Annotated in this window: 196 protein-coding genes and 1 pseudogene (1 of these 197 running past the window's edge); 87 read left to right on the top strand and 110 right to left on the bottom strand. The window is 68.0% G+C overall.

Annotated elements, in window-relative coordinates:
• Nucleotides 1–57 precede the first annotated feature (57 nt).
• The 12 genes from CFB47_RS34800 to CFB47_RS34745 form a co-directional block, all read right to left on the bottom strand.
• Nucleotides 58–870: a creatininase family protein gene (locus CFB47_RS34800; protein ID WP_089463942.1), complete on the bottom strand. Its 813-nt coding sequence runs from the start codon at nt 868–870 to the stop codon at nt 58–60.
• A 231-nt stretch (nt 871–1,101) separates the two neighbouring features.
• The gene (locus CFB47_RS34795; protein ID WP_089464300.1) at nt 1,102–1,500 is read right to left on the bottom strand and encodes a RidA family protein; all 399 of its coding nucleotides are present in this window, start codon (nt 1,498–1,500) and stop codon (nt 1,102–1,104) included.
• Nucleotides 1,501–1,595: 95 nt separating this feature from the next.
• Nucleotides 1,596–2,366, bottom strand: coding sequence for a benzoate diol dehydrogenase BenD (benD, locus tag CFB47_RS34790; protein ID WP_089444180.1), 771 nt, complete (start codon nt 2,364–2,366; stop codon nt 1,596–1,598).
• Between the two features lie 2 nt (nt 2,367–2,368).
• Entirely contained in the window at nt 2,369–3,391 is a 1,023-nt protein-coding gene (benC, locus tag CFB47_RS34785) for a benzoate 1,2-dioxygenase electron transfer component BenC (protein WP_089463941.1), read from the bottom strand.
• Nucleotides 3,392–3,436: 45 nt separating this feature from the next.
• Nucleotides 3,437–3,925, bottom strand: coding sequence for a benzoate 1,2-dioxygenase small subunit (benB, locus tag CFB47_RS34780; RefSeq protein WP_089444178.1), 489 nt, complete (start codon nt 3,923–3,925; stop codon nt 3,437–3,439).
• Nucleotides 3,922–5,280 carry a Rieske 2Fe-2S domain-containing protein gene (locus CFB47_RS34775; RefSeq protein WP_089459329.1) on the bottom strand — a complete coding sequence of 453 codons (1,359 nt, stop codon included), beginning with the start codon at nt 5,278–5,280 and terminating at the stop codon, nt 3,922–3,924. The genes benB and CFB47_RS34775 overlap by 4 nt, the downstream gene beginning before the upstream one ends.
• A gap of 121 nt (nt 5,281–5,401) precedes the next feature.
• The gene (gene catA / locus CFB47_RS34770) at nt 5,402–6,346 is read right to left on the bottom strand and encodes a catechol 1,2-dioxygenase (RefSeq protein ID WP_089463940.1); all 945 of its coding nucleotides are present in this window, start codon (nt 6,344–6,346) and stop codon (nt 5,402–5,404) included.
• 56 nt (nt 6,347–6,402) lie between these two features.
• A complete protein-coding gene (locus CFB47_RS34765; RefSeq protein WP_089463939.1) occupies nt 6,403–7,539 on the bottom strand; it encodes a muconate/chloromuconate family cycloisomerase in 1,137 nt (378 codons plus the stop codon).
• 544 nt (nt 7,540–8,083) lie between these two features.
• Nucleotides 8,084–9,562 carry an indoleacetamide hydrolase gene (gene iaaH / locus CFB47_RS34760; RefSeq protein ID WP_089463938.1) on the bottom strand — a complete coding sequence of 493 codons (1,479 nt, stop codon included), beginning with the start codon at nt 9,560–9,562 and terminating at the stop codon, nt 8,084–8,086.
• A 105-nt stretch (nt 9,563–9,667) separates the two neighbouring features.
• On the bottom strand, nt 9,668–10,381 hold the full coding sequence (locus CFB47_RS34755) for a helix-turn-helix transcriptional regulator (RefSeq protein ID WP_089464299.1): 714 nt from the start codon (nt 10,379–10,381) through the stop codon (nt 9,668–9,670).
• A gap of 306 nt (nt 10,382–10,687) precedes the next feature.
• Nucleotides 10,688–11,125: a hypothetical protein gene (locus CFB47_RS34750; RefSeq protein ID WP_143330907.1), complete on the bottom strand. Its 438-nt coding sequence runs from the start codon at nt 11,123–11,125 to the stop codon at nt 10,688–10,690.
• A gap of 226 nt (nt 11,126–11,351) precedes the next feature.
• Nucleotides 11,352–12,254, bottom strand: coding sequence for a LysR family transcriptional regulator (locus CFB47_RS34745; protein ID WP_089463936.1), 903 nt, complete (start codon nt 12,252–12,254; stop codon nt 11,352–11,354).
• A gap of 184 nt (nt 12,255–12,438) precedes the next feature.
• Between CFB47_RS34745 and CFB47_RS34740 the strand changes: the two genes are divergently transcribed.
• Entirely contained in the window at nt 12,439–13,215 is a 777-nt protein-coding gene (locus CFB47_RS34740) for an SDR family NAD(P)-dependent oxidoreductase (protein ID WP_089463935.1), read from the top strand.
• Between the two features lie 67 nt (nt 13,216–13,282).
• Here CFB47_RS34740 and CFB47_RS34735 read toward each other — a convergent pair whose 3' ends face one another.
• On the bottom strand, nt 13,283–14,467 hold the full coding sequence (locus tag CFB47_RS34735) for a sugar transporter (RefSeq protein ID WP_089459323.1): 1,185 nt from the start codon (nt 14,465–14,467) through the stop codon (nt 13,283–13,285).
• A 219-nt stretch (nt 14,468–14,686) separates the two neighbouring features.
• Between CFB47_RS34735 and CFB47_RS34730 the strand changes: the two genes are divergently transcribed.
• On the top strand, nt 14,687–15,361 hold the full coding sequence (locus CFB47_RS34730) for an HAD family hydrolase (protein ID WP_089459322.1): 675 nt from the start codon (nt 14,687–14,689) through the stop codon (nt 15,359–15,361).
• Between the two features lie 109 nt (nt 15,362–15,470).
• Here CFB47_RS34730 and CFB47_RS34725 read toward each other — a convergent pair whose 3' ends face one another.
• The gene (locus CFB47_RS34725; RefSeq protein WP_089444216.1) at nt 15,471–15,716 is read right to left on the bottom strand and encodes a DUF6566 family protein; all 246 of its coding nucleotides are present in this window, start codon (nt 15,714–15,716) and stop codon (nt 15,471–15,473) included.
• 343 nt (nt 15,717–16,059) lie between these two features.
• Between CFB47_RS34725 and CFB47_RS34720 the strand changes: the two genes are divergently transcribed.
• From CFB47_RS34720 to treY, 9 genes are all read left to right on the top strand, one after another.
• Nucleotides 16,060–16,344, top strand: a complete 285-nt coding sequence (locus CFB47_RS34720; RefSeq protein ID WP_089444215.1) for a hypothetical protein — start codon at nt 16,060–16,062, stop codon at nt 16,342–16,344.
• A gap of 77 nt (nt 16,345–16,421) precedes the next feature.
• Nucleotides 16,422–16,910, top strand: coding sequence for a phage protein NinX family protein (locus CFB47_RS34715; RefSeq protein ID WP_089463934.1), 489 nt, complete (start codon nt 16,422–16,424; stop codon nt 16,908–16,910).
• Nucleotides 16,911–17,057: 147 nt separating this feature from the next.
• Nucleotides 17,058–20,450, top strand: a complete 3,393-nt coding sequence (locus CFB47_RS34710) for a maltotransferase domain-containing protein (RefSeq protein WP_089463933.1) — start codon at nt 17,058–17,060, stop codon at nt 20,448–20,450.
• Nucleotides 20,450–23,863, top strand: a complete 3,414-nt coding sequence (gene treS / locus CFB47_RS34705) for a maltose alpha-D-glucosyltransferase (protein ID WP_089464298.1) — start codon at nt 20,450–20,452, stop codon at nt 23,861–23,863. Before CFB47_RS34710 ends, treS begins: the two co-directional genes overlap by 1 nt.
• Nucleotides 23,860–26,067 carry a 1,4-alpha-glucan branching protein GlgB gene (glgB, locus tag CFB47_RS34700; protein WP_089463932.1) on the top strand — a complete coding sequence of 736 codons (2,208 nt, stop codon included), beginning with the start codon at nt 23,860–23,862 and terminating at the stop codon, nt 26,065–26,067. Before treS ends, glgB begins: the two co-directional genes overlap by 4 nt.
• 32 nt (nt 26,068–26,099) lie before the next feature.
• Nucleotides 26,100–28,226 carry a glycogen debranching protein GlgX gene (glgX, locus tag CFB47_RS34695; RefSeq protein ID WP_089463931.1) on the top strand — a complete coding sequence of 709 codons (2,127 nt, stop codon included), beginning with the start codon at nt 26,100–26,102 and terminating at the stop codon, nt 28,224–28,226.
• On the top strand, nt 28,223–30,094 hold the full coding sequence (gene treZ, locus CFB47_RS34690) for a malto-oligosyltrehalose trehalohydrolase (protein WP_089463930.1): 1,872 nt from the start codon (nt 28,223–28,225) through the stop codon (nt 30,092–30,094). Before glgX ends, treZ begins: the two co-directional genes overlap by 4 nt.
• Nucleotides 30,091–32,310 carry a 4-alpha-glucanotransferase gene (gene malQ / locus CFB47_RS34685; RefSeq protein ID WP_089463929.1) on the top strand — a complete coding sequence of 740 codons (2,220 nt, stop codon included), beginning with the start codon at nt 30,091–30,093 and terminating at the stop codon, nt 32,308–32,310. Before treZ ends, malQ begins: the two co-directional genes overlap by 4 nt.
• A complete protein-coding gene (treY, locus tag CFB47_RS34680) occupies nt 32,307–35,078 on the top strand; it encodes a malto-oligosyltrehalose synthase (protein ID WP_089463928.1) in 2,772 nt (923 codons plus the stop codon). Before malQ ends, treY begins: the two co-directional genes overlap by 4 nt.
• 372 nt (nt 35,079–35,450) lie before the next feature.
• On the opposite strand, the gene CFB47_RS34675 is transcribed toward treY, so the two are convergent.
• From CFB47_RS34675 to CFB47_RS34665, 3 genes are all read right to left on the bottom strand, one after another.
• Nucleotides 35,451–35,678: a hypothetical protein gene (locus CFB47_RS34675; protein ID WP_089444160.1), complete on the bottom strand. Its 228-nt coding sequence runs from the start codon at nt 35,676–35,678 to the stop codon at nt 35,451–35,453.
• 229 nt (nt 35,679–35,907) lie between these two features.
• Entirely contained in the window at nt 35,908–36,261 is a 354-nt protein-coding gene (locus tag CFB47_RS34670) for a DUF1488 domain-containing protein (RefSeq protein WP_089463927.1), read from the bottom strand.
• A gap of 207 nt (nt 36,262–36,468) precedes the next feature.
• Nucleotides 36,469–36,840, bottom strand: coding sequence for a DUF3022 domain-containing protein (locus tag CFB47_RS34665; RefSeq protein WP_089463926.1), 372 nt, complete (start codon nt 36,838–36,840; stop codon nt 36,469–36,471).
• Nucleotides 36,841–37,010: 170 nt separating this feature from the next.
• Here CFB47_RS34665 and CFB47_RS34660 point away from each other — a divergent pair, with 170 nt between their 5' ends.
• Together CFB47_RS34660 and CFB47_RS34655 are read left to right on the top strand one after the other, a co-directional pair.
• The gene (locus CFB47_RS34660) at nt 37,011–37,367 is read left to right on the top strand and encodes a DUF3175 domain-containing protein (protein WP_089444157.1); all 357 of its coding nucleotides are present in this window, start codon (nt 37,011–37,013) and stop codon (nt 37,365–37,367) included.
• A 36-nt stretch (nt 37,368–37,403) separates the two neighbouring features.
• Nucleotides 37,404–38,723 carry a sodium:proton antiporter gene (locus CFB47_RS34655; RefSeq protein WP_089463925.1) on the top strand — a complete coding sequence of 440 codons (1,320 nt, stop codon included), beginning with the start codon at nt 37,404–37,406 and terminating at the stop codon, nt 38,721–38,723.
• Between the two features lie 162 nt (nt 38,724–38,885).
• Here the strand turns inward: CFB47_RS34655 and CFB47_RS34650 are convergent, their stop codons facing one another.
• The 6 genes from CFB47_RS34650 to CFB47_RS34625 all read right to left on the bottom strand — a co-directional run bounded on the left by CFB47_RS34650 (nt 38,886) and on the right by CFB47_RS34625 (nt 42,200).
• On the bottom strand, nt 38,886–39,272 hold the full coding sequence (locus tag CFB47_RS34650) for a DUF3022 domain-containing protein (RefSeq protein ID WP_089463924.1): 387 nt from the start codon (nt 39,270–39,272) through the stop codon (nt 38,886–38,888).
• Nucleotides 39,269–39,430, bottom strand: a complete 162-nt coding sequence (locus CFB47_RS34645) for a DUF1328 domain-containing protein (protein ID WP_011349711.1) — start codon at nt 39,428–39,430, stop codon at nt 39,269–39,271. The genes CFB47_RS34650 and CFB47_RS34645 overlap by 4 nt, the downstream gene beginning before the upstream one ends.
• Nucleotides 39,431–39,476: 46 nt before the next feature.
• Complete coding sequence (locus CFB47_RS34640; RefSeq protein WP_256946826.1) at nt 39,477–39,749, bottom strand: DUF3008 family protein; 273 nt, start codon at nt 39,747–39,749, stop codon at nt 39,477–39,479.
• Nucleotides 39,746–41,206, bottom strand: coding sequence for an RNA polymerase factor sigma-54 (locus CFB47_RS34635; RefSeq protein WP_089463923.1), 1,461 nt, complete (start codon nt 41,204–41,206; stop codon nt 39,746–39,748). The genes CFB47_RS34640 and CFB47_RS34635 overlap by 4 nt, the downstream gene beginning before the upstream one ends.
• A 213-nt stretch (nt 41,207–41,419) precedes the next feature.
• Complete coding sequence (locus CFB47_RS34630; protein ID WP_089463922.1) at nt 41,420–41,728, bottom strand: hypothetical protein; 309 nt, start codon at nt 41,726–41,728, stop codon at nt 41,420–41,422.
• Nucleotides 41,729–41,894: 166 nt separating this feature from the next.
• The gene (locus tag CFB47_RS34625) at nt 41,895–42,200 is read right to left on the bottom strand and encodes a hypothetical protein (RefSeq protein ID WP_089463921.1); all 306 of its coding nucleotides are present in this window, start codon (nt 42,198–42,200) and stop codon (nt 41,895–41,897) included.
• 146 nt (nt 42,201–42,346) lie between these two features.
• On the opposite strand from CFB47_RS34625, the pseudogene CFB47_RS34620 reads away from it, so the two are divergent.
• Nucleotides 42,347–42,539, top strand: a pseudogene (locus CFB47_RS34620) (CBS domain-containing protein); the annotation flags it as partial.
• Between the two features lie 109 nt (nt 42,540–42,648).
• Here the strand turns inward: CFB47_RS34620 and CFB47_RS34615 are convergent.
• The 4 genes from CFB47_RS34615 to CFB47_RS34600 all read right to left on the bottom strand — a co-directional run bounded on the left by CFB47_RS34615 (nt 42,649) and on the right by CFB47_RS34600 (nt 47,967).
• Nucleotides 42,649–44,952 carry an ATP-binding protein gene (locus CFB47_RS34615; RefSeq protein ID WP_089463920.1) on the bottom strand — a complete coding sequence of 768 codons (2,304 nt, stop codon included), beginning with the start codon at nt 44,950–44,952 and terminating at the stop codon, nt 42,649–42,651.
• A gap of 37 nt (nt 44,953–44,989) precedes the next feature.
• Nucleotides 44,990–46,357, bottom strand: coding sequence for a sigma-54 dependent transcriptional regulator (locus CFB47_RS34610; RefSeq protein ID WP_089463919.1), 1,368 nt, complete (start codon nt 46,355–46,357; stop codon nt 44,990–44,992).
• Nucleotides 46,358–46,818: 461 nt separating this feature from the next.
• On the bottom strand, nt 46,819–47,283 hold the full coding sequence (locus CFB47_RS34605) for a DUF1269 domain-containing protein (protein WP_089460118.1): 465 nt from the start codon (nt 47,281–47,283) through the stop codon (nt 46,819–46,821).
• 45 nt (nt 47,284–47,328) lie between these two features.
• Nucleotides 47,329–47,967 carry a MarC family protein gene (locus tag CFB47_RS34600; RefSeq protein ID WP_089463918.1) on the bottom strand — a complete coding sequence of 213 codons (639 nt, stop codon included), beginning with the start codon at nt 47,965–47,967 and terminating at the stop codon, nt 47,329–47,331.
• Nucleotides 47,968–48,101: 134 nt separating this feature from the next.
• On the opposite strand from CFB47_RS34600, the gene CFB47_RS34595 reads away from it, so the two are divergent.
• Nucleotides 48,102–48,320 carry a DUF6566 family protein gene (locus CFB47_RS34595; RefSeq protein ID WP_089463917.1) on the top strand — a complete coding sequence of 73 codons (219 nt, stop codon included), beginning with the start codon at nt 48,102–48,104 and terminating at the stop codon, nt 48,318–48,320.
• Nucleotides 48,321–48,358: 38 nt separating this feature from the next.
• On the opposite strand, the gene CFB47_RS34590 is transcribed toward CFB47_RS34595, so the two are convergent.
• Nucleotides 48,359–48,736, bottom strand: coding sequence for a DUF5594 family protein (locus CFB47_RS34590; RefSeq protein WP_089463916.1), 378 nt, complete (start codon nt 48,734–48,736; stop codon nt 48,359–48,361).
• Between the two features lie 38 nt (nt 48,737–48,774).
• Nucleotides 48,775–50,307 (bottom strand): FAD-dependent oxidoreductase, encoded by a 1,533-nt coding sequence (locus tag CFB47_RS34585; protein WP_089463915.1) that lies wholly within the window; start codon nt 50,305–50,307, stop codon nt 48,775–48,777.
• A gap of 237 nt (nt 50,308–50,544) precedes the next feature.
• On the opposite strand from CFB47_RS34585, the gene CFB47_RS34580 reads away from it, so the two are divergent.
• A complete protein-coding gene (locus CFB47_RS34580) occupies nt 50,545–51,705 on the top strand; it encodes an NAD-dependent formate dehydrogenase (protein WP_089463914.1) in 1,161 nt (386 codons plus the stop codon).
• Between the two features lie 30 nt (nt 51,706–51,735).
• Here CFB47_RS34580 and CFB47_RS34575 read toward each other — a convergent pair whose 3' ends face one another.
• From CFB47_RS34575 to CFB47_RS34550, 6 genes are all read right to left on the bottom strand, one after another.
• Nucleotides 51,736–53,160, bottom strand: coding sequence for a PLP-dependent aminotransferase family protein (locus tag CFB47_RS34575; RefSeq protein ID WP_089463913.1), 1,425 nt, complete (start codon nt 53,158–53,160; stop codon nt 51,736–51,738).
• Nucleotides 53,161–53,553: 393 nt separating this feature from the next.
• The gene (locus tag CFB47_RS34570) at nt 53,554–53,808 is read right to left on the bottom strand and encodes a hypothetical protein (RefSeq protein WP_089460113.1); all 255 of its coding nucleotides are present in this window, start codon (nt 53,806–53,808) and stop codon (nt 53,554–53,556) included.
• A 34-nt stretch (nt 53,809–53,842) separates the two neighbouring features.
• Nucleotides 53,843–54,298: a DUF1269 domain-containing protein gene (locus CFB47_RS34565; protein ID WP_089463912.1), complete on the bottom strand. Its 456-nt coding sequence runs from the start codon at nt 54,296–54,298 to the stop codon at nt 53,843–53,845.
• A 68-nt stretch (nt 54,299–54,366) separates the two neighbouring features.
• Nucleotides 54,367–54,564 (bottom strand): hypothetical protein, encoded by a 198-nt coding sequence (locus CFB47_RS34560; RefSeq protein ID WP_089460112.1) that lies wholly within the window; start codon nt 54,562–54,564, stop codon nt 54,367–54,369.
• 43 nt (nt 54,565–54,607) lie between these two features.
• On the bottom strand, nt 54,608–55,057 hold the full coding sequence (locus tag CFB47_RS34555; RefSeq protein ID WP_089463911.1) for a phosphate-starvation-inducible protein PsiE: 450 nt from the start codon (nt 55,055–55,057) through the stop codon (nt 54,608–54,610).
• A complete protein-coding gene (locus tag CFB47_RS34550; protein ID WP_089460110.1) occupies nt 55,054–55,443 on the bottom strand; it encodes a LysR family transcriptional regulator in 390 nt (129 codons plus the stop codon). Before CFB47_RS34550 ends, CFB47_RS34555 begins: the two co-directional genes overlap by 4 nt.
• Nucleotides 55,444–55,828: 385 nt before the next feature.
• Here CFB47_RS34550 and CFB47_RS34545 point away from each other — a divergent pair, with 385 nt between their 5' ends.
• The 5 genes from CFB47_RS34545 (at nt 55,829) to CFB47_RS34525 (ending at nt 64,450) form a co-directional block, all read left to right on the top strand.
• Nucleotides 55,829–56,869 (top strand): Dyp-type peroxidase, encoded by a 1,041-nt coding sequence (locus tag CFB47_RS34545; protein WP_089463910.1) that lies wholly within the window; start codon nt 55,829–55,831, stop codon nt 56,867–56,869.
• A 515-nt stretch (nt 56,870–57,384) separates the two neighbouring features.
• On the top strand, nt 57,385–58,200 hold the full coding sequence (locus CFB47_RS34540) for a family 1 encapsulin nanocompartment shell protein (protein WP_089444135.1): 816 nt from the start codon (nt 57,385–57,387) through the stop codon (nt 58,198–58,200).
• A gap of 104 nt (nt 58,201–58,304) precedes the next feature.
• Nucleotides 58,305–58,574, top strand: coding sequence for a hypothetical protein (locus CFB47_RS34535; protein WP_089460107.1), 270 nt, complete (start codon nt 58,305–58,307; stop codon nt 58,572–58,574).
• Between the two features lie 620 nt (nt 58,575–59,194).
• On the top strand, nt 59,195–62,044 hold the full coding sequence (locus tag CFB47_RS34530) for an ATP-dependent Clp protease ATP-binding subunit (RefSeq protein ID WP_089463909.1): 2,850 nt from the start codon (nt 59,195–59,197) through the stop codon (nt 62,042–62,044).
• Between the two features lie 126 nt (nt 62,045–62,170).
• Nucleotides 62,171–64,450 (top strand): FdhF/YdeP family oxidoreductase, encoded by a 2,280-nt coding sequence (locus tag CFB47_RS34525; protein ID WP_089444132.1) that lies wholly within the window; start codon nt 62,171–62,173, stop codon nt 64,448–64,450.
• A 108-nt stretch (nt 64,451–64,558) separates the two neighbouring features.
• Here CFB47_RS34525 and CFB47_RS34520 read toward each other — a convergent pair whose 3' ends face one another.
• Entirely contained in the window at nt 64,559–65,980 is a 1,422-nt protein-coding gene (locus tag CFB47_RS34520) for a cytosine permease (RefSeq protein ID WP_089444131.1), read from the bottom strand.
• A gap of 393 nt (nt 65,981–66,373) precedes the next feature.
• Between CFB47_RS34520 and CFB47_RS34515 the strand changes: the two genes are divergently transcribed.
• Nucleotides 66,374–67,297 (top strand): LysR substrate-binding domain-containing protein, encoded by a 924-nt coding sequence (locus tag CFB47_RS34515; protein ID WP_069249468.1) that lies wholly within the window; start codon nt 66,374–66,376, stop codon nt 67,295–67,297.
• Nucleotides 67,298–67,380: 83 nt separating this feature from the next.
• Here the strand turns inward: CFB47_RS34515 and argE are convergent, their stop codons facing one another.
• The 4 genes from argE to CFB47_RS34495 all read right to left on the bottom strand — a co-directional run bounded on the left by argE (nt 67,381) and on the right by CFB47_RS34495 (nt 71,077).
• Complete coding sequence (gene argE, locus CFB47_RS34510) at nt 67,381–68,544, bottom strand: acetylornithine deacetylase (RefSeq protein WP_089463908.1); 1,164 nt, start codon at nt 68,542–68,544, stop codon at nt 67,381–67,383.
• A complete protein-coding gene (locus CFB47_RS34505) occupies nt 68,537–69,214 on the bottom strand; it encodes a DUF1028 domain-containing protein (RefSeq protein ID WP_089463907.1) in 678 nt (225 codons plus the stop codon). The genes argE and CFB47_RS34505 overlap by 8 nt, the downstream gene beginning before the upstream one ends.
• 9 nt (nt 69,215–69,223) lie before the next feature.
• Nucleotides 69,224–69,661, bottom strand: a complete 438-nt coding sequence (locus CFB47_RS34500) for a RidA family protein (protein WP_089463906.1) — start codon at nt 69,659–69,661, stop codon at nt 69,224–69,226.
• 75 nt (nt 69,662–69,736) lie between these two features.
• A complete protein-coding gene (locus CFB47_RS34495) occupies nt 69,737–71,077 on the bottom strand; it encodes an NAD(P)/FAD-dependent oxidoreductase (RefSeq protein WP_089463905.1) in 1,341 nt (446 codons plus the stop codon).
• Nucleotides 71,078–71,777: 700 nt separating this feature from the next.
• Here CFB47_RS34495 and CFB47_RS41390 point away from each other — a divergent pair.
• The gene (locus CFB47_RS41390) at nt 71,778–71,933 is read left to right on the top strand and encodes a hypothetical protein (protein ID WP_179243781.1); all 156 of its coding nucleotides are present in this window, start codon (nt 71,778–71,780) and stop codon (nt 71,931–71,933) included.
• Nucleotides 71,934–72,145: 212 nt separating this feature from the next.
• On the top strand, nt 72,146–73,159 hold the full coding sequence (trpS, locus tag CFB47_RS34490; RefSeq protein ID WP_089463904.1) for a tryptophan--tRNA ligase: 1,014 nt from the start codon (nt 72,146–72,148) through the stop codon (nt 73,157–73,159).
• A 122-nt stretch (nt 73,160–73,281) separates the two neighbouring features.
• Here trpS and CFB47_RS34485 read toward each other — a convergent pair whose 3' ends face one another.
• From CFB47_RS34485 to CFB47_RS34465, 5 genes are all read right to left on the bottom strand, one after another.
• Nucleotides 73,282–73,692, bottom strand: a complete 411-nt coding sequence (locus CFB47_RS34485) for a VOC family protein (RefSeq protein WP_089460159.1) — start codon at nt 73,690–73,692, stop codon at nt 73,282–73,284.
• A 272-nt stretch (nt 73,693–73,964) separates the two neighbouring features.
• Complete coding sequence (locus CFB47_RS34480) at nt 73,965–74,351, bottom strand: VOC family protein (protein WP_089444124.1); 387 nt, start codon at nt 74,349–74,351, stop codon at nt 73,965–73,967.
• Between the two features lie 218 nt (nt 74,352–74,569).
• Nucleotides 74,570–75,490, bottom strand: coding sequence for a bestrophin family protein (locus CFB47_RS34475; RefSeq protein WP_089460094.1), 921 nt, complete (start codon nt 75,488–75,490; stop codon nt 74,570–74,572).
• Nucleotides 75,491–75,666: 176 nt separating this feature from the next.
• A complete protein-coding gene (gene cydB, locus CFB47_RS34470) occupies nt 75,667–76,674 on the bottom strand; it encodes a cytochrome d ubiquinol oxidase subunit II (protein ID WP_089444122.1) in 1,008 nt (335 codons plus the stop codon).
• Between the two features lie 2 nt (nt 76,675–76,676).
• A complete protein-coding gene (locus tag CFB47_RS34465; RefSeq protein WP_089463903.1) occupies nt 76,677–78,077 on the bottom strand; it encodes a cytochrome ubiquinol oxidase subunit I in 1,401 nt (466 codons plus the stop codon).
• A 427-nt stretch (nt 78,078–78,504) separates the two neighbouring features.
• On the opposite strand from CFB47_RS34465, the gene fdhD reads away from it, so the two are divergent.
• The 5 genes from fdhD (at nt 78,505) to moaD (ending at nt 82,860) form a co-directional block, all read left to right on the top strand.
• The gene (gene fdhD, locus CFB47_RS34455; protein WP_089463902.1) at nt 78,505–79,392 is read left to right on the top strand and encodes a formate dehydrogenase accessory sulfurtransferase FdhD; all 888 of its coding nucleotides are present in this window, start codon (nt 78,505–78,507) and stop codon (nt 79,390–79,392) included.
• Nucleotides 79,392–80,606 (top strand): gephyrin-like molybdotransferase Glp, encoded by a 1,215-nt coding sequence (glp, locus tag CFB47_RS34450; protein WP_089463901.1) that lies wholly within the window; start codon nt 79,392–79,394, stop codon nt 80,604–80,606. The genes fdhD and glp overlap by 1 nt, the downstream gene beginning before the upstream one ends.
• Before the next feature lie 202 nt (nt 80,607–80,808).
• Complete coding sequence (gene moaA, locus CFB47_RS34440; protein WP_089463900.1) at nt 80,809–81,933, top strand: GTP 3',8-cyclase MoaA; 1,125 nt, start codon at nt 80,809–80,811, stop codon at nt 81,931–81,933.
• A gap of 47 nt (nt 81,934–81,980) precedes the next feature.
• Entirely contained in the window at nt 81,981–82,550 is a 570-nt protein-coding gene (locus CFB47_RS34435; RefSeq protein WP_089444117.1) for a molybdenum cofactor biosynthesis protein MoaE, read from the top strand.
• A 52-nt stretch (nt 82,551–82,602) separates the two neighbouring features.
• Nucleotides 82,603–82,860, top strand: a complete 258-nt coding sequence (gene moaD / locus CFB47_RS34430) for a molybdopterin converting factor subunit 1 (RefSeq protein ID WP_039342384.1) — start codon at nt 82,603–82,605, stop codon at nt 82,858–82,860.
• Nucleotides 82,861–83,004: 144 nt separating this feature from the next.
• Here the strand turns inward: moaD and CFB47_RS34425 are convergent, their stop codons facing one another.
• Nucleotides 83,005–84,429: a PLP-dependent aminotransferase family protein gene (locus CFB47_RS34425; protein WP_089463899.1), complete on the bottom strand. Its 1,425-nt coding sequence runs from the start codon at nt 84,427–84,429 to the stop codon at nt 83,005–83,007.
• 687 nt (nt 84,430–85,116) lie between these two features.
• On the opposite strand from CFB47_RS34425, the gene CFB47_RS34420 reads away from it, so the two are divergent.
• Nucleotides 85,117–87,294, top strand: coding sequence for a DUF4132 domain-containing protein (locus tag CFB47_RS34420; RefSeq protein WP_089463898.1), 2,178 nt, complete (start codon nt 85,117–85,119; stop codon nt 87,292–87,294).
• Nucleotides 87,295–87,320: 26 nt separating this feature from the next.
• Here CFB47_RS34420 and CFB47_RS34415 read toward each other — a convergent pair whose 3' ends face one another.
• From CFB47_RS34415 to CFB47_RS34405, 3 genes are all read right to left on the bottom strand, one after another.
• On the bottom strand, nt 87,321–88,232 hold the full coding sequence (locus CFB47_RS34415; RefSeq protein WP_089463897.1) for a hypothetical protein: 912 nt from the start codon (nt 88,230–88,232) through the stop codon (nt 87,321–87,323).
• An 89-nt stretch (nt 88,233–88,321) separates the two neighbouring features.
• Entirely contained in the window at nt 88,322–88,645 is a 324-nt protein-coding gene (locus CFB47_RS34410) for a TfoX/Sxy family protein (protein WP_089463896.1), read from the bottom strand.
• A gap of 340 nt (nt 88,646–88,985) precedes the next feature.
• Entirely contained in the window at nt 88,986–90,719 is a 1,734-nt protein-coding gene (locus tag CFB47_RS34405) for a site-specific integrase (protein WP_089463895.1), read from the bottom strand.
• Here CFB47_RS34405 and CFB47_RS34400 point away from each other — a divergent pair.
• The gene (locus tag CFB47_RS34400; RefSeq protein WP_256946856.1) at nt 90,613–92,205 is read left to right on the top strand and encodes a M48 family metallopeptidase; all 1,593 of its coding nucleotides are present in this window, start codon (nt 90,613–90,615) and stop codon (nt 92,203–92,205) included. The two genes, CFB47_RS34405 and CFB47_RS34400, sit on opposite strands and share 107 nt — an antisense overlap.
• 126 nt (nt 92,206–92,331) lie before the next feature.
• On the opposite strand, the gene CFB47_RS34395 is transcribed toward CFB47_RS34400, so the two are convergent.
• Both CFB47_RS34395 and CFB47_RS34390 read right to left on the bottom strand, forming a co-directional pair.
• Nucleotides 92,332–92,523 (bottom strand): DUF2964 family protein, encoded by a 192-nt coding sequence (locus tag CFB47_RS34395; protein WP_089460078.1) that lies wholly within the window; start codon nt 92,521–92,523, stop codon nt 92,332–92,334.
• A 13-nt stretch (nt 92,524–92,536) separates the two neighbouring features.
• Complete coding sequence (locus tag CFB47_RS34390) at nt 92,537–93,016, bottom strand: universal stress protein (RefSeq protein ID WP_089460077.1); 480 nt, start codon at nt 93,014–93,016, stop codon at nt 92,537–92,539.
• A gap of 295 nt (nt 93,017–93,311) precedes the next feature.
• Between CFB47_RS34390 and CFB47_RS34385 the strand changes: the two genes are divergently transcribed.
• The 5 genes from CFB47_RS34385 (at nt 93,312) to CFB47_RS34365 (ending at nt 99,484) form a co-directional block, all read left to right on the top strand.
• Entirely contained in the window at nt 93,312–94,073 is a 762-nt protein-coding gene (locus CFB47_RS34385) for a 2-keto-4-pentenoate hydratase (protein ID WP_089460076.1), read from the top strand.
• A gap of 257 nt (nt 94,074–94,330) precedes the next feature.
• The gene (locus tag CFB47_RS34380; RefSeq protein WP_089463893.1) at nt 94,331–94,885 is read left to right on the top strand and encodes a GNAT family N-acetyltransferase; all 555 of its coding nucleotides are present in this window, start codon (nt 94,331–94,333) and stop codon (nt 94,883–94,885) included.
• Between the two features lie 139 nt (nt 94,886–95,024).
• Entirely contained in the window at nt 95,025–96,437 is a 1,413-nt protein-coding gene (locus CFB47_RS34375) for a 3-deoxy-D-arabino-heptulosonate 7-phosphate synthase (protein ID WP_089463892.1), read from the top strand.
• 154 nt (nt 96,438–96,591) lie between these two features.
• Entirely contained in the window at nt 96,592–98,760 is a 2,169-nt protein-coding gene (locus CFB47_RS34370; RefSeq protein ID WP_089463891.1) for a hypothetical protein, read from the top strand.
• 16 nt (nt 98,761–98,776) lie between these two features.
• Complete coding sequence (locus CFB47_RS34365; RefSeq protein ID WP_089464296.1) at nt 98,777–99,484, top strand: DUF3142 domain-containing protein; 708 nt, start codon at nt 98,777–98,779, stop codon at nt 99,482–99,484.
• Between the two features lie 26 nt (nt 99,485–99,510).
• Here the strand turns inward: CFB47_RS34365 and CFB47_RS34360 are convergent, their stop codons facing one another.
• The 3 genes from CFB47_RS34360 to CFB47_RS34350 form a co-directional block, all read right to left on the bottom strand.
• Nucleotides 99,511–99,696 (bottom strand): hypothetical protein, encoded by a 186-nt coding sequence (locus CFB47_RS34360; protein ID WP_256946825.1) that lies wholly within the window; start codon nt 99,694–99,696, stop codon nt 99,511–99,513.
• Nucleotides 99,697–99,829: 133 nt separating this feature from the next.
• Complete coding sequence (locus CFB47_RS34355; RefSeq protein WP_089433600.1) at nt 99,830–100,666, bottom strand: alpha/beta fold hydrolase; 837 nt, start codon at nt 100,664–100,666, stop codon at nt 99,830–99,832.
• Between the two features lie 156 nt (nt 100,667–100,822).
• The gene (locus CFB47_RS34350) at nt 100,823–101,653 is read right to left on the bottom strand and encodes an oxidoreductase (protein ID WP_089463890.1); all 831 of its coding nucleotides are present in this window, start codon (nt 101,651–101,653) and stop codon (nt 100,823–100,825) included.
• Nucleotides 101,654–101,747: 94 nt separating this feature from the next.
• Here CFB47_RS34350 and CFB47_RS34345 point away from each other — a divergent pair, with 94 nt between their 5' ends.
• Nucleotides 101,748–102,719 carry an AraC family transcriptional regulator gene (locus tag CFB47_RS34345; RefSeq protein WP_089463889.1) on the top strand — a complete coding sequence of 324 codons (972 nt, stop codon included), beginning with the start codon at nt 101,748–101,750 and terminating at the stop codon, nt 102,717–102,719.
• Nucleotides 102,720–102,751: 32 nt separating this feature from the next.
• Here the strand turns inward: CFB47_RS34345 and CFB47_RS34340 are convergent, their stop codons facing one another.
• The gene (locus tag CFB47_RS34340) at nt 102,752–103,408 is read right to left on the bottom strand and encodes a CoA pyrophosphatase (RefSeq protein WP_089463888.1); all 657 of its coding nucleotides are present in this window, start codon (nt 103,406–103,408) and stop codon (nt 102,752–102,754) included.
• Nucleotides 103,409–103,655: 247 nt separating this feature from the next.
• Here CFB47_RS34340 and CFB47_RS34335 point away from each other — a divergent pair, with 247 nt between their 5' ends.
• Nucleotides 103,656–104,513 carry a PhzF family phenazine biosynthesis protein gene (locus CFB47_RS34335; RefSeq protein WP_089463887.1) on the top strand — a complete coding sequence of 286 codons (858 nt, stop codon included), beginning with the start codon at nt 103,656–103,658 and terminating at the stop codon, nt 104,511–104,513.
• Between the two features lie 27 nt (nt 104,514–104,540).
• Here the strand turns inward: CFB47_RS34335 and CFB47_RS34330 are convergent, their stop codons facing one another.
• Nucleotides 104,541–105,704 (bottom strand): aldose epimerase family protein, encoded by a 1,164-nt coding sequence (locus CFB47_RS34330; RefSeq protein WP_089463886.1) that lies wholly within the window; start codon nt 105,702–105,704, stop codon nt 104,541–104,543.
• A gap of 106 nt (nt 105,705–105,810) precedes the next feature.
• Here CFB47_RS34330 and CFB47_RS34325 point away from each other — a divergent pair, with 106 nt between their 5' ends.
• Nucleotides 105,811–106,488: a hypothetical protein gene (locus tag CFB47_RS34325; RefSeq protein WP_089460064.1), complete on the top strand. Its 678-nt coding sequence runs from the start codon at nt 105,811–105,813 to the stop codon at nt 106,486–106,488.
• Between the two features lie 119 nt (nt 106,489–106,607).
• Here the strand turns inward: CFB47_RS34325 and CFB47_RS34320 are convergent, their stop codons facing one another.
• Nucleotides 106,608–107,513 (bottom strand): AraC family transcriptional regulator, encoded by a 906-nt coding sequence (locus CFB47_RS34320; protein WP_089463885.1) that lies wholly within the window; start codon nt 107,511–107,513, stop codon nt 106,608–106,610.
• A gap of 118 nt (nt 107,514–107,631) precedes the next feature.
• Here CFB47_RS34320 and CFB47_RS34315 point away from each other — a divergent pair, with 118 nt between their 5' ends.
• Nucleotides 107,632–108,540 (top strand): LysR family transcriptional regulator, encoded by a 909-nt coding sequence (locus tag CFB47_RS34315; protein ID WP_089460062.1) that lies wholly within the window; start codon nt 107,632–107,634, stop codon nt 108,538–108,540.
• A 35-nt stretch (nt 108,541–108,575) separates the two neighbouring features.
• On the opposite strand, the gene CFB47_RS34310 is transcribed toward CFB47_RS34315, so the two are convergent.
• The 5 genes from CFB47_RS34310 to CFB47_RS34295 all read right to left on the bottom strand — a co-directional run bounded on the left by CFB47_RS34310 (nt 108,576) and on the right by CFB47_RS34295 (nt 113,613).
• A complete protein-coding gene (locus CFB47_RS34310; protein ID WP_089464295.1) occupies nt 108,576–110,078 on the bottom strand; it encodes a mechanosensitive ion channel family protein in 1,503 nt (500 codons plus the stop codon).
• 104 nt (nt 110,079–110,182) lie between these two features.
• Nucleotides 110,183–110,596 (bottom strand): DoxX family protein, encoded by a 414-nt coding sequence (locus CFB47_RS34305; RefSeq protein ID WP_089444092.1) that lies wholly within the window; start codon nt 110,594–110,596, stop codon nt 110,183–110,185.
• A 230-nt stretch (nt 110,597–110,826) separates the two neighbouring features.
• Nucleotides 110,827–112,635 (bottom strand): winged helix-turn-helix domain-containing protein, encoded by a 1,809-nt coding sequence (locus tag CFB47_RS34300; protein ID WP_089463884.1) that lies wholly within the window; start codon nt 112,633–112,635, stop codon nt 110,827–110,829.
• Between the two features lie 93 nt (nt 112,636–112,728).
• Nucleotides 112,729–113,001: a hypothetical protein gene (locus tag CFB47_RS40880; protein ID WP_143330906.1), complete on the bottom strand. Its 273-nt coding sequence runs from the start codon at nt 112,999–113,001 to the stop codon at nt 112,729–112,731.
• A gap of 180 nt (nt 113,002–113,181) precedes the next feature.
• On the bottom strand, nt 113,182–113,613 hold the full coding sequence (locus CFB47_RS34295) for a DUF3331 domain-containing protein (protein ID WP_089463883.1): 432 nt from the start codon (nt 113,611–113,613) through the stop codon (nt 113,182–113,184).
• A 365-nt stretch (nt 113,614–113,978) separates the two neighbouring features.
• On the opposite strand from CFB47_RS34295, the gene CFB47_RS34290 reads away from it, so the two are divergent.
• A complete protein-coding gene (locus tag CFB47_RS34290) occupies nt 113,979–114,959 on the top strand; it encodes an alpha/beta fold hydrolase (RefSeq protein WP_089463882.1) in 981 nt (326 codons plus the stop codon).
• Between the two features lie 85 nt (nt 114,960–115,044).
• Here CFB47_RS34290 and CFB47_RS34285 read toward each other — a convergent pair whose 3' ends face one another.
• Together CFB47_RS34285 and CFB47_RS34280 are read right to left on the bottom strand one after the other, a co-directional pair.
• Nucleotides 115,045–116,613, bottom strand: coding sequence for an MFS transporter (locus CFB47_RS34285; protein ID WP_089464294.1), 1,569 nt, complete (start codon nt 116,611–116,613; stop codon nt 115,045–115,047).
• A gap of 84 nt (nt 116,614–116,697) precedes the next feature.
• A complete protein-coding gene (locus CFB47_RS34280) occupies nt 116,698–117,750 on the bottom strand; it encodes an RNA-guided endonuclease TnpB family protein (RefSeq protein WP_089463881.1) in 1,053 nt (350 codons plus the stop codon).
• A 92-nt stretch (nt 117,751–117,842) separates the two neighbouring features.
• Between CFB47_RS34280 and CFB47_RS34275 the strand changes: the two genes are divergently transcribed.
• Both CFB47_RS34275 and CFB47_RS34270 read left to right on the top strand, forming a co-directional pair.
• Complete coding sequence (locus CFB47_RS34275) at nt 117,843–118,901, top strand: HlyD family secretion protein (protein WP_089463880.1); 1,059 nt, start codon at nt 117,843–117,845, stop codon at nt 118,899–118,901.
• A complete protein-coding gene (locus CFB47_RS34270; RefSeq protein ID WP_089463879.1) occupies nt 118,898–120,346 on the top strand; it encodes an efflux transporter outer membrane subunit in 1,449 nt (482 codons plus the stop codon). Before CFB47_RS34275 ends, CFB47_RS34270 begins: the two co-directional genes overlap by 4 nt.
• Nucleotides 120,347–120,371: 25 nt before the next feature.
• On the opposite strand, the gene CFB47_RS34265 is transcribed toward CFB47_RS34270, so the two are convergent.
• Nucleotides 120,372–121,643 (bottom strand): NAD(P)/FAD-dependent oxidoreductase, encoded by a 1,272-nt coding sequence (locus CFB47_RS34265; RefSeq protein ID WP_089463878.1) that lies wholly within the window; start codon nt 121,641–121,643, stop codon nt 120,372–120,374.
• A gap of 221 nt (nt 121,644–121,864) precedes the next feature.
• Between CFB47_RS34265 and CFB47_RS34260 the strand changes: the two genes are divergently transcribed.
• From CFB47_RS34260 to CFB47_RS34250, 3 genes are all read left to right on the top strand, one after another.
• On the top strand, nt 121,865–122,137 hold the full coding sequence (locus tag CFB47_RS34260) for a UBP-type zinc finger domain-containing protein (protein WP_089463877.1): 273 nt from the start codon (nt 121,865–121,867) through the stop codon (nt 122,135–122,137).
• A gap of 337 nt (nt 122,138–122,474) precedes the next feature.
• Nucleotides 122,475–123,761: a cytochrome c gene (locus CFB47_RS34255; RefSeq protein ID WP_089463876.1), complete on the top strand. Its 1,287-nt coding sequence runs from the start codon at nt 122,475–122,477 to the stop codon at nt 123,759–123,761.
• Nucleotides 123,758–124,261: a (2Fe-2S)-binding protein gene (locus CFB47_RS34250; RefSeq protein ID WP_089463875.1), complete on the top strand. Its 504-nt coding sequence runs from the start codon at nt 123,758–123,760 to the stop codon at nt 124,259–124,261. Before CFB47_RS34255 ends, CFB47_RS34250 begins: the two co-directional genes overlap by 4 nt.
• Nucleotides 124,262–124,274: 13 nt before the next feature.
• Here CFB47_RS34250 and CFB47_RS34245 read toward each other — a convergent pair whose 3' ends face one another.
• Entirely contained in the window at nt 124,275–125,327 is a 1,053-nt protein-coding gene (locus tag CFB47_RS34245) for an RNA-guided endonuclease TnpB family protein (RefSeq protein ID WP_089463874.1), read from the bottom strand.
• An 89-nt stretch (nt 125,328–125,416) separates the two neighbouring features.
• Here CFB47_RS34245 and CFB47_RS34240 point away from each other — a divergent pair, with 89 nt between their 5' ends.
• The 4 genes from CFB47_RS34240 to CFB47_RS34225 all read left to right on the top strand — a co-directional run bounded on the left by CFB47_RS34240 (nt 125,417) and on the right by CFB47_RS34225 (nt 131,296).
• Nucleotides 125,417–127,678 (top strand): molybdopterin cofactor-binding domain-containing protein, encoded by a 2,262-nt coding sequence (locus tag CFB47_RS34240; RefSeq protein ID WP_089463873.1) that lies wholly within the window; start codon nt 125,417–125,419, stop codon nt 127,676–127,678.
• A gap of 103 nt (nt 127,679–127,781) precedes the next feature.
• On the top strand, nt 127,782–128,699 hold the full coding sequence (locus CFB47_RS34235) for a LysR family transcriptional regulator (protein ID WP_089444081.1): 918 nt from the start codon (nt 127,782–127,784) through the stop codon (nt 128,697–128,699).
• Between the two features lie 177 nt (nt 128,700–128,876).
• Entirely contained in the window at nt 128,877–130,094 is a 1,218-nt protein-coding gene (locus CFB47_RS34230; protein WP_089463872.1) for an MFS transporter, read from the top strand.
• Between the two features lie 89 nt (nt 130,095–130,183).
• The gene (locus tag CFB47_RS34225) at nt 130,184–131,296 is read left to right on the top strand and encodes an alkene reductase (protein WP_089463871.1); all 1,113 of its coding nucleotides are present in this window, start codon (nt 130,184–130,186) and stop codon (nt 131,294–131,296) included.
• A gap of 93 nt (nt 131,297–131,389) precedes the next feature.
• On the opposite strand, the gene CFB47_RS34220 is transcribed toward CFB47_RS34225, so the two are convergent.
• From CFB47_RS34220 to CFB47_RS34210, 3 genes are all read right to left on the bottom strand, one after another.
• On the bottom strand, nt 131,390–132,064 hold the full coding sequence (locus tag CFB47_RS34220; protein ID WP_089460054.1) for an HD domain-containing protein: 675 nt from the start codon (nt 132,062–132,064) through the stop codon (nt 131,390–131,392).
• A 93-nt stretch (nt 132,065–132,157) separates the two neighbouring features.
• Nucleotides 132,158–134,050 (bottom strand): amidohydrolase, encoded by a 1,893-nt coding sequence (locus CFB47_RS34215; protein ID WP_256946824.1) that lies wholly within the window; start codon nt 134,048–134,050, stop codon nt 132,158–132,160.
• Nucleotides 134,051–134,194: 144 nt separating this feature from the next.
• The gene (locus CFB47_RS34210) at nt 134,195–137,188 is read right to left on the bottom strand and encodes a winged helix-turn-helix domain-containing protein (RefSeq protein WP_089463869.1); all 2,994 of its coding nucleotides are present in this window, start codon (nt 137,186–137,188) and stop codon (nt 134,195–134,197) included.
• A 398-nt stretch (nt 137,189–137,586) separates the two neighbouring features.
• Here CFB47_RS34210 and CFB47_RS34205 point away from each other — a divergent pair, with 398 nt between their 5' ends.
• Nucleotides 137,587–138,507 (top strand): helix-turn-helix domain-containing protein, encoded by a 921-nt coding sequence (locus CFB47_RS34205; protein WP_089463868.1) that lies wholly within the window; start codon nt 137,587–137,589, stop codon nt 138,505–138,507.
• Nucleotides 138,508–138,832: 325 nt separating this feature from the next.
• Here the strand turns inward: CFB47_RS34205 and CFB47_RS34200 are convergent, their stop codons facing one another.
• The 3 genes from CFB47_RS34200 to CFB47_RS34190 form a co-directional block, all read right to left on the bottom strand.
• Nucleotides 138,833–140,722, bottom strand: a complete 1,890-nt coding sequence (locus CFB47_RS34200) for an amidohydrolase (protein WP_089463867.1) — start codon at nt 140,720–140,722, stop codon at nt 138,833–138,835.
• Between the two features lie 19 nt (nt 140,723–140,741).
• Complete coding sequence (locus CFB47_RS34195) at nt 140,742–140,909, bottom strand: DUF1427 family protein (RefSeq protein ID WP_039362659.1); 168 nt, start codon at nt 140,907–140,909, stop codon at nt 140,742–140,744.
• A 166-nt stretch (nt 140,910–141,075) separates the two neighbouring features.
• Complete coding sequence (locus CFB47_RS34190) at nt 141,076–141,762, bottom strand: hydrolase (protein WP_039362658.1); 687 nt, start codon at nt 141,760–141,762, stop codon at nt 141,076–141,078.
• Nucleotides 141,763–142,070: 308 nt separating this feature from the next.
• On the opposite strand from CFB47_RS34190, the gene CFB47_RS34185 reads away from it, so the two are divergent.
• Nucleotides 142,071–142,352 carry a XapX domain-containing protein gene (locus tag CFB47_RS34185; protein ID WP_089444073.1) on the top strand — a complete coding sequence of 94 codons (282 nt, stop codon included), beginning with the start codon at nt 142,071–142,073 and terminating at the stop codon, nt 142,350–142,352.
• 176 nt (nt 142,353–142,528) lie between these two features.
• On the opposite strand, the gene CFB47_RS34180 is transcribed toward CFB47_RS34185, so the two are convergent.
• From CFB47_RS34180 to CFB47_RS34165, 4 genes are read right to left on the bottom strand one after another with little or no spacing between them, the layout of a single operon-like run.
• The gene (locus CFB47_RS34180; protein ID WP_089464293.1) at nt 142,529–144,004 is read right to left on the bottom strand and encodes an alginate export family protein; all 1,476 of its coding nucleotides are present in this window, start codon (nt 144,002–144,004) and stop codon (nt 142,529–142,531) included.
• Between the two features lie 14 nt (nt 144,005–144,018).
• Nucleotides 144,019–144,972 carry a VOC family protein gene (locus CFB47_RS34175; RefSeq protein WP_089463866.1) on the bottom strand — a complete coding sequence of 318 codons (954 nt, stop codon included), beginning with the start codon at nt 144,970–144,972 and terminating at the stop codon, nt 144,019–144,021.
• Nucleotides 144,973–145,024: 52 nt separating this feature from the next.
• Nucleotides 145,025–145,762, bottom strand: a complete 738-nt coding sequence (locus CFB47_RS34170) for a YoaK family protein (protein WP_089444071.1) — start codon at nt 145,760–145,762, stop codon at nt 145,025–145,027.
• A complete protein-coding gene (locus tag CFB47_RS34165) occupies nt 145,744–145,980 on the bottom strand; it encodes a DUF1427 family protein (protein ID WP_089464292.1) in 237 nt (78 codons plus the stop codon). Before CFB47_RS34165 ends, CFB47_RS34170 begins: the two co-directional genes overlap by 19 nt.
• 466 nt (nt 145,981–146,446) lie before the next feature.
• Between CFB47_RS34165 and CFB47_RS34160 the strand changes: the two genes are divergently transcribed.
• A complete protein-coding gene (locus CFB47_RS34160) occupies nt 146,447–147,589 on the top strand; it encodes an FAD binding domain-containing protein (RefSeq protein ID WP_089464291.1) in 1,143 nt (380 codons plus the stop codon).
• Here CFB47_RS34160 and CFB47_RS34155 read toward each other — a convergent pair.
• The 6 genes from CFB47_RS34155 to CFB47_RS34130 all read right to left on the bottom strand — a co-directional run bounded on the left by CFB47_RS34155 (nt 147,517) and on the right by CFB47_RS34130 (nt 151,212).
• Nucleotides 147,517–147,786, bottom strand: coding sequence for a hypothetical protein (locus tag CFB47_RS34155; RefSeq protein ID WP_089463865.1), 270 nt, complete (start codon nt 147,784–147,786; stop codon nt 147,517–147,519). The two genes, CFB47_RS34160 and CFB47_RS34155, sit on opposite strands and share 73 nt — an antisense overlap.
• Nucleotides 147,783–148,073, bottom strand: coding sequence for a DUF4148 domain-containing protein (locus CFB47_RS34150; protein ID WP_089463864.1), 291 nt, complete (start codon nt 148,071–148,073; stop codon nt 147,783–147,785). The genes CFB47_RS34155 and CFB47_RS34150 overlap by 4 nt, the downstream gene beginning before the upstream one ends.
• A 173-nt stretch (nt 148,074–148,246) precedes the next feature.
• Nucleotides 148,247–148,996, bottom strand: a complete 750-nt coding sequence (locus tag CFB47_RS34145) for an amino acid ABC transporter ATP-binding protein (RefSeq protein WP_089460047.1) — start codon at nt 148,994–148,996, stop codon at nt 148,247–148,249.
• A complete protein-coding gene (locus CFB47_RS34140) occupies nt 148,983–149,633 on the bottom strand; it encodes an amino acid ABC transporter permease (protein ID WP_046546697.1) in 651 nt (216 codons plus the stop codon). The genes CFB47_RS34145 and CFB47_RS34140 overlap by 14 nt, the downstream gene beginning before the upstream one ends.
• Entirely contained in the window at nt 149,630–150,316 is a 687-nt protein-coding gene (locus CFB47_RS34135; RefSeq protein WP_089463863.1) for an amino acid ABC transporter permease, read from the bottom strand. The genes CFB47_RS34140 and CFB47_RS34135 overlap by 4 nt, the downstream gene beginning before the upstream one ends.
• An 89-nt stretch (nt 150,317–150,405) precedes the next feature.
• Nucleotides 150,406–151,212 carry a transporter substrate-binding domain-containing protein gene (locus tag CFB47_RS34130; RefSeq protein WP_046546696.1) on the bottom strand — a complete coding sequence of 269 codons (807 nt, stop codon included), beginning with the start codon at nt 151,210–151,212 and terminating at the stop codon, nt 150,406–150,408.
• A gap of 458 nt (nt 151,213–151,670) precedes the next feature.
• Here CFB47_RS34130 and ansP point away from each other — a divergent pair, with 458 nt between their 5' ends.
• On the top strand, nt 151,671–153,161 hold the full coding sequence (gene ansP / locus CFB47_RS34125) for an L-asparagine permease (RefSeq protein WP_089444063.1): 1,491 nt from the start codon (nt 151,671–151,673) through the stop codon (nt 153,159–153,161).
• Between the two features lie 71 nt (nt 153,162–153,232).
• Here the strand turns inward: ansP and CFB47_RS34120 are convergent, their stop codons facing one another.
• Nucleotides 153,233–153,538, bottom strand: coding sequence for a DUF4148 domain-containing protein (locus CFB47_RS34120; protein WP_089464290.1), 306 nt, complete (start codon nt 153,536–153,538; stop codon nt 153,233–153,235).
• Between the two features lie 236 nt (nt 153,539–153,774).
• Nucleotides 153,775–154,242, bottom strand: a complete 468-nt coding sequence (locus CFB47_RS34115) for an MEKHLA domain-containing protein (RefSeq protein ID WP_089463862.1) — start codon at nt 154,240–154,242, stop codon at nt 153,775–153,777.
• Between the two features lie 205 nt (nt 154,243–154,447).
• On the opposite strand from CFB47_RS34115, the gene CFB47_RS34110 reads away from it, so the two are divergent.
• Genes CFB47_RS34110 through CFB47_RS34100 form a run of 3 tightly spaced genes read left to right on the top strand, consistent with a single transcriptional unit; the run spans nt 154,448 to nt 160,763 of the window.
• Nucleotides 154,448–157,687, top strand: a complete 3,240-nt coding sequence (locus CFB47_RS34110; protein WP_089463861.1) for an efflux RND transporter permease subunit — start codon at nt 154,448–154,450, stop codon at nt 157,685–157,687.
• Nucleotides 157,688–157,735: 48 nt separating this feature from the next.
• A complete protein-coding gene (locus CFB47_RS34105; protein ID WP_089463860.1) occupies nt 157,736–159,151 on the top strand; it encodes an efflux RND transporter periplasmic adaptor subunit in 1,416 nt (471 codons plus the stop codon).
• A gap of 34 nt (nt 159,152–159,185) precedes the next feature.
• Nucleotides 159,186–160,763, top strand: coding sequence for an efflux transporter outer membrane subunit (locus tag CFB47_RS34100; protein ID WP_089463859.1), 1,578 nt, complete (start codon nt 159,186–159,188; stop codon nt 160,761–160,763).
• Nucleotides 160,764–161,006: 243 nt separating this feature from the next.
• Here the strand turns inward: CFB47_RS34100 and CFB47_RS34095 are convergent, their stop codons facing one another.
• The 5 genes from CFB47_RS34095 to CFB47_RS34070 all read right to left on the bottom strand — a co-directional run bounded on the left by CFB47_RS34095 (nt 161,007) and on the right by CFB47_RS34070 (nt 166,119).
• Entirely contained in the window at nt 161,007–161,894 is an 888-nt protein-coding gene (locus tag CFB47_RS34095) for an FRG domain-containing protein (RefSeq protein WP_089463858.1), read from the bottom strand.
• A gap of 992 nt (nt 161,895–162,886) precedes the next feature.
• A complete protein-coding gene (locus tag CFB47_RS34090; protein ID WP_089463857.1) occupies nt 162,887–163,237 on the bottom strand; it encodes a type II toxin-antitoxin system ChpB family toxin in 351 nt (116 codons plus the stop codon).
• Nucleotides 163,231–163,482: an AbrB/MazE/SpoVT family DNA-binding domain-containing protein gene (locus CFB47_RS34085; protein ID WP_089464289.1), complete on the bottom strand. Its 252-nt coding sequence runs from the start codon at nt 163,480–163,482 to the stop codon at nt 163,231–163,233. Before CFB47_RS34085 ends, CFB47_RS34090 begins: the two co-directional genes overlap by 7 nt.
• A gap of 505 nt (nt 163,483–163,987) precedes the next feature.
• Nucleotides 163,988–165,445, bottom strand: a complete 1,458-nt coding sequence (locus tag CFB47_RS34075) for a heavy metal sensor histidine kinase (RefSeq protein ID WP_089463856.1) — start codon at nt 165,443–165,445, stop codon at nt 163,988–163,990.
• The gene (locus CFB47_RS34070; RefSeq protein WP_027786146.1) at nt 165,442–166,119 is read right to left on the bottom strand and encodes a heavy metal response regulator transcription factor; all 678 of its coding nucleotides are present in this window, start codon (nt 166,117–166,119) and stop codon (nt 165,442–165,444) included. Before CFB47_RS34070 ends, CFB47_RS34075 begins: the two co-directional genes overlap by 4 nt.
• A 778-nt stretch (nt 166,120–166,897) precedes the next feature.
• Here CFB47_RS34070 and rbsK point away from each other — a divergent pair.
• Genes rbsK through CFB47_RS34050 form a run of 3 tightly spaced genes read left to right on the top strand, consistent with a single transcriptional unit; the run spans nt 166,898 to nt 170,294 of the window.
• On the top strand, nt 166,898–167,824 hold the full coding sequence (gene rbsK, locus CFB47_RS34060; protein ID WP_089463855.1) for a ribokinase: 927 nt from the start codon (nt 166,898–166,900) through the stop codon (nt 167,822–167,824).
• A 41-nt stretch (nt 167,825–167,865) separates the two neighbouring features.
• Nucleotides 167,866–169,239 (top strand): L-fucose:H+ symporter permease, encoded by a 1,374-nt coding sequence (gene fucP / locus CFB47_RS34055; RefSeq protein WP_089463854.1) that lies wholly within the window; start codon nt 167,866–167,868, stop codon nt 169,237–169,239.
• Nucleotides 169,240–169,241: 2 nt separating this feature from the next.
• On the top strand, nt 169,242–170,294 hold the full coding sequence (locus CFB47_RS34050; protein ID WP_089463853.1) for an aldose 1-epimerase family protein: 1,053 nt from the start codon (nt 169,242–169,244) through the stop codon (nt 170,292–170,294).
• Between the two features lie 22 nt (nt 170,295–170,316).
• Here the strand turns inward: CFB47_RS34050 and deoR are convergent, their stop codons facing one another.
• Complete coding sequence (gene deoR, locus CFB47_RS34045) at nt 170,317–171,087, bottom strand: DNA-binding transcriptional repressor DeoR (protein ID WP_089460035.1); 771 nt, start codon at nt 171,085–171,087, stop codon at nt 170,317–170,319.
• Nucleotides 171,088–171,233: 146 nt separating this feature from the next.
• Between deoR and deoC the strand changes: the two genes are divergently transcribed.
• From deoC to CFB47_RS34030, 3 genes are all read left to right on the top strand, one after another.
• Nucleotides 171,234–171,914 carry a deoxyribose-phosphate aldolase gene (gene deoC / locus CFB47_RS34040; RefSeq protein WP_089463852.1) on the top strand — a complete coding sequence of 227 codons (681 nt, stop codon included), beginning with the start codon at nt 171,234–171,236 and terminating at the stop codon, nt 171,912–171,914.
• A gap of 215 nt (nt 171,915–172,129) precedes the next feature.
• Nucleotides 172,130–172,957, top strand: a complete 828-nt coding sequence (locus CFB47_RS34035) for a hypothetical protein (RefSeq protein WP_089444053.1) — start codon at nt 172,130–172,132, stop codon at nt 172,955–172,957.
• A 91-nt stretch (nt 172,958–173,048) separates the two neighbouring features.
• Nucleotides 173,049–173,516 (top strand): hypothetical protein, encoded by a 468-nt coding sequence (locus CFB47_RS34030; RefSeq protein WP_089463850.1) that lies wholly within the window; start codon nt 173,049–173,051, stop codon nt 173,514–173,516.
• 115 nt (nt 173,517–173,631) lie between these two features.
• Here CFB47_RS34030 and CFB47_RS34025 read toward each other — a convergent pair whose 3' ends face one another.
• Complete coding sequence (locus CFB47_RS34025) at nt 173,632–174,543, bottom strand: LysR family transcriptional regulator (protein ID WP_089463849.1); 912 nt, start codon at nt 174,541–174,543, stop codon at nt 173,632–173,634.
• A gap of 171 nt (nt 174,544–174,714) precedes the next feature.
• Between CFB47_RS34025 and CFB47_RS34020 the strand changes: the two genes are divergently transcribed.
• The 5 genes from CFB47_RS34020 to CFB47_RS34000 all read left to right on the top strand — a co-directional run bounded on the left by CFB47_RS34020 (nt 174,715) and on the right by CFB47_RS34000 (nt 180,764).
• Entirely contained in the window at nt 174,715–175,905 is a 1,191-nt protein-coding gene (locus tag CFB47_RS34020; RefSeq protein WP_089464288.1) for an MFS transporter, read from the top strand.
• Nucleotides 175,906–175,918: 13 nt separating this feature from the next.
• Nucleotides 175,919–176,221, top strand: a complete 303-nt coding sequence (locus CFB47_RS34015; protein ID WP_089444051.1) for a helix-turn-helix transcriptional regulator — start codon at nt 175,919–175,921, stop codon at nt 176,219–176,221.
• Nucleotides 176,222–176,490: 269 nt separating this feature from the next.
• Nucleotides 176,491–178,071 (top strand): MFS transporter, encoded by a 1,581-nt coding sequence (locus tag CFB47_RS34010; protein WP_089464287.1) that lies wholly within the window; start codon nt 176,491–176,493, stop codon nt 178,069–178,071.
• Nucleotides 178,072–178,083: 12 nt separating this feature from the next.
• A complete protein-coding gene (locus tag CFB47_RS34005) occupies nt 178,084–179,160 on the top strand; it encodes an HlyD family secretion protein (RefSeq protein ID WP_089463848.1) in 1,077 nt (358 codons plus the stop codon).
• The gene (locus tag CFB47_RS34000) at nt 179,157–180,764 is read left to right on the top strand and encodes an efflux transporter outer membrane subunit (RefSeq protein WP_089463847.1); all 1,608 of its coding nucleotides are present in this window, start codon (nt 179,157–179,159) and stop codon (nt 180,762–180,764) included. The genes CFB47_RS34005 and CFB47_RS34000 overlap by 4 nt, the downstream gene beginning before the upstream one ends.
• 13 nt (nt 180,765–180,777) lie before the next feature.
• Here CFB47_RS34000 and CFB47_RS33995 read toward each other — a convergent pair whose 3' ends face one another.
• Together CFB47_RS33995 and CFB47_RS33990 are read right to left on the bottom strand one after the other, a co-directional pair.
• On the bottom strand, nt 180,778–181,725 hold the full coding sequence (locus tag CFB47_RS33995; protein WP_373453177.1) for an ATP-binding protein: 948 nt from the start codon (nt 181,723–181,725) through the stop codon (nt 180,778–180,780).
• A gap of 26 nt (nt 181,726–181,751) precedes the next feature.
• Nucleotides 181,752–182,660, bottom strand: coding sequence for a DMT family transporter (locus CFB47_RS33990; protein WP_089463845.1), 909 nt, complete (start codon nt 182,658–182,660; stop codon nt 181,752–181,754).
• A gap of 90 nt (nt 182,661–182,750) precedes the next feature.
• On the opposite strand from CFB47_RS33990, the gene CFB47_RS33985 reads away from it, so the two are divergent.
• Nucleotides 182,751–183,551 (top strand): helix-turn-helix transcriptional regulator, encoded by an 801-nt coding sequence (locus CFB47_RS33985; RefSeq protein WP_089463844.1) that lies wholly within the window; start codon nt 182,751–182,753, stop codon nt 183,549–183,551.
• A gap of 75 nt (nt 183,552–183,626) precedes the next feature.
• Here the strand turns inward: CFB47_RS33985 and CFB47_RS33980 are convergent, their stop codons facing one another.
• Together CFB47_RS33980 and CFB47_RS33975 are read right to left on the bottom strand one after the other, a co-directional pair.
• Nucleotides 183,627–184,112 carry a DUF1772 domain-containing protein gene (locus CFB47_RS33980; RefSeq protein WP_089464286.1) on the bottom strand — a complete coding sequence of 162 codons (486 nt, stop codon included), beginning with the start codon at nt 184,110–184,112 and terminating at the stop codon, nt 183,627–183,629.
• Entirely contained in the window at nt 184,109–184,939 is an 831-nt protein-coding gene (locus CFB47_RS33975; protein ID WP_089463843.1) for an NmrA family transcriptional regulator, read from the bottom strand. The genes CFB47_RS33980 and CFB47_RS33975 overlap by 4 nt, the downstream gene beginning before the upstream one ends.
• Before the next feature lie 94 nt (nt 184,940–185,033).
• On the opposite strand from CFB47_RS33975, the gene CFB47_RS33970 reads away from it, so the two are divergent.
• Nucleotides 185,034–185,705: a TetR/AcrR family transcriptional regulator gene (locus CFB47_RS33970; protein WP_089463842.1), complete on the top strand. Its 672-nt coding sequence runs from the start codon at nt 185,034–185,036 to the stop codon at nt 185,703–185,705.
• A 62-nt stretch (nt 185,706–185,767) separates the two neighbouring features.
• On the opposite strand, the gene CFB47_RS33965 is transcribed toward CFB47_RS33970, so the two are convergent.
• The 4 genes from CFB47_RS33965 to CFB47_RS33950 form a co-directional block, all read right to left on the bottom strand.
• The gene (locus CFB47_RS33965) at nt 185,768–186,622 is read right to left on the bottom strand and encodes a 3-hydroxybutyryl-CoA dehydrogenase (RefSeq protein ID WP_089460024.1); all 855 of its coding nucleotides are present in this window, start codon (nt 186,620–186,622) and stop codon (nt 185,768–185,770) included.
• A gap of 38 nt (nt 186,623–186,660) precedes the next feature.
• Nucleotides 186,661–187,854, bottom strand: coding sequence for a beta-ketothiolase BktB (gene bktB, locus CFB47_RS33960; RefSeq protein WP_089460023.1), 1,194 nt, complete (start codon nt 187,852–187,854; stop codon nt 186,661–186,663).
• Nucleotides 187,855–187,902: 48 nt separating this feature from the next.
• Nucleotides 187,903–189,531: an electron transfer flavoprotein-ubiquinone oxidoreductase gene (locus CFB47_RS33955; RefSeq protein ID WP_373453176.1), complete on the bottom strand. Its 1,629-nt coding sequence runs from the start codon at nt 189,529–189,531 to the stop codon at nt 187,903–187,905.
• 81 nt (nt 189,532–189,612) lie between these two features.
• Entirely contained in the window at nt 189,613–191,403 is a 1,791-nt protein-coding gene (locus tag CFB47_RS33950) for an acyl-CoA dehydrogenase (RefSeq protein WP_069250176.1), read from the bottom strand.
• Between the two features lie 401 nt (nt 191,404–191,804).
• Here CFB47_RS33950 and CFB47_RS40870 point away from each other — a divergent pair, with 401 nt between their 5' ends.
• Entirely contained in the window at nt 191,805–192,188 is a 384-nt protein-coding gene (locus CFB47_RS40870) for a hypothetical protein (RefSeq protein WP_143330905.1), read from the top strand.
• 151 nt (nt 192,189–192,339) lie between these two features.
• Entirely contained in the window at nt 192,340–193,599 is a 1,260-nt protein-coding gene (locus tag CFB47_RS33945; protein ID WP_089463840.1) for a tetratricopeptide repeat protein, read from the top strand.
• 115 nt (nt 193,600–193,714) lie between these two features.
• Here CFB47_RS33945 and CFB47_RS33940 read toward each other — a convergent pair whose 3' ends face one another.
• Nucleotides 193,715–194,629 (bottom strand): S9 family peptidase, encoded by a 915-nt coding sequence (locus tag CFB47_RS33940; RefSeq protein ID WP_089463839.1) that lies wholly within the window; start codon nt 194,627–194,629, stop codon nt 193,715–193,717.
• Between the two features lie 560 nt (nt 194,630–195,189).
• Between CFB47_RS33940 and CFB47_RS33935 the strand changes: the two genes are divergently transcribed.
• From CFB47_RS33935 to CFB47_RS33885, 10 genes are all read left to right on the top strand, one after another.
• Complete coding sequence (locus CFB47_RS33935) at nt 195,190–196,329, top strand: ATP-binding protein (protein WP_089463838.1); 1,140 nt, start codon at nt 195,190–195,192, stop codon at nt 196,327–196,329.
• A 454-nt stretch (nt 196,330–196,783) separates the two neighbouring features.
• Nucleotides 196,784–197,941 (top strand): efflux RND transporter periplasmic adaptor subunit, encoded by a 1,158-nt coding sequence (locus CFB47_RS33925; RefSeq protein ID WP_089444015.1) that lies wholly within the window; start codon nt 196,784–196,786, stop codon nt 197,939–197,941.
• A gap of 20 nt (nt 197,942–197,961) precedes the next feature.
• Nucleotides 197,962–201,105: a multidrug efflux RND transporter permease subunit gene (locus CFB47_RS33920; RefSeq protein WP_089463836.1), complete on the top strand. Its 3,144-nt coding sequence runs from the start codon at nt 197,962–197,964 to the stop codon at nt 201,103–201,105.
• A gap of 4 nt (nt 201,106–201,109) precedes the next feature.
• Entirely contained in the window at nt 201,110–202,552 is a 1,443-nt protein-coding gene (locus tag CFB47_RS33915) for an efflux transporter outer membrane subunit (protein ID WP_089464285.1), read from the top strand.
• 108 nt (nt 202,553–202,660) lie between these two features.
• A complete protein-coding gene (locus CFB47_RS33910) occupies nt 202,661–203,350 on the top strand; it encodes a response regulator (protein WP_089463835.1) in 690 nt (229 codons plus the stop codon).
• Nucleotides 203,351–203,614, top strand: a complete 264-nt coding sequence (locus CFB47_RS33905) for a hypothetical protein (protein WP_143330904.1) — start codon at nt 203,351–203,353, stop codon at nt 203,612–203,614.
• Nucleotides 203,615–203,782: 168 nt separating this feature from the next.
• Nucleotides 203,783–204,430: a paraquat-inducible protein A gene (locus tag CFB47_RS33900; RefSeq protein WP_089463833.1), complete on the top strand. Its 648-nt coding sequence runs from the start codon at nt 203,783–203,785 to the stop codon at nt 204,428–204,430.
• On the top strand, nt 204,427–205,074 hold the full coding sequence (locus CFB47_RS33895) for a paraquat-inducible protein A (protein ID WP_089463832.1): 648 nt from the start codon (nt 204,427–204,429) through the stop codon (nt 205,072–205,074). The genes CFB47_RS33900 and CFB47_RS33895 overlap by 4 nt, the downstream gene beginning before the upstream one ends.
• Nucleotides 205,071–206,741, top strand: coding sequence for an intermembrane transport protein PqiB (locus CFB47_RS33890; protein ID WP_089463831.1), 1,671 nt, complete (start codon nt 205,071–205,073; stop codon nt 206,739–206,741). Before CFB47_RS33895 ends, CFB47_RS33890 begins: the two co-directional genes overlap by 4 nt.
• A complete protein-coding gene (locus CFB47_RS33885; protein ID WP_089463830.1) occupies nt 206,738–207,382 on the top strand; it encodes a membrane integrity-associated transporter subunit PqiC in 645 nt (214 codons plus the stop codon). Before CFB47_RS33890 ends, CFB47_RS33885 begins: the two co-directional genes overlap by 4 nt.
• 108 nt (nt 207,383–207,490) lie before the next feature.
• On the opposite strand, the gene CFB47_RS33880 is transcribed toward CFB47_RS33885, so the two are convergent.
• Nucleotides 207,491–208,654: an AraC family transcriptional regulator gene (locus CFB47_RS33880; RefSeq protein ID WP_089464284.1), complete on the bottom strand. Its 1,164-nt coding sequence runs from the start codon at nt 208,652–208,654 to the stop codon at nt 207,491–207,493.
• Complete coding sequence (locus tag CFB47_RS33875) at nt 208,651–210,285, bottom strand: AMP-binding protein (protein ID WP_089463829.1); 1,635 nt, start codon at nt 210,283–210,285, stop codon at nt 208,651–208,653. Before CFB47_RS33875 ends, CFB47_RS33880 begins: the two co-directional genes overlap by 4 nt.
• Before the next feature lie 368 nt (nt 210,286–210,653).
• Here CFB47_RS33875 and CFB47_RS33870 point away from each other — a divergent pair, with 368 nt between their 5' ends.
• Nucleotides 210,654–211,754: an AraC family transcriptional regulator gene (locus tag CFB47_RS33870; RefSeq protein WP_089460007.1), complete on the top strand. Its 1,101-nt coding sequence runs from the start codon at nt 210,654–210,656 to the stop codon at nt 211,752–211,754.
• 24 nt (nt 211,755–211,778) lie between these two features.
• Here CFB47_RS33870 and CFB47_RS33865 read toward each other — a convergent pair whose 3' ends face one another.
• The 3 genes from CFB47_RS33865 to CFB47_RS33855 form a co-directional block, all read right to left on the bottom strand.
• Entirely contained in the window at nt 211,779–213,284 is a 1,506-nt protein-coding gene (locus CFB47_RS33865; RefSeq protein WP_089464283.1) for a HAMP domain-containing sensor histidine kinase, read from the bottom strand.
• A complete protein-coding gene (locus tag CFB47_RS33860; RefSeq protein WP_039353478.1) occupies nt 213,284–214,003 on the bottom strand; it encodes a response regulator transcription factor in 720 nt (239 codons plus the stop codon). The genes CFB47_RS33865 and CFB47_RS33860 overlap by 1 nt, the downstream gene beginning before the upstream one ends.
• Nucleotides 214,004–214,467: 464 nt before the next feature.
• Nucleotides 214,468–215,097, bottom strand: a complete 630-nt coding sequence (locus CFB47_RS33855) for a TetR/AcrR family transcriptional regulator (protein WP_089463828.1) — start codon at nt 215,095–215,097, stop codon at nt 214,468–214,470.
• 91 nt (nt 215,098–215,188) lie between these two features.
• On the opposite strand from CFB47_RS33855, the gene CFB47_RS33850 reads away from it, so the two are divergent.
• The 3 genes from CFB47_RS33850 (at nt 215,189) to CFB47_RS33840 (ending at nt 221,986) form a co-directional block, all read left to right on the top strand.
• Nucleotides 215,189–218,380: a cytochrome P450 gene (locus tag CFB47_RS33850; protein WP_089463827.1), complete on the top strand. Its 3,192-nt coding sequence runs from the start codon at nt 215,189–215,191 to the stop codon at nt 218,378–218,380.
• 543 nt (nt 218,381–218,923) lie between these two features.
• The gene (locus CFB47_RS33845; RefSeq protein WP_089463826.1) at nt 218,924–220,747 is read left to right on the top strand and encodes an acyl-CoA dehydrogenase; all 1,824 of its coding nucleotides are present in this window, start codon (nt 218,924–218,926) and stop codon (nt 220,745–220,747) included.
• Between the two features lie 54 nt (nt 220,748–220,801).
• Complete coding sequence (locus CFB47_RS33840; protein WP_089463825.1) at nt 220,802–221,986, top strand: acetyl-CoA C-acyltransferase; 1,185 nt, start codon at nt 220,802–220,804, stop codon at nt 221,984–221,986.
• 230 nt (nt 221,987–222,216) lie between these two features.
• On the opposite strand, the gene CFB47_RS33835 is transcribed toward CFB47_RS33840, so the two are convergent.
• From CFB47_RS33835 to CFB47_RS33815, 5 genes are all read right to left on the bottom strand, one after another.
• Nucleotides 222,217–223,839 (bottom strand): AMP-binding protein, encoded by a 1,623-nt coding sequence (locus CFB47_RS33835; protein ID WP_089463824.1) that lies wholly within the window; start codon nt 223,837–223,839, stop codon nt 222,217–222,219.
• 493 nt (nt 223,840–224,332) lie between these two features.
• A complete protein-coding gene (locus CFB47_RS33830) occupies nt 224,333–225,460 on the bottom strand; it encodes a porin (RefSeq protein WP_089463823.1) in 1,128 nt (375 codons plus the stop codon).
• A 154-nt stretch (nt 225,461–225,614) separates the two neighbouring features.
• Nucleotides 225,615–228,755, bottom strand: a complete 3,141-nt coding sequence (locus CFB47_RS33825; protein WP_089463822.1) for an efflux RND transporter permease subunit — start codon at nt 228,753–228,755, stop codon at nt 225,615–225,617.
• Nucleotides 228,752–229,855 (bottom strand): efflux RND transporter periplasmic adaptor subunit, encoded by a 1,104-nt coding sequence (locus tag CFB47_RS33820; RefSeq protein ID WP_256946822.1) that lies wholly within the window; start codon nt 229,853–229,855, stop codon nt 228,752–228,754. Before CFB47_RS33820 ends, CFB47_RS33825 begins: the two co-directional genes overlap by 4 nt.
• Before the next feature lie 44 nt (nt 229,856–229,899).
• The gene (locus CFB47_RS33815; RefSeq protein WP_089443989.1) at nt 229,900–230,487 is read right to left on the bottom strand and encodes a TetR/AcrR family transcriptional regulator; all 588 of its coding nucleotides are present in this window, start codon (nt 230,485–230,487) and stop codon (nt 229,900–229,902) included.
• Nucleotides 230,488–230,568: 81 nt separating this feature from the next.
• Between CFB47_RS33815 and CFB47_RS33810 the strand changes: the two genes are divergently transcribed.
• Nucleotides 230,569–230,686 carry the 5' portion of a TolC family protein gene (locus CFB47_RS33810; RefSeq protein ID WP_089463820.1) on the top strand. Its footprint extends 1,283 nt past the window's final position, so only the first 118 of its 1,401 coding nucleotides appear in the window; it begins with the start codon at nt 230,569–230,571; its stop codon lies beyond the right edge, outside the window.

The following is a 230,686-nucleotide window of genomic DNA, read 5'->3' as shown; positions in this document are numbered from 1 at the left end:
ATGTCCCGGTTCGATTGAAGGGAACGACGACCACGGTGGCGCGACGGCGCGGCTGCGTCAGCGGCCGGCGATGTCCTTTCTGATCGCGTCGACGGTGCGCGACACGATGGCGTCGGTGCCCAGCCGGCCGAGTTCGACACTCGCGTGACGCGGATCGCCGCCGTAGACGCCGTCGACGGCACCGGGCTTCGCGGCGTTGCGCAGCTTGTCGACCCTGACCATGCGCGGCTCGACCGCCAGCAGCAGCGCCGTATCGGCCAGCCCCGCATGCGTGCCGATATCCGCGGCCGGTACGCCGTGCTCGCGCAGGATCTGGTCATAGCCGTCGGAACTGGTGCCGTAGTATGCGGCCGGCACGAACGCGCGCGCCCCCGTGCCGGCCCACGACTTGTTGAGCCGCGCGACGGATTGCTTGATGTCGTTCTGGTAGCCGCCGTGGTCGCCGAGGAACACGATGTTCGTGAAGCCATGGACGCGGAAGCTGTTGGCCGCGGATTCGAGGGTCTTTTCGAAGACGTCGTCGGGCACGGTGATCGTGCCCGGGAAGCGCATGTGCGACGTCGGCGGCGCATAGCCGCCCTCGGGCACATAGGCGATGACGGGCGCGACGATCGCGTTGCCGAGGCCTTCCGCGATCCGCCCGGACAGCACCCTGACCCGCGCGTTGTGCTTGCCGAGCGCGACGTACGGGCCGCTTTGCTCGGTCCCGCCGATCGGAATCAGGATCGTGGTCTTGCCGGCCCGGATGCTGTCGCGCAGTTCGGTCCAGGTCATGTCTTCGAGTTGCACCGTGCCCGGCGCCTGAGCGAGCACGGCTTGCGCGACGGTGACAGCGAGGGCGGCGAGGATGGCGCGTGGCAGGCATTTCATCGCGGATTCCCGACGGTAGGAAAGAAACGACGCGGCGTTCCCTCGCACCATAAACGAACTCGCATGACTTGTCGCTGACCGACGCATGACGCTTCACGCCGCCGGCCGAGAGAAAGGTTTTCGTCAGGATGCCGTCTTGCGTCGTGACGCCTGTCACTCCCGGTCAGCCCGCGACGAGCCGATTCGCTGCGCGGATCCCGGCACCTCGCGCCCGCGCCGCGTCAACGCCCATCACGCCGGCAACACGGCCACCGCCTTGATCTCGACGATATAGCCGGGCGCGCCGCCCAGCATGTGCGCACCGACCGCCGTCCACGCCGGCTTCGGGTGCGCGGCAAGGTAACGGTCGCGCACCTGCATGAACAACGGCAGGTCGCGCAGGTCGGTATGGAAGGTCGTCAGGTCGACCACGTCGTTGAACGATGCGCCGGCCGCCTCCAGCACCTGCTTCAGGTTCTCGAATGCCTGCACGATCTGCGCTTCACGGCCTTCGACGAGCCGCATCGCCGCATCGCGGCCGATCTGGCCGGATACGTACAGCGTATCGCCGACCATCAGGCCCGGCGCATAGCCGATTTTCTCGTACACCGCTTCCATTCCCGCCGGAACGATGGCTTTGCGATCATGCATGGGAGTCTCCGTGGCCGGCGTCGTCGCGCCGGCCGGTGAATGCGTTGTCGATGAATACACGTTGAACACGGTCAAGCGGCGTCACGACACGCCGCTCAACCCGTATCGCCGCCCGCGACCGGCAGCACCGTGCCGGTGATGTAGCTCGCCTCGTCGGACGCAAGGAACAGGATCGGCGCGATCTGCTCGTCGAGGCTGCCGTAGCGCTTGAAGAACGTCGATTCCGTGACCTGGCGCACGGCCTCGCCCATCCATGCCTGTTCCTGTTCGCTGTCGCCGGCGGCATTGCGCGGCACGCGGCGCGGCGGCGCGCTGGTGCCGCCCGGTGCGGTCGCCACGACCCGGATATTGTGCTCGGCGTACTCCATCGCGAGCGCCGCCGTCAGCGCATTGACGCCGCCTTTCGCCGCCGAGTACGGCACGCGGCGGATGCCGCGCGTCGCGTTCGACGAGATGTTGACGATCGTGCCGCCGCCGCGCGCGAGCAGATGCGGCAGCACCGCGTGGCACGTATAGAGCGTCGGCATCAGCGAACGGCGGATTTCCGCATCGATCTGCGCGGGCTCGAATTCGGCGAACGGGCGCATGCGAATCGCGCCGCCGACGCCGTTGATCAGGATGTCGATGCCGCCGAACGTCTGCGCGGCGTGCGCGATCGCCGCGTGCGCACCGTCGTACGTTTCGAGATCGGCGACGAAGCCGGCCGTCTCGCCACCGGTCGCTTCGGCCGCGACGTCGGCGACGAAATCCGCGCGATCGACGAACAGCACCCTGCCGCCTTCGGCCGCCGCGCGCAGCGCGACGCCGCGGCCGATGCCCTGCGCGGCGCCCGTGACGACGATGACCTTGCCAGAGAATCGTTGCATGATCACGCCGCCTTTGCCGTGACGTTGGGGGTGAACTTCTCGTAGTGGAAGCTGTTCGGCTTCACGCCCTCGTCGTCGAAGTACTGGCGCACCGCGTCGACCATCGGCGGCGGCCCGCACAGATACACGTCGACGTCGCCGTCGTTCAGCGCATCGGCCGGGATGTGCTGCGTGACCCAGCCCTTGCGCGGATGGCTCGACGCCGCCTCCGCGACGACCGTCGCGAAGCTGAAGTTCGGCAGTTTCGCCGCGTAGGCTTCGATCGCGTCGACCAGCACGAGGTCGAGATCGCGCGTCACGCCGTAGATCAGGTGCACCTTCTGCTGCGACCCGGTACGCGCGAGCACCTCGAGCATCGACAGGAACGGCGCCAGCCCCGTGCCGCCCGCGAGGAACAGCAGCGGCCGCTGCACGTCGCGCAGGTAGAAGCTGCCGAGCGGCCCGTGCAGTTCCAGCGTGTCGCCGGGCTGCGCCGATTCGAGCCACGTGCTCATCACGCCGCCGGGGATTTTCTTGATCAGGAAGCTGACCTTCGCATCGGCCGGCGCCGACGAGAACGAGTAGGACCGGTGCTGCCCGCTCGCGGGCACGTCGATGTTCACGTACTGGCCCGGCAGGAACACGGGCGCGGCCGCGCCGACGTCGAGTTCGAGCACGACGGCCGCGTCGTTGTGCTGCTCGACCTTCGTCACCGTGGCGGCGAAGCTGCTCTGGCCGGTCTTGCACGCGACCGACGACGTCGGCACCGCGATCACGCAATCGCTCTGCGGCACCATCTGGCACGTCAGCACGAGGCCGCCGTCCTTTTCGTCTTCGGTGAGCGCGTCGTCGATGTAGTCGTCGCCGAGGTCGTAGCTGCCGCTTTCGGCGCGGCACTTGCAGGTGCCGCACACGCCGTCGGAGCAATCCATCGGCAGGTTGATCTTCGCGCGGAAGGCCGCGTCGAGTACCTTCTCGCCGGCCTTGCAGTCGATGAAGCGGGTTACCCCGTCCTCGAAGTTCAGTGCAATCTTGTAGCTGGACATGGCGTCGCCTCCACTTCCTTGTCTTTGATGACGAAACAACGGGCGTCAGACGTGATAGACGTCGAGCACCTGCCGGATGTAGTCGTTCTTCAGCACGATCTTCTTGTACGAGATCAGCAGTTCATCGCCCACCTGGCGCAACGTGACGAACATCGTGCCGAAGAAGTGATCGGTCACGCGGTAGCGGTGGTTCAGCGTGTGAAAGTTGTAACGCACGTCCACCTCGCCGTCGCGTTCGGCCAGCACCTCGACGTTCGTCACGTTGTGGCTGGTGCGCGGCTCGGGCGTCGATGCGCCGCTGCGCTCGGTCTTGATCCGGAACACGCGATCCTCGAGGCCGCCGCGATCCGGGTAGTACATCAGCGAGATCTGGCTCTGGTGATCGTCGGTCGGCCGATCGTCGTCGTCCCATGCGGGCATCCAGTACGTGACGTCCTCCGTGTAGCACGTCAGCCATTCGTCCCACTGGCGATCGTCCAGCAGGCGCGCTTCGCGATACAGCGCCGCGCAAATGATCCGGTAATCGAAGCTCATGCTGCCACCTCCCCGCGTTCCTTCTTCAGCGCATCGCGCATCACGTGCACCCAGTGTTCGTGCTGGCACACGAACAGCCCTTCGTCCTCGCTGCGCTCGCCGGAAATGCGCGGGTTCAGCCCCATCTTCTTCGCGTTCTCGTCGGGCCCGTCGACCCACAGCGGCGCACCGCGCGACAGGTCGTTCCACATCGCCGTGATACCCGCGTAACCGGCCTGGCATGCGCGGAATTCCTCGAGATCGTCGGCGGTGCCCATGCCCGTGACGTTGAAAAAATCCTCGTACTGGCGGATCCGCACCGTGCGATCGGTCTCGCTCTCGCCCTTCGGCGCGAAGCAGAAGATCGTGACCTCGGTCCTGTCGACGCCGAGCGGCCGCACCACGCGGATCTGCGTGCTGAACTGGTCCATCAGGAACACGTTCGGGTACACGCACAGGTTGCGGGTCTGGTTGACGATGAAGTCGGCCTGCACGTCGCCGACGCGCGCCTTGATCTCGTCACGGTGCTGGTACACCGGCCGCACTTCCGGGTTCATCGTCTGCGTCCACAGCAGGATGTGGCCGTTGTCGAAGCCGTACACGCCCGCGACCGACTTGCTCCAGCTGTTCGCATCGACGGCCTTGGTGCCGTCCTCCTTGCGGCGGCCCATCGTCGCCGCGTAGTTCCAGTGCACGGTGCTGACGTGGTAGCCGTCGCAGCCGTTCTCCATCTGCATCTTCCAGTTGCCTTCGTAGATGTAGGACGAGTTGCCGCGCAGCACTTCGAGCCCGTTCGGCGCCTGGTCGACGATCTGGTCGATGATCACGCGCGCTTCGCCGAGATACTCTTCCAGCGGCAGCACGTCGGCGCTGAGGCTGCCGAACAGGAAGCCGCGATAATTCGCGAAGCGTGCGACTTTCTTCAGGTCGTGCGAGCCGTTCGTGTTGAACTGCACCGGATACTCGGTCGTCTTCTCGTCCTTCACCTTCAGCAGCTTGCCGGTGTTCGAGAAGGTCCAGCCGTGGAACGGGCACGTGAAGCTGCCCTTGTTGCCGTGCTTGCGGCGGCACAGCATCGCGCCCTTGTGTGCGCAGGCGTTGATCACCGCGTGCAGCTCGCCGGTCTTGTCGCGCGTGATCACGATCGGCTGGCGGCCGATCCACGTCGTGTAGTAGTCGTTGTTGGCCGGGATCTGGCTTTCGTGCGCCAGGTACACCCAGTTGCGCTCGAAGATGTACTTCATCTCGAGCTCGTACAGCTCGGCGTTCGTGAAGATGTCGCGGCGGCAGCGGAATACGCCGGCTTCCTTGTCGTCCTGCACGGCGGTGGCGAGCAGGTGATCCAGGTCGGTGGCTTGGTCGATCGTGGCGGACATGTTGGCTCCTCCCATGCGCGTGCCGCGTCCTGCAAGCACGCTCGCATCGGTAATCGGTTGAATCTCGCGGGAACCCGGCCGGCGGCGGCGTATCGGCGCCGCGCCGGCGGGCGGTGGGCGGTTACGCCGTCGCGGCTGCGCGCGGCCGGTGGACGATCTGGTTGTCCTTGCCCTGCACCCGTGGCGTCAGCACGAAGTTGAATTCGATGTCCTGGTACGCATCGGCCTTCATGCCGAGCGCCGTGCCGCCGGTCTTGTCGACCACGGGCGGGATCAGTTCCTCGCGTGTCGCATACGCGAAGTCATCCCAGATCAGCGGATCGCCTTCGATGTTGAACTGCGTCGTCAGCTTGCGGTGGTCGGGGCTGTCGACGAAGAAGTGCACGTGCGCCGGGCGGTTGCCGTGGCGGCCGAGGCTGTTCAGCAACTGCTGCGTCGCGCCCTGCGGCGGGCAACCGTAGCCGACCGGCATCAGCGTGCGGAATTCGTACTTGCCGTCGGCGCCCGTTCTTACCGCGCCGCGCAGGTTGAACTCGCTCTGCTTGCCGGTCGGGTCGAAGTGCGAATAGAAGCCGTGCGAGTTCGCGTGCCAGCATTCGACCAGCGCGCCCGCGACCGGCTTGCCGTCGAGGCCGGTGACCGTGCCGTGGATCACGAGCGGGCCCGCGCCGTCGTCTTCGTCGAGGTCGATCTTCGACACGCCGTCGCGCACCGGTGCGCCCGCCACATACAGCGGCCCTTCGATCGTGCGCGGCGTGCCGCCGTCGAGGCCGGCCGCCTGGTCGGCGGCGTCCATCCGGATGTCGAGATACTTCTCGAGGCCGAGGCCGGCCGCGAGCAGCGCCGCTTCGCCGTCCTGGCCGAGCTTGTTCAGGTAGTTGACGCCGGCCCACACCTCGTCGGGCGTGATGTCGAGATCGTCGATCGCCTTGAACAGGTCGCCGAGCAGCCGCAGCACGACCTGCTGCGTGCGTGCGTTGCCGCCGTTCGTGTCGTTCGCGCCCGCGTTCGACGCGGCCTTCAGCAGATCCTGCACTTCCCGGGACTCGAAAACTTTGACGCTCATGATGGTGTCTCCACGTGTATTGGGGGGAATGACGGCCGTTGCCTGGCTCGGGTTATCTATCGCGCGACTTTCGTCAGCCCGTCGCGGGTGAAACGCCTGACCTTGTCCTCGTCGAGTTCGATGCCGAGGCCGGGGCCGTCCGGCACGGTCAGTTCGAAGTCGCTGTAATCGAGCGGCTGCGTCAGGATCTCTTCGGTGATCAGCAGCGGCCCGAACAGTTCGGTGCCCCACTGCAGGTTCGCGACACTCGCGAACAGGTGCGCCGACGCCACCGTGCTGAACGCGCCTTCGAGCATCGTGCCGCCGTACAGCTCGATGCCGGCCGCATCCGCGATCGTGGCGACGCGCTGCGCGGCGAACAGGCCGCCGCTTTGCTCGATCTTGATCGCGAACACGTCCGCGCCGTGCTGCTTCGCGATCTCGAACGCGCTGTCGGGGCCTTGCAGGATTTCGTCGGCCATCAGCGCGACCGGGAAGCGGCGCATCAGGCGCGCCAGCGCCGCGGCCGAGGCCACCGGCTGCTCGACCAGTTCGCAACCGGCATCGGCCAGCGCCGGAATCGCGCGCGCGGCCTGCGTTTCGCTCCACGCCATGTTCACGTCGACCCGCACCGACGCGCGATCGCCGACGGCCCGCTTGATCTCGGCCACATGGCGGATATCCGTCTCCGGCGCTTTCGCGCCGATCTTCAGCTTGAACACGTTGTGGCGGCGCAGGTCGAGCATCCGCTCGGCTTCGGCGATGTCGGTGGCCGTGTCGCCCGATGCGAGCGTCCAGGCGACCGGCAGGCGATCGCGGCGGCGGCCGCCGAGCAGTTCGCTCACCGGCACGCCGAGCCGCTTGCCATGCGCGTCGAGCAGCGCGGTTTCGAGTGCGCTCTTCGCGAAGTGGTTGACCTTCGCGAGCTTGCCGAGGAACGCCATCAGCGTCTGGATGCGCGTCGCGTCCCGGCCGATGATCGCCGGGGCGAGATACGTGTCGATCGCCAGCTTCATCGCCTCGGGGCTTTCCGGGCCGTAGGCCATGCCGGCAATCGTCGTGCCTTCGCCGAGGCCCGTCACGCCATCGCTGCAGCACACCTTCACGAGCATCAGCGTCTGGCCATGCATCGTGGCCACCGACAGCTTGTGCGGGCGAATCGTCGGCAGGTCGACGAGGCGGGTTTCGATGCGTTCGATGGTGACGGAGGACATGGGGCACGCCGTGGAGGTGAAGTTCTTGAGGCGATTTATACGTCTCGGCCAGATCGAGCGTCCAATACTTTTAGGCGGCCATTTCAATACCTGACAGGTATTGAAATTCGGGGATATTCAGTCGATTTAGCTTGTCACCATACCCTCAATGATAGGCAAGATGGCCGGGAAGCCGCGCTGGATCGAGGGGAGCGGCCACCCGGGAGGCGGACGGCCGGAGACGGGAAAGGCATCGGCCGCCACGCGGGCGGCGATGCAAAAAAGCGGCTTCGGTGGCCCGCTGTCAGGGTTTTCCTGATGCCTCGCTCGGGGGGCTCGTGGGCGAGTTTTTCGATATGCGCGGTTGGCGGCGGGCTTCGCGGGCGTGGGTTCGAGCGGTTGTCGGGTCAAGACGCTGCGGCGCCGGCGGGATTCACGTCAGCGGTGCTTGCGCATCGGGTCGGGCGTGCGGAGGGCTCGGCGTCAGCGTAGCCTGCCTCGCGCGCATGCGGGCCGGCTCCGGCACTTCAACCGCCGCACCGCCCCCAGGTGCGGCGGCATCGCATCACGACTCCCCATCGACACCCGCGTATCCACCCAACCTGCCCTTGACTCCGAATCCATCGTCAGGCAACGGCAGTCGCCCGAGCACCCGCTCGACCTCCAGCGCGACCGCGATGAGTTCGCGATCGGTGCCGGCCGCCCCGTCCAGCGCGAGGCCGACCGGCAGCCCCGCCGCCGTCAGGCCGGCCGGGACGGTCATGCCCGGTACGCCGGCATTGCTGCCCGGCTCGGTATTCCGGATGTAAGTCGCGAACACCGACGCAGGCTCGCCGTTGAGCATCATCGCGTCGCCCGCCGGAATCGGGCACGCGGTCGCGATCGTGGTCGGAAACACCAGCGCGTCGGCGCCGCTGTCGGCGAGGCACTGCCGATACGCGGCACGCGAGCGCGTACGCCGGTCGAGCGCGGTGCGGTACGCCGCTTCGCCGATCCCGTCGGGGCCAGTGATATGGCGGGCGATCTTCGCGACATCCGGGCTCCCCACGTTCGCGACGATGTCGTCGACTGACAGGTCATAGCCGTTCTCGACCAGATACGTGTGTATCGACGACCGGAATTCGTACAGGGCAATGACGGCCGGCTCGTCGTCGAAGAACCCTGGATACTCGTTCAGGTCGATATCGACGCATTCGAAGCCCGCCTGCGCCAGTTTCGCCACCGCGGCATTCGCCACCCTTTCGACATCTTGAGCGAGGCCGCGCCAGAACGTCGTGCGCGGAACCGCCAGGCGCACCGGGCGCGTCGCACTGCGGATCGGCAGCGACGCGCTCGCATGGGTGCCGGTGCCGGACAGAATCGCGTCGAGCAGCGCGATGTCCTCGACCGACCGCGCGATCGGGCCGACGGTGTCGCGCGTGCGCGAAATCGGCGCGACGCCGCCCGACGGGTAGCGCCCCACCGTCGGGCGAAGGCCGACGGCACCGCACAGCGCCGCCGGAATCCGCACCGAGCCGCCGGTGTCCGTCCCGAGCGCGGCGGGCACCACGCCCGCGCCGACCAGCGCGCCCGAGCCGCTGCTGCTGCCGCCCGGAATCCGGTTGAAGTCGTACGGGTTGCGTACCGCGCCGGTCACGCGATTGTTGCCCGACACGCCGAACGCCAGCTCGTGCAGGTTGGCCTTGCCCGCGATCAGCGCCCCTTGCGCGAGCAGCCGCGAGACGACCGGCGCATGTTGCGGCGGCACGCGGTTGTGCAGCGCCAGCGTGCCATTGCCGGTCGGCAGGCATGCGGTGTCGATGTTGTCCTTGATCGCGATCGGCAAGCCCAGCAGCGCGTGCGGGGTGGCCGACGTCGCGAGGTCGCGGTCGCAGCGGGCCGCTTCGGCGAGCAGCCGTGCTTCGTCGACGCACGTAAAGCCGTTCAGGTAGCGCCAGCGGGCGTGCCGCTCGATCATGGCGTACGCGTATTCGACGCAGGAAAACTCACGGCGCAGGATCGCGTGCCGGGCTTCGGTGAGCGTCAGGGTTCCCAGGGTGGGCATCGTCGTCGTTCCTCGTAACGGGGGATCGTCACAAGGTAGGGCGCGCCGATTTTGACGCCCATCATCACAATGGATGACCCTCGGCCGACGGCCGCGCGCGACGGGTTACGCCAGCGCGGCCGCCAGGCTCGCGCGGTTGGCGACGCCCTTCTTCGCCATCACGCGCCGCAGATGCGTGCGGACCGTCGGCACCCCGATGCCGAGCGTGCGCGCGACGTCCTTGTCGGTGTAACCGGCGGCAACCAGCCGCGCGACGTCGCTCTCTCGCCCGGTCAGCCCCGCGCACGCATGGCGCCGCCGCAGCAGCGCGCGCCGGAAAAACGGCTCGATGCCGTTCAGCAGCAGCTTGTCGCGTTCGGTGAAGTCCGGCCGCCCTTGCGCTCGCCAGATGCGCAGGTCGCCCACATGCGTCGCGCCGTCGAACGCGTAGACGTTGATGCCGTGATGCATCCCGTCGCGGCACAGGAAATCGGTGTAGAACTCGGTCTGCTCGAGCTCGCGCCGGCTCACCACTTCGTCGACGCAGGTCGCCACGCGGCGCGCGCGCAGTGGCGGCGTGACCGGATCGATATGCTGGAACCACGCTTCGTAGCGGGCGATCTGCAACGGATCGACGTTGTACGAGAAGCCGTTGCGCCACAGGCCGGTGTGTTCGTCGCAATCGAACGACGCGGCGAAATCGGCGCGGAGCAGCTGCGTGATCGCGGGCAGCACGACCGTCCTCACGTCGACGGCCGGCCCCAGCTCTTCCAGGCGGGCGACGATGTCGCCGAACAGCCGGAGTTCCTCCGGTGTGATATCGGACGCGGAAAGGTTCATGACGGACGGTTCCTCGGCAAGCCGGTGGAGAACATCTGCATCGAGCGCTGCGATGGGCGCTTTCGCGGCGAAGGCCCGAACGGGCGCCGGTTTGTCGCGATGCGCCATGTTACCCGGCTGATCGACGTACTGCGTCTCGCGTATCGACTGCGGCGCCGAGCGGGCTCATGGTTCGCGCGGCACTCCGACACCTGAGCGGCTCGCCAGGGCGCACGAGGCAAAACGGCCGGTTTCCCGAGGCGAACCACGCCCGGCCCGCTGCGGCGCGACGGGCCGCAGCGTCATTACGCAGGCGTGACGCCCCGCTCAGCGGCCGGCACCCGCCACCACCGCCTGCCATTGCACGGCCATGCCGGCGTAATCCCGGACCTTGAACGCGGAGCCGTCCTTGACGTGGACCCAGCCGAGCGTGCGCTCGGCGAGCGGCTTGTCGTGATCGTCCGTCGCGATCTTGACGATCGCCTGCGCACGCACATGGACGAGACCGTCCGGATAGTCGGACGACGGATTCGCGAGCGTCACCGTCACGAACGGCCCGAGATCCTGCAGCAGTTGAGCGGCCGGCGGATTGTCGGCCATCAGCAACGAACCGCCCTTCACGCGGTCGTCGACGCGAATGGCCGTGCCGCCCGGCCGCCGTTGCGCCGCGGTCGGCTGCGACATCCACAGCACGTGATACGGGTTGAGATAGACCACATCGGGGTCGCCCATCGCGTCACGGGTTTCAATCCGGGGTATCGGCATGCAGAGTCTCCAGTCGAATAGCGGGCACCGATGCCGGTGCGTCGGCATCCATGATGATGCCGCAATATGTCGGCTTGCCGCGTGCACGGCGGCGAATGACGCGACCACGCCAGGCCGGATGGGGGCGCGCCGAGCACGTTACTGGCACGTTACGGTTTCCCCGGTGCGCCGACGTCGTCGAGCGGCGGTTGAAACCGCTTCACGCCAACGCGACCCGCAGCCCCGCCTACCCTCGCCACGTCGCGTCCGCGAGCTTCGCCACCAGCTCGTCGTACACGACCCGGATGCGCCGGGGCATCGGCCCGCGCCGTGGCCGATAGACGTGCAGCTTCCACGGCTCGGGCTCGAGGCCGGGCAGCAGCCGCACGAGGCGCCCCTTGTCGACGTACGGCCGGACGAGGTACTCGGAGCACTGCCCCAGCCCTACCCCCGCACAGATGGCCTCGATCTCCACCTCGGTATCGTCGGTCAGATACGCGGGCGACGACGGGACGAACTGCTGCTCCCCCCGAAACATCCACGGCCACGCGCGGCCGCTCGCGCGATCGATCAGGCACGTGACCGGCATCGATTCGAGTTCCTTGCGATTTTTGGGCTCACCCAGCCGCCGGATCAGCGACGGCGCGCCGACGATCCACATCGGCAACGGCCCGACCATCCGCGCGACGAAGCGGTTGTCGCCGATCGCCCCGACGCGCACGCCGATGTCGATCTGCTCGTCGACCACCGGCGACGGCACGTCCGATAGCCGCAAGTCGGGCACGAGCCCCGGATACCGCTGCATGAGATCGCTCAGGATCGGTTGCACGTAACGACGCCCCATGCCCGACGGCGCCGTGATTCGCACGACGCCCACCGGCTCGTCGGCCTGGCCGGTCGCGGGGCCGAACAGCCCGTCGACGGCAGCCAGCGCCGTCTGCGCGTCACGCGCGAACGCCTGCCCGAACGCGGTGATCCGGATGCTCCGGGTCGTCCGGTGAAACAGCGTTTCGCCGAGCATCTCCTCCAGTTCGCGCACCGCGCGCGTCACGACCTGCGGCGACACGCCCAGGCGCGCCGCCGCCTCGCGGAACGTGGGCGCCGCGGCGGCTGCGGCAAAGATCTTCAGGATGTCGAGTCGGTTGAGCATGGAGAACCCTCGTGGCACGCGCATGCGGCAGCGCCTTTAATTCCCGAAACGGGAATTCTGAATGCGCCATTGTTCCATTTTTTTACGACCGGCGAGCGACCACAATGCCCATCAAGCGTGCATCGCAACCGATTCAACTCAGCCCCATGCGCCGCTTTCATCCCTCACTCTGGAGAATCTCATCATGAACGCAAGCACGAAACCGGCCCAACTCGACGGCCGCATCGCCGTGGTAACGGGCGCCAGCTCCGGCATCGGCCGCGCGTCCGCGATCGAACTCGCGCGTCGCGGCGCCAAGGTCGTCGTCTCCGCACGGCGCAAGCCCGAGCTCGATCGACTGGTCGACGAAATCGTGACCGCCGGCGGCGACGCCAAAGCCTTCGTCGCGGACGTCGCGAACGAAGACGATCTGCGCAAGCTGTTCGATTTCACGGTAGCGACCTACGGACGCGTCGACATCGCGTTCAACAACGCCGGCACGGAAGGCGTGTTCGCGCCGCTGCTCGAGCAGGATGCCGAGCGGTTCGACAAGGTGTTCGAACCGAACGTGCGCGGTGTATTCAACTCGATGAAGTACGCCGCTGAAATCATGCTGCGGCAGGGGTCGGGCAGCATCATCAACAATGCGTCGATGGGCGGGCTGATCGGCTTCGAGAATGCGTCGGTCTATATCGCGAGCAAGCACGCGGTGATCGGGATGACGAAGACGGCGTCGATCGAATGGTTCAAACGCGGCGTGCGCGTGAACGCGCTGTGCCCGGGGCTGATCGAAACGCCGTTCCATCATCGCGGCATCTGGCCGTCGGACGAGGCGCAACAGGCGTTCACCACATCGACGCCGGCAGGACGCTGGGGCTCCGCCGAGGAGATGGCGACGATCGTCGCGTTCCTCGCTTCGGACGATTCCAGCTACGTGTCGGGACATGCGCTCGTGGCCGACGGCGGTTATTCGGTGGCATGACGGGCAACGCGCGAGGCCGGGCCGTGGCGGCGTGCGCCAGATGCCGCACGCTGCCCCCCGGCGTCGGCTAGGCCACCGCCTGCCTCGCGTGCAGCCGCAGTGCCAGCCACGCTATCCCGACCGCCACCGCGCCGACCACGCCGCCGAACGTGCCGATCCACGGCAGCCCGAAGTCGCCGGCGATATGGTTGCCGATCAGCGCGCCCGCGCCGATGCCGACGTTGTACAGCCCGGAGAAGATCGATACCGCGAGGTCGGTTCCCTCCGGCGCCAGCTTCAGCACCCATGCCTGCATCGCCAGCCCGAAGCAGACGATCGCCCCGCCCCAGACCAGCGTATGCACGGACAGCGTGACGATGTTCAGCGCGCACGGGAACAGGATCAGCAGGCATCCCGCCAGCGCGACGATCGACCCGAGCAGGAAATCGTCCGGCCGGTGCGGATAGAGGCGGTTGAAGCAGATCGCGGCCGGTATGCCGGCGACGCCGAACAGGATCAGCACATACGTAATCCGGCTGCTGCTCGCGTGGTTCACGCTCTGGACGAACGGCTCGATGTACGTGTACGACGTGAAATGCGCGGACACGACGAGCACGGTGATCGCGTACAGCGCCACCAGCGCGGGCTTGCGCAGGAACACGCCGATACTGCTGAGCGACCCGGCGCCCTGGCTCGGCGATACCGGCAACGTCGCACGCAGCAGCACCAGCGCGACGGCCGCCGCGCCGGCGATGATCAGGAACGTGACGCGCCAGCCGAACGTCTCGCCGACCACGCGCCCGAGTGGTATGCCGGCCACCATCGCGATCGCCGTGCCCATCGCCAGCAGGCTGAGCGCACGGCTTTTCCGGTCGCTCGGCGCGAGCCGCACGGCCAGCGGCACGGAAATCGACCAGAACACCGCATGCGCGCACGCAATGCCCAGCCGGCCGACCATCAGCACCGCGAAATTCCATGCGACACCGGTCACGACGTGGCTCGCGATGAACCCCAGCAACGCCCACGTGAGCAGCTTGCGACGCTCGACATGGCGCGTGGCCAGTGTCAGCGGCAACGACACGACGGCCACGGCCCACGCATAGATGGTCAGCATCAGGCCGACGTCGGTCGGCTGCATGTGCAGGCTGTCGCCGATCGCGCTGAGCAGCGCGACGGGCACGAATTCGGTGGTATTGAAGATGAAGGCGGTGAGTGCCAGGGTCAGGACACCCCACCACGAATGCTTGGAACTGACGGCGTCCGGTGTAGCCATACCTGGAATCGGCGAGACGAGGGTTGGGGGCGCGCGGCGCGGAGAGCCCGGCCCGGCGATCGCCGCGATTGTACCAGCGGCACATGACACGGCGCGGGGTGGCGTGGCGTCGCGTCGGTGGGCCGCGGGACATGGTCACGACACGGCCGTGCGCCGATAATGTGCGGACAGGCTTCCACGACCCGTTTGCACGCGCCCCTTTCGATCCAGGAGGTACACATGCGCATTGAAACGTCTTTTCTGTTCGATCTCGACGGCACGCTCGTCGATAGCGTCTACCAGCACGTCCTCGCGTGGAAGGAAGCGCTCGATGCGGAAGGCATCGAATTGTCGGTGTGGCGCATCCATCGCAAGATCGGCATGAGCGGCGGCCTGTTCCTGAATCAGCTGCTGCGCGAGACGTCGGGCGACCTCGACGCCGAGCGCGTCGAGCGGCTGGCGCGCCTCCATGCGGCCGCGTACCAGCGGCTGCGCGCGCAGGTCCGGCCGCTGCCGGGTGCGCGCGAGCTGCTGGCCGCGCTGTCGGCGGCGGGCATTCGCTGGGCGATCGCGACCAGCGGGCGGATGGAGACGGCCGCCATCAACCTGGAGGCGCTCGGCGTCGATCCGGCGAAGCAGGTGGTGGTGACGCGCGACCAGGTCAAGTACGCGAAGCCCGACCCCGACCTGTTCCTGACGGCTGCCGCGCAACTGAACGTGCCGATCGAACACACGGTCGTGGTGGGCGACAGCATCTGGGACATGCTCGCCGCCGCCCGCTGCCGCTCGCTCGGCGTCGGGTTGCTGTCGGGCGGATACGGCAGCGACGAACTCGAACGCGCGGGCGCGCTGCGCGTGTACGATGACCCGGCCGATCTGCTGTGGCATCTCGACGAGATAGCGGCCCGGCCCTGAAACGCGTGCTTCGCCGACGGCGCCTGCACCGGCGCGCCGTCGGTTTGGTCAGGTCGCGAACGACCACCGGCCACGCCTGCGCGGAACCGGCCCGCGGCCGCCGCGCGGTTCAATCGTCGTCAACGCGCTTGTCGATCAGATAACGGCCCCGCTCGACGCCCGCGAGCAGCGCTTCGTTCTCGGTCGTCCAGGTGGGGCCATCGGCCGCCGCCGACGCGCCCAGCTCGATGCGCTCGCCGCCCACATACACCTGCACCTCGTCACGCCACGCGCCGCTGTCGTTGCGCCGCGCCCACACGCGTATCTCGTGCCCGCGATACGGGTCCCGAATCTGTGCGTCCTGTTGATTTTGCACGGTGGCCTCCTTGTACCTATCTGCGATGGCGATGCAAATAATACGCGCCGCATGCGCGCCGTGCGCCCCGTCGGCCCCATACGCACGCGCCGTGCCCGACACCCGCCCGCTGGCACGCGGTTTGCGCGCCGGTCGCGCACCGAACCGCCGCGGCATGCCGCGCGAGCCCGCGAAGCGGTTCCTCCAGCAACCGGACGACGATCCGCGCACCGACGCCTTCCCCGGCTCCGCTCCCGCGACCCGGCTCGCGGATCGAACGTCCCGACCCTTCGCGAAGGAGCCTCGTGTGAATCAAACGACCGATCTGCTCTCCTATCTCGTGACGAGCCAACTGGCCGCGCGCATGCGGTCCGGTGCATGGCTCACGACCGGTCAGCTCGTCGACGTGCAGCGGATGTGGCTCGCGTGCCATCGCGCCGAATGCGGATGGCTTGCGCGGATCAGGATCGCGGACGCGTCCGTGACGATCGCGCAAGGGATCTACGACATCGCGATCGCGAACCGCGATCCCGACAGCGGCGAACGGGTGCGGCTCGACGCCGACTCACCGGAACTGAACGCGCTGCGCGAACGGTGCGACGCGCTGCTGCAGCGGATCGACGGCAGCCGGGACGTCGACGCATGGTGATCGTGCGGGCCGCGCGGCGCCCGTGACGGGCACGCCGCTTGCGCGGTGAGCCCGTTTTGATCCGACGGAGCCGGCCCATGCGAACCGACGCACTCGACGGAAACGATCTCGACTACTGGTGTGCACGCGCGCTGTGCGCCGACGACGAAGACACGCTGCGTTTCACCGCCGTCACGCCGCACCTGGTCGTGACAGCCGCGTGCGACGCACTCAGGCGGCTCGACACGTGTTTCATGCCGTCGGCGTCGTGGTCCGATGCGGGCGCGGTGCTCGACCGTGTCGACGATCTGCGAATCGCACGGCACGGCGACGACGTCGAATGCGACGCGACCTTCGTCGACGTCCCGTCCACCTGCGGCGCACACGGGCGCAATGCGCGCGTGGCGCTGCTGCGGGCGTTCGTGCGCGCACGCTTTGGCGATGAAATCGATGCACCGCCGCCGTTCCCGCACCGGATCGAACACGGTGCGGTGGTGCGCTGCGATCCCGGCGTGCCGCTTCCCGACGCCGATGACGATCGCGCCACGGGCGACAGCACGGATATCCGCTCGGTGCCGCGCATGTAAGTGCATGCAGGTACCCAGCGTTCATGTAAAAACGACAGTCCCCGCCCCCGCGAGCCCCCACCCGCCCTTGTCCCACGGGAAACCACCCGGCAGGCACGGGTGTTGCGGCGAACCACCGTCATTGACTGCCGCCCCTACGCCCGCGCCATGGACTCCACGCCGCCCTTTTCTCCGCACCTCTACTTCTGCGACGCCCGCCTCGTCGGGCCGCTCGACGCATGGCCGCAGACGTTCGCGCATATCGCCGGCATGGGCTTCGATCATGTGCTCGTCGGCGCGTTCTGGGCCGCGAGCGTCGCCGGTTTTCCGCGCCACGTGGCGGATTTCCGGCGTCCGTCCCAAGCGTTCGCGACACGCGCGAGCGCGCTCGAAACCTTCTCGCGCCTCGCCCAGCTCGCACACGGCCACGGGCTGCGCGTGCTGCTCGAAGTCGTGCCGGATCGGGTCGCGCGCGAAAACCCGCTGCGTGCCGAGCATCCGGACTGGTACGTCGAGCGCATGCACGACGACGCGCTGATCGATCCGCGCGGCACCGCGCACGCGCTGGATGTCGCCCACGCGAACCTCGGCGATGAAGCCGCGCGCGACGCACTGTCCGCGTGGTGGTGCAAGCACCTCGCCGCGTTCGCCGATGCGGGCGCGGCCGGCTTCCTGATCGACGCGCCGCATCATCTGCCGGCCGCCTGGTGGCCCGGCTGGCGCGCGGCGCTGCGCCGTACGCGCCCGGACGCCGCGGTGCTCGCCGGCGTGCCCGGCCATGCGCGCGACGCGCTGGCGCAGCTCGAAGGCGCCGGGTTCGACGCGGTGTTTTCATCGGTGCGCTGGTGGGATCTGCGCACGCCGTGGTTCGTCGACGAACACCGGCTGCTGCGGCGGATCGGCTCGCCGATCGCGTTTCCCGACGCGTGCGACGGCCCGCGCCTCGCCGACGACTGGCCCGACGCGTCGGATGACCTCGTCGTTCGCGCCTATCGCCGCGCGTTGTGGACCGCTGCCGCCGTCGGCACCGGCTGGCTCGTGCCGATGGGCTTCGAGCGCGGCGTCACGGTGCCGCTGATGGCGCGCGACGCCGATGCGGCGCGCTACCGCGCCGCGTTCGAGCGCGCACGCTTCGACCTGTCGGGCGCGATCGCCGACGCGAACGCATGGCGCCGCGCCACGCCCGTGGCGGCCGCGCGCGGCGAAATCGTGCAGTTGAGCGCGCCCGGCGCACCGGCGACCGCGTTGCTGCGCGGCACCGGGCCGTCGCTCGAGCACGACGAAGCGGCACTGCTGATCGCGTTGAATCCCGATCTCGACGCAGCGGTGACGGTCGACCCCGCGACGATCCTGCCCGGCGTGCCGGGCGGATTCACGCGCGTCGCCACGCACGACGGCATGCACACCCACTCGCCGGCCGCGCTCGAACCGTTCACGCTCGACCCGGGCGCGTACGCGCTGCTGCATGCGTGGCAAGCGCCGCCCGTCACGACGCGCCGCGACGCCGCGCACGAGCGCGGCGCGCTGTCCGCGGCGATCGCGGCCGACCGGATCGCGATCGAGCGCGTCGAGCCGTCGGTCGACGGCGGCCGCTTCGCGGTCAAGCGCGTGATCGGCGAGACGCTCGTCGTCCACGCGTCGATCTTCACCGACGGACACGCGCATCTCGCGGCCGCGCTGCAGTGGCGTGCCGCCGGCGACGACGACTGGCGCGAAATCCCGTTCGAAGCCGAACCGAACGACCGCTGGCACGCCCGCGTCGTGCTCGACCGGCTCGGCCGCCATGAATTTCGCGTGATTGCCTGGCGTGACGACTGGGCGTCGCTCGTCCACGATGTCGCGAAGAAACACGCGGCCGGCCAGGACGTGTCGCTCGAACTGCGCGAAGCGCAGCTACTGCTCGCGACCGCGCTCAAGCTCGCCGATCCGCTCGATGCACGCGCGCGCACGCAGATGAAACGACTCGTCGCCGAGTTCAAGGACGCATCGGCCGACGTGCGGCTCGCGCAGCTCGGCGCGGCGCCGCTCGCCGACGCGTTCGCGGCGCTGCGCTACCGCCCGTTCGTCACGCACGACACGACGACCTTCCCGGTCGACGTCGAGCGCCGCGCAGCGCGCTTCTCCAGCTGGTACGAGATGTTTCCGCGCTCGGCGAGCGACGACCCGCACCGGCACGGCACGTTCGACGACGTGATCGCGCACCTGCCGCGCATCCGCGACATGGGTTTCGACGTGCTGTATTTCCCGCCGATCCACCCGATCGGCACGACCGCGCGCAAGGGCCGCAACAACAGCCTGACGGCCGGCCCCGACGACGTCGGCAGCCCGTACGCGATCGGCTCGCCGGACGGCGGCCACACGGCCGTGCATCCGCAGCTCGGCACGCTCGACTCGTTCCGCGCGCTGGTCGATGCCGCGCGCGGCCATGGGCTCGAGATCGCGCTCGATTTCGCGATCCAGTGCTCGCCCGACCATCCGTGGCTCGCCGCGCATCCGGGCTGGTTCGCGTGGCGGCCCGACGGCTCGCTGCGCTTCGCGGAAAATCCGCCGAAGCGCTACCAGGACATCGTGAACCCCGATTTCTACGCGCCGGATGCGCTGCCCGACCTGTGGCTCGCGCTGCGCGACGCGGTGCTGTTCTGGGTCGACGCAGGCGTGCGGATCTTCCGCGTCGACAATCCGCACACGAAGCCGCTGCCGTTCTGGGCATGGATGATCGACGACGTGCGCGGCCGGCACCCGGACGTCGTGTTCCTGTCCGAAGCGTTCACACGGCCGGGCATGATGGTCCGGCTCGCGAAAGTCGGCTTCTCGCAGTCGTACACGTACTTCACGTGGCGCGAGTCGAAGCGAGACTTCATCGAGTACCTGACCGAGCTGACGACCGGCCCCGCGCGCGAGTTCTTCCGGCCGAACTTCTTCGTCAACACGCCCGACATCAACCCGCGCCACCTGCAGAACGCGCCGCGCACGCAGTTCGTGATCCGTGCGGCGCTCGCGGCGACGCTGGCCGGCGCGTGGGGCATGTACTCGGGCTTCGAACTCGGCGAATCGGCGCCGCTGCCCGACAGCGAGGAATACGCGGACGCGGAGAAGTACGAGCTGCGCTCGCGCGACTGGAGCAAGACCGCGCATATCGGCGCCGAGGTCGCGCGGCTGAACCGCGCGCGGCGCGCCCACCCGGCGCTGCAGACCCATCTCGGCCTCACGTTCCTCGACGCGGACAACGACGCAGTGCTCGTGTTCATGAAGGCGACGCCGGCATTCGACAGCGTGGTGGTCGTCGCGATCAGCACCGATCCGTGGCATCCGCAGGTCGCGAATTTCACGCTCGATGCGTCGCTGTGGCGCGGCCTGGGGCTCGTCGACGGCGAACCGCTCGACGCGCTCGAACAGGACGCCACGCATGCGGAAACCTGGCGCGGGCATCGCCAGTACGTCTCGCTCGATCCGCATGTGCGCCCGTATGCAATCTGGCGGCTCACGCCGTCTCCAGGCGCCGCGCGGGCGGCGGCGCACGAACCGGGCGACGCCCGGCCCTCCTCGGGAGCCCATGGATGATGAAACGCGAAGATTCCCTCGACGACGTGCGCCGCGCGCAATTCCCGTCGCTCGCACCGGCCGGCACCCCGCGCCGGCGCCGCGCACGCCGCCGCGCGCCGGCGCTCTGCGCGGACGATCCGCTGTGGTACAAGGACGCGATCATCTACCAGGTGCACGTGAAGTCGTTCTACGACTCGAACAACGACGGCATCGGCGATTTCCCCGGCCTGATCGCGAAGCTCGACTACATCGCCGAACTCGGCGTCGACACGATCTGGCTGCTGCCGTTCTACCCGTCGCCGCGCCGCGACGATGGCTACGACATCGCCGACTACCGTGGCGTGCATCCCGACTACGGCACGCTGGCCGACGTGCGGCGCTTCATCCGCGAAGCGCATACGCGCGGCATTCGCGTAATCACCGAGCTGGTGATCAACCACACGTCGGACCAGCATCCGTGGTTCCAGCGCGCGCGCCGCGCGAAGCCCGGTTCCACGCATCGCGACTACTACATGTGGTCGGACACCGACACGAAATACGCGGGCACGCGGATCATCTTCCTCGATACGGAAACGTCGAACTGGGCGCACGACCCGATCGCCGGCCAGTACTACTGGCACCGCTTCTATTCGCACCAGCCGGACCTGAACTTCGACAACCCGGCCGTCGTGCGCGAGGTGATACAGGTGATGCGCTTCTGGCTCGACCTCGGCATCGACGGGCTGCGGCTCGACGCGGTGCCGTATCTCGTCGCGCGGGAAGGCACCAGCAACGAGAACCTGCCCGAGACGCACGCGATCCTGAAGCGGATCCGCGCGACGATCGACGCCGAGTATCCGAACCGGATGCTGCTCGCCGAGGCGAACCAGTGGCCGGAAGACGTGCAGGAATATTTCGGCAACGAGGACGAATGCCACATGGCGTTCCATTTCCCGCTGATGCCGCGCATCTACATGTCGATCGCGAGCGAGGACCGCTTCCCGATCGTCGACATCATGCGGCAGACGCCGGAACTCGCGCCGAGCAACCAGTGGGCCGTGTTCCTGCGCAACCACGACGAGCTGACGCTCGAGATGGTGACCGACTCCGAGCGCGACCTGCTGTGGCAGACCTATGCGAGCGACCGGCGCGCGCGGCTGAATCTCGGCATCCGGCGCCGGCTCGCGCCGCTGATGGAACGCGACCGGCGCCGCATCGAGCTGATCAACTCGCTGCTGCTGTCGATGCCGGGCACGCCGGTGATCTACTACGGCGACGAGCTCGGGATGGGCGACAACATCCACCTCGGCGACCGCGACGGCGTGCGCACGCCGATGCAGTGGTCGTCGGACCGCAACGGCGGCTTCTCGCGCGCCGACCCCGAACAGCTCGTGCTGCCGCCGGTGATGGGCGCGCTGTACGGCTACGACGCGGTCAACGTGGAGGCGCAGACGCGCGACCCGCATTCGCTGCTGAACTGGACGCGCCGCATCCTGTCGACGCGCCGCGCGTCGCAGGCGTTCGGGCGCGGCACGATCCGCTTCCTGCGCCCGGAGAACCGCAAGGTGCTCGCGTACCTGCGCGAGCTGGACGGCCACGATCCGGTGCTGTGCGTCGCGAACCTGTCGCGGGCGTCGCAGGCCGTCGAGCTCGACCTGTCCGAATTCGCGGGCCGCGTGCCGATCGAGATGACGTCCGATTCGCCGTTTCCGCCGATCGGGCAGCTCACGTACCTGCTGACCTTTCCACCGTACGGGTTCCTGTGGTTCGTGCTCGCCGAGCACGGCCGCGAGCCGTCGTGGCGGCAGCCGCACGCGGAGCCGCTGCCCGAATACGTGACGCTCGTGATGCGGCGCGGCGATACGCGGCCGAACGTCGAACAGCTGCACGTGCTCGCGCACGATGCCCTGCCGTCGTGGCTCGCGCGGCGGCGCTGGTTCGCGTCGAAGGACCGCGCGATCGGCACGGCCCGGCTGAACGTCGTCACGCCGGTGCCGGGCGAACCGTTCCAGTATGCGGAGGCCTGGGTCGAATCCGGTGAGACGGGCCATGTCGAACGCTACGTCGTGCCGCTCGCGGCCGCGTGGGGCGGTGAAACCTCGCAGCCGCTGTTCACGCAGCTGGCGCTGGCGCGCGTGCGGCGCGGCCATTCGGTCGGCTACCTGACCGACGCCTTTGCCTTGCCGGCGTTCGCGCACGGGATGCTGCGCAAGCTGCGGGACGGCGCGACGGTGCCGACCACCGACGGCGGCCGGCTCGCGTTCCTGCCGGAAGACGCGCTCGCCGCGCTCGATCCCGGCGACGACGCCGAAGTGCGCTGGCTCGCGGCCGAGCAGAGCAACAGCTCGCTCGTGATCGGCGACGCGATCGTGCTGAAGCTGGTGCGCAAGGTCGCGCACGGCGTGCATCCGGAAGCGGAAATGAGCCGGCACCTGACGCGGATCGGTTACCCGAACACCGCGACGCTCGCGGGCGAAGTCGTGCACGTCGACCCGGACGGCACGCCGCACACGGTCGCGATCCTGCAGCGCTACGTCGACAACCAGGGCGACGCGTGGACGCGCTCGTTCGACTTCCTGCGGCGCGCGGTGGACGAGCTCGCGCTGCCGGCTGCCGACGAAGAGGAACACGACGACACGAACCAGGAACCCGACGCGCTGCTCGGCTATGCGGCGTTCGCGGGGATCATCGGCACGCGGCTCGGCCAGCTGCACGTCGCGCTCGCGCAGCCGTCCGACGACCCCGCGTTCGCGCCGGAGCCCGCGACGCCCGGCCATGTCGACGGCTGGTGCGCGGACGCGATCGCGTCGTTCGAGCATGCGCTCGACGTGCTGCAGACGCGGCTCGAGGCGCTCGATCCTGCGATGCGCACGGCGGCCGACACGCTGCTCGCGTCGCGCGACGCGGCTGTGCGCGCGCTCGGCGAACTCGTGCCGCGCACGCTCGATGCGCAGTGCATGCGGATCCACGGCGATTTCCATCTGGGCCAGGTACTCGACGTGCAGGGCGACGCGCTGCTGATCGACTTCGAGGGCGAGCCGGCGCGCCCGCTCGAACACCGCCGCGCGAAATCGCATCCGCTGCGCGACGTGGCCGGCCTGCTGCGTTCGCTGTCGTACGTGAGCGCGACCGCGCAGTTCGCAATCGAGAAGGCGCCGCCGCAGGCGGCCGGCCGCAAGCGCGCGCTGTTCGACCGCTTCGGGCAGGCCGCCGCCGACCGCTTCGTCGACTGCTATCGCACGGCCGCCGAGCAGGCGCCCGCGCGTTTCGTCGACCCGCGCTACGCCGATCGCCTGCTCGCGCTGTTCCTGATCGACAAGGCGTCGTACGAACTGTGCTACGAAGCCGCGAACCGGCCCGACTGGCTGAGCGTGCCGGTCGGCGGGCTGGCCGCGCTGGTCGAACGGCTGCTCGATGACGGCGGCGCATCCGACGACGGAGGCACACGATGACTGACACGCTGTTCGAACGATCCGACATCGAGGCGCTGCTCGCCGGCCGTCATCCCGATCCGTTCGCGTGCCTCGGCCCGCACGGGCAGGCCGGCGAGGTCGTCGTGCGCGCGCTGCTGCCCGGCGCGACAAGCGTGCATGCGCTGTCGCCGGAAGGCGCCGAACTCGGCACGCTCGAATGCGTCGATCGCGCCGGCTGCTTCGCGGGAACGATCCCGCGCAACGGCGGCGCGCCCCACTACCTGCTCGCGATCGACTGGCCCAACGCGCGGCAGGTGATCGACGATGCGTATGCGTTCGGCACGCTGCTCGACGACGCCGTGCTCGCCCGCTTCTCGGCCGGCGACCCGGCCGCCGTGCTCGACTGCCTCGGCGCCGTGCCCGCGCGCATCGACGAAACCGACGGCGTGCGCTTCGCGGTCTGGGCGCCGAACGCGCAGCGCGTGTCGGTGGTGGGCGACTTCAACGGCTGGGACGGCCGCCGCCATCCGATGCGGCTGCGGCGGCCGTCGGGCGTGTGGGAGCTGTTCGTGCCGGGCATCGGCGCGGGCGAATGCTACAAGTACGAGGTGCGCGCGGCCGACGGGCGCGTGCTGCCGCACAAGGCCGATCCCTGCGCGCGCGCGACCGAGGCGCCGCCGCGCACGGCGTCGGTCGTCGCCGACGTCGCGGCGCTCGACGCGTTCGCGTGGCACGACGACGGCTGGATGCACGCGCGGCCGCACACCGACCGCTACCGCGTGCCGTGGTCGATCTACGAGGTGCATGCGGAATCGTGGCTACGCGTGCCCGAGGAGATGAACCGCAGCGCGACCTGGGACGAACTCGCCGAGCGGCTGATTCCGTACGTGAAGGGCATGGGCTTCACGCACGTCGAGTTCATGCCGATCGCCGAATACCCGTTCGGCGGCTCGTGGGGCTACCAGCCGCTCGCGCAGTTCGCGCCGTCCGCGCGCTTCGGGCCGGCCGACGGTTTCGCGCGCTTCGTCGACCGCGCACATGCGGCCGGCATCGGCGTGCTGGTCGACTGGGTGCCCGCGCACTTCCCCGACGATCCGCATGGCCTCGCGCAGTTCGACGGCACCGCGCTGTACGAGCACGCCGACCCGCGCGAAGGGCTGCATCCCGACTGGCACACCTGCGTGTTCAACGTCGGGCGCAGCGAAGTCGGCGCCTTCCTCGTCGCCTCGGCGCTCGCGTGGGCGCGCCGGTATCACGTCGACGGCATCCGCGTCGACGCCGTCGCGTCGATGCTGTACCGCGACTATTCGCGCGCGGAAGGCGAATGGGTGCCGAACGTGCACGGCGGCCGCGAGAACCTCGAATCGGTCGCGTTCCTGCGCATGCTGAACGACACGCTGCACGGTGCGGCCGCGCCGGCCGGCGTCGTCACCATCGCGGAGGAATCGACCGCCTGGCCGGGCGTCACCGCGCCGACCGGCGACGGCGGGCTCGGCTTCGACTTCAAGTGGAACATGGGCTGGATGCACGACACGCTCGCGTATCTGCGCGAGGACCCGGTGCATCGCCGCTATCACCACGACCGGATGACGTTCGGGCTCGTGTACGCGTTCTCCGAGCGCTTCGTGCTGCCGCTGTCGCACGACGAGGTCGTGCACGGCAAGGGCTCGCTCGTCGCGAAGATGCCAGGCGACGCGTGGCAGCGGCTCGCGACGCTGCGTGCGTACTTCGGCTTCATGTGGGCGCACCCCGGCAAGAAGCTGCTGTTCATGGGCAGCGAATTCGCGCAATGGGCCGAGTTCGCGCACGACGCGACGCCGCACTGGGACCTGCTCGATGCGCCCGCGCATCGCGGCGTGCAGCGGCTCGTGCGCGACCTGAACCGCACCTACGCGGCCGAGCCGGCGCTGCATGCGCTCGACTGCCACGCGGCCGGCTTCTCCTGGCTGATCGGCGACGACCGCGACAACAGCGTGTTCGCGTTCGCGCGGCGCGACGACGCGGGGCATCTCGTCGTCGCGGTCTGCAACTTCACGCCCGCGCCGCGCGCCGGGTATCGCATCGGGCTGCCCGCGCCCGGCCACTGGCGGGAACTGATGAACACCGATGCCGCGCCGTACGGCGGCACCAACGCCGGCAACGACGGCGCCGTGTGGGCCGAAGCCGTGCCCGCGCACGGCGAAGCGTGGTCGGCCACCCTGCGCCTGCCGCCGCTCGCGACGCTGTGGCTGCGCCCCATCTGAATGCTTGCGCCCTCGACACGGAGATCCCCCGCATGCCGACTGCCCTGCCCACCCGTCTCGAATCCGGCCGTAGCTACCCGCTCGGCGCGACCTGGGACGGCCTCGGAACCAACTTCGCGGTGTTTTCCGCGCACGCACACCGCATCCAGCTGTGCGTGTTCGATCCGACCGGCCGCAAGGAGCTGGCGCGCCTCGACCTGCCCGAATGCACCGACGAGATCTGGCACGGCTACCTGCCCAACGCGCATCCGGGCACCGTGTACGGGTTTCGCGCGGACGGCCCGTACCAGCCGCAGCACGGCCATCGCTTCAACCCGACCAAGCTGCTGCTCGACCCGTACGCGCGCAAGCTGGTCGGCCAGTTCCGCTGGTCGGACGCGCTGTTCGGCTATCGCCTGCATTCGAACCGCGCGGACCTGTCGATGGACCGGCGCGACTCGGCGCCCGCGATGCCGAAGTGCGTGGTGGTCGACGAGGCGTTCGACTGGAGCACCGACCGGCGCCCGCGCGTGTCGTGGCGCAACACGGTGATCTACGAGACCCACGTGCGCGGCGCGTCGATGCGGCGTGCCGGGTTGCGCCCGCCCGAGCGCGGCACGTTCTCGGCGTTCGCGCATCCGGCGTTCATCGATCACCTGCTGTCGATCGGCGTGACGACGGTCGAGCTGCTGCCCGTCCACGCGTTCCTGCAGCAGCGCGCGCTCGTGAACCGCGGGCTGCGCAACTACTGGGGCTACGACACGGCCGCGTTCTTCGCGCCGGAGCCCGCGTATCTCGCGACGCGCCGGCTCGACGAGATGCGCATCGCGATCCGCCAGCTGCATGCGGCCGGCATCGAGGTCGTGCTCGATGTCGTCTACAACCACACGTGCGAGGGCAACGAGCTCGGCCCGACGCTGTCGTGGCGCGGCCTCGACAACGCGAGCTACTACCGGCTGATGCCGGACAACCGCCGCTATCATGTCGACGAGACCGGCTGCGGCAACACGCTGAACCTGTCGCATCCGCGTGTCGTGCAGATGGTGATGGATTCGCTGCGCTACTGGGCCACCGCGTTCAACATCGACGGCTTCCGCTTCGACCTCGGCGTGACGCTCGGCCGCGAGGAACACGGCTTCGATCCCGGCGCGGGGTTCTTCGACGCGCTGCGGCAGGACCCGGTGCTCGCGCAGCGCAAGCTGATCACCGAGCCGTGGGATCTCGGCCCCGGCGGCTACCAGCTCGGCCGCCACCCGCCCGGCTTCGCCGAGTGGAACGACCGCTTCCGCGATACCGTGCGGCGCTTCTGGCGCGGCGACCCGGGCCAGCGTCCGGAACTCGCCGCGCGCCTCGCGGGCTCGGCCGACCTGTTCAACCACCAGCGGCGCCATACGTGGGCGTCGGTCAATTTCATCACCGCGCACGACGGCTTCACGCTCGCCGATCTCGCGTCGTATTCGGCGAAACACAACGAAGCCAACGGCGAGGACAACCGCGACGGCCGCGACGACAACTGCAGCGCGAACTGGGGCGTCGAAGGGCCGACCGACGACGCGGCGATCCGTGACGTACGCGCCCGCGTCGCGCGCTCGATGCTCGCGACGCTGTTCACCGCGCTCGGCACGCCGATGCTGGTGGCCGGCGACGAGTTCGGCCGCACGCAGCACGGCAACAACAACGCGTACTGCCAGGACAACGAGCTGTCGTGGCTCGACTGGGATCAGGCGCGCGGCGACGAAGCGGTGACGTTGATGCGCTTCGTGTCGCGGCTTGCCGCGCTGCGGCGCATGTACCCGGTGATGTCCACGCCGCGCTATCCGTCGGGCGACCGCGAAGCGGCGCCGGGCATGGCGGAGATCGGCTGGTTCGACGAGCACGGCGACCCGATGACCGTGCCCGCGTGGCAGGACCACGAGCGCCGTGCGCTGACGATGCGGCGCGTCGGCACGGGCCGCACCGGGCGCACCGAGGCGCTGCTCGTGATGCTGAACGCGTCGTCCGAGACGGTCGTGTTCGCGCCGCCCGCGCCGGCGCTCGACTATCGCGTGCTGGTCGACACGGCCACGCCCGACGCCGGCCCGCGCTCGTGGCCGGCCGACGGCCTCGACGTCGCCGCGCACGCGGCCGCGATCGCGGTGGCCGCCGTGCCGCCCGACCTGTCTCCGGGAGACCCGACATGAGATCACGCCCCGCCCGTCCATCGGGTTCGCATGCGTTCGACACGTCGTTCGGCGCGACCTGCATCGAGCCCGACCGCACGCGCTTCCGGCTGTGGGCGCCCGCGAGCCGCACGGCCGCCGTCGAAATCGAAGGCGAAAACCGGCCCGCCATCCCGATGACCGCGGTGGGCGACGGCTGGTTCGAGGCCGTCGTGCCGTGCGGCCCCGGAACGCTGTATCGCTACCGGCTCGACGGCGATCTCGCGGTGCCCGATCCCGCGTCGCGCTTCCAGCCCGGCGGCGTGGACGGCCCGAGCCAGGTCGTCGATCCGGCTGCGTACCGCTGGCGCCACGACACGTGGCGCGGCCGCCCGTGGCACGAGACGGTGCTGTACGAGCTGCACATCGGCGCATGCGGCGGCCACGCGAGCGTCGAGCGGCGGCTGCCGGAGATCGCCGCGCTCGGCGTGACCGCGATCGAGCTGATGCCCGTCAACACGTTTCCCGGCGCGCGCAACTGGGGTTACGACGGCGTGCTGCCGTTCGCGCCCGATCCGTCGTACGGACGGCCCGAGGAACTGAAGGCGCTGATCGATGCCGCGCACGGGCTCGGGCTGCAGGTGTTGCTCGACGTCGTCTACAACCACTTCGGCCCGCAAGGCAACCTGCTGCCGCGCTACGCGCCCGCGTTCTTCCGCGCGGACCGGCAGACCGCGTGGGGGCCGGCAATCGACTTTTCGCGCGAACAGACGAGCGCGTTCTTCATCGAGAACGCGCTGTACTGGCTCGACGAATTCCGTTTCGACGGGCTGCGCATCGATGCCGCGCACGCGATCGACGACGACGCGTGGCTGCGCGAACTCGCGCGCCGCGTGCGCGCGTACGCGGGCGACACGCGCCATGTGCACCTCGTGCTCGAGAACGAGCGCAACGCGGCGAGCCTGCTCGGGCCCGGCGGTTTCGACGCGCAATGGAACGACGATTTCCACAACAGCGCGCACGTGCTGCTGACCGGCGAGCGCGACGGCTACTACCGCGCGTACGCCGACGCGCCGCTGCGCCATCTGGCGCGCACGCTCGGCGAAGGATTTGCGTACCAGGGCGAACCGTCGCCGCTGCACGACGGCGCCCCGCGCGGCGAACCGAGCGCGCACCTGCCGCCGACCGCGTACGTCGCGTTCCTGCAGAACCACGACCAGGTCGGCAACCGCGCGTTCGGCGAACGGCTGCGCACGCTCGCGAACGAAGACGCGGTGCGCGCGGCGACCGCGCTGCTGCTGCTTGCGCCGTCGATCCCGCTGCTGTTCATGGGCGAGGAAGACGGCAGCACGCAGCCGTTCCAGTTCTTCACCGACTATCGCGGCGCGCTCGCCGACGCGGTGCGCGAGGGCCGGCGCCGCGAATTCGCGGCCTTTCCGGCGTTCACCGATGCCGCGCATCGCGACGCGATTCCCGATCCGAACGACATCGCGACGTTCGTGCGTTCGACGCTGCACGGCAGCAGCGACGCAACCACGCCCGACACCGATGCATGGCGGCGCTTCTACCGCAGCGCACTGACCGTGCGTGCGGCGCTCGTGACGCCGAACCTGCCCGGCGCCCGCGCGCTCGGCGTCGACCTGCTCGCGGGCGACGGCGACCCGCAGGCGCTGGCCGCGCGCTGGCGCCTCGGCGACGGCAGCACGCTGACGATCGCGTTGAACCTCGGCGCGCACGATGCGGTACTGCCCGCGCTGCCGGTCGGCAAGATCGTGTTCGAGACGCCGCCACGTGCACGCGACCGGTTGCGCGACCTGCGGCTGCCGCCCCGCGCGTGCATCGCGTGGCGCGACGGCGAGGTCAACCACGATGCGCGGCAGCACCGCCTGAATGGGCAGGGACGATCATGACTTCCGACGTGTCGATCACCGAACTCGCGCGCGCGGCCGGCCTGGAACCCGACTGGACCGATGCGGGCGGCATCGCGCGGCGGGTGGACGATGACGCCCTCGTCGCGCTCGTCGACGCGCTCGGCTGGCCGTGCGGCACGGCGACCCAGCGGGTGGAAAGCGCCGCCGCGCTCGCCGACGCGAACGCGGCACCCCCGCGCATCGTCACCGGCGACGCCGGCGTGCCGCTGACCCTGCCGGCCGCGATCGCCCCGCCCGGCGCGCGCTTCCGGATCACGCTCGAAGCAGGCGGGCACGTCGACGGGCGCGTGGGCGGCGAAGGCGAACACGGCACGCTGCCGCCGCTCGCGAACCCCGGCTATCACGCGCTCGACGTCGGCGACCAGCGCATCGGGCTCACGATCGCGCCGCCGCGCTCGCAACCGGTCGACCCGCGCGCGGCGGAGGCGGGCGGCCGCTGGGGCATCGCGGCGCAGCTCTACAGCCTGCGCCGCGACGGCGACGATGGCGCGGGCGACTACACCGCGCTGGCGCGGCTGGCCGCGCACGCGGCACGGCACGGCGCGCAGGCGGTGGCGATCAGCCCGACGCACGCCGGCTTTCCGGCGCTGCCCGCGCACGACAGCCCGTATTCGCCGTCGTCGCGGCGCTGGCACAACGTCGCGTATCTCGACTGCGACGCGGTGCCGGGCGCCGCGGCCGTGCAGCACGCAACCGGCGCCGCGGCCGACGCGCCGCTGATCGACTGGCCGCACGTGCTGCCGCTGAAACTGCGGCGACTGCGGGCGTGCTTCGACGCGTGGCGCGCCGGCGACGACCCGTCGCGTGACGCATTCCAGCGGTTTCGCGCCGCGGGCGGGGCGGCGCTCGATGCGCATGCGCGTTTCGACGCGTTGCAGGCATTCTGCTTCGAGCACGGGGCGGGCATCGACTGGCGGAAATGGCCGGCGCCGTGGCGCGAACCGGGATCGGCGGAAGTCGATGCGTTCGCGCACGCCCATGCCGACACGGTCGCGTTCCACACGTACCTGCAATGGTGCGCATCGCGCGCGCTCGGCGACGCGCAGCACGCGGCACGCGGTGCGGGCATGGCCACCGGGCTGATCGCCGATCTCGCGGTCGGCTCGGATCGCGCCGGCAGCGACGCGTGGGCGCACGGCGCGACGCTGCTGCGCGGCGTGTCGCTCGGGGCGCCGCCCGACCTGTTCAATGCGGCCGGCCAGGCGTGGGGCGTGACGACCTGGACGCCCGCCGCGCTGCGTGCGCAAGGCTTCGTGCCGTTCGTCGAGCTGTTGCGCGCGGCGTTCGCGCATGCGGGCGGCATCCGCATCGATCACGTGCTCGGCTTCGCGCGGATGTGGATCGTGCCGGACGGCGGCTCGCCGCGCGACGGCGCCTACCTGCGCTATCCGGTCGACGATCTCGTGCGGCTCGTCGCGCTCGAGGCGGCCCGTCATCGCGCGCTCGCGATCGGCGAGGATCTCGGCACGGTGCCGGCCGGCTTCCGCGAACGGCTCGGCGCGCAGGGCATCGCCGGGATGCGCGTGCTGTGGTTCGAGCGCGACGCCGACGGCACGTTCCGGCCGCCGTCGGCATGGGATCGCGACGCGATCGCGATGACGTCGACGCACGACCTGCCGACCGTGGCCGGCTGGTGGCGCGGGGTCGATCTGGCCTGGCGGCGGATCGCGGCCGAGGCGGCGCAGCAGTCCGACGACGGGGAGGCGCGCAACGCGGCGGCGCGTGCGCGGGCGGACGAGACGAGCGAGCACGAGCAGGACGACACCGTGCCCCGCGCGGCCCCCTCGGCCAACGCCACGCCGCCCGCGGAAGCCGGCCCGGCCGCCCCGCCGCCCGCCGTCGCTCCCGACGTCGTCGCCGCACATGCCGCGCGCGCCGCCGAACGCGCGGCGCTGTGGCGCGCGTTGCAGGAAGCAGGCTGCGCGCCGGCCGGCACCGCCGCCCCGCAGGCCGACGCGCCGCCGGTCGCCGGGATACTCGCGTACGTCGCGCGCAGCCCGTCGCCGCTCGCGATCCTGCCGCTCGAGGATCTGCTCGGGCTGGACACGCAGCCGAACCTGCCGGGGCCGCCCTGCGGGCACCCGAACTGGCGGCAGCGCCTGCCGCGCGCGATCGACACGCTGTTCGACGCCGACGTGCGCGAGCGCATCGCGGCCGTGGTGCGCGCACGCGGTTCGCGGGAGCCCGGCCCATGACGCCACGCGCGACGCTGCGACTTCAGTTGCATGCGGGCTTCACGTTCGACGACGCGGCCGCGCACGCCGGCTATTTCGCGCGGCTCGGCGTGAGCCACCTGTACCTGTCGCCGATCGCGACGGCCGAACCCGGTTCGCGGCACGGCTACGACACCGTCGATTACGGCACGCTCAACCCCGAGCTCGGCGGCGAAGCCGGTTTCGTCCGGCTCGTCGATGCGCTGCGCGCGCACGGGCTGGGCGTGATCGTCGACATCGTGCCGAACCACATGGGCGTGGGCGGTTCGTCGAACGGCTGGTGGAACGACGTGCTCGAATGGGGCCCCGCGAGCCCGTACGCGCACCATTTCGACATCGACTGGCATCCGCCCGACGCGACGCTCGACGGCAAGGTGCTGCTGCCCTGCCTCGGCACGCCGTACGGTGAAGCGCTCGCGGCCGGCGACATCACGCTCGACGCCGATCCGGCCACCGGGCGCTTCTTCGTGACGTGCCCCGGGCGACGCCTGCCGGTGGCCGCCGCCACCTATGCGGAGCTCCTGCGCATCGCGAACCGTGCGGACCTGAACGCGCTCGCCGAGCGCTTCGACGCGGCGCCGCCGCGCGACAGCACGCGGCTGGCCGCCGCGCATGCGGCGCTGCGCGATCATGCGGCCGCGCACGGCCCGCATGCGCTCGACGCGGTGCTGCGCGGCGCCGATCCGCGCCGCGCGCGCTCCCGCGCCTGCCTGCACCGGCTGCTCGAACGCCAGCACTACCGGCTCGCGTGGTGGCGCACGGCCGCCGACGAGCTGAACTGGCGGCGCTTCTTCGACATCGCGACGCTCGCGGCCGTCCGCGTCGACGACGATGCGGTGTTCGATGCCGTCCATGCGCTGCCGCTGCGGCTGCATGCGGCCGGCTACATCGACGGCCTGCGCGCCGATCACGTCGACGGCCTCGCCGATCCGCGCGCGTATGGCCGGCGGCTGCATCAGCGGCTTGCCGCGCAACGCGACGCGCGGCCGTACATCGTCGTCGAGAAGATCCTCGCGCCCGGCGAGACGCTGCGCGACGACTGGGCCGTCGACGGCTTGACCGGCTACGACTTCATGAACGACGTCGGCGCGCTGCTGCACGATCCGGCCGGCGCCGCGCCGCTCGCCGCGCACTGGGCCGACGTGTCGGGTTCGTCGCGCACGTTCGCGCAGGAAGCGCTCGACGGCAAGCGGCGCGTGCTGATGCGCCAGCTCGCCGTCGAGCATGCGCGCGCCGCGCGGGCGTTGCACCGCGTGGCGCGGGCGGCGCCCGCGACGCGCGACGTCAGCCGGATCGCGATTCGGCGCGTACTGGGGGAACTCGCGGTGCAGTTGCCCGTGTACCGGATGTATCCCGTGCAGGACGAAGAACCCGCCGACGCCGATCGTCGCGTGCTCGCGCACGCGTACGAACGGGCGGTCGAGGCCGTCGATCCTGCCGACCGGTTCGCACTCGATCACGTCGCCACCTGGCTCGGGTGGCCGGTCGTACGCGTGCCGCGCGCGGACGCCGCCGCGCTGCACGCGGCGCGCGTCGCGTTCGCGCAGCTCACCGCGCCGCTGGCCGCGAAGGGTGTCGAGGATACGGCCCACTATCGTTACGGCCGGCTTCTGTCGCGCAACGAAGTCGGCGCCGACGCGGGCGACTTCAGCCTGTCGCGCGGCGCGTTCCATGCGCGCAACCGGCGCCGCGCGCGCACCGTGCCGCACGGGCTCGTCGCCACCGCCACGCACGACCACAAGCGCGGCGAGGATGCGCGTGCGCGGCTGGCCGTGCTCAGCGAAATGCCCGACGCGTGGCGCGCGGTGTCGCTCGACTGGTCCGCGCTCAACCGGCCGCATCGCGGCGGCGCGCATCGCGACCTCGCATGGGCGCCGGGGCCGGCCGCCGAGGCGATGCTGTACCAGACGCTCGTCGGCTGCTGGCCGCCCGAACTCTCGCCCGACGACGCGGCGGGGCGCGCGGCGCTCACCGAACGCGTCGTGCAGTGGCAGACGAAAGCGCTGCGCGAGGCGAAGCTTCACACCGACTGGCTCGCGCCCGATCTACGCTACGAGCGCGCTTGCGAAGCGTTCGTCCGCGCGATCCTGAAGCCGCGCGGCCCGGGCGACTTCGCCCATCGGCTGCATGCGTTCGTCGCGCGGATCGCGCCGGCCGGCGTCGTCAACAGCCTGACGCAGGCCGTGCTGCGGATGGCCTCGCCCGGCGTGCCCGACCTGTATCAAGGATCCGAATCATGGGATCACTCGCTCGTCGATCCGGACAACCGCCGCGACGTGCCGTTCGCGGCGCTCGCGGCCGAGCGGGTCGACGCGCCGGTGGCGTCGTATCTGGCGGCGTGGCCCGATGCGCGCGTGAAGCGGGCGCTGGTCGAGCGCATGCTGGCGCTGCGCGCGCGATGGCCGGCGACGTTCGCGGACGGCGCATACGTGCCGCTGCGCGTACGCGGCCCGCTCGGGCGTCATGTGGTCGCGTTCGCGCGGTGCAGCGACGAGGCCACCGTGGTGGTGGTCGCGACACGGCTTGCGGGCCGATTGCTCGGTGAAGCGCCGGAATTGCCGCGCGTGGAACCCGCGCAATGGGGCGATACGGCGGTCGTGCTGCCGCGCGATATCGACGGGCCGTGGGTGGATGGGCTGAATGCGGGGGATGCGATCGACGTGCCGGGAGGGTTGATCAAGCTCGGTGACTGGCTGGCCGCGCTACCGGTTGCCGTGCTGGTGGCTGCGCGTCCAACGAGCGAATCGTGATCGTCCAGCGCACGCGCGTTTCCGGCGGATGAAATTCCGGGAAGTCGTGGCGTTTGCCTTTAGTCACGAGCATCGCGTATTTGCTCGTACCCAAGTTGCCGGGGGGAAAATCAAATTTGTGCACGACAGCCTGCGTGTAATCGTTTTTGTACATCCAAAATCGATTTACGCCAGAAACGAGCTTCCATAATCGGTTTTGCGCATTGGCTGGGGCGAAGGAGATGCCCGTCTTGCAGCAGCCGTCTATCTAGCCCGCGATCGTTGATCGATACCGCCCTGAACGACCGGCCGGACAGTAAAGCAAGCCTCACGACAACACGGCCGCCGGCAACGCGCAGCTTTCCGCTACACAGGAAACCCCGCATCCGCCCGTCACGCGTCGGTGACGTCGGGCTCGCGCGCGTCGTTGCGTTGCACGCACTGCACGACCGACAACCCGTCGGCGGTCAACGCGGGCCGGCGCTCGCCGGACGCGTCGTCGTGCTGCATCACGATCAGTTGCTGTTCGACCAGCGCAAGGACATCCTCGCGGTCGATCTGGATCTGCTCCGGTGCGCGATGCACCAGCAGCAGCGTGGCGAATTCATGTGCGGTCAGCATGCTCGTTCCCCGTTGGCGGCTGCGCGAGATGCGCGCCGGCGAGCAGCAATGCATGCAGGGACCATGCCGGGTGGCGTGCCGCCCCCGTCATCCGTGCCGCCTGCGCGCGGCGCGATGTGGCACCACACGGCGGCCCGTGCGCGGTGCAAAGTTTTCAACGGCGTGTAATGCGGGAGGAAAACCGGCAGGAGGGAAACAGGAGCGGGACACGCCGGGAACGTCAACCGGGTCAGGATCGCCGGGACCGGAACAGGCCCGCTCGCGCACGACCGGCCGGCGCACGGAAATAGCCGCTGTGCAGCACCACGCCGCCGTTGCCGTTACCGCTGCCGTCGCTGTTGCTGTCGCCCAGCACGTCGGCGCAGGCGGCTGCGATGCGCGCGCGGCCCTGTTCGAACGCATCGCGCAAATCGGCCTCCAGCGCGGAGCGTGCGCCGAAATGATCTTCCAGCGCTTCGACTGTGATCGCGCAGGTTTGCGGTTCGCCATCGACATCGACGACGAAACGCAACTGCAGCGCCGCACCATCGAATACGGGCGGCTCGTCGACCAGCGTCACGCGGCGGGCGGAATTGGCGGCCATGGTGTCAGGCGCCCCGCGCCGAAACGCGATCGATCGGTGCGACTCCGACCGCGAGAATGGCTACCTCGCAATGCCCCAACCTTCCGCTCATGAGCCCCTCCGTCCGCGTGGCGGCACGTGTCGTGCCATGCCAGTCCCGCAGCAAGCTACGTGCCTGCCGCCCCGTTCGCGCGTGCGAGTCGAGTATCGGAAAGCCGATCGGCACGGCTACTGCAGACGGCGCGCGGCGTCGAGCATCGCATCGGTGAGCTCGACCGTCAGCGTCGCGTGTTCGTCGGGCAGGCGCTCGAGCAGGTCCTCCACCGTGGCGTGCAGGATCGCGTGCACGCGCATCCGTGTGCTTTCGTCGAGATCCGCATAGCGCTCCATCGTGTCGCAGTCGAGCACGAGCATGACCGAATGCCGCGCAGTCTCGGGCGGCGGGTCGGCCGCCTCCGCCCACGCCGCCTGAAACGTGATCCTGCCCGTCGCGACGTCGACATGGACCGTCGTATCGAGATCGTCGGCGTCTATCGTGTCGCCATCGGCATCGGCGTCGATCTCGTCGTTTTCCAGCCAGATCCGGGAATGCGATTGCATGATGTCCTCCTGCGTGATGGCGGGATGGCATGTCCTGTCTGTCGTTTGCAGCAACCCCCGTGCCGCGCCCGGCATGGGTTCGTCGGACGGATCACGCGCGCGGCGCGGCACGCGGTTTGCGTACCCCACCCCGTCACGACGCCCCTGTCACCTTCAATGGAGCCCATGGAATGCCTTCCGCTACCGCTACCCGCGCGCATGGCAAGCACCTCACACGACGCCCGGGCCGCGCCCGCGGCACCGACCCGCACCACCGCAAGCGCTGGTCCGCCGACGTCATGCAAAAAAGCGATGCGCTCGACCTCGAGCCGGACATCTTCAAGTCCGACGACCCGGCCGCGATCGCCGCGTCGCTGAAGCATTCGGCCGAACACAGCCGCCGCCGCAAGGCGTCGCCGTTCCAGTCGGCGATGTCGATGCTGAACTTCTACGTGAACCGCGCGGGCCGCAACCTGCCGAAAACGCGCCGCGCCACGCTCGAACGCGCGAAACGGAAGCTGCGCGAAGCGTTCGGCCGCAAGCCCTGACGGCGCGCGACCCGTTATCGGCCTGCTACCGCACACATGCATGAGACGCTCTGGTACGTAATCGTCGGCGCGGTGCTGATGGGCATGGGCGTCGCGACGTCCGCGCTGCGCCACCTGCCCGTCAGCACCGCGATGATCTATCTCGTGCTCGGCGTCGCGCTCGGCCCGGCCGGCGCCGGCCTGCTCGATCTCGACCTCGAACGCGACGCTCGGCTGCTGCGTGAAATCGTCGAGATCGCGCTGCTCGTCTCGCTGTTCGCGATCGGGCTGCGGCTGCGCGTGCCGCTCGACGACCCGCTGTGGCGCGTGCCGTGCCGCCTCGGCCTGTTCGCGATGGGCCTCACCGTGCCGCTGCTGGCCGCGTGCGCGATGCTCGCACTCGGGCTCGACTGGGGCCCCGCGCTGCTGCTCGCGGCGATCCTCTCGCCGACCGACCCGGTGCTCGCACACGACGTTCAGGTGCACGACCCGGGCGATCGCGATCTCGTGCGCTTCGCGCTGTCGGGCGAAGGCGGCCTGAACGACGGGATCGCGCTGCCGTTCGCGCTGGCCGGGCTCGCGCTGTGCGGCGCGCCGGGCACGACGCACGGGCTGCCGCCGCTGTCGGGCGCGTTCGCGCTCACCGCGCTGTGGGGCATCGCCGGCGCGGCCGCGATCGGCGGCGGCCTCGGCTGGATCACGACGAAGACGATCGGCTGGCTGCGCACGCGCCACGCCCAGGCGCTCGGCCTCGAAGGCTTCTTCGCGCTCGCGCTGATCGTGCTGTCGTTCGGCGCCGCGCAGTTCGCGCATGCATTCGGGTTCATCGCGACGTTCGCGGCCGGGGTCGCGATGCGCCGGGTCGAGCACCGCGCGAGCGGCGACCGCGCGCCGCGCGACGTGATCGGCCAGATCGATTCGGCCGACGTCGTCGCCACCGAGAAGCATCCGGAAAAAGCGCACGCGTTCATGGCCGAATCGGTGCTCGGCTTCACGATCGAACTCGAACGGATCGCCGAAGCCATCGTGATGACGATGATCGGCAGCGTGCTCATGACGCTGCCGGGCCCGCTGCTGACGTGGGGCGCGGCCTCGCTGGCCGTCGTGCTGTTCGTCGCCGTGCGCCCGCTCGCGGTGCTGGTCACGCTCACCGGCTCACATGCGACGCATGCACAGCGACGGCTGATGGCGTGGTTCGGCATCCGCGGAATCGGCTCGTTCTACTACCTGCTGTTCGCGCTCGAACACGGGCCCGCCGCCGCGGTGCGTCCGCTCGCGGCCCCCGTGCTGGCCATCGTGTCGGCATCGGTGATCGCGCACGGGATCACCGCGACACCGCTGATGAACTGGTATCACCGGCTGCAGCATCGGCGCTGACGCGTGCATGACGATGCGCGCGGCCGCGCCATCGCGGCTGCCACGCGCGTGGTGGCGCCGCAGCGGTGTGAAGGAAGCATCGACATCGACATGCGCTCGCCGCGTGCGGGATGCGGCGGCCACGCGGATCGCCGCGTCTTCACCCCGCGAGCGGCAGCGGCGTCAGGGCGCGCGCAGCGCCGCGTCGAGTTCGGCGCGCGTCACGTCGAGTGCGACGTTGCATTCGATCGCCGCCTCCTCGACGCGCGGCTTGCGCTCGTCCACCGCGCGTCGCGCGCGGTCGCAGAGAACCGTCCGCACGCGCAGCCGGTCGTCCGCGCCGAGCGACGCATAGCGCGTTATCACGTCGGGCTCGAATCGCAGGTCGACCGTGCAGCGCCATTCGCGCGCGTCCTCGTCGGACGGCACGCGCACCCACGACACCTGGATCGTCAGCCGCCCGGTCGCGTCGTCCGACTGCACGACGACGGTCGATTCCGACGGAAAACCGTTCGCGAGCGCATGCTCGAGTTCCGCGATGCGCTGCGACCGGCCGGGTGTGCCGCTCATCGTCGCACGACGCCCAGCAGCAGCGTGACGAGGAAGATCACGACGAAGATGTAGAACAGGATCTTCGCGATCTCGGCCGCACCGGCGGCAATACCGCCGAAGCCGAACACGGCCGCGACGATCGCGATGATGAAGAAGATGACGGCGTATCGCAGCATGGATACCTCCTGGATGGCAGCAGTGGTCAATACACGTCGTCGCCGGTCACGCATCGTGCTTGTGCTCCGGTTTGCCGCGCGTCGGCTTGGACGCCATTTTTTCACGTTCCCTTTCGCTCATCGACCTGGCGATCGGCATCGCCGGCGGCATGAGATCCCGCATTTTCGTGTTGCCGCATCGGGCCGACAGCACGGCACGCGCCGCGCTCTTCCACGCCCGGGACGTTGCCGGCGTGATGGCGCGCCGGTCGTGGGCGCACGCGTCGACGCGACGGTCGGCAGCACGCGCACGCGACGGGCTCGCCCGGTCCATCGTCATGCGGCGTCGCGGCGGCGCAGGTCGGCCGGCGGAATCTTCATCGCCTGGCGATACTTCGTCACCGTGCGACGCGCGAGCAGGATGCCGCGGCCCGCGAGGTTCTGCGCGAGCGTGACGTCGGACAGCGGATCGGTGTGCCGCTCGGCCGCGATCATGTCGCGGATCAGCACCTTCGCGGCCGCCGCCGAGCACACGCCCTTGCCGGCCGCCTCGAGCTTGCGCGGGAAGAAATGCTTGAACTCGAACGTGCCGTGCGGCGTGGCCATGTACTTGTTGCCCGTCGCGCGCGACACGGTCGATTCGTGCAGGTCGAGTTCCTCGGCGATGTCGCGCAGCACGAGCGGCTTCATCGCGATCTCGCCGTAGCGGAAGAAATCGCGCTGCCGCGCGACGATGCATTCGCCGACGCGCTGGATCGTCTCGAAGCGCTTCTGCACGTTGCGGATCAGCCAGCGCGCTTCCTGCAGCTGCTGGCCGAGCGGTGAATCGCGTTCGCCGCTCGACTGCGCGAACAGCGTCGCATAGCGTTCATGCAGCCGCGCACGCGGCAGCACGGCCGGGTTGATCGTCACGATCCACTCGTCGCGCACCTGGCGCACGATCACGTCGGGCACCACGTAGTCGCCGCGCGTGCTGCCGTAATGATTGCCGGGGCGCGGGTCGAGCCCGCGCACCAGCGCGCAGGCCGCCTGCAGCGTCGGCGCGTCGCAGCCGAGCCGCCGCTGGATCTCGGCCGTCTCGCGGCGTGCCAGACGCTCGAGATGCTCGCGCGCGATCGCTTTCGCTTCCGCGAGCGCCGGCGTGCCGGCCGGAATCGCGTCGAGTTGCAGCACGAGACACTCGGACAGCGAGCGCGCGGCCAGGCCCGGTCGGTCGAGCATCTGCACGAGCCGCAGGGCGACCGCGAGATCCTGCTCGGAGAGCAGCAGCGCGGGGTCGGCCGCGACCAGCAGTTCGCCCAGTTCCTGGCGCAGGTAGCCGTCGTCGTCGAGCGCGTCGATCACGAGGCGCGCGGCTTCGCGGTCACGCCGGTTCAACGGATAGAGCCGCAACGCATCGTGCAACTGCTGATTCAGCGACGGCTCCGCGGCCAGCCATTCGCCGGGCGACTGGCCACCCGCATCGTCGCCGTGGTGGCTCGTGCCGCGGGGCGCGGGCGCGGCCGTCAACGACACTTCGGACGCCTCGGGCACTTCGGGGGCGTCGCCGTCCTGCCGGCGAGCGTCGTCGGGCTCGGATGCCGCTTCGGGCGCGGCGGCTTCGGCCGGCTGCCCGGTTGCGTCGTCGGCAGCCTCCTCGTCTGCCTGGCCATCCTCGAGGAACGGATTCTGATCGAGCGCCTGCCGCAACTCCTGTTGAAATTCGAGCGAGGACAACTGCAGCAACCGCAGCGACTGCTGAAGCCTCGGCGTAAGTGCCAGATGCTGTCGCATCTGCAGCGCAAGCGAGACGGACATCGAAGGTTCTCCTGACGTTTCACGGGTTTCGTTTCGTATTCGGTCAGGAATAACGCAGCTTCCATGCCAGGCGGCCCGGTCGCACCGCGTCGCGGGTCACGCGGGTTCGTACCCCGTCTTGCAGGCCGTCGGGGCCGCTTTTTTACAAGCTGTCGGCAAGTTTTGGGCACGCGTTTCGCGCACCGTCCCGCCACGCGCCGGCTGCAGCAAGTATCAGTACTGTGTCGGCGGCGGCGTGCCCGGCACCGGCGGGTCGCCCGGCGTGCCGTTCGGACCCGGTGGCGGCACGTCGGCCGGGTCGCCGCCGGTCGCGCCCGGCGGCAACGTGTTGCCCGGCGACGGCCGCGGCTCGTAGCGCGTATTGGCATCGGGCATCGTCGTGCCCGGCGACGGCGGGTGGGCGCCGGGCGGCGCGGGCGGCGCGCCGCGCGCGCCGTCGGGAGCAGGTTGCGTGCAGGCAACCAGCGCGCACGCGGCGGCCAGCAGGCATGCGCCGGTGCGGATCGTGCGGATCGGTTTCATCGAACACCTCCTGACATCCGCGGCAGCCGCGGAATCGGTTGAGCAGGCCCCGGGCAGTCCGCAATCCACGTGCCGTCCGTTCACGCGTCAAGCACGCCGTCCCGCGGTGCGCCGGGCGTTCGAACCCGCCGTCGTTCGCTGCGCTGCGCTGCGTGCCCGCGCGCCGCTACGCGTCGTACGCGGCCATCACGAGCCACAGCTCGCGGCCGTCGTCGCGCACGCGTGCCGCGAGCGCATACGGGTCGGCGGGCTCGCACGCACGCTGCAGCGCGAATCTCGCCGGCTCGGTCGCGGCGAACGTCTCGTCTCCGAGCGGCCGCACGTCGGCCTTGCCCTCGAACATCCGGCGATCGGGCCGGTAGATCAGCAGTTCGCGCTTCCATTCCTTGAAGTGGCTCTTCACCGAATCGAACCCGCCGCCGCAAACGTTGAGTTCGTAGCGCACGCCCTCTCGTCGTTTTGGAATCGTCATCGTGCCTCCGTGTGATGGGCGCGCGGCCGGCACGGGTCGCGCCGCGCGTGGTCGTCGTCATCTTCGTCGTGTTCCCCGTCGATGCGGCAAGTCGCGTGCCGCGTGCCAACCCCGGGCATGGTCGTTGCGGAAACGTTCGCGTCATTGAGGACGATTCGCTGGACGAGATCCAGCATGACATGGCGCGATGCGCAACTGCGCCGCCTGCCGGTCGTCGATCACGACAAGCGGCGGGTCGGCATGCTGTCGCTCGCGGACATCGCGGCGCGCTCGGCCGGCCCGGCGCGCGACGGCGTCGCGAACACGCTCGAAGGCGTGTCGCAGCCGAAGCGGAAGTGATGGCGCGTCGCAGGCCGCGCGCGATGCAGCCTGCCGGCCTCCGGCCAAGGCCGGCCGCGCGTCACCCACACGGGCCATCGCAACCGGGCAGCGACGGTCGGCCGCCGCGTCAGCCGTCCTGCTTCGTCACGCGCACGATCTTGTCCGCCAGTTCGCGCACGTCGACCGGCTTGCACAGATAGCCGTCGAAGCCGGCCTCGAGCGCGCGGCGTTCGTCGGCCAGGCCCGCATGCGCGGTCACGGCGAGCACCCGCATGCCGGGCGGCCCGCCGCCGTTCATGCCGGCGCGCCGCAACGCGTCGAGCAGCCAGAAGCCGTCGCCGTCGGGCATCGCGAGATCGGACAGCACGACGGTCGGCCGCAGGTCGGCGGCCACCGCGAGCGCTTCGCGCCCCGTCGACGCGATCGCGACGGCCGCGCCGAACGTCGTCAGCGCGGCCGTCAGGCTTTCGCGCGTCGTCGGATCGTCGTCGACGATCAGGATGCGCTGCGCATCGAGCGTCAACGGGGCGCGATGGACGTCCACGGGCGCGCTCCCCCACGCCATCGCGCCGGCCGGCTGCCAGCCGGCCGGCAGCGTCACCGTAAATGTCGCGCCGCGATTGCGGCCCGCGCTCTCGACCGTCACGCCGCCGCCGTGCAGTTCGGCGATATGCCGCACGATCGACAGGCCGAGGCCCAGCCCGCGCCGCGACGACGCCGGCGAATCCTCCGCGCGGCGGAACATGTCGAACACGTACGGCAGGAACGCCGGCACGATGCCCTGCCCCGTGTCGCTCACGGTCAGCACCACGCGCGCGTCGACGCGGGCGAGCCCGACCGTCACGCTGCCGCCGGACGGCGTGAACTTCAGCGCGTTCGACACGAGGTTCGACAGCATCTGCCGCAAGCGCTCGGCATCGCCCGACACCACGCAGGTCGACGCCGCACAGTCGAATTCGAGCACGATGCCGGCCGACGATGCGGCCGTCTGGAACGCGCCGACCGAATCGGAGAACAGCCGCACGACGTCCACCGGCATCGCGTCGAGCTGCAGCTTGCCGGTCGCGAGCGACGACGCGTCGAGGATGTCGCCGACCATCCGCGTGAGCGAGCGCGCGCTGCGGTCGATCGCGTCGACCGCCTGCTGCTGCAGCGCGCTGTCGCCCGAATTGCGCAGCACCTCGACCCAGCCGTAGATCACGTTCAGCGGCGTGCGCAGCTCGTGCGACACCGTCGCGAGCAGTTCGTCCTTCAGCCGGTTCGACGTATCGGCCTGGTCGCGCGCATCGCGTGCGCCCTGCAGCGAGCGCTGCGCGCGCAGGTCGCGGCGGCGCTGCGCGCCGGCTTCGCGCAGCGTCAGCGACAACGCGACGGACGCACGCACGTCGCCGCGTACCGGGCCCGCCGACACGGTCGCACGGAAGCGCCGGCCGTCGCGCCGCACGCACAGCAGGTCGATCGGCCCGACCGCCGCGTGCATGTCGTCGAACGACTGGACGAGCGGCTTGCGCTTCAGCCAGCGCATCGCCACCAGCGATTCGAACGTGCGCCCATGCGCATCGCTTTCGTCGTAGCCGAACATGCGTTGCGCGGCCGGGTTCCAGCTGACGATGCGGCCGTCGCCATCGACGCCGACGATCGCGTCGGGCGACGCATCGACGACGGCCCGCTGCAACCGCGACGCATCGACCCGCGAACGGTCCGCGCCCGCGTCGCGCAGCAGCAGCACGGCGCCGTCGACGTTGCCGTCCGCATCGCCGAGCGGCGCGGCCACCTCGACGATCGGCACCGGCTCGCTCCCTTCCGCGTGCAGCCAGTGGCGATCCGACGCGACGCCCTCGCCGCCGAGCGCGAGATCGAGCGGAGTCGATTGAACGCGCCGGCCGTCGCGATCGACGATCCGCAGCACGTCGCGCGCAGCGCGGCCGATCGCATCGTCCGGCCGGCAGCCGACGAGCGCGGCCGCGGCGGCGTTGAGATAGGTGAGCCGCCCGTTCGTATCGGTGGCGATCACGCCATGCGGCAACGCCTGCAGCACGGCGTCGAGCCGCCGGCGCGCGGCCGCTTCACGTCGTAGCGCCGCATCGCTCGTGAAGCGCGCCTGGCGCAGCATCGACGCGACCGCGCAGACGAGCGCGCAGATCAGCACGAAGGTGCCGAGCCGCACGAGCCGGTCGGGCAGCGGCTGCGTATAGGCCGCGGGATCCGAGAGGAACAGCGTCCACACGAGCAGGCCGCTGACGACCGTCGAGGCCATCCCGAACAGGAACGACGTCGCCCACGCGGCGCCCGCGAGCAGCGGATAGTAGAGGACCAGCGGCAGATTCACGCCGCCGAAGCGGATCGCGAGCGCCTGCAGCACGGTGGCGATCGCAACCAGCATGACGGCCGTGACGTAGTTGCCGGCGCGGGTCCGCGAAATATCGATCATCGATCACGCTCCTGCTGACGGGTCGGTCGCGGCGGCATCAGGATTCCGGCTTGTCCACTTCGCTTTCGAGCTGCGCGAGCCGGTTGTAGATCGTCTTCAGGCTGACGTCGAGCACCTCGGCCGCCTGCGCCTTCACGCCCCCGCATTGTGCGATCGTGCCGAGGATCAGCCGCCGGTCGGCTTCCTCGAGCGACGTGCCGAACGGCACGGTCACACGATCCTCGTGCGAATCGGCCAGGTTCGACAGTTCGTCCATGATCGGCGGCGGCAGCGTATCGATCACGTCCGCGTCGCAGAAGATGCTCGCGCGCTGCACGAAGTTGCGCAGCTCACGCACGTTGCCGGGCCACGCGTAGGTCTTCAGCGCATCGCGCGCGGCCGGCGCGAAGCGCAGGTTCCTGCCGCTGTCGGCGTTGAACTGCTGCAGGAATGCATCGGCGAGCATCGGGATGTCGTCGCCGCGTTCGCGCAGCGACGGCAGCGGGATCGGGAACACGTTGATCCGGTGGAACAGGTCGGGCCGCAGCTTGCCGTCAGCCATCGCGGCTTCCGGGTCGCGGTTGGTCGCCGCGACGATGCGCACGTCGACGTCGATCTCGCGCGTCGAGCCGAGCCGCGTGAGGCGCCCCGTCTCGAGCACGCGCAGCAGCTTGACCTGCGACTCGAGCGGCATCTCGGTGATCTCGTCGAGAAACAGCGTGCCGCCGTCCGCGCGTTCGAAGAAGCCCTTGTGCTGGCGCTCCGCGCCCGTGAAGCTGCCGCGGTCGTGGCCGAACATCTCGCTCTCGACGAGGTTCGCGGCGATCGCGCCGCAGTTCACCGCGAGGAACGGGCCGCGGCGGCGCAGGCTCAGGTCGTGCACCGTCTGCGCGGCCAGCTCCTTGCCGGTGCCCGATTCGCCCGTCAGCAGCACCGATGCCTCGGTGCGCGCGACCCGGCCGATCGCGTCGTACACGGCCTGCATCGCGGGCGAGCTGCCGAGCATGCGGCCGAAGCGGCCGAGGCGCTGCAGTTCGGAGCGCAGTTCGGCAATCTCTTCATGCAGCGCGGTGGTGCGCGGCACGCGCGCGAAGATGCTGTTCAGCCGCTGCATGTTCAGCGGCTTCACCAGGTAGTCGGTCGCGCCGCGCCGCAGCGCGTCGATCGCGGTTTCGAGGCTCGCGTGGCCGGTGGTCAGCACCATTTCGCAGTGCGAATGCTTCGGCAACGCATCGAACAGGTCCATCCCGTTGCCGTCCGGCAGCACGAGATCGCACAGCACGAGATCGGGGGGGTGCGTCGTGACGAGCGTGCGCGCTTCTTCGAGCGTCGCGGCCGTGTCGCACGCAAGCTGCTGCGTGCGCGCGAGCGCCGCGAGCATGGCGCGCGTATCGGCGTCGTCTTCGACGATCAGAACGTAGGGCATCGTGGCTCCTTGTGAAGCAGCCCGGCGCGCGTAGCCGCCGGGACCGCAGCAGGTATCAGCGAGGTCCGGCCACCGGTCGCACGACGATAGGGCTTGATCGATGCACTCGTGCGGATGGGCTGTCCTCCCGTGAAAAGCAGTCCCTATGAGTATAGGAGAGGCATGTCGCGCCTTCGCCGGTCATCGAATAAATCTATCCGCCCACGTCATCTGCATTGCCAGATTCAATACGCGGCAATCGGTAAGAACGCCATCGTTTCAAGGCAATCATGTGGCGTGAAATCGTGCAGATCGCGTCTTTTGCGCACGTTGACGCGTCATGCGGTCAAACTTGCCGGTCTGATTTTTCGTATGTCGAAATCATCTGATCACGATCATGACCGCTCGATGGCGTGCGTTCGATTCGGAACCTGCTGCGTCACTCGCCGCACATCGACCGTTTTGTGCGCTTCGTCGATCCTTCAGTCGGTTGAGGCCCGACTGCCGCCGTCGCGCGCGTTCGAAATCGCTTCGACGAGCTTCAGTTCGTCGTCGATCGACAGCGTCGTGTCGATCACGTCTCCGCCGAACGGTGCGAGCGCCGTGCTCAGCGCGTAGATATCGAGTTGCGTCGCGGCGAGGCCGAGCGACACGGTGCCGGGGCGCGCCTTGCGTGCGACGCGATCGATCAGCGCGTCGTCCACCGGCTTCTCGCGCCATGCATCGAGCGACGATTCGATGTGTTCGACCACGCTGTCGAGCAGCGATCCGGGCGGCGTGCGGGCGGGGTCGACCGCATGCGCGCGCAACTGTCCGTCGGTTGTGCACTCAACGATCGCCACCCCCGCCAGCGCGACGACGTGCCGGTCGCGCAACGTATCGAGTTCGGCGAGCGCGCGATGGGCGGCCGCGAGGTCGGGATAGGACAACACGATCAACGTATTCATCAACGACTCCGTGAAATCAGGCGGCCGGTTCGAGAGGGGCGGCACTCATTGCGGCAGCCCGAACGCGGCCTTCAGGCTCGCGACGATCATCTGCATCGCGATCGCCGCGAGAATCATGCCCATCAGCCGTTGCGTCACCGCCGTCACGCGCGGCGACAGGTAATGGCCGATCAGCGGTGCCGACAGCAGCGACGCGGCCAGCAACACGAGAAACGCGGCGAGCCCGAGCGCGAACGCGAATGCCTGCCCGGTCGAGAACGCGGTGTGCCCGAGCACGATCATCGTTGCGATCGTGCCGGGGCCGACGAGCAACGGGATCGTCAGCGGATAGATCGCGACGCTCTCGGCCGCGGCCGGATCGGCGCCTTCGTCGTCGCCCGGCGAATGCTGGCGGCTCGGCGCGCCATGCAGCATCGACAGCGCGATCAGCAGCACCAGCAGCCCGCCCGCGAGGCGAAAATCGTCGACCGTCAGGCCGAACACATGCAGGATCGCGCCGCCCGCGACCGCCGACACGATGCAGCCGACCGTCACGCCGATCGCCGCCGTCAACGCGACCTTGCGGCGCACGCCGTCCGCCGCGCCTTCGGTCAGCGACAGGAACACCGGAATGTTCGCGATCGGGTTCATGATCGCGAACAGCGCCGCGAACACCTTCATGGAGAAAGTCAGGTCGAAGGCCACAGGTTCGCTCCCGTCTCGCGCGTCGACACGTGCGTCGGATCGCGCGCAGGTTCCGCTTCGTTTCGGATGCACGGCGCACGCCATGCTGCTACGATCGACGCACCGCGTTCACGCACGACGGAGGGCCCCGACCGATGCACGCCACCGACACCTTCATGGATCACGAGATTCGCGTCGACGCGACGCGCAACGCGAACGGCGCGTGGGTCGCGCAGGTGCGAATCTTCCGCGACGGCGCGCCGGTCGACCTGCACGCGCCAGAACTCGTCACACCCGAATGGCTCACGTGCGACGAAGCCCTGCGCGGCGGTATCGACCAGGGCCGCGTGATCATCAAGACCCGCGACCGCTAGCGGCAACCGGCTCATCCGCACGCATCGCACGGCGCGTTTCACGCATCGAAATCCAGATCGCCGATCAGGATCTCGCGATCGCGCTGGGTCCGCGTGCTGAAGTCGACCGGCAATTCCATCTGCCAGCGTTCGATCGTGACCGGCAACGCCGCGAGATAGCGGTCGAAGCGACTGCGGTCGGGCTCGGCCAGCAATGCATCGATCGCGTCGTCACGCCACGCGAGCCGCGCGTTCAGCCGGTTCGGCAATCCGACCGTCGACGTGAGGCCGATCACGTCGACACAGGTCGGGCCGCCCTGCCCGTCGTGCGGCACGACCTCCACCCTCACTTCGCCAGGCTGATACAGGCCGAGCACGCGCGCCGCGATGCGCGGCGCAAACTCGGTTTCGAAACGGGCACGCACATCGGGATTCATCTCGCCTCCAGGGTTCGAATCATGTCGTCACACCACTGTCACGCGGCTGCAATCTGCCGCTCGAATGCCGCTTCCGCCTTCAGGCTGTCGAGATCGCGGCCCACCGTCGCGACCGCGAGCCGCGTGTTGCCGCGCCAGTACGCGATCGAGCAATCGTGCGCGCCGAGGTCGCCATCGATCTCGACCCGGTCGAATTGCTCCGCATGCCCGACATAGTTGACCGTCAGGTCGTAATGCTGGCTCCAGAAGAACGGCACCGCGTCGAACGGCCGCTGCTGCCCGAGCATGTTGTGCGCGGCGGCGATGCCCTGCCGCTCGGCGACGACCCAGTGCTCGACGCGAATCCGCTCGCTCGTCAGCGGATCGGGCCAGCGCGCGATGTCGCCGGCCGCGTAGATGCCGGGCGCGCTCGTCTGAAGGAAGCGGTCGACCGTCACGCCGCGGTCGACGGCCAGCCCCGCGTCCTGCGCGAGCGCCACGTTTGGATGCACGCCGATGCCGACCACCACGAGATCGGCCGGCAGCACGTCGCCGGTCGACAGCGTCACGCTGTCGGGCGTGATCCGCGCGGGCGTCGCGCCGAGATGGAACACGACGCCGTGCGACTCGTGCAGTGCCTGGATCGTGCTGCCGAGCGCTTCGCCGAGCACGCGCGCCATCGGATGCGCATCGGGCGCGACGACCTGCACGTCGAGCCCGCGCGTGCGCAGCGCGGCGGCCGCTTCGAGCCCGATGAAGCTCGCGCCGACCACGACGCAGCGGCGTGCGGTTTTCAGCTTGCCGATCAGCGCGTCGCAATCGGCGCGCGAGCGCAGCACGCACACGTGCGGCAGATCCGCGCCCGGCACGGTCAGCCGGTTCGGCTCGGCGCCGGTTGCAAGCAGCAGCGCACCGTAGCCGACGCGGCTGCCGTCGGCCAGTTCGACCGCCTGCTGCGCGGGGTCGATACGTACGACGCGTGTGCCGCATCGCACGTCGATGTGATGGTCCGCATAGAACGACGGCGCCCGCAGCGGCAGCCAGTCGGCATCGGCCGTGCCGGCGAGATAGTCTTTCGACAGGTTCGGGCGGTCGTACGGCGGATCGGCATCGGCGGTGAGCAGCGTGACGGGATGCGGATAGCCTTCCTGCCGCAGCGTCACTGCCGCCGCGATGGCAGCCGCCCCGCCGCCGACGATCACCACCGACGCGGGCAGTCCGGTTGCCTTCAACCCAGGCGGCGCGGCGGCCGGCCGCTCATCGAGCACGACGGCACGGCCGTCGCGGCGTTCGACGCGCCAGCACGGCAGCCCGTCGAGCGCCGGCGCGCGCAGCAGCGCGCCGGTGCGCAGGCAGAACGCCGCGTGATGCCACGGGCAGTGGATCGTATCGCCTTCCAGCAGGCCGTCGGCCAGCGGCGCGCCGTAGTGCGGGCACTGCGCGCCCACGGCAAACAGTTCATCGGCGCGGCGCACGAGCAGCACCGCTGCATCGCCGACATGGCCCTCGATCATGGCGCCGTCGGCGAGATCGTCGAGCGCAATGCCTTGCGTGAGATCGGGGCGTGACGACGAATCGTCGCGTTCAGTCATGACGGGCTCCCGAAAAGTCAGGTAACGATCCCATTATCGACATCCCTCCTGAAAAGAACAGGTACAGACGTCCCCGCAGCGCACGCAAACACGCACTGTAGCTTGTACGCGATCCATGACGGGCGTAGAACGTCATCAACGTTGCGGCGCAACACGGCAGCCGATCGCCGCGCACGTCGGGCATCCTGCGCAATCTGCGTGCCGCGCGCCTTCCCCCGTCACCAGGAGTACTACCCGATGGCCACCGTCCTGTGCGTGCTCTACCCCGATCCCGTGGACGGCTACCCGCCGCGCTACGTGCGCGATACGATTCCGGTCATCACGCACTACGCGGACGGGCAGACCGCGCCGACGCCGGCCGGCCCGCCCGGCTTTCGTCCCGGCGAACTCGTCGGTTCGGTGTCCGGCGCGCTCGGCTTGCGCGCCTATATGGAAGCGCACGGCCACACGCTGATCGTCACGAGCGACAAGGACGGCCCCGACTCCGAATTCGAGCGCCGGCTGCCTGAAGCGGACGTGGTGATCTCGCAGCCGTTCTGGCCCGCGTACCTGACGGCCGACCGGATCGCCCGCGCGCCGAAGCTGAAGCTCGCGCTGACAGCTGGCATCGGCTCCGATCACGTCGATCTCGACGCCGCCGCGCGGGCCCACATCACCGTCGCCGAAGTCACCGGCTCGAACAGCATCAGCGTGGCCGAGCACGTGGTGATGACGACGCTCGCGCTGGTGCGCAACTACTTGCCGTCGCATGCGATCGCGCAGCAAGGCGGCTGGAACATCGCCGATTGCGTGTCGCGCAGCTACGACGTCGAAGGCATGCACTTCGGCACGGTCGGCGCGGGGCGCATCGGCCTTGCCGTGCTGCGCCGGCTGCAGCCGTTCGGGCTGCAGCTGCACTACACGCAGCGCCACCGGCTCGATGCGTCGGTCGAGCAGGCGCTCGGGCTCACGTATCACGCCGATGCCGCGTCACTCGCGAGCGCCGTCGACATCGTCAACCTGCAGATTCCGTTGTACCCGTCGACCGAGCGCCTGTTCGACGCGGCGATGATCGCGCGCATGAAACGCGGCGCGTACCTGATCAACACCGCGCGCGCCAAGCTGGTCGACCGCGACGCGGTCGTGCATGCCGTCACGTCCGGGCATCTCGCGGGCTACGGCGGCGACGTGTGGTTTCCGCAGCCGGCGCCGGCCGATCACCCGTGGCGCACGATGCCGTTCAACGGGATGACGCCGCACATCTCGGGCACGTCGCTGTCCGCGCAGGCCCGCTACGCGGCCGGCACGCTGGAGATCCTGCAATGCTGGTTCGACGGCAAGCCGATCCGCAACGAATACCTGATCGTCGACGGCGGCACGCTCGCGGGAACGGGCGCGCAGTCGTACCGGCTGACGTGACGACGCCACGCGCGACGCGCGGCGGCACGTTCAGTCGAGACAGTAGGCGGCGAGCTTGCCGACCGCGATCACCGCCTGTTCGATCTCCGGCGACCACGGGCTGCTGTAGTTCAACCGGATGAAGTTCCGGTAGCTGTCCGTGATCGAGAACATGTAGCCGGGCCCGATCGTGATCCCCTGCTCCAGCGCGAGCTGGTACAGCCGCATCGCGTCGATCTGCGCAGGCAGTTCGATCCACAGCACGTATCCGCCCGCCGGGCTCGAGATGCGCGTGCCTTCCGGAAAGAACCGCGACACCATCGCGCGCATCAGGTTCGCCTGCTGCGCATACGCCTTGCGAATCCGCCGCAGGTGATGCTCGTAGCCGTCGCGTTCGAGAAACTCCGCGATCGCGAGCTGCGGCAGCGACGGCGTCGCGAGCGTGTTCAGGAATTTCAGCTTCTCGACCTGCTCGCGATAGCGGCCCGGCAGCGCCCAGCCGATCCGGTACGCGGCCGTCAGGCTCTTCGAGAACGACGAACAATGCAGCACGATGTCGTGCCGGTCGAACGACTTCAGCGTGCTCGGATGCATGTTGCCGAAATACAGTTCGTTGTACACGCCATTCTCGATGATCGGCAGGTCGGCTTTCGCGGCGAACTCGACCAGCTCGCGCTTGCGCTCGTCCGGCATCTGGAAGCCGAGCGGGTTCTGGAAGTTCGGCATCACCATGCATGCGGCGATCGGCTGCGACTTCGCGATCGCGGCCAGCGCCGCGATATCGATTCCGTATTCCGGATGCGTCGCGACCTCGATCGCCTTCATCCCCATCCGTTCGATCGCGTGCAGCATCGCGTAGAACGTCGGCGATTCCACCGCGATCGTGTCGCCCGGTTTCGCAACGGCCTGCAGGCACAGGTTGATCGCCTCCGTCGCGCCGACCGTCACGATGATCTCGTTCGGGTCCACCGACATCCCGTTTTCCAGGTAGCGGCGCGCGATCTGGCGGATCAGCCGCGGATGGCCGGGCGGCAAGCCGTCCGTCACGCCCCACAGCGACTTGTCGCGGCCGGCCGCGTACGCGTAGCGGTTCAGCTTCTCGAACGGAAACAGGCTCGGGTCCGGGTATGGCGAGCCGAGCGGCACCGCGTCGTCCGTGCCGATCGAGCGCAGCGTCGACAGCACGAGCCGGCTCACGTCCACCGACGACGAGATCGCGATCGGCTTCGACGGGCGCAGCTCGCGCACCGGCGCATGGCTGTCGTCGCGTCGCAGGTTCACGAAATAGCCCGACTGCGGCCGGCTCTCCAGCAGCCCGCGGCTTTCCAGCAGCAGATATGCATGCAGCACGGTCGTGATGCTGATCCGGTGCTGCTGGCTCGCCTGCCGCACCGAAGGGACACGATCGCCGTGTCGATATACGCCCTGCCGGATGAGTCTCTCTATGTCGTTTGCAAATTTCTCGTAGAGCTTCATCCGCCTCGCCCCGCCAGCGGTGAACCGGCGTGCGATGCACGGGCGGCATGGCCGCGCCGGTGCACGAAGCCGGATAGCCGTGCCCGGGCGCGGGCGTCCCGGTGCGAACCTCGTCCGTTATCGAAATTGAAGGCGGATAGCAATGCGAATCTCATCTAGACAAGGTTCGGCATCCTACTGCGTCATTTCGACGAATGTAAGTGACAGTTTGGCGAGGAAACGTGAAATCCGGCCGGCGTGGTGAACAGATTCGAACGCGACGGCAAACGGCCCCCCGCGATCGCGTGGCAAGCATTCGCCGGGCGCGGTGCCGGCGTGCGTCGTCGCGGTTTACCGGCGGCCGTCGGGCGGCAAGTCACGCGAACCCGGCTGATGCGCGGGCCTCGCGTACGCTCAAGCGTCGTCGACGTTGTCCGCGTAGTGATCGATCGCGACCTTGCACTCGTCGAACACCACCGTCAGCAAGGCAATGTCGTTCGACTCGACCCACTTGCGGATCTGCAGGAACTGCCCGGTGCCGAGATCGGCGAGGCGGCCCGGATCGTCGGTCGTCACATCGACGCTCGCGATCGCGCGATTGCCGTGGCCGGGCAGCGGCGACAGCGTCGCCGTGATGTCGAAGCGCCGGTACGATTGTTCGATGCGCATGCGGTTCTCCCTTTCCGGTTCGACGACGACACGCTCAATCGAGCGACTGGCGAAACACCTTGCCGCCGAATCCGGTCACGACGTTGTCGACCGAGAACGGCGTGTCTTCCTTCGCTTCGAGGATGATCGCGACGCTGCCGGGCACGAGCCGCGCCGCCACCGTCTCGACGAACGTGCCGTCGAGCAGCGCGTTGCCGGCCGCTTCCGCGAGAATGCCGGCGCCCGCGCCGGCCGCCATGCCGGTGACCACGCCGAGCGGCCCGGCGAGCAGGCCGAGCAAGCCGCCCGCTATCGCGCCGATCACGCCGCCCTTGAACGGCCGCGATTCGGCATGGAGGACCGCGAGCTTGCCGGTCGCGTCTTTCGCGACGACGACGCCGTTCTCGATGTGGAATCCCTCGTCCTTCTCCGACAGCGCCTCGAAATCGTTCGCGGCCTGGCGGGCCGTGTCGACGTTGCCGAACACGGCGACGATCAGTTGCTTGGTCATGCGATACCTCGCTCGGTTGGATGGCCAGTGGCAGCGGCCGCACCGGATGCGGCACGCCAAGGTTCGATTCAGATGCCGATGGCCGCCTCGCGCGCACGCGCCGCGTCGGCATAGGCGTACGCCGCTTCTCGCTGCAACCCGGCGACGGTGGGTGCGCGGGCGAGCGCCGGATCGGCATCGCGCGTGTCGCGCGCCAGCCGGTAGGCGTCCGACGCCGCATGCTGCAGCTCGATCGCCTGTTTCGTTTCGACGGAATTCGTCATCATCCGGCACCCTCCTTGCAGGGACATCGATCATGCATGCGGCGCCTTACCTGCGCGCCTGCGCATCGTCCTCGACATCGGCGACGTCGGCCGGGAAGCGGTGCTGGCCGAAACTCAGGATCAGCACGCCGACGGCAAGCAGCACGATCCCGACCGTCGTCATCAGCATCCGTTCGGGGCTGTCGGTTGCGCCGCGCAGTATCAGGTCGCGCGCGAGCGACGTCATCGCAATGAACAGCGGAAACCGCACGGGCAAGCGGCCGAGCCGCAGGTAGCGCACGTCCATCGCGAGCACTTCGAGATAGAGGAACATCAGCAGCAGGTCGGTCAGCGACACCTCGCCCGCGAGCACGACCTTCCACGCTTCCTGCGCCATCGCGAACGCGGTCGCGAGCCCGATCACGATCAGCCCGGCCAGTTCGGCCGCGTGAAGGAAATGGCCGAAGCGGCGGCGGATGCGCTCGGCGGGCGAGCAGGCAATGGTGGTCGTATTCAAGGTGACAGTCGCTGGGTTGAGGCTTGAACGGCGCCGGGCGGCGGCGGGAACGTCGCGTCGCGCGCGGCGGCATGCACGGCATCGTGCGCGTCGGGTCGATCCGGCCTGTCCGACATGTCCGGCGCATGCGGGCCGGCCGCGCCGGTCGCCTGCTCGACCGCGGACAGCGTCCGGCGGCAGCACACATGGAACGCGTCACCCGCATCGGTGCAGGCGACGTCGTCGTGGTCGCGGCACAGCAGCAGGCGGCAGCCGAGATACCGTTCGAGGCCGTCGATCCGTTCGCTCACCTGCGCTTCGTCGAGGTGCAACTCGGACGCCGCACCGGACAGGCCGCCATGCTCGACCACCGCGACATACACACGCATCGCTTCCAGCAGGTTCATGATGACGCTCCTCGTGGCGGCGCAGCGGGACTTAATCTACTGCACGCGGCACGCACGCTCAAGAGCACAGCGCCGCATGCGCCAGGAGTACAGCTGCACGGGCCCTGGCCAAAATCCGGCCCTGTTTGACGCATTCGCATGACAGTTTGGTGTTTCGTGTTCCAAAGACCGGCCGAAGCTGCTAGATTGCTTGCTCGACGACGTCACGCGGTGCGGGCAGGTCGCGCGCCCGGTGCGGCCGCCACCGTTGCGGCCCGTTGCGGGATGCCCGCACAGCGTCCTTCATCCGCGTGACACAAAGAGAACAGTCGCATGACACAGTTCAACCGTTCGCCCTCCCGCGCCACGGCACTTCCGTCCCGACCTGACTGACCGGCAGCCCACGATGCAGACACCTCCCCCGCTTCCCCAAAACGTTCACAGCCCGATCACGCGCAGCGCGATCTTCCTCGTCGCGACGATCAATCCCGGCGCCGATCACGCCGACACGATCCGCTCATGGTGCGGCGACATCGCCGCGCTCGTGCGCTCGGTCGGCAAGCGCGTGCCGGGCGGCAACCTCACCTGCGTGTGCGGCTTCGGCGCCGACGCGTGGGATGCGCTGTTCGGCCAACCGCGCCCCGCCGCGCTGCATCCGTTCCGCGAATTCGGCGCGGGCCAGCGCGTCGCGGTCGCGACGCCGGGCGACATCCTGCTGCACATTCGCGCGGAAGCGATGGACCTGTGCTTCGAACTCGCGACGCAGCTGCTCGGCGCGCTCGGCGATGCCGTCACGGTCGTCGACGAGGTGCATGGCTTCCGCAATTTCGACCAGCGCGCGATGATCGGCTTCGTCGACGGCACCGAGAACCCGGAAGGCCGCGAGGCGGTCGACTTCACGGTGATCGGCGACGAGGACGCGGAATTCGCCGGCGGCAGCTACGTGATCGTGCAGAAGTACCTGCACGACATGGCCGGCTGGAACGCGCTCGCGGTCGAGACGCAGGAGCGCATCATCGGCCGCACCAAGCTCGCCGACATCGAGCTCGCGCCCGACGTGAAGCCGTCGTGCTCGCACAGCTCGCTGACCACGCTCGACGAGGGCGGCCAGGAAGTGAAGATCCTGCGCGACAACATGCCGTTCGGGCGCCCGGGCGCGGGCGAATTCGGCACCTATTTCATCGGCTACGCGCGTTCGCCGGCGCCGATCGAGCAGATGCTCGAGAACATGTTCGTCGGCCGCCCGCCCGGCAACTACGACCGCCTGCTCGACTACAGCCGCGCGGTTACCGGCTCGCTGTTCTTCGTGCCGTCCGCCGACCTGCTCGAAGCGCTCGCCGATCGCGCGGCGCCGGCGGCCGAGGCCGCGGAGCCGGAACCGGCATCCTCCGCGCCGCATCGCGACGGCTCCCTGAAGATCGGCTCGCTGAAAGGCGTGCCGTCGTAACGCAGGTCATCACCAACGGCAGTCCGGCGCGCCAATCCCGCGCCGGGCGCGACGCGTGGCCGCGCCATGAACGCCGTCCACTCGCTGCAAAGCTTCAATAGGCTGCGCCTATGATTCATCCGGGCTCGGACCCGCAGCGGAACGCCGCCGAGCCCCGGTGTCCGGGAAACCCTGCCGGATGAATGTTCGTAAGAATGCTCGACACGGGAGGGGCCTCAACCGCAAATGGTTCGGCGACCCAGCGAGCGCGGCCCGAGCGACGCGAGCGCCGGCGCGAACCCGGGCATCGCCATCCGGTCGCGGCGTTCGGCGCCATGCGCACACCCTCTCCCTCACGTGAATTGCAGAACAGTTGCGCCACCGCAGCGTGTCGTTTCGATTTGTGCTGCAGCAGTGTCAATAGAGCCTGCTAATATGCATTTTCGTCCGCGATCGGCCTGCCGGGCTCAGACGCAGTCCGTCAGCCGATCGGCCCACCCTGAAGTGTTTTCGCTGACGTGAGGCAACCCAAACCCATGAATAACCTGCACCGCGAACTCGCCCCGATCTCGTCCGCCGCCTGGGAGCAAATCGAGGAGGAAGTGGCACGCACGTTCAAACGGTCGGTGGCCGGCCGCCGCGTCGTCGACGTCGACGGCCCCGAAGGCCCCGAACTGTCGGCCGTCGGCACCGGGCACCTCGTCGACGTCGCCGCCCCGCGCGAGCTGGTGAATGCGCGGCTGCGCGAAGTCCGCACCATCGTCGAGCTGACGGTGCCGTTCGAGTTGAGCCGCGATGCGATCGACAGCGTCGAGCGCGGCGCGCGCGACGCCGACTGGCAACCGGCGAAGGACGCCGCGCAGCGGCTCGCGTTCGCCGAAGACGACGCGATTTTCGACGGCTACCGGGCCGCCGGCATTCTCGGCATCCGCGAAGGCACGTCGAACCGCAAGCTCACGCTGCCGGCGGACGTCGCCGCCTACCCCGACGCGATCAGCGACGCGCTCGAGGCATTGCGGCTTGCCGGCGTCGACGGCCCGTACTCGGTCGTGCTCGGCTCGGATGCATACACGGCGCTCAGCGAAGCGCGCGACCAGGGCTATCCGGTCCTCGGCCATATCAAGCGGATCGTCAGCGGCGAGATCATCTGGGCGCCGGCGATCAGCGGCGGCTGCGTGCTGTCCACGCGCGGCGGCGATTACGAGCTGCACCTCGGGGAAGACGTATCGATCGGCTACACGAGTCATACCGACAAGGTCGTCCGCCTGTACCTGCGCGAAACGTTCACGTTCCTGATGCTCACGAGCGAAGCATCGGTGGCCGTGGCGCCGCAGGGCAACACGGCCGCCTGACCGCGGTTGCCTGCGCGCGATGCCCGCCGGGCGTCGCGCGCGAGCGGCCGCACTGCCGGCCGCAGGTTCGTCGCCGATCAAACCCATCTTGCATGGAGTGTGTGATGAGCGAGTCGAATGAGGCATTGCAGGCGCTGCAGGCGTCGGTCGACCACCTGAAGCAGGCGGTCGACGCGAACGCGAGCAGCCAGGCCGGCGACACCGCCGTGCTGTTCACCGTCTTGTCGCTGGTCCTGGCGGAGTTGCCGCCCGACACGCGCAACCTGATCGAGGATTCGTTTTCCGTCTGGGCCAATGGCCTGCCGAATGCGGCACTGTCACAGGATGTGAAGCAGATCGCCCGGCAGCGGCTTGCGATGACCCTCTCGGACTGACCGCGGCACGCCACGGTTGCGCCGCGTCCGGCCCGGACCGTGCAACCCGCCTTCGCCTTCGGCCGCCCCACACGCATCGTCCGCGGTGCGTGCGCGGTCGCGCTTGGCCGCTCGCGGCACGCGCCCCCTGCGGCGCTTCCGGCGCACCTCTCCACCCGCGCTGCCTTTCATCCCCCGATAACCGGCGCCCTGCGCGCCGATGTCGCACCGCGATCCGTTCGCGCGCCGCCCGCTTCCGCTTCCTGTCCTCACACGCTACGCACGCCGCGCACGCCCGTGGCACCGTGCGCCCGCCCGTCTGTACTCCTTGCCACCCGTGCGCGCGCGCATGCGAGGGTGCAATTCACGGCCGGGCCGGTGCGGAACTGTGCCTTGGATAGCCTGCTCCGATTCGCTATTTTGAACGCAGTCGAAGCGATGCCGTGGGCTCCTCCCGGCACGCACGCTTGCCGCCCTGACCGCGACCGTGCACGACGCCGACGCGCGCTGCGTGACCGCACCGGCGCCGCCCGCGCGCCGCCGTGCCGCGTGTCGTGCGTTCGCGGCGGGAAGCGCCACGCGCCGCACCGCATCGGGACTTCACCCTTCGACCCACTTTCACCGACAGGAGCCAGACCACCATGCCCGCACTTTGCGATATCTGCCACGCGCGGCCGGCCGTCGCGCGCGCAACCGTGATGCAGGACGGCGAGCGCAAGACGATCCCGATCTGCGATTACCACTTCCGTCAGCTGATGCGGCATCAGAGCATGCTGAACCCGTTCGATTCGCTGCTCGGCGGTGGCGGCTCGTCGTCGCTGTTCGGCGGGCTCGACGACGAATCGCCGCTCGCTGCCGAGATTCCGCGCGAATCGGTCGACCCGACCGACGCGTTCAGCGAGCAGACGCTGGAGTTGCTGCAGCGCGCGGCCGAGAAGGCGCACGAGCTGCGCCGCAGCGAGCTCGATTCCGAGCACCTGCTGTACGCGCTCGCGGACACCGACGTATGCGCCGCGCTGCTGAAGGAACTGAAGCTGTCGCCGGAGGACATCAAGTCGTACATCGACGCGCATGCGCACACCGGCACGGCCGACCCCGATGCGCCGCTCGACAAGCTGTCGATCTCGCCGCGCGTGAAGAAGGCCGTGCAGTACGCGTTCCAGGCGTCGCGCGATCTCGGCCACTCGTACATCGGCCCCGAGCACCTGCTGATCGGGCTCGCGTCGGTGCCGGACAGCGTCGCCGGCACGCTGCTGAAGAAATACGGCGTGACGCCCGAGGCGCTGCGCCAGAAAGTCGTGAAGGTGGTCGGCAAAGGCGCCGAGGACGGCCGCGTCGATGCGCCGACCGGCACGCCGAACCTCGACAAGTTCGGCCGCGACCTCACCGCGATCGCGCGCCAGGGCAAGCTCGACCCGGTACTCGGCCGCGCGCAGGAAATCGAGAGCACGATCGAGGTGCTCGCGCGTCGCAAGAAGAACAACCCGGTGCTGATCGGCGAGCCGGGCGTCGGCAAGACGGCGATCGTCGAAGGGCTCGCGCAGCGGATCGTCAACGGCGACGTGCCCGAGGTGCTGCGCGGCAAGCGGCTCGTCGAAGTCAACATCAACTCGATGGTGGCCGGCGCGAAGTATCGCGGCGAATTCGAGGAGCGCGCGAAGCAGCTGATCGACGAAGTCACTGCGAAGCATGACGAACTGATCCTGTTCATCGACGAGCTGCATACGATCGTCGGCGCGGGCCAGGGCGGCGGCGAAGGCGGCCTCGACATCGCGAACGTGCTGAAGCCCGCGCTCGCGCGCGGCGAGCTGAGCCTGATCGGCGCGACGACGCTCAACGAATACCAGAAGTACATCGAGAAGGACGCCGCGCTCGAACGCCGCTTCCAGCCGGTGTTCGTGCCGGAGCCGAGCGTCGAGCAGACGATCGTGATCCTGCGCGGGCTGCGCGACAGCCTCGAGGCGCACCACCAGGTGACGTTCGCCGACGACGCGTTCGTCGCGGCCGCGGAGTTCGCCGATCGCTACATCACGTCGCGCTTCCTCCCCGACAAGGCGATCGACCTGATCGACCAGGCCGCCGCGCGCGTGCGGATCGGCGCGACCTCGCGCCCGGTCGACATCCAGGAAGGCGAAGCGCAGATCGCGCAACTGAAGCGCGAACAGGACTACGCGACGTCGCGCAAGCGCTTCGACGAAGCGAAGCAGTTCGAGGAGCAGATCACCGCGAAGCAGAAATCCGTCGACGAGAGGATGGAGGCGTGGCAGCGCAAGACGGGCTCCGAAACGCTCGAGGTCACCGTCGAATCGGTAGCCGAGGTCGTGTCGCGGCTCACCGGCATCCCGGTTTCCGAACTCACGCAGGAAGAACGCCAGAAGCTGCTGAAGATGGAAGAGCAGCTGCGCGAGCGCGTGGTCGGCCAGAGCGACGCGGTGGTGGCCGTCAGCGATGCCGTGCGGCTGTCGCGCGCGGGGCTCGGCCAGACGCACCGGCCGATCGCGACGTTCCTGTTCCTCGGGCCGACGGGCGTCGGCAAGACCGAACTCGCGAAGGCGCTGGCCGAGACCGTGTTCGGCGACGAGCAGGCGATCATCCGCATCGACATGTCCGAGTACATGGAGCGGCATGCCGTTGCGCGGCTGATCGGCGCGCCGCCCGGCTACGTCGGCTACGACGAAGGCGGCCAGCTCACCGAGCGCGTGCGGCGCCGCCCGTACAGCGTGATCCTGCTCGACGAGATCGAGAAGGCGCATCCGGACGTCTACAACGTGCTGCTGCAGGTGTTCGACGACGGCCGCCTGACCGACGGCAAGGGCCGCGTGGTCGACTTCAGCAACACGATCATCATCGCGACGAGCAACCTCGGCGCCGCGATCATCATGGACAACCTCACGCAACCGGAAGCCGCGCGCAAGACCGACAAGGCGATCCGCGACGAACTGATGCAGGTGCTGAAGGGCCATTTCCGCCCCGAGTTCCTGAACCGGATCGACGAGGTGATCGTCTTCCACGCGCTGTCGAAGGAGAACATCCGCGCGATCGTGCAGATCCAGCTCGACCGCGTGGTGCGCACCGCCGCCGCGCAGGACATCACGCTCGTGATGGGCGATGCGCTCGTCGAGCACCTGACCGAAGCCGGCTACCAGCCGGAGTTCGGCGCACGCGAGCTGAAGCGCCAGATCCGCCAGACCATCGAGACCCGGCTCGCGAAGGAGATCCTCGCCGACCGGCTGAAGTCGGGCGACAAGTGCGAGGTCGACTACGACAAGGCCAGCGACGAAGTGAAGTTCACCAAGCTCGCGGCGCCTGAAGCGAAGGCGACCCAGGACGCGAAGAAGGACGCCGACGGCAAGGCGAAACCGAACGGCAAGGCGGCCAAGGCAGGCGACGACGCGAAGGCCGGCGACACGCCTGCCGACGCCCCGCCGCCCGCGCCGGCCGCGAAAGCGTCCGGCAAGAAGTCGTCCGGCGCGAAGAAGGACGCGCACTGAAAAACAGCATGCCCCGCACGCCCGGGGCACGCATGACCGGCTCCGTCCACCGGACGGAGCCGCCCCACGCCGCGACACGGCGCAAACCGAGCCGCCCGCACCGGGCAAGGCTGATGGAGATTCAACATGACAAATCGACGCGAAGTGCCAGGCATCAGGAAGTACGACGGGCCCGCCGGTGGTTGGGGCGCGCTTCGCGCGACAGCCGATGCGGTGCGCACGCAAATGGAAACCATCGAGGCGCCGATCGTGCTGATGCGGACCAACCAGCCCGACGGCTTCGACTGCCCCGGCTGCGCGTGGCCCGACAAGGAACACAAGTCGACGTTCCAGTTCTGCGAGAACGGCGCGAAGGCCGTCACGTGGGAGGCGACCACCAAGCGGGTGACGCCCGAGTTCTTCGCGGCGAACACCGTGTCGTCGCTGCTGCGCATGTCGGACTACGAGCTGGAGAACATGGGCCGGCTCACGCATCCGCTCGTCTACGACCGCGCGACCGACACGTTCCGCGCGATCGAATGGGACGACGCGTTCGCGCGCATCGGCGAGGTGCTGCGCGCGCTGCCGCCCGACCAGGTCGAGTTCTATACGTCGGGCCGCGCGTCGAACGAAGCCGCGTACCTGTACCAGCTGTTCGCGCGCGAACTCGGCACCAACAACTTCCCCGACTGCTCGAACATGTGCCACGAGCCGACCAGCGTCGGCCTGCCGCAGTCGATCGGCATCGGCAAGGGCACCGTGTCGCTGGAGGATTTCGACCACTGCGAGCTGATCATCTCGATCGGCCACAACCCCGGTACGAACCACCCGCGGATGATGGGCACACTGCACGAGTGCGCGCGCCGCAACGTGCCGATCATCGTGTTCAACCCGCTGCGCGAACGCGCGCTCGAACGCTTCGCCGATCCGCAGGACATGATCGAGATGGCGTCGTTCGGCTCGACCCGCATCGCATCGACGTATTACCAGGTCGACGCCGGCGGCGACGCGGCCGCGCTGAAGGGCATCATGAAGGCGCTGCTGCAGCTCGAAGCCGAGCGCGGCAACGTGCTCGACCGCGACTTCATCGCGCAGCACACCAACGGCTTCGACGCGTTCTCGGCCGACCTCGAAGCCACGTCGTGGGACGACATCGAGCGCGCGAGCGGGCTCAGCCAGGCGCAGCTCGAACAGGTCGCGCTCGCGTACGCGAAGTCGAACGCGACGATCGTCACGTACGGGATGGGCGTCACGCAGCACAACAAGGGCACCGCAACCGTGCGCCTGATCGCCGACCTGCTGCTGATGCGCGGCAACATCGGCAAGCCCGGCGCCGGCGTGTGCCCGCTGCGCGGCCACTCGAACGTGCAGGGCAACCGCACGGTCGGCATCACCGAGAAGCCGTCGGCCGAGTTCCTGAAGAAGATCGAGGACGTGTGCGGCTTCACGCCGCCCGCCCATCACGGGCATGACGCCGTGCAGGCGATGCAGGCGATGATCGACGGCACCGCGAAGGCGCTGCTGTGCCTCGGCGGCAACTTCGCGGTCGCGCTACCCGATCCGGAGCAGTCGTTCCCGGCGATGGCGAAGCTCGACCTAAGCGTGCATCTCGGCACCAAGCTGAACCGCTCGCACCTGCTGGTCGCGAAGGAAACCTTCGTGCTGCCGGTGCTCGGCCGCACCGAGCTCGACATGCAGGCCACCGGCCGGCAGTCGATCACCGTCGAGGATTCGATGTCGATGGTTCATGCGTCGGCCGGCAAGCTCAAGCCGGCGTCCGACCAGTTGCGCTCGGAGCCGGCGATCGTCGCGGGTATCGCGCATGCGACGCTGCCGGCCAGCAAGGTCGCGTGGCTCGACCTGATCGACGACTACGACCGCATCCGCGACCTGATCGACCGCACGGTGCCCGGCTTCGAGGCGTTCAACGAGCGGATCCGCACGCCGGGCGGCTTCCGCCTGCCGCTGCCGCCCACCGAACGCGTGTGGCCGACGCCGACCGGCAAGGCGATGTTCTCGGTCTACAAGGGCGTGAAGGAAGATGCCGACGTGCTCGGCGCCGAGCAGGTGCTGCGGCTGATCACGCTGCGCAGCCACGACCAGTACAACACGACGATCTACGGGCTCGACGACCGCTATCGCGGCGTGTTCGGCCGGCGCGACGTGCTGTTCATGAACCCCGCCGATCTCGCCAAGTACGGGCTCGAACACGGCGACCTCGTCGACATCGAGACGGTCACCGCATCGGGTCGCGCGCTGCGCCTCGAGAAGATCACCGCGATCGAGTACGACATCGCGCCGGGGTCGGTCGGCGCGTACTACCCGGAAGCGAACGTGCTCGTGCCGCTCGACTACATCGACAAGGAAAGCGGCACGCCGTCGTACAAGTCGGTGCCGGTGCGCGTCGCGCGCTCGGCGGTGGTCTGACCGACTAACGGGCCGGCTCGCGGCGTACAGGCTACCGCGAGCCGGCCCGACCTTCCCCACGAGCCACCGTGTCTCGACGGATGCGATGGCCCCCTTCCTTCCCCGCTATTACCGCGCCGCCGTCGGCGGCATCGTCGCGCCCGTCTGCCGGCGCCGGTACGCGCTGTCGCGCGACGCAAGCCAGTAGTACAGCGGCGACGTCAGCGCGAGCCCGACGAGCCACGACAGGTCGGCCCCACCGAGATGCGCGGGAATCGGGCCCGCATACATCGGCGTGTTCATGAACGGAATCTGCACGAGGATGCCGATCGCATACGCGAGCAGCGCCTGCGGGTTGAAGCGGCCGTAGATCCCGCCGTCGACCATGAAGATCGACTTGATGTCGTACTTGCCCTTGTGGATCACGTAGAAGTCGATCAGGTTGATCGCCGTCCACGGCACCAGCACGACGAGCAGCGCGAGCACGAGATCGACGAGGTTGCCGACGAAGTTCGTCGACGCGCCGATCGCCGCGTAGCAGCAGGCGACGAAGATCACGACCGACACCACCGCGCGCGCCTTCGCGGTCGGAATCCACTTGTACGCGAACGTCTGCACCGACGTGATCACCGCGAGCACCGCGCCGTACAGGTTCAGCGCGTTGTGGCTGATCACGCTCAGCAGGAACAGCACGAGCATCAGCGGACCGAGCGGGCCCGTCGCCTGCTTGACCGCATCCATCGCGTCCGCGCCGGCCGGCACCGCGAGCACCGCGACCGCGCCGAAGATGAACGCGAGCGTCGAGCCGATCGTGCAGCCGAGATAGGTCGCCCAGAACGTCGACGCCACGCCGACGTTTTCCGGCAGATAGCGCGAATAGTCCGACACGTACGGCGCGAACGCGATCTGCCACAACGCCGACAGCGACACCGTCGCGAGCCAGCCGGCGAAGTTGAAGCCGCCGCGCGTCAGGAAATCGTCGGTCGTCACGTGCGTGAGGATCATCCAGAAGCCGACCAGGATGCCGATGCCGAGCACCCACGTGCCGATCCGGTTCAGGATGTGGATGAACCGGTAGCCGACGATCCCGATCAGCCCCGAGCCCACCGCGCCGATCACGATGCCGACGGGCACCGGCACCGACGACGCGATGCCGTGCACCGACTTGCCGGCCAGCACGATGTTCGACGCGAAGAAGCCGACGTACATCACGGCCGCGATCACGGTCACGAGCAGCGCGCCCCACGAGCCGAACTGCGCGCGGCTCTGGATCATCTGCGGGATGCCCATCTGCGGCCCCTGCGCCGAATGCAGCGCCATCAGCACGCCGCCGACCGCCTGGCCGACGACGATCGCGACGATGCCCCACATCAGGTTCAGGTGGAAGAGCTGCACGCCGAGCGCGCCGGTCACGATCGGCAGCGGCGCGATGTTGCCGCCGAACCAGAGCGTGAACAGGTCGCGCACCTTGCCGTGGCGCTCCGCGGGCGGCACGTAGCCGATCGTGTGCTTCTCTATCATCGGGGACGCGTTGCGGTCCACGTTCGTCATGGTGATGTCTCCTGTCCTGCGCGGCGATGCGCGCTTGCCGTGTCAGCCGGCGCGCGTTGGGGGGCGCGCCGGCAATCGGGTCCGGATACGCGAGCGACGACGCGCCGCGTGCACGCGCGGCGGGTCGAGCGAAGCGGTCGATGCGCATGCGGGGACGGATAACCGATCCCGCCGGTACGTGCGCGGCCGCGTCGTTTGCTTCTTGATCCAGGTTGGAGACGATGGTGCGCCACGACCTGCGCGACCGGAAAATACTAAAAATATTTCCGCGACATACGAAAAAGCTCTGCAGCGGACATTTCGGCGCCGGGGGGCTTTCAGGTAAGGTGCTACGCAAACCATGGACAGATTGCGCCCGCGGCGGCACGCCGGGGCCGTGCATCAGAGGTGCTTGTGGCTCACTACACTTTGCGGCAACTGAAATACTTCGTGACGACCGTGGAATCCGGCAGCGTCGCCGAGGCGTCGCGCCAGCTCTTCATCGCGCAGCCGTCGATCTCCAGCGCGATCAAGGGTCTGGAGGAAAGCTTCGGCGTGAAGCTGTTCATCCGCCATCACGCGCAGGGCGTGTCGCTCACGCCGAGCGGCACGCGCTTCTACCGGAAGGCGCAGGAGCTGCTGCGCATCGCGCACGAATTCGAACAGAACGCGCTCGCCGACAACGACGTGATCACCGGGCAGATCGACATCGGCTGCTTCGAGACGGTCGCGCCGCTCTATCTGCCGCAACTGATCGCGGGCTTTCGCGAGCGCTATCCGGGCGTGAACATCCGGCTGCGCGACGGCGACCAGCAGGAACTCGTGCAGGGCCTGACGTCGGGCACGTTCGATCTCGCGCTGATGTACGACCACGATCTCGACGGCACGATCGAGACCGAGCCGCTGATGCCGCCGCAGCAGCCGTACGTGCTGTTGCCGGAAAATCACCGGTTCGCGGGCCAGACGCACGTGTCGTTGCGCGACCTCTGTGTCGAGCCGATGATCCTGCTCGACGTGCAGCCGAGCCGCACGTATTTCGTCAGTCTCTTTCACGAACTCGGGCTCACGCCGAACATCGTGTTCGGCTCGCCGTCGATCGAGATGGTGCGCGGGATGGTCGGCCAGGGGTTCGGCTTCTCGCTGCTCGTCACGCGCCCGCATTCCGAATACACGTACGACGGCCAGCGCGTCGTGACGATCGGCCTCAGCGAAACGGTGAGCCCGTCGGGGCTCGTGAGCGCGCGGCTGAAGCGCGGGCAACTCACGAAGCAGGCGCAGTCGTTCGTCGATTTCTGCCGCGAGCGGCTCGCGCAGATCGTCGCGGAAGCGGCGCGATAAACGGTGCGATAAGGAACCGGAAGGAACACGAAAACGCACGCGCCGCGGGAGGCGGTGCGTGCGTGTCGGTCAGGCGTGCCGCGTCAGGCGGCGGCGGAGAGATGAGCAGCCAGCCGCCCCAGCATCGCGTCGCAGCCGTGCAGCTGGTCGAGCGTGACGAATTCGTCGGGCTTGTGCCCCTGGTCCATGCTGCCGGGCCCGCACACCACGGTCGGAATGCCGGCCTCGCCATATAGCCCGCCCTCGGTACCGAACGCCACCGTGCCGAACGCATCGGAGCCGCTCAGCATCGCGAGCAGGCGCGCGGCCTCGCTGTCCGGCGCCGTCGCCAGCCCCGGATACGCGCCCAGCGGCTGCAGTTGAATGTCGGTATCGGGCTGCACCGCGCGCATCCTCGGCAACAGTTCGGATTCCGCATAGTCCTGCAACTTCCTCGGCACGTCGTGCGCATCGAAATCCGGCAGCGCGCGCACCTCGAAATCGAACTCGCATTCGGCCGGCACGATGTTCAGCGCGCGGCCGCCCTTGATCAGCCCCGTCTGCACTGTCGAGAACGGCGGATCGAACCGCGCGTCGTGCCGTTCCGGCCGCGCGAGCGCCGCGCCGATCTCGCCGAGCCGGCCGATCAGCTTCGCCGCATAGTCGATCGCGTTGACGCCCGACGGCGCGTACGCCGAGTGGCAAGCGGCACCCTTTACATGGCAGCGCATCGCGAGCTTGCCCTTGTGACCGAGCACCGGCTTCAGCTCGGTCGGCTCGCCGATCAGGCACAGGCGCGGCCGGTGCTCGCGCGCGGCCAGTGCATCGAGCATCGGCCGCACGCCGAGGCAGCCGACTTCCTCGTCGTACGAGAACGCGAGATGCACGGGCATGCTCAGCGGCCGGGCCACGAACGCCGGCACGGCCGCGAGCACCGACGCGATGAAGCCCTTCATGTCGGCCGTGCCGCGGCCGTACAGGCGGCCGTCGCGCTCGGTCAGCCGGAACGGCTCGACCGTCCACGCCTGCCCGTCGACCGGCACCACGTCGGTATGGCCCGACAGCGCGATGCCGCCGCGATCACGCGGCCCGATCGTCGCGTACAGGCTCGCCTTCGTGCTTTCCGCGTTGTAGAACAGTTCGCTTTCGACGCCGAAGCCCGCGAGATAGTCGCGGATGAAGCCGATCATCTCCAGGTTCGACTCGCGGCTGACCGTCGCGAAACCGATCAGCCGTTCCAGCAGTGCGCGGCTCGACGTGTCATTCATCGCCCGGCACTCCGTAGCTCGGCGCGGCGGTGGGGTTCAGCGCGCGCGTCTGGTAGTCCTGCATCTGCGGCCGATACGCCTGCCACAGCGCATCGAGCTGCCCGATCGGATCGGCCTCGGCCCAGTCGACGCGCAGGTCGACGATCGGCCAGGTCACGTCGCCGGCCACCTTCAGCGCGGCCGAATGCACCGGCCCTGCCTCGCCGCCGGCCGCCATCGCCGCGCGCATCGCGGCCAGCAGGCGATCGGCGAGCAGGCCGGGCGCCTGTTCGAAGGCGCGCACCATCGCGTCGATCACGGCCGGTGCGGCCAGCAGGTTGCCCGCCGCCACGCATTGCTCGCCCTGCACCGCGTGATGCGTGCCGAGCGCTTCCTTGCCGGTGAAGCAGGCCGTCTGCCCCTGCCCGTCGATCACCGTGACCTGCCGGTACTGGCTCCAGCCGTTCGCGCTGAGCGCGCGGTCGAGCGCCGCGGCGGGCGCGAGTTGCTCGTGCTCGATCAGGTCGAGGATCTGGGGCCCAAGCGCCGGCAGCGTGATGTTCTGCGTCGCGACGGCGCCGACGCCCGCGCGCACCCACGGGCAGCGCGCACCCACCGCGATGCTCGACGAGCTGATCGCGATGCCGAGCTGACCCGTCTCCGGGCAACGCCCGACGATGGAGAAAGTCATGTTTCCCTCCTACGCGCGGTTCGGCTGCCAGTTGTCGGGGATCACGGCGATCACGTCGATTTCCATCAGCCACTGCGGCTGGCCGAGCGCGGATACGACGAGCCCCGTCGAGATCGGATACACGCCCTTCAGCCACTTGCCGACTTCCTGGTACACCGGCTCGCGATAGCGCGGATCGATCAGGTAGGTCGTCGTCTTCACGATGTGCGTGAGGTCGCTGCCGGCTTCCTCCAGCAGCTGCTTGACGTTCTTCATCGCCTGCTCGGTTTGCGCGCGCGGATCGCCGAGGCCGATCAGTTTGCCGTCGAAATCGGTGCCGACCTGACCGCGCACGTAGACGGTATTGCCCGCCCGCACGGCCTGGCACAGGTCGTTGTCGAGCGTCTGGTTCGGGTAGGTATCCTTCGTGTTGAACATGCGGATACGGGTATGGGTGGGTTGGCTCATCGGAATCCTTCAGTCGTCAGGGGTCACGCCGCCGCACCGGAAGCAGACGCGGTGCGGCAGGCGGCGGGGGTTCGGTCAGTTCACCGCGTCGGCGAGCGGCTGCGTGTCGGCATGAGGCGCGGCAACGTCCTGCTCCGCTTGCGCGGTCGAGCGGCGCTGCGACGCGTCGTGGTACTCGAGGTAGGTGCGCTGGATCGCGATGTGATCGGCGATGTGCCGCGCGTCGTGCCACACGCCCCAGATGAAGCTGGAGCCGCGCCGCGACAGCCACGGCAGCCCGAGGAAGTAGATGCCCGGCTCCTTCGACACGCCGCGCTGGTGCTGCGGCTTGCCGTTGTCGGCGAACGCGTCGACCTTCAGCCAGCCGTAGTCGACCGCGTAGCCGGTCGCCCAGACGATCGACGTGACGCCCGCGCCGGCAAGGTCGAGCGCGAGGATCGGATGCGCGACGCAATCGGGATTCGGCAGGATGCGGCGGGCTTCCGGTTCTTCCGGCAGGTCGAGGCCGTTGCGCGCCGCATAGGCGTCGGCCGCGTCGAGCAGCGACAGGTAGTTCTCGTCGCCGCGTGCGAGGTTGATCGCCAGATCGCGCTCGAACGTGACCACGCCGCCGTCGAACGACTTCGTCAGCCCGACGAGCGTCACGCCCTGGTTCGCGAGCTTGCGGAAATCCACCGTATGGCCGCCGCGCGCGCCGCTCACCGCGATCGTCACGTGTTCGCGGCCGGGCGTCGCGACTTCCTTGTCCCATTCGCCGAGCACGCCGAGCCACCAGCAGAAATCGCGGCCGCGATACGCACGCGGCGGCCGGTCGTGCGGGCCGACCGACAGGTAGACCTGCCGGCCCGCGCGCTGCAGCTCGTCGGCGATCTGCACGCCCGACGACCCCGCGCCGACCACCAGCACCGCGCCGTCCGGAAGCTGCGCCGGGTTGCGATAGTCGGCGGAATGAATCTGCACGAGGCGCGCGTCGTCCGGCGCGATCGGCGGAATCACCGGGCGCTGGAACGGCCCGGTCGCGACGACCACGCGGTTCGCCTCGATCGTGCCGTCGGATGTCTCGACGATGAAACCCGGCTTGCCGGCATTGCGCACGACCTGCTTCACCTCGACGCCGGTACGGATCGGCGCGTTGAACTTGCGCGCGTACGCTTCGAAGTAGTCGGCGACCTGGTCTTTCGTTGCGAACGCATCGGGATCGAGGCCGTCGAATTCGAGGCCGGGGAAACGGTCGTGCCACGCGGGGCCGTTCGCGACCAGCGAATCCCAGCGACCCGTGCGCCAGCGCTCGGCGATGCGGCTGCGCTCGAGCACGAGATGCGGTACGCCCAGCTTGCCCAGGTGCTCGCTCATGGCCACGCCGGCCTGACCGGCGCCCACGACGAGCGTATCGATTGAAGTTGTTTCGACTGCCACGGCTGTCTCCTTCTGAAGTGCGGCTCGGCGCGACGTTCGGACGGTCGCGTGAGTTGGAATGGAGACATTCTGCTGATGCGCAGGCAGGCGCGAAATGATGATTTTTGTTGGTGTTGACGAACAAAAAGCTGGGGGTGGTGGGAGTGGCGAGCGGTGCGGGTGGCCTTCTGGTGCGCACACGAGAGACGACGTTCATGTCTGGCTGCGGTGCGAATCAAGTACATGCGCGCCCTCGAACAAGCCATTCCGCAGCCGAAGTTTGTGCAACAGGCCGTTGCACAATTACCGTGGTCGCACGTCCTCGGATCGGGTCAGGGAGCGGCGGTCGGCCTATCGCCGGGGCCAAGACGGCAGGCCGGAAGCCCGTCGTCGCGATCATCGGCGACGGCTCCGCGCGCTACGCACCGCAAGCGTTGTGAACCACAGCGAGTCGGAGGTGCCGCCGCCGGCCGCACGCCTCTCCGACAATTCTTGACTATGCACACATCGCCAAACTGGTAGGATGCCGGTCGCCTCGGCATGGAGAGCGGACACAGGATATCCGATCGAACCCTTTTAATGGATCGCGACCCGCCATCCGTGCCGTCCAGCCCCGGCAACACGGTGCCCTACAGCCCCGTTGAACCCCGCAACACCCCGGCATCGCCCCGCGCGACCCGTTGCAGCAACCGTTGGAGTGGCGCTCCCCGCGCCTGCAAGCATGAAGAAACCGAAGCAGCCCCCCCGCACCCCGCACCACAAAGACCGCACGCCGCTGGCGCGCGCCGGCGCGCTGCTGCTGATGGCCGGCCTGCTGTACCTGCTGTGGCCGTCGGCCGAAACCGCGTACCTCGCGATGGAGTCGGTGATCCGCTGACGCGCCCGGCCATCCAACCCCGCACTACGCTATACTCACGCAATGGAAACCCGACCCGCCTCGCCGAACGTGCATTGCTGGTGGCGCGCCTGACCCAGGCGGCCCGTTTCCTTTTGCATGTCCCAAACGTGATGCCGCCAGCGATGGCGGCATTTGCGTTTCTGCGCAGACACCATGGCTGGCGGCTTCGATAACCTGGAGCCACGACCAACATGACCCACCCGACCCGACCGACCATCCTCACCGGCGACCGCACGACCGGCCCGCTGCATCTCGGCCACTACATCGGCTCGCTGCGCGCGCGCGTGCAGATGCAGCACGAAGCTAAACAGTTCCTGCTGCTCGCCGACACGCAGGCGCTGACCGACAACATGGGCCGCCGCCAGCGCGTCACCGAGAACGTGATCGAGGTCGCGCTCGACTATCTCGCGGTCGGCATCGATCCGGCGATCTCGACGATCGTCGTGCAGTCGCAGGCGCCCGAGCTCGCCGAGCTGTCGCAATACCTGCTGAACCTCGTCACGGTCGCACGCCTCGAACGCAATCCGACGATCAAGGAAGAGATCCGCCTGCGCGGTTTCGAGCGTGACATCCCGGCCGGCTTCCTGACCTACCCGGTGAGCCAGGCGGCCGACATCACCGCGTTCAAGGCGACGCACGTGCCGGTCGGCGACGACCAGTTGCCGATGATCGAGCAGACCAACGAACTCGTGCGCCGCTTCAACGCGACCGTCGAGCAGCCCGTGCTGGTCGAATGCGAGGCCGTGCTGTCGGCGGTCACGCGACTGCCGGGGATCGACGGCAAGGCGAAGATGAGCAAGTCGCTCGGCAACGCGATCACGCTCGGCTCGACGCCGGACGAGATCACGCAAGCGGTGAAGGACATGTACACGGACCCGAACCACCTGCGCGTGAGCGATCCCGGCCAGGTCGAGGGCAACGTCGTGTTCACGTTCCTCGATGCGTTCGAACCCGACGTGCAGAAGGTCGACGAGCTGAAGGCGCACTACCGTCGCGGCGGGCTCGGCGACAGCGTCGTCAAGCGCGTGCTGAACGAGCGGCTGCAGGCGTTGATCGAGCCGATTCGCGCGCGCCGCCGCGAATTCGAGGCCGACAAGGCTGAAGTGATGGCGATCCTGAAGCGCGGCACGATGCATGCACGCGACGTGGCAGGCGCGACGCTCGCCGAGGTGAAGGGCGCGATGGGGTTGAATTACTTCGATTGAACGGCACCGGCTGCGAGCACGCGAAGCCGCTTTGCACGCCGGTCGGTATCGAGCCGGCGCGTGGCGTTCACCGCGTCACGTGCGCGAGCGATCGAGCGAGTGTCGAGTGAACCGCACCTTCATCACGATGCCTGCGCCGGCACGGACGCATTGCACACCGCCTCGACCCGATTGCCGGCCGGGTCGACGAGAAACGCGCCGTAGTAATCGCCGTGGTAATGCGGCCGCAAGCCGGGTTCACCGTCGGACCGCCCGCCCGTCGCCAGGCCAGCTTCGTAAAACGCATCCACCTGCGCGCGGCTCGCGGCCTTGAAGCACCAGTGCCGCTTGCTCGCGCCGATTTCAGCGGGATCCAGATAGACCGCCAGGAAAGTCGATGCGGTGTCGTTCGCGTTGCAACGTTCGCCATAGCCGAGCGCGGTCGGCCGGTCATAAACCTTGGCTGCGCCGAGCGCGGCCATGATGGCATCGTAGAACGGGCGCGCCAGATCGATATCCGGCACGCTGATTGACACGTGATCAAGCAGTTGCATCGCATCTACTCCGTTGAAGGGCACACGAGTCTACCTGAGCGGGGCATTTCCGACTGCAGTCGCCCTGCTGCTCGTGGGCGATTCGGCAGCTCCGCCACCGTCGCTCGAGCGACTATCCGAGCCAACGGCGGAGCGGCCGCTGGTCCACTCGCGACCTCCCGGTACAAAACGAACGCGGATGGCGCATCCGGAGCCGCACGCAGGAGCGCAGCTGGATGCACGATGCGCCGGCGGTCGCGGTGCGCTGAGCGCCCCGCGCGCGGCGCATGGCGTCACTTCATTTGCATCAGCTGAATCAGGTTCCCGCACGTATCGTCGATGATCGCGACACGCACGGGCCCCGCGTCCATCGGTTCCAGCGTGAAGTGGACACCGAGATCCGTGAGCCGCGCGAACTCCGCATCGAGATCGTCGACCTGGAACGATGCCGCCGGAATGCCGTCCTCGTACAGCGCCTGCTTGTAAGGCCCGACCGCGCGATGGTGGCTCGGCTCGAGCAGCAGCTCGGTGCCGTCCGGCTGGTCCTTCGACACGACCGTCAGCCAGCGGGTCTCGCCCACCGGCACGTTGTTCTTCAGCTTGAACCCGAGCTTGTCGGTATAGAACGTCAACGCCGTGTCCTGGTCGTCGACAAAGATACTCGTCACGTAGATTCGCATTCCAATCGCTCCTGTCGCGGCAGCCACCGCGCTGCCGCTATTCTTCGCCGAAATCGATGACAAACACATCACCGCCGTCGATCGGCGTGCGCAGGTAGCCCAGTCGAAGTCTTTGATCACCGGACCGCGGTCGGGATCGTGCGTGAAACCCACGGCCTGCCCGACCTTGCCGCCCGACGCCGGCTCGAAATCGACGCAGCGCCGCGACGTGCCGCCGCTTACGTGATCTGGTACGTCGACGCCGGCACGAATTCCTCCGGCAGCGGGCGGTCGCCCAGTTCGAGTACCGACCGCTCGATCGTGCGCGTCATCGCATCGAGCGCCAGCGCGTTCGGCGCGAGGCCGAACGGCTCGGCCACCTCGCTCGCGATCGCTTCGAGCGCGATCAGCGTGTACGAGATGAACACGCAGATCAGCGGCGTGAAGAACTCCGTCGAATCGACGAGACCGAACGGCAGCAGCACGCAATACGCATACACGGTGCGATGCAGCAGCACGCTGTACGAGAACGGGATCGGCGTCGACAGGATGCGTTCGCAACCACCGACCGATTTGCCGACCTCGTCGAGCTGCGTCTCGAACATCCAGCAGGTCGCATCGCTACCGGGCGCACGGCCCAGCGCGCGGACGATGTCGCCGCGCAACTCGTCGAGGATCGCGACCGGCTTGAAGCATTTGCCGCCCAGCTCGGCCGTGTGGTCCGCCCCGAGAATGCGCTGCAGGTCCGCGGTCGGATCGGTATGACGAAGCTGGTGCTTGAGCGCATAGGTGAGCGCGATCAGCAGGTCGGCGAGCCGGTTGCGCTCGGCGTCGCTCACGCTGTCGGGCAGGTAGCGATTGAACTGCGACGTCAGCGTGCGCGCCGCGATCAGCAGGTTGCCCCACAGATGCCGCGCCTCCTTGAAGCGCTCGAAGCTCGCGCTGTTGCGAAACCCGAGAAAGATCGCGAGCGCGAGCCCGAACAGCGTGAACGGCGCGGTGTTGAGCGGGATCTTTTCGCCGAAGATGCGCCCGTTCGTGAAGACCGCCAGCGTGCTGACGACCGCCATGAACACGAGCTGCGGAATGATCGATTGCAGCACGGAGCCGTTCCAGACGAACAGCATCCTGAGCCAGTTTTGTTGTGGTCGGACGATCATGGTGTTTTCTCGACTGCCAGGGAATGCATCAAGCGGCGCGCCGGCGCCCGATGCGCAACGGCCCGCGCGTGGCGGGCCGGTGCCGGGTGAATGGCGGGCCGGGCAACGCGCTGCGCGTGATGATACGCCCGCGCCCGCCCTGCCCGTCACCTCATGCGGCGTTCAGCGGTGGCCGCTCAGTGATAACCGATGTCGCCCTCGCGCACCTTGCCGCGGAACACGCGGTACTGCATCGCGTTGTACACGAGGATGATCGGCAGCACGATCACGGTGCCGACGAGCGCGAACAGCTGGCTCGAATGGCTCGACGACGCGTCCCAGATCGACAGCGACGGCGGCACGATGTTCGGCCAGATGCTGATCACGAGCCCCGTGTAGCCGAGGAACACGAGCGCGAGCGTCAGCAGGAACGGCGTGGCCTCGTGCGCGCGCTTCACGGTGTGGAAGATGCCCCACACGCAGGCGACGACGAGCACCGGCACCGGCAGGAACCAGCCGAGATTGCCGCTGCCGAACCAGCGATGCGCGACGGCCGGCAGCCCGATCACGGTCCACAGGCTGACCACGCCCATCACGGCGAGCAGCACGCCCGCGAGCGGCTTCATCAGCAGCCGCATCTTGCGCTGCAGTTCGCCGTCGACCTTCAGGATCAGCCAGCCGCAGCCGAGCGTCGCATACGTGACGAGCACGCCGATCCCGCACAGCAGGCTGAACGGCGACAGCCAGTCGAACGGCCCGCCCGCGAACTGGTTGTTCTCGATCTTGATGCCCTGCAGCAGCGAACCGAGCACGATCCCCTGGCAGAACGCGGCCAGCGCCGAGCCGCCGATGAACGCGAGATCCCACATGTGTTGCGTGCGCGTGGCCTTCGCGCGCAGCTCGAACGCCGCCCCGCGGAAGATCAGCCCGACCAGCATCAGCACCAGCGGCAGGTAGTTCGCCGGCAGCAGCGTCGAATACACGACCGGGAACGCACCGTAGAGCCCCGCGCCGCCGAGCACCAGGAACGTCTCGTTGCCGTCCCACACCGGCGCGACGGTGTCGAGCATCACCTGGCGCTCGGCCTTCGCGTCGAAGAACGGAAACAGCAGGCCGATGCCGAGATCGAAGCCGTCCAGCATCACGTAGATGAATACGCCGAGGCCGATGATCGCGGCCCAAATGACAGGAAGATCGATGTGCATGGTTACTCCGCCTCGGTGACGTTCAGCGGCGTGGACAGCGCGCTCTTGCGCAGCCCCGGATGCCGGTGCAGCTCGATGTAGCCGGCCTGGGCCGCCGGCCCGTGCTTCATCAGTTTCAACATGTAGTAGATCCCCGTTCCGAATACCAGGAAGTACACGACCACGAAGACCAGCAGCGACACGCCGACCTGCTGCGCGCTGAGCGGCGCGACCGAATCGACGGTGCGCAGCACGCCGTACACGGTCCAGGGCTGCCGCCCAACCTCGGTGGTGACCCAGCCGGCCAGCAGCGCGAGGATGCCCGACGGCCCCATGCAGACGACGAACCACTGGAACCAGCGCGTCTCATACAGGCGCCCGCCCTTTCTCAGCAGCAGCCCGAGCACGGCGGTGAGCAGCATCAGCATCCCGAGGCCCGCCATGATCCGGAACGTCCAGAACACGATCGGCGAATACGGGCGGTCCTGCGGCGGGAATTCCTTCAGCCCGCGAATCTCGCCGTCCCAGCTGTGCGTGAGGATCAGGCTGCCGAGGTGCGGCACCTGGATCGCATAGCGCGTGGTTTCGGCCTGCATGTCGGGCAACCCGAAGAGGTTCAGCGCGGTGCCGCCCTTCTCGGTTTCCCACAGCCCCTCGATCGCCGCGATCTTCGCCGGCTGGTATTCGCGCGTGTTCAGCCCGTGCGCGTCGCCGACGACGATCTGGATCGGCGCGAGCACCAGCAGCATCCACAGCGCCATCGAGAAGCTGCGCTTCACCGGCTCGTCGCGGCGCCCCTTCAGCAGGTGCCACGCGCCGCATGCGGCGACGATGAAGCCCGCGACGATGAACGCCGCGATCGTCATGTGGACGAGCCGGTACGGGAACGACGGGTTGAAGACGATCTTGAACCAGTCGACCGGCACGACGAGGCCGTTCTCGATCTTGTAGCCCTGCGGCGTCTGCATGAAGCTGTTCGACGCGAGGATCCAGAACGTCGAGATCAGCGTGCCGACCGCGACCATCAGCGTCGCGAAGAAGTGTGCGCGGGGGCTCACGCGCTGCCAGCCGAACAGCATCACGCCGAGGAAGCCGGCTTCGAGGAAGAACGCCGTCAGCACTTCATACGTGAGGAGCGGGCCGGTGATGTTGCCCGCGACACGCGAGAAGCCGGCCCAGTTGGTGCCGAACTCGTACGCCATCACGACGCCAGAGACCACGCCCATCCCGAAGCCGATCGCGAAGATCTTCGACCAGAACTGGAACATGGATTTGTAGGCGGCATCGCCGGTGACGAGGTAGCGCCATTCCAGCACTGCCAGGAAGCTCGCCATACCGATGCTGATCGCGGGAAACACGATGTGGAACGACACCGTGAACGCGAATTGCAAGCGGGCGAGATGGAACGCATCGAAGATTTCCATGACCGTAATTTGCTCGTGGTTGTGAGGACGTACGCTCGAAGCAGGAAATCGCGCGACGGCTTGGCGACAACACATGCGAACACAAACGGTCACTCGCATGGCATCGAAGCGTGAATGACGATATCGCGTTTGCAACGATACTCGCAATCGTTCGAACGTGCGTTGAAACTGTGCTGCTTACGCCGCCGAAGATGTGTGCACGGAAAACACATTTCGTTCCTGCGGGATGGTCAGCTGTACTGCTTTCCGCATTGCAGCGCTGTACATCCGGCGCGCCTGTCATCCCCCTTAACATCCCATGAAACGCCTGCCCGAAGCGACGGCGCGCCCCCTCGGCCGCGCCGCCCGGCAGCCTCTCGATTCCCCTGGTCCGGCGTACCCGCCCGACCCGGCCGGCCCGCCGGCCGATCCGCCTGGAGAAAACCGCATGGAGTCCTGCATCCGCCGCGACGCTCCAACCGGCAGCACCGCGTGTCAGGTGACGCGTCACCGTGCCGGCGAAGCGCGCGACACCGTCGACAGCGTCGTCGAGGAAACGCCGGTTGCACTCGTGTTCAACGACATTGCGCACACGGTCATGATGGCGACGCCGATCGACCTCGACGTGTTCGGCCTCGGCTTCGCGCTGAGCGAAGGCATCGTCGAGCGCGCATCGGACGTCTTCGACATCGAAAGCGAATGCCGTGCCGGCAGCGCCGAAGTGCGGCTGACCGTGTCGCAGCAGGCATTCATGGCGATGAAGGCGCACCGGCGCGCGCTGGCCGGCCGCACCGGCTGCGGCGTCTGCGGGATCGAAAGCATCGCGCAGCTCGACCTGCACCCGCCGCGCATCGCCGCCGCCGGCACGGCCGCCGGTATCGACGCACCTGCGATCGAACGTGCCGCCCGTGCGTTGCCGGCCCATCAGACGCTGATGCGCGAGACGGGCGGCATCCACGCGGCCGCGTGGTGCAACCGCGACGGCGACGTGCTCGACGTGTTCGAGGACGTCGGCCGCCACAACGCGCTCGACAAGCTGATCGGCCGGCTCGCGCGGCGCCGCGCGAACCTGCACGACGGCTTCGTGTTCCTGTCGAGCCGCGCAAGCTACGAACTCGTGCGCAAGGCCGCGCGGGTCGGCATCCCGATGATCGCGACGATCTCGGCACCGACCTCGCTCGCGATCGACGTCGCCCGCGAAGCCGGCGTCAGGCTGGTCGGCTTCTGCCGCAACGACGGCTTCGTCGAGTACGTGTCGCCCGACGTCGCTCGGCCCTCTCAACCCGATCAACCCGATCAACCCGCGCTCGCTCAAGCGCATCCGGCGCTTTCCTGATGAAACCCCTGACCGATTTCGACACCGCGCAGCAGCATTTCGCCAGTGCGTTCGCGCCGCTCGGCGCCACCACGTCCGTCCCGATCGCGGAAGCCGCCGGCCACGTGCTGGCCGCGCCGCTCGTCGCCGTACTCGACCAGCCGCCGGCCGACCAGAGCGCGATGGACGGCTACGCGGTGCGTTACGCGGATCTCGCGCACGGCGAGCCGCTGCACGTCGCGCAACGCTGCTATGCGGGCGACACGCCAGCACCGCTGGCCCCGCGCACGGCCGCGCGCATCTTCACCGGCAGCGTGATTCCGCCCGGCGCGGACACCGTCGTGATGCAGGAGCACGCACGCGAGCAGGATGGCTGGGTCGCGTTCGACGCGCCGCAGCGCAGCGGCTCGCACATCCGCCGCCAGGGCGAGGAAGTGCGCGCCGGCGACCCGCTCGTGCCGGCCGGCGTGCGCATGGGCCCGATGCACGTCGGCGTGGCCGCCGCGCAGGGATTCGCGCGCGTCGACGTGCGCCCCGCGCTGCGCGTCGGCATCCTGACGACCGGCGACGAGCTCGTCGCGTGCGGGCAGCCGCGTGCGCCGCAACAGATTTACAACAGCAATGCGCCGATGCTCGCCGCGCTGGTTTCGGGAACCGGCGCCGAGGTCGCGATGCGCCTGCATGCGGCCGACACCGCGTCCGCCGTCGATCGCGCGCTGCGCGATCTGCACGCGGGTTGCGAGCTGGTGATCTGCGTCGGCGGCGCGTCGGTCGGCGACAAGGATCTGCTGCGCCCCGCGCTGGACGCGCTCGGCGCGTCGTTCATCGTGGCCGGCGTGCGCATGAAGCCGGGCAAGCCGGTGGCGCTCGCCCGGCTCGACACGCGGCCGGTGGTGTTGCTGCCCGGCAATCCGGGGGCCGCGATGACCGCGTTCACGCTGTTCGTCGCGCCGCTGATCCGCCGCCTGCAAGGGCGCCACGCACGCGTGCCGATCGTGCCGTCGCTGCCGATCGACGCCGACTTCGAACCGGATCCGCAGCGCGAACGCTTCGTGCGTGTGCACTGCACCGTCGGCCTCGACGGCACGCCCGCGCTCGACACGCTGCGCCAGCAAGGCGCCGGCACGCTGCAGTCGCTCGTGCAGGCGAGCGGGCTGGCCCGACTGCCGGCCGGACAGCGCATCGTGTGCGGCGACGCGGTACCGTATTACGAATTCGCGCACTGGCTTGCGTGAGCGCGATGATGCTCACGCGCCCGATTCACGGTATCCGTCGCCGCGCAGGTCGTACGACGAACTGTATCCCTGCAATTCGGGCGCGATTGTGTCCCTGCCGCGAAAACCCCGCGGACTATCCTCACGATGAGGCTCGTCACGCGCCGTGCGCCTGCCCATCCGCACACGCACGGCCGACCGGCGACGCCCCACCGCTTACTTCTTGCAGGCAGACGAACCGATCGTGAATGCCATCGTTTCCGCCGCGCCGGCCGCTGCCGCACTGTCCGGCGGCGCATCGCCCGGCGCTTTCCCCCGCACGTCCGACACGCTCGGCCGCCCGCTGCGCGACCTGCGCCTGTCCGTGATCGATCAATGCAATTTCCGCTGCGGCTACTGCATGCCGCGCGAAAGCTTCGGCGCCGACTATGCGTTCATGCCGTCGTCCGAGCGGCTGTCGTTCGCGCAACTCGAAAAGATCGCCCGTGCGTTCACGTCGCTCGGCGTCGAAAAGATCCGCATCACCGGCGGCGAGCCGCTGCTGCGCCGCAACCTCGAAGCGTTGATCGAACGTCTCGCCGCGCTGACGACCGTCGACGGCAAGCCCGTCGAGATCGCGCTGACGACCAACGGCTCATTGCTGGCCGCGAAGGCGCGCACGCTGCGCGACGCGGGCCTGTCGCGCGTGACGGTCAGCCTCGACGCGCTCGACGACGCGGTGTTCCGCCGGATGAGCGACACCGACGTGCCCGTGTCGCGCGTGCTGGCCGGCATCGAGGCCGCGCAGGCGGCCGGGCTTGCGCCAGTCAAGGTCAACGCTGTGATCGAGCGCGGCGTGAACGACGACCAGATCCTGCCGCTCGTGCGGCACTTCCGGCACACCGGCGTGGCCGTGCGCTTCATCGAATACATGGACGTCGGCGGCGCGAGCTTCTGGTCCGGCGACAAGGTCATGCCGGCCGCGCATATGCGCGAACTGATCGACGCACACTATCCGCTCGTGCTCGTCGGCGAACCGGCGCACGACGCGACCGCGATCCGTTGCGCGCACATCGACGGCGCAGGCGAAGTCGGCTTCATCGCGAGCGTGTCGCATCCGTTCTGCGGCACCTGTTCGCGGGCCCGCGTGTCGGCCGACGGGCAGCTCTACACGTGCCTGTTCGCGACGCAAGGCACCGACCTGCGGCCGTGGCTCGACGACGCAACGTCGAGCGCCGACCTCGCCGCCGCCGTGCGCGATCGCTGGACGCACCGCGACGACCGCTATTCCGAGCGCCGGGCCGCACGGCCTGCCCGCGCGCCGGGCAAGACCTATCCGACCGTGCGCATGTCGCTGGTCGGCGGCTGAGGGGCCGCCGCGCGACCCCGGGACGCACCGCCAACAGGAGAATCGTCATGACGAGCTTCACCGAATCCCGTGCCGGGCTGCCGGACGATCCGATGCACGCGGGCAGCCCCGCGCCCGACCACGCGACCGACCCGCATCCCGAACCGCCACCGTCGATTGCCGCGGGCTTCGAAGTGCGCGTGCAGTACGCGTCGATCGATGCCGGCGCCGAGCTCGCGCCGATCGTTCGCAATCCGAATGTCGGTGCGGTCGTGAATTTCCTCGGCGTCGTGCGCAACGAAGGCGACGTCGATGACGTGATCGCGCTCGAGGTCGAGCACTATCCGACGATGACCGAACAGGCGCTGTGGAGCATCGTCGAGGAAGCCAGCGCGCGCTGGCAGCTCGAAACGATCAGGATCGTGCATCGCGTCGGGCGCATTCCGCTCGGCCAGGCGGTCGTGCTGGTCGTGGTGGCTGCCGCGCATCGCGGCGCCGCGTTCGATGCGTGCGAATTCCTGATGGACTTCCTGAAGACCCACGCACCGTTCTGGAAGAAGGAGATCCGCCACGACGGCGTATCCGGCTGGGTCGAGGCGAAAGCGCACGACGACCAGGCGATGCGGCGCTGGGGCTGAGCGGGCGCACCGCGCCCTTTCCGATTCCGCCGCTCCTTCTCAAGACAACGCAATGAAACTGACGATCAAATACTTTGCAAGCATTCGCGAACAACTCGAGCGCGACGAGGAAATCGTCGAGATCGATGCGCGCGAACTCACCGTCGACGCGCTGCGCGACACGCTGGCCGCACGCGACGCGCGCAGCGCGGAAGCGCTGCGAACGGACCGCCCCGTGCGGGCCGCCGTGAATCTCGAGATGGTAACGGGGGGATTCGTCGTGCGCGAGGACAGCGAGGTAGCGTTTTTCCCGCCGGTGACGGGCGGGTAACCTCGGTCAGGCCAGCCTCCGGGGCACGCGATGGCGAGCGCCCCGCCGGCGATGGCTTCCGCGCGGCCACCGCGGCATGCCGTCGACATGACGAAGCCGGCACCGGGCCGGCTTCGTCATTGAAGTACAAGACACCGCGCGTGCTCACCGCATGCACGCCGCCGCCAGCTTCCCGACCGTGATCACGGCTTGCTCGATCTCCGGCGACCACGGGCTGCTGTAGTTCAGCCGGATGAAGTTCCGGTAGCTGTCCGTGATCGAGAACATGTAGCCGGGCCCGATCGTGATCCCCTGCTCCAGCGCGAGCTGGTAAAGCCGCATCGCATCGATCTGCGCAGGCAGTTCGACCCACAGCACGTACCCGCCCGCCGGGCTCGAGATGCGCGTGCCTTCCGGGAAGAACCGCGACACCATCGCGCGCATCAGGTTCGCCTGCTGCGCATACGCCTTGCGCAGGCGCCGCAGGTGGTGCTCGTAGCCATCGCGTTCGAGAAACTCCGCGATCGCGAGCTGCGGCAGCGACGGCGTTGCGAGCGTGTTCAGGAATTTCAGCTTCTCGACCTGGTCACGATAGCGGCCCGGCAGCGCCCAGCCGATCCGGTACGCGGCCGTCAGGCTCTTCGAGAACGACGAGCAGTGCAGCACGATCCCGCTGCGGTCATACGACTTCAACGAACTCGGATGCGCATCGCCGAAATACAGTTCGTTGTACACGCCATTCTCGATCAGCGGCATCCCGGTCTTCGTCGCGAACGCGACCAGCTCGCGCTTGCGCTCGTCCGGCATCTGGAAGCCGAGCGGGTTCTGGAAGTTCGGCATCACCATGCACGCTGCGATCGGCTGCGACTTCGCGATCGCGGCCAGCGCCGCGATATCGATTCCGTATTCCGGGTGCGTGGCCACCTCGATCGCCTTCATCCCCATCCGTTCGATCGCATGCAGCATCGCGTAGAACGTCGGCGATTCCACCGCGATCGTGTCGCCCGGTTTCGCAACGGCCTGCAGGCACAGGTTGATCGCCTCCGTCGCGCCGACCGTCACGATGATCTCGTTCGGGTCCACCGACATCCCGTTTTCGAGGTAGCGCCGTGCGATCTGCCGGATCAGTCGCGGATGGCCGGGCGGCAAGCCGTCCGTCACGCCCCACAGCGACTTGTCGCGGCCGGCCGCGTACGCGTAGCGGTTCAGCTTCTCGAACGGAAACAGGCTCGGGTCCGGGTACGGCGAGCCGAGCGGCACCGCATCGTCGGTGCCGATCGAGCGCAGCGTCGACAGCACGAGCCGGCTCACGTCCACCGACGACGAGATCGCGATCGGCTTCGACGGGCGCAGCTCGCGCACCGGCGCATGGCTGTCGTCGCGCCGCAGGTTCACGAAATAGCCCGACTGAGGGCGGCTTTCGAGCAGCCCGCGGCTTTCCAGCAACAGATACGCATGCAGCACGGTCGTGATGCTGATCCGGTGCTGCTGGCTCGCCTGCCGCACCGACGGAATCCGGTCGCCGTGCCGGTACACGCCCTGGCGGATCAGGCGCTCGATGTCGTCCGCGAGTTTTTCATAGAGTTTCATCGCGTACCTCCCGCCGGGCGGCGCAGCTGGGCTGCCCTGCCGTTTGCGTCCGATACGCGCGTGTTGCGCCCGCCGACCGGGCCGTCGTGATTCCTGATCTTTCCCTCCGGTTTTGCCTTTTCCATCGCACTGGCTCTCTCTTGAAGATGCGCCGACAGGGTTCCGGTGCGACTGGATCCGCGGCACTGTGCACTTGATGGTGGAATCTTAAGAGCAGAACAGTTGGCGACGAGCACACACATCGATCGCGCGAACAAGAGTACAGTTCGGCGCGCATCGCGCATTGCGGGAGAACTGTACGTCTTATGAAATGGGCCGCGATGCCGGCAAATCACACGCGGCGACGCCGGACGGAGGTTCGTGACTTTAGGGAACGGCAGGACAGCGGTGACGAGTGCACTCGGTGGCGGGACACGTTGCCGGGCAAATCGGGAACAAAAACTGTGCGATCACACGGTTTTTCATACAATTGCGCCTATCGCCCGCCAAAAACTCGTCGATCGCACGGTTTCTTCCTGAATTTCGCCGTCGGGACGGAACACAGCGACGCTCGGCGGCGAAATGCACCTGCTGCGCGCGATCCGCCATATCGTCATCCACGAGATGGTCGAGCGGCTGCGCCCGCGCTGACGCCAAACACCACACCCAAGACGATCCGATGCCGCCACGCGAGCGCCGCCGAACCTCATGACCCAATCTGTCCAGCCGCCCATCGTCGACCCGCTCGTCGCTCGACTGACCGGCAGCGCCGACCACCCGCGCTTCACCGGCGCGCCGCTCGACCTGTCGACGCTCGACGCGCACGCGCTCGGCGCGGTGTGGCCGGCGCTGCGCCGCACCGAGGAACACGTCGCGCAGCACGACTACGCGTACGACGATCCGCGCGCCGAATTCGCGCGCTGGCTACGCACCCAGATCGACGCACTCGAGCTCGCGCCGCTCGTCGACGCCGAAGCCGCGCTCGAACTGTTTCGCGACATTCCGGCCGGCGCGTGGCAGCGCGCGTTACAGGAACTGTCGTGTCTCGACGCGCTGCCCGCGCCCGCACTGCAGGCCGAACTCGCGCGCATCCTCGGCGAACCGCAGAACGACGGCCTGCAACGACTCTCCGTGTACGGCGAATATGCGCTCCATTCGTTCGCCGGCCGGCGCGACATCACGGCCTTGCGCGATGCGTATGCGCAGTCAAATGCCGATTCCCCGTTTCGCGTGCGCGAGCTCGACGTGCTGCCCGAACTCGGGCCGGCCGCGCTGCTCGCGCTGGCCGCGACGAACGACGGGTATTTCGCGCCGAAGCGGCTGTGGTTCAACGCCGACGATCCGGCCGTCACGCTCGCGGAAGAACCCGCTTACGTCGACTTCGCGCGCGACACGCTGACCGAAGCCGCGCGGCACGTCGCCGCGATTCACGCGGGCGAAGTCCCCTATCAGGCCGATCGCGCGTTCACGACCGACGACGCGCAGGTCGTCGCGCGCGCGGCGCGCGTCGCGGCCTATCGCGACGCGCCGTGGCTCCCGCCGCTGATCGGGCCGCTGCTGACCGGCGTGTGCGTCGCGCCGACCGCCGCGAAAACCGCGCCATCGCAATCGCTCGCGATCGCACTCGGCCATGCGGTCGAGACGATCCCGACACCCGAGACCGTGCGTGCGCTGCGCGATGCGCTGGCCACCGTGCGTCACGCGGGCGTGCAGAAGAAGCTCGCGCGTAACCTGAAGCCCGCTGAACGCGCGCTCGGCGAACGGCCGCACACCGCGCTGCGCATGACGCTCGACGCGAAGCCCGACAAGAAGCAGCTCACGATGCTCGCCACCTGCATGGAAGCGGGTTTCTGGCAGTCGATGACGCTCGGCCATGTCGAATGGCGCGAGCGCCTCGTCGATGCGCCGGCCGGCGCCGCGTTCTCGACCCGCACGATCTGGCACGCACGCGCACGTAACGGCGCGACCGTTTCGTTCATGCCCGATATCGCGAAGGGCAAGGTCGTGCTGCGCGACGCCGCCGGCGTGGCGTGCGAACTCGATGCCGACAGCGAGATCCGGCTCTGGCATCCGCTCTTGGCCGATGCGGACGAGCGGCTCGCGTGGCAGCGCGCGATCGTCGGCCGTGCGATCCGGCAGCCCATTCGGCAGGCGTTCCGCGAGTTCTACGTGCCGGCCGACGAAGACACCGCGAACAGTCATTCCGCGATGTTCGAAGGTCATGTGCTCGCGAGCCGCCCGCTGCTCGGCGTCGCGCGCCGCGAAGGCTGGTCGATCCGCGCGTACGACGACGGCCTCGCACGCGAGTTCGGCGACGTGCGCGCGACCTTCAGCGTCGCGGCGCGGCTCTTTCCGGGCACGGACGGCCAGGGCACGTCGGGCCGGCTGCACGTCGAACGCAGGCGCGAGCGGCGCTGGGTGGCCGCGCCGATCGGTGAAATCGATCCCGTGGTGTTCTCGGAGGTGGCGCGTGCGGTCGACCTGCTCGTCAGCGTCGCCGCGTTCGCGCTCGACGATGAAACGACGCGCGCGGCCGACACGCCGGCGGACCCGGTGCGCCAGCGCGCCGCGCGACACGAGCGCGAACAGCGCCTGCACCGGCTGTCCGACTTGCCGCTCGGCGCGATGGCGCGGCATCGCAAGCAGGTGCTCGCGCTCGTGTTCGCCGAACCGATCGCGCAGGGCCGGGTGACGATCGACGAACGCCATGTGCGCGTCGGCGCATGGTCGGTGCATTGCGCGACCGGGCGCGTGACGCGCGACGGCGAACCCGTCGAACCTTCGATCGAACCGCCGCCGTCGCCGCTGCGCGCAGTGCCGTGGCTGCCTTACGACGAAGCGCTGCTGCAGCGGATCGTCGATGTCGTCGCGGGGTTGCTCGACTGAGGCGGCGATGCGGCAGCAGGCACCGCCTACCGCACCGCCTGCTGCCGCTGCACCTCCTGCGCTTTCATCTGCAGATACGCGCCGCGTTCGACCTCGTGCAGTTGCTGCGGATACTGCTCGGTCGCGTCGAACCAGCGCGCGAGGCGCTGGTCGAGCGGCTTGTCGAGCGTCGCCAGATACGTGTCGATCGCGAGGTAGTAGCGCATCGTGTTGCGCTCCAGCAGCCCGCGCACGCCACCGACGTACTGCGGCTGCGCAGCCGATCCGCCGCTGACGGTCGTGAAGCCGACCTTCTCGCTGCCGACGGTCGCGAGGTAGGTCTTCATCGCCATCCGGCCCACCGTGCCGAAGCCATACGAATACGTCAGATGCAGGAACGTGCGCGACGTGCCGACCGGCACGGCCTCCAGCGCGATCCGGTAATCCTTCGTGCCCATCGGCCCGCTGTCGGCGGTCAAGTCGACCTGGAAATAGTCGGGCGTCGCGGCCGCCACGCGATAGCGGAACTGCACGCGGTAGGTGTCCGGCAGCTTCTGCTGGATCTTGCGGCCGAGGTTCACGTCGAGCACCGGGCCATTGCTGCCGGTCGACGCGTGGCAATACTTCGTGTTCAGGTGCAGGATCAGCACCGCGCACCAGTTCGCGGGGCCCTGAGCGGGATCGTCGAGCTGGTTGCTCACGACCGCGTACGGATAGTCGACCACCGCGTAGATGTCGCCCTTCAGCGACGACGACGCTTCCGCCGATTCGAGGACCAGCGGCCGGTGAAACGCGTTGTCCTTCAGTTGCGGGCCGAGGCTGCGGTAACGCTCGAGCAGTGTCGCCGCATCGTCCGCGCCGAACGACAGCGCGCTCCAGCCCGCGCACAGGGCCGCGACGAGCGCGTGCCGGGCGCGGCGCGCACGCCACGTGCCGCGCGAATGTCCGGATGTCTTCATTCTTGTGCTCCCTCCGGATGCGCGATGGTCGCGCACATGTGTCACAGAATACGCCTGGCCGCAGCGCAACATGGCATGCGAACGGGCCGCTATCGATTCCGCTTCACCGGCACCGGCAACTGCGCGGCGGTGATCCGGATCAGCGCCGACAGCCATTCGCGATCGTCCCAGCGCTCACCGGAGATGACGAGGTGCGGCTTCGCGGCCGGATACGGCGAACCTTCTTCGCACGTGCCGAGAAACGCGCGGCCTTCGGGCGTCGGCTTGACGAACAGCCGATCGTCGCAAACGAGCGCGATCATCTTGCCGTCGCAATAGATGCCGTATTCGCCGAACATCTTGCGCGCCGATACCTTGCCGGCCGCCGCCATCTGCTCGACGATGAAATCGACTGTGCCTTGGCTCGATGCCATTCACTGCTCCCGGCAAAATGGTTATGACCCCGGCACGCTCCCGAGCGTTCCGCCTGATTGCGGATACGCTGCAGTGCGTCGTCCCTTGGTCGGAGGAGCGCGCATTCAGGCACGTGCGATCGCAATCGCCCGCCCCTGCCCGACATCGCTGACAGTTACATGACGGTGCGGTGAATCGCCCGATAGCGCTTCACAAAAATCGGGCTTCGCCTCCGTGCCGGGAGAGCGGCACGGGCCGGCCTGCGATTGAGCGGCCGGCGACGGCGGAACAACGCATTGCGCCGCGTCGCCGATTGCCACCGCGTCCCTCCCCGGACGCAGCGCCGACAGCACGACGCCGTTACTTCTCGGCCGCGAACGCGCTCGACATCTGCCGCGCGCGCTTCACGTCGTCGCCATGCAGGTAAATCGACGTCGTGGAAATCGACGCATGGCGCAGGTTGTCGCGCACGGTCGTCAACTCCGCGCCGCGCGCCAACGCATGCGTCGCATGTGTATGACGCATCCAGTGCGGGCTGGCCTGCCGCAGCTTCTGCGCGAGCGCGGGGTTGTCGGCCTCGACCTGATCGGCCGTCTGCGCGAAGAAGCGCTGCATCACCTTCCACAGCCGCACGCTCGTGATCGCGGCCGCGCCGTCTTCCGCGAGGCTCGGGATCAGCGGCGTGTCGGGCCGCCAGCGCGACGGCGTGACCGGCAGCCGGCGGGCGACCAGGAAACGGTCGAGCCCCGTGCGCGCAAGCGGCGGCAGCGCGACGCGCGCGGCCTTGCTGCCCTTGCCGATCACCTTCAGCCACGCGTCGCCGTGCGCGTCGGTCTCGATGTCGCCGAGCGTCGCGCCGACCAGCTCGCTCGCGCGCAGCCCGGTCGCATAGCCGAAATCGAGAATGAAGCGCAGCCGTTGCGCGGCGGCCGGCGTCCAGCCCGACTGCGGCGCGGCCGGCGTGCCCTTGCGGAACTCGAGCCCGTCGGCGATCGTGCGCACGAGCAGCCACTCGCCTTCGGTGAACGCATGCGACGTGTCGAGTGCGTTCGGGCCGCGCGTGTCGCGCACCTTGACGCCCGCGAACGGATTCGCGAGCAGGTAGCGCTGCTCGATCAGCCAGCGGAACAGCGCGCCGAGCACCGACAGCGTGTAGGCGGCCGAGCGCGCGGACAGCGCACCCGAGAACGGCCGCCAGTCGGGCGCACTGCGCGGCCGCACGGGCCCGACCCAGCGCTCGTGCGGTGTCGGGCGCCGCACGAACGCGCGATACGCGACCGCATCCTCGGTCGTCAGCGACGACAGTGCGCGGCCGCGCTCGACGATCGCCCACAGGATCAGCCGCTCGGCTTCCTTCCGGTACGCCCGCCGCGTCGCGGCCGATTCGTGCAGCGACAGCCACGCGTGCACGGCCGCGTAATCGTTGTCCGCATCGAGCGTGCTGGTCGCGCGCGGCGCGCGGAACGTGCCGGCCGAGCCGTCGACCTCGTGCGGCAGCTTCAACTGCTCCCACGGCACGATGGCGCCGCGCGGCGTCGCCGCGATCAGCGCGCGCGCCCGTTCGGTCAGCGCCGGATGCGCGGCGAAAAACGCCTCGATGTGCCGCGCACTGGCCACGCCGAGGCCCGCGATCGCACGCCACCACTGGCGCCGGCGCGGAATCCGCACCGTGAGATCGGCGAGCGTCGCGATCCCGTGCGCACGCAGTGCGCCGACCGCACGCGCGGGCAGCCACAGGCCGACGTCGTCGCTGATCTGCGGGACCGGCGCACGCGCATGACGCAGCAGGCCGATCGCTTCGGCTGCCGCCTTCGCTTGCTGCATACGCTCACCGTCGGCGTGACCGAGCCGCTCCGCGAGATCGGGCCGGCCCACCTGCCGCGCGACGCGCACGAGGCGGCGGCGAATGGCACCGATCACGCCGCGCGCCGAGCGCCCTTCGCCGAGCCGATCGGGCAGGTAACGCTCGACCGCCTGGCGCACGGTCATGCCCGCGTACCACGCACGCAGCGCGGCCAGTTCGTCGGCATCGGGAAAGCCTGCGGGCGCAGGGGTGGAATCGGGGGAAGGCGGTGAGGCGAGGCGCGGTTTCATGACCGCGAGTTTGACAGAAGCGCGCGCGATCGGGTACGTCGCGCGCAGGGTTCCAGACGAGATACGCGTTCACACGCAGGACGCCCAACGCGCCCTGCTATGCTCCGCACTGCATTCCCGCGTCATCCGTTCGCTGCTTCCTCGCATCACGTCGCAACGGGCGGATCCCGCGTTGAATAGCGCTGGGCGATCCGGCCATCCGTCTCGGTATGCGCAGCCGGATATCAAAGGCCGCTTGGGTCGTCCAATGCATTTCCGGCCGTCGGTCAATCACGCCATTACCAACAAGAACCGCCATTCCATGACATCCCGCCTTGTCGCCGCGCTCGTTGCCGCGGCCTTGAGCTGCACCGTGCTGCCCGCCGCCTACGCACGCACCTACGTCGCGCCGACCGCGTCGTTCGGAACCGGGGCTTACGTTCACCGGTTCGTGCTGCGCGACCCCGTCACGCACCGGCCGCTACCGAATGCGCGCTACCGGCTGCTGCTGCCCGGGCAGGCGATCGCGGGGCTGCCGCCTCATGAAAATGGCGGCGAAAGCGTCGTGTTCGGCACGACCGATGCCGCCGGACGCACGGTGCGGATCCGCCTGCCCGCCCGTCATCCCGAGCGTGAGTGGGCGCTTCAGCCCGTCGTCGGTGAAGGCGACATGGGCGGAACGTTCCGCGTGATCGACATCGATACGGGGCGACCCTACGGCCATTACTCGTACGTACTCGACGTGACGGGCGCCTACCTGGCCTGCGGGCAGATCGACGCCAACGGCTATACCGTCTTCGCGCAATCGCACGAGGACCGCAAGCTCTGGTTGCACCCCACGGTATTGCACGTGCCCGCGGACACCGACTGGTGCGCAGGGCCCGCCACGAACATCGCCAACCGTGCCGGCAATCCGGGCGTGCCCGATCTCTACACGCAGTACCTCGGCAGCCTGGTCGCCGACGGCCAGCATCTCGGCCGGGCGCTCCGGCAACAGATCGCGGCCAAGATGGTCGCGCTGGCGATTGCCGAACGGGACGAAGGCCGCATCGACACCGCGCTCGAGGTGGGCAATTTCACGGATCGCATGTTGAACACGGTCGGTTACGACCTCGTCAATGCCGGCCTGAAGATCGATCGTGCGATGGCGATGATCGATGCGCGCCTCGCGAAATCGCCGGACGACGCGTATGCGCTCGACAGCAAGGGCTGGGCACTGTATCGCCTTGGTCGCAACGACGACGCGCTGACGTGGTTCGACCGCTCGATCGCGATCTTCGCGAAGGACGGCGACATCGACAAGGATGCGCGCGAAGCCTATGCAAGCGGGCTGACGCACAAGGGTGAAGTGCTGTGGAAGCTGGCGCGCCGGGATGAAGCGCGCGAGGCGTTCGCGCAGGCGCGGCAGGTGCAGCCGGAGAACGCCGATCTGGCGGAGACATTGAAACGGCTGGCGATACCGCTCGGGCAGGATGGCGCGAAGGCGCCGGGTACGGCAAGCGAATAGCCGGCGATGCGAGCGGGCACGCAAGCGGATGCCTGGCGCTGCAACGGCTGTCGCGGGGCGCGTGGAACGCGGCGGCCGGCCGTGCCCGGCACCTTTACCGGACGAGGCCGGCCACGCGCGCTTTCGTCACTCCTCGCCTTTCGCGCCCGGATTGAGCATCACGACGAAGCCGGCCGCGCCCACCACCAGCGCGATCGCGCCGCCGCGCAGCGCCATCGTGTTGTCGAACAGCAGCCCCGACACGACGGCCATCATCCCCGCGAGCGACACGAACACCGCGATCGCCGCGACGACGATCCGGGACTGGCGGCGAATCATCGCGCGCGCCGCGTCAAGCCGCCGCGGCGGTAGCCGCTACGTCGTGATCGTCGCCGCGAATCAGCAGCACCGGGCACTTCGAGCCGCGCACGAAGCGCTCCGCGACGCTGCCGAGCAGCACGCGCCGGATCCCGCGCCGCCCGTGCGTGCCGACCACCGCGAGATCGATCCCGCCTTCCTTCACGTAGCGCTGCAGGCGCTCCGCGATGTCCTCGCCGATGCTCTCGGTCTCGACGAGTTCGGCCTCGCCCTTCGCGCCGGCCAGCGCGATGATCTGCTCGGCTTCGCGCAGCACCTTGCGCCCGTCGTCGCGGATCTCCTCGACCAGTGCGTGCGGATCGAAACGGCCCGCGTAAGTGAACAGCACCGACTTGTCCACCACATACACGACGCTGACGTGTGCGTCGCCGGCCAGCGCGACCTTCACTGCCTCGGCAAGCGCCTGTTTCGACGAAGCGCTGCCGTCGACGGCCACCATGATCTTCTTGTACATGCGAACCTCGCTGGGGTGAGTTGCCACGCGTCTGGTCGCGCGGCCTTGTCACCATCATCGGCGGATGGCGGGTTCGAATGTTGATGGCGATCAAGGGCGACCGGCGGCCGTCCGTGCGGCAAAGCGTCGCGACGTGATGCCGATACCGCTCGTCTGCGGCAAGGTCGCCAACCTGCCCGACACGGAAGCCGAAGCAGCGGGATCGAGCGGTCATCGTGCCGAAAGCGCTATCATCGAATGTGCGACTTTCGTCCGGCCCTTTTTTGCCGGCCCACTTTCAACTCGCTCAACCGACATGACAACGACTACCGAACGCGTGGACGGCGCCGCCCAGCATCTCGTCGCCGCCCGCCATGCCGGCTCGCCCGGCCCGCTGCTGCCCGATGCGCTGCGCCCCGAGGACGTCGAGACCGCCCTCGCGATCCAGCAGCGCGTGGCCGACCTGCTCGGCGAACCCGTCGGCGGCTGGAAATGCGCGCTGCCGCCGCCCGACCGCGTGATCCTCGCGCCGATCTTCGCGTCGACGATCCGCGAGGCCGATGCGCCGTACCGCGTCGTCGGCGGGCCGATCGTGCGGATCGAACCGGAAATCGCGTTCGTGCTCGATCGCGACCTGCCTGCACGCGAACAGCCGTACGACGAACAGGACGTGCGCGACGCGATCCGCGAAGTGCGTATCGTGCTCGAAGTGCTCGGCTGCCGCTATGCGGAGCCCACGCGCGCGTCGAAGTTCGAGCTGCTGGCCGACGGGCAATTCAACCAGGGGCTGTGTGTCGGCCCGGTCGTGCCCGACGGGCTGAACGTGCCGCTCGAGACGCTGGCGCTGTCGTTCGAAGGCGCACTGAACCGCACGATCGACGGCCGCCATCCGGACGGCGATCCGCTGAAGCCGCTGGTGTGGCTCGTCAATTTCCTCGCGTCGCGCGGCGACGCGGTGCGCGCCGGGCAGATCGTGACGACCGGTTCGTACGCGGGCGCGATCGACGTGCCGCTCGGCGACGCGCTGACGGTGCGCTTCGGCGAACTCGGCAGCCTGTCGGTGACGTTGACGGCGTGATGCGTGTGGTGGGTGGGTGCGGTTGCGCTGATCGCTGATCACAGCGTGACAGCGGGGATCGATGCGTGGCGTGTTTCGTGACCGTTTTCGGGTGTGCGGCTGCCCGTGCTGCCTTGACGGCAATGTCATCGCGACCACGCCCACAACCACACGACCAAACCCCACCCATGCAGATGCCGACGCCGGAAGATCGTTCGTCTATCCTTGGACGACATGAGGTGCTGTACAAAACGCCATAACAGACACCGAGGGCTTCAATGGATGAAACGACAGGCGCGATCAAGCGCGCCGCTCGCTACCGCGCAGCACGCGAGCAAGACGTCGACGCGCTCGTCGAACTGGTCAATGCGGCGTACCGCCCGACGACGTCTGCAGGCGGATGGACACATGAGTCGGCCCTGATCGACGGCCCGCGGATCACGTCGTCGCAGCTCGGCACGACGCTGCGGGCCCCGGACTCCGTCCTGCTCGTCGCCGAGATCGACGGCAGTATCGCCGGTTGCATCGAAGTCAGGAAAGACGGAAACGCGGCCTATATCGGCACCTTGGCCGTCGCGCCGTCAATGCAGGATCGTGGGCTCGGAAAGGCGTTGCTGCATGAAGCCGAGCAATTCGCCGTTCGCGGCTGGCAGATCGGGACGGCCGTGATGGTTGTCCTGTCGGCGCGCCGCGAGCTGATCGACTTCTACTTGCGCCGCGGCTACACGCGAACCGGCGAGCGCATGGGCTACCCGTTCGACGCGGGTGTCGGCAGGCCTCGAGACGAAAGCCTGACCATCGAAACGCTGATCAGGAACATTGCGCGCGACTGATGCCGCGTGCCGTCGCATCGAGCCCTTTCGCAACGACATGCCCCGTATCCCGCTCATCCCGGCGTGATAACGTTGCACATCATCGCGTCCACTCCCCCCAACCCCGGACACGCGCATCGCCTTCAAGCCGATACCGACCATGTCGCTGACACCGCTTCCCGCCCTGCTCGACGAAACCCTGCGCACCGTCGCGCGCCGCTACCGGCTGCCGCCGCTCGACAGCGCTTCGTCGCCGGCCGACGCCGCGAACCCGGCCGCCACGCTCGCGATCGTGATCGAGGAAGCGCGCCGGATGCGAAGCGACGGACAGATGCCCGACGCGGCACTGAGGCAGCGCTTCATCGACGCCCTCGCGCGGATGATCCGCGATGCAATGGACACGCACGCCGGCGATCCCGCCTTCCAGGCCGCGGTGCTGCGGCACGATGCGCCGACCGTGCGCGAATACGCGTCGTTGTCCGCGCACGCCGAGCAGGACCGTCGCGCGCTGCACTCGGCCGTCAACGCGATCGCGCACCCGGCCAAGCTCGAGCGCAGCGCCCGCCCATGGCAACGCGACGGGCTCGCGCGGCTGCATGCGGCCGCCACCGCCGCGTCGTGGGGCGACCTGCACGACACGCTGCGGCACCTGCTCGCGCTGCCCGACATGGCGACCGACACCGCGTTCGAGCAGGACATCGTCAAGCTGAAAGACAGCGCCGCGCTCGAACGCCTGCTGCGCGTCGACGCACTGGCATCGGACGAGCACGTGCGTCGCTACCGGGCGCTCTGGGTGCGCCAGGGCCCGCTCGAAGGCAGCACCGTCGCCGTCGCGCAAGGCGTCGCGTCGCAGCAGCGCGGCGCGGCCGTCGAAGCGCTGGCCGCGCAGGCGCTCGACGCGCTGGCGCGCCGGCTCGACGCCGTCGACGCACGACGTACGTACCGGGTGGTGACGTCGATGCGCGTGCCGTCATCGATTCCGGGACGCCACGATCGCGCGAAAACCGAATGGGACGCGATCCTGCTCGAACGCACGCGCGGCGATGATCCGGCGCCCGTGTGGAACGTGCGCTTCCTCGTCGAAGCGAAAGCGTCCGCGGACGCCGCCACGACCGACCTGCCGCGGCTGCTGCGCGGCCTGAACCTGCTCGCGCAAGCCGAACCGGACACGCTCTATGCGTTCGAGACGCACCAGGGCACGGTGCGCGTTCAGGGTGCGTCGCTGCGCGCGCTGACGACCGACGAAGCGACGCTGCCACGCGAAGTGCTCTATTGCTGCGATGCGTCCGCCGACACGACGCCGCGCCTGCTGGGTGCCGCGAGCCGGATGCAGTTGCTGTCCGCACAGGCGAGCCTCGAATACGCGAGCGCGCTCGCGCAGCGGCCGGATGCCGACCCGGGCGGCCTCGGTGTGGTCTGGCACGCGCTGCTGACGCTGCCGCAATGGCACGCGGTGCTGCACCAGTACCCGTCGTTGCGACAGGTGCGCGAGCTGATGGTGGCGATCGACGACTTGCGGGCCGCGATCGACGATGTGGCCGACGACGGCGTCGCCAGCAGCGTATACGCGTGATGCAGGCGCCGGCTCGCACCGGCCATCGACACGACTTGCCGGCCTGCGCGCACCCGCGAAATACGTGCATGCAGTGCGGTACGATACGCGCCGGGGCGAAACGCCTCACCTGAGAGACCCGGCCGCTGCGGCCCCCTACCCGGCACAAAAAGAAATGCCTAAAAGCCCCATGCTGCACCGCCACCTGTTCGCCGCGCTGGCGGCCAGCCTGTTCTGGATTCCTGTTGCCCATGCCAGCGGCGACGACGGCTGCTATTCACCGACCACGCTCCGGCAGACCACCTACTCGTGCGCCAACGTGCCGATGCTGAGCCCGGCCAACGACACACGCATCAACGCGATGCTGATGATGGTCGACAGCGCCAAGGTCGCGCAGGCGTTTCCCGACCCGAAGACGATCCCGGCGAAAGACCGGATCCACCAGATCATCGTGCCGTTCCCGATGGACTTCTCCGGATGGATCTACATCGGGCAGAAGGAGCCCGACAAGACCGGCGGCGCAACGGATGCCGAAACGCCGTCGAACCAGTACGCCGACGGCGAAGGCAGCATCTGCCGCAGCATGGCCTCGGGCGCCGACGCGTTCAACGACGCACTGGGCAGTGCCGGCGGCCTCCCCGCCGATGAAGCCGCGCGCCTGCGCGCAGCACGCGCCGACATCGCGCAGAAGACCTGCGCCGCCGGCGGCGCGAGCGCCGCGTGGACGAAACCGCCGGTCAAGTCGCCGCTCGGCCAGCAGTTCGCCGCATACCTCGACGGCACGAACGCGTTCTACCGCGCCGACTTCCTCACCGCGACCCGTGCGTTCGCGAGCGCGTCGCACAGCGCGAACCCGTGGCTGAAGGAAACCGGGCTCTACATGGCCGGGCGCGCGCAGCTGAACGCCGCGCAAGCCAACGTGTTCGACCACGACAGCCCCACGCCGACGCGCGGCCGCGTGACGAAGGTGTCGCTCGACGCCGCGAATACGGTGTTTCGCACTTACCTGAAGGTGTATCCGCAGGGGCGCTATGCGACCTCCGCAAACGGGCTGCTGCGGCGGGTCGCGTGGCTCGGCGGCAACGTCACGCAGCAGGCCGACCTGTACGGCCACGCACTCGCGCGCTGGTCGCCGGCGACGTCGAACGTGCCGCTGATCCAGCTGGCGAACGAACTCGACAGCAAGCTGCTGTTCGGGTCGGAATTCGACTCGAGCCAGATCCAGTCGCCGACCGTGCTCGCGACCGTCGACCTGATGCGCATGCGCACGTCGGACAGCAGCGATTCGAGCCGCAAGCCGTTGACGCTGGACGACCTGCAGGCGCAGAAGCCGCGCTTCGCGAACGCGCCCGCGCTCTACGACTACCTGCTCGCGACCTGGTACGTCCAGATCGGGCACAAGCCGGACGCCGCGCTCGCGTTGCTGCCGCAGACGCCCGCGGAGCCGCTCGACTACTTCGGCCTGAGCCAGCAGGCGTTGCGCGGGTTCGCGCTGGAGGATAGCGGCCAGTCCGACAAGGCCCGCCAGCTGTGGCGCGACCTGATCCCGCTCGCGAAATTCCGCTTCCAGCGCGAGGCGCTCGAACTCGCGCTCGCGATCAACCTGGAGCAGGCCGGGCTCGTCAACGACGCGTTCGCCGACGATTCGCCCGTGCAGAACGCCGCGATCCGCGCCGTGCTGCTGCAACGCTCGGCCAATGCGGACCTGCTGCGCGCGCAGGCGCAAAGCCAGGCGAACGGCGGCGCGCTGCGCGACACCGCGCTGTACACACTGCTGTACAAGGAGCTCACGCGCTCGCATTACGCCGAGTTCATCGCGGATGCCGCGCTGGTGTCCGACAAGCCGGCCGATGGGTTGAAGCCGTTCGTCGCGGCCGGCGCGAGGAACGAAGACGCTTATACGTGCCCGTCCGCGCACGACATCGCCACGGCGCTCCAGCAGAATCCCGCCGATGCGAAAGGGCTGAACTGCCTCGCCGATTTCGTGCGCCTGCACCCGCCTGCGCCCGGCGTCGAAAGCGATCCGGTGCCGATGTGGATCCGCAACGCAGCGACGAAGGCCGCCACGGGCATTCCGTCGACGCTCGGCGCGGGGCCGTCGCAGTTCGACGGCAAACCGTACGAGCGGATGTCGAGCTACGTGACGGTGATGGCCGATGCGCAGGCGAACCCGAACGATCGCGCCTACGCGTACTATCGTGCGATCAAGTGCTATGCGCCGGGCGGCACCAACGAATGCGGCGGCAAGGACGTGCCGAAGAACGTGCGCAAGCGCTGGTTCGATACGCTGAAGGCCAGCTACGCGGGCAGCCCGTGGGCGCAGAAGCTTCGCTACTACTGGTAAGCGCCGCGTGAAGCGCATCGCGCGCCTGGCGTGCATCGCACTGCTGCTGGCCGGACGCGTCGCACTGGCCGGCACCGTCGACGCCGCGCGGTACGACGCGTTCTGGTTGTGGGCAGGCGTGAAGCCGCAGGCGGTCGTGCACGGCGCGCGCACCGTGTACGTGCTGCAAGGGCAGATCGAGGCGTCGCCGCGGGACGAGTCGCAGGTCCGCGTGATCGCGCAAGGCGTGGCACTGCCGCCCGTGCCGCAGGCGCGCGTATGGCTCGTCTATCGCGCGCATACGCTGCGCTGGACGCCGCGCGTCACGCAGATCATGCTCGCGCAGCTCACGCGCTGGCGCGCGTCGGGCCGCACGATCACTGGCGTCCAGATCGACTTCGATGCGCGCACGCGCCACCTGCAGGATTACCTCGCATTCCTGCGGTCGCTGCGCGACACGCTGCCCGCCGACTATCGGCTGAGCATCACCGGGCTGCTCGACTGGAGCAGCCGCATCGATACCGACCAGGTCAACCAGCTCAGGGGGATCGTCGACGAAGTGGTCGTGCAGACCTACCAGGGCCGCCGCACGATCCCCGACTATGCGGACTACCTGCCGCGCGTCGCGCGGCTGCAGTTGCCGTTTCGCATCGGCATCATCCAGGGCGGCGAATGGGACGCGCCGCCGTATCTCGCGACGAATCCGTGGTTCCGCGGCTACGTCGTGTTCCTGCGCAACGACTGATGACTCGCGCGGTCAATCGGGACCGCTTACGCGGCGCCCGTGATCGCGCTGCCGAGCCCGGCGAGCGCAATCACGAGCAGCGCGCCCGCCGACGACGCCGTGATCCAGCGCTGCTTGCGATGAATCAGCGGATGGTTGATCGCGGCCATGTAGCTGGTCAGGATCGTGAAATCGACTGCGATCCACAGGGCGGCCAGGATCGCCAGGCTCACGCGTGAATCCGGCGTGATGCCGACGAACTGCGAAAAGATCCGGCCGCGTGGCCGACAACGCGACGGGCGCAACCGCGCGCCGCCGGCCCGCAATGGCGGCGCAGCCCGCCGAAGCGGGCCTGCGCCAACCCTGTTACGCCTGCACGAAAGCCAGCAGGTCGGCGTTGAGGACGTCCGCGTTGATCGTCAGCATCCCGTGCGAGTAGCCCGGGTACGTCTTCAGCGTGCCGTTCTTCAGCAGCTTGATCGACTTCAGCGCGGCATCCGCGATCGGCACGATCTGGTCGTCTTCGCCATGCAGCACGAGCGTCGGGACGGAGATCGACTTCAGGTCCTCGGTCTGGTCCGTCTCCGAAAACGCCTTGATGCCTTCGTAATGCGCCTTCGCGCTGCCTTCCATCCCCTGTCGCCACCAGTTGCGGATCACGCCCTGATGCACGGTTGCACCTTCGCGGTTGAACCCGTAGAACGGGCCGCTCGGCACATCGAGGAAAAACTGCGCGCGATTGTCGGCGAGCGCCTTGCGGAAGCCGTCGAACACCTCGATCGGCAAGCCTTCCGGGTTCGATGCGGTTTTCACCATCAGCGGCGGCACCGCGCTGACCAGCACCGCCTTCGCGACGCGGCCGGCCGGCTCGCCGTGCTTCGCGACGTAGCGCGCCACTTCGCCGCCGCCGGTCGAGTGGCCGATGTGCACCGCATTGCGCAGGTCGAGCGCCTCGACGACCGCGAAAGCGTCCGCCGCGTAATGATCCATGTCGTGGCCGTCCGACACCTGCGCAGACCGGCCGTGGCCGCGCCGGTCGTGCGCCACCACGCGATAGCCCTTCTGGACGAAGAAGAGCATCTGCGCGTCCCAGTCGTCCGAGGACAACGGCCAGCCATGATGGAAGACGATGGGCTGCGCGTCCTTCGGGCCCCAGTCCTTGTAAAAGATCTCGACGTGATCCTTCGTTGTGACGTATGGCATCGCGATGACTCCTGTGAGGTGGATGAACGGCGCACTGGCCGGCAGCCATTATCGGACAGGTTTGTTAAACGAGGATGCCAAGTTGCGAATGACCGTCGACGATGTCGACGACGTGGACGAACCCGCTACGGGCGAACGATCGTGCGGGGCCGCGCGTCAACCATCCGTCGACACCGTCACGGCCTCCCACGCGCGGATTTCCGCGTCCAGCGCCGCCAATTTTCCACGTACGAGCCGCAGCGCGTCGCTGCCGAGCAGCAGGTGCGCGGGCGGGTGGTCCGCCGCGATCGCCGCGAGCATCGCCCGCGCGGCCTTCGCCGGATCGCCCAGTTGCTTGCCGCTCTTCTCTTCGCGCGCCTGGCGGATCGGGTCGAACAGCGCGTCGTAGTCGGCGATCGAGCGCGGCGTGCGCGCCATCGAGCGGCCGGCCCAGTCGGTGCGGAACGACCCCGGCGCCACGGCCGTCACCGCGATGCCGAACGGCGCCAGCTCCTTGCCGACGGTTTCGGTCACGCCTTCCAGCGCGAACTTGCTGCCGCAGTAGTACGCGATGCCGGGCATCGTGATGTGGCCGCCCATCGACGTGATGTTCAGGATGTGGCCACGCCGCCGCTCGCGCATGTAAGGTATGACCGCCTTCATCATCGCGACCGCGCCGAACACGTTCACGTCGAACTGCCGGCGCATCTCCGCGAGCGGCGCCTCTTCCATGATCCCTTCGTGCCCGTAGCCGGCGTTGTTCACCAGGACGTCGACGGGCCCGACGTTCGCCTCGATTTCCGCCACGACGCCGTCGATGCGGTCGAAGTCGGTCACGTCGAGCACCCGCGCGAACGCCTGCGCGGACAGCGCGTCGAAATCCTGCGCCGCCTGCGCGCTTCGCACGGTGCCGACCACCGTGTAACCGGCCGCGAGGGCCTCCTGCGCGAGCGCGCGGCCAAAGCCGCTGCTGACGCCGGTAATGAGCATGAGCTTGCCGGATGCCATGTGAGCTTCTCCCGAATGTCGATTGGAGCATGCATACTAGTCTGACGAACCCCGTCGAATAAGCCCGATTCCGCTGATTTTCTTGCACAAAACTATGAGCGCCGATCCCCTCCCCGCCCGATCCCCGTCGCTGCCGCCGCGCGACCGGAAGCGCCTGGTGGCGCTGCTACGCACGCTGGCGCCCGACGAAGGCTACAACCTGACGGCGCTGCCGAGCGTGCGCATCCTGCGTTCGAACCGCGCGCTGTCGCGCACGCCGGTGCTGTACGACCCGGGCATCGTGATCGTGTGCCAGGGCAGCAAGCGCGGCTACTTCGGCGGCGAGCGCTACCTGTACGACGAACATCACTACCTGGCGGTGTCCGTGCCCGTGCCGTTCAGCATGGAAACCGACGCCACGCCCGAGCGCCCGCTGCTCGCGCTGTATCTGCACCTCGATTTCACGATGGCCGCCGAACTCGCGGCGCAGATCGACCGCGAAGGGACGGCGGAGCCCGTGCAGGCGCCCAGGAGCATGATGTCGACGCCGATGGATGCGACGATGCACGCGTCGGTACTGCGTTTCGTCGAGGCGATGCACCGGCCGCTCGACGCCGCGGTGCTCGGCCCGGCCCTGCTGCGCGAGCTGTATTTCCGCGTGCTCACCGGCGCGCAGGGCAGCGCGATGCGCAGCGCGCTGGCGATGCGCGGGCAGTTCGGAAGGATCGGCCGGTCACTGCGCGTGATCCATGCCGATTACGCGCAGCCGCTCGACGTGCCGCAACTGGCCGACGCAGCCGGCATGAGCGTGCCGAGCTTTCACAGTCACTTCAAGGCGATCACGCAGGTGTCGCCGATGCAGTACCTGAAGTCGACGCGGCTGCATCAGGCGCGCTTGCTGATGGTGCGCGAGGACCTGACGGCGGAGGCGGCCGGTTACGCGGTCGGCTATGCGAGCCCGTCGCAGTTCAGCCGCGAATTCAAGCGCCTGTTCGGCCTGACGCCGGCGAAGGAAACGCAGCGCATGCGCGACAGCTTCGCGATTCCGGAAGCCTTCGAGGATGCGCCATTCGTGTCGTCGCATTGACGTGCGTCGGCGGGCGACCGTCACGCATGGCGTCAACGCATGGCATCGCGTACCAGAGCGGCGAGCGATCTCAGGATGAGCGCCGTCACGCCCCAGATGTCCTGCGTCTGCTCCGCCCAGTACCACGCGCCAGTGCGCTCGCCGTCCGTGTATTGCCGCAGCAGATCCGGATTCAGCAGCACGGCGAACGGAAACTCGAAGATCTCCGCGACCTCCGCAGGCGCCGCCTCCCATTTCGCCGTGTCCGGCACGATGCCGATCACGGGAAAGATCGCGTGATGGCGCTTTCTGGTTTTGTGGATCGGCAAGCTGCCGGCCACGCGGACCGCATCAGGCGCGAGGCGGATTTCCTCGAATGCCTCGCGCAAGGCGGTCGTGCCGATATCGCGGTCGGACTCGGCCGGGCGCCCGCCCGGAAAACTCACATGCGACGAGTATTCGCTGAGGTCCGACGCGCGCAGGGTCAACAGGATCGTCGGCTCGCGCCGCGCGACGATCGCGACCAGCACTGCCGAGAATTTCCACTGGCCATCGTTGTCCGCGAGGAGTTGCTTCGCGGTCGGCCAATCGGTGTCGGCAGGGATGCCGTGGCCTTCGACGCCACGGACGATCGCGTCCAGGAGCGGTTGGGGCGAGTCGGTACTCACCTGAGCGCCACCAGTATTCGAAGCGCCTTCGTCAGATCCCATGTCTTCCCCTTCCACGCTTGAACCTGCACGTTGCGGATAGTTGAACGATCAAATCGAATCTCCGTCGGCCAACCGGAGAACCCTGATCATGCATGAATTGCGGACCGCCCGTATGCCGCCCCTTCATCGCATCTTGCGGGCACAATGACGCATTGCATCACGACGGCATGCCGCCGCCGCTCTGCCGCGAGCCGTCGATAAACGTGGCCCCTCGGTCCGTCGACTGCCGAACCCACACGAGATTCAAATGCCTTCCTACGCCTTTCGTCTGCTGAACGTATTCGCCGAATCGACTTTCGGCGGCAACCCGCTTTGCGTATTCGACGATGCGCGCGGCATGGACGACGCGACCATGCGGGCGCTCGCGGTGCAGTTCAACCTGTCCGAAACGACCTTCGTGCTGCCGTCGGAGCGCGCCCATGCGCGGGTTCGCATTTTCACGCCGGGCCATGAGATGGCCTTTGCGGGTCATCCGACGCTCGGCACCGCGCATGTCGTGCGCGACCTGCAGCGTGCGGGCAATGCGCTCGCGCTCGAATTCAATGCCGGCGTGGTCGACGTGAGCGCGCATGACGACGTGTGGACGTTCACCGCGCCGCACGCAGGCATGCCGAAGACGGCGCCGTGCGAATTGTCCGACGCCCGGACGGCGACCTTGCTGGGGCTCGCGGAAGACGATCTGCTCACGTCGCCGATCTGGGTCGACACCGGCGCCGACCAGATGCTGGTCGCGCTCAAGGATCCCGCCGCCGTGCGCCGCGCGCAGCCCGACGGCGCCTGCCTCGATATCTGGCCGACCAGCAGCCTCGGCCGCAAGACCGCCTACGTCTTCGCGTTCGATGCCGAGCGCCCGGGGACGGTGGTATCACGCTACTTCTTCGTGAAGCAAGGCAGCGTCTCGGAAGACCCGGGCACCGGGTCGGCCTGCGCAAACCTGGGCGGGTGGCTGCTTGCGATGCAGCGTGACCTGCCGGCCGCGTTTCAGGTCGAACAGGGGGACGCTATCGGCCGGCCTTGTCGATTGCGGTTGTCGGTCAGTGCGAGCGGCGAGATCGGCGTGGGTGGGCGCGTGATCGAACTCGGGCGCGGCGTGGTCAACCTGTAGCGGAGACGATCCGGGCCGCGCCCCGGCTCATCGCGCCCCCACCCGCCACACCGTCACTTCGTGCAGCGTCTCGCCGGGCTTGAGCACCGTCGTCGGGAATGCCGGATGATTCGGCGAATCGGGAAAATGCTCGGCCTCGAGCGCGAACGCATCGGTTTGCCGATAGACCGTCCCGCCCTTGCCCGCGACGCTGCCGTTCAATCCGTTGGCCGTATAGAACTGCAGCCCCGGCTGCGTCGTGTACAACTCGAGAAAACGCCCCGACGCCGGGTCATAGGCGCGCGCGGCAAACGCCGGCGCCGGCTGGCCGCCCTGGTCGAGCACCCAGTTCTGGTCGTACCCATGTGCCATGACGAGCTGCGGATCCGCGTCGCGCAAATGCGCACCGATCGGCGTCAGCTGGCGCAGATCCATCGGCGTACCCGCCACGCTCGCCAGTTGCCCGGTCGGAATCGACGTATCGTCGGTCGGCGTGAAGCGCGAGGCGGCGATCTCGATCAGTTGCCGCTCGACGTTGCCGCCGGCGTGCCCGGCCAGATTGAAGTAGCTGTGGTTGGTGAGGTTGACGACCGTATCCTTGTCGGTCGTGGCGCGATAGTCGATGCGGATCTGGTTGTCACGCGTCAGCGTGTAGGTCACGTCGGTCGTCAACGTGCCGGGAAAGCCGTTCTCGCCGTCGGGGCTCACGTAGCGCAGCGTGACGCTCGAACCGCTCGCGTCGCTGTGCGTACCGGTGACCGTCCATACCTTCGCGTCGAAACTGCCGGGGCCGCCGTGCAGCGTGTTCGGCCCGTCGTTGACCGGCAGCGTCCACGTCCGGCCATCGAGCGGGAACCGCCCGCCGGCAATGCGGTTCGCATACCGGCCGATCAGTGCGCCGAAATGGATGTTGCCGTTGTGCGCTTCGTAGTCGTGCAGCGAATCGAAGCCGAGCACGATGTCGGCAACGTGGCCGGCGCGGTCCGGCACGTCGAGCGAGGTCACGATAGCGCCGTACGTGATGACTTTCAGCGTCACGCCGCGCTGGTTCGCCAGCGTGTACTGGCTCACCGGCTGCCCGGCCGCGGTCGTTCCGTCATCCGCGCGGCTGATCGAGACGTCGGGCGCCGCCGAGGCGAAGTCCGCGGACAGCGCGAGCGCCCCGACCGCCCAGATCGCGAGCAGCGGGCAGCGCGGCCAGATTCGTTTCATGGCAACCTCCGATACGGTGCAATCCCTGCGCGTGAGCAAGCGGCATGCCTGCTCGCGGCCACGTTTGCTATGCTGCGCGCATCGCCCGCCCGAGCCGATCGCCGCCATGAACGCCCTCGATCCCGATATCGCGCGCACGCTGCGCGCCGCCTGCGACGCCTGCTTCGGCACGACGGCCGTGTGGCCGCTCGTCGAGCGCGCGTACGGCGAGCCGCAGCGCTTCTATCACACGCTCGCCCATCTGGCGGAACTGTTCGCGCACCTCGCGCCGTATCGTGCGGACCCGCTGTGGCCGGCCATCGAGCTCGCCGTGTGGGCGCACGATATCGTCTACGCGACGACACTGCCGGCGTATGCGGACAACGAAGCGCTCAGCGCGCAATGGCTCGCGCAGGTCACGCACGCGCATTGCGACGCAGCGTGGTTGCATGCGCATGCATCGCACGTGTCCGTGGCCCGCGACCTGGTGCTGGCGACGAAGTCGCACCGGCTGCCTGACAGGTTCGCCGTCGATCCGGAATTGCAGCGCGCCGCGCAAATTTTTCTCGACGCCGATCTCGCGATCCTCGCGGCCGCACCCGACCGGCTCCGTGAATACGACCGCGCGATCGCGCGCGAGTGGGCGCAGGATCCCGATGCGCCGTCGGCAGCCTTCCGCGCCGGCCGCAGGCAAGCGCTCGAGCATCTGCGCGCGCAGGCCCCGTTGTTTCGATCGGCGGAATTCGCGCCGCTCGAGCCGCACGCGCAACGCAATCTCGACATGCTGATCGGCTTTTACGCATAAGCACGCTGCGCTCAGCGTCTGCTGCGCATTCGAATGGGCGCGCGCCTGGCAGGTTCGATTGCCCGGGGCAACGGCCCACCCGCCATCACGGAAACCTGCCCGGCCCCGCATCACGACGCTCAGGTATTGTCCGCACGCCAGCGGCGAGGGCTGACGCCGGTCAGGCGCGTGAAGGTCCGCGAGAAGTGACTCTGATCGGCAAAACCACACGCGTCGGCAATCATGCTCAACGGCAGGTTCGGATTGCGCATCCACTCCTTCGCCCGTTCGACACGCTGCACGATCAGCCAGCGATGCGGCGGCAGCCCGGTCGTCTGATGAAACGCCTTCACGAAATAGCTGCGAGACAGGCCGCATGCACGCGCCACGTCGGCCAGCCCGAGGTTGCCGTCGAGATGCTCGAGCAGCAATTCCTTCGCACGGCGCGCCTGCGACGGCGTGAGTTTCCCGTACGTCTTTTCCCGTCGCTCGCTGACGCCGCCGTAACGGTGGGCCACGTGCGCCTGAAACGCGAGCCCGACGTGATCGATGAAGATCTGCGACGCCTCGCCCGGCCGCGCGAGCGCGGGCAGCAGCGACTGGCCGAGCGAATGGATGATCGGGTCGTGCGCGCTCAGATGAGGCGGCAGGTAAAGCCGCGGCCGTTGCCGGCCGCCGAGGTCGTCCACCGTTTCCTCGAGCAGCGGGCGCGGCATGTGGAAATGCATGCAGTCAAACGCGCCCTTCAGATCGGCCACCCAGTTGCGGTCGAGATCGTGAATCGTGACCGTGCCCGCGCCATACGGGACGAACGGCGCGCGGCGGCCGTCGAGCCACAGATCCTGTTCACCGAACGGGCGCAACTGCAGCACGATGAGATCAGAATGCTCGAGTTCGTAAGGCGCGGTGAGCCCGCTGTTGCGCCGCAGCGTCTTCAGCCGGACGATGCCGACCTGCCCCTTCGGCAACGCTTGCGCGACGATGGTTTGCCTGACATCGGCCGGGATGAAATCGGAAGAAGCGTTGTCCGGCTGGGGGGCAGTCATGAATGGAGGCGTGCAATGAACGACGACGCGCGTCAGTCTAGCAAAGCACGATGACGCGCGCTGCCCTCGCGCGGCACGCGCTGGTATGATGCGCCAGCCGCCCCTACCGGAACTCGCGATGAAGCTGTCATTCGAAGCGCTCGAAGCACTGGATGCGATCGACCGTACCGGCACGTTCGCCGAAGCCGCGGAACTGCTGCATCGCGTGCCGTCCGCCCTGACCTACCTGGTACAAAAACTCGAGAGCGATCTCGGCGTCATGCTGTTCGACCGCAGCGGACGACGCGCGAAGCTCACGCACGCGGGCCGCATCGTCGTCGAGGAAGGCCGGCGGCTCCTGCATGCGGCCGAACAACTGGAGATGAAGGCACAGCGCGCGCAGGAAGGCTGGGAAACCGAGGTCCGCATCTGTATCGACGAGATCCTGCCGTTCGATGCGATGTGGCCGTTCGTGCACCGGTTCTATGCGCTCGAGATGGACACGCGGCTGCGGCTGTCGACCGAAGTGCTCGGCGGTGCCTGGGACGCGCTGATCTCGCGCCGCGCGGATCTCGTCGTCGGCGCCGCCGGCGCGCCGCCCGAACTGCCGAACATCATCGCGCGCCCGATCGGCGCGCTGAAACACGTGTTCGCCGTTGCGCCGACCCACCCGCTCGCCGCGCTTCCCGAGCCGCTGTCGATGGCAACGGTCGTCCAGTATCGCGGCGCGGTGATCAGCGATACGTCGCGCGAGTTGCCGCCGCAATCGGTTGCGATCGATGCGGGCCAGCCGACGCTCGCGGTGCCGACGCTCGCGGCCAAGCTCGATGCGCAATGCGAAGGGCTGGCGGTGGGCACGCTGCCGGAATGCCTCGCCGCCCGCGCGATCGCCGACGGCAAGCTCGTCGCCCGTCGCGTGACCGGCATGCGCGACACCACGCATTGCTATCTCGCGTGGCGCAGCGACGAGGCCGGCCGTGCACTCCTGTGGTGGGTCGAGCAACTCGATCGCCCCGACCTCGTCGATCGCCTCTTGCAGCTCACCTGATCGCGTTCAGCGCCGGCGAAGGTCACTGCCCCGCGTCAGACGATCGAATCGTGCACGCGTTTCATTTCCTTCTCGAGCCACGCGATCAGGCTGAATGAAGCGTGTGCCTTCTCGACCGGCGGGATCATCATCCTTTCCTCGGCCGCGATGTGCTCGGTCACCGATTCGCACATCAACCTGCCGAGCTCCGGCTTCCTGCGGATCAGCGCCGACAGGTCGTCGCTGCGCAGTTGCAGGACGGTCATCGCGGTCACCGCATGCACGGTCGCATGCAGGCGCGTGCCGGCCAGCACGACCGATTGTCCGATCGCGTCTCCAGGCGCCATGCGCCGCACCTCGACGTCGCCCGCCGGGCCCGGCACGAATACGGCCGCGACGCCGGATTCGACGATCGTCAGCACGCGCGTATCCGAATTCGACGCATAGATCACGTCGCCCTGGCCGAACGAACGCGAGACCAGCGCATCGGCCAGCGCGGCGAGATCGTCACCGTCGACGTGCGCGAACAGGTCCACCGCACGCAACAGCAGCAACCGGCGCGATACGTCACGCCGATCGTGCCCGTCGTGCCCATCGCGCCCGTCCGCCGCCGCTGCCGGCACGGTGCTCGCGAGCGGCCGCCATGCGGTGCCCGCCGCGGCCAGATGCCGATGTGCGAGATCGTACAGCGCGTTGCGCACGGCCGTCGTCTTCTGCAGCGCGTCGACGTAACCGAGAAGCTCGTAGCGGATCGCGTTGGTGCCGAACGCCTTCACGACGGCAACGGGCGCGGGGCGCGCGAGCACGTCGAGCGAACTGGCCGCCGCGCGCTCGAGCGCGCCGACCACGACCGCCGGCCGCACCGCGGGATCGACGTCGAGCGTGAGCGTCACGCCGTGCAGGCCGGACGGTTCGCTGAGGTTCACGATGGTGGCGCGGGCCGCGGCGCTGTTCGGCACGACCACCAGGTTGCCGAGGCTGTCGATCAGCTTCGTCGCCCGCCAGTTGCTCTCGACGATCCGCCCTTCGATCTCGCCGATCGACACGGTGTCGTTCAGACGAAACGGCTGCGTGGTGTTCAGCACGAGCCCGGAGAATACGTCGTTCAGCGTGTTCTGCAGCGCGAGACCGAGGATCACTGCCACCGCGCCGGACGTCGCGACGACGCCGCTCAACGGCAGGCCGAGCACGTAGCCCAGCGCGGCGACCACGGCCGCGCCGAACACGACGCCCGCGGCGATGTCATGAAAGAGCCGCTGGCTGCGCCACGCGGGCGGCAACAGCAGATGATCGAGCAGCAGGCTGAAGACGATCGCGCATTGCAGCCACCACGCGATGCAGATGGCCTGGAGCGCGATGCGGTCGAGGCCGGTGGCCGACGCGGGAACGGCGAGCGGGCTCACGCCGTGCGCGAACAGCACGGCGGTCAGTGCGGCGAAGGCCGCGCAGCGCCACACCGCCCGCGTCGCGCCGCGGCCGCGCCCGAACAGGCGCCACGCGACGAGATCGGCCAGCACGATCGGCGCGCCGTAGAGCGCCGTGTCGGAAAGATTCAGCATGTCGAAACGAAGCGGAACGGAATGGAACGATGGCGACGGCAGCATGACGGTCGGGCCGGCGCCGCTGCGACGAGAGGCTGGGCGCGGGCGCGCCCGCGGCCACGCTATTCGTGCCGGCGTACCACGCCCGGCAACGCATAGCGGCCGGCGCCCGCGATCGCGATCGTGCCGAACAGGATCAGCAGCATCCACGCGAACTGCGCGTCGCGCAGCGACCAGTCGGGATGGACGAACACCAGCGCGACGAGCGTGATGATCATCACCGGCAACGCGGCCAGCCGCGGCCATACGCCGACGATCATGAAGACCGGGCACACGACTTCCGCGAAGATCGCGAACAGGATCGACAGCGTGCGGCCGAGATGAAACGGATCCTCGATGGCGGCGGCTTCCGACGTGTAGTGAAGGACTTTGGGCAAGCCGTGAACCACGAGCAGCAGCACGCTGGCGGTGACGCGCAGGAACAGCAGGCCGAGGTCGGTCGCGTGGCGGGAAAGGTCGGATTCGGGAAGTTTCATGCGGCGGTTCGTCCGGTTGGGCGGGCACGCGGCGGCGCGGGAGGCGCCGCTCGTGTCGCGACGCCCGCTTGGCGGATGGCGTCGCGATATCTCGGCGCGCGCACCGGATCGCCACGCAAGCGTGCGGGGTGGCCGCGCCTTACGCTCGCAATCTACGCGTGCCGCGCGCCTGTGTCCTTACGCCGCGCTGAAACGTTCTGAAGCGCGGCAGGCACCCCGCCGATCCGCCGTCAGCCGTCGCGCGCCGGCAGCTCCGCCTCGGTCGCATCGAAGCCGAGCGCGTGCACTTCCGACCACGCGTCGTGCACCGCCTGCGTCGATCCGGCCGTATGCGCGAGCGCGGCCGCATACGCGGCGAGCAAGCGCACGCGCGCATCGGCGGCCTCTGCCGTGGTGTCGGCGTCGCGCATCGCATCGAGCGCCACGCGCGCCCGTTCGCGGCATTCGTCGACGAGCGACAGGTCGAACAGGCAAGGCACCGCGACAGCCGCGAGCGCGACGCCGAGCGCCGTATCGCCGTTCGCCGAGAATGCCCAGTCGAGCGCGGCACGCAGGTTGCCGAGCTCACGCCGTACCGCCTCGAGCCGCGTGGAGCCGCCTTGATCGCCGCCCTGCGCACCACCGCCATGCGCCGCTTGCCGGAACAACTCGAGGAAATAGCCGGCGTGCGCGCGCGCGGCCGCCGCGCCGTCGCCGTGCGCGTCGAGCTGCTGCTGCGCATACGCGCGCGTGGTCGTCAGCAACCGGTAGCGCGGCGCGCCGTGCGCGGTCTCGAGGATCAGCAGCGATTTCGACACGAGGCCCGCGATCGTATCGAGCAGGTCGGCGCCGGCCAGCCCGTTCGGGCCGACCACCGCGCGCACGGCCTCGATCGAGAAGCCGTCGCGGAACACGCCGAGCCATCGCAACAGCCGGCGCTCGGCATCGCCCAGCAGCCGGTCGCTCCAGTCGTACATCGCCTGCAAGGTCTGATGGCGCGGAAGCGCGGTGCGAAACCCGCCCGTCAGCAGCCGGAAATGATCGTCGAGATGAGCGGCCAGCACGTCGATGCCGAGCACGGCGGCCCGCGCCGCGGCCAGTTCGATCGCGAGCGGGAGGCCGTCGAGCCGGCGGCAGACCGACGCCATCAGCGACAGGCTGCGCGCATCGAGCGGAAAACGCGGATCGGCCGCGCGGGCGCGTGCGGCGAACAACTGCACGGCGCTCGCGCGCATCGCATCGTGTTCGGCCGCGCCTTCGTCCGGCACGTCGAGCGGCAGCACCGGGCACACGCGCTCGCCGTGGATGCGCAGCGATTCCCGGCTCGTCGCGAGCACGCACAGCCCGTCGTCCGCATCGGTCAGCGCGCTCGCGATCCGCGCCGCGGCATCGAGCAGGTGCTCGCAATTGTCGAGCACGAGCAGCATCCGGCGGCGTGCGACCGCGGCGAGCACCGCTTCGAGGGTCAGCGCGCCGGTCGGCTGCGCGATGCCGAACGCGCCCGCGAGCGCATCCGGCACGAAGCGCGGGCACGCGACCGTCGCGAGCGACACGAACACGGTGCCTTCAGGAAAACGCGCATCCGCGCGCGCGGCCGCTTCGATCGCGACGCGCGTCTTGCCGATGCCGCCCGCGCCGACCAGCGTCACGATGCGTGCGTCCTGCAACGCGGCCAGCACCTCGTCGACCATGCGTTCGCGGCCGAACAGCGCGCCGGGCGCGATGGACGGCCGCGACATCGCGGGGCGCACGGGCGCACCGTCGTCGTCAGGTTGCTCGATGACGAGCCGATAGCCGCGGCCCGGCACCGTCACGATCAGGTTCCGGTCGTCGGCCAGCGCCTTGCGCAGCGACGCGATATGCACCTGCAGGTTGTTTTCTTCCACCACGGTGTGCGGCCACACGCGCTGCATGATTTCGTCTTTCGATACCAGTGCGCCGTTCGCCCGAATCAACAGCTCGAGAATCTCGAATGCGCGGCTACCGATGCGCAACAGCTTGCCGTTCGAACGAATTTCACGTCTGTCGAGAAAAACGTGAAGTGTTCCAATTCGGATCATCGCATTTTCTTGATGGTGACATTCAACGGCGCACGATTTAAACCCGTTCACCGCTTTCGCGTCAATGCTACGGTATTTGCGTAGCAGAATGATTCAAATTATCAGAATGAAGCGATCGAATTTTTTGAAATGACGAAAAACGCCGTGACGATGTGCCGCACGCGCGTGGCCGCACGCACCGCCATGCGGCAGGAACAGCACGGCAGCGCACGATTCACGTGCGAATTGCCGATTCGTTTGTAAATGTGATTTCCATATATCAGACGATACGACTGCCGGTTCTGAAAAAATCGACGTATTTTCCTTTTTTTGATTCGCCGGTCGATCGAAGGAGCGCAGGCTCCGCGTGTTGCGCCGGTCGCTCATCGCTCTGCACCGATGGCGGAACGATTCCCGCTTCGAGGGGGCGTGCGATCGGGCCTGGGCGAACAGCGTCCATTCGGCGCGCGGTATCGGCGAGCATGTCGCAGTCGCCTCCGTTCCGCGGTTGGCGGCTTCACGATGTATCGCGCCGGTCGCAACCGGCGCAGCGCCGCGCTGCCGGCGTCATGGCCGGGACTGTCGCGCGGCGAATACGTCGAGCGCCGACGCCAGGATCATTTCGCGGCAGTTCGCCGGCCGTTTCGCGCCGCGCCACTGGGGCTTGTAGATCGCATCGCCGACCCGGATCGTCCCGCCGGTGAGCGCGCATCGCCCGAGCCCGCGCGCCTTCGCGCTGATCCAGCGCTGCTCGTCGTAGCGGCAGTGCGTCGGGTCGCTCCACGAAACCAGCATCGACGAATCGGTCTGCCGCTCGGCGGTGACGATCGCGCTGCGGCGGCGTATGTCGCCGCTCGACGGCGTCGGCGCCTCGCCGCGATGGCCGCGGCGCGGGCCGTCCGCCTGTCGCGCGCGCGGCATCGGCATCGACCGGACGGCCGCCACGGAAGGCGGCCCGAGCGACGTGATCATGTGCTCCCAGCGATTGAAGGCATCCATGGCGGCATTTCCAGGCGAGTGACGGACGGTGCGGGCGGATCCGTGCGCGCGACGCGAAACGTGCGCGGATGATCCGATGTCGACGATAGTCGCCGCGCGCTGAAGAGTCCCGGTCGCGCGCTTAATTCTTCTGCAGCCCGGCGGACTTCCCTCCGCGGCGCGGCGCGTTCAAGAAAATTCAGCCGGATTTCAGTACGGCGCACGTTGCACCGCGATACGCTCCCGACGGCATTCGTTCGTCCGCGCCGCACGAATCGGCGCGCGACGACGCGAGCAAACCGGCTGCCGGCGGGATGGCCGCGGCCGGTCGTCACCGATCCACCATCCCGCGCGGCATCGTTGCGCCGCATATTTCAGGAGTCCAGATGCACCCAGAACAGACCGACGCCGTTTCGTCGGCGCGCCGCCGCGACATGCTGCTTGCCGGCGCGACGGCCGTCGCGGCCGCCGCGCTGCCCGCGATGGCGGCCGCGGCCGGCACCCCCGCCCGCAGCGCCGCTTCAGCTCACCCAGGAGCCCATTCGATGAACACGATCACCACCCAGGACGGCACGCAGATCTACTTCAAGGACTGGGGCACCGGCCGCCCGGTCGTGTTCTCGCACGGCTGGCCGCTGTGTGCGGACGCGTGGGACGCGCAGATGCTGTTCCTCGTGCAGCACGGCTATCGCGTGATCGCGCACGACCGTCGTGGCCACGGCCGTTCGAGCCAGCCGTCGCGCGGCAACGACATGAACACGTACGCGGACGATCTGGCCGCCCTGCTCGACGCACTGGACGTGCGCGAAGCCACGCTCGTCGGCCACTCGACGGGCGGCGGCGAAGTGGCGCGCTACATCGGCCGCCACGGTACGAAGCGCGTGGCGAAGGCCGTGCTGATCGGCGCGGTGCCGCCGCAGATGGTGAAGTCGCCGACCAATCCCGGCGGCCTGCCGATGGACGTGTTCGACGGCATCCGCAAGAACGTCGCCGAGAACCGTTCGCAGTTCTACAAGGATCTCGCGGTGCCGTTCTTCGGGTTCAACCGCCCGAACGCCAAGCCGTCGCAGGGCACGATCGACGCGTTCTGGTCGCAGGGCATGATGGGCGGCATTCACGGCCAGTATCTGTGCGTGAAGGAGTTCTCGGAAGTCGACTACACGGACGACCTGAAGAAGATCGACGTGCCGACGCTCGTGCTGCACGGCGATGACGACCAGATCGTGCCGATCGACGATTCGGCCCGGCTGTCGTCGAAGATCGTCAAGCACGCGCAGTTGAAGGTGATCGAAGGCGGGTCGCACGGCATGTGCGTCGTGAACGCCGATCGCATCAACGCCGAGCTGCTCGCGTTCCTGCAGGCGTAAGCGCGCCGTCTGCCGTCGCGGCGCACATACCGCTTCGGCAGACGTGCCGTTCAGGATTTTTCAGAAAAATTCAGCCGCGGCGCGCTCACTGCACCCGCACCGGCCTCAACAGGAGGCCGATCAGCGCACCGGCGAGCGCGAACGCCATCGCCACGCGGAAATTGTCGGCCAGCGCGAGCGTGGTCGCCTGCACGCGCACCGCCCGATCGACGAGCGCGTAGGCGGCCTGGTTGCCGGTCGCGACCGTGGCGCCGTGCGTCACCAGCGAGGTTGCACCGGCGCGCAGCCGCTCGAGCGTCTCGGGATCCGACAGCGACACATGCAGACCGACGAGATTCGAATGGGTACCCTCCCTGATCCGCTGAATCACCGCGATCGACGTCGTGCCGAGCTGCCCGCTCAGCAGACGCGTCGTCTGCACGACCGCGCCGAACGTCAACGCGTGTTCGGCCGTCACGTGCTTGCCGAAGAAGAAGATCACCGACGTCAGCGCCATCGTCTGCCCGAGCGCCTGCAGCAGTTGCGACGGAATGAAGTCGGGTTCGGCCCACGCGGACGTGAGGCGCGCGCCGAGCGCGAACGCGATCGCCACCGTCACGAAGCCGGCCACGATCAGCCGGCGCGGATCGACGCGCTGCAGCAGCAGCGCGACGCACGGCGCGAACAGCAACTGCGGGATCGCGATCCAGCGCAGCGTATCGCCGATCTGCAACGGCCGCAGCCCGTAGGTGCTGGCGAGGAACAGCGACGGGATGAAGCTCGTATTGAGCACGGTGAAGCGCACGAGGCCGACGAGCACGATCAGCAGCGCGACGTTCGGCCGCGCGAGATAGCCGAGATCGAGGCCGGCGCGCGGCGACGCGAGCTCGTGAATCAGGAACGCGGCGACCATCAGGATGCCGAGCGCGAGCAGCGCGACGATCAGCGGCGACTGCAGCCAGAACAGCCGTTCGCCCTGGTCGAGCGCGACGCACAGGCACGCGAAGCCGCCGGCGCCGAGCAGCATCCCGCGCGCATCGAGGCCGGACGCGAAGCGCTTGACCGGCTCGTCCGCCAGCGACAGCAGCAGGCACGCGATGAACGGCACCGTCAGCACCGCGTTCTGCCAGAACAGCCAGCGCCAGCTCAGGTGTTCGCTGTACCAGCCCTCGAGCGTGGCCGACAGGTTCAGCGACATCTCGAGATTCATCGCATACGCGGCGATGCCGAACGCAATGAGCCGCGGCGGCAGCGTCCGGACGACGAAGCCGACCGTCAGCGGGACGAACACGCCGGACGCGAGCCCCGCGATCGCCTGGAACACGACGAACGCGCCGAACTGCGTGCAGAGCGGCAGCACGGTTTCGGCGCCGAGAAACACGACGGCGCCCGCGACCAGCACGCGGCGCGTGCCGAACATGAATGCCGCGGCGATCGCCAGCGGCCCGACGAACATCTGCGACGCGGTGAACGCGGTGTTGATCCACGCGCCTTCGTCGAAGCCGACGCCGAGCGCGCCGCGCACGTCGGCGAGCCCGAGCGACGTGATGCGCGAGGTCACCGTCGCGATGATCGCGCCGAGCAATACGGCCGCGATCGCGGCGATCGAGCGGAACGTCGGGATGTCGGAGGCCGCCGCCGGCGCGGCACGACCGGTCGCAAACGTGGTGTTCATCGTCAAGCGGCTCCCCGCTGTCAAGCTGGCGCAAGCATAACGCGATGCGCCGAATCCCGTCCGTACGTTGACGTCCTCTTCCGCCTAAAGGCGGAAAATTCCCACACCTGGCGATGCACGTCCGCATCGGAGAATGTTCAGCGCAGCATTGATATCACGATCATGCTCGACACCACAGTCACTGCAGGCCCACTCTCTTATTCTCAGTCCCGCGATACCTTTCGGCCGCGTCGTGCTGTCTTTCGATCCGCACGCCGAGCAGGACTGGGTCGAACCGCTTTCGTCGACTTCCTCGAACGTGGCTCCGTGCGCGATCGCCTTGTAGCGGAGCTTGTCTCGGAAGGACGACCAGGACGCGTCGTAGACGCTCTTCGCCATCCTGGTTCTGGCGAGTTTCGCGGCCGACACGTTGCCGACCGCGATGTAATCGAACCGCCGCACCAGATCGAGTGCGAGCTTGTGCTGGAAATCGGCACGGGCATTCGCCACCTTGGCGTGCAGCTTCGCGATATGTCGCTTGTGCTTTCGCGCTCGTTGCGCTTTCGCCAGCTTTTCCGTTGCTCGTCGACCGAACTGGTCATTGGGCAGCTTCTCGCCGGTCGAAAGTGTGGCGAAGTCTTTCAGGCCGAGATCGATGCCGACACCGGAACGGATCGGGCGGGCCTGCACATCGGACATCTCGATCACGATGTTGAGAAACCAGTTGCCGCGCGCATCCTGCGCAAAGTTGGTCCCGTCCTTGATCTTGCCTTCGGGAAGCGGTTGGCTGTTGAACACGCGGAAGGTGTTGCCGGCGAAACGAAACGCTTCGCCCTCGCGCTTCAGGTCACGCCCCTTCAGCGGCACCCAGCCCAGCGACTTCCTGCCGCGATAACGCAGGTACGGGCGACGGTACCGACTGCGCGACTTCGCATATTGCTCGCACGTCGCGTTGATCGTGCCGGAGTGGATGCCGAGTTCCTTGCTGCTGCCCGTCGTCAACATGTTCAGATCGAATCCCGTTGGCCACTTCTTGCTCCACTTGAGCGCGTGCTTCTGCGTGTCATTGCAGAAGTTCCAGACGTAGTTCACCGCACGGCTCTGCTTGTTCAGCAATCCGTTGAGCGACTTCACGCGGTAGCGGTAGACAAGGATCATGCCGGTGATCCTAACCCGTCGAAGAAGCTGCCTGTCAACAGCATTCCTTTCCTTCCCGCCATCAATGGCGGGGGCTCTCGGAGCAGATTCTGATGACCTCACCCTCACCGAATCTTTCTTCCACTACGCCGGCTGCTTCGCCGGCGCCGCCTGCCGCGCCCGCACGCTCGCGCCGGCCCGCCATCGCGGCGATCGCGACGCTCGCGCTGCTGCTCGTCGCATTGCTCGTGTACGAGTTCGACGCGCGCGATCGCGGCACCGACGACGCATACGTGACCGGCCACCTGCACGTGATCTCGCCGCGCGTGGCCGGCACGGTCGAGCGCGTGCTCGTCGACGACAACCAGTTCGTGCATGCCGGCGACGCGCTCGTGCAGATCGACCGGCGTGATTTCGACGTGCGGGTCGCCGCGCAGCGGGCACGCGTCGCCCAGGCGCATGCCGATGCGAGCCGCGCACACGCGCTGATCGAGCAGGCCGACGCGGCGCTCGTGTCCGCGCACGCCGATGCCGACAAGGCCGAACTCGATTACGCGCGGGCACGCGAACTGACCCGCGAGACGCCGCGCGGCCTGTCGAAGCAGGAGTTCGATGCGGCCGATGCCGCCCGCAAGTCGGCCCGCGCACGCGTCGCGGCGGCCGATGCGCAACGGCGCAGCGCCGCCGCCGCCGCCGAGGCAGCCGATGCCGCGGCGAGCCAGAACGATGCCGAGTTGCGCGACGCGCTGCTGCAGCTCGGCTACACGGCGGTCGTCGCGCCGACGGACGGCTACGTCGGCAAGAAGACCGTCGAGACCGGCGAGCACGTCGCGCCCGGCCAGGCGCTGCTCACGCTAGTCGAGCCGCACCCGTGGATCGTGGCCAATTTCCGCGAGACGCAGCTGCGGCACGTGCGCGCCGGCGACGCCGTGCAACTGCGCTTCGATGCGCTGCCGCAGCGCACGTTCACCGGCCGTATCGACAGCCTGTCGCCCGCGACCGGCGCGCAGTTCGCGCTGCTGCCGCCCGACAACGCGACCGGCAACTTCACGAAGGTCACGCAGCGCGTGCCGGTGAAGATACTGCTCGACGGCCCGGCTGCGACGGAGCCGCGCATCCGGCCTGGGTTGTCGGTCGTCGTCACGCTGCAGGGCGGCAGCGAATCGCGATGAAGCGCGCCGCCGCCGTACTCGCCGCCAGCCTGCTCGCCGCGTGCTCGATCGCGCCGCAGCCGCTCGCGCCCGTGCCGGTCGGACACGACGGGTTCCGCCATGCCGATCTGTCGACCGATCCGTCGACCGCTACGCGCACGCCGTCGCTCGCCGCGTGGCCCGCGTGGTTCGGCGATCCGCAACTCGGCACCCTCGTCGACGCCGCGCTCGCGCACAACCTCGATATCCGCGCGGCGGCCGCACGCGTCGACCAGGCGCAGGCGCTGTTCGGCGTGCGCGATGCCGCACTGGCGCCGACCGTGCGCGTCGATCCGTCGTTCAGCCGCACGCGCGTCTCCGGCACGGTCGACAACGCGCTGCCGAAGCGCACGATGCACAACTGGTCGGTTCCCGTCGCCGCGCGCTACGAGGTCGACCTGTGGGGCCGCTTGCGCGGCGATGCGGACATCGGCGAACAGAACGTGCTGCAGGCGGCGGCCGACCGCGATGCGGTGCGTCTGCGGGTGGCGACCGACGTGGCCGTCGACTATCTGACGCTGCGCTACGTCGACGACGATCTCGAGACGCTCACGCGCGCGATCGGGCTGCGGCGCACCGCGCTCGACGTGATCGCCGCCCGCGTGCGGGCCGGCGCGGCGAGCGATCTCGACGGGCTGCGCGCGTCGGCCGATCTCGATACCGCGCATGCCGATCTCGCGGAGAGCCGCCGGCTGCACGAGAACCTCGTCGATGCCATCGCGGTGCTGACCGGCGTGTCGCCGACCGCATTCGACGTCGTCGCGAGCCCCGTGCCCGTGCAAGTGCCGGACGTGCCGGCCGGGCTGCCGTCCGCGCTGCTCGCCCAACGCCCGGACGTATTCGCGGCGGCACGGCGCGCCGATGCGGCGTCGCTCGAACTGGGCATCGCGCGCACCGCATGGCTGCCGACGCTGACGCTGACCGCCGACGGCGGTTTCGCGACCCGCGATCTACGCACGTTCCTCGACCGCAACAGTTCACTATGGAGTCTCGGCGCGAACGTCGCGCTGACGCTGTTCGACGGCGGCAAGCGCGAGGCGATGGTGGCGGCCGCGCGGGCCGGCATGGACGCAGCCGACGCGAACTATCGCGCCACCGCCATCGGCGCGTTGCGCGACGTGCAGGACGCGCTCAACGACATCGCCGCGCAAAAGGAGCGGATCGTGCGCTACGACGACGCGGTACGCGCGACGGACGCCGCCGCGCGACTGTCGTTGAGCCGTTACGCGCACGGGTACGTCAGCTATCTGGAAGTCATCGACGCCGATCGCGATGCGCTGAATGCGCGACGCCAGCTGATTCACAGCCGGCAGGCGCTGGCCGTCGCGACGGTGAGCCTCGTGCGCGCGTTGGGCGGCGGGTGGACGCCGCCGGCGCGCGCCGCCCGGGACGGATGGCGCGACGCGCCGCAGGCGGACGCGCGATGAATCCATCGAGCGGCCCGCACCTGCGTCACGCGCTCGCGAGCCGATGCGCATCCTCTCCGAGAAACCGGTGCACGAAGGTCACCGCCATCGCGCCTTCGCCGACCGCCGACGCGACGCGCTTGACCGATCCCGATCGCACGTCACCGGCCGCGAACGATCCCGGCACGCTGGTTTCCAGGTGGTACGGCCGTCGCTCGAGCGGCCACACGCGTTCGAACGCCGGACAGTCGTACAGGTCGCCGCCGGTGACGAGATAACCGTCCGGATTGCGGATGATGTCGGTGTCCTTCGCCCAGTCGGTATTTGGCGCGCCGCCGATGCACACGAACAGGCGCGTGGCCGGCAGCCGTTCGCGCGTGCCGTCCGCCGAGCGAAGCTCGATCGCGTCGAGCCAGCCGTCGCCGTGCAGCGCGGCGACACTCGACCGGTAGCGGACCTCGATGTTCGGCGTGCGCTCGATCCGGTCGATCAGGTAGCGCGACAGCGTGTCCGCGAGCGACGCACCGCGCACGAGCATCGTCACCTGGCGCGCATGCCGCGAGAAATTCATCGCGGCCTGGCCGGCCGAATTGCCGCCGCCGACGATGAATACCTGCTCGCCCGCGCACATCGGCGCTTCGCTCGACCCGGCGCCGTAAAACAGCCCCGCATTCAGAAACGCCGGCTCCTCCGGCAGCCCGAGGCTGCGATATTCGATGCCGGTCGCGCAGATGTTCGCGCGCGCGACCAGGATCGACCCGTTGGCGAGCTCGACGCGGATCTTGCCGTCGACGAACGTCGCATGCACGCCCTCGCGCATCGTCAGCAGCTCGACGCCGAACTTCACCGCCTGCTCGCGCGCGCGTTCCGCGAGCGCCGCGCCGGGGATGCCGTCGGGGAAGCCCATGTAGTTCTCGATCAGCGAACTCGTGCCGGCCTGCCCGCCTATCGCGCCGCGCTCGATCACGACCGCGCGCAGCCCTTCGGACGCCGCGTAGACCGCCGCCGACAGCCCGGCCGGCCCCGCACCGTAGATCGACACGTCGTATTCGACGAAGCGCGGGCGCGCGACCCAGCCGAGCCGCGCGGCGATCTCGGCCAGGGTCGGCTGGTACAGGCGCGAGCCGTCCGGAAAGATCACGACCGGCAGCCGGATGTCGCGCAGCGGCGCGATGCCGAGCACCTGCGCGCAGTCGGCGTCGGAGGTCAGCTCGCACCAGTCGTACGCAATCATGCGCCGCTGCAGGAAATCGCGGATCGCGTACGCGTCCCTGCTGCGCGGCAGACCGACGATCCGCACGTGTTGCGGTTGATCCATGAGCGCCTCCCGATGATGTCGATGTCGGATGCGGTTCGGCCGGTGCCGCTGCCGGACCCATTCGCGACTGTACGCCGCCGCCGCGCGCCGTACGGGCCGCTTCATGACAATTAAGGTCCGGCCACGACGCGACGCTGCACAATGCCGCGTATCCCTCCCGCTTGCGGCCTCGTGCCGGCCGTGCCGCGAGCGTCGCTCCCGCGCCGGCATCGGAGCGCAAGATGGCCAACGCCTGTACGCATCTCGACGAAGCACGCGTGTTCGACACCGACAAGGACTACTGCGAGGAATGCATCCGATCGGGCAGCGGCTGGGTGCATTTGCGGATGTGCCTGATCTGCGGGCACGTCGGTTGCTGCGACTCGTCGCCGAATCGCCACGCGAGCCGGCATTTCCGTGACACCGGCCATCGGCTCGTCCGCTCGATCGAGCGCGGCGAGCGCTGGATCTGGTGCTACGCGGACGAAGTCGTCGCCGGCGAGATCCCGTCTTGACGCGACGCGCGGGGCCGCCGTGACACGGCGCGCCCGTCATCGGCCCCGCGCGCCGCACCCCGGTCTATCCGGGGCCGGACACCGTTCAGAACGTTTCAGCGCCGCTTCAGGCCATGATCGCGGCCTCTGCGTAGACTGCCGTTCATGAGCTGCCGCGCAGGACGACGCTTGCGCTCTTTATCGACTGCTGGAGTGACAACTTGATCCCCGTCGCCAATCATCGCCGCGCCGCAAGACGGTCGCGGCCGCACCGCACGGCCACGCACGGCCGATACGCATCGTCCGGTGTTGCCGCGTATCGCATCACGTGCGCCGCACCGCTTCGCCTGGAGCGCGCATGAAGCACAAACGACTCTGGTTCGGCGCGGCCGGCATCGCGATCGCGGCCTGCGCCGTCGCGATCGGCATCATGGTGCGGCCGTCGATCGCGCCGATCGATCCGCCCGCCCCCGCTTCGTTCGATCCGCAACTGGTGCGCGCCGGCGCGCGCGTCGTCGCGCTGGGCGACTGCGTCGTGTGCCATACCGCGAAGGACGGCAGGCCGTTCGCCGGCGGCCTGCCGCTCGCGACGCCGTTCGGCACGATCTATGCGACCAACATCACGCCGGATCCGGAGACCGGCATCGGCCGCTGGTCGCGCGACGCATTCGCCCGTGCGCTGCGCACCGGCATCGGGCGCAACGGCCAGCCGCTGTATCCGGCGTTTCCGTACATTCATTTCACGAAGATGTCGGACGACGACATCGCCGCCGCGTATGCGTATCTGATGACACGCACGCCGGTTCGCGCGACGACACCGGCCAACGACCTGGTGTTTCCGCTGAACTTCCGGCCGCTGGTCGCGTTCTGGAACGTGCTGTTCCTGCGCGAAGGCGCGTATCGACCCGACCCCGCGCAGTCCGCGCAATGGAACCGCGGCAGGATGCTCGTCGACGGGCTCGGTCATTGCGCATCGTGTCATTCGCCGCTGAACGCGATCGGCGGCGAGCAGCGCGGCCGTGCGTTCGACGGCGGCATCGTCGACGGCTGGGAGGCGCCGCCGCTCAATGCGCTCGGCCAGGCCGCACGGCCGTGGACGCAGGCGCAGCTCGTCACGTACCTGCGCACCGGCCGCGCGAGCGAGCACGGCGCGGCGGCCGGGCCGATGCTGCCGGTCACGCGCGATCTCGCGACGGTGCCGGCGGAAGACGTCGAAGCGATCGCCGCGTACATCCTGTCGATCCAGAAGCCCGCGAACGGGCATGCGGCCACGGCCGCCGCACCGGCCGAACGTGCCGCGACGACGCCCGCCGCGCAGCGCGGCGCGGTGCTGTTCCAGGCATCGTGCGCGCAGTGCCACGGGCCGGCCGCGCCGATGCAGTCGATCGGCGAGCGGCCGACGCTCGCGTTCAGCACGGCCGTGAACGCTGATACGCCGCGCAATGCGATCCAGATGATGTTCAACGGCATCGGCTGGCACGGCGAGGACACTTTGAACTACATGCCGTCGTTCATCGACCAGTACGACGACGCGCAGATCGCCGATCTTGCCGCGTACGTGCGCGCGACCTACACCGATCGCCCCGCATGGTCCGGCGTCGACGCGATGGCCGCGACGCTCAGAAAAGAGGACACCGCCCGATGATTACCCTCACCGTCAACGGCGTGCGGCACACGCTGGACATCGATCCGTCCACGCCGCTGCTGTACGCGCTGCGCAACGACCTGCACCTGCACGGCGCGAAATTCGGCTGCGGCCTCGGGCAATGCGGCGCCTGCACGGTGATCGTCGACGGCAAGCCGACGTTCTCGTGCCTGATGCCGGTGGCCGCGGTCGGCACGCGCAGCGTGCGCACCATCGAGAGCCTCGGCACCGCCGAGCATCCGGGCCCGCTGCAGCGCGCGTTCGTCGAGCATCAGGCCGCGCAGTGCGGCTACTGCATCGCGGGGATGATCATGCGCGCGCAGGCACTGCTCGAGCGCAACCCGAAGCCGACCGAACAGGAACTGCGTACGCACATGGAGCCGAACCTGTGCCGCTGCGGCACGCACATGCGGATTCTCGCGGCCGTGCGCTCGGTCGCCGGGCTGCCGCCCCCCGAACCGGCTTCCGCTCCCGTCACGATCAGCAAGGGGCTGTATTGACGTCCTCCGCTCCCTAAAGGGAGAGGATTCCCACACCTGGCGATGCACGTCCGCATCGGAGAATGTTCAACGCAGCGTTGGTATCTCGATCATGCTCGACACCACAGTCACTGCAGGCCCACTCTCTTATTCTCAGTCCCGCGATACCTTTCGGCCGCGCCGTGCTGTCTTTCGACCCGCACGCCGAACAGGACTGGGTCGAACCGCTTTCGTCGACTTCCTCGAACGTGACTCCGTGCGCGATCGCTTTGTAGCGGAGCTTGTTTCGGAAGGACGACCAGGACGCGTCATAGACGCTCTTCGCCATCCTGGTTCTGGCGAGTTTTGCGGCCGACACGTTGCCGACCGCGATGTAATCGAAACGCCGCACCAGATCGAGCGCCAGCTTGTGCTGGAAATCAGCACGCGCATTCGCGACCTTGGCGTGCAGCTTCGCGATGTGCCGCTTATGCTTTCGCGCTCGCTGTGCTTTCGCCAGCTTTTCCACCGCGCGCCGACCGAATCGGTCATTGGGCAATTTCTCCCCGGTCGAAAGTGTGGCGAAGTCTTTCAGGCCGAGATCGATGCCGACTCCGGAACGGACCGGGCGGGCCTGAGCATCGGGCATCTCGATCACGATGTTGAGAAACCAGTTGCCACGCGCATCCTGCGCGAAGTTGGTTCCGTCCTTGATCTTGCCTTCGGGAAGCGATCGGCTGTTGAATACGCGAAACGTGTTACCGGCGAAACGGAACGCGTCACCCTCGCGCTTCAGATCACGGCCCTTCAGTGGCACCCAGCCCAGCGATTTCCTGCCGCGATAGCGCAGGTAGTGCCGACGGTGCTGGCTGCGCGACTTCGCGTATTGCTCGCACGTAGCGTTGACCGTGCCGGAGTGAATGCCGAGTTGCTTGCTGCTGCCGGTCGTCAGCACGTTCAGGTCAAAACCTGTTGGCCACTTCTTGCGCCACTTGAGCGCGTGCTTCTGTGTGTCATTGCAGAAGTTCCAGACGTAGTTCACCGCACGGCTCTGCTTGTTGAGCAGTCCATTGAGCGACTTCACCCGGTAGCGGTAGACAAGGATCATGCCGGTGATCCTAACCGGTGGAAAAAGCTGCCTGTCAACAGCACGCCTTTCCTCCCCGTCTTGAAGGACGGGGTTTCTCGGAGCAACTGATGAATTCCCACGACGACATCGACGAAGGCCGCCGGCACTTCATCGTCTCCGGCGCGCTGTTCGTCGCGTTCACGCTCGCGCCGGCCGCGCGCGCGGCCGCACAGCTCGTGATCGCGGACGAAGGGGCCGCCGTGCACGTGGCAAAAACCACCCAGACGCTCGCGGGCAGCCTGAAGACCAATCCGCTGCTCGACGCGTGGATCAAGATCGCGCCGGACGGCAAGGTCACCGTATTTACCGGCAAGGTCGAGCTCGGCACCGGCGTGCGCACCGCACTGCTGCAGGTGGCCGCCGAGGAACTCGACATGAAGCCGTCGCTGATCACGTTCCTGACAGCCGACACCGGCGCATCGCCCGACGAGGGGTTGACCGCCGGCAGCCACACGATGGCCGACAGCGGCTCCGCGCTGCTGAACGCGGCCGCGCAAGTGCGTGCGCTGCTGGTGGAAGGTGCGGCAAAGCGCTTCGGCGTCGACGCGCGCACGCTGACGACCGCCGACGCAGTGATCAAGGCGCCCGACGGCCGCACGATGACCTACGGCGACGCGATCCGCACCGTCGACCTGCATCGCAACGCCGCGCCCGCGTCGCCGCTGAAGAGCCCGGCGACGTTCACGGTGATCGGCACGTCGCTGCCGCGCGTCGACATCCCGAACAAGGTAACGGGCGGCGTCAGCTACGTGCAGGACATGCAGTTGCCCGGCATGCTGCACGCACGCGTCGCGATGCCGCCGGTGTACGACGCGAAGCTGCTGTCGTTCGATGAAGCGGCGATCCTGAAGCTGCCGGGCGTCGTGCGGATCGTGCGCAACGGCAGCATGCTCGCGGTGGTCGCGCACGGCGAATGGCAGGCGGTGGTCGCCCAGCGCGCGCTGGCCGCCGCGTGCCGCTGGTCGCCCGGCCGCACGCTGCCCGATCGCGCCACCGTGCACGCCGACCTGAAGCGGATCTCGACGCAGCGCATCGAGATCGCGAACACGCACACGGCCACCGCGCCGGCCGTGAAAACGCTGAACGCGACGTTCCTGAAGAACTACCTGCTGCACGGCTCGATCGGGCCATCGTGTGCGGTCGCGCACCTCGAGAACGGGACGATGACGGTGTGGACCCATTCGCAAGGCGTCTACCCGCTTCGTGACGCGCTGGCCGAGATGCTGTCGATGCCGAAGGCGAGCGTGCGCTGCATTCACACCGAAGGGTCCGGCTGCTACGGACACAACGCGGCGGACGACGCCGCCGCGCACGCGGCGCTGATCGCCGCCGCGATGCCCGGCAAGCCGATTCGCGTGCAGTGGATGCGCGAGCAGGAACATACGTGGGACCACTTCACGCCGGCGATGGTGACCGAGGTCAGCGCTTCGCTCGACGCGAGCGGCCGCATCGTCGACTGGAACTACGCGCTGTGGAGCAGTTCGCACAACGAGCGGATCGTCAACGCCGGCCGGCTGCTGCCGGCGCGGATGCTGGAGCCGCCGTTCGTGCCCGCGCCGTCGACGCCGATGCTGCAACCGGAAGGCGGCGCCGATCGCAACGCGATTCCGCTGTACGCGCTGCCGAACCAGCACATCGTGAACAATTTCTCGCCGACGATGCCGCTGCAGACGTCCGCGATGCGCTCGCTCGGCGCACACACCAACGTGTGGGCGATCGAAAGCTTCATGGACGAACTCGCGCACGCGGCCGGCATCGATCCGGTCGAATTCCGGCTGCGTCACATGGAAGACCATCGCGCGCTTCAGGTGATCCAACTCGCCGCGCAGCACTTCGGCTGGCCGCGGCCGCCGCGTGCGCGCAACCGCGGCGTCGGCTTCGCGTTCGGCAAGTACAAGAACCTGATGGCGTACGTCGCGATCGCGGTCGAGGTGTCGGTCGTGCCGGAAACCGGCCAGGTGACGCTCGAGCACGCGGAAGCCGCCGTCGACGCGGGGCAGGTCGTGTCGCCGGACGGGATCCGCAACCAGATCGAGGGCGGCATCGTGCAGGCCGCGAGCTGGACGCTGTACGAGGCGCTGAAGTACGACACCGAACGGATTCGCAGCTTCGACTGGAGCAGCTACCCGATCCTGCGCTTCTCGGCCGCCCCGCGGAGCGTGAAGGTCCATTTGATCAATCGCCCGGGCGCGCCGTTCCTCGGTGCGGCCGAGGCGTCGATGGGGCCGACCGCCGGCGCGCTGGCCAACGCGATCTTCGACGCGACCGGCCAGCGCATGCGCGAAATGCCGTTCGCCGGCGACGCGCTGAGACAACGCATCGACGCATAGTCATTCGGTCGCGCCCGCTACGCGCGACCGACACACCCGACAAGACGGACGGCGCCGGCATGCACCGGCGCCGCAACCCAACAGGACCGGAGCCTTTCCGACGATGGATACCTTGCTTTCGATGCGCGTGTTCACGCGCATCGTCGAAACCGGCAGCTTCACGCGCGCATCCGACACGACCGGCCTCACGACGCCGCGCGTGTCCGCGCTGCTCAGCGCGCTCGAACAGCACCTCGGCTGCCGGCTGCTGAACCGCACGACGCGCCGCATCTCGCTGACCGAGGACGGCCAGGCTTACTACGAACGTTCCGTCGCGGTGCTGCGCGAAATCGACGACATGGAAGCGTCGGTCTCGCAGGCGCGCAACGTGCCGCGCGGCCGGTTGAAGGTGAACCTGCCGCCGGCGATGGCCAAGCAGGTCGTGGTGCCCGCGCTGCCCGCATTCCTCGACGCCCATCCCGGCATCATGATCGAGCTCGGCGTGACCGACCGGCAGATCGATCTCGTCGGCGAAGGCGTCGACTGCGTGGTGCGCATCGGCGCGCTCGACGACTCGGGGATGATCGCGCGGCGCATCGGCAGCCTGACCACCTGCACGTGCGCATCGCCCGCGTACCTGGCACGGTGCGGCGAGCCGGAGACGGTCGACGATCTCGCGCAGCACGTGGCGGTCAGCCACATCTCGGCCGATACCGGGCGCCCCCGCGTGTGGGACTACGTCGTCGACGGCGAGCCGCGCGTCGTGCAGATGTGCGGCACGGTCGCCGTCAACGATGCGGACAACTACATCGAGTGCGGCATCGCGGGCATCGGCCTGATCAAGACGTCGCTGTACCTCGTCGAGCCGTATCTGAAATCAGGCCGGCTGCGCGAGGTGCTGACGGATTTCAACGCGCCGGCCCGGCCGATCTCGGTGCTGTATCCGCCCAATCGCCACGTGCCCGTCAAGCTCAAGGTGTTCGTCGACTGGCTCGCGGGCCTGTTCGAGCAGATTCCGACGCTGCAGGGCAAGCGCGGCTGATCGGGAGCGGCGCCTTTGCGTGCCGCGCAATGCTCGATTGCGCGGCGGCCCGGTTCCGGTTTTATCGACCGGTCAATAGTATGGGCGGCAACGCGGTGCACCGTATCGCGCCCCCGGCGAACTCCATGCAGGCGCGGCGACACGGGGACCCACCTCTCTCTTCTCAAGGAGCCCACCATGTCCGCAGATTCAACGCCGCACGCGCAGCCTGCGCACGGCACCCAACTCACGCAGGGGTTGATCCTGCTGTTCGCATTCAGCTGCGGCGCGATCGTCGCGAACCTGTACTACGCGCAGCCGATCACGGAACTCATCGCGCCGGGCCTGCACATGTCCGGCGGCACGGCGAGCCTGATCGTGTCGTTGACGCAGATCGGCTATGCACTCGGCCTGTTCTTCATCGTGCCGCTCGGCGACCTGCTCGAGAACCGCAAGCTGATGATCGTGACGGCCGTCGTGTCGATTGCAAGCCTCGCCGCGGCGGCGCTCGTGCGCACCCCCGGGCTCTTTCTCGCGATTTCGCTGCTGATCGGCTTCAGCTCGGTGGCCGTGCAGCTCCTCGTGCCGCTCGCCGCGCATCTCGCGCCGGATCATGCGCGCGGCCGCGTGGTCGGCACGATCATGAGCGGGCTGCTGCTCGGCATCCTGCTGGCCCGCCCGCTGTCGAGCGTCGTGGCCGACGCGTTCGGCTGGCGTGTCGTGTTCGCGGCGGCCGCCGTGCTGATGACGCTCGTCACGGCCGTGCTCGCACTGACGATTCCGCCGCGCCAACCCGACCATCGCGCGACCTACTTCGAGCTGATCGGCTCGCTGCTGCAGTTGGTTCGCACGATGCCCGTCCTGCGTCATCGCGCGTTCTACCAGGGCCTGATGTTCGCGTCGTTCAGCCTGTTCTGGACCGCCGTACCGGTCGAGCTGACGCGTCACTACGGACTGTCGCAGTCGGCCATCGGCCTGTTCGCGCTGGTCGGGGCGATCGGCGCGACGTCGGCGCCGGTGGCCGGGCGCCTAGCGGACGCCGGCCATACGGTGCGCGCGACGCTGATCGCGCTGGTCGCCGGCACGCTGTCGTACGCGATCGGGTTCGTGCACGGCACCGGCCTGTACGGGCTCGTCGTGACCGGCATCGTGCTCGACTTCGCGGTGCAGATGAACATGGTGCTCGGCCAGCGCGAGATCTACGCGCTGCACGCGGCAAGCCGCAACCGGCTGAACGCGCTGTACATGACGAGCATCTTCGTCGGCGGCGCCGTCGGCTCGGCGCTTGCGAGCCCGCTGTACGAGCATGGCGGCTGGTCGCTCGTCGCGGCGGTGGCCGGTGCGTTCCCGATCGTCGCGCTCGCGCACTACCTGCTCGTCGGGCGGCCGCACGCGCAACGTCACGCGCTCGGCTGAACCCCGCCGCCGCCCCCTTCAAACTTCAAACCGATTCGTTCGCGGGGCGCGTCGCCGTCCCGCTCCACGCCGAAGAAAAGGAGTCCATCATGTCTTCCCTGCTCAGTGCCTACGATCTGCGCGGCCTCGCGCTGCCGAACCGCGTCGTGATGGGACCGATGACGCGCTGGCGCGCGCCGTCGCGCGGGCTGCCCACCGAACTGATGGCCGAGTACTACGCGCAGCGCGCGTCGGCCGGCCTGATCGTGACCGAGGCGACCAACGTCAGCCGCGCGTCCGCCGCGTTCGAGCTGACTCCGGGGCTCGTCGACGATGCACAAGCCGCCGGCTGGAAGATCGTCACCGATGCCGTGCATGCGCGCGGCGGGCGCATCTTCGCGCAACTGTGGCACGGCGGCCGGGTCAGTTCGCTGACGCTGCTCGGCGGCGCCGCGCCGCTGTCGCCGTCCGGCGTGAACGACGACCTCGAACAGCTGCAGGTATGGGCGCAGTTGCAGAACGGCTATTACACGAAGATTCACGCGACGCCGTCGCGCGCGATGACGACCGACGAAGTCGTCGCGGCCGTCGATGAATTCCGGCAAGCGGCCACGCGCGCGATGGCCGCCGGCTTCGACGGCGTCGAGATCCATGCGGCCAACGGCTACCTGCCGCACCAGTTCCTGTCGTCGACGCTGAACCGCCGCGACGATCGCTACGGCGGCTCGGTTGCGAACCGCGCACGCTTTCTCGCGGAAATCGTCGACGCGGTCGGCGGCGTGATGCCGCTCGGCCGCGTCGGCGTGCGGATCTCGCCGTACGCGAAGTACAACAACGTGCGCGATGCCGATCCGGATGCGACGCTCGCGTACGTCGGCCGGATGCTCGACGACGCGGGTGTCGCCTATCTGCACGCGGCCGACACCAACGGCTGGAGCGGCGAGCCCGACCTGCCGCGTATCGTCGAGCACGCGCGCCGGTCATTCGGCGGCACGCTGATCGTCAACGGCGGTATTACACCGGACGCGGCGAACGCGCTGATCGACGCAGGCGACGCCGATCTCGTCGCGTTCGCGCGCGCCTATATCGCGAACCCCGATCTCGTCGAGCGCCTCGCCGCACGCGCCCCGCTCGCGGAGCCGAAAAACGTCGGCTGGTACGGCGGCGACCGCGCGGGCTACGTCGACTATGCGCGGCACGACGCGGCCGAATCGCCCGCGTAACCGACGAATGCCCCGCGCACGGCACGGGTCGTCACGCACCCCCGTGCGACACCAGGCCCGCTCGGCCGATTCCCGCGCGGTGCAACGGCGCCGTCACGCGTCGTTCCAGCGCGCCCCCAGCACGCGCCCGCAAAAATTCGGCCGCTGGAAATCCGGGTCCGCGCGTTCGAGCACGTCGGCGCTCCACGTGCCGAACGTCGACTGCGGCCGATGCTCGACGCCGCGTGCGACCGCGGCAAGGAAGGTTTCGCGAAATCCGCTGCCGCGTGGGTACGCGGCGAGCAGCGCGGTGCGCTCGTCGTTGGTGTAGCTGTCGAAATCGGTTGCCATCAAATCGGTCGACACGGCGCGGGCCAGCGCGCGGGCGAGCGGCGACGCACGCGCGGCCACACCGGGCGTCGTATGCAGCGCGATCGCGTGCCATACGTCGTCGCGCATGCTGCGGGAGCGTCGATGCCGCACCAGCAGCGCGTGCGCGGCATCGGCGCCGTCGAGCTCGTAACGTTCGGGCGAGCGGCAGTATGCAGGGCTCAGCCCCATGTTCGCGTACATCGCGGCGACGTACAGCGCATCGGGATCGCACCCTTCGCCCGCGCGCCGCGCGGCGAGCGACGCGAACACGAACACGCGCGCGGCATGATCGGCGAGCGCGGCAGGCAACGATGCGCGCGCCGCGTCGGCCGCCTCGACCGCAAGCGTCGTGCGCGGAATGCTGACGCCGGCCACTTCGTCGGCGGTCGACGGTGCGCGCGTGTGCGCAACGTTCATCGTGTCTCCTTCCTGTCCCGTGCACGGGACGAAAAATCGTTCAAGGCAATGCCGCGCCGCGGTCGCGGCGGCACGCGCGCCGGTGCGTGCCGGCTAGCACACGGCGCAGCGGCGGCCGCACGCCTCGCAGCGGCCGCCGGCCGCGCTGGCCGTCGGATAGCGCGGCCGCGCGAAGCGGCGCCCGGGGCCGCGCGCCCGGCACGCATCGGTGCCGGGGTTCATGCACGCGTCGCCCGCCGCCGATGCGCGCGGGCTGCCGTGCCCGTTCGCACCGTCTGCAGGCGCGCCGTCGGCGACCGGCGACCATCCGGGGCTGACGGGCGGCGGCGGCGGCGCGAGCGACGCAAATTCCCGTTCCGCGTGCACGACCTTGCCGTCGACGACGGTCAGCACCGACGACAACTGCGGGATGCGCGCCATGTCGATCGTGAAATAGTCGTCGCTGAGCACCGCGAAGTCCGCGTAACGGCCGGGCACCAGCGCCCCCTTGCGATGCTCGTCGGCGGAAAACCATGCGCTGCCGACCGTGTAGCGGCGCAGCGCCTCCATCCGGCCGAGCCGGTTGCGCGCGGGATACAGCACGGTGCCGCCGACGCTGCGCCCCGACACCATCCAGTACAGCGCGACGAACGGGTTGTAGCTCCCCGCATCCAGCGCGCCGGAGCCTGCCCCGACCGGCAGCCCGGCCGCGAGCATCGCGCGGATCGGCGGCGCGCGCGTCGCCGCGGCTGCACCGTCGCGCGCGATGAACGCCTCGCCCTGGAACGCCATGCGCGGCTGCACGGTCACGCCGCCGCCCAGCGCCGCCACGCGCGCGATGTTCGCATCCGACATCGTCTCGCACCGGTCGAAACACCAGCGCAACCCGGCGAACGGCGTATCGCGGTTCACCGCCTCGAACACGTCGAGGAAGCGGCCGATCGACTCGTCGTAGGTCGCCTGCAGCCGGAACGGCCAGCGGTGGCGGACCAGCAGCCGGACGACGGCGGTCAGTTCCGCTTCGACCGACGCGGGCAGTTCGGTGCGCGGGTCGAGAAAATTCCCCAGGTCGACCGCCGAAAACAGCAGCCGCTCGCCCGCGCCGTTCGCGCGCAGGAACGCATCGCCGTCGCCGGGCGAGGTCAGCGCGATCCACTGCGCGAAGTCGTCGATTTCCCGGCCGGCGTGCCGTGCGCCCAGCGCGTACGCGATGCGCGTCGTCAGTTCGCCGCGGCGTGCCAGCGCGATGACCGCCGCGTAATCGTCCGGATACGCCAGGCCGTCGCCGCCGGCGTCGATCACACTCGTCACGCCGACGCGGTTCAGCGCGCGCATGAACTGCCGCGTGGAGTTGATCCGGTCGGCCGCGCCGAGCACCGGCGCGCGCGCGAGCGCCGCGGCCAGCACGGCCGGATCGGAGCGCGCGAGCAGCAGCCCGGTCGGCCGCCCATGACGGTCGCGCCGCAATTCGCCGCCCGGCGGATCGGGCGTGTCGCGCCCGTAGCCGATCGCGCGCAGCGCGGCCGCGTTCAGCCACGCGCTGTCGCCGAGATGCTGGACGAACACCGGCGTATCGAGTGCGATCGCATTGAGCTCGGCCACCGTCGGGCCGCGCTTTTCCGCGAACTGCAGCGCGGTCCAGCCGCCGCCCACGCGCACCCAGTGCGGCGCGGGCGTGCGCACGGCCTGCCGATGCAGCAGCTCGAGCGCGGCGGCGAGCGTCGGCACGCCGTCCCAGCGCAGCTCGAGGTTGAAGTGCGTGCCGCCGCGGATGGCCTGCAGGTGCGCGTCGACGAGGCCGGGGATCACCGTGCGGCCGTTCAGGTCGAGGCAGGCCGTGTCACCGTGCGCATGACGCAGCACGTCGCGATCGTCGCCGGTCGCGACGATGCGCCCGTCCTTTACCGCAAGCGCGCTGACGAACGAGCGCTGCTCGTCCTGGGTCGCAATCTTGCCGTTGAAGACGACGAGGTCCGCCGCGCGGGCGGGTTCCGTCGCTCTAAGCACCGTCGGACCTCCCGTGCGGACGCGCACGCCGTGCCGCAGCGCGCGTGCGTCGCATCGTCGAACGACGGAAACCCGCTGCATCGCCCGCATCGGCATGCATGTCGCGATCGCGCAGTCGCGCGGTTGCCTGGAACGCGCGCATCGCTATGCGGCCTGCTGCGCCGCGTCGGCGGCGTCGTGGCGCGCAGGCGTGCGGGACGGCGGCGGCGGCGGCGCGTCCTGGCGGACGAAATTCTGCACGCGCAACAAGCGCCGCACATCATGGGCGCGCGAATGCGGATCGAAGTGCCGCGCGACGCCGGCAACCAGTGTCGACGCGTGCGCGGTGCGCCCGCGCTCGATCAGGTGGTCGGCGAGATCCAGCGCGCCGCGCAGCGCCCACATCGCGGCGCCCTGCCCGTTCGCGGTCTGGATCGCCATCTGCAGATGACGATGGCCGTCGGCCTCGTACGCGAGCGCGACATCGGGGGCGGCGATCCGTGCCTGTTCGAGCATTGCGACGCCCGTCACGCGCAGCAGTTCCGGTACGAACAGATGCTCGCCGTGCGCGCGGCAGCGCGCGAGCGTCGCCTCGAGCCGCGTGCGCGCCTCGCTTGCGCGGCCGACGCGCACGAGACCCTCCGCATACGCGACGTTCAACGGGGCGAGCAGCCGCCGGAACCCGGTCGCCTCGACACGCCGCAGTGCAGGTTCGAGCCGCGCGAGGCCCGCGCCGGGATGACCGGCCTGGATGTCGAACTGGCCGGTCAGGCATTCCGCGTGATTGCGCCAGATGTCGAAGCCGTGCGCGCTCGCGGTCGCGCGCAGCGTCGCGAGATAGTCGGACGCGATGTCGTGGTCGCCGTAGCGCAGGGCGATCGGCACGGCGGCCGCGCCCAGCACCACGCACAGCGCGAGCGCGGACGGGCCGCGGCGCGCGCACTCGACCGCTTGCGCGGCGATGCGCATCGCATGGTCGGGGTCGCCCTGCATCCACACGAGCCGCGTGAGCATCGTACGCGCGAGCGTCGTCATGTCGACGCCGAGCGCTGCCTGCGCGCACGGCGGCTCGCCCACCTCGCCGAGTTCGGCCGTCGCCGCTTCGAGCCGCTCGCGCGCCTGCGCGTGCTCGCCGAAGTAGTGCAGCGACGTTGCGACCATCGCGTTGGCCAGGAGCCGCTGCGAGCGGTCGCCGCGCCGCTCGGCCGCGCGCTCGAAGCGGGTCGCGTAACGCAGCGATTCGTGAATGTCCGACAGCGTCAGCATCGTATTCCACAGCCCGACCAGCGCGCGCGCATCGAACGTCGCGTCGCCGACATGGGCGGCAAGACCGAGCGTGCGGTCCCACATCGCGGCCGCGGCCATGGCGTCGCCGTCCGTATGCAGCAGCGCCGACGCGCAGGCCGCGCGCAACCGCATCTCACGCGCGGCATCGACCGGGTCGGCCGCGGCCGTGTCGAATGCGTCGAGCACCTGGCGCGCCCGCGCCGCGCATTCGTGCATCCGCGCCGGCTCCAGCAGCGCGCGCGCCAGGCGGTCCGCTTCGGCCTCGGGCACGGCCACGACCGGCGCACGCGTTTCGTCGAAGGCCATGACGCGTGCGTCGGTCAGTGTGTCGGTCGGTGCGTCGGTCAACGCTTCAGTCAGCCCGCCGGCCGGCGCCTCGTCGGGTCGCGCGGCGTCCATGCTCACCGCCGCATGTTCGTGCTCGTGCTCGTGCCCGTGTTCATGCCCTTGCTCGCGCGCGTACCGTGCGTGACGCGCCGCGATGCGCTCGAACTCGCCCTCGTTGTGCAGTTTTTCCAGCGCATACGCGCGCGTCGATTCGGTCAGCCGGTACCGCGCCGATGCGCCGTGGAATTCGACGGTCACCAGCGACTTCGCGACCAGTTCGCCGAGCACCGCGATCATGTCCGCGGCCGATGTGCCAGGCTCGGCGGCGACCGCGTGGGCGGCATCGAACGAAAACGGCCCGATGAAGCATCCCATCCGGCGGAACAGCGCACGCGCGGCCGGGTCGAGCAGCACGTAGCTCCAGTCGAACGTCGCCCGCAGTGTCTGATGACGCGGCAGCGCCGAGCGCAACCCGCCGGTCAGCAGGTTCAGCCGGTCGTCCAGCCGCGACGCGACCACCGCGAGCCCGAGCGTCGCGACGCGCGCCGCGGCCAGCTCGATCGCGAGCGGCAGCCCGTCGAGCCGCCGGCAGATATCGGCGATCAGCCGCATGCCGGCTTCGTCGACCGGACAATCCGGCGCGGCGGTGCGAACCCGTTCCAGGAACAGCTCGACGGCGGAACAACGAATGATCTCGTCGGGGCGCGCGTCGTCGCCGGGCACCGCGAGCGGGCTCATGCGCAGCACCGCTTCGGCCGAGATATGCAGCGGCTCGCGGCTCGTCACGAGTACGCGCAGCGAGCCGGCGCACGACGTCAGCGTTTCGACGAGGCTCGCGACGAGATCGACGATGTGCTCGGCATTGTCGAACACGAGCAGGTAGCGCGACGCAGCGAATGCGGCGCCGATGTCCTCGATGGCGGGCACGCGCTGCGTGTCCAGGCCGAGCTCGGCCGCGACGGCGAGCAGCATGTCGGCGCGCGTCCCCGCGCGCGCCAGCTCCACGAACAGCACGCGCTCGCGCGAGCGGCTGCGCACCGCGTGGGCCACGCGTACGGCGAGGCTCGTCTTGCCGATCCCGCCCGCGCCGACGAGCGTGACGACCGGCGTGCGTTCGAGCATCTCGACGATCTGCGCGATTTCGGCGTCACGTCCGACGAGCGGCGCGGGCAGCGACGCCGCGTGGGCATCGGTCGGTGCGGCGGCCGGGATAGCGGCCGGCGTGTCTGCCGCGGGCACGCGTTCCGGGCCGGGCGACGCGCACGCGACCAGCAGGTAGCCGCGCCCGGGCACCGTCTTGATCAGATCGCGGCTCGTGCCGAGCGCCTTGCGCAGCGTCGCCACATGCACCTGAAGGCGGTTTTCCTCGACGATCAGCCCGGGCCAGACCGCGTCCATGATGTCGTCTTTCGACACGACCGCCCCGCTCGCGCGGTGCAGCACTTCGAGAATGTCGAGCGCGCGTGCACCGATGCGCAACGACGCGCCCTGACGGCGAATGTCGCGCTGCTCGAAATCCACCGACAACGTTCCGATCTGGATCATGGCCGCCTCCGGGTCCCTCAGGATGACCGCCCGGCGAACGCGGCAGTCCACCCGGCAGGATGTCCGGCCCCGGCGCACCGTGGCGCCGGCCGGACACTGTTGAATTCCGGGCTGAGTGTAGACGGGCGCGCGACGAAAATCTTGAAGGAAAATGCGCTGTGGGCGGCGGCCGGATCACGCGACCGGCGCATTCGCTTGCATGTAAAAGTAGGGCGCGATACTCTGCCGGGCCGCTCGCACGCCTGTCGTGACGGGCGATGCGGCGGCTGCGCGCCACCATTGAAAGCAATTCGTCAGATTCACGAGCGGACGTTTGTGCAAATTCATTTTGAATGTTCACATGCGTCGCTAAACTGGACTCGCCATTTCGCGCGCCGAGTCACTTGCCCGGGAATTCCATGTCAGACTCCGTTACCGCAGCGCCGGCGGTATCCCCGCCACCACCGCCGAAGGACACGCTCGGCTGCGTGGCCAGCTTGCTGGCGAAGGATGTCGAGACCGCCACCGGCGGCCTGCGGCTTCACCGCAAATGCATGCGCGAAGCGCACGTGGAACACATCGACATGCCTGCGTGCGACCGCGGCTTCCTGGTCGGCGTGTCGCTGGCCGGCGGCCATCGCCGCACGCTCTACGGGCGCGCCGGCGCAAGCGAGCGCCGGTTTCAGCATCACTCGATCTACATTCGCGATTTCTCGCGCCACTTCCATGCGGACCTGTACGGCAACTTCGACTTCGTGCTGGTCGAGCTGCCGCATGCGTATCTCGAGCGCGTCGGCCCGGAGCACGGCGGGCAGGCAATCGGCGGCCTCACGTGTCGCCCCGACGTGCGCGATCCGGTGCTCGGCCATCTCGCGCACGCGGTGGCCGACAGCCTCGACGCGCCCGGCCCGCTGAACGCGCTGTTCATCGAGCAGGTGGGGCTCGCGATCGGCACGCACCTCGTGCGCCGTTACGGCAACGCGAGCACGCGCGAACTCGACCACAAGGGCAGCCTGTCGCCGGCGAAACTGGCGCGCGCACAGGAACTGTTGCTGGAAAAGGCGGATCTCGGCGTATCGATCGAGGAAGTGGCGAACGAATGCGACCTGTCGCGCGGTTACTTCATTCGCGCGTTCTCGCGCACCACCGGCCGCACGCCGCACCAGTGGCTGCTCGAACAGCGCGTGACGCGTGCGCGCGAACTGATCGAGACGTCCGACATGACGCTCGCCGACATCGCGATCGCGTGCGGCTTCGCGGACCAGAGCCATCTGAACCGCGTATTCGCGCGGATCGTCGGCCATCCGCCCGGCGCGTGGCGGCGCGCACGCTCGCGCTGAAGCGTCTGCGTGGTCGCGGTCGCGCGCCGACCGCCCGGCCGATTGTTCAATCGAGGTTCATGCCGCCATCCGTCTGATCCGACAGATTGCGGCGTCAGCCCGCTCCCTCCACCTTTTCTGTGGAGGGAGCGGGCTCATCGCTTTATCCCGGTCGTCGTACCGTCACCGAACGGCGGGACGACTGCCAGCCGGGTCTCGTCCATGGTTGAGCACAAGTGACGAGGACGAGGCCGCCGCCCCGCCCCCAGGCGCTCGGAAAAAGCGTCAAGGGCGATGAAGCGCGCGGGCCCACGTCGGGGAGTCGCAATGGGTCCGCGTCGCGATGTCAGACCGCCCAGCAGGAGCACCCGAACGCGCCCCAGAAGCCCTTTGCGTCGGACGTCGGTAGCGCACTCGCCCATGCACTCGCGTGCGCGTGCTGGTGAACGTTGCACGCGTTCGCGCAACCGCACATCGCAGCGGCGGCCGCCCGTTGCAGCGGCGCGCCGGCGCGCTGCGTCGCGCCCCAGCCGCCATAGCCGCCGAACTCGCGCACGGGCGACCAGTCGGGCATCGCGGGCGGGATCGGTGCGTCGTGCGACGCGAACGGCCCCGCGCCCCACACGATCTTTCCGTCCACGACCGTCAGCAACGCCGTCGTGCCTGCGATGTCGTCCTCGGCACACCCGAAGAAATCGCGATCCGGGACCACCAGGTCGGCCAGCTGCCCCACCGCGATGCGCCCTTTCTTGCCTTCTTCGTTCGAGAACCACGTCACGTACTCGGTCCACATGCGCAGTGCCGTTTCCCGATCGAGCAGGTTGCGCTGCGGGTACATCCGCAGGCCGCCGACCGTCTTGCCGGTGACGAGCCACGCGAGCGACACCCACGGGTTGTACGACGCGACGCGGGTCGCGTCGGTGCCGGCCGAGACCTTGAGCCCCTTGCCGAGCATCTTCGCCACAGGCGGCGTGGCCTCCGCGGCTTGCGCGCCGTAGCGCTCGACGAAGTATTCGCCCTGGTACGCCATCCGGTGCTGCACCGCGATGCCGCCGCCGAGCGCGGCGATCCGGTCCATCGATTTCTCGGTGATGGTTTCCGCATGATCGAAGAACCAGTTCAGCCCGTCGAGCGGGATGTCCTGGTTCACCTTTTCGAACACGTCGAGCGCGCGGCTGATGGTCTCGTCATAGGTCGCGTGCATGCGCCACGGCCAACGGTTTTCCGCGAGCACGCGCACGACGCCTTCGAGATCGTCCTCCATCTGGTCGGGCAGGTCCGGGCGCGCTACCCGGAAGTCCTCGAAGTCGGCCGCGGAAAACGCCAGCATCTCGCCGGCGCCGTTGTTGCGGAAATAGTCGGTGCCGTCGTGGTACTTGACGCTCTTCGTCCAGTTCACGAAGTCTTCCTTCTCCGCGTTCGGCTTCTGCGTGAACAGGTTGTAGGCGATCCGGATCGTCATCTCGCCCGAATCGTGCAGCTTGCGGATCACCTCGTAGTCGTCGGGATAATTCTGCGAGCCGCCGCCCGCGTCGATCACGCCCGTCACACCGAGCCGGTTCAGCTCGCGCATGAAATGGCGCGTCGAATTGTACTGATACTCGAACGGCAGCTTCGGGCCCCTCGCGAGCGTCGCGTAGAGGATCGTCGCGTTCGGGTTCGCAAGCAGCAGGCCGGTCGGGTTGCCGGCGGCATCGCGAACGATGGTCCCGCCCGGCGGCTCCGGCGTGTCCTTCGTGTAGCCGACCACCCGCAGCGCGGCCGCGTTCAGCAGCGCGCGATCGTACAGGTGCAGGATGAAAACCGGGGTGTCCGGCGCGGCGGCATTGAGTTCGTCGATCGTCGGCAGCCGTTTCTCCACGAACTGATGCTCGGTGAAGCCACCCACCACGCGGACCCACTGCGGCGCGGGCGTCACGGCCACCTGGCGCTTGAGCATGTCCATCGCGACCGCGAGCGACGGCACGCCGTCCCAACGCAGTTCCATGTTGTAGTTCAGCCCGCCGCGAATCACGTGGCAGTGGTTGTCGATCAGACCCGGCAGTACGCCACGGCCGCCGAGATCGACCACCTTCGTCGCGCGGCCCGCGAGCGGCATCACGTCCGCGTCGCTGCCGACGGCGACGAAGCGACCGGCGGCAATCGCGACCGCCGTCGCGACGGGGTTCGCGCGATCGAGCGTCGTGAATCTGCCGTTGTGCAGGATCAGATCCGGCTGGGTCACGGTTGCGGTCATATGCATCACCTCTTGTTGATCAGAAGCCAAGCAGCTGTTTCACGGTGGGCAACGCTTGCACGCCAATCAGCATGCCGAGCAACCCGACCAGCGCAATCAGCGGCGGTGCGGGAGAGCGAACCTTGATGGCGCTGTAAATCACGCCGATCAGCAGGCCCGCACCAAGGGAAACCAGATAAGGTTCCATGCGATCAATCTCCCGGAAAATTCGAATGCGGCGGCCGTGTTCCGATCAGCCTGCTGCGGGCGGCATGCGTGTTTCGGTCACGTCCGCCGCCCGCGCAAGGGCGCCGATGCGGCGCGTTCGCGTCGAACCCGCCGCACCGGCATCAGCGATCGCAGGCCATCCGCGCTTACTTCGCCGGAACGGGCGCGATCGACTCGTGCGGCGTCGCGGTACGCGGCGCGGCCTTGTGGACCATCGTGTACGCGTAGTCGACGCCCATCCCGTACGCGCCCGAATGCTCCTTCGCGATCGCCATCACGGCGTCGTACGTCTCGCGGTGCGCCCAGTCGCGCTGCCACTCGAGCAGCACCTGCTGCCACGTGACGGGCACGACGCCCGCCTGCACCATGCGCTGCATCGCGAAGTCGTGCGCGGCCTGCGTGGTGCCGCCCGACGCGTCGGCGACCATGTAGATTTCGTAGTCGCCTTCGAGCATCGCGCACAGCGCGAAGGTCGTGTTGCAGACTTCGGTCCACAGACCGGACACGATCACCTTCTTGCGGCCGTTCGCGGCCAGCGCGTCGCGCACTTTCTGGTCGTCCCACGAATTCATCGACGTGCGTTCCAGCGTCTTCTGGTTCGGGAACACGTCGAGCAGCTCCGGATACGTGTGACCGGAGAAGCTCTCGCTTTCGACCGTCGTGATCGTGGTCGGGATGTTGAAGACCTTCGCAGCCTTCGCGAGCCCGACGACGTTGTTCTTCAGCGTCTGGCGATCGATCGACTGCACGCCGAATGCCATCTGCGGCTGCTGGTCGATGAAGATCAGCTGGCTGTTGTGCGGGGTAAGTACTTCAAGCTTCGGGTTGCTCATGGCGGTGATGTCCTTTGACGCAGGGAGAAATAAGGCTCGCCGGGCCGACGAATCCGCGACGCGTCGAATACGCTGGAGCGGAAAACTCGGCAGCCGGCCTGCGTCATTCAATAGGCTAATGAGCGACCACACCAGTTAATTGTTCTGATGCTCGCGGCCTTCATGAATCCAGGCTGAAAAGATCTGAATTTCATTGAATGGACCCACAACGAACAGGCAGAACTGATAGGCTGACCCAAGGACTGTCGGATCGATTCCAGATCGGTAGTTGTCCATATTTCCAACTGCCGTCACACCATTCCATGCTTATGAAACCGTACACTGCTTCGCTGTTCGCCGGCCTCCTCGCCGGCATCGTTTACGCGCTGATCGGCGTGCAATCGCCGGCGCCGCCTGCCGTCGCCCTGGTGGGCCTGCTTGGCATTCTGGCCGGCGAACAGATTCTTCCGCTGGCGCGACGCGTGTTCAGCGGAATCCGGCTGGGAACCGCATGGCGCGACGCGAAGTGCAGCCAGCACATGTTCGGTGCGCTGCCAGGCGCCCAAGCAACCGACGCGGCCGCGAAGCGTCGCGAATCGACACCGCTGTGATCGGAAAACTCGAGCGCATGCGACCAGGACGGTCGAGGCGCTCGCGTGTGTTTCGAGATGTTCGTCAATGGCCTGCGTGAACGGCGTGTGCGCGCAGGCCGTTGCCGACCTGCCCGTGCGTGGCGTCGTTCGGTCATGCGCGCGCTGCCCTGACAGAAGCGGCGGCGCGCGCCGCGTCACCAACCGAACTTCGCTTCCACGCCGACATAGTCGGCATTACGCGCGCCCAGCGCGCGAATCGAATCGGCGAGCTGGAAGTGCACCGCCTCGACGGCCAGGGCCGTGTTCGCATTAACGAGCCAGTCCACGCGAGCCTGCGCGTACATCCCCGTCCACGCACCGCCCTTGCCTGCCGTCCCCGGCACCGCCGACATGCCCTGCCCGTAGATCGCATCGGCCGTCGTCTGCCGCCACTGGAAGCCGACGGCGGTGAGCACCGTGACCGAGCTGGCGGGCTTGAAGGTCAGCGATGGCTTCACGTGGATCAGGTTGCTGTATCCGGTGTAACCGGCGAGCGTGAAGTAATAGCCGTTCGGAAACATCGGGTTGAACGTGCCCACGCGCCGGTCGCCCGGGTGAGCGTCGCCCGACGCGCCGTCGACCTGGATCCCGATGCGCGGCGTGCCGGCCGTCTTCGCGAACGTATAGCCGCCCAGCGCGCCGAACGCCCACGCGCCCACCGTGTCCTGCCCGACGTGGCCCGTCTGCAGCATCGCCTCGACGTCCCAGTCGAGCCCGTCGGCCTTGCCCGCATAGCGCATGTCGAATACGTCGCGCCGCTCGGTGCCCGACGCATCCGGAAAGCGCGCGTTGTCGCGCGTGTAGCGCGACCAGTACGCAGACAGGTCGCCGGGCCCCGTGCCGTTGCGCTCGACGCGCACGCCGTCGAATCGCAGGTGCCGGTTCGACACGTCGTCGAACGCGGCGGCGTCGCGATACTGCACCGGGCGCGTCACGTAACCGATCAGCCGCCACTTGCCGATTTCGTAATCGGCCCACAGTGCGTCGAACGCCTGCCGCACGTTCGGGCCGTCACGCACCGACACGAAGCGCTGCAAGTCGAACGCCATCTCCTGCCGGCCGACCCGCGTCTTCAACGTGCCGGGGCCGATCTGGTCGACATACGCGACGAACGCCTGCTCGATGTCGAGCTGGTCCTTGTCGACCGGCCCGACCGTATTCTTGCCGAACGGCCGCGCATCGACGAACTGCACGAACGCCTGCAGATGGCCGCGATAGCGCAGGTCCGCGTGCACGTTCGTGCGCTGGATCACGTAGTTGTCGTCGTGCGCGGAGCCGAGGCCGAACAGCGGCGCGTTGTTCAGCTCGAAACGCTCGCGCAGGTTCGCGCCGAGCGACAGGTAGGTCGACGGGTCGTCGCCGAGCGGCACGTATTTCAGTGCGTCGAACGGCTTGCGCGGCACGCACGGGTTCGCGAGTACCGACCAGTCCTCCTGCCAGCGGTTGAACAGCACGGTCGGACGCTTCGCGGTGCACGACCCGGCGGCGCTCGCGGCCGCCGGCGGCTGAGCGGCGGCGGCCGCTGCGGCTGCGACGGCCGGCGCATCGGCACCGGCCGCCGTCCCGGCATGCAGCGCGACGCCGCCGGCCAGCACGACGCCCGGCAGCGCGCCGCGCCACGATGGTTTGATCGGCCGGCGCACCGTTATTTCGACCGTGCGTGGATTTCGGCGACGTAGCCGCCCGGGAACTGCACGAGCGCCGCGTCGCGGCCGTCCGACGTGAACGGCGGCACGAGCACGGTCACGCCCGCGGCTTCGGCCTGCTTCAGCGTCGCGGCCAGATCGGCGACTTCATAGCCGGTCATCTCGCGCCCGAACGGGTAAGGCAGATGGCCGTCCGTCGCGAGCACCGTCATCTTGCCGAAGCCCGATTCGATACGAATGCGGCGGTACGTGTCGTTCGGCCGGCCGATCTCGATGCCCGGCGCCTTGCGCACGTCCGACACGATCTTGCCGTGCGAGAACGCGGCGAAGTCGTGCGCGAGCTTGCCCGCGCGTTCCGGCGACACGTACACGCGGTTTTCCGGCACCGTCTGCAACGGGTCGTAATTCGGCGCCTGCGTGTGCCAGTACAGCTGCATGTTCACGCCGCCCGGCCAGCGGATGATCGCGTCGCGCCCGATCGGATCGGGGAACGTCGCGACGACCACGTCCGCGCCATGCGCACGCGCCGATTTCACGGCCACGTCCATGTCGGTCACCAGATAGCCGGTACGCTCCTCGCAGAACGGATACGGGATCGGCGTCTTGAAGCCGAACACCGAGATCGTGCCGACCGGCGTGAGCACCAGTTGCGACATCGTCTGGCTAGGCGTCGGCGTGACCTGGAACACGCCCTGCTTCGACTTCTTGCCGCCGAACGTCGCGACGAAGCTGTCGGTGAAGCGGTCGAAGTCCTCCGGCGCGACGCACACGTGCGTCGTGTCGTACTGCGGGCCGACCGCGACCGCCGGGAAGCGCGCGGTGGCCGGCTGGCGCGCCGTGTCGTCCAGATGCGTTTCGTCGGCATGCGACGGGACGGCGGCCAGCAACGCGGCGAGCATCGCCGCAGACGCAGTCGTCATGCGCAGCACGTGGCGCAGGTTCGGTGAAATCATCGGGTTCTCCTTGAAGGTGGCGCACGGCGGCACGCCGCGCGCGAAAACGGGTTCAGCGCGCGGCCGGCAGCTCGGCCGCGCGTGCGGATCGATACGTGAGAAAGCCCAGCACCGCGAGCGGCAGCGCGAGCGCCCAGAACGCGGCATACAGGTACGCCGTCGCGCCGGCGCCCGCGCCGAGCGCGAAACCGGCCACCGGCGGCAGCGTGCGTTGCAGCCGCGCGCGGGCGGCGTCCCGTTCGGCCGGCGCGGCGATCGGCACGAGCCAGTCGAACGCATCGATGACGGCCTGCGTGACGTTGCCGGTCATCACCGTGTTGGCGACCACCGAGCGCGCAGTCAGCCGGCCATGCGCGTTCTGCACGCCCATCGCCGCCGCGCCGAGCAGCCCGCAGACGATCGTCGCGGGCGCGTCGGCGCTGCCGATCGGCGACGCCGCGATCCCCGCGAACATGAAGCCGGCAAGCAGGATCGCCTGCAACGCGTACAGCGAACCGGCCCGCGCGCCGTGACCGCGCACGCGCATCCGGTGGTCGAGCAGGCGGGCGGCCACGATCCCGGCGATGAAGGCCGGAAACGCGAGCCATTTGATCAGCAGCCCCTGCCCGACCCCGGCCAGGCCCGAGCCGATCAGGATGAAGTTGCCGGTCACATGGGCGGTAAAGAGGCCGAACAGCGCGACGAAGCCGAGCGTGTCGACATAGCCTGCGATCGATGCGAGAAAGACGTCCTCGCCGGGCAGGCGATCGGGCGCGGCCGCACCGGCGGCCGTTACTTGTCCAGGTTGCATGTCGTGGTTTCCGTGGGTTTGCCGGTGGAGTCCGCTTTCTGGACCTGCGGGGCCGGCGGCCACAACCGCGCCTGCGCGAACGGAATTGCACGCTCGCCGAGCACGATGCCGGGCAACCCGGCCAGCGCGATCAGCAGCGACGCGGGAGATTGCACGCGCACGCGGTAGTCCGGCAGGCCGACTGCGATGCCAGCTCCCAGCGGGTTCAGATAGGGCATGGTCCGTTCCGGTTGCGCCGCCGCGCCGGGCCGGCCGGACGGCGCCCGGCCCTTGCGGCGGTTCGGTAGCAAGACTAGGGGGCGCGAACCTGAAAGTCATGGCGGCGAACTGAATTCTTCTGAAGCAGCGGTGGCGTCGGAAGCGCAACGCATCGCGGAAATCGAACCGGACTTGAGCCTGCACGCGAGCCTCTTCCATCCCGGCGTGCGCAAGCGGGTATGCGGATTGCCGGTGCCCGAAGATCTCGACACCGAAATCGAACGGCAAGTCGACGCGTTCCCGAACGGCACGCCGGCCGCACCGCACCGCGTGGCATCCGGCGCCTCCGCCGCGCCGCCAAACGGCGCCGAGGTTGAGCGGCGGCGCACGCGTCACGCTGTCAATCAGGAATCAGGCCGCTTCAGAACGATTCAACCGTTGCGTCCGTGGCTTGCCCTATGCTCGGCCATCATCGGGAGACATCGGATGGAACACGGATCGGGCCGCAAGGCCGTCATCGTCGGCGGGTCGGTCGGCGGGCTGTTCACCGCGACCGCCCTGCGCGCCACCGGCTGGGACGTCGGCGTATTCGAGCAATCACCGCATGACCTGGACAGCCGCGGCGGCGGCATCGTGCTGCAGCCGCCGATCGAGCGGGCGTTCGCATTCGGCAACGTACCGCTGCCGCGCGAGGCCGCCGTCGATTCGATCGACCGGATCTACGTCGATGCGCACGACCGCATCGTGCAACGCTTCGCGATGCCGCAAACGCAGACCGCGTGGAACGTGATCTACACGGCGTTGAAGCGCGCGCTGCCGGCCGGCGTCGTCCGTGCGGGCGACGCGTTCGAGCGATTCGAGCAGGACGGCGAGCGGATCGTCGCGCATTTCGCGAGCGGCCACGCCGAGGCGGCCGACCTGCTGATCGGTGCCGACGGCGGCCGCTCGGCGGTGCGTGCCCAGTTGATGCCGGACGTGCGGCCGACGTATGCAGGCTATGTCGCCTGGCGCGGGCTCGTCGACGAGCGGGTGCTGCCCGAGCAGGTGCTGTATCTGCTGCGCGAGCGCTTCACGTTCCAGCAAGGCGACGCACACCTGTTCCTCGCCTATCTGGTGCCCGGTGCGGACGGCGCGATCGAGGCGGGCAAGCGGCGCGTGAACTGGGTCTGGTACCGGCGTCTCGCGCCCGACCGGCTGCGGTCGCTGTTCGTCGCGCGCGACGGCACGCAGCGCGACGGGTCGCTGCCGCCCGGCGCGATGCGCGACGACAGCCGCGCGGAGCTCGTCGACGCCGGTGGCCGGATGCTCGCGCCGACGCTCGCCGCGCTCGTCGACGCGACACCCGCGCCGTTCGCGCAGGCGATCCAGGATCTCGCGGTCGAACGGATGGCGGTGGGGCGTGCGGTGCTGCTGGGCGACGCCGCATGCCTCGTTCGCCCGCACACGGCAGCCGGTGTCGCGAAAGCGGCCGACGATGCGGTCGGCCTCGCGCAATCGCTGCGTGAAGTCGGCCACGGCCGCGGGTTCGACGCCGCGCTGGCGGGCTGGGACGCCCGTCAGCGCGCCGCGAGCGCGGTGATCGCCGTGCGCGGCATCGCGCTGGGCGCCCGTTTGATGGGCGCGGCCTGAACGCGGGCCGGCCGCGTGCCGGCGGGCCGGCGCAGCGCCTCGCTCGACGGGTTGAGCGCGCGCAGCACGCTGGCGCGGCCGCCATCGTCGTCGGGCAGTTGCGGCTGGCCGCGCGCGGCGGCCGGCGCGCCCTGCGCCGCGAGCCACGCGGCGAGCGCCAGGCCCGCCACGCGTGCCGTTACCGTGGCCCGCTTCATTGCGCGCTCGCCGTCGAGACGGGCGCCGCCGCGGGCGTTCCCACGCTCGCCGTCGCGGTGTGCGGCTCGCCGTGCGCGATCGCATACAGTTCGCGATTGCGCGCGATCGTCTGCGCGCTCGGCGGATAGTCCCAGTTCGGTGTGGGCAGCGTGCCGTCGCGCTCCGCTCGGATCAGGTCGGCGACCACGTCGGCGCGGGTGAGCGCATGGTCGGCGGTTTGCGCCAATGCGGCGATGGGCGCGCTCAGTGCGCAGGAAAGCAGGACTGCACGAATCAGGTTGTTCATGACATTCACCTCTCGAGATGGCGTGTTCGCGTCCGCAGATCAGGCCGGACCTCCGCTCCGCATCGATGCGATGAGGAGTGGTCTCCATTCTGCGATTCGCGCGCTTTCCTGAAGGTGAGGCTTCGATTACGGTCTTGTCATCGAGTCGCGGCCCAGCCGTAGGGCCGTGTCGGTCAGCGCGCAACCGTTTCCGGGTTCCGCACGCTGCCCAGAAACCGCGTCAACTCCACCGTCTGCGGACGCTCGAAGATCTCGTCGGCCGTCCCGGTCTCCCACACGCGCCCCTGGTGCATGAACACGATCCTGTCGCTCACCGCACGCGCGAAGTTCATCTCGTGGGTGACCATGATCAGCGTCATGTCCTCGCGCGCGAGCTGCTCGATCACGCCCAGCACCTCGCCGACGAGCTCGGGATCGAGCGCCGACGTGATTTCGTCGCACAGCAGCACGCTCGGCTTCATCGCGAGCGCACGCGCGATCGCGACGCGCTGCTGCTGGCCGCCCGACAGGTGTTCCGGAAACGCGTCGAACTTGTCGCCGAGGCCGACGCGCTCGAGCATCAGCTCCGCGATCGCGCGCGCCTGCTGGGGGTGCGACTTCTTCACCACCGACTGCGCGAGCATCACGTTCTGTCCGGCGCTCAGATGCGGAAACAGGTTGTATTGCTGGAACACCATGCCGACCTTCAGCCGCAGCGCACGCAAGTCCGCATGTCGTGCATCGACGCGTTCGCCGTCGACCGAGATCGTGCCCGCGTCGATGCTCTCGAGCCCGTTGAGCGTGCGCAGCAGCGTGCTCTTGCCCGAGCCGCTGCGGCCGATGATCGACACCACCTGCCCGCGCTCGACGGACAGATCGATACCCTTGAGCACATGATGGGTGCCGAAGTTCTTTTCGAGACCCCGGGTTTCAACGAGCGGCATGCCATCTCCTTTGCAACGTGCGCGCATAACGGGTAAGCGGATAGCAGAGCGCGAAATAGATCAGCGCGACGAGGCCATACACGACGAACGGCCGGAACGTCGCGTTCGAGATCGCGATACCGGCCTTCGTCAGCTCGGTGAAGCCGATGATCGACACGAGCGCCGTATCCTTCACCGCCTGCACGCCGAAGCCGACAGTCGGCGCGATCGCGATGCGCGCGGCCTGCGGCAGGATCACGTGACGCAACTGCTCGACATAGCTCATCGCAAGGCTGGCCGACGCCTCCCACTGCCCTTTCGGCACCGCCTCGACACAGCCGCGCCAGATCTCCGCCAGATAGGCGCTGGTGAAGAACGTGAGCCCCGCCGTGGCCGCGACCCACGGCGAAACGTCGAGCCCGACGAGCGGCAGGCCGAAGAACACGATGAACAGCTGCATCAGCAACGGCGTGCCCTGGAACACTTCGATATAGAGCTTGGCGACGCCGCGCAGCGCCGTCGAATTCGACACGCGCATCACGAGCAGCCCGAGGCCGACGAGGCCGCCGGAGACGAACGACACGATCGACAGCACGATCGTCCAGCGCGCGGCCAGCAGCAGGTTCGCGAGAATCTGCCCGAACGTGAAATCGGTCATCGCGCACCTCGCACGCGTCGGGAGAACAGGCGGCGGCCCATCGCGCCGAGCGTGGCGCGCATCAGCAGCGCCATCGCCAGATACGCGAGCGTGATCACGAAGTACGTCTCGAAGGCACGGAAGTTGCGCGACTGGATGTAGCCGGCCGCATAGGTCAGATCGGCCACCGAGATCTGCGACACGACCGCCGAACCGAGCATCGTGATCACGATCTGGCTCGACAGCGCGGGAAACACCTTGGCGAGCGCCTGCGGCAGCACGACGTGGCGCAGCATCTGCGCGCGCGACATCGCCAGCGCGGACGCCGCCTCCAGATGCCCTTTCGGCACGGCGGCCACGCCCGCACGCACGATCTCGACCGAGTACGCGCCGAGGTTGAGCGTCATCGCGAGGATCGCGGCCGTGTATTCGTCGATGTGCACGCCGAGCGTCGGCAAGCCGAAGAAGACGAAGAACAACTGGACGACGAACGGCGTATTGCGAATCGCCTCGACGTACGCGCCGATCAGCGGGCGCACGCGCACGGCCGCGCGCGCGTCGGCGCTGTACGCGGCCGCGCCGAGCACACCGACGGCCACGCCCAGCACGGTCGCGACCGCGGTCAGCGCGAGCGTGATCGCCGCGCCGCTCGCGAACACGCCGGCGTAGTCGGCGAGCTCGCCGAATTGAAGCTGGTAGCTCATGGGAAAGGGATCAATTCGGGTTCGGACAACGACACGCGCCGTGCCGGGCATGCGGGCCGCGGCGACGTGTCAGGCTGCACTGCGATACGTCACAGCCCGGCCGGCAGCGGCTGGCCGAGCCACTTGCGCGACAGCTCGCCCAGCGAGCCGTCCTGCTTCGCATGCGCGATCGCATCGTCGATCTTCGCGAGCAGACGCGGTTCGTTCTTGTTGACGCCGACGAAGCACGGCGAATTCTTGATCACGAACTTGACCTCGGGGCGGCGCGGCGGATTCTTCGCGAGAATCGCCGCCGCGACGATGTTGCCGGCCGCGATCAGTTGCACCTGCCCCGACAGGAACGCCTGGATCGTCGCGTTGTTGTCCTCGAAGCGCTTGATCGTCGCGTTCGGCGCGAGCTGCGACAGCGCGATCTCCTCGAGCGCGCCGCGCGTCGCGCCGACCGTCTTGCCGGTGAGGTCGGCTGGCGCACTCACCTTCACGTCGGACGGCCCGAACACGCCCTGGAAATACGGCGCGTACGCGCTCGAGAAATCGATGACCTTCTCGCGCTCCGGGGTCTTGCCGAGCGACGAAATCACCATGTCGACCTTGTTGGTCGTCAGGTACGGAATCCGGTTCGCGCTGTTCACCGGCACCAGCTTCAGCTTGACGCCGAGCGCCTTGGCAAGGAGTCCTGCCATGTCGATGTCGTAGCCCTGCGGCTGCATGTCCGTGCCGACCGAACCGAACGGCGGATAGTCCTCGGGCACCGCGACGCGCAGCGTACCGTTTTTCGCGATGGTGTCGAGCGCATCGGCGTGGGCCGGCGCGGCGGCGAACAGCGCGATCACGGGGGCGGCGAGCAGCGCAGCCAGCCAGGTGCGTCGGGGGAACGGTCGGGTCGTCGGGCTCACGGTGAATCTTCCTTGTCTGGTATGTCGTCGGGCAGCGCGCAACGATTGCGCGGCCGACACCATTCCAGCAAAAACCGGGCCATCGCCGTGAAACGCTTGCCGCATCGGCGCCAGACGGAAATTTCGATACGCCGGATTCCTCATTTCGGTGCATGAGCCGGCGCCGTCGGTAACGGTTGCCCCCGCAGCGCGCGCCGGCGCACCAAATTACCTATCCGGTTCACCCGGCGCCGACACCCTATGCATGGATTCGAACAGGCCCAGTCCAAATTTGCATTCCGTTTGTGACCGGAATTACGGCTGAATACGTTCGCGACGTACCGTGCCTTTCGTCACGTCCGACGAACCGCCATCAGGACGGGCGCGCTCGATTGCGCGCGCCGGCCCGCCGGTACCGGTGGTCCCGATCGTCCGCGATCGGGATGAATCCCATCCCCTCCCTGCGCGAGGAACCCGTCATGGCATCGATTCCCGACCCGTCGACAACCGGCGAAACCGACAAACGCAGCTGGCTCGAATCGCACGAAGCCGGCTATCACAAGACCCTCGGCAATCGACAGGTGCAGATGATCGCGATCGGCGGGGCGATCGGCACCGGGCTGTTTCTCGGCGCCGGCGCCCGGCTGCAGGCCGCCGGCCCGGCGCTCGCGATCGTCTATCTCGTCTGCGGCGCGTTTTCGTTCCTGATCCTGCGCGCGCTCGGCGAGCTCGTGATGCATCGCCCGAGCAGCGGCAGCTTCGTGTCGTACGCACGCGAATTCCTCGGCGAGAAGGCGTCGTTCGTCGCCGGCTGGATGTACTTCCTGAACTGGGCGATGACCGGCATCGTCGACATCACGGCCGTCGCGCTCTACATGCATTACTGGGCGCCGTTCGCGGCCGTGCCGCAGTGGATCTTCGCGCTCGTCGCGCTGTGCATCGTCGCGACGATGAACCTGATCGGCGTGAAATGGTTCGCGGAAATGGAGTTCTGGTTCGCGCTGATCAAGGTCGCCGCGATCGTGCTGTTTCTCGTGATCGGCGCGGCGATCCTCGGCACGGGCATGCCGGTGGCCGGCCATGGCACCGGCCTGCATCTGATCACCGACAACGGCGGGTTCTTTCCGCACGGACTGATGCCGGCGCTGGTGCTGGTGCAGGGCGTGGTGTTCGCGTTCGCGGGTGTCGAACTGGTCGGCACGGCCGCCGGCGAATGCAAGGATGCGCGCAAGGTGCTGCCGCGCGCGATCAACAACGTGATCTGGCGCATCGCGATTTTCTACGTCGCATCCGTCGTTCTGCTGGTCTGCCTGCTGCCGTGGAGTGCGTACAAGGCGGGCCAGAGCCCGTTCGTCACGTTCTTCGGCGCGCTCGGCGTGCCGGGCATCGGCTCGGTGATGAACCTGGTGGTGCTCACTGCCGCGCTGTCGAGCCTCAACTCCGGCCTGTATTCGACGGGGCGTGTTCTGCGTTCGCTGTCGATGGGCGGATCGGCCCCCGCGTTCCTCGCGCGGATGAGCGGGCAATCCGTCCCGTACGCGGGCATTCTGGTGACGGTCGCGATCTATGTGGTCGGCGTGCTGCTCAACTATCTGGTGCCGTCGAGCGTGTTCGAGATCGTGCTGAACATCGCGTCGCTCGGCATCATCAGCACATGGGGCTTCATCGTCGTGTGCCAGATGAAGTTCCGCGCCGCGGTCAGGCGCGGCGACGTGGAAGACGTATCGTTCAGGATGCCCGGCGCGCCCGTGACGTCGTGGCTCACGCTGCTGTTCCTGCTCGGCGTGCTGGTATTGATGGCATTCGACTACCCGAACGGGACCTGGACGATCGCGTCGATCCCGCTGGTCGCGCTGCTGCTCGTGGCCGGCTGGAAATGGCTGAGCCGTCGCGCGCGCCGCGCGTTGCTCAAGCCGACGATTCCGTCGATCGCGCTCACGCAGAACGTGCTCGAGAACGGCGACGACTGACTCGCTACGGCATGCGTGCCGTCCGTCGAAGGAACCGCCGTCGGGCCGCGGACGGCGGTCGCCAATCGCGCTCAGTGATGGTCGTACAACTGGTGCTCGTCGAGCGACGCGAGCGATTGCGCATCAGTGCGCTTTGCGGCGACGCTCGGTGCGGCGGCCGGTTGCGCTTGCTGCGCGGCGACCTTCGCCTCGGCGGCCTGGATGTCCTCGGGATAGTTCGGATCGTTACTGATCGGCCGATAACCGGCCTGTTCGACGCGGGCGAGATCGGCGCGCACGTCGGCCCGTGTGAGCGCATGGTCGGTGGTTTGCGCAAATGCGACGATCGGTGCGCTCAGTGCGCAGGAAAGCAGGACTGCACGAATCAGGTTGTTCATGATGTTCACCTCTCAATGATGGCGTGTTCGCGTCCGCGGATCAGGCCGGACATCCGCTCCCCATCGATGTGATGAAGAGTTGGATTCATTCTGCGATTCGCGCGCTTTCCTGAAGGTGAGGCTTCGATTACGGTTTCGTTATCCGACCGCCCGCGCCCGTCCTGGGCGGGCCGACCCGGTTCGCCGCACGCGGCGCGGGCCCGCAACGCGACGCGCGGGCCAGTCGAGCATCGCGTTCATGCGGGCACGTCGAGCGGCCGTATTTCCGGAATCATCGCGGCCTGGCCGCGCACGATGCCCTCCGCGTCGATCAGTTGCCACACGGTCGCGCGTTCGATCCAGAACCGCTTGCCGGACTTCGTCACGCGCACGCCGCGGTATTCGGACACGAAGCCGTCGCGCATCACCTTGTCGAGAAACACCTGGCGCTCGTGTCGCTCCATCGGCTCCGCCGACAGACGGGACGGCAACGCCGTCAGTTCATCCCAGTCGTATTCGAAAATCGCCTGCGCGCGCCGGTTGCCGTACACGAACACCGGATCGGCCGACGTGTCGTGCGCGAGGATGCCGAACGGCGCCGCCTCGTAAAGCCACGCGGCGCCGTCGGAGGCGCTCATGCCGTCGGGCACGAGCGGCCGGTTCACGAGCCGGCGATACGAGTCGGCAAGAAGGGAGAAGAAGTTTGCATCGGTGCGCAACGACATCGGTCTGGCTCCTGAAATCGGCGAGATACGCGAATGAGCGAAGGTTTGCCGCCGGACATTATGGATGAAGCAGCGCCCTGCCGCCGCGCCCGCGCAGATAACAGCGTCGTAATCTTCGAGTCAGGATCGGGTCAACGCCGCGCCGGCAGACTGCGTGCTCGTCGCATCGAATGCGCGTCCATTCCCCGCTTCGAGGAGCACCATCATGTGGATCGTCCGGCTGGCGTTACGCAGGCCCTACACGTTCGTCGTACTCGCGCTGCTGATCTTCATCGCGGGGCCGCTCGCGCTGCTGCGCACGCCCACCGACATCTTCCCGAACATCGACATTCCGGTCGTCAGCATCGTGTGGTCATACAACGGCTTCTCCGCCGAAGACATGGCCAAGCGCATCACGTCGAACTACGAACGCGCGCTCACGTCGGACGTCGACGACATCGAGCACATCGAATCGCAGTCGCTGAACGGCGTGTCGGTCGTGAAGATCTTCTTCCACCCCGGCGCGGACATCAATCGCGCGATCGCGGAAGCCTCGAGCAACGCCGCGTCGATCCTGCGCATCCTGCCGCCCGGCACACTGCCGCCGAACATCATCACGTACAACGCGTCGACGGTGCCGATCCTGCAGCTCGGGCTGTCGAGCAACACGCTCGCCGAGCAGCAGCTGTACGACCTCGGCAACAGCTTCATCCGCACGCAGCTCGCGACCGTCCAGGGCGCGGCCGTGCCGTTGCCGTTCGGCGGCAAGATCCGCCAGATCGTCGTCGATCTCGACACGCGTGCGCTGCAGGCGAAGGGCCTCGCGCCGATCGACGTGGTGAACGCGATCAACGCGCAGAACCTGATCTTGCCCGGCGGCACCGCGAAGATCGGCACGCACGAGTACGACGTGCAGATGAACGGCAGCACGCAGACGGTGGCCGCGCTGAACGACCTGCCGGTGAAGACGAGCGGCGGCAACGTCGTCTATGTGCGCGACGTCGCCCACGTGCGCGACGGCTACGCGCCGCAGACCAACATCGTGCGCGTGGACGGCAAGCGCGCGGCGCTGCTGACCGTCGAGAAAACGGGCAGCGCGTCGACGCTGACGATCATCGACCAGGTGAAGGCGATGCTGCCGAAGATCGCGGCCGGGCTGCCGAAGGCGCTGCACATTTCGCCGCTCGACGACCAGTCGGTGTTCGTGAAGGCGGCGGTCCAGGGTGTCGTGCGCGAAGCGCTGATCGCCGCCTGCCTGACCGCGCTGATGATCCTGTTGTTCCTCGGCAGCTGGCGCGCGACGCTGATCATCGCGATCACGATCCCGCTCGCGGTGCTCACGTCGCTGCTCGCACTCGCCGTGCTCGGCCAGACCATCAACATCATGACGCTCGGCGGGCTCGCGCTCGCGGTCGGGATCCTGGTGGACGACGCGACCGTCGCGATCGAGAACATCACGCATCATCTCGAAGGGGGCGCGCCGCTCGAGGAGGCCATTCTGACTGGCGCGGGCGAAATCGCGGTGCCGACCTTCGTGTCGACGCTGTCGATCTGCATCGTGTTCGTGCCGATGTTCCTGCTCACCGGCGTCGCACGCTACCTGTTCGTGCCGCTGGCTGAAGCGGTGATCTTCGCGATGATCGCGTCGTACTTCTTCTCGCGCACGCTGGTGCCGACGCTCGCGATGGCGCTGATGCGCGCAAAGGGCCACGGCCGGCCGCCGCGCGGCGTGTTCGCCCGCTTCGTGCGCTTCCAGGCCGCGTTCGAACATCGCTTCGAGGCCGTCCGGCTGCGCTATCGCGCGCTGCTCGTCGCGGCGATCGCCCGGCGCCGCCGCTTTGCGGCCGCGTTCCTGCTCGCCTGCGTCGCATCGACCGGCCTGTTCGCGTTCGCCGGCCAGGACTTCTTTCCGTCGGTCGATACCGGCGAGATCCGCCTGCACCTGCGCGCGCCGACCGGCACGCGGATCGAGGAAACCGCACGGCTGACCGACGAAGTCGAAGCAAAGATCCGCAACGTGATTCCGACGACCGAACTCGCAGGCGTGCTCGACAACATCGGCGTGCCGGTGAGCGGGATCAACCTCACGTACGACGCGTCCGACCCGATCGGCACCGGGGACGCCGACGTGCTGATCACGCTGAAGCCGAACCATGCGTCCACGGCCGCGTACGTCGCGAAGCTGCGCAACGTGCTCGCGCAGTCGTTCCCCGGCGTGACGTTCGCGTTCCTGCCGGCCGACATCGTCAGCCAGATCCTCAATTTCGGGCTGCCCGCGCCGATCGACATCCAGATCGTCGGCAACCAGCTCGACCAGAACCGCGCGGTCGCTAACGCGCTGCTCGCGAAGCTGCGCGGCGTGCGCGGGCTCGTCGACGCGCGCATCCAGCAACCCGGCGACGAACCGGCGATCGACGTGAACGTCGACCGTACCAAGGCGATCCTGGCCGGGCTGCAGCAGCGCGACGTCGCGCAGAACCTGTTGATCGCGCTGTCCGGCAGCTCGCAGACCACGCCGAACTTCTGGCTCGATCCGCGCAACGGCGTCAGCTATCCGGTGCTCGTGCAGACGCCGCAGTACACGGTGAATTCGCTGCAGGCGCTCGCGAACGTGCCGCTGCCCGCCGGCACCGCCCGCGCGCCGCAGACGCCGGCCGGCGGCCCGGCGGCCGGCGCACCCGCGCAGAACCTGCTCGGCACGCTCGGCAGCTTCTCGCGCACGACGCAGCAGGCGGTCGTGTCGCACTACAACGTGCAGCCGGTGCTCGACCTCTTCGCGTCGGTACAGGGGCGCGACCTCGGCGGCGTCACAGCCGACGTGACGACACTCGTCGACGACGCCCGCGCGCAGCTGCCGCCCGGCTCGTCGATCGTGCTGCGCGGCCAGGTGCAGGCGATGCACGAGTCGTTCGACGGACTGCTCGGCGGCCTCGTGCTCGCGATCGCGCTCGTCTACCTGCTGATGGTCGTCAATTTCCAGTCGTGGCTCGACCCGCTCGTGATCGTCGGCGGCCTGCCGGCTTCGCTCGCCGGCATCGCGTGGATGCTGTTCGTCACGCGCACGACGCTGTCCGTGCCGGCGCTGACGGGCACGATCCTGTGCATCGGCATCGCGACCGCGAACAGCATCCTCGTCGTGAACACGGCACGCGACCTGCTCGCCGGCGGCGCGCCGCCGTGGCAGGCCGCGCTGGACGCCGGGTTCAGCCGCTTCCGCCCGGTGCTGATGACCGCGCTCGCGATGCTGATCGGGATGCTGCCGATGGCGCTCGGCCTCGGCGACGGCGGCGAGCAGAACGCGCCGCTCGGCCGCGCGGTGATCGGCGGGCTCGCGTTCGGCACGGTGTCGACGCTGCTGTTCGTGCCGGTCGTGTTCGGCTTCGTCCACGCGTGGCTCGACCGGCGTCGCGAGGCCGCGGCCGCACGGCGCGCGCAGCCCACCCCCGATACGCCGGCGCTCGGCTGATCGCGCCGCCGCCCTTTCATCCGATTCGTCCACCCTCGAGCCCCCATCATGAACGACTCGATCGAACCCCTCGCCCCGCCGGCCGCCGACGCGGCCCACGCTGCCGGAAGCACGATCGAACGCGCGGCCATCCCGCCCGGCTCCCGCGAGGCGGCGCCCGACGCGCCGCGCCGCCGACGCGCCCGCCGACTGACCGTGCCGTTCGCCGCCATCGCGCTCGCCGTCGCGCTGCTCGCGACCGGTATCGTGCCGCGCATCGATGCGCGCGCCGCACAGCGCGCGCAGGTGGCCGCGCAGCAAGCGCTGCCGGTATCGGTGATCGCGCCCGGCACGGCGCCCGCCGACCAGACGCTGACGCTGCCCGGTTCGGTGATGCCGTTCGCGGAAGCGTCGATCTACGCGCGCACCAGCGGCTATATCGCGCACTGGAGCGCGGATCTCGGCGCGCACGTGAAGGCCGGCCAGCCGCTCGCGCAGATCGCCGCGCCCGATCTCGACGCGCAGCTGCGCCAGGCGCGCGCCGACGCGGCCACCGCGCAGGCGAACTACGACTATGCGAAATCGACCGCGCAGCGCTGGCAGGACATGCTGAAGTCGCAATCGGTGTCGCAGCAGGACACCGACACGAAGGTGGCCGACATGAACGCGAAGCGGGCGATGCTCGCATCCGCGCAGGCGAACGTCGCGCACCTGAACGAGCTGGTGTCGTATGAAGCGGTCAGCGCGCCGTTCGACGGCGTGATCACCGCGCGCAACGTCGACGTCGGCACGCTCGTCACCGCGGGCGGCACGCCGGGCAGCCCGGGCTTGTCCGGCGAACTGTTCCATCTGGCGCAAACCGGCACGCTGCGCGTGTTCGTCGACGTGCCGCAGGACAGCGCGGCCGACGTCTCGACCGGCACGCCGGTCTACCTGACCACGCAGCAGTATCCGGGGCGGCACTTTGCCGCGCGCGTCGCCCGCACGGCCGGCGCGATCGACCCGGTCACGCGCACGCTGCGCGTCGAGATCGACGTCGACAACGCCGACGGCGCGCTGCTACCCGGTGCGTATGCGCAGGCGCACCTCGTCGTCGCGAGCGCCGCGCCCGCGCTCGAGCTGCCCGTCAGCGCGCTGCTGTTCCGGCCGGACGGCGTGACGGTGGCGACCGTCGCCGCGAACGGACGCACCGCGCTCAAGCGCGTGCAGATCGGGCGCGATTTCGGCACACGCGTCGAGATCGTCGCGGGGCTCGCGGCAGGCGATCGCGTGATCGACAACCCGGGCGATGCGATCACCGCCGGCGAAGTCGTGAAGATCGTGTCGATCGCGCATGCGGCGGCACCGGTTGCCGCTTCGTCCGCGCAAAGCGCACAACCCGTGCCCGCGAGCGGTACGGGCGGCGTGCCGCCGATGCGCGCGAGCAGCGCAGCACCGGCCGCGCCGGCCGCATCGACACCCGCCGCGGCGCCCGCACGCGGCTGACCTATCGAAGCCCCCCCCTGACGAGAGATCTGCCATGCGCCTCGCTCATCCGCTCCCGTTCGCCCGCCGCGCCGTCGCGCTCGGCGCCGCCGCGGCATTGGCCGCGTTGACCGCCTGTACGACGCTGCCGCCGTATTCACCGCCCGCGGTCGCCGTGCCGGCGCACTACGCGGGCGCACCGGCCACACCGGCTGCACCGGCCACGCAAGCCGGCTGGCACGTCGCGATGCCGGCCGACGACGCCGCGCGCGGCGCATGGTGGACCGTGTTCGGCGACGCCGATCTGAACGCGCTCGAAGCGCGCGTCGACGTATCGAACCAGACGGTGAAGAAAGCGCTCGCCGATTTGCAGCAGGCCCGCGCGATGGTCGACTACCAGCATGCGGGGTTCCTGCCGACGATCACCGCGGGCGCCGCGCAAAGCCGCGCACGCGTGTCGCAGAACCGGCTCGGCTCGTCGCTGGCCGGCAAGACCACGCCCGACTATCAGACCGGCGTGGCCGCGAGCTGGGAGCCCGACGTTTTCGGCCGCGTGCGCGATGCGGTGGCGGGCGCGCAGGCGAACGCCGCCGCGAGCGCGGCCGACCTGCAGGCCGTGAAGCTGTCGGTGACGGCCGAGCTCGCGACCGACTATTTCGCGCTGCGCTCGCTCGACACGCAGAAGCAGCTGCTCGACGACACGGTGCACGCGTACGCGGACGCACTGGCGCTGCTGAAGCAGCAGCTCGCGGCCGGTGCGATCGACGCGTCGGCGGTCGCGCAGGCCGACACGCAGCTCGAAGCGACGCGCACGCAGGACACCGACATCGACGCGGCGCGCGCGCAGCTCCAGCATGCGATTGCAACGCTGGTCGGCGAAAGCGCGTCGACGTTCGCTCTGCCGCCGCGCGTGCAGTCGTACGACGTACCGGCCATCCCGCCCGGCGTGCCGTCACAACTGCTCGAACGGCGGCCCGACATCGCGGCGGCCGAGCGCCGCGTCGCAGCCGCGAATGCGCAGATCGGTGAAGCGCGCGCGGCGTTCTTCCCGGACCTCGTGCTGTCGGCGAGCGCCGGGCTCGAAAGTTCGTTCTTCGCGCCGTGGCTCACCGCGCCGAGCCTGTTCTGGTCGCTCGGCCCGCAGCTCGCCGGCACGCTGTTCGACGGCGGGCGCCGCAGTGCGTCGCTGCGCGGCGCGCACGCGCAATACGACGGCGCGGTCGCCGATTACCGGCAAACCGTGCTGGTGGCGTTCCAGCAGGTCGAGGATCAGTTGTCGTCGCTCGATGCGCTCGCGTCGGAGGCACGCAGCCAGCAGCGCGCGACCGATGCGGCCGACCTGTCGCTGCGGCTGACGACGAACCGGTTCAATGCAGGCGCCGTCAGCTATCTGGATGTCGTGACCGCACAGACGATCGCGCTGACGAACCGGCGCGCGGCCGATCAGATCGATGCACGGCGAATGGAGGCCGAGGTCGGGTTGTTGAAGGCGTTGGGCGGTGGCTGGCAGGCAAGCGCGAGCGCAGACGCGGAATCGAACACCGGCACGCAGGAACACGCGGTGGCCGCGCGGCCCGATCTCGCCGTCACGCTCCCCGGCGGCCGGTTGAACGTGAGAGGTGCGCAGCTGTAGCGCCATTCCAACTCGTCAATCGGCGGATGAAAGGCTGCACGTCGGTAATACGGCTCGTCGACGTCACCCCACGACATGTCACCGTCAGTCACGCGAACCATGTCTTCTCCATCGCTTGCGCGCGGGTCGACTGCCTTGCGGTAGTCCGAGAGCGAACCCATGTTGTTTTCCGTTGTGTCCGGGACCAGAGGTCCGAGCCGAGCGCAAAGGCTTGCTTCCGTAACGTAACCCGGTATCTGACCATCAGATGGCGGCGGCGTTGAAGCTGGCTGGAAGCAGATGATGATTGCGTTCGTCCTGCTGGAACAGGTATTTGCCGTTCATGTGCCTGGCCAGGCCATCGAGATCTGGGAAGAGCGTAGCAGGCGTCACCCCCGCTTTAGCAAGATCCAAGCGCATGCGGGCGAAGGCTTCGGCCGGAATCGTCACGTACTGCAAACGCTGCCAGTAGTCGTCCTCACACTCGAGCGGCTGAAATCTCAGCGTGTCGTTGTCGCCTGGATAGCTTCTATGCAGGGTGAAGTAGCCTTCCTGCGCAGTGATTCTCGGCGAAACATGGCTCGGGTAGACCACCCCCGTGCGGCGAACACGGAACGGTTGCGCGCTATTAGGGGACAGTACTGTGACCGGTGGGTCATAGGTCAACATCCAGACCGCGCCGTGGCTACCCGGCTTGGCGGGCGCTTGTACCGCGAACCATAGCGCAGCCAGGGCGCTGCCAGACCAGTCAAGCAGACGTGTCGCCATGCCGTGATGTTGCGCAATCGCCAGCCACTCCAGATCGCTAAGCTCTGCGTGGGGAAAATTCAGATACGGCAGTGCACGTCGTTTGAAGTCACTGAGCATCGATTGCTCGATGCCTGGTGTAAGGTCAAAAACCTGTGGCCGTGCGATGCCCGGTATCAACGTATGCTCCGCGTTGCGATGCCCGCGAAACAGTACCTGCGGATCCTCAGGCCAGAGCGGATCATCAACTCGATTTGTGACTTCGTGCAGGAACTCTGCGAGGGTGCATACGTCGCGGAGATGCTGCATGTGGCGATAAGACCTCTTCTTCGGCTCCCCGAAGACGGTTTCGTCCAAAGATGACTCGGTCAGGCCATGATCGGCCATATTCTCTTCCTTCTTCATCGCTTCCAGTTTTTCGGTGGCAACTAGTCTTGCAGTCCGTGAGCCCTCGACAGAGCCCGCCCTATCGCTTGCATTCGCTCGTTCGCGCGGCTCCTGCTACCGAACAACTGATCCCATCTTTCTTGGGAAACGATCACTCCAGTATTTGGAAGACTCGCCATATGATCGGCGAGCGCCTGAAGCTCCTCCGCGGCGGCTCTTTGGAGCGCCCAAAGGCACTCGATTTCTCGGGGGTCGATCTTCATGTTTTCCTTGGTGTACGAGCTTGGTCAGCAGCCGTCGGCTCAGGAGGCTGAGCGGGTCATGGTGTCGACGAGGGTCTTTTCAGACACTTTGAATATCAAATGGAAAATAGACCAAATAAAGCCAGCTGCAGTCGATGACCTGCCCTCGATAATCTGACCTCGTCTCCGCTGACGAGTCTCTCAGTCAAATGAACCGCGTTGATCAACGTGCACGCAGGTCAAATCCAGAAATTCATGTCCTATTCCACGGTTTCCTATTGAATCCCAGCCTAGCTTCGATGGTATTGATGGAGCCGCACTATTTCCCTAAAATGACTCCGCACACAATGGAGACCAGAGTTACTGGATCGCCGTCCACAAGACGTTTAACGGCAGCGAGACTGGAAACTCCAATCAATTGTCGAATGAGTTTGGGCGACCAGCCTTGGCGATGGAGATTCACTGCGAAGGTTCGCCGAGCCACGTTGGCGTTACCGCTTTCGAAGCCCGCCTGCGTGTGCAGTCGGCGGATGATTTCGTTCAGCGTTTCGCAAGAGTCACTGGCCGCACCTGTACGCGTGATGCTGCGCGTAAAGGCGAACGGCGCTCCGTCGCTGGTTAGGAAGAGCGAGCTTTGCGTGTCCAAGCCCCCCGTACGCCGCACGTGCTGTGCTGATGCCGTGGCCCGATTCGCGGCGATATTGCAGGTAGTTGTCCACTGCTTCGCGAGCCTTGGCGTTAGCCCACGGAAGCGGACGGCTTTTTCCTTTATTCGAGAATGGTCTGGAGACGCGCGAGCGCATCTTCGACCACTTCGGACGGGGCGCGCTCGACCTTACGTGCGCCACGTGCCTCAAGATCGAGCGTGCGAACCATGTTCACAAGGGCCACGCCCTGCGTTTCAGTGCCCGAACCCGAGAGGGGCACAGCGAATCCCGCGTATCGCGCAAATTCGCCGCCCTGCGTAATCGGCGCGACGAGCGCCACGCCAAGCGCATTGAACGCAGCAGGCGACAGAACGAGCGCGGGGCGAAAATCCCCTTGTTGCTCCTTGCCTACGGTCGGGTTCAGGCTAACGCGCACGATATCGCCCCTCTCAAACTTGACGCGCCTCACCATGCTTCGTGCCCCACCGGCTTGGATTCGCCCCACGCGGCCAGGTCGGCCGGTTCCGGGGCCTTCGGATCGCACTGCGCGATCAGGTCATCCAGTGAATACTTGCGCCGGGCTGGCGAAAGCAACACACCATCGGGGCGCACATCGGCATTCAGCGAGCTACCTACCGACGCGTCGATTTGCTCAAGCAACACGGCCGGAAGCCGGACTGCCGCGCTGTTGCCCCACTTCTGAATTTTGAGTTCCATATCATCACTCCAAATGTAGATCCATTGTAGATACCCGCAGATCAAAAGGCAAGCACTTTGTATCTACATTGAAGATACCAGCGAGAGCGAAGGCGCGGTGCTGCCAACCGTACAGTTATCGGCCGCGAGCACTCGTAAGTTGAGGCCAAATCGCCAAGCTGCCCCCCTCACTCCCCAAGGTCGATCGCGGCAATCGCTTCGCGCATGTCTCACTGGGAGACATCGACGTAGGGCGCAACGTGATCGATATGTGCGTGCCCCAACAAGATCTGAACTGGTTTCAAGCGAATGTCCGTTAGCTATCAGCCGCGTTGCACACGTCCGGCGGCCTGAGTGGCTGCTGAAGCCGGCTCCGAGGCCAGCAGCCCGATACAAACTGGTGACGTAACTTTGAGGCTGTCAGCGGCCAAATACTCCACTGCCTCCCCTTCGAAATTCACGCGACGCTTCACGCTAAGCTCGAATGGGTCGCCCTTCTGCCTGAGGATGAGCCAGGTTTTGGGCATCAGGCCGACGGCCGGCTGAACGTGAGCATGAAACGCGTGCCGGCCGCATCGCTTTCGACGCGGGCGGAACCGCCGTGCAGCTCCATCACCGACCGCACGATCGCGAGGCCGAGCCCGGCCGTGCCGCCCGGCGCACCGCCGCTGCGCGCCGGGTCGCCGCGCACGAACCGGTCGAAGATCCGCGGCAGCAGAGCGGGATCGATCGGCTCGCCCGGATTCGCGACGACGACGCGCACCGCATCCGGCGCTTCGTCGACGGCGAGCGTGATGACCCCGCCGGCCGGCGTATACCGCAGCGCGTTCGCGAGCAGGTTGCCGATCGCGCGGCGAAACAGCTCGACGTCGGCGGTCAGCCGCCCCTGCCCGTCGACGCGCAGCGTCGAGCCTGCTTCGTCGGCGAGCCCCTCGAAATACCCGGCGATGCGTTCGAGTTCGTCTCGCACGTCGAACGCCCGCTGCCGCGTGACGAAGCTCGGATGCTCGGCGCGCGCGAGGAACAACACGTTGTCGATCATCCGCGCGAGCCGATCGTATTCCTCGAGATGCGATTCGAGCAGCGCCTGGTATTCATCGGCCGGCCGCGGCCGCGCGAGCGCGACTTCGGTGGCGCCGCGCATGTTGTTCAGCGGCGTCCGCAGGTCGTGCGCGAGATCGGCGCTGAATTGCGACAGATGCGAGAACGCCTGCTGCAGGCGGCCGAGCATCGCATTCTGCGCATCGACGAGCGCCCGCAGCTCACGCGGCGCGCGCGACGCGTCGAGCCGCGTGTCGAGCTTGTCGACCGTGATCCGGCCGGTGTTGTCGACGATCTCGCGCAGCGGCTCGAGTGCCGTGCGGATCAGCCCGTAGCCGAGCAGCAGCGCGAACAACGCGCCGAGGCCGCCGGCAAGCTTCAGTCGATCGCGGTAACTGTCGAGCAGCGCGGCCCGGTCGCGCATGTTGCGCGCGATCGCGACGTGAATCGGCGTGCGGTCGCCGAGCACGGCCTCGATCACGACGCCGCGCATCGGCGTGCCGCCCGCCGCGATCCATGTGACGAGTTGATCGGCCGTGATCCGGTCGTTCGCGGGTATCGGCGTCGCGTTCGGCGCAACCAGCTGCGCGTCGGCCAGCGGCGCCGACGCGGCCGCCCGCGCGTCGTCGAGCGCGGCGAGCGTGACGTTGTGGCGTACCAGCACGTCACCCTGCGCATCGGTGACGACCATCGACAGCGCCTCGTTGCCGAGCACCTGGCTCGTGAGCCGCTCCGTATGCGTGCGCACCGCGTCGAGCGATTCGAGCTCGCCCGCGAGCCGGCGCGTATGGCGCGCGGCGAGCACGATGTCGAGGTCGTCCTGCGTATTGACCTGCCGCTCGAGGCTCGCGTACACGTACACGCCGACGAGCGCGAACGCGGCCAGCGTGGTCGCGGCGATTGCGAGCGCGAGCGTCGCGGCCAGCGAACGCGGCCACCTCATGCGTCGTCCTTCGGTTCGAGCACGTAGCCGACGCCGCGCACCGTGTGGATCAGCTTCACGGGGAATGCGTCGTCGATCTTCGCGCGCAGGCGCCGGATCGCGACTTCGACGACATTGGTATCGCTGTCGAAATTCATGTCCCACACGTAGGACGCGATCTGCGTGCGGCTCAGCACTTCGCCCTGCCGGCGCGCGAGCAGCTGCAGCAGCGAGAATTCGCGCGGCGTCAGGTCGATCCGCGTGGCGCCGCGCTTCACGCGGCGGCGCACGACGTCGATTTCGAGGTCGCCCACCGCGAGATGCTCGGTTTCGCGCGGCGGCCCGCGCCGCGCGAGCGTGCGGATGCGGGCAAGCAGCTCGACGAACGCGAACGGCTTCACCAGGTAATCGTCGGCGCCGAGCTCGAGGCCATGCACGCGGTCCTGCACGTCGTCGCGCGCGGTCAGGAACAGCACCGGCGTCGTATGCGTGTCGCGCAGCCGCTTCAGCACGCCCCAGCCGTCGAGCACCGGCAGCATCACGTCGAGCACGATCACGTCGTAGCGCTCTTCCTGCGCGAGCGTTAGCCCTTCGCCGCCGTCCTTCGCGAGATCGACGCTGAACCCCGATTCCTCGAGACCCTTCTTCAGGTAGGCGCCCGTCTTCGGCTCGTCTTCAACTATCAGGATGCGCATGGCGGTTCCGTCGCGGTCGTGGTGACATGCGGCGATGTTACCGGGAAACGCCGACGGCGCACTGCACGGTGCAAGCTGGAACGGGGTTGATGACAAAACTGTAATCGGGGGGTAAGCGTGGCGTGCGGTGGCGCCCCCCCGAAACCCAATTGGCGGCGCCGATAGGTATTCCGGGGCGAGTAGCCCGACGCACGCGGGCGCGGTACGGATGCCGAGAACTGAGGACGACCTGGACGCCGATGTCCGCACGTCGCACACGTCGCGAACGCGTACGCAAACGAAGGTGAAGGCATCTTCCCGAGCCGCTGCTGCCGTTATTTGAAACCGGCCTGCGCGAACCCGCACGTCGAATCGAACGCGTCGAGGATCGTCGCCGACGTGCCGGCCATTCGCGTGGCCATCGCGTCCGGATTTTCGCGCGCGGGTCCTGACGAAGCCAGTGCACCACCGTCGACACCAGGCCGCCGCCCGGCACGGCGAGGCAATCCCTTTCCGCGTCCGTTCGGGTCCCTTCATGCCCGCACGCCGCCCCCTTGAGCGGGGCTGAGCGTGCCGAGCGCCGCCTCGTCGAGCCGTTCCGTCACGGGCCGGCCCGGCCGGCTCAGGGCTTGCATCCAGCCGCATAAAAAGCACACACGGATGCGGCCGCGCCCCTGACACAAAGTGACCCCATTAACATCATAAGATTGCATTCTCACATTTAATGTGATTTTATTACCACCTGTCGCACGCCGCCGCCAACCACGCGCGGCGCACCCATACCAAGGAAGAGACGCAGATGGAGACAATCGCCGTCATCGGCAGCAACATGGTCGACCTCGTGACCTATGTCGCACGCATGCCCGCCCGGGGCGAAACGCTCGAAGCGCCGAACTTCGAGCTCGGCTGCGGCGGCAAGGGGGCGAACCAGGCCGTCGCGGCCGCCCGCCTCGGCGCGCGCGTCGTGATGGTCACGAAGGTCGGCGACGATGTATTCGCCGACAACACGATCCGCAACTTCGCGCGCGAAGGCATCGACACCACGCACGTGCGCAAGGTCGCCGGCGTGCCGAGCGGCGTCGCGCCGATCTTCGTCGAACCCGATTCGAGCAACAGCATCCTGATCGTCAAGGGCGCGAACCGCCACCTGACGCCGGCCGACATCGACGCGGCCGCGCCGCAGCTCGCCGAATGCGCGCTGATCGTGCTGCAGCTCGAGATCGAGCTCGACACCGTCTATCACGCGATCGGATTCGGCGCGCGCCACGGCATTCCGGTGCTGCTGAACCCCGCGCCCGCGGTAGCCGATCTCGATTTCGAGCGGATCCGCACCGTCGAATTCTTCGTGCCGAACGAAACCGAACTCGCGATCGTGTCGGGCATGCCGGTCGATTCGCGCGACACCGCGGCGCGCGCCGCCGAAGCGCTGGTCGCGCGCGGGCTCAAGCACGTGCTCGTCACGCTCGGCAGCAACGGTTCGCTGCTGGTCTCGCGCGACGGCGTGCGGCATGTGCCGGGCGTGCCGGTCGACGCACGCGACACGACGGGCGCCGGCGATGCGTACATCGGCTGCTTCGCGCGCTGCTACGCCGCGTCCGGCGACGCACTCGACGCGATGCGTTATGCGTCCGCGTATGCCGCGCATTCGGTCACGGGCCTCGGCACGCAGAAGTCGTACGCCGACACCGCGACGTTCGAACGCTTCCTCCGCGACGCCGGCATGTAAGCGGCGCCTTCATCGACGAGACAACCGGGAAGGAGACACCCATGGGCCGAGCCAGAATCGAACACACCCCCGACGGCTATTACCTGAACCGCACGCCGCTCTTCGCGTTCACGCTGCTGTGCTGCCTGTTCGCGCTGTGGGGCACCGCCGCGAACCTGAACGACGTGCTGATCGCGCAATTCAAGAAGTCGTTCTTCCTGTCCGATTTCGAATCGGCATTCGTGCAGTCCGCGTTCTATCTCGGCTACTTCTTCCTCGCGATTCCGGCCGCGACCGTCGTGAAAAAGTTCAGCTACAAGACGACGATCCTCGTCGGCCTGCTGCTCTACACGACCGGCTGCCTGCTGTTCTTTCCGGCAGCATCGATGGCGAAGTACGGGATGTTCCTCGTCGCGCTGTTCGTGATCGCCGCCGGCCTGTCGTTTCTCGAAACCGCATCGAATTCGTATTCGACGCTGATGGGCCCGCGCGCAACCAGCACGCGGCGGCTGAACATCTCGCAGACGTTCTATCCGTTCGGCGCGATGGCCGGCGTGTACATGGGCAGCTTCCTGATCTTCAAGGAAGGCGATGCGTCGCATGCGCAGCTCGCCGCGATGTCGGCTGCCGAAGCCCACGTGCACCAGCTCGCGATGATCCAGGCCACGCTCGAGCCGTACAAGTGGCTGATCGCCGTGCTCGTGGCCGTGTTCATCGTGTTCGCGCTCACGCCCTACCCGGCCTGCAAGGGCAACGGCCCGAGCGTGGCCACGCACCGGATCGACGCGCGCGGCGCGCTCGCGCGCCTGTTCGGCAACCGGCGCTTCGTCGCGGGCGTCGTCGCGCAGTTCCTGTATGTCGGCGCGCAGGTCGGCGTGTGGAGCTTCACGATCCGGCTCGCGATGCAGATCGGCGGCCTCACCGAGCGCGGCGCGTCGCACTACCTGCTCGCGACGTTCTTCGCGTTCTTCGTCGGCAAGCTCGTCGCCACGCTCGTGATGAAGCGCGTCGGCCCGGCCAAGGTGCTGATCGTCTACGGCATCCTGTGCATCGCGCTGCTCGCGTACACGATCAGCGTGCACAACATCACCGCCGTCTATGCGGCCGTGGGCGTGAGCGTGTTCCTCGGCCCGTGCTGGCCGACGATCTACGGCCTCACGATCGACGGGCTCGGCAAGGACACCGAATACGGCGGCTCGATCCTCGTGATGAGCATCGTCGGCGGCGCGGTCGTGCCGCTGATCCAGGGGCTGATCTCCGATCACACGGGCGGCAACATGCAGCTCGCGTTCGTCGTGCCGCTCGCGTGCTTCGTCGTGATCGTCTACTACGGCTTCTACTGCCTGCGCCACCTGCCGGCCGCGACACCCGACGCAGCCGCCGACGGCCACGCGCCCGCGCGCTACGCCGCCCCGCGCAACACGTCGGGAGCGTGAGCATGCGAGGCGAAATCGAACTGCGCCGCGACGACTTCCGCGACACGCCGCGCACGCTGTATCGCACCGACGGGCTCACCGTCACCGCGTTCGCGTATCCGTCCGGCGTCGAGGCGCTGACGCTCGAGAACCGTCGCGGCCGCCTCGTCGTGCTGCCGTATCTCGGCCAGATGATCTGGGCCGCCGCGTTCGACGGCCGCGACCTGACGATGAAGCACATGTTCCGGCAGCCGAAGCGCGCGGCGTCGATCATCGATACCTATGGCTGCTTCATGTTCCACAGCGGGCTGCTGCGCAACGGCTGCCCAGGGCCGGACGACACACATGCGCTGCACGGCGAGATGCCGTGCGCGCCGATGGATCGCGCGAGCGTCGTCGTCGGCGTGGATGCGCGCGGCGCGTTCGTCGAAGTGACCGGCGAATACGAATACGTACAGGGTTTCGGCAGCCACTATGTGGCGCGCCCGTCGGTACGGCTCGCCGAGCACGACGCGCAGATGACGATCGCGATGGAGGTGACGAATCTCGGCGGCACGTCGATGGACCTGATGTACATGGCGCACCTGAACTATGCGTACGTGCCGGGCGGTCGCTTCGTGCAGGCGTTGCCTCCGGGCGGGTTGCGGTTGCGCGACAGCGTGCCCGCGCACGTGAAGCCGACCGCCGCATGGCGCGACTACACGGCCACGCTCGCGCACGAGCCAGAACGGCTTCACACGCTCGATGCGCCTCCGCTGTACGACCCGGAGATCGTGTTCTTCATGAACGGGGCGGAAACGGATGCGGACGGCGTCGCACATTTCCGGCTCGAACATCCGGACGGCGGCGCGTTCCATACCGCATACCGCCCCGAGCAATTCCCGCATGCGACGCGCTGGATCCTGCACAACGCGGACCAGCAGGTCGCCGCGTTCGCGCTGCCGTCGACCTGCGAACCGGAGGGGTATGAAGCCGAACGCCGCAAGGGCCATGTGGCGGCGCTCGCGCCGGGTGCGACGCGCCGCTTCGAAGTCGTCACCGGCTACCTGAGCGCGGCGGAAGCCCGCCATGCGTGAAGCGATGCGCGGCCGCGCGGCGTCAGGTCACGAGCGCGATCCCGTGTTCGCGGATCGCCGTTTCGTAGCGGCGGCTCAGTTGTCCGTCCGAGATCACGTAGTTGAAGTCGGTCAGCTCGGCGAAGTAGGCCGCGCGCACTTCGTCGAACTTCGTGTGGTCGACGAGCAGGAAGCGGTTCTGCGCGCGCGCCATCACCTTCTTCTTCGCGTCGACTTCGTGGAAATTGAAGCACGTGACGCCGCAGCGATCGCTCACGCCGGCGGCCGAGATGAACGCCTTCGACACGCGCACCGTGTCGAGGATGCCCGCCTCGGCCACCGACTCGAACACCATGTTCTTGCGGTGGTACGCGCCGCCGCACAGGATCACGCTGCAATGCGGCTTCTGCTGCAGCTTCGCGAACACGTTCAGCGAATTGCAGACCGCGGTGAATTCGAGGTCGTCCGGAATGAAGTCGACGACGAACGGCGTGGTCGAGCCGCAGTCGACGAAGATCGTGTCGCCGGTCGTCACGAACTGCGCGGCCAGCTTGCCGATGCGGCGCTTCTCCTCGGTCTGCCGGTTGTTCTCGGCGCTGATCACGTACTCGCCGATGTCGCTGCGCTGCGCGGCGAAGTGGCGCGTCACGTAGCCGCCGATCAGGCTCAAGCCGTGCGGGTTGTCCGCGAGATCGCGGCGGATCGTCATCTCGGATACACCGAACAGCTCGGCCACTTCCTTCAGATGAATCGCGTTCTGCCCTTGCAGCACGTTCATCAGTGTCTTGATCCGTTCGCCTTTCTTCGTTTCCATGCCAGTATCCTGCGTGCCCGCCGCATCCGTCGCTCGTCGTGCCGGGCGCGCGGGCCCGGCCGGAATGTCGTATTTGTAACAAACCGATGTGAAAACATCAACTTTACGTGTGCCCCTCCGGCACACGCTCCGTGGAGTCCTGAAACATGCCGCTTTCCAACGCCCAACTCGCTCAAACCATCGATCACACGCTGCTCGCGCCCGACGCGAGCGACGCGCAGATCCGCGAACTCTGCCGCCAGGCGGCCGAGCATCGCTTTTACTCGGTCTGCGTGAATTCGGCGAACGTGCCGCTCGCCGCGCGCGAGCTGGCCGATACCGGCGTGCTCGTCTGCGCGGTGGTCGGCTTTCCGCTCGGCGCCGGGCTGTCGGCCGCCAAGGCATTCGAAGCCACCGCCGCGATCGCGGCGGGCGCCGGCGAGATCGACATGGTGATCAACATCGGCGCGCTGAAGAGCGGCCGCGCCGACGACGTGAAGGCCGACATCGACGCCGTGCATCAGGCATGCGGCGCGGTGCCGCTCAAGGTGATCCTCGAAACGGGGCTGCTGACCGACGACGAGAAAGTGCGCGTGTGCGAGATGTGCCGCGATCTCGGCGTCGCGTTCGTGAAGACGTCGACCGGGTTCGGCCACGGCGGCGCGACGCTCGCCGATGTCGCGCTGATGCGCCGCACGGTCGGCCCCGTGCTCGGCGTGAAGGCGTCGGGCGGCGTGCGCGACCGCGCGGCCGCGCTGGCGATGATCGAGGCCGGCGCGACGCGGCTCGGCACGAGCTCGGGGGTGGCGATCGTGACGGATCAGGGAGGTGGCGCGGCGGCATATTGAGTGACGCCCCGGCCGGCGACGGATTCACGGACGCGGCCGCGATGGTACGCTTGGCGCTCCCGCGCGCCGATTCGCGTGCGGCCCCCTCATGTGATTTCGCGTCCCTCCACGACGATCTCGTGGAGATCGGTTATCCGCGCGCCACCGCGGACGATCGCTAGCGCAGGACACACGCACGCCGCATCGGACCATCTTCTCGTCGACAGGGAGCCAGCATGGCCAATCGATCCTATCTTTATAGCCTCGGCAACCGGCCGACCTCGTATGAAGATCGTCCCGACACGATATCGGGGCTGTCGGAATGGGCGTACGACGTGCCATTCATGTATCGGTTACTGATGTCGTGCGATCCGCAGCCCTGCGCTTCGCTGATCTCGGATGGACTCGACGGCACGAAAGTGCCGCTTCATGCAATCAGCAGCCCGTTCGCACCCGGATTCGAGCGTGTCAGGCGTTTCGTCGCGATCGTGAGGGTGCTGATCGAATCGCACGCGGTGCCGACGCCGGCCGCTCCGCCGCCGGAAACCCCGGGGAAATCGACGCTCATGGACCGGATGCGGCGCTGGGCGGGCCTGGCACCGGCCCCGGCGGCGTCCAGACCCGCACCCGCGTCGATACCGGCGGCACCCGCCGCACTCGACCATCTGCCCGACTGGCTGGACGAGACCCTCGCATTTCTCGAGCAGCATCGCGACCAGTACCTGCTGCTCGAAACCGTCGAACTCGACGTGATGTCCGAAAGCGATCCGGATGCGTTGCGCGGGCTCGTCGACGCCGAGATCGGCCGCTGCCGTCGCGTGGGTGCGGCCTACGAAGCGTTGCCGGGCGACACCGCGGAGGCGGCTCGCGTGCTGCAGCGCGCCGCGGCCGAACGGCACCCCGCGCCGCTCGATGCCTTTTTCGGCCTGCGTTTCGACGACAACTGCGACAGCACGCGCACCGGCGAAACTGAACATCCGCTGGGTCTTGAATGGAACGACGTACTGTACTTCGAGCTGTTCAATCGAGCGCAATTCGATGCGCATCAGGGCAAATCGGACTGACACTGCCTTTACCGTTCTGCGGAAGGACGCAATGCCGGCAGCAAGATGCGCGCGCACCCTGTTCAACGCCATGCAGACCCATCGGATACCAATGAAACGCCAGCCCATTCTCCTGATGTGGATTGCTGCGTCCGGCCCCGTTCACGCCGGCGACACGCATGCGGATCTGTGGTCGGGCTGGAAAGCAGGTTTCATGAAGATCATCGCGCGTCTCTTTGCAGCGGGCATCGCTCTGGCTGCCGTATTACCGTCGATCGCTGCGGCGGCGCCTTCGACGAAACCGACTGAACTAACAGGCGTCCTCACGGATGGAGGCGGTATCGACGATCTGAGTATCGTGGTCCGCACCGAGAGCGGACGTCGCATCGATGTGTATTGCGTCCAGATGTGCGGCGCCGACTGGTTCGTCGAGAACGGTGGCGCGATGAAGTTGAAGAAGGCACTGGTGGGGCGACGGGTCAGTCTCCGCTACGCGACTGAAATCAACAACGATCGCGTGGCAGGCCCGGGGCGCGATGAAGAGATCGACGTGGTCAAGCGCGTACGTCTGCTGCGCTGACCGCTGCCGGCGGCGCGCCGCGCCCGCCTGTCGATCGCTTCGATCACGCCGACGTGCCATCCGATGATGCCGCTCGACGCGCGTTCGACATGCACGGACAGCATGCTCCGCTCGTTCAACCACCCGCCCCCACCCCCGCGATCCGCTCACGCAGCCGCGGCGCCACGAAATCGAGAAACGCGCGCAGCTTCAGCGGCATCGGCGCCTGCCCCTTGTGCACCAGGCTGACCGGCAACGGCTGCGATTCGAACGCGTCGAGCACCACGTCCAGCGTGCGATCGCGCAGCGCCTGCGCAACCTGATACGACAGCACGCGAATCAGCCCGACACCGAGCACCGCGGCATCGACGGCCGCCTCGGCCGTATTGACCGCGAAGCGCGAATGCACGGGCACCGTCAGCTCGCCCTTCTCGCCGTCGAACACCCACGCGCGCCGCGACGCCAGCACCTCGAACGTGATGCATTGATGCCGCGCCAGATCGGCAGGTTCGGCGGGTGTGCCATGCGCCGCCAGATACGCCGGGCTTGCGCAGATCACGCGGCGCACGCTGCCGACGCGGGTCGCCATGAAGCTGCTGTCGGGCAACTCGCCGATCCGCAGCGCGACGTCGATCTGCTCTTCCATCAGGTGCGTGACGCGATCGGTCAGCACCAGTCGCACGTCGATCTCGGGATAGTGGACGAGGAACGCAGCCAGCACCGGCACGATATGCAGACGCCCGAACACGATCGGCGCGGTGACGATCAGCTCGCCGCGCGGCGCCGCATATTCGCCAGTGGCGGCACGCTCGGTTTCCGCGATGTCGTCGAGGATGCGCCGGCAACCGGCGACGTAGGACTCGCCGGCCTCGGTCAGCGACAGTTGCCGCGTCGTGCGATGCAACAGCCGCGTATTCAGGTAGGCCTCGAGATCCGCGATCTTGCGGCTCACGGTCGCCAGCGGAACGCCGAGCTGGCGCGCGGCGGCCGACATGCTGCCGGCATCGATGACCGCGACCAGCATGGACATCGATTCGAGACGATTCATATTACCTCTCGAATTTCGGAAAGATGATTCCAGATTCTGGTGGATTATCTTTACCAGTGCAAGGCAGTACGCTTCTTTCACCGCGTCGTCGCCGGCCGATTCCGTTGTCTGCGGCGGCCGATCGCCATGAAAAAGGAGCCTGCCATGAACGAATTCCCTGGCGCGTCGGGCATGCCGCCCATCGCGCCGCCTGCCGCCACGCCGCCCGCCACCGCGTCGCGCGGCAAGATCGTCGCGATGGCCGCCATCGCCGGCGCGGTCGTGACCAACATCTATTGCACGCAGCCGATCCTGCCGCTGATCGCGCAAGACCTGCATGTCGCCCCGGCGACGGCCGACCTCGTGGCCGGCGCGGCGCTGCTCGGCTTCGCGACCGGGCTGGCGCTGCTGCTGCCGCTCGGTGATCGCTACGACCGGCGCAAGCTGGTGCTGGGCCAGATCGTGCTCGCCTTCGCGTTCGCGGCGGCGTCCGCACTGGCGCCGGGCGTCTGGGCGCTGATCGGCGCCGCGTTCTCGCTCGGCGTGGTCAGCTGCGTGCCGCAGCAACTGGTGCCGTTCGCGGCCGTGATGTCCGCCCCCGATGAACGCGGGCGCAACGTCGGTACGGTCGTCACCGGCATCATGGTCGGCATCCTGCTCGGCCGCGCGGTCAGCGGCCTGATCGCCGCGCACGCCGGCTGGCGCGCGGTGTATGCGGTCGAAGCCGTCGCGATGGTGCCGGTGGGGATCGCCGCCGCGTGGCTGCTGCCGCGCGGCGTGCCGAGCACCACGCTGTCGTATGGCCGGCTCCTCGCGTCGCTGTGGACGCTGGCGCGCGCGCATCGCCCAATCCGCGAATCGATGGTCGTGCAGGCGCTGCTGTGGGCCGCGTTCAATGCGTTCTGGGTCAATCTCGCGGCGCTGCTCGCCGACGGCCCGTGGCATCTCGGCAGCGCGTGGGCCGGCGGCTTCGGCCTCATCGGCGCGGCAGGCGCGCTGGCCGCCACGATCGGCGGCCGGGCGTCGGACCGGATCGGCACGCGCCGCGTGATCGGCCTGGGCATCGCGATCGTGACGGTGTCCTACCTGATCCTCGCCGGCGCCGGCAGCTCGCTCGCCCTGCTCGTGATCGGCGTGGTGGTGCTCGACATCGGCGTGCAGGCCGGCCTGGTCGCGAACCAGACGCGTGCGTTCGCCGCCGATCCGAAAGCACAGGGCCGCATCAACAGCCTCTACATGACCGCGACCTTCGTCGGCGGCGCGCTCGGTGCCACCGTCAGCGGTGCGCTGATGGCCCGGTTCGGCTGGCACGGCGTGGTCGCGTTCGGTATCGCCGCCGGGCTCGCCGCCGCGCTCGTACATCGCTGCGGGGAACGGCGCTGAGCCGGCGCGCGCCATGATCGACGTCGATCTCGCTCACAAGGCGCTGGCGCATCCGTTTCGGCGGAACGTGCTGCGCTGGCTGAAGGCGCCCGATGCATGGCTGGCGGACACCGCGCGCCTTCGCTCACCGCACGGCGTACCGCTTTCGTCGATCGTGGCGCGCAGCGGGTTGTCGCAATCGACCGTGTCGGCGCACGTCGCCGTGCTGTGCGAGGCCGGCTTGATCGTGGCGACGACGATCGGTCAGTGGCGCTTCGTCGCCCGCGACGAGACAGCCATCGTCGCGTTCATCGCCAGCATCGTCAGCGAACTCTGACTCGCGGCACCGCGCCGCCGCGCCGCCGTTTCGCCACGCCCCGGCATCTACCCGGCTGCGCTTTTTTCATCGCGAGACACACACGCCGTACGGGAGCCCGTCGGCGTTTTTTTACGAGAACGCCCTCCCGATTTCCGAGAGGATGATTCTCGAATCAGACCAATTATCGGCAAATCCTGAAGGATGTATCGTGCTTTCACGGTGGCGATTTCGTGATCGCCGCCCGCCAGACCCCGCGCAATCCGAACCCATTCGAAACACTCGACATCATGAATACCGTTTCCTTGCCGGTCATCGCCGCGACGCCTGCGCCCCAGGCCGGCGCCGCCGCGCCGCCCACCCTGACGCCTCGCCTTGCGACCGGCCTCGCCGGCATGCTGCTCGCGTCCTTGCTGGCCATTCTCAACGAACAGGTCACCGCCGCCGCGATGGCCGACATCCGTGGCGCGTTCTCCATCGGCCATGACGACGGCAGCTGGCTGACCGCGCTGTTCGAGGCGGCCAACGTCGCGACCATGGTGTTCGCGCCGTGGTTCGGCGTCACCTTCACGCTGAAGCGCTTCACGATCGGCGCAGTGCTGGCGACACTGATACTCGGCGTGCTGTGCCCGTTCGCGCCGGGCTTCGCCGGGCTGACCGCGCTGCGCGTCATGCAGGGCATCGCCGGCGGCTGCCTGCCGCCGATGCTCATCATCGCGGCGCTCCGCTACCTGCCGCCGAAAGCGAAGCTGTACGGGCTCGCCGGCTATGCGATGACCGCGACCTTCGGGCCTGCGCTCGGCACCCCGTTCGCCGCGCTGTGGACCGAGTTCGCCGACTGGCGCATGGTGTTCTGGCAAATCGTGCCGCTCGGCATCGCGTGCTGCGTGGCGATCGGCTACGGCCTGCCCGCCGATACACCGAAACCCGAACGGTTACGCGCGTTCAACTGGTCCGGATTCCTGACCGGATTCCCCGCCGTAGCGATGCTCGTCGTCGCGCTGCTGCAGGCCGACCGGCTCGACGGCTTCGAGTCGGCGACGATCCGCGCACTCACGGCAGGCGGCCTGACCCTGCTCGCCGCCTTCCTCGTCAACGAATGGTTTCATCCGCTGCCGTTCTTCCGGCTGCAACTGCTCGCGCGCCGCAACTTCACGCACGGACTGCTCACGCTGGCCGGCGCGGTGACGCTGCTGACCGCGGTGGCCGCGATACCGGGCCACCATCTCGCCGGCGTGCACGGCTACCGGCCGCTGCAGACCGCGCCGCTGTCGCTGCTGGTCGCCGTGCCGCTGCTGCTCAGCCTGCCGCTGACGGCTGCGCTCCTGAACCTGCGGTGGGTCGATTCGCGCTGGGTGCTCGCCACCGGCTGCCTGCTGATGGCGCTCACCTGCGTCGCGGGCAGCCGGATCACGGCCGAGTGGATCCGCGACGACTTCTACTGGCTCCAGTCGCTCCAGATCGTCGCGCAACCGATGTTGATCCTGCCGATCCTGATGGGCGTCACCACCGGCCTGCCGCCCGCCGAAGGGCCGTTCGCGTCGGCGATGTTCAATTCCCTGAAAACCTTTTCGGCCGCGCTGGCCACCGGCCTGCTCGAAACATGGGGCACGGCCCGCGAACACCTGCACTCGAACCAGCTGGCGGACCAGCTCGGCAACCGGGCGCAGTTGAGCGCCGGGGCCGTGCTCGACAACGCAACCGGCCTCGCTCCGCTCGCGCACCGGCTGCACGAGCAGGCGCTGGTGCTGGCCTCGGCCGACCTGTACCGGCTGGCCGCCTGTGTCGCGTTCGCCCTGCTGCTGCTCGTGCCGCTGCTGCCGGTGCGGATCGCACCACCGTGGGCCCCGCAACCTCCTTCCTCGCACTGAGAGACGATCGCCATGTCATCCGCCATCTCCCCCAAGCACAAGGCGCTTGCCGCCGCCGCGCTCGTGATCGCCGTCGGCGTCGCGGCCTGCGCCGGTACGCACCGCCTCATCGATTCGCATACCGAAACGACCGACGACGCGTACGTCGCGGCCGACTTCACCCTCGTCGCACCGCGCGTCGCCGGGCCGCTCGTCGAAGTCCTCGTCGACGACAACCAGCCTGTACGGGCCGGCCAGTTGCTGCTGCGCATCGACGACCGCGACTTTCGTGCCGCGCTGACGAGCGCGCAGGCCGACGTGGAAGCCGCCCGTGCGGCAGTGGCCAACGACGACGCCGAGATCGCCCGCCAGCCGGCGCTCGTCGACCAGGCGCGCGCCGCACTGCGCGCCGACGACGCGGCCGTGCAATTCGCGCAGGCCAACGACGCCCGCTACCGCGACCTGGCCGACAACGGCGCGGGCACCGCGCAGGAACAGCAACGCGCGGCCAGCACGCTGGCCGGGCAGTTGGCGAAACGTGCCGGCGACGCGGCCGCGCTGGCGTCGATCAGCCAGAACCTTGCCGTGCTGCGCGCCCGGCGCGACCAGGCAAACGGCGCACTGGCCCGCGCCGAGGCCGCGCTCGACCAGGCGAAGCTGAACCTGTCCTACACGGAAGTCCGCGCGCCCGTCGACGGCAAGGTGGGCCGGCGCACCGCACGGGTCGGCGCCTTCGTCACGCCCGGCGCGCCGCTGCTCGCGATCGTGCCGCTCGCCGACGCTTACGTGATCGCGAATTTCCAGGAAAACCAGATCGGCGCGATGCATCCGGGCGACCGCGTGCGCATCCGCGTCGACAGCCTGCCGGGTGTCAGCATCGCGGGCCATGTCGCGAGCCTCGCGCCGGCCACCGGCGTGAGCTTCGCGCCGATCGCCCCCGACAACGCCACCGGCAATTTCACGAAGGTCGTCCAGCGCGTGCCGGTCAAGATCGCCATCGACGGGCCGCACGAGCAGGCCGCCGCGCTGAGCGTGGGCCTGTCCGTCGAAGCGAGCGTCGACACCGGCGCGCATCGCGAGGCCGCGACCCAGCAGGAGGCACAACGATGAACCCGATTCGGATCCTGCGCGCGGCGACGCTTGCGCTCATCGCCGGCGCCGCGCTGACGGCCTGCACCATGGGGCCGAACTTCGAGGCGCCGGCCAGCACAGTGCCGCCCGTGTTCGCACGCACGCAAACCCTGCAAGCGCCCAGCCAGCCCGTCGAGGCCGCCTTCAACGCCGACTGGTGGACCCTGTTCGACGACCCCGTGCTGAATACGCTCGAACAGCGCCTGGCCGACGCCAATCTCGACGTCGCGGCCGCGTCGGCACGGCTGCGGCAGAGCCGGGCCGAACGGCGCGTCGCCGGCGCGGCCGAGCTGCCCACGCTCGCCGCGGCCGGGTCGTACGACCGCGAGCGCGGCAGCGAGAACGGCATCCTGTCGCTGCTCGGCGTCACGCCGAGCGCGCCGCCCACGCAGTCGGCCTCGGGCGATACGCCGTTCGGCGTGGCCGCCGCGCCCGGCTCGTCGGGCTCGCCTGCCTATAACCTCTACCAGGCCGGCTTCGATGCGTCGTGGGAACTCGACCTCTGGGGGCGCGTGCGGCGCGGCGTCGAAGCGGCCGACGCGCTGACCCAGGCCTCGTACGAAGCGCGCAACGCGGTCTTGCTGTCGGCCCGCGCGGAACTCGCACGCGACTACCTCGAACTGCGCGACGCACAGGCCCAGTTGCGGATCGCCCGGCACAACCTCGCCATCGCGCGTGACCTGGAGAAACTCGTGCGCATTCGCCGCACGGACGGTGTGACGACCGATCTCGACGTGGCCAATGCGGCCGCGCAGGTGGCCTCGATCGAAAGCCGGCTGCCGATGCTGGAATCGCGCCGAGAAACGCGCGCCAATGCCATCGGCGTGCTGCTCGCGCAACCGCCCGGCGCGCTGGCCCCGATCCTCGACGCACCGCATGCGGTGCCCGGGCTTCCGGCAAGCGTGCCGATCGGCTTTCCGTCCGAACTCGCACGACGCCGGCCCGACATTCGCCAGGCCGAGGCGCAGCTACATGCGGCGACCGCCGCCATCGGCGTGGCGCAGGCCGACTTCTATCCGCGCATCACGCTGAACGGCAGCGCCGGTTTCCAGAGCCTCCAGCTGTCGAGTCTCGCCAGTTGGGCGTCGGGTCAGTTCGTGATCGGGCCGTCGATCTCGCTGCCGATCTTCGAGGGCGGGCGCCTGACGGGCATGTTGAACCTGCGCCGGGCACAGCAGCAGGAAGCCGCGATCGTCTATCAGCGCACCGTGCTCGAAGCATGGCGCGAGGTCGACGATGCGCTGGTGGTCTATCACGCCGAACAGCAGCGCCACGATCGACTCGTCGCGATCGTGACGCTGAACCAGCGCGCGCTCGCGATTGCGCAGCAACAATACCGGTCCGGTGCGGCCGACTATCTCGACGTACTCAACGCCCAGCGGCAATTGTTCGACGCGCAAGGCCAGCAGGAGACCAGCGAGGCCGACGCGGCGATGCATCTCGTCACGCTGTGCAAGGCGCTCGGCGGCGGCTGGGAGACGCGCTTCGGGCCCGCGGCAAGCACCGGGCGCGCGGATCCGACGATGTCGCCTGCCCACGGCACGATCGTACAAACGCGAAGCCGAAAAGGGGAAGTCGACTGATCAACGCGCGGCATCAGCCCGCTCGCAATGCGCGGGCGCTTTCATCCGCGTCACCTTCGTCCGCCATCCGCCCGATGTAATCCCGCACGAACTGCACGGCAATCCGGCCCGACCGCGCACCGCGTTCCAGCGCCCACTGCAGCGCTGGTTCGCGCGCCGCGCGAATCTGCTCCGCATCGAAGCCGGCTTCGCCCAGCCGGCTGTCGACAACAGCCAGATACGCGTCCTGCGTGAACCCGTAGAACGTCACCCAGATCCCGAATCGCTCGGATAACGAAATTTTCTCCTCCACCGCGTCACCCGGATGCAGCTCGCCGTTCTCCGCACGCGATACGTTCGCGTTGTCGCTCGCCTGCTCGGGCATCAGGTGGCGGCGATTCGACGTCGCGTACACGAGCACGTTCGACAGGTCGCTCGCGACCGAGCCGTCGAGCACCGTCTTCAGTTCCTTGTAGCCGGTCTCGCCCGCCTCGAACGACAGGTCGTCGCAGAACACGATGTATCGTTCCGGCCGCGCCCGCACCAGCTCGACGATCGCCGGCAAATCGCTCAACCGTTCCTTGCCGACCTCGATCAACCGCAGCCCGTGCGGCGCGAACGCATGCAGGCACGCCTTCACGATCGACGACTTCCCGGTGCCGCGCGCGCCGGTCAACAGCACGTGATTCGCCGCGAAGCCGCGCACGAACTGCCGCGTGTTCCGTTCGACGATCGCGACCTGTCGCTCGACGTTGCGCAGCGCATCGAACGCGATGAGCGCGGGCGCCGCGACCGGTTCGAGCGGCGCCGCTCGCGGCCCGCCGTCGAAGCCGCGCCAACGGAATGCAACGGCCGCGTCGAAATCGACGGGCGCCGGCTGGCCGGTGCCCGCCAGCGCTTCGAGCGCGGCTGCGATCCGTTCGAGCTGATGCGTAAGCGCCGTTGCATCGACGGAAGCACGCGCGTCCGGCAGCGCGGCCATCAGGTTCTGCACGTCGCGATCGCCGCTCATTGCCGCGCCCCTTGCGACGCGCTCGCCTGGAACGGAAACCGCTGCGCGATCGCCACGCCGACGAGCGCCACGCCGCCGCCGATCAGGTGATACAGCCGCAGCGATTCGCCGAGCAGCACGATCGCGCCGCCGGCCGTCATCACCGGCAGCAGATTCATGAACATCGCGCAACGGCTCGGGCCGAGCAGCCGCACGCCTTGCATCCACAGATACGGCAGCACCACCGACGCCAGCCCGCCGGCATACAGGATCAACGGCACGCTCGCACGCGTCGGCCACGCCGCCTGCGCGGGCAAGCGCAGCAGCATCGGCACCATGAACACGAGCGCGGCGAGCGCCTGCACGTAGGTCGACTGCCACGCCGGCAGCGCACCGATGCGCCAGCGCTTCAGCAATACGCCATACAGCGCATAGGCCGCCGACGCGGCCAGCATCAGCAGGTCGCCCGTATGCACGCCGCGCGCGGCGATCGTCGTCGGGTGCCCTTCGGCAATCAGGTAGACGACGCCCGCGAGCGACAGCACCCCGCCGCCGATCATGCCGACGCTGGGCGGATCGCCGAGCAGCAGCGAGCTGAGCGCCATCGTCATCAGCGGCACGAGCGCCGTGATGATCGCCATGTTGGTCGCGCTGGTCGTTTTAGCGGCCTCGTAGGACAGGCTCTGGAACAGCGCCATCGCGAGAAAGCCGAGCACCGCGAGCTGCGGCAGGTGCGCGACGAGCGCCGCGCGATTGCGCCACGCGGGGCGCAGCGTGAACACGCTCATCAGCGCGACGGCGAGCAGCAGCCGATAGAAGGTGATCGCCGACGGGTCGATCGTCGACGCCGACAGCTTCGACACGACCACGTTGCCGGCCCACAGCGCGATCGCGCAGAAGGGAAACAGAAAAGGAGACTTGTTCATCGCATTCGACGGATTACTATCCTGACAGGGGGTTGGCGTGGATGGGAACGCCATCGTGCCCGCCCGTCCACCTGCCTGTCTCACGCCAAAATGTCACGACTTGTCGCCAATCGGACACTCGAGTCCACGCCGCCCGGCGCTCACCTGCCATTCGAATCGACGCCGATGCCCGTATCGGCGATGGCGGCGACGTACGCACACGGCACGTCGATCGCGCCGCACCGGCATCGCCGCGCGCAGTTGCTCTATGCGATCGAGGGCGTGATGCACGTGCAGTCCGAAGGCGCGTCGTGGGTCGTGCCGCCGACGCGCGGCGTGTGGCTCGAAGCCGGTCTCGACCACACGGTGCAGATGAGCGGCGACGTGCAGATGCGCACGGTGTTCGTCGAGCCGGGCGCGGTCGAGCACCTGCCCGCGCGGAGCTGCGTCGTGGAAGTGCATCCGCTGCTGCGCGAGCTGATCCTCGCCGCCGTGGATGTGCCGCTCGACTATGCGCCGGGCTCGCGCCACGATCACCTGATGCACCTGCTGCTCGCCGAGGTGACGGTCGCGCCGCTGCTGCCGCTGTACCTGCCGTGGCCGCACGACCCGCGCCTGCGCACGATCTGCGACGCGCTCGTCGCCGCGCCCGACGACCTGCGCACGGTCGCCGAATGGGCCGACCTGCTCGGGCTGTCGGTCCGCACGCTGCATCGCGCGTTCCGGCGCGAGACGGGGCTCAGCTTCCGCCGCTGGCGCGAACAGGCGCGGCTGCTGCTCGCGCTCAAGCGCCTCGCGCACGGCGAGAAGGTGCTGACCGTCGCGATGGATCACGGCTACAGCAGCCAGAGCGCGTTTTCCGCGATGTTCAAGCGGCATTTCGGCGTGTCGCCGTCGGCGTTTTATGCGTAGGGCGGGTTCGTGCGCGGCACGCTCGCCGAACGCCGGTTGCCCGCGCAGGCCGCGCCCACCGCATGACGCGCGCCGCTAGCGCACGGCAATCCCCGCGATGAAGCACACGCACGCGGCGGCCGACGCCACCGTGCGCACGTGATTCCACATCGTCCAGTCGTGCACGTAGCGCGACCACAGCGCCGCGCCCTGCGCGGTCGCCGGATCGGCCGCGGCGAGCGCATCGTTGAGCGGCACGTTGACGGCCATCGTCACCGCGAACATCCCGACCACGACCAGCACGCCGCCCGCGACCGCCAGCATCGCGCCCGGCTGCTCGCGATGGAACAACGCGAGCACGACCAGCGCGAGCGCCATCAGCGTCGTGACGAGGAACAGCGGCATGAACGGCGAACGCACGATGTCGACGTTGATCGCATTCATCGCAGCCACGCCGGCCTGCGGCGCAATCCGTCCGAGCGACGTCATCACGAACGTCGAGAACGCGAAATACACGCCTGCCATCAACCCACAGCCGACGGCCGAGCCCCACAGCAAGGCGGTGGTCGCGAATGCGATCATGATCGTGCACTCCACACGCCGGTGGCGGCCGTCGCGCGCGCATAGTCGGCGAAATCGCGTGCCGGCCGCCCGAGCGTCGCGTCGATGCCGTGCGTCACCGCGCTGTTGCGCCCGTCGAGCACCACGCGGAACAGATCGTCGAGCAGCGCGACAATCGGCTCCGGTACGCCCGCCTCGCGCAATCCGGCGACGAACGCATCGGCCGGAATCTCGCGATAGACGACCGGCCGGCCCGCGGCCCGTGCGATTTCTTCGACCGCTTCGGCGAACGTCAGCGCGCGCGGCCCCGTGACCTCGATCACGCGGTTCGCGAACCGCGCATCGGTGAGCGCGGCCACCGCTACATCGGCGATGTCGTCCGCGTCGACGAACGGCTCGCGCACCGCGCCGGCCGGCAGCGCGACTTCACCGGCCAGCACGCCGTCGATCAGGTAGCCCTCGGAGAAGTTCTGGTTGAACCAGCTCGCGCGCACCACGCCCCACCCCACGCCCGACGCCTGCAGCGCGGCCTCGGCGGCCTGCGCGCGGGGCTCGCCGCGCCCGGACAGCAGCGCAACCCGCTCGACACCGTGCTCCCGCGCCAGCCGCGCGAATGCGGCGATCGCATCCACCGCGCCTTCGACGGCCAGATCGGGCTGGTAGGTCACGTACGCGGCCGATACGCCGTCGAGCGCGGCCGGCCACGTGTCGGGCACCGTCCAGTCGAAGCGGACGGCCGATGTGCGCGACACGGGGCGGGTCGCGATGCCGCGCGCACGCAGCCGGGCATCGACGCGGGCGCCCGTCTTGCCCGAACCGCCGACGATGAGGATGGGAAGTGCCGACATGACCGTCTCCTTTGACTAAAATACGAGAATGTCTCGCATTTCAAAAACACGATAGACTCTCGCATTAGCAACGTCAAGTTTTTCTGGAGGCGGCATGGGCCGACGAAAATCGGGGCAGAACGACAGGCCCGAAGCGGCAGCGGACACGGCGGATGCCCCGGCGCGCGCACGGCTGGTGCCGACGCAGCAGCGCAGTCGCGAGCGGTTCGAGCGCATCCTTGCGTGCGCATCGGAGGTGATGATCGAGAAAGGCTGCGATGCGTTCCGGATGAGCGACATCGTCGAACGCACGGGCATCTCGTTCGGTTCGCTGTACCAGTACTTCCCGGACAAGGCGGCCGTGATCGGCACGCTCGCGGAGCGCTACAACGAAGCGGGCCACGTCTGCGTGCGACGCGACCTCGCGACGATGAAGACGCTCGACGACCTGCACACCACGCTCGCCCGCATCACGGACAGCTACTACCGGATGTTCGTCGACGAGCCGCTGATGCGCGACATCTGGCGGGCCACGCAGGCCGACCGCGCGCTGCAGGCACTCGACCGGGCAGACGGGGAATTCCTGGCGGGATTGTTCGCGGATGCGCTGGGCGAAGTGGCGCCCGAGATTCCGCATGCGCAACGGAGCACATTCGCCGAGCTGATGATGATCCAGATCGCGGCGGCCGTGCGCCATGCGATCACACTGCCGCCGAAGGCGGCGCAGCAGATTCTCGCGATGTTCAAGCGTGCGCTGCCGCGGGATCTGTCGGTGCTGGGCGCGTAGTCGTGCGTTTCAATGCACGCGGCCGCCCGAAGACGGCCGCGCGAAGTGGCAATACTTGCCGCTTACTTGCTGTAGTCGTACACCCCACGCCCGGTCTTCCGCCCGAGCCTGCCTGCCGTCACCATCTCGCGCAGCAGCGGGCACGCACGATACTTCGGATCGCCGAAGTCCTTCACGAACACGTCCATCACCGCGAGGCACACGTCGAGGCCGACGAGGTCGGCCAGCGCGAGCGGCCCGATCGGGTGGTTCGCGCCGAGCTTCATCCCCGCGTCGATCTCCTCGGCCGACGCAATGCCTTCCGCCAGCACGAAGAACGCCTCGTTGATCATCGGGACGAGAATCCGGTTCACGACGAAGCCCGGCGAGTTGCGCACGCCGATCGGCGACTTGTCGAAACGCTCGGTCAGCTCACGCACCGCCGCGGCAGTCGCGTCGCTCGTCTGCAGCCCGCGGATGATCTCGACGAGCGGCATCAGCGGCACCGGGTTGAAGAAGTGCATGCCGACGAAGCGCGCCGGATCGGCGAGCGGCGCCGCGAGCGCGGTGATCGAGATCGACGACGTGTTGGTCGCGATGATCGCTTCGGGCCGCGCGACGGCCTCGATCTGCTTCAGGATGCGGCCCTTCAGCTCGACGTTCTCGGTCGCCGCTTCGATCACGATATCGGCCGACGCGAGCTTCGCGTAGTCGGTCGACGTCGTGATGCGCGCCAGCGCCGCATCGCGCGTGGCGGCGTCGAGCTTGTCCTTCGACACGAGCCGCTCGAGGCTGCCCTTCAGCGTCGCGATGCCCTTCTCGAGCGCCGCGTCGCTGACGTCGATCATCACGACGTTGAGACCCGCAACGGCGGCGGTCTGCGCAATGCCGTTGCCCATGGTTCCGGCGCCCACGACGCCGACGATTTCGATGGCCATGAAATTTCCTGTGTGTTCGGGTGCTGAGCGTTCGATTATCAGATGTTCTCGAAGATCGCAGCAATCCCCTGGCCGCCGCCGATACACATCGTCACGAGCGCGTAACGCCCGCCGATACGCTTCAGTTCGTACAGCGCCTTGACCGTGATCAGCGCGCCGGTCGCACCGATCGGGTGGCCGAGCGAGATGCCCGAACCGTTCGGGTTGACCTTCGCCGGATCGAGGCCGAGCTCCTGCGTGACCGCGCACGCCTGGGCCGCGAACGCCTCGTTCGCCTCGATCACGTCGAGATCGCCGATCTTCAGGCCCGCGCGTTCGAGCGCCTTCTGCGTGGCCGGCACCGGGCCGATGCCCATGTACGCCGGATCGACACCCGCGTGCGCATACGCGACGAGCCGGGCGAGCGGCTTCACACCCTGCGCGCGCGCGGCGTCCGCGCTCATCATCAGCACGGCGGCAGCCGCGTCGTTGATGCCTGACGCATTGCCGGCCGTCACGGTGCCGTCTTCCTTCTTGAACACCGGCTTCAGCTTCGTGAAATCATCCGCGCTGGCTTCGAGGCGCACGTGCTCGTCGGTGTCGAACGCCACTTCACCCTTCTTCGTGCGGATCGAGATCGGCAGGATCTGATCCTTGAAGCGCCCTTCCGCGATCGCGCGCGCCGCGCGACGATGCGATTCAAGCGCCAGCGCATCCTGCGCGTCGCGCGAGATGCCGTACTTCGCCGCGACGTTCTCTGCCGTCACGCCCATGTGGATCGTCTGGAACGGATCGTGCAGCGCGCCGAGCATCATGTCGACGAGCTTGCCGTCGCCCATGCGCTGGCCGAAGCGCGCGGCCGGCACGGTGTACGGAGCGCGGCTCATGCTTTCCGAGCCGCCGCCGATCGCGATGTCGGCGTCGCCGAGCATGATCGTCTGCGCGGCCGACACGATCGCCTGCAGGCCCGACCCGCACAGGCGGTTCACGGTCAGCGCGGGCGTGTGCTGCGCCACGCCGCCGTTGATCGCCGCGACGCGCGCGAGATACATGTCTTTCGGCTCGGTGTTCACGACGTGGCCGAACACGACATGCCCGACTGCGTCGCCCGGCACGTTCGCGCGCGACAGCACTTCGGCCACCACCTTCGCACCGAGATCGGTCGGCGAGAAATCCTTCAGGCTGCCGCCGAAATCACCGATCGCGGTACGGACACCGCTCACCACCACGACTTCTTTCGCTGCATTGCTCATCGTCTCACTCCGGTTCGTTCGCGCCCGCAGGCGCGGGGATGCGTTGCGTTACATGTTCGGGTAGTTCGGCCCGCCACCGCCTTCCGGCGTGACCCACACGATGTTCTGCGTCGGGTCCTTGATATCGCAGGTCTTGCAGTGCACGCAGTTCTGCGCGTTGATCACCAGGCGATCGCTGCCGTCGTCGTTCTTCACGAATTCATACACCGCCGCCGGGCAGAAACGCCCCTCCGGTCCCGCGTAGGTGCGCAGGTTCACGTTCACCGGCACGCTTGCGTCCTTCAGCGTCAGGTGCGCCGGCTGGTTCTCCTCGTGGTTCGTGTTCGAGATGAACACTGACGACAGTCGATCGAACGTCAGCTTGCCGTCCGGCTTCGGATACTCGATCGGCTGGCATTGCGATGCGGGCTTCAGCATCTCGTGATCCGCATGCTTGTGATGCAGCGTCCACGGCACGTTGCCGCCCATCACCTTCTGCTCGATCCCGACCATCAGCGTGCCGAGGTACAGGCCCTTCGCCATCCACTGCTTGAAGTTGCGCGCGCGGTACAGCTCCGTGTACAGCCACGACTGCTTGAAGGCATCCGGGTACGCGTTGAGCTCATCCGACTGGCGGCCGGCCTGCACGGCGTCGAACGCGGCGTCGGCGGCCAGCATCCCGGTCTTGATCGCCGCGTGGCTGCCCTTGATCCGCGATGCGTTCAGGAAGCCCGCGTCGTCGCCGATCAGCGCGCCGCCCGGGAACACCGTCTTCGGCAGCGACAGCAGCCCGCCCGCGGTGATCGCACGCGCGCCGTACGACACGCGCTTGCCGCCTTCCAGGAACGCGCGGATCGACGGGTGCGTCTTGTAGCGCTGGAATTCCTCGAACGGCGACAGGTACGGGTTCGTGTAGCCGAGGCCGACCACGAAGCCGACCACGACCTGGTTGTTGTCCATGTGATACAGGAACGAGCCGCCGTACGTATCCGACTTCAGCGGCCAGCCGGCCGTGTGGATCACGAGGCCCGGCTTGTGCTTGGCCGGATCGATTTCCCACAGCTCCTTGATACCGATCCCGTAGGCTTGCGGATCCGCGTTCGCGTCGAGCTTGAACTTCGAGATCAGCTGGCGGCCGAGGTGGCCACGGCAGCCTTCGGCGAACAGCGTGTACTTCGCGTGCAGCTCCATGCCGAGCTGGAAGTTCTCGGTCGGCTCGCCGTCCTTGCCCACGCCCATGTTGCCGGTCGCGACGCCCTTCACGGAGCCGTCGTCGTTGTACAGGATCTCCGCGGCAGGGAAGCCGGGGAAGATCTCGACGCCGAGCGCTTCGGCCTGTGCCCCAAGCCAGCGCGTGACGTTGCCCAGCGAAATCACGTAGTTGCCGTGGTTCTGGAAGTTGGCGGGCAGCGCCCAGTTGGGCGTCGTGACCGCGCTCTTCTCGGACAGGAACAGGAAGCGGTCTTCAGTCACATCGACGTCGAGCGGTGCGCCGCGCTCCTTCCAGTCGGGGAACAGCTCGTTGATCGCGCGCGGATCCATCACCGCGCCCGACAGGATGTGCGCGCCGATCTCGGAACCCTTCTCGAGCACGCACACGCCGATCTCGGTGCCTTTTTCGGCGGCCAGCTGCTTGAGCCGGATCGCCGCCGACAGCCCGGCGGGGCCGCCGCCGACGATCACGACGTCGTATTCCATCGATTCGCGCGGGCCGTACTGCGCGAGCAAGTCCTGTGTGGTCAAAATCCTGTCTCCTCCTGCGTCCCGACCGTCAGCCGGTCAGAACTGGTCTTCCGTCAACGCGAGCACGCCCTCGTTGCCCTTCGTGCCGACGATCGACGCTTCGAATGCGCCCGCCTGCACCAGCACGTGCTCCGCATAGCATTGCGCGATCGCGATCTTCGCATCGAAGAACGCCGGATCGCTCGCGCGGTTCGCGTGCGCCGCCACCAACGCGCGGCCCATCTGCCATCCGCACAGCACCACGCCCGCCAGCTTCAGGTACGGCACGCTGCCCGCGAACACCGCGTTCGGGTCCTGCTTCACGTTCGCCACCACGTAATCGACCACCGACGACAGCGCCTTCGCGCCCTTCTCCAGCTGCGCCTTCACCGACGCGGCCGCCGCGCCGTCCAGCTTGCCCAGCGCCGCCACCGTGTCGCCGATCTCCGCGATCAGCGCCTTCGCCACCGCGCCGCCGTCGCGCATCGTCTTGCGGCCCACCAGGTCGTTCGCCTGGATCGCCGTCGTGCCTTCGTAGATCGCCAGGATACGGGCATCGCGGTAATACTGCGCTGCACCCGTCTCCTCGATGAAGCCCATCCCGCCGTGCACCTGCACGCCGAGGCTCGCCACGTCGTTCACCATCTCCGTGCTCCAGCCCTTCACCACCGGCACCAGATACTCGTAGATTGCCTGATGACGCGCCCGCGTCGCCTCGTCCGAATGGCGGTGGGCAATGTCGCTGTGCGCGGCGGCCACGTAGGCCAGCGCGCGTGCGCCTTCGGTCAGCGCGCGCATCGTGCCGAGCATGCGGCGCACGTCCGGGTGATGGATGATCGTCACCGACTGCTTGGCCGAACCGTCCACCGGACGGCTCTGCACGCGTTCCTTCGCGAATTCCGCGGCCTTCTGGTACGCACGGTCGGCCACGCCGATCCCCTGCATGCCAACGCCGAAGCGCGCCGCGTTCATCATGATGAACATGTATTCGAGGCCGCGGTTTTCCTCGCCGACCAGGTAGCCGATCGCGCCGCCGTGGTCGCCGTACTGCAGCACCGCCGTCGGGCTCGCCTTGATCCCGAGCTTGTGCTCGATCGACACGCAGTGCACGTCGTTGCGTGCGCCGAGCGAGCCGTCGTCGTTGACCAGGAACTTCGGCACGATGAACAGCGAAATGCCCTTCACGCCTTCCGGCGCGTTCGGCGTGCGCGCCAGCACCAGGTGGACGATGTTGTCCGCCATGTCGTGCTCGCCCCACGTGATGAAGATCTTCGTGCCGAACACCTTGTACGTGCCGTCGCCCTGCGGCTCCGCGCGCGAGCGCACCAGCGCGAGATCGGAGCCGGCCTGCGGCTCGGTCAGGTTCATCGTGCCGGTCCATTCGCCGGAGATCAGCTTCGGCACGTAGCGCTGCTTTTGTTCGTCGGTGCCGGCCGTCAGCAGCGCTTCGATCGCGCCGTCGGTGAGCAGCGGACAGAGCGCGAACGACAGGTTCGATGCGTTGAGCATCTCGATGCACGGCGTCGCGATCAGCTTCGGCAGCCCCTGGCCGTCGTATTCGGACGGATGCTGCAGCCCCTGCCAGCCGCCTTCGACGAACTGGCGGAATGCTTCGCCGAAGCCCGGCGTTGCGGTCACGACGCCGTCTTTCCAGCTGCTCGGGTTGCGGTCGCCTTCGACGTTCAGCGGGGCCAGCACCTCGCCGCAGAACTTCGCGGATTCGTCGAGCACGGCCTGCGCCGTGTCGTAACCGGCATCCTCGAAGCCCGGCAACTGCGCAACGGCGTCGATGCCGGCCAGTTCCTTCAGCACGAACAGCATGTCCTTGACGGGGGCGTGATAGCTCATGGTCGATGTTCCAATCAGACGTTTTATGAGGGGCGCTATCGGGCTTGATGCGGGGAGAACCGGCTCAGGCCCGGGCGACGACGTGAGGCATCGTAATCCTAGGGCAGGCGATTCTTATTGTCATATCCGGCCCATGTGGTGACAAAATCGGCCACGGGATTGGGGGGTTGGGCGGGGGAAGGCTGGCTGGGTGGGGGTTTGGGCGGGATCTCGTTTGGCGGTTTGGGGATTGGCGAGCAATTACCGTGCCGCGCGGGGTGGTCCAGGGGCCAGGTTGGGCGATGCCTTTCGGGCGTCGGGACTCTTATTCCGCGACATGTGTGCCGCGCCGGCGGGCGATTGCGGCCACGCGGAGCACGGCAAAGTCGACACCGGGGCTCATTGCGGTCGGATGCGCGGCGATGATGCTCGCCCCACTCGATCACGGCCATGAAAGACGCGAGAAACGCGCGTCGGGATACGCCGAGATAGCCGGCTCATTCGTTCCAGTCGCGCGTTTCATCGGCCAGCGTTTCGCCGACGCCAAAGAACGCAGCCTTGATTTTCATCGCGTGAATCAGGCTCCATCACGCGGATTATCGCCTTGGACGATTCCGAGATTCGTTGTCCGTGAATGCCCACTGGTCGCTTTCCACCACCCGCCCTTGGATTGCCGATCATCGATCTGCAACGCAGTGACGGCCGTCATTCTTTTGACTTTCATTAACAACGCCGCACGCGATCTCGGGATACTGTTTGCCCGTCGAGTGCGTCGCGGCGAAGCCGACCGGAACCAGAATTCATAGCCATCCGTGACCGAGAGTGGTTGATCGATATATCCGCCTCAGTCGCCGGCTAAACGGGTAATCTTTCTCGCGTCAGCGGTCGGAACAGATCCACCAGCAACACGTCCGTGCACTGCTTACACACTACACGCTCAAGAATACGAACCGACGCATGAACCGACCGCTCCTGTCCATTCTTCTGGCAACGTTGTTGACTTCCACCTTCGTAACCGGTGCATCGGCCAGTCCGTCCGCCGAGTTGACGATCCCCGACACCGTGCCGGCACCGTCGTCGGTCGATTCGACGAACGCACAACGGACATCCGTCACGCTCGCTCAACTTGGACGGGCCGCATTCAAGGATCGAAATTACCCGCTCGCCATCAACTATTACACCGCCGCCCTGGACGCCTACCCGCTTCTTGATGCGTTCCTGGGCCGAAACGTTGTATACAGCACGATTCACGAGCGAGAAAAATCCGCAGATGACGCAGTCGCCGCAGCAACAATCATAAAAAATACCGGCACCAGTTATAAATTTGCGACAGACCTCTATCATCTTGCCGGCCTGAATTACAAAATCTCGGAAAAATATGACAATGCGATAATCTCTTTTACAGAGGCGATTAAACTGGATCCATCAGATCCTGGAATCTATGAGTCCAGGGCGAGTGCCTACAAGCAAAAACTGGATTTCGAGCATGCCCTCGCAGATCTGGAAAAGGCGATGAGCCTCGACCCGAAGAGCGTTGAGATAAAGGATAGTTATGCGATGGCATTTGCGGACATGGGATTATACCAAGTTGCGATAGACAAGCTGAATGCGTCGCTCGCGGCGGACAACAGTTCGTCAACCACTTATATGAACCTCGGGCAAGTGTCCATGTCGATGGGGAAATATGACGACGCCCGCCGCTATCTGGAAAAATCGTTGCAACTTGATTCGCAAAACTGGGATGCCGTGCAAAACGACATCAAGTTGAATTTCTATACAAAACGCTACGCAACTGCATCAGGTGGTGTTGACAGATGGCTGGAGAACAACAGGGATTCAAGCAGTTCTCAATCCGTGGAATACATGCTCATCTGGAAGCATCTGATATCGCAACGACAGAAAATAGACGACCGGGAAAGCCTGGAAAGCGAAACATCGAAATTGCAGGATCAGACTGCCTGGCCCCGTCCGATCATTGATTTTTTCCTCTCGAAAATAAGCGCAGCCCAACTCAGGCAAGCGACGGCCAATGGCAACGCGGATTCACTCAAAATACGCCAATGTGAAGCCGAAACATATATTGGTGAGATGAATCTGGCAAGCGGTAAAACAGATGACGCAGCGAAAAATTTCGAAACTGCCGTCGCGCTGTGCCCGACATCCTGGGAAGAATACGAATTGTCCAGCTTCGAACTGAAATCGATCAACGCCAATTGATCGATACGAGTAGCCCGTTATCGGGAAAGTCGGGGGCTCGTACGGATCGGCAACGAGCGTTGCAAAAGGCCGTTGGTGCCCCTTCGGCCCGATCCGTCCCCCTCGGATCAGCCCCCTACTTCACCACCACCAACGGCCCCACAAACGCCTCAAAGTGCGGCAACCAGATCGGAATCGCCTCCGTGACCGCAAACATCCCGTGCCCGTTCTTGCCAAACGGCGGTTCAACAATCATCTGCCCGCGCCCACCCGCCCCCTGAAACGCGGCGAACCAGGTCGCCACCACCTCCGGCGCGAAATACTTGTCGTTCTGCACGTAATGCCACAGCACCGGCATCCGCGTCGTACTCGCGAAATGCCCGATCGTGTCGGCCATCTGCTTCGGATCGCACGGCATGCCGGGATGAGTCGTCGGGTTCCCGCCCCGCCCGCCCGAGAAGTTCACCACCGCGACCACCCCCTGCGGCGCGTAGCTCGCCGCCGCCAGCGAAGCAAACCCACCCGCCGATTGCCCGACCAGCACGACGCGGTTTCGATCCACCTGCGGCAACGTCTGCGCATACCGCACGGCCGCGAGCACATCGCGCGCGGCCTGCTGCCCCGCAGCAAGATAATCGGGATGCCGGCACGAACCCGCATCCTCTTCATCAACCCCGCCCGTCGCTCCATACCCGCGGCGGATCGGCACGATGACCGCGAAGCCGAGCTTCACGAACGTCCGAATCTGCGGCAACGCGCGATAGCGGCGCACCTTCGGCCGGTCGCGCGGATCGGGCGGGCTGCCGTGGCTCAGCACGATCAGCGGGAAGGGGCCGGGGCCATCCGGCATGTACGTGGTGGCGACGATGTCCCGCGTGCTCGCCCCCTCATCGACCGGCACCTTGACGACGGTTTCATGCAGATCCGGCGCGATGGACGTGTCGTCGGCCGCCGTCGCCGCACAGCCGACGACGGAAGCGATCAACGCGCCCGAGATGAGCACCCGGCACAAGCGGATGGCGATCCGGTTTCGACGAACGACGATGCTCATGGGTGATCTCTCCACGAATCCGCTGCCGACGGCCCACGCTGCCGCGATGCCTACGGCGAAGGCGTCAGTGTATCCGGGCGGCGAAGGTGCATGTTGCGGCGGCGTCAGTCACGGGCGGATAGACCGGCGCCGCAACTTCAAGCCGAACATCACCATCCCCAACAGCAGCGTGAAAACGACGATCTCGCCGCGCGCGTTACAACGCACACCGAATCATCGTGTCATCCGACGGCCAATTGCGTGCGGTAATATTGCGACTCGATGAAGTAAATAGCAGAATCCCAAGCGGACACCATGATTGAAGAACGCATACCGTCCCGCACACATCGCGCTGTTTGGCCGCTGTCTCTGTCGGTCGGGAACGATCCCGTCGATACAAACGCGGCCTTTTCCGGTCTAAAGCGACATCGCCCCTCCGGCACACCTGCCGCGGGAGCCCTCGACGCACCGAGGCATACCGCCCACCCGCCCCGATTCCCCCTCTCCCCTGACACCACGGCCATCACGCTGCACAACCTTCCCGTCGTGAATCGACGCAACGCCACGCTTGGGAGCACGAAATGAAACTCAGTGGGCTGGGCCGCAAGATTGCGGTGTCGATGGCGGAGCTGGCGCTCGGCATCATGCTGATCGTCGTGCTGATGACCTATGTGTTCTACTACGTGATGCTCCGGCACTGGGGCGAGTTCTGCCACCAGGCAAGCTGGATTCCGTCCACCCCCGAGTGGATATGCCTGGGCATCACGCTCCTGATCGGCCTGATACTCGCCGTTGTCGTGTCGACCCGGCTCGCGCATCGGATCCTCGTGCCGCTCAACTCGGTCGCGGACAGCATTCGCCGCGTCGCCAGAGGCGACCTGACCGCGCGCGCCGTCGCCGGCGATCGATCGATTCGCGAAGCCGCGCTGATCGCGGACGACTTCAACGCGCTCGCCGCCCAGCTGCAGCGCATGACGGACGAGCAAGCATTCTGGAACGCCGCGATCGCGCACGAACTGCGTACGCCTGTCACGGTCCTGCGCGGGCGGTTGCAGGGGCTGGCCGAAGGCGTCTTCCAGCCGGGCGAGGCGCTGTTCCGAAGCCTGTTGACCCAGGCGGAAGGATTGACGCGCCTGATCGAGGATCTCCGCGTGATCAGCCTCGCCGAAAGCGGGCATCTGAGCGTCAGTATCCAGGAGACCGACCTGGCGACGCACGTCAAGGCGGTCGTCGAGATGTTCGAGGATTCGCTGGCCGCGGCCGGTCAGCACATGGTGCTCGATCTCGATACGCGGCCCGTGCGCTGCGACGCTTTCCGGATGCGCCAGGCGCTGCTCGCGCTACTGGAGAATGCACGGCGCTACGCGGTGCCCGGTGCGATCCGCATTCACACACGGGTCGAAAACGGGACGTGCCAGCTGGTGGTCGAAGACGAAGGCCCGGGCATCCCCGCCGATTGCGCAGCCCGGATCTTCGATGCCTTCCGGCGCGTGGACGATACGCATTCCGACCAGAAGGGCGGCAGCGGCCTGGGGCTGGCCGTGGTGGCGGCCATTGCGCAGGCGCACGACGGAGAGGCATCGTGTCGCCCAACCGCGCGCGGCGGCACGTCGTTCGCGTTGCGCTGGCCCGACAGCCCCGCATCGGCGCGCACGGCCGCGCCGAGCCGGAACGACCTGCAGTCCACGACGCAGCGCACTGTCGACACAGACCCGCGTTAGGCCTCTCGGCGAGCGGTAGACGCGCCCTGTCCGCCGGGCCGCGCACCGCCGCCGCGCCTCCTCGCCCCCCGGCCGCTCCGGCAGCGGAACGGGAGGCGCGCCGGCCCTGATCCATCCCGCGCCGCCGCCCACCAAAGCGAACCGCGCAATCGCATCCCCCGGGCGCCGGCCCGGGCATGCCGATGGCACACACAGCCACCGGCATTTCAGCAGACGATTGCGTCATTCCGGGATACCCGCGCCACCCACACCGCTTCCAGATAGCGCCAAGCCCCCCCGGCGCCCATCATCATCCGGCCCGGCCCGGCCCGCCCCGCCTGCCGATCGCCCTCCCGCCACTCTCTCACGCCCTCCATCAAACCTCCATCTTTCCGCACAAAAAACTCCATCGGGCGCACGCACACTTCGCTCCGAAAATGCGGGCCACTGGATGCCTGCGTCACATGGAGTCCACATGAAAAATCAGAAACGAGCCTGCTACGGTGCCGTGTGCGCGCTGGTGGCGGCGATGCTGGCGGGCTGCGGGCCCACCGAACAGCAGGCGGCCGCGCCGGCCACCCCGGTTGCGGCGATGACGCTGGCGGCCGCGCCCCTCGACCTGACCGAAGACCTGCCGGGCCGCGTCGCGGCCGTCCGGATCGCCGAGATCCGGCCGCAGGTCAGCGGCATCGTGCAGCGGCGGCTGTTCGAGCAGGGCACGGAAGTCCGTGCCGGCCAGCCGCTGTTCCAGATCAACCCGGCGCCGTTCAAGGCCGACATGGACACGGCCGCAGCCGCCCTGCAACGCGCGGAAGCCGCGCTCGCGCGGGCAAAGGTGCAGACCACCCGCCTCAAGCCGCTGGTCGAGGCCGACGCGATCAGCCGTCAGGTGTACGACGACTCGGTGTCGCAGCGCGACCAGGCGGCCGCCGACGTCGCGCAGGCGCGCGCGACGCTCGCCCGCCGCCAGCTCGACCTGAAGTTCGCGACCGTCGAAGCGCCGATCACGGGCCGCATCGACCAGGCCCTCGTGACCGAGGGTGCGCTGGTCGCGAGCAGCGACAGCCAGCCGATGGCACGCATCCAGCAGATCGACCAGGTCTACGTGGACGTGCGTCAGCCGGCCGCATCGCTCGAAGCGCTGCGCGGCGCGCTCGCGGCCCAGCCGGACACCGCGGGCAACGGCCTGCCGGTCGACGTGCTGCGCGACGACGACTCGCGCTACGACGTGAAGGGCCGCATGCTGTTCTCGGGCGTCAACGTCGACCCGGGCACCGGCGACGTGCTGCTGCGCGTGCTGGTCGACAACCCGAAGCGCGAGCTGCTGCCGGGCATGTACGTGCGTGCCCGCATCCCGCGTGGGCACTTCGAGAACGCGCTGACCGTGCCGCAACAGGCGATCGTCCGTGCGGGCGGCAAGCCGCAGGTCTGGGTGCTCGACGCGAAGAGCCAGGCGCACCTGAAGGCCGTCGAGGTGGGCGAGCTGACGAACCGCAGCTACCGCATCAAGTCGGGGCTGCAGGCGGGCCAGAAGATCGTCGTCGAAGGCATGGAGCGCCTGAGCGACGGCGCGCCCGTGACAGCGACCGCCTGGAAGGCGCCTGAAGCGGTCAAGACCGCTTCGTCGCACTGAGTCACGGGGAGCATCCAGTCATGTCCCAATTCTTCATCCGGCGCCCGGTCTTCGCGTGGGTGATCGCCCTCTTCATCATCCTGCTGGGCCTGATCGCCATCCCCGAACTGCCGGTTGCGCGCTATCCGTCGGTCGCGCCGCCGACCGTCACCATTACCGCCACCTACCCGGGCGCCACGCCGCAGACGATGACCGACAGCGTGCTGAGCCTCATCGAGCGCGAGCTGTCCGGCGTCCGCAACCTGCTGTACTTCGAATCGGCGTCGGATACGTCCGGCCAGGCGAAGATCACCGCGACCTTCAAGCCCGGCACCGATTCGGCGATGGCGCAGGTCGAGGTGCAGAACAAGCTCAAGTCGGTCGAGCCGCGCCTGCCGCCCGTCGTGCGGCAAAACGGCGTGATCGTCGAGTCCGCCTCCACCGGCTTCCTGTTGTTCGTCGGCCTGAAGTCGGACAGCGGCCGCTATGACGAAAACGCGCTGGCCGACTACATGGCGCGCAACGTCGTCGAGGACCTGCGCCGTGTCGAAGGCGTCGGCAAGGTGCAGCTGTTCGGCTCCGAACAGGCGATGCGCATCTGGGTCGATCCGCAGAAGCTGATCACCTACGGCCTGTCGATGAACGACCTGACGACGGCCGTCGCGCAGCAGAACGTGCAGATCGCCCCGGGCAGCCTCGGTGCGGCGCCCGCGCTGCCGGGCCAGCGCGTGACGGTACCGCTCACCGCGCAAGGCCAGCTCACGTCGCCCGAGCAGTTCGCGAAGATCGTGCTGCGCGCGAACGCGAACGGCTCGAAGGTCGTGCTCGGCGACGTCGCGCGGGTCGAGCTCGGCCCGCAGTCGTTCACCTTCGTCAACAGCGAGAACGGCAAACCCGCGACCTTCGCCGGCGTGCAGCTGGCACCGGGCGCCAACGCGGTGAAGACCGCCGAGGCCGTGCGCGAGCAACTGGACATGATCGCCAAGACGATGCCGTCCGGCATGACCTACTCGATCCCGTTCGATACCGCGCCGTTCGTGAAGATCTCGATCGAGAAGGTGATTCACACGCTGATCGAAGCGATGGTGCTCGTGTTCCTGGTGATGTACCTGTTCCTGCAGAACGTGCGCTACACGCTGATCCCGGCGATCGTCGCGCCGGTGGCGATGCTCGGCACCTTCACGGTCATGCTGATGACGGGCTTCTCGATCAACGTGCTGACGATGTTCGGCATGGTGCTCGCGATCGGCATCATCGTCGACGATGCGATCGTCGTCGTGGAAAACGTCGAACGCCTGATGGTGGAAGAAGGCCTGTCGCCGAAGGACGCGACGATCAAGGCCATGAAGGAAATCACCGGCGCGATCATCGGCATCACGCTGGTGCTGACGGCCGTGTTCCTGCCGATGGCGATGTCGAGCGGTTCGGTCGGCGTGATCTATCAGCAGTTCACGATGTCGATGGCCGTGTCGATCATGTTCTCGGCCCTGCTCGCGCTGACGCTGACGCCGGCCCTGTGCGCGACGATGCTCAAGCCGGTCGAGCATGGCCACCACGAGAAGCGCGGCTTCTTCGGCTGGTTCAACCGCCGCTTCGACCGCATGACGAGCTGGTACGAAACGCGCGTCGGCAAGCTGGTCGGCCGCACGGGCCGCGTGATGCTGCTGTTCGTCGCAATTTCCACCGCGCTGGTGTTCGGCTTCCGCATGCTGCCGTCGTCGTTCCTGCCCGAGGAAGATCAGGGCTATTTCATGACCGGCTTCCTGCTCCCGTCGGATTCGACCGTCGAGCGCACGGGCGACGTGGTCAAGACCCTCGAGAAGCATCTCGCGTCGCGTCCGGGCATCGAGTCGAGCATCTCCATCATCGGCTACGGCTTCTCCGGCCTCGGCTCCAACGCGGCGCTGAACTACGCGGTGCTCAAGGACTGGGACAAGCGCGACGGGGCAAACGCGATGGACGAAGCGATGCGCGCGCAGGCCGCGATGGGCGGCGTGACGGAAGGCACGGTCATGAGCCTGTTGCCGCCCGCGATCGACGGGCTGGGCACCAGCTCGGGCTTCACGATGCGCCTGCAGGATCGCGCGAACCAGGGCTACGCGGCACTCAAGGCGGCTGAAGCCAAGCTGCTCGAACTGGCCGCGCAAAGCAAGGTGGTGACCGGCGTCTATCCGGACAGCCTGCCGGCCGGCACGAGCGTGAAGCTGGACATCGACCGCGACAAGGCCGAAGCGCTCGGCGTGTCGTTCACGACCATCAGCGACACGCTGTCGGCCGCGATGGGTTCGACCTACGTGAACGACTTCCCGAACGCGGGCCGCATGCAGCAGGTGATCATCCAGGCGGATGCCCCGGCACGCATGCAGATCGAGAACGTGATGAAGCTCTACGTGCGCAACGCGACCGGCGGCATGGTGCCGCTGTCCGAAGTAGTGCGTCCGGTCTGGTCGGAAACCCCACTGCAGCTGGTGCGCTTCCAGGGTTACCCGTCCGCACGGATTTCCGGCGGCTCGGCCCCCGGCTACTCCAGCGGCGCGGCCATGGCCGAGATGGAGCATCTGGCCGCGCAGTTGCCGCCCGGCTTCACGGTCGCGTGGACCGGCCAGTCGCTGCAGGAGCGTGAGTCGGCTTCGCAGGCGCCGATGCTGATGGCGCTGTCGATGGTCGTCGTGTTCCTGGTGCTCGCGGCGCTCTACGAGAGCTGGGCGATTCCGCTGTCGGTGATGCTGGTGGTGCCGCTCGGCCTGATCGGCGCGCTCGCCGCGGTGATGTTGCGCGGGATGCCGAACGACGTGTTCTTCAAGGTCGGGATGATCACCGTGATCGGCCTGTCGGCGAAGAACGCGATCCTGATCGTGGAAGTCGCGAAGCAGTTGCGCGAGGAAGGCATGGGGCTGATCGAGTCGGCCGTGCAGGCATCCAAGCTGCGGCTGCGCCCGATCCTGATGACCTCGCTCGCGTTCGGCCTCGGCGTCGTCCCGTTGATGATCGCGACCGGCGCCAGCGCCGAGACGCAGCACGCGATCGGCACCGGCGTGTTCGGCGGCATGGTGACCGCCACCGTGCTGGCCATTTTCTTCGTTCCGGTTTTCTACGTGTTCGTGATGAGCATCCAGGAACGCCTCTCGGCATGGCGCGCTTCCGGCAAGAAGCCCGCCGCCGTGACCCACGAACATGAAGGTTGATGCCATGCGATTACTCATTCTTTCCGCAGCGGTTTCCGCCACGCTCGCGCTGTCGGCGTGCTCGATGGCGCCGAAGCTGGTCAAGCCCGAGCTGCCGGTGCCGACCGCCTATACGACCGCGGTCGCGGCCGACCAGCACGCGAACGCCGCCGATCTCGGCTGGCGCTCGATGTTCGGCGACCGTCGCCTGCAGCGCCTGATCGAGCTCGCGCTCGAGAACAACCGCGACCTGCGCCTGGCCGCGCTGAACGTCCAGGCGGCCGAAGCGCAGTACGGCATCCAGCGTTCCGCGCGCCTGCCGTCGATCGGCGCCGGCGCGAGCTTCACGCGCCAGCGCACGGCCGCCGACTCGCAGTCGAACCCGCCGCTGCTCGAGAACACGCAGAACCAGTACGGCGTGAACATCGGTCTCAGCGCGTTCGAGATCGACCTGTTCGGCCGCGTGAAGTCGCTGTCCGATGCCGCGTTCGCACGCTACCTCGCGACCGATCACGGCCGCCGGGCGGTGCAGATCGCGCTCGTCGGCTCCGTGGCCAACGCGTATTTCGCCGAGCGTCTCGCGCAAGAGCAGCGCGCGCTGTCCGAACGCACGCTGAACGACTGGCGCCAGTCGCTCGACCTCGCGCGGCGCCTCAAGCTCGCCGACCAGGCGAGCGGCGTCGACATCGCGCAGGCCGAAGGCCAGGTCGCGAGCGCCAGCGCCGATCTCGAGGCGCGTTCGCGCGCCGTCGAGCAGGCGCGCAACGCGCTGCGGCTGCTGGTCGGCACCGACCTGCCGAAGGACCTGCCCGATCCGCTGTCGCTGGAGCGCCAGCCGGTGATGACCAAACTGCCGGCCGGACTGCCGTCGGAACTGCTGTATCGCCGGCCGGACATCCAGCAGGCCGAGCAGAATCTCGTCGCCGCCAACGCCGACATCGGCGCGGCGCGCGCGGCATTCTTCCCGCGCCTGTCGCTTACGTCGTCGATCGGCTTCCTCAGCCCGGGGCTCGGCAGCCTGTTCGACGGCGGACAGCGCGTGTGGAGTTTCGCGCCGCAGGTCACGCTGCCGATCTTCCAGGGCGGCCGGCTGCGTTCCGAGCTGAATCTCGCGGAAGTGCGCAAGTCCAGCGCGGTCGTCGAGTACGAACGCTCGATCCAGACCGCGTTCCGCGAAGTGGCCGACGGCCTCGCCGGGCGCGAGACCTTCAGCCGCCAGATCGACGCGCAGACCAAGGTCGTCAGGAGCGCCGAGCGCCGGACCGATCTCGTGAACCTGCGCTATCGCGCCGGCATCGAGGACCGGCTGGAACTGCTCGACTCGCAGCGCCAGCTGTATGCCGCGCGCCAGACGTTGCTGGATCTGCGCAACGCCGAACTGGGCAACGCGGTCGCGCTCTACAAGGCGCTCGGTGGCGGGCTGACCGACACCGACGTGCCTCCCGCCAACAGCGTGGCAAAAAACTGAGCAATGGGCCGTCGCCCATCCGTTCGCGACGACTGAAAGCACGGTGAAGTCCGGCGGCGCACGTGCCGCGCCGCCGGATCGCCAACACGCTCACTTCCAGTGAACCCGATGAACCCTCTGATACTCATTGCCGAAGACGATCCGGAGATCGCCGACATACTCGACGCGTACCTCGCCCACGACGGCTTTCGCACCTACCGCGTCGATCACGGCCAGGCGGTGCTCGACGTGGAGCCGGTCCTGAAGCCCGACCTGATCCTGCTCGACGTCAGGATGCCGAAGAAGGACGGCTGGGAAGTCCTGGTCGAACTGCGCCGCCGCAGCGACACGCCGATCGTCATCATCACGGCGCTCGACCGCGAGATCGATCGCTTGCAGGGGCTGCGTTTCGGCGCGGACGACTACATCACGAAGCCGTTCAACCCGGCCGAGGTGGTCGCGCGCATCCGCGCGATCCTGCGTCGTTTCGAAACGGCCACGTCCGGGCGCTTCATCAAGGTCGGCAACCTTGAAATCGACACGCAAAGCTATCTGACCACGGTCCGCACCGACACCGGAGCAACCGGCGTCTCGCTGACGCTGACCGAATTCCGGCTGCTCGCGCACCTGGCCGGCTCGCCGAACCGCGTGTTCACGCGCAGCGAACTGATCGACGCATGCCTCGCCGACGTCGATGCGCTGGAGCGCACCGTCGACAGCCACATCAGCCGGCTGCGCAAGAAGCTCGAATGCGCGGGCGCGTCCGGGATGCCGGAGGTGATGCGCGGGGTCGGCTACCGGCTGCGCAGCACCCAGTGAATGCGCGTCATGGATCGCGGCGGCACAAGGCACATGGCGCGGATCGTCGGTCTCCTGACGATCTCAGTCGTGCTGACGATCGCGACCGGATGGTTCGTCGCCTACGGCCTGTTCGTGGCCGTGTCGTCTTCCGCGACCGACAACCCGATCGTGGTGGTGATCCGTGAGACGCCGAGCTATCTGATGCTGGCAGCCGTCTTGCTGGCCGCGCTGGTCGCGACGATCGTCGATCTCGTCAGACTGGCGCGCAGAACGGGCTCATAGCAACAGGCCGACGCGCATTGCACGCTCGAGGCCACGCTGTGATTCCCTTTTTTTTGCGATGAAAACGCAGCGCCTTCAAGCCCGCTCCGCCTCCATCATTTCTCCATCAAACCGCACCAAAGCGTCCATCGACGCGAAGCACACTGCGAAGCCCATCACCGAGACCGCATGCGCGAGCAACACGAACCCATGGACACGTTTCCGGCCCTGATCGCCTGCGAGCATTGCGACAGCGTCTACCGACGCCGCGCGCTGGCGCCGCACGAGGTCGCGCGGTGCGAGCGCTGTTCGGCCGTGCTGTTTCGTTCGAGCTGGCTCGATATCGACCGGTGGCTCGCGCTGGCGATCGCGGCAGGCGTGGTGTTTGCCATCGCCAACCTGTGCCCGATCATGCGAATCAGCGTGCAGGGGCTGCATAGCGAGGCCACGCTGTGGCAATCCGCGCTCGCGCTGGCCAAAGGCTACGCCGCACCGATCGCGATTCCGACGGCGCTCGCCATCGTGGTGGTGCCGTTCCTGCAGATCGCCACGCTGATCTGGTTGCTGGCGTTTGCCCGCGCCGGGCATCGCGCGCCCGCGTTCGGCCCGCTGATGCGGCTGCTCGTCGCGCTGCGGCCGTGGAGCATGATCGAGGTCGGATTGCTCGGCATCCTGATCGCCATCATCAAGCTGTCCAGCATCATGCAGATCATTCCCGGCGCGGGCTTGTGGGCCACGGCCGTGCTGATGGTGCTGATCCCGCTGATCGCGGGCCACGATGCGCGCCAGCTGTGGGATTGGGTCGTGCCGGTGGAACCCGCCGGAGGCCGCCCGTGAGCCTGCCCGTGCGCGCCAGTCAGCTGGGCATGGTCGGGTGCCATGCGTGCGGCCTCGTCTGCCGCCCCCCCGCCTGCGCCGCGCAGGATGCGCACGCGCATGGCGCCGAAGCGGCACGCTGCCCGCGCTGCGGGTCGGCGCTGCACACGCGTCGCCCGGACAGCCTCGTGCGCGCGTGGGCGCTGCTGATCGCCGGGCTGATCTTCTATCTGCCGGCCAACCTGTTGCCGGTGATGCGCACCACGCTGCTCGGCAGCCACAGCGAATCGACGATTCTCAGCGGCGTCGTGGTGTTCTGGAAAGCCGGCTCGTACGGCATCGCGTCGGTGATCTTCATCGCGAGCGTCGTCGTGCCATGCACGAAGTTTCTCGCGCTCGGCGCGTTGCTCGTCACGACGGGCCGGCGCAGCGTGTCGGCCATGCGCGAGCGGGCGGTGCTGTATCGCGCGGTCGAGCTGGTCGGCTACTGGTCGATGCTCGACGTGCTGGTCGTCGCGATCATCTGTGCGCTGGTGAAGTTCGGTCCGCTGTCCGAGATCGAGCCGCGCGCCGGCATTTTGTTTTTCGGCATGGTCGTCATTCTCACGATGCTGTCTGCGATGAGTTTTGACCCACGCCTCATTTGGGACGCCGAAGAAGCATGAATCCTCCATCCGGCCCGCAAGGCCTCGAACCCCACGACCCGCCCGTGACGCGCAACCGCCTGCGGCTGTCGCTCGTCTGGCTCGTGCCGCTCGTCGCGGCATTGATCGGCGTGTCGATGGTGATCCACGCGTGGTTTTCCGTCGGACCGGAAATCACGATCACGTTCAACACCGCGCAAGGCCTCGAAGCCGGCAAGACGCCCGTCAAGTACAAGGACGTCGTGATCGGCACCGTCACCGCCATCTCGCTGAGCGACGACAGTTCGCACGTCGTCGCGACGGTCTCGTTCGTGAAGAATGCGCGCAACCTCATTCGCGACGACACGCGCTTCTGGGTCGTGCGCCCGCGCGTCGGCATGGGCGGCGTATCGGGCATCGACACGCTGTTCTCCGGCGCCTATATCGGCATGGACACGGGCGGCTCGACGCAATCGCGCAAGGCCTACACCGGGCTCGAGACGCCGCCCACCGTCATCAACGGCATGCCGGGGACGAGCTTCGCGCTGCGCGCCACCGATCTCGGCTCGCTCGATATCGGTTCGCCGGTCTATTACCGCCACCTGATGGTCGGGCACGTCGCGTCGTACAAGCTCGACATGCAGCGCCGCGACATGAACCTGCAGGTGTTCATCGATGCGCCGTATGATCGGCTGGTGACGACCGATACGCGCTTCTGGAACGCGAGCGGGATGGATCTGTCGCTCGACGCGAACGGCCTGAAGCTGAAGACCCAGTCGGTCGCGACGATCGTGGGCGGCGGCATCGCGTTCGCGACGCCGGAAGACAGCGATGCGGCGGCGGCCCGTGCAAATCACCTGTTTACGCTCGCCGACAACGAAGCGTCCGCGATGGCGGCCCCGGACGGTCCATCCCAACTCATTCGACTCCGTTTCGAGCAACCGTTGCGCGGGCTCGCGGTCGGCGCGCCGGTGGAATTCTCCGGCATCAACATGGGCAAGGTGGTCTCGACCCAGCTCGACTTCGACCGTGGCACCCGGCGCTTCCAGTCCATCGTCATGGTCAAGGTCTATCCGTACCGGCTCGGCCCCGTCATCGAGAAGCTGCAGAAGACCGAAGGCAACGGCAATCCGCGCGCGGCCCAGTTTCTCGCGGGCCTGGTCGAGCACGGGCTCCGTGCGCAGGCGCGTACCGGCAACCTGCTGACGGAGCAGCTCTACATCTCGTTCGATTTCGTGAAGAACGCGCCGAAGGTGCCGTTCGATGCGAATGCCACGCCGCTGACCTTGCCCACCGTGCCGAGTACGTTCGACAAGCTGCCGGAGCAGCTCGCCGACATCGTCGACAAGATCAACAAGCTGCCGCTGGCGTCGATCGGCAAGCATGTCGATTCGAGCCTGACGAACCTGGACGCGACGCTCAGGCAGGTCAACGGCCAGTTGCTGCCGTCGACGACGCGCGCGCTCGACCAGGCGAACCAGACGTTCGGCGCGTTGCGCCAGGGCATCGCCGAGGACGGCCCGCTTCAGGAAAACCTCACGAACACGCTGACCGAAGTCCAGCGTACCGCGCGCTCGTTGCGCACGCTCACCGACATGCTGGGCCGCCGTCCCGACGCGCTGCTCCGGGGCACCGGCGCCGATCACGCGCCGCTCGCGCCGCTCGCCCCTTCCACCTCGCCTGTCCAGCAGGAGCCACGACAACCATGAGCTTCCCGATTCGCGCCAGGACGATCGCCCTGGGCGCCGGCGCCGTCATCGCGCTGACCGCCTGCGCGTCGAACCCGGTGCATTACTACACGCTGGTATCGCCGGCCACGTCCACCTCCACGACGTCGACCACCGCGCGCGCCGCCGCGCCGCTGGCGATCAACGTGTTGCCGGTCGGCATCCCCGCCCAGCTCGACCAGCAGCAGATGGTCGTGCGCAGCGGGACCGGCGCCGCGCGGATACTCGACAACGAACGCTGGGTCGCGCCGCTCGGCGACGAGCTGCGCGCGGCGCTTTCGTCGGCGCTCGTCGAGCAGCTGGGCGCGCGCAACGTCACCGGCCTGCCGCGCCCGTCGAACCAGACCGTCATGAGCATCCGCACGCAGGTGCGGCGCTTCGATGCGTGGCCCGGCAGCATGGCCCAGTTCGAAGCGGATTGGGTCGTCGGCGTGCAGCAGGACACGCCGGGCACCCCGGGCACGCGCATTTCGTGCAGCACGCGGCTCAACGAAGCGGCACCCGGCGGCTACGCGGACATGGTGCGGGTGCAACAGCGCATGATCGAGCAGTTCGCCACGCGGATCGCGAGCACGGTGCGCAGCTTCGGCAACGGGCGCCCTGCCTGCCCCGCCGATTCGTAAACCGTCCCGCCCAGGGGAGTCGTCCATGGGAGCGCGCGAAGGTATCCGGTTATGGGAACCGGCTACCTTGAAGCGATGCAAGACGCATGACGCGTGACGCGTTACGCGTTACGCGCGCCGCCGGTAAGTGCCCGGCGTGCTCCCTGTCCAGTGCCGGAACGCGCGATGGAACGCGCTCGGATCGTCGAAGCCGATGTCGGCGCCGATCGCCGCGATCGTGTCGGGCGTATCGGTCAGCCGCTGGATCGCGATGTCGCGCCGCAGTTCGTCCTTGAGCGCCTGGAACGTCGTCCCTTCGGCGGCCAGGTGGCGGCTCAGCGTGCGCACCGAGCAATGCAGGTGCTCGGCCGCCTGGTCGATCACCGGCAGGTCGGGCAACGCTTCCGACAGGTACTGCCGCACGCGATGGCACACGAGCTGTTCGCTGAACGATTCGAAGATCCAGTCGCCCGGTGCGCGCGCGAGGAACTTGCGCAGGTTGCGCTTGCTCTGCCGGATCGGCGCGTCGAGGTAATCCGCGCTGAAGCGCATCAGCGTGCGCTCGCAGTCGAACTGCACGGCGCCGGTGAAGAAGTACAGGTGCTCGACCGCATGGCGCGGCCGCGGGCACGCGAACTCGATCTGCAGCAGCGGGATCTTCTGCCCGATCAGCCAGGAGCACACGCCGTGCACGAGCTTGAGCATCAGCTCCTGGCCGAGCGCGCCGATCGGGCCGATGGCGTCGTTCGGGCGCAGCACCGTCTGCGCGACGAGGCCGTCGCGCTTCGATTCGACGAAGAAATCGTCGAGCAGGATATGGAAGAATTGCCCGAAACGATGCAGCGCCGTTTCGAGGTTGCGCGCATCGAGCAGGCTCAGGCACAGGTACTTCAGCGTGCCGCCGCGCAGCGGGCGCGAGAAGATGCCGGGCATCTCGTCGTCGAGTTCGATCGCGAGCGTGCGGTACAGCGTCGAGAACTGTTCCTCCGTCACGCGCGCATGCGGTTCGCCGAGCAGCTCGATCGGGATGCCGGCGCCGCCCAGGTAGCGCTCGACCACGTCGCGCTGCACGGCCGCGCTCGCGAGGAAGCCGTTGACGAGCGAGATCGGCACCGTCGCGCTCGGCGACGGCAGTGCACGCCCGGGTGCATGCCCGGGCTGGGCGGAAAGTGAATCTGAACCGGTCATCGCGTCCCCGTCGATCGAACCGCTCGCATTGTACTTGAGCGGCCCGCGCGGAGCCTTCCGGGCCGTCGGCGCGCCGGGTGCCGCGCGGCGCGCCGACGCCGTCAGTCGGTGCGGCTGAGTTCCCGGCGCAGGATCTTGCCGACGGTCGACTTCGGCAGCCGGTCGACGAAGCGAATCAGCTTCGGCACCTTGTAGCCCGCGAGGCTTTCGCGACAATGCGCGACGAGTTGCTCCTCCGTCACGTCGGCGTCCTGCGCGAGCACCACGAACAGTTTCACGGCCTCGCCCGTGCGCGCGTCCGGCACGCCGATGCACGCGCACTCGGCCACGCCGGGCACGGCGGTCGCGACCGCTTCCACCTCGTTCGGGTACACGTTGAAGCCCGACACGATGATCATGTCCTTCTTGCGGTCGACGATCCGCAGGAACCCGGCTTCGTCGAACACGCCGACGTCGCCCGTGCGGAAATAGCCGTCGGCCGTGAACGCGGCCGCATTCGCGTCCGGTTTCCGCCAGTAGCCGCCCATTACCTGCGGCCCCTTCACGCAGATCTCGCCCGCGCCGCCGATCGCCACCTCGTTGTCCTGGTCGTCGAGCAGCTTCACGTCGGTCGACGGCAGCGGCAGGCCGGTGGTGCCCGTGAAAGAGTCGATCGACTGCGGGTTGAACGACACGACCGGCGACGTCTCCGACAGCCCGTAGCCCTCGCGGATGAAGTTGCCCGTCACCGCCTTCCAGCGCGACGAGATCACGTCGATCACGGCCGCGCCGCCGCCGGCCGACAGCTTCAGCCGCGACCAGTCGACTTCCGCCAGGCGCGGATGGCCGGCGAGCCCCGCGTACAGCGTGTTCACGCCGACGAACACCGTCGGCCGCGCGGCCTTCAGCACGTCGATGAAGCCGTCCATGTCGCGCGGGTTCGCGATCAGCCAGTTCTGCGCGCCGATCGCGAAGTAGGACAGGAAGTTCACCGTCAGCGCGAAGATGTGATACATCGGGATCGCCGTGACGACGACCTCCTCGCCCGGCTTGCGCGCAGCCGGCACGATCGCCGCGAACTGCTCGATGTTCGCGACGAGGTTGCGGTGCGACAGCGCCGCGCCCTTCGACAGGCCGGTCGTGCCGCCCGTGTACTGCAGCAGCAGCAGGTCGTCGCCGCCCAGCGCAACCGGTTCGAGCGTGAGCGATTCGCCGACGGCTATGGCGCGCGCGAGCGGGATCGAACCGGGCGGCAGCGCGTCGCAGGTCCCGGGCGGCGCATCGACGACGCCGAGATCACCACGCCCGACGCTCAGCACGGTGCGCACGCGCGTGCCGCCGACCACTTCGGCGAACGTGCCCATCGACCCGCCGCACACCAGCGCGACCTCGACGCCCGCGTCGTTGAGCTGATGCTCGAGCTCGCGCGCCGTATAGAGCGGATTCACGTTGACCTGGATCGCGCCGATCTTCGCGACCGCGACGAACGCGACCGCAAACGCGAGCACGTTGGGCAGCATCACGGCCACGCGATCGCCCTTGCGCACGCCCACGACCTGCTGCAGATAGGCGGCCAGCGCGGTCGACAGGCGGTCGACGTCGGCATAGGTCAGCGTGCGGCCATACGAGTGGAACGCCGGGCGATCGGCGAATCGGCGCATCGCGTCGTCCAGCAACGCGGTTACGGAAGGAAAGCGATCGGGATCGATCTCGGCGGGGATCGAGCCATACGACCCGGTCCAGTGTCTTTTCGTCATGTCTCACTCCACGGGGGACGGCGCGCCGGCCGCGCCGTTCGCACGACGGCCTGCACGCCGGAGAAGCGCGGACCATCGCCTGATCGGCGACTATCGCCCGCGCGGCGCACTTTGAAAATGATCCGGGCGGCCGAAAAGATGATCGAAACGGACAGGCGGGCCGCACCTGTCCAGGTTACTGCGCCGGACACCGCCGACCTGGCCGGCCGGCACGCGCCAGGCCGGCTGCGGCGGCATGGGTGCAATCGAAGCCCGCTGCGCCGGGTCGCACCGGCACGCGCATCAGGGTGAACCCTGTGGCGCATGGGACCGATCCCGAGCAGAATTGCGTGCCGTCAACGATATCGATTCGGACGCAGGATGCTCCCATGCCGCGCAGTGCGCTCTTGAACCCGACGACCGCCCGCGCAGCCCGCCTGCCGGACGTCGAGCCGACCCACGCGTTGCGCCAGCAGCGCTTCACGCCGGCCAAGCTGGCCGTGCTGCTCGACGTGGCGACGCAAGCCGGCCTCGACCCGGTCGCTGTGCTCGACGGCACCGGCCTCACGCCAGCCGCCGTCGCGGACCCGTTCACGCTCACGTCGCCGCTGCAGTTCCTCACGGCCGCGCGCAACGCGATCGGCCGCTACGACGGCACCGATCTCGGCGTGCGCGTCGGCCACCGGCTGCACGCGTCGAGCTACGGGATGTACGGCTACGCGATGCTGTGTTCGGAATCGCTCGCGCACGCGTTCGAATCCGCCGTCAAATATCACCGGCTCGCGAACGGCATGCTCGCGATCCGCTGGGTCGAACAGGGCGACATCGTGTCGTGGCAGTTTCCCGACCGGCACGAAGTCGCGCTCCCCGACCTCGACGAGCCGCTGTACCGTTTCCTGATCGACATGCAGTTCGCGCTGCACGTGACGATCATCAAGGACGTGATGGGGGCGTGGTGCGTGCCGGCGCGCGCGCAGTTCGCGCAGCCGCAGCCGGCGCACGCGGCGTTGCTGGCCGATGCGCTCGAATGCCCGATCGCCTTCGACCAGCCGCATCACGTGCTCAGCTACCCGGCCGCATGGCTCACGCGCGCGCCGCAGCTCGCGAATCCGATTACCGCCGCGCAGGTGTCGTCGCATTGCGCGAGCCTGCTCGACGAATTGCGCAGCCAGGCCGGCGTCACGCGGCGCGTGTACCAGGAACTCACGCGCACGCCCGGGCAGTTTCCGGACATCGACGCGATCGCGGCGATCCTGTGCATCACGTCCCGCACGCTGCGCCGCAAGCTCGAAGCCGAAGGCACGTCGTACAGCGAACTGCTGGCGAGCGTGCGCAAGGCGCTCGCGATCGACTATCTCAGCACGACCACGCTCAGCACCGAGGACATCGCATCGACGCTCGGCTTCAGCGACGCGGTGGGATTCCGCCACGCGTTCAAGCGCTGGACCGGCATGACGCCGAGCGACGTGCGGCGCAAGCGCGGCGGTTGAACGCCGGCATTGCGTGGGAGACGGTCAGCGCCCGTCGCCGGCCGCGGGCGTGGCCACCGCCAGCTCGAACTCGAACACCGCCCCGCGCCCGGCCCGGTCGACCAGCCGGATACGGCTGCCGTTGAGCGCCAGCATCCGGTGCACGATCAGTAGCCCGAGCCCGCCGCTCGTCACCGCGCCGCCGCTCATCGGCCGCTGCGGCCGCTGGAACAACCCTTCGCGCCGCGCCGCCGGAATCCCTTCGCCGGTATCGGCCACGGTCACGAGCACGCGGTCGCCGCGCGGCTCCAGCGCGACTTCGACCTCGCCGTGCGCGGGCGTGTGTCGCAGCGCGTTGTCGAGCAGGTTGGTCAGCACGCGCTCGATCATCCCGAGATCGGCCGACACGACCGGCACCCGCGGCGGAATCCGCGCATGCAGCGCGACGCCGCGCGCCTGCGCGGTCAACTCGAATTTCTGGAACACGTCCTGCACGAGATCGACGAGCGAGAACGGCTCGCGCTCGGCCTGCACGCCGCCCGATTCGAGCCGCGCGAGCTCGAACAGCGCCTGCGCGAGCCGGCCGACCTTCGCGCTTTGCGCGAGCGCGATCGACAGGTAGCGCCGCCGCTCGTTTTCGGCGAGCGTGTCCGACTTCAGCGACAGCGTCTCCAGGTAGCCGTGCAGCGACGTGAGCGGCGTGCGCAGGTCGTGCGAGATGTTCGTGATCAGTTCGCGCCGCTGCTGGTCCTGGTGCGTCAGCGCGCGCCACTGGTCGCCGATCCGGTCGGCCATCTGCGCGAACGCGGATTCGAGCACGACGATGTCGTCGCCGCGCCGGCCCTGCCGCGAGCGCGGCACTGGCGGCTGCGTGTCGGGCGTGCCGTTCGCGTCGAAGCGGCGCATCGCGTCCGTCAGCCGGCGCAGCGGGCGCGTGATGAAGCTGAACGCGGTGAGGCCCGCGAGCAGGCCGAGCAGCGCGACCAGCGCCATCGACCACAGCGTCGTGCGCAACACGTTGCCGGCGTCGACACGCGCGGCCAGCTGGTCGTGCGCCTCTCCGAGCAGCACCACGTAAATGTAGCCCGACGGCGGCTGCCCCGCCAGTTGCAGCGGCGCGGCGCTGAACACCTTGCGCGCATCGGGGCTGCGCGGGTCGTCGCCGAGGATCGGCAGCGGCTCGCCCGCGATGAAGCGCTGCACGGGCGCGAGATCGACGCGCTCGCGCTTCACGTGACCGGGCGGCGCATCGTCGCCCTTGATCCGCCCCGCGTTGTCGAGCAGATAGACCTCGACGCTCGGGTTCACGCCCATCAACTGCCCGAACAGCGTTCGCACGGCGTCCGGGCGCAGCCCGTTCGCGTCCATCAGCGGCGCGCTGTGGGTCACGCTGTTGACGATGTTGGCGGCCAGGTCGCGCGACAGCCCCTGCACGACTTCCTGCTCGCGCATGTCGTTCGCGCGGATCTGCAGCCACGCGGACGCGCCCGAGCACGCAAGCAGCAGCACCGAGAACACGAGCGACAGCCGCTGGGTGAGGGTGAGCTTCATCATGCGTCCCGCTGGCCCGGTGCGGCGAGCTTGTAGCCGCGGCCCCACACGGTGAGGATCCGCACGGGTTCGGCCGGATCGGCCTCGATCTTCGCGCGCAGCCGGTTGATGTGGGTGTTGACCGTGTGCTCGTAGCCTTCGTGCTGGTAACCCCACACGGCATTGAGCAGGTCCATCCGGGAGAACACCTTGCCCGGGTGCCGCGCGAAGAAATACAGCAGGTCGAATTCGCGCGGCGTGAGGTCGATGCGCGCGCCGTCCACGCTCGCCTCGCGCGCGATCGGGTCGATCGCCAGCCCCGCGACGTCGAGCGTGCCCGCGTCGATCCGCGAATCGCGCGCCAGCGCATCGACGCGCCGCAGCAGCGCCTTCACGCGCGCGACGAGTTCGAGCACCGAGAACGGCTTGGCCAGATAGTCGTCGGCGCCGAGCTCGAGGCCGAGGATCCGATGCACCTCGCTCGAACGCGCACTGGTGATGATGATCGGCGTGTAGCGCGTCATCGCACGCGCGCGCCGGCAGATTTCGAGGCCGTCTACGCCCGGCAGCATCAGGTCGAGAATCAGCGCATCCCAGCCGCCCTGCTCGAGCAGGCGCAGCCCCTCGGCACCGTCCGCGCTGTGCACGACCTCGTAGCGCTCGTCGCGCAGGTGCAGGCTCAGTACATCGGCGATATCGGCGTCGTCCTCGACGATCAGGATGCGTTTCGGTTGGTCCATGGCGGCGGGCGGCGGCACGTCGGTGCCTGGTATCGGTTCGGGCCGGCCCCGGTCCGGCTGGCCGGGTTCTCCGGGGGAATCGCGGCGATGGGCCGCGCTGCCGCCATTGTGCAAAATTTTGCGGCGGGGAGTGATCACATTTTATTTAACTTTGGCCGGTGCGCGTGTCGGGAGTCGAGACTGGAACGGCTCTCCGACCGTCCCCTTCGATGGCGATTGAGGAGAATGCAGAAGCAGTGCTATCAACCGCCGTATCCAATGCGCACACAACAAGCACTACAAACTACTTTTCGACGTGAAGACCACACCGACCGAGCCTCGCGATCACCCGCATCGGTCGATAACCGTCGGTTGGTGACGCGACCGAAAATGCCATTCCTGCGCAACGCGTTCGGTGCGAGTCGATTCGGCTCGCGGGCGGCGCATGGCGAACAACCTGCCCGCTTCCCGTGCGCCCGCTCTAGCTACTCCGAATCCGCCTGCGCAAACCCGAGCGTCAGCCCGAACGCGTCGAGGATCGTCGCCGCCGTCTTGGCCATGCGTTTCGCCATGGCCTCCGGCGTCTCGCGCACGGCGCCCTGGCGAAGCCAGTGCACCGCCGTCCAAACCAATCCCCCGCCTAGCACCGTCAGACAATCCTGCTCTGCTTCCGTACGGACGCCTTCATAAGGCGGAAGAATCCGGCCGGAAACGAAGGTCACCAGTTCATCGAAAAACGCCGATGTCGCCGCGTCGTTGAACACGGTCAGATAGAACGACTGATGCGCATTCAGATGCTCGAGAATCAGCGCGGTTTCCACCTCCATTGACCTGATGAACGTGGAATTCGGCGGGTTCAGCAGTTTGCCTTGCTCCTCGACGAACGAAAAAGCGTTGTCGAGCCTCACCAGTGCCGCCCGCTGAGCCGCGGACTGAAGGTCGGGAAAGTGCTGATAGAACGTGGGACGCGCGACCCCGGCACGCTGCACCAGTTGAGCAATGCTGAGCGTGTTCAGCGGCGCGTCGTCGAGCAGCTCGGTCGCGGCGCGAACGAGCGCGTCGTAACTCCGTTGAAAGCGAGGATCGGCGGGATTAGGGCTTACATCAGGTGGCATAAAAAGCTCTGGACACGTGGTTTTGTCTATTTTACATTCGTTCAATAGATTGAGATGTGATGCGTCGACATACCTCTGAAAGGCTATTGAAATGAAATCCTCATCCCTCGTCCCCCAGCCGCCCCTGAAACCCGTCATCGGTCATCTGATGGAGGTCCTCGGGCCGTCTCCGCTTGCCAAGATGATGGATCTCGCGCGCAAGTACGGGCCGGTCTACTGGTTCGAGGTGTTCGGCCAAGGTTACTACGTTGTCAGCGGCCAAACACTCGTGAATGAAGTGTGTGATGAAAGCCGATTTCAGAAGTGCGTGCACCAGTCGCTGCTCGAACTGAGGCCTGCGATCGGCGACGGGTTATTTACGGCATTCGGGGACGAACCGAACTGGGCCAAGGCGCATCGTGTGCTGATGCAGGCGTTCGGCCCGCTCAGTATCTGGTCGATGTTCGACAAAATGGTCGACATCGCCGACCAGATGTTTCTCCATTGGGAGCGGTTCGGCCCGGAGACGCCGGTCGACGTGTCCGATCACATGACGCGACTGACGCTCGATACGATTGCCCTGTGTGCGTTCGATTGTCGTTTCAACAGCTTCTACCGTGAAGATCAGCATCCGTTTGTCGATGCCATGGTCAACACCCTCAGCGAGGCCGGAAAGCGCGAGTTGCGACCCAAACTGGTGTCGAAGCTGATGATCAATCGCAGTCGCAAGTTCGACGCCGACATCGAAGTCATGCGATCGCTCGCGACCAAGATGATCGAGGACCGGCGCAAGCACCCGCACGACAGCGAGGCGTCGATGGACCTGCTCGACCGAATGCTGAACGGCGTCGATCCGGTGACGGGAGAAAAACTCGATGACGAGAACATCGTCTTCCAGATGATTACCTTTCTCATCGCCGGACATGAAACGACCAGCGGGCTCCTGTCCTTTGCCACCTATTTCCTCCTCAAGAACCCGGACATCCTGCAAAAAGCACGGGACCTGGTCGACGAGGTGGTGGGCAGCGAGACCCCGCGGATCGAGCATCTCGCGCGACTGCGTTACATCGAACACATCCTCATGGAGACGTTGCGAATCTGGCCGACCGCGCCGGCATTCGCCGTGTCGCCGCTCGCCGACACCACGTTCGGCGGGAAATATGCCGTTTCTCCCGACGACATCATCATGATCCTGACGCCCATGTTGCATCGGGATGTGAGCGTCTGGGGCGAGGACGTCGAGGCGTTTCGTCCGGAGCGATTTGCCCCGGAGAATGCGGAGCAACTCCCGCCCAATGCCTGGAAGCCCTTCGGCAATGGGGCGCGTGCCTGTATCGGCCGCCCGTTTGCGATGCAGGAAGCGCATCTCGTCCTGATCATGCTGCTTCAGCGATTCGATTTCTCTTTCGCCGATCCGGACTACGAGCTGGAGGTCGCCGAAACGCTTACGCTGAAGCCGACCGGTTTCCGGATCAACGTGAAACCGCGGGCCCGGGGTGCGCTCAAAGTGCCCGATACGGCCGTTCGCGCCCGCCCGAGCGCGCAAAGCCCGAGCGTCGCCCCGGTTCAGTCGGCCCCTTCCGGCGAAGATGTGTCGACGATGCTCGTCCTCTTCGGGGGAAATACGGGCTCCGCCGAATCCTTTGCAAGACGCATTGCAGGAGACGCGAGTCGGCACGGATTTCACGCCACGTGTGCGCCCCTCGACGATTTCGCGGGAAAACTCGACGGGTATCCGGCCATCGTGATCGTCACCGCTTCCTACGAAGGACAGCCGCCCGACAACGCCCGATCATTCGTCCCGTATGTCGAAGCACTCGAAGAAGGCGCGCTTCACGGTGTTCATTTTTCGGTGCTCGGGTGCGGCAACAAACAATGGGCACGGACCTACCAGGCGATTCCCAAGCGAGTCGATGAGGCGCTCGAGAAGGCCGGTGCCACGAGAGTGCACGTCAGAGGCGAACTCGATTCCGGTGGCGACTTCTTCGGTGAATTTGACAATTGGTACACCGAAATGTGGGACCGATTTGCGATCAGCGCCGGGAAGGAAGTCTCGACCGTGCAACCTGGCGATACCGCACTGAAAGTCAGTTTCGCCGAGAACACCCGTGAAAAATTGCTGAACTTCGGCGACATGGCGCACGCGTCCATCGTCGACAACAGGGAACTGGTCGATATCAGCGTGGCCGGCAGCCGCTCCAAAAAGCATATCGAACTGAAACTGCCGGAAGCGATGACGTATCGATCGGGAGATTACCTGGCCGTTCTGCCGCGCAACTCGAAAAACAACGTCGATCGCGTCTTGCGCCGGTTTCGCGTGAGCTGGGACACGCCGGTGGTGATTGAAGGCACGTCAAGTAATCCGCGCCTCCCGCTCGGCCAGCCCATCAGTTGTGGCGACCTGTTCTCGAGCTATGTCGAACTCGCCGTTCCTGCCACCCGATCACAAGTAACGACCCTGGCTGCCGCCACGCGTTGCCCTCCCGAGAAGGTCGAGCTCGAGCGCCTGAGCGCCGACGATTTCGAAGGCGAAATCCTCGGAAAGCGGACCACCGTCATGGATCTGCTCGAACGCTTCGGATCCGTCGATCTGCGGCTCGAAAAATTCCTCGATATGCTGCCCGCGCTGAAAGCACGCCAGTATTCGATCTCGTCTTCCCCGCTTTGGAAAGCAGATCATGTCACGCTGACGGTAGCCGTGGTCGATGCACCGGCGCTCTCCGGCAATGGTCGCCATGAAGGGGTGGCGTCGTCGTATCTCGCGCGACTCAACACCGGGGACAGCCTGTCCGTTGCAGTCAGGCCATCGAATGCGCACTTTCGGCCACCCGCCGAGACCGGCCTTCCGATGATCCTGATCTGTGCCGGTTCCGGCATCGCTCCATTCCGCGGCTTTCTGCAAGAGCGCGCACTACAGAAGCAGCAAGGGGAAAACGTCGGCAAGTCGCTGCTCTTCTTCGGCATCGATGACCCCGACGTCGACTTTCTGTATCGCGACGAACTCGACGAATGGGCACGATGCGGTGTGGTCGAAGTGATGCCGGCTTACTCGAACCGCCCGGAGGAAGGTGCCCGGTTCGTTCAGGACAAAGTCTGGCTGGAGCGCGAGAAGATCGCCGCACTGTTTGCGCAAGGCGCCACCGTCTTCGTCTGCGGGGACGGAAAGAACATGGCGCCTGCCGTACGCGCCACGCTTGCCCGCATTTATCAGGAGGCAACGGGAGCGAACGACGAAAGCGCCAGCGCGTGGATCGACACGATGGAGCGGGAGCATGGCAGATATGTTGCCGACGTGTTTGCGTGACGGTGACGGGATCCTGTCGCGTCCGGTTGCGGCAGACAGCTGATCTGCCCCGCCACCGCTTTCCGGAGCGGATGCGACACGTACTTCGATCCTGGCCTGTGCCCTGTTTTCCTTGCGTCCTTCACCCCGGTTCCGGTCGAGTTCCGACCGGAACCGGGGGTTGATCACACGCCGCATGACTACGTCGAATCGACCCCACGTCTTTCAATGACGGCACGCCTCGGAAAGCGACGGGTTAACCACGATCGACCGTCGCTGAACACCATGCTAACTTCATCGTCCACATGACCTGGTCATTTGATCAACATTGAAATGGACTTGCCGTCCCACTGAAAGCCACGCGAATCGCTCCATGCATACCGCCTCCGGATAGGCATGACCGATCCCTCCGATGTCGTGGCGGAGTGGCCGATGCCGATCACCCCATGATGTCCTTCAGTGTTTCCGAGCGCGATCGCTTCGCACTATTAATTTCGCATTCCAGAATTTATTGAAGACAGTCGAAATCGCGCCAAGACACCCGACACTCACTCATTCGATTCCATGACTAGCGAACTCACCCTCTCCCGTCGCGACGTGGAGTTCATTCTTTTCGACTGGCTGCAGGTCGAATCGCTTACGCGCCGGCAACGATTTGCCGGGCAGGACCGCTTCGACTACACGTCCGTGCTGGATGTGTACGAATCGCTTGCCACGGATCTCTTCCAACCGCATAACAAGAAGAACGACAGCAACGAACCCGCATTCGACGGAGAACGCGTCACCATCAACCCGGAAGTGGGTGTCGCATTGCGTGCATTTGCGGCCGCCGGGCTGATCAGCGCGTCGTTCCCCAACGAGTGGAACGGCATGAGCCTGCCCAGCACCGTGGAGCGGGCCGGCATGGCGTATTTGCTCGCAGCCAATCCGGGAACCGCGGGCTACGCCTTTCTCACGATCGCCAACGCCAATCTGCTGATGGCCCACGGCGAGCGCGAGCGGGTCGAGCCCTACGTCAACGCCATGGCGGAAGGGCGATGTTTCGGCACGATGTGCCTGTCGGAGCCGCAAGCCGGTTCAAGTCTTGCCGATATCCGCACGCGCGCGGTTCCGAGCCGGGACGGCCGCTACCGCCTGTTCGGCAACAAGATGTGGATCTCCGGTGGCGATCACGAGATTTCAGAGAACATCGTCCACCTGGTATTGGCCAAGATTCCCGACGAAAACGGCCAGCTTCCGCCGGGTGTTCAAGGGATATCGCTCTTCACCGTCCCGCGCAAGTTGATCGACGCCGACGGGCTGCCCGGCGAGCGAAACGATGTCGTCCTCGCCGGCATCAATCACAAGATGGGGTACCGCGGCACCGTCAATTGCCTGCTGAACTTCGGTGAGGGTCGCTACCGCCCGGAAGGCGAAGCGGGCGCGATCGGGGAGATCGTCGGCGAACCCGGCAAAGGCCTCGCCTACATGTTCCACATGATGAACGAGGCGCGCATCTCGGTCGGCCTCGGCGCCGCCGCGATCGGCTATACCGGCTACCTTCACTCGCTGGATTATGCGAAAACGCGCCTGCAGGGCCGGACACGCGGTGACCGATCGCCCGCAGCTGGACAAGCGCCCATCATTCGTCACGCCGACGTCCGGCGCATGCTGCTGGCGCAAAAGGCCTATGTGTCGGGTGCACTCGCGTTGTGCCTGTATGCGGCTCGACTGAGCGACGATATCCATTCGCAAGAAGACGCCGGCGATCGCGAAGACGCGCATGGCCTGCTCGACCTGCTCACGCCCGTCGTCAAGAGCTGGTCGTCCCAATGGGGTCTCGTCGCCAACGATCTCGCCATTCAGGTTCACGGCGGCTACGGCTACACACGCGAATACAACGTCGAGCAGTTCTATCGCGACAATCGGCTCAACCCGATACACGAAGGCACATTCGGTATCCAGGCGCTCGACCTGCTGGGTCGCAAGACACGCGCAAACGGCGGCGCCGCGATGAATACGCTCGACCGGAAAATCGCCGAGACGGTATTCAAGGCCCGGTCGATCGGCTCGCTCCATGACCATGCCGACACGCTCGAACGCGCGTGGGAACGCATCCGACTCGTCACCGCCGAGCTGCACCGGCTCGACGACCCGGAGCTCCAGCTGGCGAATGCGGCCGCCTACCTCGAAGCATTTGGCCATGTCGTCGTCGGCTGGCTTTGGCTCGATCAGGCGATCGTGGCCAGCACGCTCGAAAGCGGCCCCGCCGGGAGCGACTTCCATCGCGGCAAGCTCGCCGCGTGCGACTACTTCTTCGGGTGGGAAATGCCCAAGGTGGCCGCGTGGCTGGCGGTGCTCGATCCCGTGGAAACCACGCCCCTGACGATGCCCGAGCACTGGTTCTGACCCGTGCGCGCAGCCTCCGTTTCGTTGCTTCCGTTAAATTCATGAGGATGTCATATGATTGATGCCGTCATCGTTTCCACCGCGCGCACGCCGATCGGCAAGGCCTATCGTGGTGCATTCAACCTCACGCACTCCCCCACCCTGCTCGGTCACGCGATCCGGCATGCCGTGCTGCGCGCCGGGATCGAACCGGATCGCATCGAGGACGCCGTCATCGGCTCGGTGCTCAACGCGGGAACCGCCGGCAACAATGTCGCCCGCCAAGGTGTGCTGGCGGCCGGGCTGCCTGCTTCGGTCGGCGCGCAAACGCTTGACCGGCAATGTGCGTCGGGCCTGATGGCGATCGCCACGGCCGCCAAACAGATCATGTGCGACGGAATGCAGGTGGTGGTCGCGGGCGGCCAGGAAAACATTTCGGCGGTACAGACGCGCTACTTCGAGTGGACGCGCGCCGACCAGGATCCCAACGTGCTGGCCGTGCAACCGGCCGCCTACATGCCGATGCTCGAGACCGCCGAGTTCGTTTCCCGCAAGTACGGGATCGCTCGGGACGTGCAGGATCAGTACGCGCTCGATTCCCAGCTGCGCACCGCCGCCGCGCAAAAGGAAGGCCGCTTCTCGGACGAAATCGTCCCGATCACGACACAGATGCTGGTCGTCGACAAAGCGACCGGCGAAACGTGGCGGAGGGAAGTCACGCTCTCGCAGGATGAGGGCAATCGTCCCGGCACGACGCTCGAATCGCTTGCCGCGCTCGCACCGGTGGTTGACGGTGGCGTGGTGACCGCCGGGAACGCCAGCCAGCTGTCGGACGGCGCAAGCGCCTGCGTGCTGATGAACGGCAAGACCGCGGAGCAGATCGGCGCAACGCCCCTGGGCATCTATCGCGGCATGACCGTCGTCGGCAATGCGCCCGAGGAGATGGGCATCGGCCCCATCTACGCGATCCCCAAACTCCTGAAGCTTCATGGCTTGACCGTCGACGACATCGGACTGTGGGAGCTCAACGAGGCTTTTGCCTGCCAGGTGCTGTACTGCCGCGACAAGCTGGGAATCGATCCGGCCCGATACAACGTCAACGGCGGCAGCATTTCGATCGGCCATCCGTACGGGATGACGGGCGCCCGCCTGGTCGGACACGCCCTGATCGAGGGCAAACGACGCGGCGCGCGCTACGTCGTCGTAGCGATGTGCGTGGGGGGCGGCATGGGTGCGGCCGGCTTGTTCGAAGTCGTCTGACGGAGCGCGCCTTTACCCGCAGAGCGAATGGGGCGGCAGCCCCGCTCTTGCGGGCCTTGCAGACCTATCCGGGGATGCGTGAGCGAACCTTGTATCGCAAGCGCGCCTGATGCGCCATCGCACCAGGCGCCGACGCGCGCCGGACTTTTTCCGTGCTTCCATTCGCGTGCCGGTTAAGATGCGGGTGATGCCGACCGCTCAATCTGCCGGCATCACCTCGGTCGATCACGTCAATGGTTCGGCACCCGCAACTCGCGCCGCAGGATCTTCCCGACGTTGCTCTTTGGCAGGCTGTCGCGAAACTCGATGCTTTTCGGGCGCTTGTAACCCGTCAGCTGGCCTTTACAGAACGCCATCAGGTCTTCGAACGTCAGCGCCGGATCTTTCCTGACCACGAACAGCTTGACGGCCTCTCCGGAATGCTCGTCGGGTACGCCGATCGCCGCGACCTCGTATACGCCGGGATGGTTGGCGACGACTTCTTCGATCTCGTTCGGGTAGACGTTGAAACCGGACACGAGAATCATGTCCTTCTTGCGATCGACGATTCGCACGAAGCCCGCTTCGGAGATCGACGCAATGTCACCCGACCTGAAGAAGCCGTCCGCGGTCATCACCTTCGCGGTCTCGTCCGGCCGCTGCCAGTAACCCGCCATCACCTGCGGACCACGAATGCACAGCTCTCCGGCTACGCCGGGCGGCAATTCGTTGCCGTCGTCGTCCCGGATCGACACTTCCGTGGAGGGCAACGGCAGGCCGACGGTGCCGTTGAACTCACTCCCGGTCACGGGATTGATCGCGACGCAAGGAGATGTCTCGGACAGCCCGTATCCGTCGATGATCGTCGCGCCGGTCATCTCCTTCCAGCGCCTGGCGACGGCTTCTTGCGTGGCCATCCCGCCACCGCTGGCCAGCAGCAGATTGGAGAAATCGAGGCGCGAGAATTCAGGATGATGGAGCATCGCGTTGAAGAGCGTGTTGACGCCCGGAAAATTTGTGATCTTGTATCCGGCGAGCGACTCGATCATCCCCCCGATGTCCCGCGGATTCGGCACCAGGATGGAAAGCGCACCCATGTGCATCGTCAACAGGCAGCAAACATTGAGCGCAAAGATGTGATAGAGCGGAAGTGCCGCCACCGTGACGAGCTGCGTCACGTCAGGGCGCAAATCGCGAGCCGGTTTGAGCCAGAGGTCCGACTGCAATACATTCGCGACGATGTTCCGATGCAACAGCGTCGCGCCTTTCGACACCCCGGTTGTCCCGCCCGTATATTGGAGAAAAGCGACATCGTCCGGCGACTGGGAAACCGGTACGAATGTGCCCCGACGTCCCTCCTCGATCGCATCGTCAAATGCCGCATACGGGCTCGGCTTCTGTTCCGCGCCGCGAGCGTTGCCCTGCGCGGCCACCAGAACATGCTTCACCTGCGTGTGCGCAAGGACTGCATCCAGCGTTGCCGTGCAGCCGTCGAGAATGACGATCGCCTCCGCGCCGCTGTCATTCAGCTGGTGTTGCAGCTCGCGGGGCGTATAGAGCGGGTTGACGTTGACGACGACGTAGCCGGCGCGCAGGACTGCACAAATCGAGATCGGGTACTGCAGCACATTCGGCATCATGATGGCGACCCGCGCACCCCGCTCGAGGCCGCGTGACTGCAGCCACGCGGCCAGTGCTGCGGACATGCTGTCGAGTTCACCATAGGTGATCTGCTTTCCATCGCACGCAAACGCCGGCTTCGCGTGAAACCTGCTGAAGCTTTGCTCGATCAATGCACTGATGTTTCGATACGCGCTGGAATCAATCTCTGCCGGAACGCCCGGCGGATAGGCATCAAGCCAGATCCTTTCCATACCCAATCTCCTCTGTCCCGTTTGAATAACTGCGCGACGCCAACCTCCTCATCACGCGCGTGAATATGCCGGGACGCCTCGAACCCGCGAGACTCATCCCTCGTCGCAACGATAGGGCTGCGTGGTCGACCGCCAGTCAGCGACGCCGTGAATCACGTCGTCGGCAGACCGTTGACGGGCGACGGCCACCATCCTGTTTGTTTCGCCTCCGTCGCACCCTGCCTGGCAGGCAAACTCATGCCCCCCCGAGACGCGACTTCCGAATCAGGGGGGCTACGCCAAAATTGGTCAATTGATATGGTCATTTGACCATACAGGGACGCTTGCAGCAACTTGGTAGTTGCACGAGGCTGCGACGCGGGACTTGTCGATGCCATACTCGAGCCGAAGCCCGGGCCATCGGTGTCGAAGTTCGTCGAGGTTGCTCGTGGCGTCCGTCAAAACGCACATCGTGTACGTTTACTCAGCTCATGCAGGACGACCCGCGTGACGCTTAGAAGCGGTGACGCAGGCCGACCGTCGCGGCAGTCTGGCTGACCTTCGAGCTCGGGAACGCGTTGATATCGCCGTTGTAGATCGACGACCCCAAACCGGCACCCTTCGTACCACGCTGGTACACCATCTGAGCGTAGACGTCCGTACGCTTCGACAGGAAGTAGTCGGCTTGCACGCCGAACTGATTCCAGTGCGTGCTGTTGCCGTTCAGTTTCGCATTCGTATACGTATAGGCTGCGCCCAGGCCGAGTGCCGCCGTCAGGTTGTACTTTGCGTTGACTTCGTAGTTGTCGGCGCGCAGCGTACCGGCACCGTTCGTCTGGTTGTCGAGGCGCGATTGCGTCCATGCCGCGCCAACCAGTGCCGGGCCAAATGCATACGTTGCCGCGATGCCATACGTGCGGCTGCGGCCCTGGATTCCGTATGCAGTGCCATTGATCGAATCGACCGACGGGTTCACCGCGCCCGACGTGGACAGGCCAGCGTTGTTAGCTTGCGAGTACGCCGCACCCAGCTTCAGGCCTTCAAACTGGTACGACACGCCGGCGCTGTACGCACGGTTATTCGCAAAGTTCGTGCTGTTCGAGAACGAGTACGTGCCGCCGAATTGCAGGCCGGCATAGTTCACGCTCGTGTACTTGATCGTGTTGTTCAGCGCGACGTCGCCGTTCGTGCTCAGGCGGTCATTGTTCAGCGGGTGTGCGAAGTACGTGCCGCCCCACGAGCCCGTTGCCGTCAGCGGCGCCAGGTAGTCTTGCGTCGCGTCGTATTGCTTACCCAGCGTGACCGTGCCGTACTGGCTCGACAGACCGACGAATGCCTGGCGGTTGAACATGCCGCCGTTGCCGTTCGCGAACTTGCCGTTGCCGAGGTTGAAACCGCTTTCCAACGTGAAGATTGCCTTCAGGCCGCCACCGAGATCTTCCGAGCCACGCAGGCCGAAACGGCTCTGGTCAATGCCCGACCCCATCGAGAAGCGCGACTTGCCTTGGCCTGATGCGGTCTGGACGTTGCTTTGATAGGTCAGGCCTGCGTCCAGCACGCCGTACAGCGAGACGCTGCTTTGCGCGTATGCGACGGTGGAGAACGATACTGCAGCTGCTGCAGCGATCAACGTCTTGTTCATTCGTGAAGCTCCATTCAAAAAAGAGGCAGGTCTCGCGACCTCGTTCATAAACGGCCGGCAACCGCCAGCCACCGGGAGGACCTCGTGCTGTTGGTCGCCCCCGGGTTTCCAAGGCGCCCGCATCGACGGGCGCTAAAGGGTCAGGCGACCCGTTTCAACATTTCCCGGGCGCATCGACAGCGCCGGAACCGAAGAACTTCCGGCTCCAGCCGGACAGCCTGTCGCTGAACAGCAGTTCATACAGCACCGGCACCATGCCGAGCGTGATCAACGTGCCGAGCAGCAGGCCGCCCATGATGGTGACGGCCATGCCGGTCCACAGCGTGCCGGCGAACAGCAGCAGCGGAATCAGGCCGGCGATGCAGGTCAGCTTGGTCATCACGATCGGCCGCAGGCGCGCCACGGCCGCCGCGACGACCGCTTCGCGGCGCGACTTGCCGGCCGCCAGCTCGACCTCGATACGCTCCAGCAGCAGCACCGCGTTGTTGACGATGATCCCGGCCAGCGACAGCAGGCCGAAGTTCGCCATGAAGCCCAACGGTTCGCGGGCGATGATCAGTGCGGGCCCGACGCCGATCATCGCGAACGGAATGATCCCGACGATCAGCAGCAGCTTGCGGAACGAGCCGAACTGCCAGATGAACAGCACCAGCATCGCGACCACCGCGTGCGGCAGATACTCGCCGAGCGCCACGTTGGCCTCGGCGGACTCCTCGATTTCGGCGCCCAGCTCGATCCGGTACCCCGGCGGCAACGCGATCCGGCCGATGGCCGGCGCGAGTTGATCGACCGCCTGCTGCGCGGTGCCGTGGGTATTGCGGCCCTTCACGGTGAGCGTGCGCATCAGGTCGCGGCGTCGAATCGTCGACGGCTCGGTATTCAACGTGACTGTCGCAACCGCGGACAGCGGAACCGGCGCGCCGCCCGCAGCCGGATGGATCAGCGTATTGGCGAGATCTTCCGGCCGCGTGCGCTCGGCTTGCGCACCGCGCACGACCAGCGGCACCAGCGTATCGCCGTCGCGCAACACCGACACGTTGACGCCGGAATAGCGCGTGGCCAGCGCCGTCGAGATGTCCTCGCTGCTGACGCCCAGGCGCCGTGCCTTGTTCTGGTCGATCTCGACGTCGACACGCGGCACGCGCGGCCCCCAGTCGTCGTGGATCTGCACGATGCCCGGCTGGGTATGCAACGCCGCCTGGATCTTGCGGCCGATCTCGCGCAGCACGGCTTCGTCGGGACCGGACACGCGATACGCCACCGTGCCCGCGTCGTGGGCGCTGCGCGAGAAGCGTTTCGCATCGGTTCGCACCTCGGGATGGTGTTGCGTCATCCACGCCTGGGTTCGGGCGATCACGGCGTCGAGATCCTGCGGCTTCGCGACGCTGACCGTGACGTAGCCGATATGCGACGCAGGCAGCGGCGGATTGAGCACCAGGACGACACGCGGGCCGCCGTCGGCGACATAGCCGATGCTGGTCGTCACCTCGGGATTGCGCTTGCGATCGTCGAGCCAACGGCTCAGGTCGCGGACCACGTCGCGCGTGAGCCGCGCATCGCTCCCGGGCTGCAGCTCGATTTCGACCTGGAACTGCGGCCGGTCGGAAGCCGGCAGGAACCCGGCCGGACGCGTGGCCAGGATCGCGAGCGCACCGACCAGCAACGCAGTCATCACGACCAGGAACCGCCCCTTGTGGTCGAGGACGCGGCGAATCAGGCGCGCATAGGCACCGTAGAAGCGGCTTTGCTTGACCGTCGCGTCGGCATCGTGCTCGTGCGCATCGCCTTCGCCGTGATGGCCGGATTTCAGGAAGAAATAGCAGAGCAGCGGCGTCACCGTCAGACAGAGCAGCCACGACCCGAGCAGCGACAGCGTGAGCACGACCACGAGCGGGCGCAGGTATTCGTTGGTGGCGGTGTCGCCGAAGAAGAACGGCGAGAACGCGAAGATGATGACCAGCGATGACGTCAGCAGCGGGATCGCGAGCGTACGGCCTGCTTCGATGCACGCGTGACGGCGCTCCTCGCCCGCGGCTAGGCGGCGTTCGACGTCCTCCGCGATCACGATGCCGTTGTCGACCAGCAAGCCGAGCGCGATGATGATCGCGGCCATCGACACGATGTGCAGTTCGATGCCCAGCGAGCGCATCACGAGCAGCGTGGCCAGGATGGTCAGCGGCACGATGCCGCCCACCACGACGCCGGCGCGCCAGCCGAGGAACAGCACGACGACGATCATCACGATCACGATCGTCTCGATCATCACCTGGTTCATGCGGCCCATTTCCCGCTCGACCACGTCCGCCTGGAAGGTCACGTAGTCGAGCGAAAAACCGGCGGGCAACTGCTGCTTCAATTCGTCCAGACGCGCGCGCAGCGCCTGGCCGACCGCCTTCACGTTCTGGCCTTTGCGCATCGAGACGCCGAGGACGACCGCGTCTTCGCCGCGGTAGATCGCCGCGGACTCGGGCGGGTCGACGGGCCGGACCTGCACCTGCGCGATGTCGCCCAGGCGCACGGTGCCCGGCGCGGCGTCCGCGCGCGTGCCGGCCGGCGGCACAGTGAGCGTGAAATCCTGCAGCGCCTGCAGCGAGCGGATTTCGCCGGAGCTGACGACCGCGCTGTTCAGGCCCGACACCACGAGCCGGCCGCCGGACTGCACCACGTTCTGCTTCTGCAGCTGTTGCATGACCGACGCGGTGGACAAATGCAGCCCCGCCATTCTGGCGCGGTCGAATTCGATATAGACGCGCTCCTCCTGCAGCCCATGAAAGCTGACGCCCTGCACGCCGGGCACGCGGTACAGCCCTTCGCGCAGCAGCTTCAGCGGTTCGCGCATCTCGCTCATCGAAAACCCCGGCGCGGTCACCGCGATGGACGCGATCGCCACGCGACCGAAGTCGTCGTCGATCTGCGGAGGCAGCGTGCCGGCCGGGAACAGCGGCACCGCTTCTTCGACCTTGGCGCGCATGCGCTGCAACACCGGCATCAGTGCATGCACGTCTTCACGCAACGAAACCTGGAGGATCACGCTGCCGTCGCGCACGGTGCTCGCGACGTGCTTCAGTTCGTTCAATTGACGCAGGCGCTCTTCCAGCGGCCGGGCGACGAGCTGCTCCATCCGCTCGGCCGGCACGCCGGGGTTCGCGACGAACACCAGCGCGTCGCGAACGGTCGTGGAAGGTTCCTCCTGGGACGGGAACGTGAGGAACGTGAACGCGCCGGTCACGAGAATCAGCAGCGCGACAAAGAAGGTAAGCCGGCTGGAATTGAGTGCGGCCTGGGTCAGCTTCACGAGCGCGCTCCCTGTAGAAGGGTCTGCGCCCGATACGTGACGACGGACTGGCCCTCGTTCAGGACGGCCGTCCCCGCGACCACCACCTGCTCGCCGGCGCGCAGGCCTTGCGTCACGGCGACGCGCCCGCCCGGAAGCAGCTGGTCGTCCGTGCGGATCGCGCGACGCTTCAGCGTCTGGCTGGCGCCGTCGATGACGAAGACGCTGCCTCGGCCGGCTTCCGTGCCGGCCATGACGGCCGCCGCCGGCAGCGTGATGTCATGCGCGTCGCCGCGCGGCAGCGCGACGGACAGCACGCCGCCACTGCGCAGCCCGGAAGGGGTACCCTGGACCCGGAAGATGGCTTGCACCAGCGAACCGTTGTCGCTCCGGCCGGACAGCCGTTCCATGGTCAGCGTCACGCGATCCGTGCCGCTGACCCCGTGGGCTTCGGCGCCGGGTGCAAGCGTCGCGGCGATCGTGTCCGGCAGCATCACGACGGCTTCCAGCGCGCGGCCGGCCTCCATCTGCAGCACGCGCTGGCCTGCGGCGACATCCACGAACGGCTGGACCTGACGTGCGACGATTTCGCCGTCGAACGGCGCCGTGATGCGCGTGAACGCGAGATCGCGCCGGGCGCTCGCCACCGCGGCCTCCGCGACACCCAGCTGGCTCGCGGCCTGCTGATGCGACGCCTGTGCGGCCTGCAACGCGGGCGCGGAAATGATTCCGTCGCGGGCGAGTTCCTCCTGCTGACGCAGGTGGGTGCGACGCTCGGCCAGGGTCGCGGCGGCGGCGGCACGATCGGCCGTCGCCTTGTCGAGCCGCCAGCGTGCCGGCGACTCGTCCAGTCGCGCGAGCACCTGCCCGGCGCGGACGCGATCGCCCACGTCGACCAGCATCGCGACGACGCGGCCCGACGACTCGAAGCCGAGGTCGGTGCGCTGGCGCGCGCGAAGCGTCGCGACGAAGGTGTCGGCATGTGCCTGGCCGGCACCGCCGGCCACTTCGACCTTGACGGGCCGCGGAACGTCGGCAACCGGCGCGGCGGACGGCTGACATGCCGACAGCAGCGTTGCCGAGACGAGCGCGCAGAGTACCAGCCTGCCCGCTTGAGGCATGGAACGGGAATGCATCGTAAAACCTTCGAAATGAATGAGGGAGCTCAGGGAAGCTTGCGAATCGCGCTTTCCAGCGTGTCGCGCAACACTTGGCGCTGCTCGGGCGTGAACCGGTGCAGGTTGAGCACTTCGAGCAGGGCGATGCCGTCGAGGGCGACGACCAGCGCGAGCACCTGCCCCGCATCGGGGCCGCTTTGCGCAACCCGTGCATAGCTGCGCGAGAAGAAATCCCGCACGGGACCGGCCAGATGCGGATACAACGACGTGGCGGCCAGCAGGTTGGCCAGCAGCAGGCGGCGGTCTTCCGGCATGTCGAAGGTCAGCTTCGACAGCTCGGCCATCGACGACTTCAACGGCTTCGCGGAAGCGTCCGCCTCACGCGCGTCACGTGCCTCCTGCGCCCGCAGGTCCAGCATGTCCAGTTCGCCGACCACCCGCTCGATCAGCGCAGCCAGCAAGTCGTCGCGCGTTTTGAAATGGTAGACAAGGCCCGCTTTCGTGACCTTCGCGGCAGCGGCCACGGCTTCAATGGTCAGGTTCTGGATACCCTGGCTGGCCACGAGCTCGGCCGCGGCATCGAGAAGACGGTCGCGTGAACTGCTGCGGCCGGCTCGTCGCTCGGAAGTCGACATGGTGCATCTCCTTGGGATTGAAACTTAACTATACGTACAGTATAGTTTCACGAACTCCATGTCAAGACTCAAGGTAAATCCATGCCGACCGCTGTTTCCCGCCCCGTTTCCGCGCACCGAGCGCTGACCTGTCTTGCCGTTGCCGCGACACTCGCCCTCGGCGGCTGTGCAACCGCCCCGCCCAGCCACGTCGCCACGA

It is taken from the genome of Burkholderia sp. AU27893, assembly GCF_002223205.1.
Lineage (GTDB): Bacteria > Pseudomonadota > Gammaproteobacteria > Burkholderiales > Burkholderiaceae > Burkholderia.
Note: the sequence above shows the minus strand (reverse complement) of the source record. Positions and strands in the feature narration are given on the sequence as shown.

Excerpts from the sequence above, each read along its gene's own strand:
- CFB47_RS34800 (WP_089463942.1), bottom strand. The coding sequence starts at position 870 with ATGAAATGCCTGCCACGCGCCATCCTCGCCGCCCTCGCTGTCACCGTC.
- CFB47_RS34795 (WP_089464300.1), bottom strand. The coding sequence starts at position 1,500 with ATGCATGATCGCAAAGCCATCGTTCCGGCGGGAATGGAAGCGGTGTAC.
- benD (WP_089444180.1), bottom strand. The coding sequence starts at position 2,366 with ATGCAACGATTCTCTGGCAAGGTCATCGTCGTCACGGGCGCCGCGCAG.
- benC (WP_089463941.1), bottom strand. The coding sequence starts at position 3,391 with ATGTCCAGCTACAAGATTGCACTGAACTTCGAGGACGGGGTAACCCGC.
- benB (WP_089444178.1), bottom strand. The coding sequence starts at position 3,925 with ATGAGCTTCGATTACCGGATCATTTGCGCGGCGCTGTATCGCGAAGCG.
- CFB47_RS34775 (WP_089459329.1), bottom strand. The coding sequence starts at position 5,280 with ATGTCCGCCACGATCGACCAAGCCACCGACCTGGATCACCTGCTCGCC.
- catA (WP_089463940.1), bottom strand. The coding sequence starts at position 6,346 with ATGAGCGTCAAAGTTTTCGAGTCCCGGGAAGTGCAGGATCTGCTGAAG.
- CFB47_RS34765 (WP_089463939.1), bottom strand. The coding sequence starts at position 7,539 with ATGTCCTCCGTCACCATCGAACGCATCGAAACCCGCCTCGTCGACCTG.
- iaaH (WP_089463938.1), bottom strand. The coding sequence starts at position 9,562 with ATGCCCACCCTGGGAACCCTGACGCTCACCGAAGCCCGGCACGCGATC.
- CFB47_RS34755 (WP_089464299.1), bottom strand. The coding sequence starts at position 10,381 with ATGAACCTTTCCGCGTCCGATATCACACCGGAGGAACTCCGGCTGTTC.
- CFB47_RS34750 (WP_143330907.1), bottom strand. The coding sequence starts at position 11,125 with ATGCCGATACCCCGGATTGAAACCCGTGACGCGATGGGCGACCCCGAT.
- CFB47_RS34745 (WP_089463936.1), bottom strand. The coding sequence starts at position 12,254 with ATGCTCAACCGACTCGACATCCTGAAGATCTTTGCCGCAGCCGCCGCG.
- CFB47_RS34740 (WP_089463935.1), top strand. The coding sequence starts at position 12,439 with ATGAACGCAAGCACGAAACCGGCCCAACTCGACGGCCGCATCGCCGTG.
- CFB47_RS34735 (WP_089459323.1), bottom strand. The coding sequence starts at position 14,467 with ATGGCTACACCGGACGCCGTCAGTTCCAAGCATTCGTGGTGGGGTGTC.
- CFB47_RS34730 (WP_089459322.1), top strand. The coding sequence starts at position 14,687 with ATGCGCATTGAAACGTCTTTTCTGTTCGATCTCGACGGCACGCTCGTC.
- CFB47_RS34720 (WP_089444215.1), top strand. The coding sequence starts at position 16,060 with ATGCGGTCCGGTGCATGGCTCACGACCGGTCAGCTCGTCGACGTGCAG.
- CFB47_RS34715 (WP_089463934.1), top strand. The coding sequence starts at position 16,422 with ATGCGAACCGACGCACTCGACGGAAACGATCTCGACTACTGGTGTGCA.
- CFB47_RS34710 (WP_089463933.1), top strand. The coding sequence starts at position 17,058 with ATGGACTCCACGCCGCCCTTTTCTCCGCACCTCTACTTCTGCGACGCC.
- treS (WP_089464298.1), top strand. The coding sequence starts at position 20,450 with ATGAAACGCGAAGATTCCCTCGACGACGTGCGCCGCGCGCAATTCCCG.
- glgB (WP_089463932.1), top strand. The coding sequence starts at position 23,860 with ATGACTGACACGCTGTTCGAACGATCCGACATCGAGGCGCTGCTCGCC.
- glgX (WP_089463931.1), top strand. The coding sequence starts at position 26,100 with ATGCCGACTGCCCTGCCCACCCGTCTCGAATCCGGCCGTAGCTACCCG.
- treZ (WP_089463930.1), top strand. The coding sequence starts at position 28,223 with ATGAGATCACGCCCCGCCCGTCCATCGGGTTCGCATGCGTTCGACACG.
- malQ (WP_089463929.1), top strand. The coding sequence starts at position 30,091 with ATGACTTCCGACGTGTCGATCACCGAACTCGCGCGCGCGGCCGGCCTG.
- treY (WP_089463928.1), top strand. The coding sequence starts at position 32,307 with ATGACGCCACGCGCGACGCTGCGACTTCAGTTGCATGCGGGCTTCACG.
- CFB47_RS34675 (WP_089444160.1), bottom strand. The coding sequence starts at position 35,678 with ATGCTGACCGCACATGAATTCGCCACGCTGCTGCTGGTGCATCGCGCA.
- CFB47_RS34670 (WP_089463927.1), bottom strand. The coding sequence starts at position 36,261 with ATGGCCGCCAATTCCGCCCGCCGCGTGACGCTGGTCGACGAGCCGCCC.
- CFB47_RS34665 (WP_089463926.1), bottom strand. The coding sequence starts at position 36,840 with ATGCAATCGCATTCCCGGATCTGGCTGGAAAACGACGAGATCGACGCC.
- CFB47_RS34660 (WP_089444157.1), top strand. The coding sequence starts at position 37,011 with ATGCCTTCCGCTACCGCTACCCGCGCGCATGGCAAGCACCTCACACGA.
- CFB47_RS34655 (WP_089463925.1), top strand. The coding sequence starts at position 37,404 with ATGCATGAGACGCTCTGGTACGTAATCGTCGGCGCGGTGCTGATGGGC.
- CFB47_RS34650 (WP_089463924.1), bottom strand. The coding sequence starts at position 39,272 with ATGAGCGGCACACCCGGCCGGTCGCAGCGCATCGCGGAACTCGAGCAT.
- CFB47_RS34645 (WP_011349711.1), bottom strand. The coding sequence starts at position 39,430 with ATGCTGCGATACGCCGTCATCTTCTTCATCATCGCGATCGTCGCGGCC.
- CFB47_RS34640 (WP_256946826.1), bottom strand. The coding sequence starts at position 39,749 with ATGACGATGGACCGGGCGAGCCCGTCGCGTGCGCGTGCTGCCGACCGT.
- CFB47_RS34635 (WP_089463923.1), bottom strand. The coding sequence starts at position 41,206 with ATGTCCGTCTCGCTTGCGCTGCAGATGCGACAGCATCTGGCACTTACG.
- CFB47_RS34630 (WP_089463922.1), bottom strand. The coding sequence starts at position 41,728 with ATGAAACCGATCCGCACGATCCGCACCGGCGCATGCCTGCTGGCCGCC.
- CFB47_RS34625 (WP_089463921.1), bottom strand. The coding sequence starts at position 42,200 with ATGACGATTCCAAAACGACGAGAGGGCGTGCGCTACGAACTCAACGTT.
- CFB47_RS34615 (WP_089463920.1), bottom strand. The coding sequence starts at position 44,952 with ATGATCGATATTTCGCGGACCCGCGCCGGCAACTACGTCACGGCCGTC.
- CFB47_RS34610 (WP_089463919.1), bottom strand. The coding sequence starts at position 46,357 with ATGCCCTACGTTCTGATCGTCGAAGACGACGCCGATACGCGCGCCATG.
- CFB47_RS34605 (WP_089460118.1), bottom strand. The coding sequence starts at position 47,283 with ATGAATACGTTGATCGTGTTGTCCTATCCCGACCTCGCGGCCGCCCAT.
- CFB47_RS34595 (WP_089463917.1), top strand. The coding sequence starts at position 48,102 with ATGCACGCCACCGACACCTTCATGGATCACGAGATTCGCGTCGACGCG.
- CFB47_RS34590 (WP_089463916.1), bottom strand. The coding sequence starts at position 48,736 with ATGAATCCCGATGTGCGTGCCCGTTTCGAAACCGAGTTTGCGCCGCGC.
- CFB47_RS34585 (WP_089463915.1), bottom strand. The coding sequence starts at position 50,307 with ATGACTGAACGCGACGATTCGTCGTCACGCCCCGATCTCACGCAAGGC.
- CFB47_RS34580 (WP_089463914.1), top strand. The coding sequence starts at position 50,545 with ATGGCCACCGTCCTGTGCGTGCTCTACCCCGATCCCGTGGACGGCTAC.
- CFB47_RS34575 (WP_089463913.1), bottom strand. The coding sequence starts at position 53,160 with ATGAAGCTCTACGAGAAATTTGCAAACGACATAGAGAGACTCATCCGG.
- CFB47_RS34570 (WP_089460113.1), bottom strand. The coding sequence starts at position 53,808 with ATGCGCATCGAACAATCGTACCGGCGCTTCGACATCACGGCGACGCTG.
- CFB47_RS34565 (WP_089463912.1), bottom strand. The coding sequence starts at position 54,298 with ATGACCAAGCAACTGATCGTCGCCGTGTTCGGCAACGTCGACACGGCC.
- CFB47_RS34560 (WP_089460112.1), bottom strand. The coding sequence starts at position 54,564 with ATGATGACGAATTCCGTCGAAACGAAACAGGCGATCGAGCTGCAGCAT.
- CFB47_RS34550 (WP_089460110.1), bottom strand. The coding sequence starts at position 55,443 with ATGAACCTGCTGGAAGCGATGCGTGTGTATGTCGCGGTGGTCGAGCAT.
- CFB47_RS34545 (WP_089463910.1), top strand. The coding sequence starts at position 55,829 with ATGCAGACACCTCCCCCGCTTCCCCAAAACGTTCACAGCCCGATCACG.
- CFB47_RS34540 (WP_089444135.1), top strand. The coding sequence starts at position 57,385 with ATGAATAACCTGCACCGCGAACTCGCCCCGATCTCGTCCGCCGCCTGG.
- CFB47_RS34535 (WP_089460107.1), top strand. The coding sequence starts at position 58,305 with ATGAGCGAGTCGAATGAGGCATTGCAGGCGCTGCAGGCGTCGGTCGAC.
- CFB47_RS34530 (WP_089463909.1), top strand. The coding sequence starts at position 59,195 with ATGCCCGCACTTTGCGATATCTGCCACGCGCGGCCGGCCGTCGCGCGC.
- CFB47_RS34525 (WP_089444132.1), top strand. The coding sequence starts at position 62,171 with ATGACAAATCGACGCGAAGTGCCAGGCATCAGGAAGTACGACGGGCCC.
- CFB47_RS34520 (WP_089444131.1), bottom strand. The coding sequence starts at position 65,980 with ATGACGAACGTGGACCGCAACGCGTCCCCGATGATAGAGAAGCACACG.
- argE (WP_089463908.1), bottom strand. The coding sequence starts at position 68,544 with ATGAATGACACGTCGAGCCGCGCACTGCTGGAACGGCTGATCGGTTTC.
- CFB47_RS34505 (WP_089463907.1), bottom strand. The coding sequence starts at position 69,214 with ATGACTTTCTCCATCGTCGGGCGTTGCCCGGAGACGGGTCAGCTCGGC.
- CFB47_RS34500 (WP_089463906.1), bottom strand. The coding sequence starts at position 69,661 with ATGAGCCAACCCACCCATACCCGTATCCGCATGTTCAACACGAAGGAT.
- CFB47_RS41390 (WP_179243781.1), top strand. The coding sequence starts at position 71,778 with ATGAAGAAACCGAAGCAGCCCCCCCGCACCCCGCACCACAAAGACCGC.
- trpS (WP_089463904.1), top strand. The coding sequence starts at position 72,146 with ATGACCCACCCGACCCGACCGACCATCCTCACCGGCGACCGCACGACC.
- CFB47_RS34485 (WP_089460159.1), bottom strand. The coding sequence starts at position 73,692 with ATGCAACTGCTTGATCACGTGTCAATCAGCGTGCCGGATATCGATCTG.
- CFB47_RS34480 (WP_089444124.1), bottom strand. The coding sequence starts at position 74,351 with ATGCGAATCTACGTGACGAGTATCTTTGTCGACGACCAGGACACGGCG.
- CFB47_RS34475 (WP_089460094.1), bottom strand. The coding sequence starts at position 75,490 with ATGATCGTCCGACCACAACAAAACTGGCTCAGGATGCTGTTCGTCTGG.
- cydB (WP_089444122.1), bottom strand. The coding sequence starts at position 76,674 with ATGCACATCGATCTTCCTGTCATTTGGGCCGCGATCATCGGCCTCGGC.
- CFB47_RS34465 (WP_089463903.1), bottom strand. The coding sequence starts at position 78,077 with ATGGAAATCTTCGATGCGTTCCATCTCGCCCGCTTGCAATTCGCGTTC.
- fdhD (WP_089463902.1), top strand. The coding sequence starts at position 78,505 with ATGGAGTCCTGCATCCGCCGCGACGCTCCAACCGGCAGCACCGCGTGT.
- glp (WP_089463901.1), top strand. The coding sequence starts at position 79,392 with ATGAAACCCCTGACCGATTTCGACACCGCGCAGCAGCATTTCGCCAGT.
- CFB47_RS34435 (WP_089444117.1), top strand. The coding sequence starts at position 81,981 with ATGACGAGCTTCACCGAATCCCGTGCCGGGCTGCCGGACGATCCGATG.
- moaD (WP_039342384.1), top strand. The coding sequence starts at position 82,603 with ATGAAACTGACGATCAAATACTTTGCAAGCATTCGCGAACAACTCGAG.
- CFB47_RS34425 (WP_089463899.1), bottom strand. The coding sequence starts at position 84,429 with ATGAAACTCTATGAAAAACTCGCGGACGACATCGAGCGCCTGATCCGC.
- CFB47_RS34420 (WP_089463898.1), top strand. The coding sequence starts at position 85,117 with ATGACCCAATCTGTCCAGCCGCCCATCGTCGACCCGCTCGTCGCTCGA.
- CFB47_RS34415 (WP_089463897.1), bottom strand. The coding sequence starts at position 88,232 with ATGAAGACATCCGGACATTCGCGCGGCACGTGGCGTGCGCGCCGCGCC.
- CFB47_RS34410 (WP_089463896.1), bottom strand. The coding sequence starts at position 88,645 with ATGGCATCGAGCCAAGGCACAGTCGATTTCATCGTCGAGCAGATGGCG.
- CFB47_RS34400 (WP_256946856.1), top strand. The coding sequence starts at position 90,613 with ATGCCCGCGTACCACGCACGCAGCGCGGCCAGTTCGTCGGCATCGGGA.
- CFB47_RS34405 (WP_089463895.1), bottom strand. The coding sequence starts at position 90,719 with ATGAAACCGCGCCTCGCCTCACCGCCTTCCCCCGATTCCACCCCTGCG.
- CFB47_RS34395 (WP_089460078.1), bottom strand. The coding sequence starts at position 92,523 with ATGATTCGCCGCCAGTCCCGGATCGTCGTCGCGGCGATCGCGGTGTTC.
- CFB47_RS34390 (WP_089460077.1), bottom strand. The coding sequence starts at position 93,016 with ATGTACAAGAAGATCATGGTGGCCGTCGACGGCAGCGCTTCGTCGAAA.
- CFB47_RS34385 (WP_089460076.1), top strand. The coding sequence starts at position 93,312 with ATGACAACGACTACCGAACGCGTGGACGGCGCCGCCCAGCATCTCGTC.
- CFB47_RS34380 (WP_089463893.1), top strand. The coding sequence starts at position 94,331 with ATGGATGAAACGACAGGCGCGATCAAGCGCGCCGCTCGCTACCGCGCA.
- CFB47_RS34375 (WP_089463892.1), top strand. The coding sequence starts at position 95,025 with ATGTCGCTGACACCGCTTCCCGCCCTGCTCGACGAAACCCTGCGCACC.
- CFB47_RS34370 (WP_089463891.1), top strand. The coding sequence starts at position 96,592 with ATGCCTAAAAGCCCCATGCTGCACCGCCACCTGTTCGCCGCGCTGGCG.
- CFB47_RS34355 (WP_089433600.1), bottom strand. The coding sequence starts at position 100,666 with ATGCCATACGTCACAACGAAGGATCACGTCGAGATCTTTTACAAGGAC.
- CFB47_RS34350 (WP_089463890.1), bottom strand. The coding sequence starts at position 101,653 with ATGGCATCCGGCAAGCTCATGCTCATTACCGGCGTCAGCAGCGGCTTT.
- CFB47_RS34345 (WP_089463889.1), top strand. The coding sequence starts at position 101,748 with ATGAGCGCCGATCCCCTCCCCGCCCGATCCCCGTCGCTGCCGCCGCGC.
- CFB47_RS34340 (WP_089463888.1), bottom strand. The coding sequence starts at position 103,408 with ATGGGATCTGACGAAGGCGCTTCGAATACTGGTGGCGCTCAGGTGAGT.
- CFB47_RS34335 (WP_089463887.1), top strand. The coding sequence starts at position 103,656 with ATGCCTTCCTACGCCTTTCGTCTGCTGAACGTATTCGCCGAATCGACT.
- CFB47_RS34330 (WP_089463886.1), bottom strand. The coding sequence starts at position 105,704 with ATGAAACGAATCTGGCCGCGCTGCCCGCTGCTCGCGATCTGGGCGGTC.
- CFB47_RS34325 (WP_089460064.1), top strand. The coding sequence starts at position 105,811 with ATGAACGCCCTCGATCCCGATATCGCGCGCACGCTGCGCGCCGCCTGC.
- CFB47_RS34320 (WP_089463885.1), bottom strand. The coding sequence starts at position 107,513 with ATGACTGCCCCCCAGCCGGACAACGCTTCTTCCGATTTCATCCCGGCC.
- CFB47_RS34315 (WP_089460062.1), top strand. The coding sequence starts at position 107,632 with ATGAAGCTGTCATTCGAAGCGCTCGAAGCACTGGATGCGATCGACCGT.
- CFB47_RS34310 (WP_089464295.1), bottom strand. The coding sequence starts at position 110,078 with ATGCTGAATCTTTCCGACACGGCGCTCTACGGCGCGCCGATCGTGCTG.
- CFB47_RS34305 (WP_089444092.1), bottom strand. The coding sequence starts at position 110,596 with ATGAAACTTCCCGAATCCGACCTTTCCCGCCACGCGACCGACCTCGGC.
- CFB47_RS34300 (WP_089463884.1), bottom strand. The coding sequence starts at position 112,635 with ATGATCCGAATTGGAACACTTCACGTTTTTCTCGACAGACGTGAAATT.
- CFB47_RS40880 (WP_143330906.1), bottom strand. The coding sequence starts at position 113,001 with ATGAGCGACCGGCGCAACACGCGGAGCCTGCGCTCCTTCGATCGACCG.
- CFB47_RS34295 (WP_089463883.1), bottom strand. The coding sequence starts at position 113,613 with ATGGATGCCTTCAATCGCTGGGAGCACATGATCACGTCGCTCGGGCCG.
- CFB47_RS34290 (WP_089463882.1), top strand. The coding sequence starts at position 113,979 with ATGCACCCAGAACAGACCGACGCCGTTTCGTCGGCGCGCCGCCGCGAC.
- CFB47_RS34285 (WP_089464294.1), bottom strand. The coding sequence starts at position 116,613 with ATGAACACCACGTTTGCGACCGGTCGTGCCGCGCCGGCGGCGGCCTCC.
- CFB47_RS34280 (WP_089463881.1), bottom strand. The coding sequence starts at position 117,750 with ATGATCCTTGTCTACCGCTACCGCGTGAAGTCGCTCAACGGATTGCTG.
- CFB47_RS34275 (WP_089463880.1), top strand. The coding sequence starts at position 117,843 with ATGACCTCACCCTCACCGAATCTTTCTTCCACTACGCCGGCTGCTTCG.
- CFB47_RS34270 (WP_089463879.1), top strand. The coding sequence starts at position 118,898 with ATGAAGCGCGCCGCCGCCGTACTCGCCGCCAGCCTGCTCGCCGCGTGC.
- CFB47_RS34265 (WP_089463878.1), bottom strand. The coding sequence starts at position 121,643 with ATGGATCAACCGCAACACGTGCGGATCGTCGGTCTGCCGCGCAGCAGG.
- CFB47_RS34260 (WP_089463877.1), top strand. The coding sequence starts at position 121,865 with ATGGCCAACGCCTGTACGCATCTCGACGAAGCACGCGTGTTCGACACC.
- CFB47_RS34255 (WP_089463876.1), top strand. The coding sequence starts at position 122,475 with ATGAAGCACAAACGACTCTGGTTCGGCGCGGCCGGCATCGCGATCGCG.
- CFB47_RS34250 (WP_089463875.1), top strand. The coding sequence starts at position 123,758 with ATGATTACCCTCACCGTCAACGGCGTGCGGCACACGCTGGACATCGAT.
- CFB47_RS34245 (WP_089463874.1), bottom strand. The coding sequence starts at position 125,327 with ATGATCCTTGTCTACCGCTACCGGGTGAAGTCGCTCAATGGACTGCTC.
- CFB47_RS34240 (WP_089463873.1), top strand. The coding sequence starts at position 125,417 with ATGAATTCCCACGACGACATCGACGAAGGCCGCCGGCACTTCATCGTC.
- CFB47_RS34235 (WP_089444081.1), top strand. The coding sequence starts at position 127,782 with ATGGATACCTTGCTTTCGATGCGCGTGTTCACGCGCATCGTCGAAACC.
- CFB47_RS34230 (WP_089463872.1), top strand. The coding sequence starts at position 128,877 with ATGTCCGCAGATTCAACGCCGCACGCGCAGCCTGCGCACGGCACCCAA.
- CFB47_RS34225 (WP_089463871.1), top strand. The coding sequence starts at position 130,184 with ATGTCTTCCCTGCTCAGTGCCTACGATCTGCGCGGCCTCGCGCTGCCG.
- CFB47_RS34220 (WP_089460054.1), bottom strand. The coding sequence starts at position 132,064 with ATGAACGTTGCGCACACGCGCGCACCGTCGACCGCCGACGAAGTGGCC.
- CFB47_RS34210 (WP_089463869.1), bottom strand. The coding sequence starts at position 137,188 with ATGATCCAGATCGGAACGTTGTCGGTGGATTTCGAGCAGCGCGACATT.
- CFB47_RS34205 (WP_089463868.1), top strand. The coding sequence starts at position 137,587 with ATGTCAGACTCCGTTACCGCAGCGCCGGCGGTATCCCCGCCACCACCG.
- CFB47_RS34200 (WP_089463867.1), bottom strand. The coding sequence starts at position 140,722 with ATGACCGCAACCGTGACCCAGCCGGATCTGATCCTGCACAACGGCAGA.
- CFB47_RS34195 (WP_039362659.1), bottom strand. The coding sequence starts at position 140,909 with ATGGAACCTTATCTGGTTTCCCTTGGTGCGGGCCTGCTGATCGGCGTG.
- CFB47_RS34190 (WP_039362658.1), bottom strand. The coding sequence starts at position 141,762 with ATGAGCAACCCGAAGCTTGAAGTACTTACCCCGCACAACAGCCAGCTG.
- CFB47_RS34185 (WP_089444073.1), top strand. The coding sequence starts at position 142,071 with ATGAAACCGTACACTGCTTCGCTGTTCGCCGGCCTCCTCGCCGGCATC.
- CFB47_RS34175 (WP_089463866.1), bottom strand. The coding sequence starts at position 144,972 with ATGATTTCACCGAACCTGCGCCACGTGCTGCGCATGACGACTGCGTCT.
- CFB47_RS34170 (WP_089444071.1), bottom strand. The coding sequence starts at position 145,762 with ATGCAACCTGGACAAGTAACGGCCGCCGGTGCGGCCGCGCCCGATCGC.
- CFB47_RS34165 (WP_089464292.1), bottom strand. The coding sequence starts at position 145,980 with ATGCCCTATCTGAACCCGCTGGGAGCTGGCATCGCAGTCGGCCTGCCG.
- CFB47_RS34160 (WP_089464291.1), top strand. The coding sequence starts at position 146,447 with ATGGAACACGGATCGGGCCGCAAGGCCGTCATCGTCGGCGGGTCGGTC.
- CFB47_RS34155 (WP_089463865.1), bottom strand. The coding sequence starts at position 147,786 with ATGAAGCGGGCCACGGTAACGGCACGCGTGGCGGGCCTGGCGCTCGCC.
- CFB47_RS34150 (WP_089463864.1), bottom strand. The coding sequence starts at position 148,073 with ATGAACAACCTGATTCGTGCAGTCCTGCTTTCCTGCGCACTGAGCGCG.
- CFB47_RS34145 (WP_089460047.1), bottom strand. The coding sequence starts at position 148,996 with ATGCCGCTCGTTGAAACCCGGGGTCTCGAAAAGAACTTCGGCACCCAT.
- CFB47_RS34140 (WP_046546697.1), bottom strand. The coding sequence starts at position 149,633 with ATGACCGATTTCACGTTCGGGCAGATTCTCGCGAACCTGCTGCTGGCC.
- CFB47_RS34135 (WP_089463863.1), bottom strand. The coding sequence starts at position 150,316 with ATGAGCTACCAGCTTCAATTCGGCGAGCTCGCCGACTACGCCGGCGTG.
- ansP (WP_089444063.1), top strand. The coding sequence starts at position 151,671 with ATGGCATCGATTCCCGACCCGTCGACAACCGGCGAAACCGACAAACGC.
- CFB47_RS34120 (WP_089464290.1), bottom strand. The coding sequence starts at position 153,538 with ATGAACAACCTGATTCGTGCAGTCCTGCTTTCCTGCGCACTGAGCGCA.
- CFB47_RS34115 (WP_089463862.1), bottom strand. The coding sequence starts at position 154,242 with ATGTCGTTGCGCACCGATGCAAACTTCTTCTCCCTTCTTGCCGACTCG.
- CFB47_RS34110 (WP_089463861.1), top strand. The coding sequence starts at position 154,448 with ATGTGGATCGTCCGGCTGGCGTTACGCAGGCCCTACACGTTCGTCGTA.
- CFB47_RS34105 (WP_089463860.1), top strand. The coding sequence starts at position 157,736 with ATGAACGACTCGATCGAACCCCTCGCCCCGCCGGCCGCCGACGCGGCC.
- CFB47_RS34100 (WP_089463859.1), top strand. The coding sequence starts at position 159,186 with ATGCGCCTCGCTCATCCGCTCCCGTTCGCCCGCCGCGCCGTCGCGCTC.
- CFB47_RS34095 (WP_089463858.1), bottom strand. The coding sequence starts at position 161,894 with ATGAAGAAGGAAGAGAATATGGCCGATCATGGCCTGACCGAGTCATCT.
- CFB47_RS34090 (WP_089463857.1), bottom strand. The coding sequence starts at position 163,237 with ATGGTGAGGCGCGTCAAGTTTGAGAGGGGCGATATCGTGCGCGTTAGC.
- CFB47_RS34085 (WP_089464289.1), bottom strand. The coding sequence starts at position 163,482 with ATGGAACTCAAAATTCAGAAGTGGGGCAACAGCGCGGCAGTCCGGCTT.
- CFB47_RS34075 (WP_089463856.1), bottom strand. The coding sequence starts at position 165,445 with ATGAGGTGGCCGCGTTCGCTGGCCGCGACGCTCGCGCTCGCAATCGCC.
- CFB47_RS34070 (WP_027786146.1), bottom strand. The coding sequence starts at position 166,119 with ATGCGCATCCTGATAGTTGAAGACGAGCCGAAGACGGGCGCCTACCTG.
- rbsK (WP_089463855.1), top strand. The coding sequence starts at position 166,898 with ATGGAGACAATCGCCGTCATCGGCAGCAACATGGTCGACCTCGTGACC.
- fucP (WP_089463854.1), top strand. The coding sequence starts at position 167,866 with ATGGGCCGAGCCAGAATCGAACACACCCCCGACGGCTATTACCTGAAC.
- CFB47_RS34050 (WP_089463853.1), top strand. The coding sequence starts at position 169,242 with ATGCGAGGCGAAATCGAACTGCGCCGCGACGACTTCCGCGACACGCCG.
- deoR (WP_089460035.1), bottom strand. The coding sequence starts at position 171,087 with ATGGAAACGAAGAAAGGCGAACGGATCAAGACACTGATGAACGTGCTG.
- deoC (WP_089463852.1), top strand. The coding sequence starts at position 171,234 with ATGCCGCTTTCCAACGCCCAACTCGCTCAAACCATCGATCACACGCTG.
- CFB47_RS34035 (WP_089444053.1), top strand. The coding sequence starts at position 172,130 with ATGGCCAATCGATCCTATCTTTATAGCCTCGGCAACCGGCCGACCTCG.
- CFB47_RS34030 (WP_089463850.1), top strand. The coding sequence starts at position 173,049 with ATGAAACGCCAGCCCATTCTCCTGATGTGGATTGCTGCGTCCGGCCCC.
- CFB47_RS34025 (WP_089463849.1), bottom strand. The coding sequence starts at position 174,543 with ATGAATCGTCTCGAATCGATGTCCATGCTGGTCGCGGTCATCGATGCC.
- CFB47_RS34020 (WP_089464288.1), top strand. The coding sequence starts at position 174,715 with ATGCCGCCCATCGCGCCGCCTGCCGCCACGCCGCCCGCCACCGCGTCG.
- CFB47_RS34015 (WP_089444051.1), top strand. The coding sequence starts at position 175,919 with ATGATCGACGTCGATCTCGCTCACAAGGCGCTGGCGCATCCGTTTCGG.
- CFB47_RS34010 (WP_089464287.1), top strand. The coding sequence starts at position 176,491 with ATGAATACCGTTTCCTTGCCGGTCATCGCCGCGACGCCTGCGCCCCAG.
- CFB47_RS34005 (WP_089463848.1), top strand. The coding sequence starts at position 178,084 with ATGTCATCCGCCATCTCCCCCAAGCACAAGGCGCTTGCCGCCGCCGCG.
- CFB47_RS34000 (WP_089463847.1), top strand. The coding sequence starts at position 179,157 with ATGAACCCGATTCGGATCCTGCGCGCGGCGACGCTTGCGCTCATCGCC.
- CFB47_RS33995 (WP_373453177.1), bottom strand. The coding sequence starts at position 181,725 with ATGGCCGCGCTGCCGGACGCGCGTGCTTCCGTCGATGCAACGGCGCTT.
- CFB47_RS33990 (WP_089463845.1), bottom strand. The coding sequence starts at position 182,660 with ATGAACAAGTCTCCTTTTCTGTTTCCCTTCTGCGCGATCGCGCTGTGG.
- CFB47_RS33985 (WP_089463844.1), top strand. The coding sequence starts at position 182,751 with ATGTCACGACTTGTCGCCAATCGGACACTCGAGTCCACGCCGCCCGGC.
- CFB47_RS33980 (WP_089464286.1), bottom strand. The coding sequence starts at position 184,112 with ATGATCGCATTCGCGACCACCGCCTTGCTGTGGGGCTCGGCCGTCGGC.
- CFB47_RS33975 (WP_089463843.1), bottom strand. The coding sequence starts at position 184,939 with ATGTCGGCACTTCCCATCCTCATCGTCGGCGGTTCGGGCAAGACGGGC.
- CFB47_RS33970 (WP_089463842.1), top strand. The coding sequence starts at position 185,034 with ATGGGCCGACGAAAATCGGGGCAGAACGACAGGCCCGAAGCGGCAGCG.
- CFB47_RS33965 (WP_089460024.1), bottom strand. The coding sequence starts at position 186,622 with ATGGCCATCGAAATCGTCGGCGTCGTGGGCGCCGGAACCATGGGCAAC.
- bktB (WP_089460023.1), bottom strand. The coding sequence starts at position 187,854 with ATGAGCAATGCAGCGAAAGAAGTCGTGGTGGTGAGCGGTGTCCGTACC.
- CFB47_RS33955 (WP_373453176.1), bottom strand. The coding sequence starts at position 189,531 with ATGGAATACGACGTCGTGATCGTCGGCGGCGGCCCCGCCGGGCTGTCG.
- CFB47_RS33950 (WP_069250176.1), bottom strand. The coding sequence starts at position 191,403 with ATGAGCTATCACGCCCCCGTCAAGGACATGCTGTTCGTGCTGAAGGAA.
- CFB47_RS40870 (WP_143330905.1), top strand. The coding sequence starts at position 191,805 with ATGATGCTCGCCCCACTCGATCACGGCCATGAAAGACGCGAGAAACGC.
- CFB47_RS33945 (WP_089463840.1), top strand. The coding sequence starts at position 192,340 with ATGAACCGACCGCTCCTGTCCATTCTTCTGGCAACGTTGTTGACTTCC.
- CFB47_RS33940 (WP_089463839.1), bottom strand. The coding sequence starts at position 194,629 with ATGAGCATCGTCGTTCGTCGAAACCGGATCGCCATCCGCTTGTGCCGG.
- CFB47_RS33935 (WP_089463838.1), top strand. The coding sequence starts at position 195,190 with ATGAAACTCAGTGGGCTGGGCCGCAAGATTGCGGTGTCGATGGCGGAG.
- CFB47_RS33925 (WP_089444015.1), top strand. The coding sequence starts at position 196,784 with ATGAAAAATCAGAAACGAGCCTGCTACGGTGCCGTGTGCGCGCTGGTG.
- CFB47_RS33920 (WP_089463836.1), top strand. The coding sequence starts at position 197,962 with ATGTCCCAATTCTTCATCCGGCGCCCGGTCTTCGCGTGGGTGATCGCC.
- CFB47_RS33915 (WP_089464285.1), top strand. The coding sequence starts at position 201,110 with ATGCGATTACTCATTCTTTCCGCAGCGGTTTCCGCCACGCTCGCGCTG.
- CFB47_RS33910 (WP_089463835.1), top strand. The coding sequence starts at position 202,661 with ATGAACCCTCTGATACTCATTGCCGAAGACGATCCGGAGATCGCCGAC.
- CFB47_RS33905 (WP_143330904.1), top strand. The coding sequence starts at position 203,351 with ATGCGCGTCATGGATCGCGGCGGCACAAGGCACATGGCGCGGATCGTC.
- CFB47_RS33900 (WP_089463833.1), top strand. The coding sequence starts at position 203,783 with ATGCGCGAGCAACACGAACCCATGGACACGTTTCCGGCCCTGATCGCC.
- CFB47_RS33890 (WP_089463831.1), top strand. The coding sequence starts at position 205,071 with ATGAATCCTCCATCCGGCCCGCAAGGCCTCGAACCCCACGACCCGCCC.
- CFB47_RS33885 (WP_089463830.1), top strand. The coding sequence starts at position 206,738 with ATGAGCTTCCCGATTCGCGCCAGGACGATCGCCCTGGGCGCCGGCGCC.
- CFB47_RS33875 (WP_089463829.1), bottom strand. The coding sequence starts at position 210,285 with ATGACGAAAAGACACTGGACCGGGTCGTATGGCTCGATCCCCGCCGAG.
- CFB47_RS33870 (WP_089460007.1), top strand. The coding sequence starts at position 210,654 with ATGCCGCGCAGTGCGCTCTTGAACCCGACGACCGCCCGCGCAGCCCGC.
- CFB47_RS33865 (WP_089464283.1), bottom strand. The coding sequence starts at position 213,284 with ATGAAGCTCACCCTCACCCAGCGGCTGTCGCTCGTGTTCTCGGTGCTG.
- CFB47_RS33860 (WP_039353478.1), bottom strand. The coding sequence starts at position 214,003 with ATGGACCAACCGAAACGCATCCTGATCGTCGAGGACGACGCCGATATC.
- CFB47_RS33855 (WP_089463828.1), bottom strand. The coding sequence starts at position 215,097 with ATGCCACCTGATGTAAGCCCTAATCCCGCCGATCCTCGCTTTCAACGG.
- CFB47_RS33850 (WP_089463827.1), top strand. The coding sequence starts at position 215,189 with ATGAAATCCTCATCCCTCGTCCCCCAGCCGCCCCTGAAACCCGTCATC.
- CFB47_RS33845 (WP_089463826.1), top strand. The coding sequence starts at position 218,924 with ATGACTAGCGAACTCACCCTCTCCCGTCGCGACGTGGAGTTCATTCTT.
- CFB47_RS33840 (WP_089463825.1), top strand. The coding sequence starts at position 220,802 with ATGATTGATGCCGTCATCGTTTCCACCGCGCGCACGCCGATCGGCAAG.
- CFB47_RS33835 (WP_089463824.1), bottom strand. The coding sequence starts at position 223,839 with ATGGAAAGGATCTGGCTTGATGCCTATCCGCCGGGCGTTCCGGCAGAG.
- CFB47_RS33830 (WP_089463823.1), bottom strand. The coding sequence starts at position 225,460 with ATGAACAAGACGTTGATCGCTGCAGCAGCTGCAGTATCGTTCTCCACC.
- CFB47_RS33820 (WP_256946822.1), bottom strand. The coding sequence starts at position 229,855 with ATGCCTCAAGCGGGCAGGCTGGTACTCTGCGCGCTCGTCTCGGCAACG.
- CFB47_RS33815 (WP_089443989.1), bottom strand. The coding sequence starts at position 230,487 with ATGTCGACTTCCGAGCGACGAGCCGGCCGCAGCAGTTCACGCGACCGT.